The sequence below is a fragment of the Mesorhizobium sp. LEGMi-168a genome, from assembly GCF_058312955.1.
The window spans coordinates 1-177,576 of sequence record NZ_JBZEGV010000012.1; the positions used below are offsets into that span (position 1 = coordinate 1).

Annotated in this window: 172 protein-coding genes, 1 tRNA gene, 2 other RNA genes and 1 pseudogene; 116 read left to right on the forward strand and 60 right to left on the reverse strand. The window is 64.0% G+C overall.

Annotated elements, in window-relative coordinates; translation table 11 throughout:
- The coding region (locus tag AC4FWB_RS17070) for an IS110 family transposase (protein ID WP_491027424.1) at window positions 1-316 on the reverse strand (316 nt) is incomplete at its 3' end.
- A 343-nt stretch (window positions 317-659) separates the two neighbouring features.
- On the opposite strand from AC4FWB_RS17070, the gene AC4FWB_RS17075 reads away from it, so the two are divergent.
- Both AC4FWB_RS17075 and AC4FWB_RS17080 read left to right on the forward strand, forming a co-directional pair.
- Window positions 660-1,172 carry an RrF2 family transcriptional regulator gene (locus tag AC4FWB_RS17075; RefSeq protein WP_491027426.1) on the forward strand — a complete coding sequence of 171 codons (513 nt, stop codon included), beginning with the start codon at window positions 660-662 and terminating at the stop codon, window positions 1,170-1,172.
- A gap of 34 nt (window positions 1,173-1,206) precedes the next feature.
- Entirely contained in the window at window positions 1,207-1,665 is a 459-nt protein-coding gene (locus tag AC4FWB_RS17080; protein ID WP_491027427.1) for a carboxymuconolactone decarboxylase family protein, read from the forward strand.
- Between the two features lie 146 nt (window positions 1,666-1,811).
- Here AC4FWB_RS17080 and AC4FWB_RS17085 read toward each other — a convergent pair whose 3' ends face one another.
- Window positions 1,812-2,534: an SDR family oxidoreductase gene (locus tag AC4FWB_RS17085; RefSeq protein WP_491027429.1), complete on the reverse strand. Its 723-nt coding sequence runs from the start codon at window positions 2,532-2,534 to the stop codon at window positions 1,812-1,814.
- Complete coding sequence (locus AC4FWB_RS17090; protein WP_491027430.1) at window positions 2,531-3,376, reverse strand: SDR family oxidoreductase; 846 nt, start codon at window positions 3,374-3,376, stop codon at window positions 2,531-2,533. Before AC4FWB_RS17090 ends, AC4FWB_RS17085 begins: the two co-directional genes overlap by 4 nt.
- 102 nt (window positions 3,377-3,478) lie before the next feature.
- Here AC4FWB_RS17090 and AC4FWB_RS17095 point away from each other — a divergent pair, with 102 nt between their 5' ends.
- A complete protein-coding gene (locus tag AC4FWB_RS17095; RefSeq protein WP_491027432.1) occupies window positions 3,479-4,351 on the forward strand; it encodes a helix-turn-helix transcriptional regulator in 873 nt (290 codons plus the stop codon).
- 10 nt (window positions 4,352-4,361) lie between these two features.
- Here AC4FWB_RS17095 and AC4FWB_RS17100 read toward each other — a convergent pair whose 3' ends face one another.
- Window positions 4,362-4,991 carry a TetR family transcriptional regulator C-terminal domain-containing protein gene (locus tag AC4FWB_RS17100; RefSeq protein WP_491027433.1) on the reverse strand — a complete coding sequence of 210 codons (630 nt, stop codon included), beginning with the start codon at window positions 4,989-4,991 and terminating at the stop codon, window positions 4,362-4,364.
- A 255-nt stretch (window positions 4,992-5,246) separates the two neighbouring features.
- Between AC4FWB_RS17100 and aptA the strand changes: the two genes are divergently transcribed.
- From aptA to AC4FWB_RS17120, 4 genes are all read left to right on the forward strand, one after another.
- A complete protein-coding gene (aptA, locus tag AC4FWB_RS17105; protein ID WP_491027434.1) occupies window positions 5,247-6,575 on the forward strand; it encodes an omega-aminotransferase AptA in 1,329 nt (442 codons plus the stop codon).
- A gap of 69 nt (window positions 6,576-6,644) precedes the next feature.
- Window positions 6,645-7,895: a Zn-dependent hydrolase gene (locus AC4FWB_RS17110; protein WP_491027604.1), complete on the forward strand. Its 1,251-nt coding sequence runs from the start codon at window positions 6,645-6,647 to the stop codon at window positions 7,893-7,895.
- Between the two features lie 66 nt (window positions 7,896-7,961).
- Window positions 7,962-9,413 carry a dihydropyrimidinase gene (hydA, locus tag AC4FWB_RS17115; RefSeq protein WP_491027435.1) on the forward strand — a complete coding sequence of 484 codons (1,452 nt, stop codon included), beginning with the start codon at window positions 7,962-7,964 and terminating at the stop codon, window positions 9,411-9,413.
- 2 nt (window positions 9,414-9,415) lie between these two features.
- Complete coding sequence (locus AC4FWB_RS17120; RefSeq protein ID WP_491027436.1) at window positions 9,416-9,793, forward strand: hypothetical protein; 378 nt, start codon at window positions 9,416-9,418, stop codon at window positions 9,791-9,793.
- Between the two features lie 137 nt (window positions 9,794-9,930).
- Here AC4FWB_RS17120 and AC4FWB_RS17125 read toward each other — a convergent pair whose 3' ends face one another.
- Window positions 9,931-10,335 (reverse strand): cupin domain-containing protein, encoded by a 405-nt coding sequence (locus AC4FWB_RS17125; RefSeq protein ID WP_491027437.1) that lies wholly within the window; start codon window positions 10,333-10,335, stop codon window positions 9,931-9,933.
- A 116-nt stretch (window positions 10,336-10,451) separates the two neighbouring features.
- Here AC4FWB_RS17125 and AC4FWB_RS17130 point away from each other — a divergent pair, with 116 nt between their 5' ends.
- The 5 genes from AC4FWB_RS17130 (at window position 10,452) to AC4FWB_RS17150 (ending at window position 15,307) form a co-directional block, all read left to right on the forward strand.
- Window positions 10,452-11,243: an ABC transporter ATP-binding protein gene (locus AC4FWB_RS17130; RefSeq protein WP_491027438.1), complete on the forward strand. Its 792-nt coding sequence runs from the start codon at window positions 10,452-10,454 to the stop codon at window positions 11,241-11,243.
- A gap of 412 nt (window positions 11,244-11,655) precedes the next feature.
- Window positions 11,656-12,534, forward strand: coding sequence for an ABC transporter permease (locus AC4FWB_RS17135; protein WP_491027439.1), 879 nt, complete (start codon window positions 11,656-11,658; stop codon window positions 12,532-12,534).
- The gene (locus tag AC4FWB_RS17140; RefSeq protein ID WP_491027440.1) at window positions 12,531-13,685 is read left to right on the forward strand and encodes an ABC transporter permease; all 1,155 of its coding nucleotides are present in this window, start codon (window positions 12,531-12,533) and stop codon (window positions 13,683-13,685) included. The genes AC4FWB_RS17135 and AC4FWB_RS17140 overlap by 4 nt, the downstream gene beginning before the upstream one ends.
- A gap of 39 nt (window positions 13,686-13,724) precedes the next feature.
- Window positions 13,725-14,696 (forward strand): ABC transporter substrate-binding protein, encoded by a 972-nt coding sequence (locus tag AC4FWB_RS17145; RefSeq protein WP_491027442.1) that lies wholly within the window; start codon window positions 13,725-13,727, stop codon window positions 14,694-14,696.
- A 164-nt stretch (window positions 14,697-14,860) separates the two neighbouring features.
- Window positions 14,861-15,307 (forward strand): CHRD domain-containing protein, encoded by a 447-nt coding sequence (locus tag AC4FWB_RS17150; RefSeq protein WP_491027443.1) that lies wholly within the window; start codon window positions 14,861-14,863, stop codon window positions 15,305-15,307.
- A gap of 45 nt (window positions 15,308-15,352) precedes the next feature.
- Here AC4FWB_RS17150 and AC4FWB_RS17155 read toward each other — a convergent pair whose 3' ends face one another.
- From AC4FWB_RS17155 to AC4FWB_RS17165, 3 genes are all read right to left on the reverse strand, one after another.
- Entirely contained in the window at window positions 15,353-17,002 is a 1,650-nt protein-coding gene (locus tag AC4FWB_RS17155) for a thiamine pyrophosphate-binding protein (protein WP_491027444.1), read from the reverse strand.
- Entirely contained in the window at window positions 16,999-18,174 is a 1,176-nt protein-coding gene (locus AC4FWB_RS17160) for a CaiB/BaiF CoA transferase family protein (protein ID WP_491027445.1), read from the reverse strand. The genes AC4FWB_RS17155 and AC4FWB_RS17160 overlap by 4 nt, the downstream gene beginning before the upstream one ends.
- Before the next feature lie 67 nt (window positions 18,175-18,241).
- Complete coding sequence (locus AC4FWB_RS17165) at window positions 18,242-19,189, reverse strand: alpha/beta fold hydrolase (protein WP_491027446.1); 948 nt, start codon at window positions 19,187-19,189, stop codon at window positions 18,242-18,244.
- 124 nt (window positions 19,190-19,313) lie between these two features.
- Between AC4FWB_RS17165 and AC4FWB_RS17170 the strand changes: the two genes are divergently transcribed.
- From AC4FWB_RS17170 to AC4FWB_RS17205, 8 genes are all read left to right on the forward strand, one after another.
- Complete coding sequence (locus tag AC4FWB_RS17170; protein ID WP_491027447.1) at window positions 19,314-20,099, forward strand: alpha/beta fold hydrolase; 786 nt, start codon at window positions 19,314-19,316, stop codon at window positions 20,097-20,099.
- Window positions 20,096-20,545: a MarR family winged helix-turn-helix transcriptional regulator gene (locus AC4FWB_RS17175; RefSeq protein WP_491027448.1), complete on the forward strand. Its 450-nt coding sequence runs from the start codon at window positions 20,096-20,098 to the stop codon at window positions 20,543-20,545. Before AC4FWB_RS17170 ends, AC4FWB_RS17175 begins: the two co-directional genes overlap by 4 nt.
- 129 nt (window positions 20,546-20,674) lie before the next feature.
- A complete protein-coding gene (locus tag AC4FWB_RS17180) occupies window positions 20,675-21,685 on the forward strand; it encodes a ribonuclease T2 family protein (protein WP_491027450.1) in 1,011 nt (336 codons plus the stop codon).
- Between the two features lie 150 nt (window positions 21,686-21,835).
- On the forward strand, window positions 21,836-23,485 hold the full coding sequence (gene ettA / locus AC4FWB_RS17185; protein ID WP_491027451.1) for an energy-dependent translational throttle protein EttA: 1,650 nt from the start codon (window positions 21,836-21,838) through the stop codon (window positions 23,483-23,485).
- 63 nt (window positions 23,486-23,548) lie between these two features.
- Window positions 23,549-23,797 carry a DUF6290 family protein gene (locus AC4FWB_RS17190; RefSeq protein ID WP_491027452.1) on the forward strand — a complete coding sequence of 83 codons (249 nt, stop codon included), beginning with the start codon at window positions 23,549-23,551 and terminating at the stop codon, window positions 23,795-23,797.
- Entirely contained in the window at window positions 23,794-24,063 is a 270-nt protein-coding gene (locus AC4FWB_RS17195; RefSeq protein ID WP_491027453.1) for a type II toxin-antitoxin system RelE family toxin, read from the forward strand. The genes AC4FWB_RS17190 and AC4FWB_RS17195 overlap by 4 nt, the downstream gene beginning before the upstream one ends.
- Window positions 24,056-24,847 (forward strand): trans-aconitate 2-methyltransferase, encoded by a 792-nt coding sequence (tam, locus tag AC4FWB_RS17200; protein WP_491027454.1) that lies wholly within the window; start codon window positions 24,056-24,058, stop codon window positions 24,845-24,847. Before AC4FWB_RS17195 ends, tam begins: the two co-directional genes overlap by 8 nt.
- Before the next feature lie 202 nt (window positions 24,848-25,049).
- Window positions 25,050-26,171 carry a beta-ketoacyl-ACP synthase III gene (locus AC4FWB_RS17205; RefSeq protein WP_491027455.1) on the forward strand — a complete coding sequence of 374 codons (1,122 nt, stop codon included), beginning with the start codon at window positions 25,050-25,052 and terminating at the stop codon, window positions 26,169-26,171.
- Window positions 26,172-26,191: 20 nt separating this feature from the next.
- On the opposite strand, the gene AC4FWB_RS17210 is transcribed toward AC4FWB_RS17205, so the two are convergent.
- The gene (locus tag AC4FWB_RS17210) at window positions 26,192-26,758 is read right to left on the reverse strand and encodes a methyltransferase family protein (RefSeq protein ID WP_491027456.1); all 567 of its coding nucleotides are present in this window, start codon (window positions 26,756-26,758) and stop codon (window positions 26,192-26,194) included.
- Window positions 26,759-26,928: 170 nt separating this feature from the next.
- A complete protein-coding gene (locus AC4FWB_RS17215) occupies window positions 26,929-27,351 on the reverse strand; it encodes a tautomerase family protein (RefSeq protein WP_491027457.1) in 423 nt (140 codons plus the stop codon).
- A 113-nt stretch (window positions 27,352-27,464) separates the two neighbouring features.
- On the opposite strand from AC4FWB_RS17215, the gene AC4FWB_RS17220 reads away from it, so the two are divergent.
- Window positions 27,465-28,073 (forward strand): TetR/AcrR family transcriptional regulator, encoded by a 609-nt coding sequence (locus tag AC4FWB_RS17220; protein WP_491027459.1) that lies wholly within the window; start codon window positions 27,465-27,467, stop codon window positions 28,071-28,073.
- 55 nt (window positions 28,074-28,128) lie between these two features.
- On the opposite strand, the gene AC4FWB_RS17225 is transcribed toward AC4FWB_RS17220, so the two are convergent.
- From AC4FWB_RS17225 to tsaA, 4 genes are all read right to left on the reverse strand, one after another.
- Window positions 28,129-28,971: an SDR family oxidoreductase gene (locus tag AC4FWB_RS17225; RefSeq protein ID WP_491027460.1), complete on the reverse strand. Its 843-nt coding sequence runs from the start codon at window positions 28,969-28,971 to the stop codon at window positions 28,129-28,131.
- A 204-nt stretch (window positions 28,972-29,175) separates the two neighbouring features.
- Window positions 29,176-30,135 (reverse strand): D-amino acid aminotransferase, encoded by a 960-nt coding sequence (locus AC4FWB_RS17230; protein WP_491027461.1) that lies wholly within the window; start codon window positions 30,133-30,135, stop codon window positions 29,176-29,178.
- A 125-nt stretch (window positions 30,136-30,260) separates the two neighbouring features.
- Window positions 30,261-30,575: a DUF2293 domain-containing protein gene (locus AC4FWB_RS17235; protein ID WP_491027462.1), complete on the reverse strand. Its 315-nt coding sequence runs from the start codon at window positions 30,573-30,575 to the stop codon at window positions 30,261-30,263.
- Window positions 30,572-31,078, reverse strand: coding sequence for a tRNA (N6-threonylcarbamoyladenosine(37)-N6)-methyltransferase TrmO (gene tsaA / locus AC4FWB_RS17240; RefSeq protein ID WP_491027463.1), 507 nt, complete (start codon window positions 31,076-31,078; stop codon window positions 30,572-30,574). The genes AC4FWB_RS17235 and tsaA overlap by 4 nt, the downstream gene beginning before the upstream one ends.
- 148 nt (window positions 31,079-31,226) lie before the next feature.
- On the opposite strand from tsaA, the gene AC4FWB_RS17245 reads away from it, so the two are divergent.
- Together AC4FWB_RS17245 and metF are read left to right on the forward strand one after the other, a co-directional pair.
- The gene (locus AC4FWB_RS17245; protein WP_491027465.1) at window positions 31,227-32,249 is read left to right on the forward strand and encodes an ArsR/SmtB family transcription factor; all 1,023 of its coding nucleotides are present in this window, start codon (window positions 31,227-31,229) and stop codon (window positions 32,247-32,249) included.
- The gene (metF, locus tag AC4FWB_RS17250) at window positions 32,249-33,169 is read left to right on the forward strand and encodes a methylenetetrahydrofolate reductase [NAD(P)H] (protein WP_491027466.1); all 921 of its coding nucleotides are present in this window, start codon (window positions 32,249-32,251) and stop codon (window positions 33,167-33,169) included. The genes AC4FWB_RS17245 and metF overlap by 1 nt, the downstream gene beginning before the upstream one ends.
- 424 nt (window positions 33,170-33,593) lie before the next feature.
- Here metF and AC4FWB_RS17255 read toward each other — a convergent pair whose 3' ends face one another.
- A complete protein-coding gene (locus AC4FWB_RS17255) occupies window positions 33,594-34,514 on the reverse strand; it encodes a DMT family transporter (protein ID WP_491027467.1) in 921 nt (306 codons plus the stop codon).
- Window positions 34,515-34,726: 212 nt separating this feature from the next.
- On the opposite strand from AC4FWB_RS17255, the gene AC4FWB_RS17260 reads away from it, so the two are divergent.
- On the forward strand, window positions 34,727-35,947 hold the full coding sequence (locus tag AC4FWB_RS17260) for an alanine racemase (protein ID WP_491027468.1): 1,221 nt from the start codon (window positions 34,727-34,729) through the stop codon (window positions 35,945-35,947).
- 95 nt (window positions 35,948-36,042) lie between these two features.
- On the opposite strand, the gene AC4FWB_RS17265 is transcribed toward AC4FWB_RS17260, so the two are convergent.
- Together AC4FWB_RS17265 and AC4FWB_RS17270 are read right to left on the reverse strand one after the other, a co-directional pair.
- Window positions 36,043-37,221 carry a lytic murein transglycosylase gene (locus tag AC4FWB_RS17265; protein WP_491027470.1) on the reverse strand — a complete coding sequence of 393 codons (1,179 nt, stop codon included), beginning with the start codon at window positions 37,219-37,221 and terminating at the stop codon, window positions 36,043-36,045.
- Window positions 37,222-37,403: 182 nt separating this feature from the next.
- Complete coding sequence (locus AC4FWB_RS17270; protein WP_491027471.1) at window positions 37,404-38,195, reverse strand: glycoside hydrolase family 25 protein; 792 nt, start codon at window positions 38,193-38,195, stop codon at window positions 37,404-37,406.
- A 283-nt stretch (window positions 38,196-38,478) separates the two neighbouring features.
- On the opposite strand from AC4FWB_RS17270, the gene AC4FWB_RS17275 reads away from it, so the two are divergent.
- Window positions 38,479-39,864, forward strand: a complete 1,386-nt coding sequence (locus AC4FWB_RS17275) for a serine hydrolase domain-containing protein (RefSeq protein ID WP_491027473.1) — start codon at window positions 38,479-38,481, stop codon at window positions 39,862-39,864.
- A 579-nt stretch (window positions 39,865-40,443) separates the two neighbouring features.
- On the opposite strand, the gene AC4FWB_RS17280 is transcribed toward AC4FWB_RS17275, so the two are convergent.
- Genes AC4FWB_RS17280 through AC4FWB_RS17290 form a run of 3 tightly spaced genes read right to left on the reverse strand, consistent with a single transcriptional unit; the run spans window position 40,444 to window position 46,169 of the window.
- On the reverse strand, window positions 40,444-41,109 hold the full coding sequence (locus tag AC4FWB_RS17280; protein WP_491027474.1) for a class I SAM-dependent methyltransferase: 666 nt from the start codon (window positions 41,107-41,109) through the stop codon (window positions 40,444-40,446).
- A complete protein-coding gene (locus AC4FWB_RS17285) occupies window positions 41,106-42,404 on the reverse strand; it encodes a BtaA family protein (protein ID WP_491027475.1) in 1,299 nt (432 codons plus the stop codon). Before AC4FWB_RS17285 ends, AC4FWB_RS17280 begins: the two co-directional genes overlap by 4 nt.
- Window positions 42,405-42,437: 33 nt before the next feature.
- Window positions 42,438-46,169: a hydantoinase B/oxoprolinase family protein gene (locus AC4FWB_RS17290; RefSeq protein ID WP_491027476.1), complete on the reverse strand. Its 3,732-nt coding sequence runs from the start codon at window positions 46,167-46,169 to the stop codon at window positions 42,438-42,440.
- 96 nt (window positions 46,170-46,265) lie between these two features.
- Between AC4FWB_RS17290 and AC4FWB_RS17295 the strand changes: the two genes are divergently transcribed.
- The 8 genes from AC4FWB_RS17295 (at window position 46,266) to AC4FWB_RS17330 (ending at window position 50,837) form a co-directional block, all read left to right on the forward strand.
- The gene (locus AC4FWB_RS17295; RefSeq protein ID WP_491027478.1) at window positions 46,266-46,781 is read left to right on the forward strand and encodes a winged helix DNA-binding protein; all 516 of its coding nucleotides are present in this window, start codon (window positions 46,266-46,268) and stop codon (window positions 46,779-46,781) included.
- A gap of 161 nt (window positions 46,782-46,942) precedes the next feature.
- On the forward strand, window positions 46,943-47,143 hold the full coding sequence (locus AC4FWB_RS17300) for a hypothetical protein (RefSeq protein WP_491027479.1): 201 nt from the start codon (window positions 46,943-46,945) through the stop codon (window positions 47,141-47,143).
- 130 nt (window positions 47,144-47,273) lie between these two features.
- Entirely contained in the window at window positions 47,274-47,993 is a 720-nt protein-coding gene (locus tag AC4FWB_RS17305) for a TerB family tellurite resistance protein (protein WP_491027480.1), read from the forward strand.
- Window positions 47,990-48,757: an N-acetylmuramoyl-L-alanine amidase gene (locus AC4FWB_RS17310; RefSeq protein ID WP_491027481.1), complete on the forward strand. Its 768-nt coding sequence runs from the start codon at window positions 47,990-47,992 to the stop codon at window positions 48,755-48,757. Before AC4FWB_RS17305 ends, AC4FWB_RS17310 begins: the two co-directional genes overlap by 4 nt.
- 186 nt (window positions 48,758-48,943) lie before the next feature.
- A complete protein-coding gene (locus AC4FWB_RS17315) occupies window positions 48,944-49,657 on the forward strand; it encodes a lytic transglycosylase domain-containing protein (protein WP_491027605.1) in 714 nt (237 codons plus the stop codon).
- 59 nt (window positions 49,658-49,716) lie between these two features.
- An RNA gene (rnpB, locus tag AC4FWB_RS17320) (RNase P RNA component class A) lies at window positions 49,717-50,117 on the forward strand.
- 146 nt (window positions 50,118-50,263) lie between these two features.
- Window positions 50,264-50,539 (forward strand): type II toxin-antitoxin system ParD family antitoxin, encoded by a 276-nt coding sequence (locus AC4FWB_RS17325; protein WP_491027482.1) that lies wholly within the window; start codon window positions 50,264-50,266, stop codon window positions 50,537-50,539.
- Between the two features lie 94 nt (window positions 50,540-50,633).
- A complete protein-coding gene (locus AC4FWB_RS17330) occupies window positions 50,634-50,837 on the forward strand; it encodes a type II toxin-antitoxin system RelE/ParE family toxin (protein WP_491027483.1) in 204 nt (67 codons plus the stop codon).
- Window positions 50,838-50,842: 5 nt separating this feature from the next.
- Here AC4FWB_RS17330 and AC4FWB_RS17335 read toward each other — a convergent pair whose 3' ends face one another.
- A complete protein-coding gene (locus AC4FWB_RS17335; protein WP_491027484.1) occupies window positions 50,843-51,958 on the reverse strand; it encodes a cystathionine gamma-lyase in 1,116 nt (371 codons plus the stop codon).
- 395 nt (window positions 51,959-52,353) lie between these two features.
- Between AC4FWB_RS17335 and mraZ the strand changes: the two genes are divergently transcribed.
- From mraZ to AC4FWB_RS17450, 23 genes are all read left to right on the forward strand, one after another.
- The gene (mraZ, locus tag AC4FWB_RS17340; RefSeq protein WP_491027485.1) at window positions 52,354-52,812 is read left to right on the forward strand and encodes a division/cell wall cluster transcriptional repressor MraZ; all 459 of its coding nucleotides are present in this window, start codon (window positions 52,354-52,356) and stop codon (window positions 52,810-52,812) included.
- Window positions 52,809-53,825 carry a 16S rRNA (cytosine(1402)-N(4))-methyltransferase RsmH gene (rsmH, locus tag AC4FWB_RS17345; protein ID WP_491027486.1) on the forward strand — a complete coding sequence of 339 codons (1,017 nt, stop codon included), beginning with the start codon at window positions 52,809-52,811 and terminating at the stop codon, window positions 53,823-53,825. Before mraZ ends, rsmH begins: the two co-directional genes overlap by 4 nt.
- Window positions 53,826-53,829: 4 nt before the next feature.
- Window positions 53,830-54,225 (forward strand): cell division protein FtsL, encoded by a 396-nt coding sequence (gene ftsL / locus AC4FWB_RS17350; RefSeq protein ID WP_491027488.1) that lies wholly within the window; start codon window positions 53,830-53,832, stop codon window positions 54,223-54,225.
- Window positions 54,222-55,949 (forward strand): peptidoglycan D,D-transpeptidase FtsI family protein, encoded by a 1,728-nt coding sequence (locus AC4FWB_RS17355; RefSeq protein ID WP_491027489.1) that lies wholly within the window; start codon window positions 54,222-54,224, stop codon window positions 55,947-55,949. The genes ftsL and AC4FWB_RS17355 overlap by 4 nt, the downstream gene beginning before the upstream one ends.
- Window positions 55,950-56,003: 54 nt before the next feature.
- Window positions 56,004-57,458, forward strand: coding sequence for a UDP-N-acetylmuramoyl-L-alanyl-D-glutamate--2,6-diaminopimelate ligase (locus AC4FWB_RS17360; protein ID WP_491027491.1), 1,455 nt, complete (start codon window positions 56,004-56,006; stop codon window positions 57,456-57,458).
- The gene (locus tag AC4FWB_RS17365; protein ID WP_491027492.1) at window positions 57,455-58,888 is read left to right on the forward strand and encodes a UDP-N-acetylmuramoylalanyl-D-glutamyl-2,6-diaminopimelate--D-alanyl-D-alanine ligase; all 1,434 of its coding nucleotides are present in this window, start codon (window positions 57,455-57,457) and stop codon (window positions 58,886-58,888) included. The genes AC4FWB_RS17360 and AC4FWB_RS17365 overlap by 4 nt, the downstream gene beginning before the upstream one ends.
- Before the next feature lie 26 nt (window positions 58,889-58,914).
- A complete protein-coding gene (gene mraY, locus AC4FWB_RS17370) occupies window positions 58,915-59,997 on the forward strand; it encodes a phospho-N-acetylmuramoyl-pentapeptide-transferase (protein ID WP_066990736.1) in 1,083 nt (360 codons plus the stop codon).
- An 8-nt stretch (window positions 59,998-60,005) separates the two neighbouring features.
- Window positions 60,006-61,406, forward strand: a complete 1,401-nt coding sequence (gene murD / locus AC4FWB_RS17375) for a UDP-N-acetylmuramoyl-L-alanine--D-glutamate ligase (protein WP_491027494.1) — start codon at window positions 60,006-60,008, stop codon at window positions 61,404-61,406.
- Window positions 61,406-62,557, forward strand: a complete 1,152-nt coding sequence (gene ftsW / locus AC4FWB_RS17380) for a putative lipid II flippase FtsW (protein WP_491027495.1) — start codon at window positions 61,406-61,408, stop codon at window positions 62,555-62,557. Before murD ends, ftsW begins: the two co-directional genes overlap by 1 nt.
- 6 nt (window positions 62,558-62,563) lie before the next feature.
- Entirely contained in the window at window positions 62,564-63,688 is a 1,125-nt protein-coding gene (murG, locus tag AC4FWB_RS17385; protein ID WP_491027496.1) for an undecaprenyldiphospho-muramoylpentapeptide beta-N-acetylglucosaminyltransferase, read from the forward strand.
- Entirely contained in the window at window positions 63,685-65,091 is a 1,407-nt protein-coding gene (gene murC, locus AC4FWB_RS17390) for a UDP-N-acetylmuramate--L-alanine ligase (protein ID WP_491027497.1), read from the forward strand. Before murG ends, murC begins: the two co-directional genes overlap by 4 nt.
- The gene (murB, locus tag AC4FWB_RS17395; RefSeq protein WP_491027498.1) at window positions 65,088-66,053 is read left to right on the forward strand and encodes a UDP-N-acetylmuramate dehydrogenase; all 966 of its coding nucleotides are present in this window, start codon (window positions 65,088-65,090) and stop codon (window positions 66,051-66,053) included. The genes murC and murB overlap by 4 nt, the downstream gene beginning before the upstream one ends.
- Window positions 66,054-66,363: 310 nt before the next feature.
- Entirely contained in the window at window positions 66,364-67,290 is a 927-nt protein-coding gene (locus AC4FWB_RS17400) for a D-alanine--D-alanine ligase (RefSeq protein WP_491027499.1), read from the forward strand.
- Window positions 67,278-68,219 carry a cell division protein FtsQ/DivIB gene (locus AC4FWB_RS17405; RefSeq protein ID WP_491027500.1) on the forward strand — a complete coding sequence of 314 codons (942 nt, stop codon included), beginning with the start codon at window positions 67,278-67,280 and terminating at the stop codon, window positions 68,217-68,219. The genes AC4FWB_RS17400 and AC4FWB_RS17405 overlap by 13 nt, the downstream gene beginning before the upstream one ends.
- Entirely contained in the window at window positions 68,216-69,523 is a 1,308-nt protein-coding gene (ftsA, locus tag AC4FWB_RS17410; RefSeq protein ID WP_491027501.1) for a cell division protein FtsA, read from the forward strand. Before AC4FWB_RS17405 ends, ftsA begins: the two co-directional genes overlap by 4 nt.
- A gap of 68 nt (window positions 69,524-69,591) precedes the next feature.
- Window positions 69,592-71,244, forward strand: a complete 1,653-nt coding sequence (ftsZ, locus tag AC4FWB_RS17415; protein ID WP_491027503.1) for a cell division protein FtsZ — start codon at window positions 69,592-69,594, stop codon at window positions 71,242-71,244.
- 429 nt (window positions 71,245-71,673) lie between these two features.
- Window positions 71,674-72,621, forward strand: a complete 948-nt coding sequence (gene lpxC, locus AC4FWB_RS17420) for a UDP-3-O-acyl-N-acetylglucosamine deacetylase (RefSeq protein WP_491027505.1) — start codon at window positions 71,674-71,676, stop codon at window positions 72,619-72,621.
- Window positions 72,622-72,822: 201 nt separating this feature from the next.
- Complete coding sequence (locus tag AC4FWB_RS17425; RefSeq protein ID WP_491027506.1) at window positions 72,823-73,692, forward strand: outer membrane protein assembly factor BamD; 870 nt, start codon at window positions 72,823-72,825, stop codon at window positions 73,690-73,692.
- Window positions 73,693-73,700: 8 nt separating this feature from the next.
- Window positions 73,701-75,374, forward strand: coding sequence for a DNA repair protein RecN (gene recN / locus AC4FWB_RS17430; protein ID WP_491027507.1), 1,674 nt, complete (start codon window positions 73,701-73,703; stop codon window positions 75,372-75,374).
- 138 nt (window positions 75,375-75,512) lie between these two features.
- Window positions 75,513-77,720 (forward strand): NAD-dependent DNA ligase LigA, encoded by a 2,208-nt coding sequence (gene ligA / locus AC4FWB_RS17435; RefSeq protein WP_491027508.1) that lies wholly within the window; start codon window positions 75,513-75,515, stop codon window positions 77,718-77,720.
- On the forward strand, window positions 77,720-78,406 hold the full coding sequence (locus tag AC4FWB_RS17440) for a DUF2461 domain-containing protein (RefSeq protein WP_491027509.1): 687 nt from the start codon (window positions 77,720-77,722) through the stop codon (window positions 78,404-78,406). Before ligA ends, AC4FWB_RS17440 begins: the two co-directional genes overlap by 1 nt.
- A 212-nt stretch (window positions 78,407-78,618) precedes the next feature.
- On the forward strand, window positions 78,619-79,347 hold the full coding sequence (locus AC4FWB_RS17445; protein WP_491027510.1) for an AzlC family ABC transporter permease: 729 nt from the start codon (window positions 78,619-78,621) through the stop codon (window positions 79,345-79,347).
- A complete protein-coding gene (locus AC4FWB_RS17450) occupies window positions 79,344-79,640 on the forward strand; it encodes an AzlD family protein (protein WP_491027511.1) in 297 nt (98 codons plus the stop codon). The genes AC4FWB_RS17445 and AC4FWB_RS17450 overlap by 4 nt, the downstream gene beginning before the upstream one ends.
- A gap of 150 nt (window positions 79,641-79,790) precedes the next feature.
- Here the strand turns inward: AC4FWB_RS17450 and AC4FWB_RS17455 are convergent, their stop codons facing one another.
- The 3 genes from AC4FWB_RS17455 to AC4FWB_RS17465 form a co-directional block, all read right to left on the reverse strand.
- Window positions 79,791-81,635, reverse strand: a complete 1,845-nt coding sequence (locus AC4FWB_RS17455) for an aminopeptidase P family protein (RefSeq protein ID WP_491027512.1) — start codon at window positions 81,633-81,635, stop codon at window positions 79,791-79,793.
- Window positions 81,636-81,727: 92 nt separating this feature from the next.
- Window positions 81,728-82,600: a 50S ribosomal protein L11 methyltransferase gene (locus AC4FWB_RS17460; RefSeq protein WP_491027513.1), complete on the reverse strand. Its 873-nt coding sequence runs from the start codon at window positions 82,598-82,600 to the stop codon at window positions 81,728-81,730.
- Window positions 82,601-82,678: 78 nt separating this feature from the next.
- Window positions 82,679-83,263 (reverse strand): SCO family protein, encoded by a 585-nt coding sequence (locus tag AC4FWB_RS17465; RefSeq protein ID WP_491027515.1) that lies wholly within the window; start codon window positions 83,261-83,263, stop codon window positions 82,679-82,681.
- 244 nt (window positions 83,264-83,507) lie between these two features.
- Here AC4FWB_RS17465 and AC4FWB_RS17470 point away from each other — a divergent pair, with 244 nt between their 5' ends.
- The 3 genes from AC4FWB_RS17470 (at window position 83,508) to AC4FWB_RS17480 (ending at window position 85,451) form a co-directional block, all read left to right on the forward strand.
- Window positions 83,508-83,984: a CreA family protein gene (locus tag AC4FWB_RS17470; RefSeq protein WP_491027517.1), complete on the forward strand. Its 477-nt coding sequence runs from the start codon at window positions 83,508-83,510 to the stop codon at window positions 83,982-83,984.
- A gap of 88 nt (window positions 83,985-84,072) precedes the next feature.
- The gene (locus AC4FWB_RS17475) at window positions 84,073-84,714 is read left to right on the forward strand and encodes a DapH/DapD/GlmU-related protein (RefSeq protein ID WP_491027519.1); all 642 of its coding nucleotides are present in this window, start codon (window positions 84,073-84,075) and stop codon (window positions 84,712-84,714) included.
- 308 nt (window positions 84,715-85,022) lie between these two features.
- Complete coding sequence (locus AC4FWB_RS17480) at window positions 85,023-85,451, forward strand: low affinity iron permease family protein (protein WP_491027520.1); 429 nt, start codon at window positions 85,023-85,025, stop codon at window positions 85,449-85,451.
- 8 nt (window positions 85,452-85,459) lie between these two features.
- Here the strand turns inward: AC4FWB_RS17480 and AC4FWB_RS17485 are convergent, their stop codons facing one another.
- On the reverse strand, window positions 85,460-86,326 hold the full coding sequence (locus tag AC4FWB_RS17485; protein ID WP_491027521.1) for an SDR family NAD(P)-dependent oxidoreductase: 867 nt from the start codon (window positions 86,324-86,326) through the stop codon (window positions 85,460-85,462).
- A 197-nt stretch (window positions 86,327-86,523) separates the two neighbouring features.
- Here AC4FWB_RS17485 and AC4FWB_RS17490 point away from each other — a divergent pair, with 197 nt between their 5' ends.
- Window positions 86,524-86,805: a hypothetical protein gene (locus AC4FWB_RS17490; RefSeq protein ID WP_491027522.1), complete on the forward strand. Its 282-nt coding sequence runs from the start codon at window positions 86,524-86,526 to the stop codon at window positions 86,803-86,805.
- A gap of 4 nt (window positions 86,806-86,809) precedes the next feature.
- Here the strand turns inward: AC4FWB_RS17490 and AC4FWB_RS17495 are convergent, their stop codons facing one another.
- Complete coding sequence (locus AC4FWB_RS17495) at window positions 86,810-87,385, reverse strand: TMEM175 family protein (RefSeq protein WP_491027523.1); 576 nt, start codon at window positions 87,383-87,385, stop codon at window positions 86,810-86,812.
- Between the two features lie 138 nt (window positions 87,386-87,523).
- On the opposite strand from AC4FWB_RS17495, the gene AC4FWB_RS17500 reads away from it, so the two are divergent.
- Window positions 87,524-88,732, forward strand: coding sequence for an MFS transporter (locus tag AC4FWB_RS17500; RefSeq protein WP_491027524.1), 1,209 nt, complete (start codon window positions 87,524-87,526; stop codon window positions 88,730-88,732).
- A gap of 25 nt (window positions 88,733-88,757) precedes the next feature.
- Here the strand turns inward: AC4FWB_RS17500 and AC4FWB_RS17505 are convergent, their stop codons facing one another.
- The 3 genes from AC4FWB_RS17505 to AC4FWB_RS17515 form a co-directional block, all read right to left on the reverse strand.
- Entirely contained in the window at window positions 88,758-90,230 is a 1,473-nt protein-coding gene (locus tag AC4FWB_RS17505) for an MATE family efflux transporter (protein WP_491027525.1), read from the reverse strand.
- Between the two features lie 103 nt (window positions 90,231-90,333).
- Window positions 90,334-91,815 carry an esterase-like activity of phytase family protein gene (locus AC4FWB_RS17510; protein WP_491027526.1) on the reverse strand — a complete coding sequence of 494 codons (1,482 nt, stop codon included), beginning with the start codon at window positions 91,813-91,815 and terminating at the stop codon, window positions 90,334-90,336.
- 330 nt (window positions 91,816-92,145) lie between these two features.
- Complete coding sequence (locus tag AC4FWB_RS17515) at window positions 92,146-93,171, reverse strand: LacI family DNA-binding transcriptional regulator (protein ID WP_491027527.1); 1,026 nt, start codon at window positions 93,169-93,171, stop codon at window positions 92,146-92,148.
- Between the two features lie 196 nt (window positions 93,172-93,367).
- Here AC4FWB_RS17515 and AC4FWB_RS17520 point away from each other — a divergent pair, with 196 nt between their 5' ends.
- The 5 genes from AC4FWB_RS17520 to AC4FWB_RS17540 all read left to right on the forward strand — a co-directional run bounded on the left by AC4FWB_RS17520 (window position 93,368) and on the right by AC4FWB_RS17540 (window position 98,333).
- Window positions 93,368-94,399, forward strand: a complete 1,032-nt coding sequence (locus AC4FWB_RS17520; RefSeq protein ID WP_491027528.1) for a Gfo/Idh/MocA family protein — start codon at window positions 93,368-93,370, stop codon at window positions 94,397-94,399.
- Window positions 94,396-95,304, forward strand: a complete 909-nt coding sequence (locus tag AC4FWB_RS17525; protein ID WP_491027529.1) for a sugar phosphate isomerase/epimerase family protein — start codon at window positions 94,396-94,398, stop codon at window positions 95,302-95,304. The genes AC4FWB_RS17520 and AC4FWB_RS17525 overlap by 4 nt, the downstream gene beginning before the upstream one ends.
- A gap of 90 nt (window positions 95,305-95,394) precedes the next feature.
- Window positions 95,395-96,408: a substrate-binding domain-containing protein gene (locus AC4FWB_RS17530; protein ID WP_491027530.1), complete on the forward strand. Its 1,014-nt coding sequence runs from the start codon at window positions 95,395-95,397 to the stop codon at window positions 96,406-96,408.
- Window positions 96,409-96,492: 84 nt separating this feature from the next.
- Window positions 96,493-97,287 carry an ATP-binding cassette domain-containing protein gene (locus AC4FWB_RS17535; protein ID WP_491027531.1) on the forward strand — a complete coding sequence of 265 codons (795 nt, stop codon included), beginning with the start codon at window positions 96,493-96,495 and terminating at the stop codon, window positions 97,285-97,287.
- Window positions 97,287-98,333 carry an ABC transporter permease gene (locus tag AC4FWB_RS17540; RefSeq protein WP_491027532.1) on the forward strand — a complete coding sequence of 349 codons (1,047 nt, stop codon included), beginning with the start codon at window positions 97,287-97,289 and terminating at the stop codon, window positions 98,331-98,333. The genes AC4FWB_RS17535 and AC4FWB_RS17540 overlap by 1 nt, the downstream gene beginning before the upstream one ends.
- Window positions 98,334-98,363: 30 nt before the next feature.
- On the opposite strand, the gene AC4FWB_RS17545 is transcribed toward AC4FWB_RS17540, so the two are convergent.
- The gene (locus AC4FWB_RS17545; RefSeq protein ID WP_491027533.1) at window positions 98,364-101,060 is read right to left on the reverse strand and encodes an ATP-dependent helicase; all 2,697 of its coding nucleotides are present in this window, start codon (window positions 101,058-101,060) and stop codon (window positions 98,364-98,366) included.
- Window positions 101,061-101,243: 183 nt separating this feature from the next.
- Between AC4FWB_RS17545 and AC4FWB_RS17550 the strand changes: the two genes are divergently transcribed.
- A complete protein-coding gene (locus AC4FWB_RS17550) occupies window positions 101,244-103,562 on the forward strand; it encodes a glucose/quinate/shikimate family membrane-bound PQQ-dependent dehydrogenase (RefSeq protein ID WP_491027534.1) in 2,319 nt (772 codons plus the stop codon).
- A gap of 43 nt (window positions 103,563-103,605) precedes the next feature.
- On the opposite strand, the gene AC4FWB_RS17555 is transcribed toward AC4FWB_RS17550, so the two are convergent.
- On the reverse strand, window positions 103,606-105,678 hold the full coding sequence (locus AC4FWB_RS17555; protein WP_491027535.1) for a putative bifunctional diguanylate cyclase/phosphodiesterase: 2,073 nt from the start codon (window positions 105,676-105,678) through the stop codon (window positions 103,606-103,608).
- A 369-nt stretch (window positions 105,679-106,047) separates the two neighbouring features.
- Between AC4FWB_RS17555 and AC4FWB_RS17560 the strand changes: the two genes are divergently transcribed.
- Window positions 106,048-106,935 (forward strand): dienelactone hydrolase family protein, encoded by an 888-nt coding sequence (locus tag AC4FWB_RS17560; RefSeq protein ID WP_491027536.1) that lies wholly within the window; start codon window positions 106,048-106,050, stop codon window positions 106,933-106,935.
- 37 nt (window positions 106,936-106,972) lie between these two features.
- On the opposite strand, the gene AC4FWB_RS17565 is transcribed toward AC4FWB_RS17560, so the two are convergent.
- Window positions 106,973-107,887: an EamA family transporter gene (locus tag AC4FWB_RS17565; RefSeq protein WP_491027537.1), complete on the reverse strand. Its 915-nt coding sequence runs from the start codon at window positions 107,885-107,887 to the stop codon at window positions 106,973-106,975.
- Between the two features lie 88 nt (window positions 107,888-107,975).
- Between AC4FWB_RS17565 and AC4FWB_RS17570 the strand changes: the two genes are divergently transcribed.
- On the forward strand, window positions 107,976-108,452 hold the full coding sequence (locus AC4FWB_RS17570; protein WP_491027538.1) for an Lrp/AsnC family transcriptional regulator: 477 nt from the start codon (window positions 107,976-107,978) through the stop codon (window positions 108,450-108,452).
- 64 nt (window positions 108,453-108,516) lie between these two features.
- On the opposite strand, the gene AC4FWB_RS17575 is transcribed toward AC4FWB_RS17570, so the two are convergent.
- Both AC4FWB_RS17575 and AC4FWB_RS17580 read right to left on the reverse strand, forming a co-directional pair.
- Entirely contained in the window at window positions 108,517-108,714 is a 198-nt protein-coding gene (locus tag AC4FWB_RS17575) for a hypothetical protein (protein ID WP_027168755.1), read from the reverse strand.
- 144 nt (window positions 108,715-108,858) lie between these two features.
- The gene (locus AC4FWB_RS17580) at window positions 108,859-109,344 is read right to left on the reverse strand and encodes a thioesterase family protein (protein WP_491027539.1); all 486 of its coding nucleotides are present in this window, start codon (window positions 109,342-109,344) and stop codon (window positions 108,859-108,861) included.
- A gap of 165 nt (window positions 109,345-109,509) precedes the next feature.
- Here AC4FWB_RS17580 and AC4FWB_RS17585 point away from each other — a divergent pair, with 165 nt between their 5' ends.
- Entirely contained in the window at window positions 109,510-110,922 is a 1,413-nt protein-coding gene (locus tag AC4FWB_RS17585; RefSeq protein ID WP_491027540.1) for an FAD-binding oxidoreductase, read from the forward strand.
- 15 nt (window positions 110,923-110,937) lie between these two features.
- Here the strand turns inward: AC4FWB_RS17585 and AC4FWB_RS17590 are convergent, their stop codons facing one another.
- Window positions 110,938-111,906 carry a Dyp-type peroxidase gene (locus tag AC4FWB_RS17590; protein WP_491027541.1) on the reverse strand — a complete coding sequence of 323 codons (969 nt, stop codon included), beginning with the start codon at window positions 111,904-111,906 and terminating at the stop codon, window positions 110,938-110,940.
- Window positions 111,907-112,122: 216 nt separating this feature from the next.
- On the opposite strand from AC4FWB_RS17590, the gene AC4FWB_RS17595 reads away from it, so the two are divergent.
- On the forward strand, window positions 112,123-116,142 hold the full coding sequence (locus AC4FWB_RS17595; RefSeq protein ID WP_491027542.1) for an AsmA family protein: 4,020 nt from the start codon (window positions 112,123-112,125) through the stop codon (window positions 116,140-116,142).
- A 47-nt stretch (window positions 116,143-116,189) separates the two neighbouring features.
- On the opposite strand, the gene AC4FWB_RS17600 is transcribed toward AC4FWB_RS17595, so the two are convergent.
- Window positions 116,190-116,621 carry a MarR family winged helix-turn-helix transcriptional regulator gene (locus tag AC4FWB_RS17600; protein ID WP_491027543.1) on the reverse strand — a complete coding sequence of 144 codons (432 nt, stop codon included), beginning with the start codon at window positions 116,619-116,621 and terminating at the stop codon, window positions 116,190-116,192.
- A gap of 173 nt (window positions 116,622-116,794) precedes the next feature.
- Between AC4FWB_RS17600 and AC4FWB_RS17605 the strand changes: the two genes are divergently transcribed.
- A complete protein-coding gene (locus tag AC4FWB_RS17605; protein ID WP_491027606.1) occupies window positions 116,795-116,980 on the forward strand; it encodes a CBS domain-containing protein in 186 nt (61 codons plus the stop codon).
- Window positions 116,981-116,993: 13 nt separating this feature from the next.
- Here AC4FWB_RS17605 and AC4FWB_RS17610 read toward each other — a convergent pair whose 3' ends face one another.
- From AC4FWB_RS17610 to AC4FWB_RS17625, 4 genes are all read right to left on the reverse strand, one after another.
- On the reverse strand, window positions 116,994-117,218 hold the full coding sequence (locus AC4FWB_RS17610; protein ID WP_491027544.1) for a ribbon-helix-helix domain-containing protein: 225 nt from the start codon (window positions 117,216-117,218) through the stop codon (window positions 116,994-116,996).
- Window positions 117,219-117,227: 9 nt separating this feature from the next.
- Window positions 117,228-117,425, reverse strand: a complete 198-nt coding sequence (locus tag AC4FWB_RS17615; protein ID WP_491027545.1) for a DUF4169 family protein — start codon at window positions 117,423-117,425, stop codon at window positions 117,228-117,230.
- Window positions 117,426-117,433: 8 nt separating this feature from the next.
- Window positions 117,434-117,973, reverse strand: coding sequence for a ClpXP protease specificity-enhancing factor SspB (locus AC4FWB_RS17620; RefSeq protein ID WP_491027546.1), 540 nt, complete (start codon window positions 117,971-117,973; stop codon window positions 117,434-117,436).
- Between the two features lie 116 nt (window positions 117,974-118,089).
- Window positions 118,090-118,773 carry a TetR/AcrR family transcriptional regulator gene (locus AC4FWB_RS17625; protein ID WP_491027547.1) on the reverse strand — a complete coding sequence of 228 codons (684 nt, stop codon included), beginning with the start codon at window positions 118,771-118,773 and terminating at the stop codon, window positions 118,090-118,092.
- Between the two features lie 229 nt (window positions 118,774-119,002).
- On the opposite strand from AC4FWB_RS17625, the gene AC4FWB_RS17630 reads away from it, so the two are divergent.
- Window positions 119,003-120,208, forward strand: a complete 1,206-nt coding sequence (locus AC4FWB_RS17630) for a multidrug effflux MFS transporter (protein WP_491027548.1) — start codon at window positions 119,003-119,005, stop codon at window positions 120,206-120,208.
- A gap of 45 nt (window positions 120,209-120,253) precedes the next feature.
- Here AC4FWB_RS17630 and AC4FWB_RS17635 read toward each other — a convergent pair whose 3' ends face one another.
- Both AC4FWB_RS17635 and ssrA read right to left on the reverse strand, forming a co-directional pair.
- Window positions 120,254-120,811 (reverse strand): AAA family ATPase, encoded by a 558-nt coding sequence (locus AC4FWB_RS17635; protein WP_491027549.1) that lies wholly within the window; start codon window positions 120,809-120,811, stop codon window positions 120,254-120,256.
- A gap of 102 nt (window positions 120,812-120,913) precedes the next feature.
- Window positions 120,914-121,274: a transfer-messenger RNA gene (ssrA, locus tag AC4FWB_RS17640) on the reverse strand.
- Between the two features lie 167 nt (window positions 121,275-121,441).
- On the opposite strand from ssrA, the gene AC4FWB_RS17645 reads away from it, so the two are divergent.
- Both AC4FWB_RS17645 and AC4FWB_RS17650 read left to right on the forward strand, forming a co-directional pair.
- A complete protein-coding gene (locus AC4FWB_RS17645) occupies window positions 121,442-121,753 on the forward strand; it encodes a DUF2853 family protein (RefSeq protein WP_491027550.1) in 312 nt (103 codons plus the stop codon).
- 303 nt (window positions 121,754-122,056) lie between these two features.
- Window positions 122,057-122,851, forward strand: coding sequence for a thymidylate synthase (locus AC4FWB_RS17650; RefSeq protein WP_491027551.1), 795 nt, complete (start codon window positions 122,057-122,059; stop codon window positions 122,849-122,851).
- Between the two features lie 261 nt (window positions 122,852-123,112).
- Here the strand turns inward: AC4FWB_RS17650 and AC4FWB_RS17655 are convergent, their stop codons facing one another.
- Window positions 123,113-123,322, reverse strand: coding sequence for a TOBE domain-containing protein (locus AC4FWB_RS17655; protein ID WP_491027552.1), 210 nt, complete (start codon window positions 123,320-123,322; stop codon window positions 123,113-123,115).
- Window positions 123,323-123,486: 164 nt separating this feature from the next.
- On the opposite strand from AC4FWB_RS17655, the gene modA reads away from it, so the two are divergent.
- From modA to AC4FWB_RS17675, 4 genes are all read left to right on the forward strand, one after another.
- Complete coding sequence (modA, locus tag AC4FWB_RS17660) at window positions 123,487-124,281, forward strand: molybdate ABC transporter substrate-binding protein (RefSeq protein WP_491027553.1); 795 nt, start codon at window positions 123,487-123,489, stop codon at window positions 124,279-124,281.
- A 19-nt stretch (window positions 124,282-124,300) separates the two neighbouring features.
- Entirely contained in the window at window positions 124,301-125,005 is a 705-nt protein-coding gene (modB, locus tag AC4FWB_RS17665) for a molybdate ABC transporter permease subunit (protein ID WP_491027554.1), read from the forward strand.
- A complete protein-coding gene (gene modC / locus AC4FWB_RS17670) occupies window positions 125,002-126,114 on the forward strand; it encodes a molybdenum ABC transporter ATP-binding protein (RefSeq protein ID WP_491027555.1) in 1,113 nt (370 codons plus the stop codon). Before modB ends, modC begins: the two co-directional genes overlap by 4 nt.
- Before the next feature lie 84 nt (window positions 126,115-126,198).
- Window positions 126,199-126,540 (forward strand): winged helix-turn-helix domain-containing protein, encoded by a 342-nt coding sequence (locus tag AC4FWB_RS17675; RefSeq protein ID WP_059185318.1) that lies wholly within the window; start codon window positions 126,199-126,201, stop codon window positions 126,538-126,540.
- 16 nt (window positions 126,541-126,556) lie between these two features.
- On the opposite strand, the gene cobF is transcribed toward AC4FWB_RS17675, so the two are convergent.
- On the reverse strand, window positions 126,557-127,330 hold the full coding sequence (cobF, locus tag AC4FWB_RS17680) for a precorrin-6A synthase (deacetylating) (RefSeq protein ID WP_491027556.1): 774 nt from the start codon (window positions 127,328-127,330) through the stop codon (window positions 126,557-126,559).
- A 143-nt stretch (window positions 127,331-127,473) separates the two neighbouring features.
- On the opposite strand from cobF, the gene AC4FWB_RS17685 reads away from it, so the two are divergent.
- The 8 genes from AC4FWB_RS17685 (at window position 127,474) to AC4FWB_RS17720 (ending at window position 133,973) form a co-directional block, all read left to right on the forward strand.
- Window positions 127,474-128,487 carry a DUF4424 domain-containing protein gene (locus AC4FWB_RS17685; RefSeq protein WP_491027557.1) on the forward strand — a complete coding sequence of 338 codons (1,014 nt, stop codon included), beginning with the start codon at window positions 127,474-127,476 and terminating at the stop codon, window positions 128,485-128,487.
- The gene (locus AC4FWB_RS17690) at window positions 128,487-129,005 is read left to right on the forward strand and encodes a dihydrofolate reductase (RefSeq protein ID WP_491027558.1); all 519 of its coding nucleotides are present in this window, start codon (window positions 128,487-128,489) and stop codon (window positions 129,003-129,005) included. Before AC4FWB_RS17685 ends, AC4FWB_RS17690 begins: the two co-directional genes overlap by 1 nt.
- A gap of 248 nt (window positions 129,006-129,253) precedes the next feature.
- Window positions 129,254-130,351 carry an FtsH protease activity modulator HflK gene (hflK, locus tag AC4FWB_RS17695; RefSeq protein ID WP_491027559.1) on the forward strand — a complete coding sequence of 366 codons (1,098 nt, stop codon included), beginning with the start codon at window positions 129,254-129,256 and terminating at the stop codon, window positions 130,349-130,351.
- Window positions 130,351-131,325, forward strand: coding sequence for a protease modulator HflC (hflC, locus tag AC4FWB_RS17700; protein ID WP_491027560.1), 975 nt, complete (start codon window positions 130,351-130,353; stop codon window positions 131,323-131,325). Before hflK ends, hflC begins: the two co-directional genes overlap by 1 nt.
- 4 nt (window positions 131,326-131,329) lie before the next feature.
- A complete protein-coding gene (locus tag AC4FWB_RS17705; RefSeq protein ID WP_491027561.1) occupies window positions 131,330-131,515 on the forward strand; it encodes a DUF2065 domain-containing protein in 186 nt (61 codons plus the stop codon).
- 209 nt (window positions 131,516-131,724) lie between these two features.
- Window positions 131,725-133,236: a DegQ family serine endoprotease gene (locus AC4FWB_RS17710; RefSeq protein ID WP_491027562.1), complete on the forward strand. Its 1,512-nt coding sequence runs from the start codon at window positions 131,725-131,727 to the stop codon at window positions 133,234-133,236.
- Window positions 133,237-133,302: 66 nt separating this feature from the next.
- Complete coding sequence (locus tag AC4FWB_RS17715; RefSeq protein ID WP_491027563.1) at window positions 133,303-133,716, forward strand: putative toxin-antitoxin system toxin component, PIN family; 414 nt, start codon at window positions 133,303-133,305, stop codon at window positions 133,714-133,716.
- Entirely contained in the window at window positions 133,713-133,973 is a 261-nt protein-coding gene (locus AC4FWB_RS17720; protein WP_491027564.1) for a toxin-antitoxin system HicB family antitoxin, read from the forward strand. Before AC4FWB_RS17715 ends, AC4FWB_RS17720 begins: the two co-directional genes overlap by 4 nt.
- On the opposite strand, the gene AC4FWB_RS17725 is transcribed toward AC4FWB_RS17720, so the two are convergent.
- Window positions 133,974-134,537 (reverse strand): GNAT family N-acetyltransferase, encoded by a 564-nt coding sequence (locus AC4FWB_RS17725; protein ID WP_491027565.1) that lies wholly within the window; start codon window positions 134,535-134,537, stop codon window positions 133,974-133,976.
- Window positions 134,534-135,421 carry a phosphoserine phosphatase SerB gene (gene serB / locus AC4FWB_RS17730; RefSeq protein ID WP_491027566.1) on the reverse strand — a complete coding sequence of 296 codons (888 nt, stop codon included), beginning with the start codon at window positions 135,419-135,421 and terminating at the stop codon, window positions 134,534-134,536. Before serB ends, AC4FWB_RS17725 begins: the two co-directional genes overlap by 4 nt.
- Here serB and miaA point away from each other — a divergent pair.
- Window positions 135,411-136,358 carry a tRNA (adenosine(37)-N6)-dimethylallyltransferase MiaA gene (gene miaA, locus AC4FWB_RS17735; protein WP_491027607.1) on the forward strand — a complete coding sequence of 316 codons (948 nt, stop codon included), beginning with the start codon at window positions 135,411-135,413 and terminating at the stop codon, window positions 136,356-136,358. The genes serB and miaA overlap by 11 nt on opposite strands.
- Before the next feature lie 122 nt (window positions 136,359-136,480).
- Complete coding sequence (locus AC4FWB_RS17740) at window positions 136,481-137,272, forward strand: GGDEF domain-containing protein (RefSeq protein ID WP_491027567.1); 792 nt, start codon at window positions 136,481-136,483, stop codon at window positions 137,270-137,272.
- Window positions 137,273-137,439: 167 nt separating this feature from the next.
- Here the strand turns inward: AC4FWB_RS17740 and AC4FWB_RS17745 are convergent, their stop codons facing one another.
- On the reverse strand, window positions 137,440-139,269 hold the full coding sequence (locus AC4FWB_RS17745; protein WP_491027568.1) for an ATP-binding protein: 1,830 nt from the start codon (window positions 139,267-139,269) through the stop codon (window positions 137,440-137,442).
- A 153-nt stretch (window positions 139,270-139,422) separates the two neighbouring features.
- Here AC4FWB_RS17745 and AC4FWB_RS17750 point away from each other — a divergent pair, with 153 nt between their 5' ends.
- Genes AC4FWB_RS17750 through AC4FWB_RS17760 form a run of 3 tightly spaced genes read left to right on the forward strand, consistent with a single transcriptional unit; the run spans window position 139,423 to window position 140,879 of the window.
- Window positions 139,423-139,989, forward strand: a complete 567-nt coding sequence (locus AC4FWB_RS17750; RefSeq protein ID WP_491027569.1) for a helix-turn-helix domain-containing protein — start codon at window positions 139,423-139,425, stop codon at window positions 139,987-139,989.
- A 4-nt stretch (window positions 139,990-139,993) separates the two neighbouring features.
- Window positions 139,994-140,302 carry a hypothetical protein gene (locus AC4FWB_RS17755; RefSeq protein WP_491027570.1) on the forward strand — a complete coding sequence of 103 codons (309 nt, stop codon included), beginning with the start codon at window positions 139,994-139,996 and terminating at the stop codon, window positions 140,300-140,302.
- Between the two features lie 37 nt (window positions 140,303-140,339).
- A complete protein-coding gene (locus tag AC4FWB_RS17760) occupies window positions 140,340-140,879 on the forward strand; it encodes a GNAT family N-acetyltransferase (protein WP_491027571.1) in 540 nt (179 codons plus the stop codon).
- Here AC4FWB_RS17760 and AC4FWB_RS17765 read toward each other — a convergent pair.
- Window positions 140,871-141,755 (reverse strand): LysR family transcriptional regulator, encoded by an 885-nt coding sequence (locus AC4FWB_RS17765; protein ID WP_491027572.1) that lies wholly within the window; start codon window positions 141,753-141,755, stop codon window positions 140,871-140,873. The two genes, AC4FWB_RS17760 and AC4FWB_RS17765, sit on opposite strands and share 9 nt — an antisense overlap.
- A gap of 112 nt (window positions 141,756-141,867) precedes the next feature.
- Here AC4FWB_RS17765 and tmpA point away from each other — a divergent pair, with 112 nt between their 5' ends.
- The gene (tmpA, locus tag AC4FWB_RS17770) at window positions 141,868-143,019 is read left to right on the forward strand and encodes a 2-trimethylaminoethylphosphonate dioxygenase (RefSeq protein WP_491027573.1); all 1,152 of its coding nucleotides are present in this window, start codon (window positions 141,868-141,870) and stop codon (window positions 143,017-143,019) included.
- Complete coding sequence (gene tmpB / locus AC4FWB_RS17775; protein WP_491027574.1) at window positions 143,016-143,606, forward strand: (R)-1-hydroxy-2-trimethylaminoethylphosphonate oxygenase; 591 nt, start codon at window positions 143,016-143,018, stop codon at window positions 143,604-143,606. The genes tmpA and tmpB overlap by 4 nt, the downstream gene beginning before the upstream one ends.
- A 53-nt stretch (window positions 143,607-143,659) precedes the next feature.
- Here the strand turns inward: tmpB and AC4FWB_RS17780 are convergent, their stop codons facing one another.
- A complete protein-coding gene (locus tag AC4FWB_RS17780; protein WP_491027575.1) occupies window positions 143,660-145,468 on the reverse strand; it encodes an NAD(P)-binding domain-containing protein in 1,809 nt (602 codons plus the stop codon).
- A gap of 380 nt (window positions 145,469-145,848) precedes the next feature.
- Between AC4FWB_RS17780 and AC4FWB_RS17785 the strand changes: the two genes are divergently transcribed.
- The 9 genes from AC4FWB_RS17785 to AC4FWB_RS17825 all read left to right on the forward strand — a co-directional run bounded on the left by AC4FWB_RS17785 (window position 145,849) and on the right by AC4FWB_RS17825 (window position 156,596).
- The gene (locus tag AC4FWB_RS17785) at window positions 145,849-147,630 is read left to right on the forward strand and encodes an acetolactate synthase 3 large subunit (RefSeq protein ID WP_491027576.1); all 1,782 of its coding nucleotides are present in this window, start codon (window positions 145,849-145,851) and stop codon (window positions 147,628-147,630) included.
- A 78-nt stretch (window positions 147,631-147,708) separates the two neighbouring features.
- On the forward strand, window positions 147,709-148,281 hold the full coding sequence (gene ilvN, locus AC4FWB_RS17790) for an acetolactate synthase small subunit (RefSeq protein WP_059185300.1): 573 nt from the start codon (window positions 147,709-147,711) through the stop codon (window positions 148,279-148,281).
- 121 nt (window positions 148,282-148,402) lie between these two features.
- The gene (locus AC4FWB_RS17795) at window positions 148,403-148,999 is read left to right on the forward strand and encodes a LysE family translocator (protein WP_491027577.1); all 597 of its coding nucleotides are present in this window, start codon (window positions 148,403-148,405) and stop codon (window positions 148,997-148,999) included.
- A 215-nt stretch (window positions 149,000-149,214) separates the two neighbouring features.
- A complete protein-coding gene (locus AC4FWB_RS17800) occupies window positions 149,215-150,486 on the forward strand; it encodes an efflux RND transporter periplasmic adaptor subunit (protein WP_491027578.1) in 1,272 nt (423 codons plus the stop codon).
- Entirely contained in the window at window positions 150,483-153,641 is a 3,159-nt protein-coding gene (locus tag AC4FWB_RS17805) for an efflux RND transporter permease subunit (RefSeq protein ID WP_491027579.1), read from the forward strand. The genes AC4FWB_RS17800 and AC4FWB_RS17805 overlap by 4 nt, the downstream gene beginning before the upstream one ends.
- Before the next feature lie 64 nt (window positions 153,642-153,705).
- Window positions 153,706-154,311, forward strand: coding sequence for a nitrile hydratase subunit alpha (gene nthA / locus AC4FWB_RS17810; RefSeq protein WP_491027580.1), 606 nt, complete (start codon window positions 153,706-153,708; stop codon window positions 154,309-154,311).
- A 13-nt stretch (window positions 154,312-154,324) separates the two neighbouring features.
- Window positions 154,325-154,984, forward strand: a complete 660-nt coding sequence (gene nthB / locus AC4FWB_RS17815; RefSeq protein WP_491027581.1) for a nitrile hydratase subunit beta — start codon at window positions 154,325-154,327, stop codon at window positions 154,982-154,984.
- Complete coding sequence (locus AC4FWB_RS17820) at window positions 154,953-155,321, forward strand: nitrile hydratase accessory protein (RefSeq protein WP_491027582.1); 369 nt, start codon at window positions 154,953-154,955, stop codon at window positions 155,319-155,321. Before nthB ends, AC4FWB_RS17820 begins: the two co-directional genes overlap by 32 nt.
- A gap of 147 nt (window positions 155,322-155,468) precedes the next feature.
- Window positions 155,469-156,596 (forward strand): ATP-dependent DNA helicase, encoded by a 1,128-nt coding sequence (locus tag AC4FWB_RS17825; protein WP_491027583.1) that lies wholly within the window; start codon window positions 155,469-155,471, stop codon window positions 156,594-156,596.
- A 9-nt stretch (window positions 156,597-156,605) separates the two neighbouring features.
- Here the strand turns inward: AC4FWB_RS17825 and AC4FWB_RS17830 are convergent, their stop codons facing one another.
- Window positions 156,606-157,001: a SpoIIAA family protein gene (locus AC4FWB_RS17830; RefSeq protein WP_491027584.1), complete on the reverse strand. Its 396-nt coding sequence runs from the start codon at window positions 156,999-157,001 to the stop codon at window positions 156,606-156,608.
- Between the two features lie 279 nt (window positions 157,002-157,280).
- Here AC4FWB_RS17830 and AC4FWB_RS17835 point away from each other — a divergent pair, with 279 nt between their 5' ends.
- From AC4FWB_RS17835 to AC4FWB_RS17845, 3 genes are all read left to right on the forward strand, one after another.
- A complete protein-coding gene (locus tag AC4FWB_RS17835) occupies window positions 157,281-158,021 on the forward strand; it encodes a pyridoxine 5'-phosphate synthase (protein ID WP_491027585.1) in 741 nt (246 codons plus the stop codon).
- Window positions 158,022-158,123: 102 nt separating this feature from the next.
- Entirely contained in the window at window positions 158,124-160,043 is a 1,920-nt protein-coding gene (locus tag AC4FWB_RS17840) for a potassium transporter Kup (protein ID WP_491027586.1), read from the forward strand.
- 41 nt (window positions 160,044-160,084) lie between these two features.
- Complete coding sequence (locus AC4FWB_RS17845; protein WP_491027587.1) at window positions 160,085-161,125, forward strand: SDR family oxidoreductase; 1,041 nt, start codon at window positions 160,085-160,087, stop codon at window positions 161,123-161,125.
- Window positions 161,126-161,161: 36 nt separating this feature from the next.
- Here the strand turns inward: AC4FWB_RS17845 and AC4FWB_RS17850 are convergent, their stop codons facing one another.
- Window positions 161,162-162,055 carry an SDR family oxidoreductase gene (locus AC4FWB_RS17850; RefSeq protein ID WP_491027588.1) on the reverse strand — a complete coding sequence of 298 codons (894 nt, stop codon included), beginning with the start codon at window positions 162,053-162,055 and terminating at the stop codon, window positions 161,162-161,164.
- A 168-nt stretch (window positions 162,056-162,223) separates the two neighbouring features.
- On the opposite strand from AC4FWB_RS17850, the gene AC4FWB_RS17855 reads away from it, so the two are divergent.
- Together AC4FWB_RS17855 and AC4FWB_RS17860 are read left to right on the forward strand one after the other, a co-directional pair.
- Window positions 162,224-162,634: a winged helix-turn-helix transcriptional regulator gene (locus tag AC4FWB_RS17855; protein WP_491027589.1), complete on the forward strand. Its 411-nt coding sequence runs from the start codon at window positions 162,224-162,226 to the stop codon at window positions 162,632-162,634.
- A gap of 91 nt (window positions 162,635-162,725) precedes the next feature.
- Window positions 162,726-163,954 (forward strand): annotated as a pseudogene (locus AC4FWB_RS17860) (FAD-dependent oxidoreductase).
- Here AC4FWB_RS17860 and AC4FWB_RS17865 read toward each other — a convergent pair.
- Window positions 163,908-164,627: a glutathione S-transferase family protein gene (locus tag AC4FWB_RS17865; protein ID WP_491027590.1), complete on the reverse strand. Its 720-nt coding sequence runs from the start codon at window positions 164,625-164,627 to the stop codon at window positions 163,908-163,910. The pseudogene AC4FWB_RS17860 and the gene AC4FWB_RS17865 overlap by 47 nt on opposite strands.
- 1 nt (window position 164,628) lies before the next feature.
- A complete protein-coding gene (locus AC4FWB_RS17870) occupies window positions 164,629-164,934 on the reverse strand; it encodes a Rieske (2Fe-2S) protein (RefSeq protein WP_491027591.1) in 306 nt (101 codons plus the stop codon).
- 96 nt (window positions 164,935-165,030) lie between these two features.
- Between AC4FWB_RS17870 and AC4FWB_RS17875 the strand changes: the two genes are divergently transcribed.
- Window positions 165,031-165,486, forward strand: a complete 456-nt coding sequence (locus AC4FWB_RS17875) for a MarR family winged helix-turn-helix transcriptional regulator (RefSeq protein ID WP_491027592.1) — start codon at window positions 165,031-165,033, stop codon at window positions 165,484-165,486.
- A gap of 17 nt (window positions 165,487-165,503) precedes the next feature.
- Here AC4FWB_RS17875 and AC4FWB_RS17880 read toward each other — a convergent pair whose 3' ends face one another.
- Window positions 165,504-165,935 (reverse strand): anthrone oxygenase family protein, encoded by a 432-nt coding sequence (locus AC4FWB_RS17880; protein WP_491027608.1) that lies wholly within the window; start codon window positions 165,933-165,935, stop codon window positions 165,504-165,506.
- Window positions 165,936-166,055: 120 nt separating this feature from the next.
- Here AC4FWB_RS17880 and AC4FWB_RS17885 point away from each other — a divergent pair, with 120 nt between their 5' ends.
- Together AC4FWB_RS17885 and ilvC are read left to right on the forward strand one after the other, a co-directional pair.
- Window positions 166,056-166,724 carry a TetR/AcrR family transcriptional regulator gene (locus AC4FWB_RS17885; protein ID WP_491027593.1) on the forward strand — a complete coding sequence of 223 codons (669 nt, stop codon included), beginning with the start codon at window positions 166,056-166,058 and terminating at the stop codon, window positions 166,722-166,724.
- Between the two features lie 25 nt (window positions 166,725-166,749).
- Window positions 166,750-167,769 (forward strand): ketol-acid reductoisomerase, encoded by a 1,020-nt coding sequence (gene ilvC, locus AC4FWB_RS17890; RefSeq protein WP_491027594.1) that lies wholly within the window; start codon window positions 166,750-166,752, stop codon window positions 167,767-167,769.
- Window positions 167,770-167,926: 157 nt separating this feature from the next.
- Here ilvC and AC4FWB_RS17895 read toward each other — a convergent pair whose 3' ends face one another.
- Window positions 167,927-168,211, reverse strand: a complete 285-nt coding sequence (locus AC4FWB_RS17895) for a PilZ domain-containing protein (RefSeq protein WP_491027595.1) — start codon at window positions 168,209-168,211, stop codon at window positions 167,927-167,929.
- A gap of 167 nt (window positions 168,212-168,378) precedes the next feature.
- Window positions 168,379-168,981, reverse strand: coding sequence for a BA14K family protein (locus tag AC4FWB_RS17900; protein ID WP_491027596.1), 603 nt, complete (start codon window positions 168,979-168,981; stop codon window positions 168,379-168,381).
- Window positions 168,982-169,146: 165 nt separating this feature from the next.
- Between AC4FWB_RS17900 and AC4FWB_RS17905 the strand changes: the two genes are divergently transcribed.
- Window positions 169,147-170,259 (forward strand): endonuclease/exonuclease/phosphatase family protein, encoded by a 1,113-nt coding sequence (locus AC4FWB_RS17905; protein ID WP_491027597.1) that lies wholly within the window; start codon window positions 169,147-169,149, stop codon window positions 170,257-170,259.
- 4 nt (window positions 170,260-170,263) lie between these two features.
- Window positions 170,264-170,989, forward strand: coding sequence for a hypothetical protein (locus AC4FWB_RS17910; protein ID WP_491027598.1), 726 nt, complete (start codon window positions 170,264-170,266; stop codon window positions 170,987-170,989).
- Window positions 170,990-171,075: 86 nt separating this feature from the next.
- On the opposite strand, the gene AC4FWB_RS17915 is transcribed toward AC4FWB_RS17910, so the two are convergent.
- Window positions 171,076-172,173 (reverse strand): 1-aminocyclopropane-1-carboxylate deaminase, encoded by a 1,098-nt coding sequence (locus tag AC4FWB_RS17915; RefSeq protein ID WP_491027599.1) that lies wholly within the window; start codon window positions 172,171-172,173, stop codon window positions 171,076-171,078.
- 148 nt (window positions 172,174-172,321) lie between these two features.
- Between AC4FWB_RS17915 and AC4FWB_RS17920 the strand changes: the two genes are divergently transcribed.
- Window positions 172,322-172,798 carry an Lrp/AsnC family transcriptional regulator gene (locus tag AC4FWB_RS17920; protein WP_126099519.1) on the forward strand — a complete coding sequence of 159 codons (477 nt, stop codon included), beginning with the start codon at window positions 172,322-172,324 and terminating at the stop codon, window positions 172,796-172,798.
- A 41-nt stretch (window positions 172,799-172,839) separates the two neighbouring features.
- Here AC4FWB_RS17920 and AC4FWB_RS17925 read toward each other — a convergent pair whose 3' ends face one another.
- The 3 genes from AC4FWB_RS17925 to AC4FWB_RS17935 are packed head-to-tail and all read right to left on the reverse strand — an operon-like array spanning window position 172,840 to window position 176,049.
- Complete coding sequence (locus tag AC4FWB_RS17925; RefSeq protein ID WP_491027600.1) at window positions 172,840-174,057, reverse strand: ABC transporter permease; 1,218 nt, start codon at window positions 174,055-174,057, stop codon at window positions 172,840-172,842.
- Window positions 174,054-174,758: an ABC transporter ATP-binding protein gene (locus AC4FWB_RS17930; RefSeq protein WP_491027601.1), complete on the reverse strand. Its 705-nt coding sequence runs from the start codon at window positions 174,756-174,758 to the stop codon at window positions 174,054-174,056. Before AC4FWB_RS17930 ends, AC4FWB_RS17925 begins: the two co-directional genes overlap by 4 nt.
- Window positions 174,759-174,762: 4 nt before the next feature.
- Window positions 174,763-176,049, reverse strand: coding sequence for an efflux RND transporter periplasmic adaptor subunit (locus tag AC4FWB_RS17935; protein WP_491027602.1), 1,287 nt, complete (start codon window positions 176,047-176,049; stop codon window positions 174,763-174,765).
- Between the two features lie 134 nt (window positions 176,050-176,183).
- Between AC4FWB_RS17935 and AC4FWB_RS17940 the strand changes: the two genes are divergently transcribed.
- Together AC4FWB_RS17940 and AC4FWB_RS17945 are read left to right on the forward strand one after the other, a co-directional pair.
- A complete protein-coding gene (locus AC4FWB_RS17940; protein WP_491027603.1) occupies window positions 176,184-177,086 on the forward strand; it encodes a PhzF family phenazine biosynthesis protein in 903 nt (300 codons plus the stop codon).
- 171 nt (window positions 177,087-177,257) lie between these two features.
- Window positions 177,258-177,333: transfer RNA gene (locus AC4FWB_RS17945), tRNA-Lys, on the forward strand.
- The last annotated feature ends 243 nt before the right edge of the window (window positions 177,334-177,576 follow it).

Sequence of the window (177,576 nt, forward strand, 5' to 3'; positions counted from 1 at the left end):
CATAGCGGGCGATCACCGCCGCATCGATCCTGTCGGTCTTCTCCAGGAAGCCCATCGCCTCGGCGAAGTAACGCACGCTGCGGGCGTTGGCCATGCTGCAGCATACTCCCAATTCCCACAACAGCAGGAAGGCCAGCCGCTCGTAACCGCCGCTCGCCTCCATGACGACGAGCTCGACGCCATGGCCCTGACACCAGGCGGCCAGATCGGCTATGCCGGCCGCATCGTTACGGAAGCGGTCGGCCGCTCCGCTCGGCTCGACATGGGCATCGAGCCATTCTTTCGAAACATCCACTCCACAGATGGTCTTGTTCACGGTAACCTGCCTTGTGCGTGCGATTGGAACCAAGCGACTATTCGGTCGTGCGTGACAAAGGCGAAGATCCCAGGCTCATTGACGGTTGTAACCGAAGGGGCGTCGGGCGACTTCGCCAAGCCTCGAATCGGATGGCCATCCGGTTCGAGGCTCAGTCGCTTCCATCGCACAAAGTCTCCTCCGTGCAGATACAAGGGGCGGCGCCAACCTGTGAGAAGGCTCACTGCTTTCCGCAAAATCATAACTGATCCAAGGCAAGGCTCCCCGCGACGGAATTTCTGCGTCCTATTGCGGATAAAAATTATCCGTGATAAAAAATATCCACGATTAGGAGCGACAGGCCATGAAGCTGGGAGAGGGCGTCGAAGCGGCGATCCACTGCGCCGCCATGCTCGCAGGTGTTGACGGCAACAGCACCATGTCGGGTGCGGCCATGGCCGAGGCCTTCGGCCTGTCGCCCAGCTATCTGCTCAAGCATCTCAACATGCTGACAGCAGCGCGTATCCTGGAATCGGTCTCGGGCCCATCAGGCGGCTACAGGCTGGCACGGCCGGCCGAGCACATCACGCTGCTCGACATCGTGCTTGCGGTCGAGGGCAAAGAGCCCGCCTTCCGCTGCGGCGAAATCCGCCAGCGCGGCCCGGTCAAGCTCGACGCCTCGGCCTATGTGAAGCCATGCGGCATTAACGCCGCGATGCTGAAGGCCGAGCGCGCCTATCGCGCAGCTCTCGCCGAGGCAAAGCTCTCCGACATCGTCGCCGATTTCATGAACGATGCAGATCCCCGCACGATCGCCGCAAGCTGCGCCTTCGTCGAGCACCACCAGCGGCCGCAGAAATCCGCTCGTCCAAGCTGATCTAAGATCCGCTCAAAAACCTGGAAGGAAGACGATGAAACAGAGATTGCAGTTCTTTGCCAAGGCGCCGGAGATCATGAAGGCGGTGATGGCGCTCAACAAGGCCGTCGAGGAGTGCGGTCTGGAGGAAGGCCTGATGCATCTGGTCAAGCTCAGGGCTTCGCAGATCAACGGCTGTTCCTATTGCGTCGAGATGCACAGCCGTGAGGCGCGACGCGACGGCGAGACCGAGACCCGGCTCTATCTGGTCGCCGCCTGGAAGGAATCGCCGCTGTTTTCCGAGCGCGAGCGCGCCGCGCTCGCCTGGACCGAGAAGGTGACGAACATCTCCGACGACGGCGTTCCGGACGATCTCTACGCCAGCACGCTGGAGCATTTCTCGGAGGAGGAGCTGGTCAAGCTGACGGTGGTCATCGGCATGATCAACACCTGGAACCGGCTTTGCGTGTCGTTCCACGCCATCCATCCGATGCCGGCCGCCAAGGCTGCCTAAAGCGCGTCGCGATCTTTCAGTTTCGCTCCATGCGCTTTAGGTTTTTGATTTTACGCATGTCTTTGTCCCGAAACCGGTCCTCACTTTCGTGAGACATGCTTTAAATCGGGCCGGCGCGCGGACGAAAGATCCACGCGCCTCGTTGTTCACGCCGCAAAGCGCAGGCCGCCGTCGCAGGTGAGCACTTGGCCGGTCATGAAGCCGTTGGAGGCCAGGAACGCAATCGCGTCGGCAACATCCTCGGCGCGACCGATACGGCCGACGGGGGTCTTGCCGGCATATTCGGCAAAGACCGCCTGCCGCTGCTCGTCCGGCAAAAAGTCCCACCAAGGCGTGTCGATGACGCCGGGCGCCACGACGTTGACGCGCAGCGGCTTCAGCTCGACCGCGAGGATCGGTGCCACGGTGAGCAGCATGCCGTTGATGGCGCCGATGCCGGCGACGCCGGGCGCCGCGAGCTGCGCTGAGACGGCCGAGATGAACGTCACCGACCCGGCTCTGTTCAAGGTCGGCAGGGCCGCCTGTAGGCAGGACAGTTGCGGCCGGATCTTCTCGTCGACGCCACTGCCGATGTCGGCAAGGTCGAGGGTCGCGAACGGCCCAAGGCCCTTGCCGCCGCTCGCGGCCAGAACGAGATGATCGAACGGGCCGAGACCTTCGAAGAATCTCCGGACCTCATCCGGCTTGGTTGCGTCGAAAGCGGCCTTGCCGACGGTGCCGCCTAGACTCTTCCAGGCGCTCTTGAGCTTCTCCTCGTTGCGGCCGGTGATCGTCACTTTCATTGTGGGGCTGACCAGCCGTTTGGCCGTGGCAAGGCCGATGCCGGACGAGCCGCCGATGATCACGCAATGTTCGATCTTCTCGCTCATGAATGCTGTTCCCTGGATGTCGTGGAGGAGTGTCCGGTCAGCTCGAGGCTCAACATTCTCAACTGACGGCGGGCCTTTTCGTCATAGGCCTGCGCATCGGCGCGCGATTCCCGCTGGCCGTCGAAGTAAAGGCCGCTGCGTCCTTCGAGTGCCGGCGATGCCGCGAGGTTGAGGATGGCGTCGGCGCCGGTCTCGACCGAGCTCCATGGCGTGACGCCGGCCTGCCGGACCATGGTCGTGTCCATGTAGCTTGCCGGATGGAGCGCGTTGACGGTGACGCCTGTCCCTTTGAGCTGTTCCGCCAGGTCGATGGTGAACAGGATCTGCGCCAGCTTGCTCTGGCAATAAGCGCGCACGCCGCTATAGCCGTGGGTCAGCATGACATCGTCGAAGTCGATCGCCTGCTGGCCGGCCGAGGCGACATTGACGATGCGCGCAGGCGCGCTTTTCTTGAGCAGGGGCAGCAGCTCCGACGCCAGCAGGAAGCCGGCGAGATAGTTGACGGCGAAGCGCAGCTCGTAGCCGTCTGCGCTCGTCTGCCTTTTTGCACCCTGGCCGCCGGTGCCGACGCCAGCATTGTTGATCAAAATGTCGAGCCGGTCGGTTCTTTCGCGCACGGTTTCGGCGAGGCGGCGCACCTCGGCAAGCGACGCGAGATCGGCGACGAGAAATTCCGCCTTGCCGCCCTTGGCTTCGATGGCGGCGACTGTCGCTTTGCCGCGGCCCTCGTCGCGGCCATGCACCAGCACGCGGGCGCCGGTGGCGCCGAGCCTTTCGGCGACCACACGGCCGACGCCGTCGGTCGAGCCGGTGACGAGAACGGTTTTGTCCTTGAGTTCCATGTTCAGAGCCTCCTTATGCTGCTCTGAACGCAAGATGGGGCGCGGCGCGCGGCGCAAACAGTTCAAACTTTATCCTGGTATCAGTACTGCTATAATAGCTTCATGGAAGCCGTTACCCATTCCCCGGAAGACAGCCGCCGCCGCGAGCTCGGCGCCTTCCTGCGCTCCCGGCGCGAGAGGCTGTCGCCTGCGGACATCGGCATCGCGACCGGCGCCAGACGGCGCACGCCCGGGCTGCGGCGCGAGGAAGTGGCGATGATCGCCGGCGTCGGCACCACCTGGTACACCTGGCTGGAGCAGGGCAGGGATGTGCGCCCCTCGGTGGAAGTGCTGACGGCGCTCTCGGAGGCGCTGCGCCTCGACGCCGTCGAGAAACGGCACCTATTCATCCTCGCGGGCCGCCAGCAACCCGAGCGGCGCGTGGCGGCGCCTGAAAAGGTCGACGGGACGCTGCTGCATATGCTGCAAAGCCTTGTCCTGCAGCCGGCCTATGTGGTTGGCCGGCGCTGGGACGTGCTGGCCTGGAATGATGCGGCGGTGGCCGTGTTCGGCGACTATGGCCTGCTGGAGGGCGATGCCCGCAACATCGTCCACCTTGTGTTCACCAGCCCGCATCATCGCCGGCTGCTGGTCGACTGGGAAGAACTCGCCCGCGTGGTGCTCGCTTCGTTTCGCGCCGAGAGCGCCAAATATGTCGGCGATCCGGATTTCGATCGGCTGATCGCACTGATGATGCGCTCCAGCCCGGAATTCCGCGATTGGTGGCCGCGGCGGGACGTGGCGCGAAGGCTGACGGGGATGAAACACGTCCGTCATCCTACCGCCGGCGCGATGGCCTTCGAGCATATGAGCCTGTCGATCGACGATGGCTCCGACATGCGGCTGATCGTCTACACGCCGCTCGCCGAGCAGAACTCGATCGCCAAGCTGCAGAAATTGCTGGACGAGCAGCCGGTCGAGCGGCGCAGCGCCTGATCGGACGTAGTCAGCCTTTCGGCTTCAACCCATCCAGGAACAGTTGCTCCAGAAAGCGCGCGGCGTCCTCGAAGCGGCCATCGCCGCCGCGGTCGGCGCCGAGCACGGCGCGCACCTGGACGTCGAAATCGGCATAATGCTGCGTCGTTGCCCAGATGGAGAAGATCAGATGCCAGGGGTCGGTGCGGGCGATCTTGCCGGCCCGCATCCAGCCCTTGATGACGTTGGCCTTCTCGTCGACCAGCGTCTTCAGTTCGCCCTCCAGCATCGGCATGATGCGCGGCGCGCCTTGCAGGATCTCGTTGGCGAAGAGCCGGCTTTCGCGCGGGAAATCGCGCGCCATTTCGAGCTTGCGGCGGATATAGCTGCGCAACTCGGTCATCGGATCGCCGATGTCGTCCAGCTCCCGGAGCGGCGCCAGCCAGGTGTCGAGCAGCCGCTGCATCAGCGTCTCGTGGATGTCTTCCTTGCGGCGGAAATAATAGAGAAGGTTCGGCTTGGACATGCCGGCGGCTTCGGCGATCTGGTCGATGGTCGAGCCGCGAAAGCCGTTGGTGGAGAAGACTTCGAGCGCGGCTTCCAGGATGAGCTCGCGCTTTTCCTGCTGGATGCGGGTGCGGCGTGGAACTGAGCCTTCCATCGTGGCCATCATCCTTGCCGGCCGCCGTTGCGCAGGCTTTCTGGACCAATTCTCTGGACCAGTTTTTCCTGAGGCTGTGGAGCGCGCTTTCGATGCCGCATTTCCGTTAGTAATCCCTTGACCGCCGACAGGGCGGTGCTAACGTTTGTCCAACCGGTCAAAATTTTGCGTAGCACGAAAACGCTGCGAAGACCAAGCCTTGGGAAGACCAAGCGTTAGCCGCACCGAAACAGGTTACAAGGGGAAATCTTGGTCATGTCCAACCGGCTGAAAGTCACGCCGAACGATCTCAGCGCATTCTGGATGCCGTTTACGGCAAACCGGCAGTTCAAGCAGGCGCCGCGCATGTTCGTGTCCGCAAAGGACATGCACTACACGACGAGCGACGGCCGCAAGGTGCTTGACGGCACCGCCGGCCTCTGGTGCGTAAACGCCGGCCACTGCCGGCCGAAGATCACGGAGGCCATTCAGCAGCAGGCGGCCGAACTCGACTATGCCCCGGCCTTCCAGATGGGCCACCCGATCGTGTTCGAGCTGGCGAACCGCCTGGTTGATATCGCGCCGAAGGGCATGGACCACGTCTTTTTCACCAATTCCGGCTCGGAATCGGTCGAGACAGCGCTGAAGATGGCGATCGCCTATCATCGGGTTCGCGGCGAGGGATCTCGCACCCGTCTCATCGGCCGCGAGCGCGGCTATCACGGCGTCAATTTCGGCGGCATCTCGGTCGGCGGCATCGTCAGCAACCGCAAGATGTTCGGCACGCTGCTCGGCGGCGTCGACCATCTGCCGCACACCCACCTGCCCGAGAAGAACGCATTCTCGAAGGGCGTGCCTGAGCATGGCGCGGAACTGGCGAACGATCTCGAGCGCCTCGTCGCGCTGCACGACGCTTCGACCATCGCAGCCGTCATCGTCGAGCCGGTCGCGGGCTCGACCGGCGTCATCCTGCCGCCGAAGGGCTACCTGCAGAAGCTTCGGGAAATCTGCACCAAACACGGCATATTGTTGATTTTCGATGAAGTGATCACAGGCTTCGGCCGCCTCGGCGCGCCGTTCGCGGCGGACTATTTCGGCGTCACGCCGGATATCATGACGACGGCCAAGGGCGTGTCCAACGGCGTCATTCCGATGGGCGCGGTGTTCGTCAGGAAGGAGATACACGACGCCTTCATGACCGGCCCCGAGCACATGATCGAGTTCTTCCACGGCTACACCTATTCGGGCAACCCGATCGCCTGCGCCGCGGCGCTGGGCACTTTAGACACCTACAAGGACGAGGGCCTGCTCACGCGCGGCGAGGAACTGGCGCCCTATTGGGAAGACGCGCTGCATTCGCTGAAGGGCGAGCCGCACGTCATCGACATCCGCAACATCGGCCTGATCGGCGCGATCGAGCTGGCGCCGATCGCCGGAAGCCCGACCAAGCGGGCCTTCTCGGCCTTCGTCAAGGCATTCGAACGCGGCGCGCTGATCCGCACCACCGGCGACATCATCGCGCTGTCGCCGCCGCTGATCATCACCAAGGGCCAGATCAACGAACTGATTGACCATGTTCGGGACGTTTTGAGGTCGATAGACTAGACTTAATCGACAGGTCGGGCGGCGTCGGGAACCGCCGCCCGACCGGAGACATGAATGAGAGGACTTTCAATGGCCGCCCCCGGCGAGAATCTGCGTATCAATTCAGACCGTTTGTGGGACTCCTTGATGGAGATGGCGAAGATCGGCCCCGGCATTGCCGGCGGCAACAATCGCCAGACGCTGACCGATTCCGACAAGCAAGGCCGCGAACTGTTCAAATCCTGGTGCGACGAGGCCGGGCTCACAATGGGCGTGGACCAGATGGGCACCATGTTCATGACGCGCGCCGGCACCGATCCGGACGCGCTGCCGGTCTATGTCGGCTCTCACCTCGATACCCAGCCGACCGGCGGCAAATATGACGGCGTGCTCGGCGTGCTCTCAGGGCTCGAGGTCGTGCGCTCGCTGAACGATCTCGGCATCAAGACCAGGCACCCGATCGTCGTCACCAACTGGACGAACGAGGAGGGCGCGCGCTTCGCGCCGGCCATGCTCGCCTCGGGCGTGTTCGCCGGCGTGCATACCCAGGACTACGCCTATGCCCGCAAGGATCTCGATGGCGCGACCTTCGGCGACGAGCTGAAACGCATCGGCTGGGTCGGCGACGAGAAGGTCGGCGCGCGCAAGATGCATGCCTATTTCGAGTACCACATCGAGCAGGGTCCGATCCTCGAAGCCGAGAACAAGCAGATCGGCGTGGTGACCCACTGCCAGGGCCTGTGGTGGCTGGAGTTCACACTGATCGGCCGCGAGGCGCATACCGGCTCGACGCCGATGAACATGCGCGTCAATGCCGGGCTAGCCATGGCCCGCATCCTGGAGATGGTGCAGACGGTCGCCATGGAGAACCAGCCGGGCGCCGTCGGCGGCGTCGGTCAGGTGAAATTCTCGCCCAACTCGCGCAACGTGCTGCCGGGCACAGTCATCTTCACTGTCGACATCCGCTCGCCTGACCAGGCGAAGCTCGACGGCATGCGCGCCCGAATCGAGAAGGAAGCGCCGAAGATCTGCGAGCCGCTCGGCGTCAAATGTTCGGCCGAGGCTGTCGGCCATTTCGACCCGGTGACCTTCGACCCGACGCTGGTCGGCCGCGTGCGCACCGCCGCCGAAAAGCTCGGTTACAGCCACATGAACATCATTTCCGGCGCCGGCCACGACGCCTGCTGGGCAGCCAAGGTCGCGCCGGCGACCATGGTCATGTGTCCCTGCGTCGGCGGCCTCAGCCACAACGAGGCAGAGGACATCTCCAAGGAATGGGCGGCGGCTGGCGCCGACGTGCTGTTCCACGCGGTGGTCGAGACGGCGGGAATCGTCGAATGACCGGATAGGTCCGCACCTCACCAGCACCGCTCGCAAAGAAGCGCGAAAGATCAGGGGAACAAGAGAATGACCAAAGTCATCAAGAACGGCACCATCGTCACCGCCGACCGCACCTGGAAGGCCGACGTGGTGTTCAGTCATGGCAAGATCATCGCCATCGGCTCGGACCTGCACGGCGACCACGAGTTCGACGCCACCGGCTGCTACGTCATGCCGGGCGGCATCGATCCGCACACCCATCTCGAAATGCCTTTCATGGGCACCTACTCGGCCGACGATTTCGAATCCGGCACGCGCGCGGCGCTCTCCGGCGGCACGACCATGGTGGTCGATTTCTGCCTGCCGGCGCCTCAGCAGTCGCTGCTCGAAGCCCTGCAGATGTGGGACAACAAGACCTCGAAGGCGTCGTGCGACTATTCCTTCCACATGGCGATCACCTGGTGGGGCAAGCAGGTGTTCGACGAGATGGCGACGGTGGTCGACAGGGGCATCACCTCGTTCAAGCACTTCATGGCCTATAAGGGCGCGCTGATGGTCGACGACGACGAGATGTATGCGTCGTTCCAGCGCTGCGCCGATCTTGGCGCGCTGCCGCTGGTGCACGCCGAGAACGGCGACGTGGTGGCGGCGCTTTCGCAAAAACTGCTTGCTGCCGGCAACAACGGTCCCGAGGGACATGCCTATTCGCGTCCGCCGGAGGTGGAAGGCGAGGCGACAAATCGCGCCATCATGATCGCCGACATGGCCGGCGTGCCGCTCTATGTCGTGCACGTCTCCTGCGAGCAGAGCCACGAGGCCATCCGCCGCGCGCGCCAGAAAGGCATGCGCGTGTTCGGCGAGCCGCTGATCCAGCACCTGACGCTCGACGAGACCGAATATTTCAACAGGGACTGGGACCATGCGGCGCGCCGCGTGATGAGCCCGCCCTTCCGCAGCAAGTGGCACCAGGATTCGCTGTGGGCCGGCCTGCAGGCCGGATCGCTGCAGGTGGTGGCGACCGACCACTGCTCCTTCACCACCAAGCAGAAGCGCAACGGCGTCGGCGATTTCACCAAGATCCCCAACGGCACCGGCGGGCTCGAGGATCGATTGCCGATCCTGTGGACCACCGGCGTCAACACCGGACGGCTGACGATGAACGAGTTCGTCGCGGTGACCTCGACCAACATCGCCAAGATACTCAACATGTATCCGAAGAAGGGCGCGATCGTCGAAGGCGCGGATGCCGACATCGTGGTCTGGGATCCGAAGCGCAAGAAGACGATCACGGCCAAGAAGCAGCAGTCGGTGATCGACTACAACGTCTTCGAGGGTTTCGAAGTGACCGGCCTGCCGCGCTTCGTTTTCTCGCGCGGCGAGCTTTCGATCGAAGAGGCGGACGTCAAGGCCAAGATCGGCCATGGCGAGTTCGTCGCCCGCGAGCCGAACGCGGCGGTCAACCGGGCGCTGTCGACCTGGAAGGAGATTTCCGCGCCGCGCAAGGTAGAGCGGACAGGCATTCCGGCGACGGGAGTTTGAGCGTGCGGGCTCTTTATCTTGCAATCGCGGCTGCCTCGCTGCTGACCGCAGGTTCGGCGTTTGCTGCCGGCATCGACCTCAGCAAGCCTTATGGCGACAAGTATGGCTGTATCAACAGAAACGGCCAGGAAGTCGCCGCCGATCGGATGCTGCTTCTAACCGACAAGGAGCTGATCACGGCGGCCAGCGCCTGCACCTTTAGCGACAAGCAGCCTCAAGCCGACGGATCGCTTGTGGTGACAGCAAAATGCGAGGCGGAAGGCGAAGAAGGCCAGTCGCCGACAAAGTTCATCATCAAGCGCAGCAAAAAGAATCCGAAGAAGCTGGTGATCGCCGACGAGGACGGCAATGCGATGGGCGAAGTCTCCCGGTGCAAATGACGCTTGGAGTTTTTCCCTCGATTCAGAAGCGAGACAGCATTTGTGCGACGCCAAGCGATTCCGCTTGGCTGCAAAATGCCTTATCTCTTGACGCAATTCCGCACGGAAAACCGTGTCACACTTTTCCTGGAATTGCTCTAGGCGACCAGCGTATCCAGTTCCGGCAGCAGGACCACGCTTTCCTGCTCGTTGGGATCGGTGCGGGCAATGACGGCCGAAGAGGGCGCGCCGCTCAGATTGGCGGGCAGATGCGGCACGCCGGCCGGAATGTAGAAGAGGTCGCCGGCCTTGACGACGATGTGGTGCTCGAGCCGGTCGCCGTACCAGGTGTGGACCTCGCCGGAGAGCACGTAGATCGCCGTCTCGTGGTTCTCATGCATATGCGCCTTGGCGCGAGCGCCGGGCGGCATGGTCAAGAGATGCATGCAGATGCCGGAGGAGCCGACGGTTTCGGCGGCGATGCCGGCGAAATAGCTCAGCCCCTGCTTGCCTTCATAAGTGCTTTCAGGGCGAATAAGATGACATGTGGGTTTAGGCGACATCGGCAAGGCTCCGGGCGTCGATCGAGTGGGACTGGACGAGTGGAAAACAACATCAACGCAAATGCAACGGGGTTTCGTCCTGCGCGGCAGCGGCTGCGAAAGGCAGGTTTCTGCCAATGAGCGGACAGTCGCCAGCCGTCGTTTCGGCAAGCAAGCTTGGCCTCACCTTCCAGACCAATGACGGTCCGGTGCAGGCGCTGTCCAATGTCGATCTCACCATCGGCAAGGGCGAGTTCGTCTCCTTCATCGGCCCGTCCGGCTGCGGCAAGACGACCTTGCTGCGCGTCATTGCCGACCTGGAGAAGCCGACCTCGGGAACGATCTCCGTCAACGGGATTTCGCCGGAGCAGGCGCGCGAGAAACGCGCCTACGGCTACGTCTTCCAGGCGGCGGCGCTTTTTCCCTGGCGCACGATCGAACGCAATGTGGCGCTGCCGCTGGAGATCATCGGGCTCGGCCAGGCCGAGCAGGCGGAGCGCATCAAGCGCACCATGGAGCTCGTCAACCTCTCCGGCTTCGAGAAGAAATATCCCTGGCAGCTTTCCGGCGGCATGCAGCAGCGCGCTTCGATCGCGCGCGCGCTCGCCTTCGATGCCGACCTGCTTCTGATGGACGAGCCGTTCGGCGCGCTCGACGAGATCGTGCGCGACCATTTGAACGAACAGCTTCTCGAACTCTGGGACCGGACCAACAAGACGATCTGCTTCGTCACCCATTCGATCCCCGAGGCGGTCTACCTCTCGACACGCATCGTCGTGATGTCGCCGCGGCCCGGTCGCGTCACCGACGTCATCGAATCGACGCTGCCGAGGCGCCGGCCGCTCGACATCCGCGAGACGCCGGAATTCCTGGCGATCGCCGCGCGCGTGCGCGACGGCTTGAGGGCTGGACACAGCTATGAGGATTGAGCGCCTTCACGAGCGAGCGGCCGCCTATGCCCTCGTCATCCTAGGGCGGAGCAGGGGCGCAACCGCGCGCGTGGTGGGAGCCGCCCAACGCGATTTCGTCATCCTAGGGCGGAGCGACGCGAAGCGGAGCGCAGACCCTAGGATCCATGCCGTGACCTCGGCCGAAGGACGCAAGCGGTCGAGAATATCCGCGCAGACGGGAGCGGAAGAGGGAGCCATGTTCCGCATCGTTGCGGAGCGGGAAGGTAATGGCATGGATCCTAGGGTCTGCGCCGCGTCGCTTCGCTCCTTGCTCCGCCCTAGGATGACGAAAAGAACGAACGCTGCGGCACCACCACAAACGAAGGCGTACGGCCTTCGCTTCGCTCCGGCCACCCTCTCCCCGGTGGGGAGAGGAGGAGGGGAGCGCTAGATGGATAGCTTCCGATCGAAAATCGTCCCGGTGACCACGATCCTCGCTGGCGTGGTCGTCCTCTGGTACGTCTTCGCCGTCATCCTCAACGCGCCGTTCCAGCGCGACCTCGACCAGAGGGCCAACGAAACACCCGGCACCGTCGAATTCATCGGCAAGACGCTGTCGCAGCCGAAGCCGACGCTGCCGGCGCCGCATCAGGTGGCGGTGAACTTCTTCGAAAACACTTTCCTGCGCAGCATCACCTCGAACCGCAGCCTCGTCTACAACGCCTGGGTGACGCTGTCCTCGACGCTGCTCGGCTTCGCCTTCGGCACGGCGCTCGGCATCGTCATCGCCGTCGGCATCGTGCATGTGACGACGCTCGACCGCAGCCTGATGCCGTGGATCATCGCCTCGCAGACGATTCCGATCCTGGCGGTGGCGCCGATGATCATCGTGGTGCTGGCGGCGGTCGGCATCACCGGGCTGATCCCCAAGGCGCTGATCTCGACCTATCTGTCGTTCTTCCCGGTCGCTGTCGGCATGGTGAAGGGGCTGCGCTCGCCCGAGATCATGCATCTCGACCTGATGTACACCTACAATGCCAGCAGATCGCAGACCTTCTGGAAACTGCGAGTGCCGGCATCGGTGCCGTTCCTGTTCACCTCGATGAAGGTTGCAGTAGCGGCAAGCCTCGTCGGCGCCATCGTCGGCGAATTGCCGACCGGCGCGGTCGCCGGCATCGGCGCCAAGCTGCTCTCCGGCGCCTATTACAGCCAGACCATCGACATCTGGTCGGCGCTGGTTGCGGGCTCCGTGGTCGCGGCGCTGCTGGTCATGGTGGTCGGCATCGCCGGCCGCCTGGTCGACCACGCCATGGGCGGGAGGCCGGCATGACCTTGCTGAAACCGTCCTGGCAATCGGTGCTGGCGATCCTCTTTTGCCTCATCGCCTTCGCGCTCGGCGCGATGTCGAAGCCGGAAGCGGCCGCGCTGGCCCAGCCCACAGCAACAATCGCCTACCCGTATATGGCCACGAAGGGTTTGATCCTTGGGCTGCTGCTGATCGCGGCATTGGTCTCGACGGTCAGGCTCGCGCCTGTCGTCGAGGCGGCCGTGCTGTTCATCGGCGCGCATATCGCGGCCTGGCTGCTGATCAAGGGCATCGCCGGCTTCGAGGGTACGGCGCTGGCGCCCTATTTTCTGGCCCTCGCAGCCGCCTGGCTGCTGGCTTGGCGCTGCGTGGCTCTGTTGTCCTCCCTACGGCCCGCGGCCAGCGGTGGCAAAACGGCGTTGCGCCTGATCGTCCCGGCAATCTTCGGAGCCTGGATCCTGATCATCTGGGAAGCAATTACACGCGGCGCCGGCATCCCCTTCATCCTATTGCCGCCGCCAAGCGCCATCGGCGCGCGCATCGCCAACTCGCTGCCGATCCTGGGGTCGGATGTGCGGCAGACGATCTTCAAGGCGGTGCTGATCGGCTACATCGTCGGCAATCTCGCCGGCTTCGTCGTCGCCATCCTCGCCGACCGGGTGCCGTTCTTGCGGCGCGGGCTGCTGCCGATCGGCAATATGGTGTCGGCGCTGCCGATCATCGGCGTCGCGCCGATCATGGTCATGTGGTTCGGCTTCGACTGGCCATCCAAGGCGGCGGTCGTCATCATCATGACCTTCTTCCCGATGCTGGTGAACACGGTGGCCGGGCTCGCCGCCTCCGGCCATATGGAGCGTGACCTGATGCGCACCTATGCGTCGGGTTATTGGCCGACTTTGCTGAAGCTCAGGCTGCCGGCGGCAATGCCGTTCATCTTCAACGCGCTGAAGATCAACTCGACGCTGGCGCTGATCGGCGCCATCGTCGCGGAGTTCTTCGGCACACCTGTGGTGGGCATGGGATTCCGCATTTCGACGGAAGTCGGGCGGATGAATATCGACATGGTTTGGGCCGAAATCGCAGTTGCAGCACTGGCGGGTTCGGTCTTTTATGGCGTGGTCGCTCTTGTCGAAAGAGCCGTCACGTTTTGGCATCCCTCTGTCCGTGGTGGATAGGGGCGGTGGGTTTGGGTGCTAACTTCAGAGGGTAAAAACATGAAAAGACTGGTAATTTCTGCTTTGGCCGGCGCGATGTCGCTGGCCGCTTTCCAGGCGATGGCGGCCGACAAGATGACGCTGCAGCTGAAATGGGTCACTCAGGCCCAGTTCGCCGGCTACTATGTCGCCAAGGCCAAGGGTTTCTATGACGCCGAGGGCCTCGATGTCGACATCAAGCCGGGCGGCCCGGACATCGCGCCCGAGCAGGTGATCGCCGGCGGCGGCGCCGACGTCATCGTCGACTGGATGGGCGGCGCGCTCGCCGCGCGCGAGAAGGGCGTGGCGCTGGTCAACATCGCCCAGCCGTTCAAGAAGGCCGGCATGGAGCTGGTCTGCCCGAAGGACGGCCCGATCAAGACCGAAGCCGACTTCAAGGGCCACACGCTCGGCGTCTGGTTCTTCGGCAACGAATATCCGTTCTATGCCTGGATGAACAAGCTCGGCCTCAAGACCGAGGGGGGCCCGGACGGCGTCACCGTGCTGAAGCAGAGTTTTGACGTGCAGCCGCTGATCCAGAAGCAAGCCGACTGCATCTCGGTCATGACCTACAACGAGTACTGGCAGCTCATCGACGCCGGCTACAAGCCGGAGCAGCTCACCGTCTTCAACTATTCGGCCATGGGCAACGACCTGCTCGAGGACGGGCTCTATGCGCTGGAAGACAAGCTCAAGGACCCGGCCTTCGAGGACAAGATGGTGCGCTTCGTGCGCGCCTCGATGAAGGGCTGGAAATACGCCGTCGACAATTCGGACGAGGCGGCAGGGATCGTCATGGACAATGGCGGCCAGGACGAGAACCACCAGAAGCGCATGATGGGCGAAGTCGCCAAGCTGATCGACAATGCCGACGGCAAGCTCGACCCGGCGACCTATGAGCGCACCGCCAAGGCGCTGCTCGACCAGAAGATCATCGCCAAGGAGCCCTCGGGCGCCTACACGACGGCGATCACCGACAAGGCGATCAAGTAAGGTCGAGCCCTGATGGCGCCATCGAAAGGGGCGGGCGACCGCCCCTTTTTCGTGATGCGGTAAAATATACGTGTGCCGGGATACAAAGCGCCCGCCAACCGTTGCAGTAGAGTCCGCGCGCAGGGGGGAGCCGTGGCGGACGCGCAGCCAAACGGAGGACATCCATGCGCATCCAAACCTTGCCGATACTGTCGGCGCTCGCCGTTTCGACCGCTTTCCTGCTCGCATCGCCGGCCATGGCCGAGACGATGAAGTTCAAGGCCACGCTCGATGGCGGCCAGCAGAACCCGCCCGTCACCACCAAGGCCAAGGGAACTGCCACGCTCACCTTCGACACCTCGAAGAAGAAGCTTACCTGGAACGTCAAATATTCCGGCCTCAGCGGGCCAGCGTCAGGCGCCCATATTCACGGTCCGGCCGCGATGGGTCAAAACGCGGATCCGGTAATCCCGTTCAAGAAGCTCAAGAGCCCGATCAAGGGATCGGCGACGCTGACCGATGCGCAGGCGGCCGACCTCGAGGCCGGCAAGTATTACGTCAACGTCCACACGAAGGCTAATCCGGACGGCGAGATCCGCGGGCAGATCGAGAAGGCCGCCGGGGCGATGTAGCGGACTTTCCGCAGGCAGGAACGAGGCGGGCGCCCGCCTCGTTGCTCACGACTTGTCGCGGATCTGGGTCAGCGTGCGGGTCGGCGTGATCGCTTCGGGATCGAGCCTGATCTCGACGATCGCCGGCTTGCCGCTGGCGCGGGCGCGCTCGAAGGCAGGCGCGAAATCCGCAGTCTTCTCGACCGTCTCACCGTGCGCGCCATAGGCGCGGGCGAGGGCCGCGAAGTCCGGGTTTTTCAGATCGGTGGCGACGACGCGGCTCGGATACTCCCGCTCCTGATGCATGCGGATCGTGCCGTAGATGCCGTTGTTGACCACGACGACGATGATCGGCAGGTCATACTGAACAGCGGTGGCGAATTCCTGTCCGTTCATTAGGAAACAGCCATCACCGGCAAAGGCAACCACGGTGCGGTCCGGAAATAGCGCCTTGGCGGCAACCGCCGCCGGCGTGCCGTAGCCCATCGAGCCGGAGGTGGGCGCCGCCTGCGTGGCGAAGCGGCGGAAGCGATGGAAGCGATGCACCCAGGTGGCATAGTTGCCGGCGCCATTGGTGAGGATGGCGTCCTCCGGCAGCGCCTTTTCCAGATAGTTCATGATCGGTCCCATCTGGACGGCGCCGGGTCCGGTCTGTGGCGGCGTCGACCATTCGAGGTAAGCGGCATGTGCTTTTGCCGTCTCCTCCGCCCACGAAGGCGTGGCGGCCGGCCTGCGCTTGGCGAAGGCCTCGATGAAAGCCGAGGGCGAGGCGTTGATCGCCAGCGTCGGGCGGTAGACGCGGCCGAGCTCGCCGGCATCGGCATGGACATGCACCAGCGCCTGGTCGGGGTAGGGGCTCTTCAGCAGCGTGTAGTCGGAGGACGGCATCTCGCCCATGCGGCCGCCGATCAGCAATACGACATCGGCCGCCTTGATCTGCGCCGCCAGCTTCGGGTTGATGCCGATGCCGACATCGCCGGCATAGTTAGGATGAAGATGATCGAACAGCATCTGGCGGCGGAAGGAGCAGCCGACAGGGAGCGACCACGTCTCGGCGATCGTCTGCATCTTGGCAACTGCATCCGCGTCCCAGCGCGTGCCGCCAAGAATGACGAACGGGCGCTTCGCATTGCTCAACAGCATTTCCAGCGCGTCGAGCTCGGCTTCGCCGGGGCGAGTCTCGACCTGCGTGTATGGAAGCGCTGCCGGCGCCTCGACCTCGCTGGTCAGCATGTCTTCCGGTAGCGAGACGACGACGGGGCCGGGCCGGCCGGAGGTCGCCACCGCGAAGGCGCGGGTGACGAATTCCGGAATGCGCGAGGCGTCGTCGATCTCGACCACCCATTTGGCGATGTCGCCGAAGAAGCGCTTGTAGTCGACCTCCTGGAACGCCTCGCGCTCCTTGGCGTGGCTGGCGACCTGGCCGATGAACAGGATCAGCGGCACCGAATCCTGCATGGCGATGTGGATGCCGGCCGAGGCGTTGGTGGCGCCGGGGCCGCGGGTGACGAAGCAGATGCCGGGCTTGCCGGTCAGCCGCCCCTGGCAGTCGGCCATCATCGCCGCGCCGCCTTCCTGACGGCAGACGATGGCGCGGATCGACGAGTCATGCAGCGCGTCGAGCACCGCCAGATAGGATTCGCCGGGCACGCAGAAGATGCGGTCGGTGCCGTTGGCTTCGAGCGCTTCGACGATCAGTTGTCCGCCGGTCTTCATTTTGTTGACCTCTCCAGTTCGGCAAGGATTTCCTGCGTGTGCTCGCCAAGACGCGGCGAGGGGCGCTCATAAACCAGCGGCGTGCCGGACATCACCATCGGCGCTCGCACCGAAGGCAGGCGATTGCCATGGCCGTCGTCGAGGTCGAGCCGCATGCCGCGCGCGATCGTCTGCGGGTCGGCGAACATCTGGCCGATCGTGTTGATCGGGCTCGCCGGCACGCCGGCCGCCTCGAGCTTCGCCAAAAGCGAATCGCGATCCCACGTGCTCAGCGTCTCGATGATCAGTGCGCGCAGCTTCGCGCGGTTGGCGACGCGCGCCGGATTGGTGGCGAAATCCGGATTGGCGGGCAGGTCGGTGAGACCGACCACCGCACAGAACTTGCCGAACTGGCCGTCATTGCCGACGGCCAGGATGATGTGACCGTCCTTCACCGGCAGCACCTCGTAAGGCGCGATGTTCATATGGGCGTTGCCCATCTGCACCGGCGACTTGCCGGAGACCAGGTAGTTGAGGTTCTGGTTGCCCAGTGCCGAGATCTGGCTGTCGTAAAGCGCCATGTCGATGTGCTGGCCTTCGCCGGTCTTTTCGGCATGGCGGAGCGCGGCCTGGATGGCGATCACCGAATAGAGACCGGTGAAAAGGTCGGAGATGGCGACGCCGGCCTTTTGCGGCTCGCGGCCTGCCTCGCCGGTGATCGACATCATGCCGGCCATCGCCTGGATGATGAAATCGTAGCCGGCGCGCGGTGCGTAGGGGCCGTCCTGGCCGAAGCCGGTGATCGAGCAATAGACGAGACGCGGATTGATCTTCTTCAGGCTCTCATAGTCGAGGCCGTATTTCTTCAGGCCGCCGAGCTTGAAGTTCTCGATCAGCACGTCGGCCGTGGCGACGAGGCGGCGCAGCGTGTCGGCGCCCTCGGGCTTGGAGAAATCGATGGCGATCGAGCGCTTACCGCGATTGCAGGAATGATAGTAGGCGGCCGACAGGTTCTCGCCGTCATGGCTCATGACGAAGGGCGGGCCCCATTTGCGGGTGTCGTCGCCGCCATCCGGGCTTTCGACCTTGATGACGTCGGCACCGAGATCGGCGAGCAATTGCCCGGCCCAAGGGCCCGCCAGGATGCGGGCGAGTTCGATAACGCGGATGCCTTTCAGCGGGGGTTCGGCCATGGATCACCGTGATGGGTCGAAAGCGCAGCCTCTACCAATAGTGACTGTCGCTGTCACGGCCCATACGCTAGGCCAATTGCCGCGAAGACTTCAGCATATGATCTGCCCAGACGGCGAAATCGTTCATGACAGTGTCGCGATTGATCTCGTTGAGGCTTTCATGGCGGGTCTCGGCGTAAACCTTTGAAACCAGATTCGAAAAGCCCATTCGATCCATGCGCCGGGCGAGGTGGCTGACCGCCTTGCCAAAGTCGGAGGCCGGATCCTTCTCGCCGCCGGCCAGGTTGACGCAGAGGTCGCGGCGCATGCCGGCGAAGCTGGAATCCTTGCCGGCGTAAAGCGCCATGCCGACCACGTCGCGCCACATCGAGACGGAAGCGTCCCAGCCGCAGAGCGGGTCGGCGATGTATTTGTCGACCTCGACCGGATCGCGCGACAGCCAATCGAACAAAGTCCTGTGGTTGGGCACAGCCTTGCCCCAGGCCTGGAAGGTGAGCCTTGGCAGCAGGCGCGACGGCACGTCGGAGCCCAGCCGCATCCGTTCCCAACCGAGAATGCCCAGCGCCAGCTGGCCGAGCAGGCCTTGCGAAAAATTGCCGTTCCAGATCGCGGCGGCATGGACGCGCGCGGAATGGCGGAGCACGAAGTTCAGCGCGATCGAGGCGCCCAGCGAATGGCCGAAGACGATGACCGGCAGGCCCGGATGCGCGGCAGCGATCAAGTCGTGGACGGCACCGACATCGGCAATCACCTTGGCGATGCCGTCGACATCCGCGAACCTGCCGAGCGGCGCGTCGGGCGCCTTTGTGGCGCCGTGGCCGCGATGGTCATGGGCGTAGACATGGAAGCCGCGCGGGGCGAGGAAATCGGCAAAGCGGGCATAGCGCGCCGCATGCTCTGCGAGGCCGTGATTGATCTGGATCACGGCGCGCGGAGTCGTCTCCGCTTCTTTCACATAAAGGTTGAGGTCGGCCCCGGTCGGTGAGGCCAGCCCGGTCTTTCTGTCGAATGGCATGTCTCGCTCCCTTCGCGACTGATGGGCGAGGGTTTCGGCGGCGTCAAGAGAGCGCAGAGTTGACAGCATGCTGTCAATCAGTTATATGACAGTATGCTGTCAATTTGGAGCCCGGGGGAAAGCTATGAAGACGTCGACCATCGATGGCCCGCAGGGCCGGCTTGCGATCTACAGGCTGGGCGGAGGCAACGGCTTGCCGATCCTGTTCCTGCACGGCGATTGCAGCCGTGCATCGGCGTGGCAGCAGGTGATGCAAGCCACGGCCGATGGCCGGCAGGCGGTTGCCTTCGACTTTCGCGGTCACGGCGCCTCGGCGCCGGCCGCGGATGGCGACTATGGCTATGGCGGGCGTGCGGCCGACGTCGAAGCGGTCGCCGATGCGTTCAGCCTGAAAAGGTTTCTCGTTGTTGCCCATAGCGGCGCGGCGGGGACGGCGCTCGCCTACGCCGCCAGCCATGCGAACCATGTCGCCGGCATCCTGCTGGTTGATCCGGCGACCGATCCGCGTGCTTTGCCGAAGGATATCCGCGAAGGGTTCATCCGTGATCTTGCCGGCCCCAATGCATCCGACGTGTTGAAGGCGTATTACACGTCCATCGCCGGGTCCAATCCTGCCGTCCGCCAGCGGGTGCTTGCCGACGCGTCGGTCGTCGACCCGGCGGCGGTGGCGGGTGTCGGCAAGGCATTGGCCGAATGGAACCCGGAGCCCGCGCTCGATGCCTATCACGGGCCGATGCTGGTGCTGGCGACCGAGCCCAACAACAATCCGTCTGCGCTTTATCACCTGCGAGCCGGCATTCCGCATCAAGTCGTGGCGGGCACCGGCCATTGGGTCATGCTTGACAAGCCCGAGGTGGTGGCGGAAGCCATCAACACATTCATCGCGACCATCGGGACCGGCCACGAATGACGACCAGGACCGAAGCCGCAGACACGCTTACAGAGATTGTGCTCGCGGTGTTCAGGCTGAACGGCCGCTTCCTCGAAGCGGCCGATCGGCTGGCCGCTCCGGCGGGACTGACCGCGGCGCGCTGGCAGGTGCTGGGAGCCGTTCTTGGAGAGCCGAAATCCGTTGCGGAGATCGGACGCGACATGGGTCTTGCCCGGCAGAGCGTGCAGCGCCTCGCCGACATACTGGCCGAGGAGGGGCTTGCCGCCTATGCCGACAATCCGGCGCATCGCCGCGCCAAGCTTTTGTCGGTGACCGAAGCTGGCTGGACGGCAGTCCGCCACATCGCCACCCGTCAACACGCATGGGCGAACTCTGTCTCCGAGGGCCTCGACCCTCAGGAGCTCAAGGCTGCGCTGACGCTGTTGCGGGTGTTGGCGCTGCGGGCGGAGCAGGCTGAGAGCTGACAAACGTCCAGGCCAAAAGCCTTCATCTGGGGATTATTTTCGCCTGACGAAAAAGATCGCAATTCTGACACGTCGCCTGTTCTAGTGTGACGAATCCAATACGGTTCAATGATTGCCGGGAGAGCGGGAATGCGGGTTTGGGCACTATGGGGTTCGGTTGTTCTGGCTCTGGTTGGCGTCGGCACGGCGAATGCCGATGTGAAGATGAGCGGCACGTTCGTGGCCGACAGCGCGTGTCCGGCGACGCAAGCCATCAAGAGCGGCAAGAACCCCGGCAACGTCTCCACCGAAGCAGGACAAAGCTATCAGCTTCTGGCCGGCAACAAGGACGAGCCCACCCACTATCTCATCCAGGTCCCGGGCGCCGATCCGGAACGACGCTGGGTGAAGATCAACTGCGGTCATGTCACCGGCGGCAGCGCGTCGACCACGCAGGCGCCCGCCGACCAGGCCAGACCGTCGCAGCCGGCTTCCGGCAAGCCTGAATATGTCTTTGCGCTGAGCTGGCAGCCCGCCTTCTGCGAGACCAAGGCCAACAAGCCCGAATGCAAGGCGCAGAATCCCAACGAGTTCGACGCTTCGCACTTCACCTTGCACGGGCTGTGGCCGCAGCCGAACGGCAATTTCTATTGCCAGGTGTCGGCGGGCGACAAGGCCAACGACAATCCCGCGCATTGGGGGGATCTGCCAGCGGTCGACCTCGACGCCAATACGCGCGCCGAGCTCGACCAGGTGATGCCGGGCACCGCCTCCAAGCTCGAACGCCACGAATGGATCAAGCACGGCACCTGCTACGGCAAGAGCCAGCAGGAGTATTTCTCCGACGCGCTCAATCTGATACGCGCCGTTAACGCTTCGCCGGTGCGCGATCTCTTCACCAAGAACATCGGCAAGCAGCTGACATCGAACCAGATCCGCGATGCTTTCGACAAAGCCTTCGGTGCTGGCGCCGGCGACCGCGTGCGCGTCTCCTGCCTGGTCGATCCGTCAAGCGGCAGGCGGTTGATCGGCGAGCTGACGCTCGGCCTTTCCGGTCCGATCGGTTCCGACAGCAAGCTCGCCGACCTGCTGATGGCGTCGGCGCCGACGGGCAAGGCCGGCTGCCCGAAGGGCACGGTCGACGCGATCGGGTTCCAGTAGGGGCTGCGCGGGTTTAGCCGCCGAACCGGCAGTCCCGCGGCTTGGCGAAAGATCGTGATGTGCCGAAAGCGATTGCCGTTCGGCGCTTCATCGCCTACATAGCGCGCAACCCCCATCCAACTCGACAGTTCAGTTTCAGGGAAAGCGCGCGTGGCTCGCCAATTCATCTATCACATGTCCGGCCTGTCGAAGGCCTATGGCACCAAGAAGGTGCTCGATAACGTCCACCTGTCCTTCTATCCGGACGCCAAGATCGGCATCCTCGGCCCCAACGGTTCGGGTAAGTCGACCATCCTGCGCATCATGGCCGGGCTCGACAAGGAGTATCAGGGCGAGGCGTGGCTGGCCGAGGGCGCGACCGTGGGCTACCTCGCGCAGGAGCCGCAGCTCGACCCCAACAAGACCGTGCGCGAAAACGTCATGGACGGCGTCGCCAGGAAGACGGCCATCATCGAGCGCTACAACGAGTTGATGATGAACTATTCCGACGAGACGGCGGACGAGTCCGCCAAGCTGCAGGATGAGATGGATCGCCTCAACCTGTGGGACCTCGAGCAGCAGGTCGAGATGGCGATGGACGCGCTGCAGTGCCCGCCGGCCGATTCCGAGGTGACCAACCTGTCGGGCGGCGAGCGTCGCCGCGTGGCGCTCTGCCGGCTGTTGCTGGAGCAGCCCGACCTGTTGCTGCTCGACGAGCCGACCAACCATCTCGACGCCGAGACCACGCAATGGCTGGAAAAGCATCTGCGCGACTATCCCGGCTCGGTGCTGATCATCACCCACGACCGCTACTTCCTCGACAACGTCACCGGCTGGATCCTCGAGCTCGACCGCGGCCGCGGCATCCCCTATGAGGGCAACTACACTAAATATCTCGATGCCAAGGCCAAGCGCCTGATCCAGGAAGGCCGCGAGGACGACGCCCGCCAGAAGGCGATCTGGCGCGAGCGCGAGTGGATCCAGTCTTCGCCGAAGGCGCGCCAGACCAAGTCCAAGGCGCGTATCAAGGCCTATGAGGAACTGGTCGAGCAGTCGCAGAGCCGCAAACCGACCGACACGCAGATCGTCATCCCGTCGAGCGAGCGCCTCGGCAACGTCGTCATCGAGGTCGAAGGCCTCAACAAGGGCTTCGCCGACGAACTGCTGATCGAAGACCTTTCCTTCAAGCTGCCGCCAGGCGGCATCGTCGGCGTCATCGGCCCGAACGGCGCCGGCAAGACGACGCTTTTCAAGATGATCACTGGCCAGGAAACCCCGGATGCCGGCTCGATCCGCAAGGGCGAGACCGTAAGGCTCGGCTATGTTGATCAAAGCCGCGACGCGCTGGACCCGAACAAGACGGTGTGGGAAGAGATCTCAGGCGGCGCCGAGGTCATCAAGCTCGGCAAGCACGAGGTCAACAGCCGCGCCTACTGCTCGTCCTTCAACTTCCGTGGCGGCGACCAGCAGCAGAAGGTCGGCAATCTTTCGGGCGGCCAGCGCAACCGCGTGCATCTGGCCAAGATGCTGAAGGGCGGCGGCAATGTGCTGCTGCTCGACGAACCGACCAACGACCTCGACACCGAAACGCTGGGCGCGCTGGAAGACGCGCTCGAAGCCTATGCCGGCTGCGCGGTGATCATCAGCCACGACCGCATGTTCCTCGACCGCATGGCGACCCACATGCTCGCCTTCGAAGGCGACGCGCATGTCGAATGGTTCGAAGGCAATTTCGAGGAATATGAGAAGGACAAGCTTCGCCGCCTGGGCGCGGAAGCGGCGACCCCGCACCGCATGACGCACAAGCGGCTGACAAGGTAAGGCATCCCGATCCGTTGCGGGCATCCGATGTTTGACCTAGATTGATTGGATGGAGCTTCCGATATGATCACGGTCGAATTGCCTGACAGAGTCGAGAAGCTGCTGGCCGCTATGGCCAAGGACAGCGGTCGTTCGACTGATCAGGTCGTAACAGAAGCCATCCTCGAGGCGATCGAGGATTGGCAGGATGCGAAGATCGCGGATGAACGCCTGAAGAATGACGACGGCGTTCGCATTCCGCTGGACGACGTGGTGAGGAAGCTTGAGCATCGTGAAGCCGAGGAGCGTCGCAAGAAGCCTGCTGCTGAATGAACTGGCGTGTCGAGTTCACGCCAGGAGCCGTGAAGGACATCGAACGGCTGTCGACCAAAGACCAACGCCGCATCCTAGAGTTCCTGAATCAGAGAGTATCACCGCATCCCAACCCAAGGGCCCTGGCCAAGCGGCTTGCGGCGACTAGGGCCGAGGCTTGGCGTTTTCGCGTCGGCGCTACAGGATCATCGCTCAATTCCGGGACAGCCGGCTGGTTATCCTGGTCGTGGAAGTTGGAAACCGTCGCGAAGTTTATCGATGATTGATACACCCGCCGAAATGAAACCCGACTGGTCCGCCGCCCAATATTTGAAGTTCGAGGACGAGCGCACGCGGCCCGCGCGGGACCTGGCGACACAGGTTCCTGTCGACTTTCCGCGCCGCGTCGTCGATATCGGCTGCGGTCCGGGCAATTCGACGGAGCTGCTGGTCGAGCGCTGGCCGGATGCCGAGGTCAGCGGCTTCGACACCTCGCCCGACATGATCGAGAAGGCGAGGGCGCGGCTGGCCAACGTCACCTTCGCGCTCGCCGATGCCGCCAAATGGCAGCCGGAGAACCCGGTCGACGTGATCTTCGCCAACGCCGTCTTCCAGTGGCTGCCGGAGCATCCGGCGGTGTTCCAGCGGCTGATGGGGCTGCTCGCGCCCGGCGGCGCCTTGGCCATTCAGATGCCCGACAATCTCGCCGAGCCTTCGCATCAGCTTATGCGCGACACGGCGGCCGAGATGCCGTTCTCGGCGAAGCTCAAGAGCGCGACGCGCGCGCCCCTGCCGCCGGTTTCGTTCTACTACGATCTCCTGTCGCCGCTCGCCGACCGCGTGGATATCTGGCACACGATCTACAATCACCCTCTGGCGGATGCCGAAGCGATCGTCGAATGGGTCAAGGCGACAGGGCTGAAGCCGTTCCTCGATCCGCTCGATGCCGATGAGAAGAAGACTTTCCTCGAAAGCTATACCGCCAAGATAGCAAAGGCCTATCCGAAGACGGCGAATGGCAAGGTGCTGCTGCGCTTCCCGCGCATCTTCATCATCGCCAAGCGGGCCTGACAGCCTTCCAGTCAACTTATCGCGATAGCCGCGCACGCCAGAGATTTAAGCTGGCATAAACCGGCCGAATACGACAAGGGTTGCGGCGGGCCGTGTCCGCGCCCACATCAGAGCCCGCAACGCCCGTGCCATTTGTTTCAACGCAATTCCGGACGGAAAACCGGTTCCCACTTTTCCTGGAATTGCTCTAGACGGATTGGACATGCATCGCGTCATCATCAGCGGCATCGGCGCCGAAATCCCCGAGCCTGTCATTACCAATGAAGAGCTGGTCGAAAGCTTCAACCGTTGGGTCGACACCGAGAATGCGCGTCGCGCCGTCACCGGCGAGACGCCGCTGCAGAAATCGGACAGCGATTTCATCGTGCATGCCTCTGGCGTGCAGACCCGCCATGTGATCGAGCGCGAGGGCATCCTCGATCCGACCCGCATGGCGCCGCGCATTCCGGCGCGGCCGGATGACGCGCTGTCGCTCCAGGCGGAGTTCGGCATTGCCTCGGCAAGAAAGGCGATTGCCCATGCCGGCGTGGCAGCGTCGGACATCGACCTGGTGATTTGCTCGGCCTCGCACCATCAGCGTCCCTATCCGGCGATCGCCATCGAGATGCAGGAGGCGCTGGGCACCAAGGGCGCCGGCTTCGACATGGGGCTGGGCTGCTCTTCCGCCGCGGCAGCACTGCATATCGCGGTCAATCTGGTCAGGGCCGGGGCGCATAAGCGCATCCTGGTGTCGACGCCCGAAATCATCACCGGCCATCTCAATTTCCGCGACCGGCAGACGCATTTCATCTTCGGCGATGCTTCGGTCGCGATGGTCGTCGAAGGGCTCAACCAGGGCGAGAAGCGGCCGGGACGCTTCGAGGTGCTCGACACGCGCACCTGGACGCAATTGTCGAACAACATCCGCACTAATCTCGGCTACCACACCCGGACCGCCCAGGACGATCCTTACCAGATCAAGCTCGAGGGTAACCTGATCAAGCAGGTCGGCAACAAGGTGTTCAAGGAAGTCACCGTCGCAGGCCACAAATTCATCGTCGAGTTCCTGGCCGAGCATGGGCTGACGCCGCAAGGCATCCGCCGCTTCTGGCTGCATCAGGCCAATGCGCGCATGAACGCGATGATCCTGAAGCTGGCCTTCGGCCACGACGTCGGCCATGACCGCGCGCCGATGGTGCTTGAGCGGCTCGGCAACACGGCCGGCGCCGGCGCCATCGTGGCGCTGTCGGAAAACCATGCCGACATGAAAGCGGGCGATTTCGGCCTGCTCTGCGCCTTCGGCGCCGGCTATTCGATCGGTGGCGCGCTGCTGCGCATGCTTTGAATTTCACACATCCTGACGCGTCAGGCCGGCGCGAACGGCACCAGCATCGGCACGCGCCTGGCGTAGTCGTCATAGGCCGGGCCCAGCTCGCCGCGCAGGAAGCTCTCTTCCAGCCGCGCCTTGACGACGATGCCGACAAGCAGGAGCGCCGCGCCGGCGATGCCCCAGACCGTGCCTTTCGCCGCCATGGTGGCGAGGATCGACAAAAGCAGACCGGTGTAGATCGGGTGGCGGACCAGCCGATAAGGCCCGGTGTCGACCACCCGGTGATCGGCCTTGGCGGTGATGGTGCCCGACCACAGCTTGCCGAGATGCAGGCGCGCCCACCAGGCGAAAGCGATGCCGACGGCGATAAGGGCAACGCAGATCCAGGCTTCCGTCAGCGTCGGCATCCAGAGCCGAAGCCGGCCGACATAGCCATGCGCCGGCACGAACAGCAGGATGGTGCCGGCAAGCCACAGTGCCCGATACTGGGCTTCCGCTCGGAAGCCTGCGCGCTTTTGCACGGGGTCGGCCCAAAAGGCGGCAAGAGCCCAGGACACCAGCCAGATCAGCCACAATGCCGCGATTGCGGGTCCGGGTTGCATAGTCGATCCTCATCTTGGCGGCGCCATCAAAGCGATGCAGCGCGGCAAAGGCCAGTAAGAACGTCGTGATTGCCACGACGCATGATCCCGGCCAAGCCGCGCCGCAACTGGATCCTCCTCGCGCTTGAGAACTGCGAAGGCTGCATCCCCGAGGGCTCCTGTCGGCCCGATTATTGCGCGGCGGCCATCGCTGCCGCTACTAGCGCATCGCCCGAATATTGCCGGCCGCCGATGCCCCAACCGCCGTCGGGCGCATTGACGATGTTGATCCAGGTGTCTTCAGGCTTGTGGTCCGGCACGCAGAGTTCGGCGACGATCCTGGCGGCGGCCGTGATGAAGGTCTGTCGCGCCTCGATGGAGGCCAGGCCGATATTGGGCAGTTTCAACTCCACCATGACGACAGGCCGGTTGGCGCCGCCCGCATAGATGCGCTGAAGCGGCAGGATATGGACCGTTCCTCCGACAATTGCGGTGAAGAATGAATTTCCGGTGGCTCCGGAAGCCTCGATGAGCGCGGCGCTCAGGCGAGGCAGGATTTCGCGCTCTCCGGCTGCAGTCAGCACGCCTTCGGGCGCGGTCACGGTGATCGGCATATTGGTTCTCCCTTCCTTGCTGCGAATGGCTGACGGCCTTGTGCTTGTCAGGTTACGTATTGATTGTTACGTTACCCGTAAGAGGCAAGTCAATAGGTTTCGTATCGATCACTATGGAAAATTTGGAGAAGCCGCGCGGCGGCAGGCCGCGAGCGTTCGACCCTGACGCTGCGCTCGACGCAGCGATGCATCTGTTCTGGGAGCATGGCTATGAGGCGACCTCGCTTGCCATGCTGCGCGAGGCCATGGGCTTGACGCCGCCGCAGATCTACAACGCCTTCACCGACAAGGAGACATTGTTCCGTCGGGCGCTCGCCCGATACCACGAAACGGAGATCGGCTTTGCGCTGGAGGCGTTGAACGCGCCGGTGCCGACGAGGGAGGCGGTCCGGCGGTTGCTGATGGGCGCGGCTGAGGCCTATTCCAGGCCCGGCAAGCCCGGCGGATGCCTTTTCGTCAGCGGTGCGCTTGCGGCCTCGCCGCAGGCGCAAGCCGTCGCGGATGAGCTTAAGACCTATCGCAAGGCGAGTGAAGCGGCGATTGCCCGCCGGTTAGCGCAGGGCCTGGCAGTGGGCGACCTGCCGCACGGACTGCCTGTCGAGGGCTTCGCCAAATACCTGGCCGGCGTCATGAATGGCATGTCGATCCAGGCGCGGGACGGCGCTTCGGTCGAAGAGTTGCGCGCTTTGGCCCAAACCGCTCTTGCGGCCTTCCCGGGCTGAGTGGGCGAGGCAGGAAGTTACGCCGCCATGGCGGCGTAACTGGATCTTGGAAAGCCTAAGCTGCCTTGCGGTTCTTGTTCGCGCCTTGCGCCATTACGGAGACATCGTCCCACTTTTCCCAGGTGGCGATGCGGTTGGCGTATTCCTGCCTGATCATCGGCAGGCCGCCGTCGCCGAAGAAAACCCTGAGCGGCGGCTCGGCCGCATCGATGATGGCGAGCATCGCCGGGCCGGTCGCCTCGGGATCGCCGGGCACGGCGCGGCTGCGACGCTCGGCCATGGCGGCGCGGGTGGGCGCGTAGGCTTCGATCGCTTTTGAGACCTTGGCCGAAGGACCGGCCCAATCGGTGGAGAAACCGCCTGGCTCGACAAGCGTGACGTGGATGCCGAATTCAGCGACCTCCAGGCTCAGCGACTGGCTGAACGCCTCCAGCGCCCATTTCGAGGCATGGTAGAGGCCGAGCGAGGCAAAGGCGTTGACGCCGCCGATCGACGATATCTGGATGATGTGGCCGGAGCGCTGCGCCCGCATGATGGGCAAGGCCGCCTGCGTGACCCAGAGCGCGCCGAACACGTTGGTCTCGATCTGGTCGCGAGCTTCCTGCTCGCTGACTTCCTCGATGGCGCCGAAATGGCCGTAGCCCGCATTGTTGATGACGACGTCGAGCCGGCCAAAGCGCTTATGCGTTTCGGCAATGGCAGCTTCGACCGCTTTCTTGTCGGTGACGTCGAGGGCGATAGCGGCGACCTTCTCGCCGTATTTCGCGACGAGATCGGCGAGGGTGCTTGCGTCGCGAGCGGTCGCTGCGACACGATCGCCGCGGGCAAGCGCCGCCTCGGCCCAGACGCGGCCAAAGCCCTTCGACGATCCGGTGATGAACCAAACTTTATCAGTCATGATCTGTGATCCTTGCTCTTAGAACGGTTCAGCGTTTCAAGAATCGCAAAACCGCTCCAAACCTTTGTTTTTGCACAGTTCCTTCCTGGAACTGCTCTGCTGGCGATGAATTCCGGGAGATAAGCGGAGGGCGCTCCGCTTGATCTATGTACGGCGCTTTCGGCGTTTTTCCAGAGGCGCCGCCGGAATTATTTGGTGCGCGGGTCAGGGATAGCGCACCGCGCTCGACCAGGCCGGGTCTTCGTGCTTTTGCCAGTAGAGGCGCATCAGGCGCTCGGTAGCCGCGCCGACCTTGCCATCGGCCACTGGGGCGCCGTCGATCACAGTGACCGGCATCACGCCGCCGGCGGTCGAGGTGATGAAGACTTCGTCCGCCGTCTTGAGCGCGGCCACGCTGACGTCCGCCGCTGTTGCGGAGAGTCCCATCTCGGCGCACAGGTCGAACACGGTGCGGCGTGTGATGCCGGGCAGCACGCCGGCGGCGGGCGTCGACAGCTTGCTATCCTTGACGCGGAACACGTTGAAGCCGGGACCCTCGGCGACGTTGCCGTTGAAGTCGAGGATCAGCGCGGTGTCAGCGTCGCGGTCGTAGGCGTCGTAGAGACCGCGCACCAGATCGAGCCAATGGTAGTTCTTGATCGTGGGATCGATCGAGGCAGGCGGGATGCGGACCTTGTCGCTGATCGCGACATGCAAGCCGCGACGCAACTGCTCGGCATTGGCGACCGAGCCGAAAGGGACGGCAAAAGCCATGAACCGGTTGATCGCCTGACGCGGATCGCGGCTGAAGGTCGGCGAGACGCCGCGCGTGCACAGCATCTCGACGTAGGCGGCGCGATGGCCGGACAACGCGACGCAGTTGTGAAGGATTTCGGCAACGCCGTCGCGATCGAACGGGATCGTCATGCGAAGCTTTTCCAGCCCGCTGAAGAAACGCTCGATGTGCAGATCGAGACGGAAAAACCGGCCGTCCCAGACATGGACCGTGTCGTAAGTGGCGTCCGAGTGCAGGAAACCCCAGTCCAGCACCGAGACCTTGGCCTGCGACATCGGCAGATATTGTCCGTCCAGGTAAGCCACGCCGTCTGGATAGGTGTGCGGGTCGAGATAACGATCTGAAAGAATGGGGAACGGCCCGGCGGGCTTGGCGGCGGCTTGGCTCATTTTCACTCCTCCCCGTTGTTCTGCGACGGCAGGCTAGCCTTCGGCTTCGAACGAAGTAGAGCCAGCCCACCGGCGCTGCTTGTCCTGCGAGGTGGCTATGCGACCGCAACGGGTTTCCGTCAGCTCTATTCGTCCTCGTCGTCTTCCTCCAGCAAGCGCGTGGCGCGCCAGCGGGTGAGCACCTCATTGGTCTTTTCGATGACGAAGAAGCGCGCCGAGTCCCGGTCATAGCCTTCGGCAAGCAATCTCTCGTAGTCGGTATGGGCGTGGCGGACATGGGCGATGGTTGCCAGCCACACCGCGATCGTCGGCGGCAAGGTCTTCATGTGCACTGAACCGGCGTCGGCGCGGATCTTTTCCATGTCGGCATAGGGGGCGAGCGGCAGGAGCGCGGTCAGCGCCTTGGCAATGGCGCGGCGGCGGCCGGTGGGCGCGCTCATTTCTCGTCGCGCCCCGCAATGGTTGCTTCAGGGAACGCATCGGTCGAAGCGTAATAGGGCTTGATGTCGATGACCGGTGTGCCGTCGAGCACGTCGATGGCGTCGATCTCGATCCGGCCAGCCGCGATATCGAGCGCGACGAGCTTCGCGACATGCAGCCCTACGGGGTTCGGGCGGGCAGGGGAGCGCAGCGAGAAAACGCCTTTCGGTTCAGCCGCATGGCGTGGTTTCTGCACAATCAGATCCCGCGGCGCACGATCGAGCCAGGAGAGGACGACGAGGTGGCTGGCGCGGTCGAGATTTTGCAGTCCCGGGCGGTAAGGCTCGTCGACAAGAACTGTTGCCGTCCGTCCGGTCTCACGCGCGGTGCGCATGTTCCTGGGACAATCCTCGCGACTCGCCCAGGGCGAGACGATATGGCCGATGAAGACGACATGGCCGTCCGGCGGCAGATCAGCCGGGTCGGTCTCCAGAAGCTTCTCACCCTCGCGCGTCTCGAACATCGGCTTTGTCCCCATCAGTCCGCGGAAGAGCGGCGGAGCGCATGCCGATCATGGCTGCGCCATTTTCTTGTCCGGAAACGACATAGCGCTTGCCAGGGTTTCAAATTCGACATAAACATATCTTTATATCTTTCAGCGAGAACCACTCATGCATGTCACGCTCGACACGATGGTAGATACATTGAAGGCGGCGGCCGAATCCAGCCGCCTGCGTATCCTCGTGCTGCTGTCGCGCGGCGATCTCACGGTCTCCGACCTCACTGAGATCCTCGGCCAGTCGCAGCCGCGCGTGTCGCGGCATCTGAAGCTCCTGCTCGATGCCGGGCTGATCGGCCGTTACCAGGAAGGATCGTGGGCGTTCTTCAGGCTGTCGGATACGGACAGCTCGCGCGATTTCGTGCAGCGCCTGGTCTCCGGCGTGCGCGAGGCCGATCCGCAGGTGGTGCGCGATCTGGAGCGGCTGGCGGCGGTCAAGCGCAAGCGGCAGGACCGGGCCGCTGAATATTTTTCCGAGAACGCCGCAAGCTGGGACCGCATCCGCTCGCTGCATGTGCCCGATCGCGCGGTGGAAGCGGCACTGCTCAAGCTCGTCGGCAAACGGCCGTTCCAGTCGATGCTCGACCTCGGCACCGGCACCGGCAGGCTGCTGGAGATTTTTGCACCGCTCTACCGGCGCGGCGTCGGCATCGACATGTCGCGCGAGATGCTGACGGTGGCGCGCGCCAATCTCGACAGGGCGGGGGTCGCCAATGCGCAGGTGCGCCAGGGCGACATTTTTTCGCCGCCGGTCGAGCGCAACGCCTTCGATCTCGTCACCATCCACCAGGTGCTGCACTATCTCGACGATCCGGCCCGCGCCATCGGCGAGGCGGCGCGGCTGCTGCGTCCAGCGGGCAGACTGGTCATCGTCGACTTCGCGCCCCATAATCTGGAGTTCCTGCGCGATCAGCACGCCCATATGCGGCTTGGCTTCTCCGACCGGCAGATCGCCGACTGGTTCGAGGAGGCAGGGCTCGATCTCGAGGACAGCCAGGAATTCGAGCCGCGCGGCCAGGCAGAGGCAAAACTCACCGTCAAGCTCTGGCTCGGCCGCGATCGCCGCCTGCTGATCGCCGACCCGTCCAATGACTCGCTACCAGCCAAAGCATATCCAATGGGGGAAACAGCCTGATGAACCAGTTCCGCTTTTCCCGCCGCCCCGATATTGGCGACAAGGTCCGGGTTTCGTTCGAGTTCTTCCCGCCGAAGACGGACGAGATGGAGGCAAGGCTCTGGGACACCGTCACCCGGCTGGAGCCGCTCAAGCCGAGATTCGTGTCGGTGACCTACGGCGCCGGCGGCTCGACGCGCGAGCGCACCGCGCGCACGGTCAGGCGCATCTTGAACGAGACCACGCTGACGCCGGCGGCGCACATGACTTGCGTCGACGCGGCCCGCCATCAGGTCGACGCCGTCATCCAGGAATTTGTCGGTATGGGCGTCACCCGTTTCGTCGCCTTGCGCGGCGATCCGGCCGCAGGCGTGGGCACCGCTTACCGTCCGCATCCCGATGGCTATGCCAACGGCGCCGAACTGGTCGGGGCGCTGAAGAGCGTCGGCGATTTCGACATCTCGGTATCGGCCTATCCGGAAAAGCATCCGGAAAGCCCTGACTTCGCCACCGACATCGACATGCTCAAGCGCAAGGTCGACAATGGCGCGACGCGGGCGATCACCCAGTTCTTCTTCGACAACGATCTCTACGAGCGCTATGTCGAGCGGGCGCGCCGCGCCGGCATCTATATCCCGATCGTGCCGGGCATCCTGCCGGTGCACAATTTCACCCAGGTCGCCAATTTCTCGTCCCGCTGCGGCGCGCTGGTGCCGGCTTGGCTGGCCGAGCGCTTCGAGGGGCTGGAGAACGATCCGCAAACGCACGCGCTGGTGGCGTCTGCGATGGCGGCGGAGCAGGTCCATGATCTGGTCGAGCGCGGCGTCGGCGATTTCCACTTCTATACGATGAACCGCGCCGATCTGGTCTTTGCCGTCTGCCATATGATCGGCATCCGCTCGCATGAGGCGGCGGCGGCGGCCGGCTCAGCCGCGGCCTAATGCAATGTCGGCCCAAAAGTGTGCGGCGGTTTTTGGAATACGGCATGCATAAAACAAAGACTGAAATGGAAAAGGCCGGGTAGAACCCGGCCTTTTCGAATTGTTTGGACTACTCTCGGTATTGATCTTCCCGGCTTTGGCGGGTCAGGGAAGAACACCTATGATAAGGGCACCGATGAATGCGAATGCGGCACAAATCATCAAAGCGTTGATTGGCCTCGTCAGTCCCATGCCATAGCCTCCTCTTCAGAGCTATGGCCGGAATCTAGAGTCATTTGGGTCACAGGCAAGCGGAAAATATGCTGCATTGCGACGTGATTGTGGAATTTGCGACTTCCGATTTGCCGTTAGCCGTTGAAACTCTTCGGCAAAAACCGATCCAAGAGTTGTGAATAAATTGTGGCGGCGGTGTGGCATGACACCGCTACCATCGGCCGAACAGGCGCCCGTCGATGGTGACCAGCCCGAGTCCGATCAGCGCCATGCCGCCGATTTCAAAGACCGCCAACCGTTCGCCGAGGAACAGGAATCCGAGCAGCACGGCGCTGACCGGCACGATCAATGTGACCAGCGAGGCATTGGTGGCGCCGGCCGAGGCGACGAGGTTGAAGTAGAGAATGTAGGCAAAGGCCGTGGACAGCAGCGCCAGTCCCAGCACTGCCGCCCAGACCGGCGGCGAGGCCGAAAACAGCCCGGCCGGGCCATAGGCAATGAGCACGACGGGGATCATGATGATGGTCGAGGCGGTTAGTTGCCCGGTGGCGATGACCGGCGAGGGCACGCCCTTGAAGCGCCGCGCGATCATCAGGGCGACCGCATAGGAGAGCGAAGCGCCGATCAGCGCGAACTTCGCCCAGACCGGGCCGCCAAGCCCCGCGAGCAGGCCCGGACCGATCATGACAGCCGTTCCGGCGACGCCGAGCGCGATGCCGGCCAGTTTGTTCCACGACAGCTTCTCGTCCGTGGTGAGCGCATTGGCGAGGACCAGCGTCCAGAACGGCGTCGTGGCGTTGAGCACAGAAGCGACACCGGCGCCGAGCTCGGTCTGGCCGGCGAAGATCAGCGAAAAGGGGACGACGTTGTTGGTGAGGGCCAGCAGGAAGAACAGGCCGGCATAAGGAAAGGCGAGGCGGAAGGACGGACCACGGATCGCCAGATAGAGCTGAAGCGCGGCCGCCGCGATGGCGACGCGAAACAGCACCAGCGCCAGCGGATGGATCTCGGACACCGCAATGCGGGCAAAGAAGAACGAGCCACCCCAGATCGCGCCGAGCAGCAACAGTTGCGCCCAGTCCTTGAGCGCCATCGGTCCGCGCATCGCCGCGGCGCCAGCCGTCATCGTCATGTCGTCAACCCTCCCAGGCCGGTCGCAATCTCAGCCGCCAAACAGCTCCAACCGATATCCGGTCTGGCGGCAAAGGCCACCCGAAACCTGACCGATGGTTTAGCGTTCGCGGAAAAAGGTGCAGCTGGCCGAGCGGGAAAGCGAGACACACAACTGTTTTCTTTGGCGGCTAGCTAGGATTAATTGTGCGCGCCCAGATCAAGGATTCGTCCATGCAGCGATTCGAAAATGCCCGCGAGGCGGCGCTGGCGCTTCGCCCGGACGATCCGGTCTACTGCTTCCGCCCGCAGGTGCTGAAGGCCGATGCCTTGCAGTTCATGGGCATGTTTCCCGGCAAGACCGCCTATGCGGTCAAGACCAATGGCGAGCAGATCGTGCTGAAGACGCTGGTGGAGGCCGGCGTCGGCGCTTTCGACGTCGCCTCGCCGGGCGAGTTCGCCGCCGTGCGCGCCGTCTCGCCGGACGCCGAAATGCTTTACATGCACCCGGTCAAAGCGCAGTCGGACATCAAGCTGGCGCTGGAGAAATACGGCATCCGGGTCATTTCGCTCGACCATGAGGACGAGATCACCAAGTTGACGCGCGTGGTGCGGGCGCTCGATATCGACCCTGGCGCGGTCACGGTGTTCGTGCGCATCCAGACCAAAGGCCTCGCGGCCTATGAGCTGTCGAAGAAGTTCGGCGCCGGCCCTGCCAATGCGGTCGAGCTTGCGGAGCGGCTCAACCGCACCGGCTACAAGGTCGGCCTCTGCTTCCATGTCGGCAGCCAGATCGAGGATCCAGACACCTATGAGCGGGCGCTGGCGTCGGCCGACTGGGTGCGCAACCGGCTGACCTTCGACATTGCCGGGCTCGATGTCGGTGGCGGTTTTCCGGCCGAGTACGGCCATGACCCCAATCGCAAGCACATCGAGATGCCGTCGCTCGGCCAGCTCATGTCGCGGTTGGCGGGCGATCTGAAGGAGTATCAGTTCGACCAGATGCCGCTGGTGGCGGAACCCGGCCGCGTGATCGTGGCGCGCTGCCTGTCGCTGATCGTGCGCGTGCTCTTGCGCAAGGGCAAACGGCTCTACATCAATGACGGTATCTGGGCGTCGCTTTCGGATTCATGGACCGGCAAGATCACGCTGCCGGCGCGCTTCATCCCGGATCCCGCGATCCGCACGCGCAACGGCGCAGAAAAGAACATCGTGCCGTTCAAGGTCTGCGGCGCGACCTGCGATTCCGTCGACATCCTCTCACGGCCGTTCTGGCTGCCGGAAACGGTTGACACCGGAGACTGGATCGAGATCGGCCATATCGGCGCCTATTCGCTGTCACTGAGGACGCGCTTCAACGGCTTCTTTCCCGATACGTTCGTCGAACTGGCGACGCCGTTCGACGAGGGTGAAGCGCCGGAAGGGTTCGCGAGTTTGGAGACGATGGCGGATTAGGAAATAGTGAGTAGGAAATAGTAAGTAGTGAATAGTGAATAGTGAATAGTGAATAGTTTGCACTCACTTACTACTCGCTACTCACTACTCACTCGCTACAGCTTCGCCAAAAGCTCCAGCGTCGGCCAGCCGTCCACCGGAAGGCCAAGCCGCATCTGTTCCTTGCGGATCGCCTCGCGGGTGTTTGTGCCCAGGATGCCGTCGACTGTTCCCACATCGTAGCCTTTGGCTTCGAGCTTGGTCTGCAGCGCCTTCATCTGATCGCCGCTGAGACCTTGCTCAGGCGTGCGCGGGTCGAATTGCGGCGCGCCGGCAAACCGCGTCGCAAGCACCGCGGCGGTGAGCGCATAAGTGAAGGACTGGTTCCACTCCAGATAGACGTCGAAATTGTCGTAGGTCAGAAAGGCAGGACCCTTGCGGCCCATGGGCAAGGCGAGCCCGGCCTTCAGGCCGTTGTCGACGAGCGGCGTGCCGTTCGGATTGGTCACGCCCCACTGGGCCCATTGCGAGATCGGCAGCTTGTTCGTGCGGCCTGTCTGGTCCCAAGGCATGTCGTCCGGAACGCGCACTTCCTCGACCCAGGGCTGGTCGCGCTTCCAGCCACGCGACAGGATCTTGTCGGCCGTGGTCATGATCACGTCCGGCACGCTGTTCCTGAGATCGACCGTGCCGTCACCGTCGCCGTCGACACCGCGGGCGAGGTAGTCGGTCGGCAGGATCTGCGTCTGGCCGATCTCGCCGGCCCAGGCGCCCTTGACGTCGGCCGGCAGCACGCCGCGATCGATCAAGGTCAGCAGCGGCACGAGTTGCGGCCGGAAGAGCTGAGGGCGGCGGCAGTCATGCGAGAGCGTGATCAGCGCGTCCAGCGTATGGAAATCGCCCTGCACGGCGCCGAAATCGGTTTCCAGTCCCCAGAATGCGGTGATGACCGCCGGCTGCACGCCGAATTCCTTGTCGGCGCGCGCGAAGACATCGGCATATTTCTGGAGGTTGGCCGCGCCCTGCTTGAGGCGATAGCCCGAGATCATGCGGTTCGAGAATTGGGTGAAGGTCTGGGTGAACACCCCTTGAGCGCGGTCGCGCGCCAGCACCTTCTCGTCGATGGTGGCGGCTTCCAGCGCGTCCAGCCCAACGGCGCCGACGCCGGCCGCCTTGGCTTCGGCCGCGACGCCCTGTTTCCAGGTTTCGAAATCGCCGCCGCATTCCTGTGCCGCCGCCGGCCAGGCGAAAGCACCGAGGATCAGCGCCGCCAAAATTTCAACGCGCAATCGCATCGCTTCCCTTTCGAGACCGCCGCATTGATCCGTGAAACCCGGCCGGGTCTGGACAGGATCATGCCTAGATTTCAAAGTTCAAGAGCGCCGTTCGGCACCCGGGTAGGGTGCGCCGCTCCGCATCACCAGCGGTTGCAACTATCGCCGCCCGCCGTGTCGAAAAGCAGGCACGGGGGCCGATGTCAACGGGTGTTCTGCCGCAGCCACTTGTTCCAGGCGGCTTCTGAGCCGTTGAAAACGTTGATGTCGGACTTGCCGGTCATGCCGGGCACGATGCCGGTGCCGGTATACTGCCAGAAGGCGAAAGGATGGCTGCCGTATTTCTGACGCGGATGGCCGGCGACCGAGCGCAGCCAGTAGGGATAGCCGCGGAAGGTCGCCAGTTGATTGTCGTCGAAGAAGTCGAGCGAAGTGTAGATGATCGGCTTCTTGCCGTAGTGGCGCTCGACCATCTCGAGGAAGGTGGTCATCTCTGCGCGCACCGTCGCGGGATCGGGGCGCAGCCTGCAGGTCGGCGACTTCGGGTTCCATTCCATGTCGAGCACCGGCGGCATTGCCGACGCGTCTCTCGGGACATTGGCGATGAACCAGCGCGCCTGGGTGGCGGCCGGCGTGCAGAAATAGAAGAAATGATAGGCCGCGCGCGGGATTCCGGCGGCTTTGGTGCGGGCCCAGTGCTCGCTGAAATAGTCATCGAACCGGTCGCCGCCTTCCGTTGCCTTGATGAAGGCGAAGGATATGCCGCTGGCCTTCGCCGCCGACCAGTCGACCGAGGTCTGGTATTTGGAGACGTCTGTGCCATGGATGGCGTAGGTCCACGGCGCGCCGCTGTCCCATTCATGCGGCTTGGAATCTTCGAAACGGGGCGCGCGCACCGCAACCGTCTGCGATGACGGCGCCAGCGGCGAAAGATCGTCGACGGTCGAGCAGGCGCCCAACAGCGTAAGCATCGCAATGGCCGCAAGACGGCGCATGACATTCCCCGGGGCCGGGATCAGCCGGCCGCTGATGGGTCCTTCACTGATGGTGGTCGCTTACGCGGCCCCCCGCCGGACGATCGCCCCACAGGACCGCCCGTTCTTCACGCATGTCGTTGTCCCAAAGCAGCTTGGCACTTTTGGATCACATCCCTCCGTGATCGCCGAACATGGTTGATAATCCGTTGACGGCGCTCGACATCGGACATGATTTTGCGGAAGCAATGGCGGCAAATCGATGACATAAATCGAGCCGGGAAATCCAAGGGGCGGGAAAAAGATGCGGGCTGTCGTGAAGTTCATCAAATGGCTGCTGGGCCTCGTCGTGCTGGCGGTGGTCGGGCTATTCGCTTGGCTCTACTTTGCGCCGCCCGAGTTGATCCGCGTCGGCTCCGGCTATTCGGCCAAGATCGTCTGCTCGAACGTGTTCATCGCCGGCCGGGACCCGAACGAGGTGCTCGCCGTCGACGTGCAGGCGCCGGGTCACCCGCTGCTGCGCCTGATGAAGGTATCCGTCGACAAGGAGAGGGGGCTTGTTTCGGCGGGCCTGTTCGGCGTGCTGGGCAAAAGCGTCGCGGTCGAGCGCGACGGGCTCGGCTGCGCCTCGGTTCCGAACGGTGATACCGGTCAGGCGAGGCAGACATCCGTGCATGTCGAGCCTCTGGCGGCAGCCGCGCAGCTGGACGCGCTCTGGCCCGATGGTGAACGGGTGGATGCCTCGCAAAGCCCGCAAATGTCGAAGATCATCGACGATGCCGCCATGGCCGGGACCGGCATGCGCGCCCTCGTTGTGGTGAAGAACGGCCGTATCGTCGCGGAGCGCTATGGCGACGGCTTTACCGCCAAGACGCCGCTGCTTGGCTGGTCGATGACCAAGACTGTGAATGCCGCGATCGTCGGCACGCTGGTGAAGGACGGCAAGCTGGCGCTCGCCAGCAAGAACCTGTTCGCGCCGTGGAAGGCGGACGGGCGGGCCGCCATCAGCCTTGCCGACATGATGGCGATGTCGAGCGGGCTGGAGTTCAACGAGGATTATGGCGACGTCGCCGACGTGACGCGCATGCTCTATCTCGAGCCGGACATGGCGGGTTTCGGCGAGGCCAAGCCGCTCACCGGCGAGGTGGGCAAGGTGTTTTCCTATTCGAGCGGCACGGCGGTGATGTTGTCGCGGCTATGGCAGGACGCGGTCGGCGACAAGGCAAAGGCGTTGGCATGGCCGCGGGCGACGCTGTTCGGGCCGCTCGGCATGCACAGTGCCGTGCTCGAAACCGACGAGCAGGGCACGTTCGTCGGCTCGTCCTATCTCTATGCCACGGCGCATGACTGGGCGCGCTTCGGCCAGTTCCTGCTGCAAGGCGGGGTCTGGAACGGCAACCAGGTGCTGCCGGCCGGCTTCGTCGACTGGATGCGGCAGCCGGCGCCTGCCTCGAAGGTCTACGGCAAGGGTCAGGTCTGGATCGAGGGTCCGGGCGACGAGGAAAGCCCCGGCGCAGGCGCCGCTGCCGGCTTGCCCAAGGACACCTATTGGATGGAAGGCCATGACGGCCAGACGGTGGCGATTGTACCTTCGGAGCAGTTGGTGGTGGTGCGTCTGGGCTTGACACCCGCCAAGCTCAACTATCGGCCGCAGACGATGGTGGCGGCGCTGGTTAAGGCGCTGCGTTAGCGCTAGCAATTTAATGGGTCGTGATCCTAGAGCGGTTCAGCGTTTCACGGAATCGCTGAACCACTCTAAATACTTGTTTTTACGCAATTCCGGACGGAAAACCGCTACGCACTTTTCCTGGAATTGCTCTAGCAGGCGTTGACCTGTCTACAGGACCAGCCTCCGCCATCAGTATCATGGCAGTCTTCATAGCTGCCGTAGCACGTATTTGTGGAGTTACGATACCAGGGATAACCGCCAGGACAGCAGACGTCCTGCTGAGCAGTCTGAAGAAGTTGTCTTGTCGGACGGCTTTGTTTTTCGGTATTGCCAGGGTATGTAATATTCCACTTGTTTGGCATGTTCAGGCTCGAGTTGCTCATTGCAGACGAGCTCAAAAAAATCGTGCAGGCAGCCAACAAAAAGATCCCCCGCGTACTCATGTTCTCTCCCCCTTGAGTGAAATAGAGATGGGCCGATATACCAGTTTTCATGCGTTGCGTCGATTGCCCTGGACAGCCGCAAAAGCCCCCTTATGACGATGTGGTGCGTCCGGCGTTCGGCCAACATCCCTGCGGCCGGCATCGTGTCTTCAAAATATCAAATGGCGATCTTGATCACCGCCAGCCAGGCATAGCCGCGATAAAGCGTTCTGAAACGGAAGGTTGCGCCGGCCCGCTCGGATTCCGATTCAAGCAGGTCGCGCAGCGAGGCGCGCGGCTCGACATGGAATTTCCGCAGCCAGCCGCGCAGCAGCATCCGAAACCAGCGCGGCAGGCCCTCCTGCTGGCCGAAATCGACGACATGCAGCGAGCCGCCGGGAGCAAGCGCGACGAGCGCGGCCGAAACCGTCTTTTCCCACCCAGGGATCATCGACAGCGAATAGGAGACGAAGACGCGGTCGAAGCGCGCGGTGCCGAAAAGCGCTTTTGCGTCGAAGTCGGTGGCGTCGCCGCGCGCAAGGGTGACGCGAGCGGCGAGACCTTCGCGGGCCATAGCGGCGTTCGCCGTTTCCAGCATCTCGGTCGAGATATCGAGGCCGAAGAAACGGGCGTTCGGATAGCGGCGGGCAGCAAGCACGATGTTGCGGCCGGTGCCGCAGCCGAGCTCGAGCACGGTGCCGCCTTGCGGCACGTCGAGCCCTGCGATCAGCCAGTCGCGGCCGAGCAGGTAGTATTTGCGGGTGAGGTTGTAGATGTGGCGCTGCCAGCGATAGACGCCGTCCATCAGCTCGGCATGGCTGGCCGGCAGCTCGGTCGTGCTCATGCGGCGCGCTTCACATAGAGGTGGAAGCCGCCATAGATAGCCGAACGGTCCTCGGCGGAGAATTCGCGCGAGGCCTCGTTGTCGTAATGCCACTGGTCGAGCAGGGAGTTGGAGACGCGGCCCGGCAGCAGGCTGGGCTCGGCCGCGGTGCGGAAGATCACGCGGGCGCCAACCGAGGCCGTGCGGGTGATCTCGGTCCACAGCGCGTTGAGCAGGTCGTCCGTCATCCAATCCTGCGCGTCGAGCAGGACGAAGCGGTCGACCGAGCCCGCATCCTTGCCGGCCAGGAATTTGATCAGGTTGGCATGATGGATGGCGACGCGATCGATGTTGGCGCGGATCGTTTTGTAGTTACCCGGTTCGAGATAGGCGGGCAGGGCTGCCTCGCCTGGCTCCGGGTAGCGGCGGGCAAAGGCCTGCCAGGCGAAATAGTTGTTCTTCAGCGGGAAGTCGCAGGCGAGCTTTTCCAGCCGCGCCTTCAGGACGCTCGCCATCGAGCCGTCGCCGGAGGTGATCAGCGAATCGTACTGTGCCGGCGGGATGCCGAGGCCGAACAGCGAGGCCTTGCGCGACGTCGCCCAGCGGAGGAGCTTCTTGTCGAAGACCGGCGCCAGCTCCTCGTTGAAGAAGCGGCGCTGCTCGCCGATGTTCTCGGCCCTCATGATGCCGGCCGGATCGACGCCGAACAGCTTGCCGACGCGATGGCCCATGGCAATGAACAGGCCGAGCAGGCCGGTCTGGTAGAAATTGCGATCGAAGACCGAGATGCGGCGGCGGCCACGCCAATTCCTGCGTTCCCAGTAATGGCGGCTGACCGGATCGAGATGCGGCGCGATGAAGCGGTCGTAGGCTTCCGAATTGTGGCTGGTGTCGGCGGCGCCGAAGAAGCGGAACAGGTCGCCCTGCGACGGCAGATGGCGCACCGCTTCCAGCTTCATGCGGTTCAGCGCGATGTGCGCGGCGTTGAGGTCGACGGCGTCGATCCGGGCCGGCGAGCGGGTGAGGTAAGCCAGGATGTTGCAGCCGCCTGACGCGATTGTGACGACGCGATGGCCGGCGCCAAGCTGCATGGCCTCCATGTCGACATCCGGGTCCTCCCAGATCTGCGGATAGACAAGGCCGGAAAACAGGAAGGCGAAGAGACGTTCGGAAATACCGTCCTTCGACAATGCCCGGTTTTGGTAGACCGCCTTTCCGACTTCCTTGCCCCGGCGATAAACGAGTTCTCCCGAAACATCCGACATGGCAAGGTGATTCCCCGTTTGCGTTGGCGCAAGCGGGTAGCGCAGCGTCATGACAGGCAGGTGACAGGCTGTTGACGCTGGTATTTACGCCTTGCCGAACCCGCCGGGTGTCGGCGTGATGACGATGACGGCCTCGCCGGCGTCGAGCGTGGTCTGGTCGCAGGCCTTCAGCACATCGATCGAGCCGTCGTTGCGCCTGATCTTGGTCGAGCCGGCCTCGCCATCGCCGCCCCCGTTCAGACCCTGGGGTGGGCGGTTGCGGTGCGAGGAGAGGATGGCGCATTCCATCGCTTCCAGGAAGCGGATGGTGCGCTTGGTGCCGTCGCCGGCGTTCCACTTGCCCTTGCCGCCGGAACCTTCGCGGATGTGGAAATCCTCCAGCACGACGGGGAAGCGCAATTCCAGCACCTCCGGATCGGTAAGCCGCGAATTGGTCATGTGCGTGTGGACGCCGGAGGTGCCTGTAAAGCCGCGGCCCGAATTCATCCGGCCGGCCGGCGAGCCGGAGCAGATCGTTTCGTAATACTGATACTGCCGGTTGCCGAAGGTCAGGTTGTTCATCGTGCCTTGCGCGTTGGCCAGCGCGCCCATGGCGCCGAACAGCGCGTTGGTGACGTGCTGCGAGGTCTCGACATTGCCGGCGACGACGGCTGCGGGATAGGCAGGCTTCAGCATGCAGCCGTCGGGGATGATGATGTTGATCGGTCGGAGGCAGCCGGCGTTCATCGGGATCATATCCTCGACCATGACGCGGAAGGCATAGAGCACGGCGGCTCGCGCCACCGGCTCCGGCGCGTTGAAATTGTTCTTCATGACCGGCGAGGTGCCGGTGAAATCGACCGTCGCCTCGCGCTTCTCCCGGTCGACGCTGATCTTGACCTTGATCACCTGACCGGTGTCGGTGGGATATTCGTAGTCCGAAGTGTCCGGCAAGCGTTCCAGCACGCGGCGCACGCTCTCGGCGGCATTGTCCTGGACATGGCCCATATAGGCCTCGACGACATCGAGGCCGAAATGCGCGACCATCTTGCGGAGTTCGGCCACGCCCTTTTCGTTGGCGGCAATCTGCGCCTTGAGATCGGCGATGTTCTGGACGGGATTGCGGGCAGGGTAGGGATGGTCGGTAAGGAGCGTCTCGAGCTCCTTCTCGCGGAAGCGGCCGCGATCGACGATGCGGAAATTGTCGAACAACACGCCTTCCTCGTCGACCGTGGTGGCTAAAGGCGTCATCGAGCCGGGCGCCGTGCCGCCGACATCGGCATGGTGGCCGCGCGAGGCAACGTAGAAGAGGATTTCCTCCCCCCTTGAGGGGGAGGTGCCGCCGAAGGCGGCGGAGGGGGTCGTTGCGGCAGTGCTCGACGTTCTTGTGGTGCCTTCTGAGAGGACCCCACCCGGCCGCTGCGCGGCCACCCTCCCCTCAAGGGGGAGGGAGAACACCGGCGTCACGACAGTGATGTCGGGCAAATGCGTGCCGCCATTGTAAGGCGCGTTGAGGGCGAAGACGTCGCCCGGATGGATATCGCCCGAGTTCAGGCGGATGACGGTTTCGACCGAGCGGTCCATGGAGCCGAGATGCACCGGCATGTGCGGCGCGTTGGCGACCAATGCGCCATGGCGGTCGAACACCGCACAGGAAAAGTCCAGCCGTTCCTTGATGTTGACCGAATAGGCGGTGTTCTGCAGCGTCACGCCCATCTGCTCGGCGATCGACATGAAGAGGTTGTTGAAGACTTCCAGCATCACGGGATCGGCCTCGGTGCCGAGCGCCGCCTGTCGGGCCTTTTTCTCGATGCGCCGCAGGAGCACGTGGTTTCTGGCCGTGATCTCGGCCTGCCAGCCCGGCTCGACGACGATGGTCTGGTTCGGCTCGATGATCAGCGCGGGGCCCGCCACCTTGTGACCGGGCTTCAGATCCTCGCGGCGGAAGATGCCGGCATCGCGCCAGGCGCCGTCGGCAAAGAATTGCCGGGTCTGCCAAGGACTTGCCGCCTTGTCTTCGAGACTTGATTCATTTTCGTCGCGCACAGCGGTCCCGGCATCGCTGCCTTCGACGCCAACCGCCTCGACGATCATCGGCTTGTTTTCATAGACGAAGCCGAACTGCGCCTTGTGGGCGGCCTCGAAATCGCTTCTGGCGCGGAAGATCGAGCCTTGTTCGAAATTCACCGGCAGCGCCGTGTCGGTGCCGTCATAGCGGATCTGCAGGACCGGTTTCGAGGCGATGGCGGCCTCCGCAATGCCTTGCGCGGCAAGCTCGGCGACGACGCCTTGGCGCAATGCCGCAATCAGGTCCTCGATAGACGAACGCGATTCTTCGGCGAGAGGTTCGAGCAATGCCTGCTGGCGCGAGGCGAAAACCGTCGACAGCCCGATACCGTAAGCCGAAAGCAGGCCCGAGAAGGGGTGGATGAGCACCGCTTCCATGCCGAGCGCATCGGCGACGAGGCAGGCATGCTGGCCGCCGGCGCCGCCGAAGCAGTTCAAGAGATATTCGGTGACGTCATAGCCACGCTGCACCGAGATCTTCTTGATGGCGTTCGCCATATTCTCGACGGCAATGGTGACGAAGCCCTCGGCCACCGCTTCCGGCGCGCGCCCGTCGCCGATCTCGGCGGCCAAGGCCGCGAATTTTTCGCGCACGGTGCCGACATCGAGCGGCTGGTCCTGGCCGGGACCGAAGATCGCCGGGAAGACATCGGGCTGCAGCTTGCCGAGCATGACATTGGCGTCGGTGACGGCGAGCGGGCCGCCGCGCCGGTAGGCGGCCGGGCCGGGATTGGCACCGGCCGAGTCGGGGCCGACGCGGAAGCGATCGGCCTCGTAATGCAGGATCGAGCCGCCGCCGGCGGCGACCGTGTGGATGCGCATCATCGGCGCGCGGATGCGCACGCCGGCGACTTCGGTATCGAAGGCGCGCTCGTAGTCGCCGTCATAGTGGGCGACGTCGGTCGAGGTGCCGCCCATGTCGAAGCCGATGACCTTGTCGAAGCCGGCGAGCTTCGCCGTCTCGACCATGCCGACGACACCGCCGGCCGGGCCCGACAGCAGCGCGTCCTTGCCCTGGAACATGTCGGCGGCGGTCAGCCCGCCCGACGACATCATGAACATCAGGCGGGGGCCGGCGCCCAACTCTCCCGCCACCCTTTGCACGTAGCGCGACAGGATCGGCGACAGATAGGCGTCGACCACGGTGGTGTCGCCGCGGCCGACCAGCTTGATCAGCGGCGAGACCTCGTGGCTCACAGAGATCTGGCTGAAGCCGATCTTGCGGCAGACCTTGGCCACCGCCTTTTCGTGGTCTGGATATTTCCAGGCATGCATGAAGACGACGGCGACCGCGTCGATGCCGTCCGCCTTGGCCTGTTCGATCGCGGGGCGGCAGGCGGCGATGTCGAGCAGGCGCTCGACGCGACCGTCTGCGCGCACGCGTTCGTCGATCTCGATCACCCGCTCGTAGAGCTGCTCAGGCAGGATGATTTCCTTGGCAAAGATATCAGGCCGCGCCTGATAAGCGATGCGCAGCGCGTCGCGAAAACCCTTGGTGATGAGCAGGAGCACGCGGTCGCCCTTGCGCTCGAGCAGCGCATTGGTGGCGACTGTGGTTCCCATCTTGATGTCGCCGATCCGGTCGGCGGGAATGGCGGCGCCGGTTTTTAGCCCAAGCAGGTCGCGTATGCCCTGGATGGCCGCATCGGCATAGGCTTCAGGGTTCTCGGACAGGAGCTTGCGCGGGTGCAACTGGCCCTGCGGATCACGGCCGATGATGTCGGTGAAGGTACCGCCCCGGTCGATCCAGAAATCCCATCTCGAGGTCACAGGTGTCTCCCCTGGGTGGTGCCGATGTAGGTTTTCATTGCCTTATCGACGGCAATACGTCAATATATTATCGATAAATCATCGGAAAGGTGTTGCATGCAGCGGGAAGAATGGGGGCCGATCGTTTCGGCATCGCATCTGTCGGTTGGGGCCATGCCGTCCATGTCGGAATTGGAGTTCGCCCTGACGGTCACCGGCAACGCCTTTCAGCGCTGGACGGTGAGGTGCATGGCGGCCGCCGGCTATCCCAGCCTCACTCATCTCGACGTCCTTCTGCTGCACGCCACCAACCATCGAGGCCGCGAGAAAACGCAGGCCGATCTCTGCACCATGTTCAACATCGAGGACACCCATCTTGCGACCTATTCGATCAAGAAACTCGCGGGAATGGGCCTTGTCCGAACCGGCAGACGCGGCAAGGAAAAGATCGTAGGGGTTACCGAAGCTGGCGCACGGGCGTGCGAGCGCTATCGGGAGTTGCGCGAAGGGTTGCTGATTTCGAGCATCAAGACGCTCGGACTCGATGAAGAGGCGCTCAGCAGGCTTGCGGCGCTGATGCGCGTGGTATCCGGCCAGTACGACCAGGCTGCCCGCGGCGCCGTCAGCCTGTAATGGGCGCGCCATCTCCGCCAAATTGCCTGCAATACCGGGGTGTTAGCAGTTATCGCGATGTTACACACAGAAACGCAACGTTACGAAACCCGCGAGCCACTTGATGCATTTCTCCTGCGACTGTTCACCGAAACGTGAACGTTTGTCGAAGGAGTGATATCATGAAGAAGCTCATTCTGGCGTCTGTTTCGGCGCTCGCCCTGCTGGGGGTCGCGGCTTGCAGCAACAGCGGCACGGACAATACGACCACCCAGAGCACCAATCCGCCGGCCACCGAGCAGCCGATGAAGCCAGCTACGCCTGACGCTTCGAAGCCTGCTGAACCGGCTCCGGCAACACCTCCTGCTGCGCCAGCGCAGTAGAAGTCGATCCAATGATTCGAGAAGGCCGGCTTCTGCCGGCCTTCTTTTTGCCGGGAGCGGTCAGCGACCATTGGACCTGCGGCATCGTCCCGGCTTGATAGCGGTGCCCGGTTCGCACTAAGAAGCCGGCATGTCGATTTGGGACCGCCTCGGCGACTTCATCGCTCGTGTTTCGTCGTCGGCGTCCTCGGGCGTCGCCGATGTCGTCGAGGCCGTGCGTACCGTGTTTTCCGGCGACCCGGATTTGCGCCGGCGCGTTGCCTTCTCAGTGGCGATGATCGCGCTCTCCGCCAAGATGGCCAAGGCCGACGGCATCGTCACTCAGGACGAGGTGCGTGCCTTCCAGGAAATCTTCGAGGTGCCGCCGAGCGAGACGCGCAACGTGGCGCGCCTCTACGACCTCGCCAAGCGCGATGTTGCCGGTTTCGAGATCTATGCCCAGCGCATGGCGCAGCTTTGTGGTTCCGGCCATGCGAATTGCATGATGCTGGAAGACATACTCGATGGGCTGTTCCACATCGCCAAGGCCGACGGCCTAGTCCACGAGCGAGAAGGGCAATTCCTGCATCGCATTGCCGAGATTTTTCGGATCGACGAGGCGCATTACCAGACGATCCTGTCGCGTCACGTCAATCTCGGTGCCGCCGATCCCTATGTTGTTCTTGGCATCGAGCGCGGAAAGCCGTTCGAAGAGGTCAGGAAGCGCTACCGCAAGCTGATCTCCGACAATCACCCGGACAGGCTGATCGCGCGCGGCCTGCCGCAGGAGTTCATCAAGATCGCCACGACAAGGGTCGCTGCGATCAATGCCGCCTATGAGATGATCGAACGGGGTCTCAGGCACGTATGAGCGGTTTTTTGCCCGACCAGCCGGGTGCCGAGGTCAGGGTGTCGCCGAATTTCGGCCCGCGACGCGAGATGCTCAGGCCGGACATGATCGTGTTGCACTATACCGGCATGGCGACGGGCGCCGGCGCCGAGGCGTGGCTGTGCGATCCGGCAAGCGAGGTGTCCTCGCATTATCTTGTCCATGAGAACGGCAGCATCGTGCAGATGGTTCGCGAGAGCGACCGCGCATGGCATGCCGGCAAGAGCTCCTGGTTCGGGCGCACCGACATCAACTCCTGCTCTGTCGGCATCGAGATCGTCAATCCCGGGCATTCGCTCGGCTACAAGGCCTTCCCGAAGCGGCAGATCGATGCGGTGATCGGATTGTGCGCGGGGATCACCGGCCGGCATTCCATTCCACCGCAAAGGGTGCTTGCGCATTCCGACGTGGCGCCGGGGCGCAAGGTCGACCCGGGCGAGAAGTTTCCCTGGCAGGCGCTCTTCGCGGCCGGCGTCGGCCAACTCGTTCCCGCGGCCCCGATCAGGCAGAATGCGACGTTGAAGGCGTGCGATACCGGCGCCGACGTCGAGGCGCTGCAGTCGATGCTGGCGCTCTACGGTTATGGCGTCGAGATATCGGGCGTCTTCGATCGCCAAACGGAAATCGTGGTGGCGGCGTTTCAGCGGCATTTCCGGCGGCGGCTCGTCGACGGCGTGGCGGACAGCTCGACGATCCGCACACTGCAAAGGCTGCTGGCTTCCGTAAAGGCCGCCTCGCCAGAATAATCTGGCCAAGGTGTCTAAATTACAATTCGTCATACAAAGTGAATTGCCTCGCCTTCATTGGCGCCAATTCGCTCTCCAAACGCATCTCCCGCAAGTTGTCGGACATCTATCCCCCCAAGATGCTCCGATGTTGAGTTGGCCCTGCTGCGTGAAATTCTTCGCGCGGTTCTAACAGAACAGGATTACATGCAAAAATTGACCGTTGTAGCGGCAGCCGTTGCTGCCGGAGTGATGACTTTTGCCTTCAGCCCGGCTAACAGCGCGCCGCAGAGCCTGCGGGCGGCAGATAATGGGTTTGCAGCGACCCCTGTGACGCCGAAGGCGGCCCCGGACCTCAAAGCCGAAAAAACCAAGAAAACCGCTGCGGCAAAGGTGCAGAAGACCGCCGCATTGAAGTCGGCAAAATCAACGGTCAAACGCAGCAGGAAGCGCGGCAGGCAGACTGTCGACCTGACGACGACAGCGTCCATTCATCCTGAAAAGCCCGCATTGTCGTCTGCGGCCACCGACGGCAGCGGCCAATATTCGGCGATCATCGCTCGCTATGCTGCAAGCTATGGCGTGCCGGTGTCGCTCGCCAAGGCCGTCATCAAGATCGAAAGCAATTACCGGCCGAACATGGTCGGCGGCGCCGGCGAGATCGGCCTGATGCAGATCAAGCCGGCGACGGCGCGGATGATGGGCTATACGGGTTCGGTCAAGGGACTGTTCGATCCCGACACCAACATCAAATACGGCATGAAGTATCTCGCCATGGCGCAAGGCCTCGGCGGCGGCACCACCTGCGGCACGATCCTCAAATATAATGCCGGTCATGGCGCAAGGCGGATGAATCCGGTTTCAGCCGCCTATTGCAGCAAGGTGAAGGTGCAGATGGCGGCGCTCGGTTCGCCCGCGTAAAAAGCAAGTTCGCCTTTTTTATTTGCGTTTTCAGGCGGGAATCCCTTTATACGCGCTTGCCAGCTGGCCGGGCGGCCGCGCCTGCAAGAGCCGAAAGGCTGCGGGTGAGGAAAGTCCGGGCTCCATGGAGACACGGTGCCGGCTAACGGCCGGCGGGGGTAACCCCAGGGAAAGTGCCACAGAAAGCAAACCGCCGCGGCATCAGCCGCGGCAAGGGTGAAAGGGTGGGGTAAGAGCCCACCGCGCGACTGGCGACAGGAGCGGCACGGCAAACCCCACCGGGAGCAAAACCGAATAGGGGCGGTGCGAAGGGAAACCTTCGAGGGCTGTTTCCGGCCCACCGTCCGGGTAGGTTGCGTGAGGCGCATGGCAACATGCGCCCAAGATGAATGGCCGCCACGTTCTCGCGCCGCAAGGCGCGGGGGCCATACAGAACCCGGCTTACAGGCCAGCTGGCATTTTTCCTCCGTTATATCCAAGATGTTCCTGAAATCAGCAGGTTGTGCCATCGGGCTCGCCTTTTGATTCAAGGATGGGGATACACGCTTCTTGAAGCTGGTACGATTAAATCGTACCTTGGCCACAAGGAAAGCCTCGGAGCGCATCATGGGCCAGGTCGACAAACGCAGCATCACACTTTCGCCCGAACTGGCGCAGGCGGTCGACGACGTGGTCGCCGCTGGCGAGTACGCTTCGGCGAGCGAGGTGATCCGGGACGCGCTCAGACAATGGAAGGACCGGCGCGACCTACTCGGCTACACGGTCGAGGAATTGCGCAAGCTGGTGCAGGAGGGGATCGACAGCGGGCCTGGCCGGTTCGTGTCGATGGATGAAATAAAGGCCGAGGCCCGTAAGCGATTGAGATCCGACGACGCGGCATGAAGGTGCTGCCGATCATTCGTGCGGCGCGCGCTGAAGACGATCTGATAGCGATCTGGCTCCACATGCGCGGGATAGCGAAGCTGCAGCGGATAGGGTGCTCGATCGCATCGAGGCCCGTTGTCGGCAGCTTGCTGCCTATCCGTATTCAGGTCCTCCGCGCGAAGACATCGCACCCGGTATCCGTCATCTGATCGTCGGCGAATACCTCACCTTCTATCGGATCCGCGACGATGTTATCGAAATCGTTCGCGTGCTACACGGCCGGCGGAAAATCGAGGCTGACGATCTGGTATCGTGATTGGCTCAACTGCCGATCTTATCAAGCGAAGCCTCGATCTCCTGCCAGAGTTCCTCGACCGGCTCGCAGCCGATAGACAGGCGTAAGAAACCGGGCGGCACGGCGTCGCCGCGCTTCGATCGCCGTTCAGCTGAGGTATGCACGCCGCCAAAGGAGGTCGCCGCTTCAATCAGCGGGCAATTGTTGATGAAATCCTCGGCCTGGTCTTCCGAGGCCAGTTCGAACGAGATCAAGAAGCCGAAGCGCTCCATCTGGGCACGCGCCAGATTGTGCGAGGCATCACCCTCGAGCCCGGGAAAGCGCAGGCCGCTTACGGCGCGATGCCCCTTGAGACGACGGGCGATCGTTTCCGCGGAAGAGCACATGCGGTCGAAGCGCACCTCCAGCGTTTCGAGGCCGCGATGCACGAGCCATGCCTCGAACGGTCCGGGAATGCCGCCGGCCGTTTCGCGCCAGTCTCTGACCCTGGCGACAATGTCCGGATTGCGGCTGGCGACATGGCCGAACAGCACGTCCGAGTGCCCGTTGATCGCCTTGGTGTCGGCCGACACGACGATGTCGGCGCCGAGGTCGAGCGGGCGCTGACCAAAGGGCGTCATCGTCGTGTTGTCGACGACAAGGACCGCACCTTGCTCGTGAGCCGCCTTGGCGACGGCGGCGATGTCGCAGATATCCAGCCGCGGGTTCGACGGATTTTCCACGAAGATCATTCGGTAGCCGGCGAAACCGCCGTCGAGCATATTGGATGTGGCCCTGACGTCATAGGTGACGCCGAGCGGTTTCAGAAAACGCTCCGCCAGGGCGCGTGTCGTGTGATAGCCATCCGAAGGCAAGAGAATGCGGTCGCCCGATTTGACGAGCGAAAAAAATGCCGCTGAAATCGCAGCCATTCCCGACGGAAAGGCGACGCATTGCGCATCTTCCAGATGGCCAAGCACATGCTCGACGGCGTGCCATGTCGGATTGCTGAAACGACCGTACTGATCGTAGCCCGTCGCGTCGCCCGGCGAATGAAAGATCGAGGCCATGGTCAGGGGCAAGGGGATCGGGTCGCCCTTGGCGAAATCGCCGCTGCGCAGATGGGCAAGTGTCGCGGCGCGTGACTTCGCGGTTTCAGGCATGGGCTCATTCCTTCGATGAACAGAGGTTCGACGCTAGGCGCGCGGAGGGCTCGCAGCAAGCCGCGTCCTTATGGGCCAGATCGTTCTAAACGCTTCGTTAGGCTTAATAGACGATAAAGACGGGACGCGCCGTCTGCCTGCCCTTTCTGGTTGTGGGGCGCATGTTTGTAATGCCTCTTCCCGTTGACGCCCATAATACCCCATGATATCCCATTCGCATCATCAAGCCTTCGTTCCGCGTCAGGGTGAAGCGTACGCCAATCGGGCAGTCGCGGCGGCTGCGCGTTTGCCGGTTTTCGCCTTGGTGAATGAAGCGATTTGTCGTGAGGCGATGCGCGGCGGCGCGGAGAAAAACATGAGAAGGGGTGCGGCGGCGACAGCGGCTGTAACGCGTAGTGGACCGATTTCTGTCAAACGCAGTGAACAGGATCGATGCGAAGGGGCGGGTGTCCGTTCCGGCGCACTTTCGCGCGGTCGTGCAGAAACGTGGCTATGGCGAGCTCTATGCGCTACGTTGCCTGGACCTTCCGGCGATGGACGTCGGCGGGCTCGATCTGCTCGACCGCTACGAGCAGCGGATCGCGCTCGAGGATCCCTTCCTGCAAACGGCGGACGACATGTCCTTCTTCTGCCATGGCGACGGGACGTTCCTGAAGCTCGACCAGGACGGCCGCATCACGATGACCGATTTCATCCGCGAGCATACGGGCATCTCGACAGAGGTGGCCTTCGTCGGCCGCGGCAATTTCTTTCAAGTCTGGGAACCGGGCCGGCTTGCCGCCTATGGGGCGCAGGCGCGGGCCAGGCTTTTGCAGCTTCGGCAGGGGACGAAGCCTGGGGAGCGACCGGAATGATGGCTGGCCACGGCGATGATCGTCGCGCCGTTGGCGGACTGGTCCGTCACATTCCGGTCCTCCTTGCCGAAGTGCTGGAGGCGCTTGCGCCAAAGGCCGGCGAGACAATCGTCGACGGGACGTTCGGCGCCGGCGGCTACACCGGCGCCATCCTCGAGCGAGGCGCCTCGGTCGTGGCCATCGACCGCGATCCGGATGCGATCGCGGCCGGCCGGACCCTTGAGCAGCAGGCCGGCGGCAGGCTGAAGCTCGTGCAGGCGCCGTTCTCGACGCTGGACGAACAGGTCGAGAGCGCCGACGGCGTCGTGCTCGACATCGGCGTCTCTTCCATGCAGCTCGACCAGGCCGAGCGCGGCTTTTCCTTTCGCGCCGACGGGCCGCTGGACATGCGCATGGCGCAGGCGGGTCTCTCCGCCGCCGACGTCGTCAACACCTTCAAGGCGGGCGACCTTGCCCGCATCTTCGGCTTCCTCGGCGAAGAACGGCATGCCGGCCGTATCGCCCGCATGATCGAGGCCCGGCGCGAGAAACGGCCCTTCGAGCGCACGCTCGATCTGGCCGACGCCATCGCTACCCATATCGGCCGCGCGCCGAAGGACAAGATCCATCCGGCCACCCGCGTCTTCCAGGCGCTGCGCATCTTCGTCAACGACGAGCTCGGCGAACTGGCCGGCGCGCTGTTCGCCGCCGAGCGCGTGCTCAAACCCGGCGGGCGGCTTGCCGTGGTTACTTTCCATTCGCTGGAGGACCGCATCGTCAAGCGCTTCATCGCCGATCGGGCCGATGCGGCCAGCGGATCGCGCCATATGCCAGATGCGCCGGCGCGGCCGGCGACCTTCCGCAAATCCGGCGGCGGGGTTGCGCCAGGAGAGGCCGAGATCGCCGCCAATCCGCGCGCGCGCTCGGCCAGGCTGCGCGCGGCAATCCGCACCGACGTGCCGGCGCGCGCCGGCGACTTTTCGATTTTCGGCCTTCCAAAGCTTCCCGCCGTCCAGCGGCCGGGGGAGAGGTAAGCACGTGTTTCGTACCAGCGACATAGTCCTGATCGCCGTCATGGTCTCGGCGGCGGCGTTGACCTACAAGACCAAGCGCGAAGCCGAGGACCAGCTGGCGGCGGTGCAGAAGCTGCAGGCGCAGATCCGCTACGAGGAAGACACGATCGATCTTCTGAAGGCCGACTGGAGCCTGCTCACCCAGCCGGCGCGGCTGCAGAAGCTTGCCGAAATCTACAAGGGCCAACTCGGGCTCGAGCCGCTCAACGCCCGTCAGATCGGCGGCCTCGACGACGTGCCGATCAAGCCCGTCAACATCGAGGACCTGTCGTCGCAGCGGCTCGGCGGCATGGCGGACAATTCCGGCAAAGAGCCTTCGGACGGCAAGGATCCGGTGATCACCGGGAGCACCGTGCAATGATCGGCAGGCTTCCAAAGATCGGTAAGCTGCTGATGCGTCGCAAGAAGGTGGCCTCGGACGGGTCGATCGTCGTCGACGCCGCCCGCAAGGCGACCGGCGGCAAGGCCAAGACCCGCATCATCATGACGATGGCGGTGTTCTTCACCATCTATTCGACGATTGCCGGCCGGCTGGTCTATCTCGGCCTACAGAACCCGGACATGTCGGGCGGTCCGGAGAGCCGGGTCACCGCGTCGCGGCCCGATATCGTCGACCGCAACGGCGAGGTGTTGGCGACCGACATCAAGACGGCGTCACTGTTTGCCGAGCCGCGCCGTATCGTCGACGCCGACGAGGCCATCGAGAAATTGTCGACCGTGCTTCCCGAGATCGATTACGAGCAGACCTATCGCAAGCTCAAGAGCGGCGCCGGCTTCGTCTGGCTGCAGCGCCAGCTGACGCCGAAGCAGCAGGCCGACATCATGGCGCTGGGCGTCCCCGGCCTAGGCTTCCGCACCGAAAAGCGCCGCTTCTATCCGAGCGGCGAGACGTCTTCCTACATTGTCGGGCTGACCAACATCGACAACCAAGGCATCTCCGGCATGGAGAAATACATCGACGACCAGGGGCTGACCGACCTGCAGGCGTCGGGGCTGGCGGTGGCCAGGGACCTGAAGCCGGTGAAGTTGTCGATCGACCTTCGCGTCCAGCATGTCGTGCGCGACGAGGTCGCCGCCGGCCTGGAGCGCTATCGCGCCATTGGCGCTGGCGCCGTTGTGCTCAACGTCAAAACGGGCGAAGTGGTGGCCATGGCCTCGGTGCCGGATTTCGATCCGAACAATCCTTACAATGCACAGGAAAAGGACCGGCTGAACCGTATGTCGGCGGGCCTTTATGAGATGGGTTCGACCTTCAAGAGCTTCACCTCGGCCATGGCGCTCGATTCCGGCAAAGCGACGATGGAAAGCCGCTTCGACGCCTCGCATCCAATCCGGGTCGGCCACCAGGCCATTCACGATTTCCACGGCAAGAACCGCGTGCTGTCGTTGCCGGAGGTGTTCCTCTATTCGTCCAACATCGGGTCGGCCAGGGAGGCCGAGCTGGTCGGCATCGAGGGGCACCGCGAATTCCTGCATCGCCTCGGAATTTTGGACAAGATGCAGACCGAACTGCCGGAAGTCGCCCGCCCGACTGAACCGAAGGTCTGGAAACAGGTCAATTCGTTTACCATCGCCTTCGGCCATGGTGTGTCGACGACGCCGCTGCAAGCGGCTGTCGGCTGCGCGGCCCTGATGAATGGCGGCTATCTGATCGAGCCGACCTTCCTGCCGCGTACCGTGGAGCAGGCAATGGCGGTGGCCAAGAAAGTGGTCAGCGAAAAGACGGTCGAAGGCATGCGCTACCTCTATACGCTCAACGCCGAGAAGGGCTCTGCCAGAAACGCCAGGGTCCCCGGCTACCGCGTTGGCGGCAAGACCGGAACAGCCGAGAAGGTCATCAATGGCCGTTACTCGAAAGACTTGAATTTCAATACCTTTGTGGCCGCCTTCCCGATGGACGATCCGCAATATCTCGTGTTCACGATTGCCGACGCCCCGCATCCGGAAAAGCCCGGCATGACAGACGTCGCGGCCGCGAATGCGGGGGTCATAGCTGGCAATATCATCAGGCGTTCGGCGGCCATGCTTGGCGTGAAGCCAGATTTCAGCCATGAAAATGGTGCAACGCTGGTTTCCTATCAGTGATTCTTGGGGCGCGCCGGCAACTGCGCGCTATTTTGTTGCGGTGAACGGGACTCAATGCATCTGAAAGATCTAGCCGGTATCCTGCCTGTCGAGGGAACAGCTTCCCCCGGTCTGGAGGTTACCGGTCTCTCCTCCGATTCGCGTCAGGTAAAACCGGGCGTCGTCTTCTTTGCGCTCGCCGGCAGCAAGGCCGATGGCTCGACCTATGCAGCCGATGCCGCTGGCCGCGGCGCTGCCGCAATCGTCGCGGCCAAAGGGAATACGATTTCCGGACTGTCGGTCCCGGTCCTTGCCGTGGACGATCCGCGCCTGGCGCTGGCGTTGAGCGCGGCGCGCTTCTTCGGCAAGCAGCCCGAAACGATGGTCGCCGTCACCGGCACCAGCGGCAAGACGTCGGTCGCCGCCTTCACCCGCCAGATCTGGGAGCAGGCCGGCCTTGCCGCCGCTTCGATCGGCACGACCGGTGTGGTGGCGCCCGGCCGCAACGAATATGGCTCGCTGACAACGCCGGATCCGGTGGCGCTGCACAAGCTGCTGAAAGAGCTGGCCGATGCCGGCGTTACCCACGCCTCGATGGAGGCCTCCAGCCATGGTCTGGACCAGCACCGCCTCGACGGCGTCAGGCTGGCGGCCGGCGGCTTCACCAATCTCGGCCGCGACCACATGGACTACCATCCGACGGTCGAGGACTATCACCGCGCCAAGCTGCGCCTGTTCGACACGCTGCTGCCGAAGGGCGCGCCGGCTGTGATCTTCGCCGACGATCCCTGGTCGGAGCCGACGGTTCATGCCGCGAGGGCAGCGGGTCTCAACGTGCTGACGGTCGGCCGCCATGGCGAATTCCTCACGCTGAAGCGCGTCGAGCACGAGCGGCGGCGCCAGCGTGCCGAGGTGGAAGCCGACGGCGTGCTTTACGAGATCGACCTGCCGCTCGCCGGTGATTTCCAGATCGCCAATGCGCTGGTTTCGGCCGGCCTTGCCATCTCGACTGGAACATCCGTCGGCAAAGCCTTGGCCGCGTTGGAAAAATTGAAAGGCGCGCCGGGCCGGCTCGATCTTGTCGGCACGACGGCGGCCGGCGCTCCGGTCTATGTCGACTACGCGCACAAGCCCGATGCGCTGGAAAATGTGCTGACCTCAGTTCGCCCGTTCACCACAGGCCGTGTCGTCGTGGTGTTCGGCTGCGGCGGCGACCGCGATCGCGGCAAGCGGCAGATCATGGGCGAGATCGCGACCCGGCTGGCCGATGTCGTCATCGTCACCGACGACAATCCGCGCACTGAAATTCCCGAAACCATACGCGCGGCCATCCTTGCCGCGGCGCCCGGCGCCATCGAGATCGGCGACCGCCGTAAGGCGATCCATGAGGCCGTGGCGATGCTGCATGCCGGCGACACGCTGATCGTCGCCGGCAAGGGGCATGAGGAAGGCCAGACCATCGGCACCGAAACCTTCCATTTCTCCGATCACGAGGAAGTGCGCGAGGCGCTCCAGGAGCGCGCCGCATGAACCTGCTCTGGACATCGGAGGCGCTTGTCGAGGCCACGGGCGGCAGGCCGATCGGTTCGCTGCCGGAAGGCATTACCGGCATTTCCATCGACAGCCGCAGCCTCGAGCCTGGCAATGCCTTCTTCGCCATCAAGGGCGAGACGATGGACGGCCACGATTTCGCGACCGCGGCGGTGAAAGCAGGCGCCGCCGTGCTGGTCGTCGCCGAGGGCAAGCTGCCGTCGCTCGGCCGGCTGACGGCGCCGATGATCGTCGTGCAGGATGTGCTTGCGGCATTGGAGAAGCTCGGCGTCGGCGCGCGTGCCCGCTCCCGGGCCAAGATCATCGCGGTGACCGGCTCAGCGGGCAAGACGACCACCAAGGAAGCGCTGCGCCACGTGCTGTCGGCGGTCGGCAAGGTGCATGCCTCGGCGCAGTCGTTCAACAATCATTGGGGCGTGCCGCTGACGCTCGCGCGCATGCCGCAAGACTGCGACTACGCAGTCTTCGAGATCGGCATGAACCATCCGGGCGAGATCAGGCCGCTGGTCAAGATGGTCAGGCCGCATGTCGCGATCGTCACGCTGATTGCCGCCGCCCATCTCGGCTTCTTCAAGAATCTCGACGAGATCGCCATGGCCAAGGCCGAGATTTTCGAGGGGATCGAGCCCGGCGGCGCCGCGCTGCTCAACCGCGACGATCCGCGCTGGAAGCTGCTCGGGAAAATGGCGAAAGAGGCTGGTGTCGAGCATGTCTTCGGCTTCGGCGAAAATGCCCGCTCGGCCTTCCGCCTTGCCGGCTGCGAGCTTTATGCCGATCATTCCGACATCGCCGTCAAGATCGGCAAAAAGGACGTGACGGCCCGCGTCGGGGCGCCCGGCCGCCACATAGTGCAGAATGTGCTGGCCGTTCTGGGCGCCGCGCAACTGGTCGGCGCCGATCTCGACAAGGTCGCGGCGGCGCTCGCCGACCTTTCGGCCGAGCGTGGGCGCGGCAGGCGCCACATCTTGCATCATCCGAGCGGCCCGATCACGCTGATCGACGAAAGCTACAACGCCAACCCGGCGTCTATGGCGGCGGCCATGGCGCTGCTCAACGCCACGCCTGTCGCCGGCGAGGGCAGGCGCATCGCCGTGCTTGGCGACATGCTGGAACTCGGCAGCCACTCGGCAAAACTCCACGCGGCGCTCGCCGAACTCATTGTCGGTACGGAAACGCGCAACGTCTTTCTCGGCGGTCCGGAGATGCGGGCGCTGGCCGATGTTTTGCCTTCCGATGTCGAAACCGAGTACCGGGCAGGGGCGGAAGAGCTGAAGCCGGTCGTGATGTCGGCGATCAGGCCCGGCGACGTGGTGATGGTCAAGTCGTCGAAAGGCATCGGATTTTCAAAGCTGGTCGAGGCATTGCTCGGCAAATTTCCGGCGGAAGCCACAACCATTGAACCGACCTGAGGTCGGCCTCCGGGGGACGGAAGCGCATGCTCACTTTACTCGTTGATTTCGCGGACAAGATCTCGGCCTTCAATGTCTTCCGCTACATCACCTTTCGCACCGGCGGCGCGCTGATCACCTCGGCGCTGATCGTCTTCATATTCGGACCGACCATCATCAACTCGCTGCGGCTTCGTCAGGGCAAGGGCCAGCCGATCCGCGCCGACGGACCGCAGACGCATTTCAAGAAGGCGGGAACGCCGACCATGGGCGGGCTGATGATCCTGTCCGGCATCATCGGCTCCTCGCTCCTATGGGCGAACCTCTCCAGCATCTATGTCTGGGTGGTGCTGTTGGTCACCGTTGGCTTCGGCTCGATCGGCTTTTACGACGACTATCTCAAGGTCACCAAGCAGTCGCATCTGGGCTTCTCCGGCAAGGCGCGGCTGGCGATCGAGTTCGTCGTCGCCGGCATCGCCGCCTGGGTGATCATGCACAATGGCCAGGCGCCGTTCTCGTCTTCGCTGACCTTCCCCTTCGCCAAGGAATTCCTCATCAATCTCGGCTGGTTCTTCGTGCCGTTCTCCTGCTTCGTCATCGTCGGCGCCGGCAATGCGGTGAACCTGACCGACGGTCTCGACGGGCTGGCGATCGTGCCGATCATGATCGCGGCCGCGTCCTTCGGCGTCATCGCCTATCTCTCGGGTAACGCGGTCTTTGCCGAATATCTGCAGATCCATTTCGTTCCCGGCACCGGCGAGCTTGCCGTCGTGCTCGGCGCGGTCATCGGCGCCGGCCTCGGCTTCCTCTGGTTCAACGCGCCGCCGGCCGCGATCTTCATGGGCGACACCGGCTCGCTGGCGATGGGCGGGCTGATCGGCACCATCGCGGTCGCCACCAAGCACGAGATCGTGCTGGTCATCGTCGGCGGCCTGTTCGTGGTCGAGATCCTGTCGGTCATCATCCAGGTCGGCTACTTCAAGATGACCGGCAAGCGCGTGTTCCTGATGGCGCCGATCCATCACCATTTCGAAAAGCTCGGCTGGACCGAAAGCCAGGTGGTGATCCGCTTCTGGATCATCGCCGTCATCCTGGCGCTGGTCGGCCTTTCCACCCTCAAGCTCAGATAGGACACCGCTTGGTTCCCGCCGCTTCCTTCGCTGGCAAACGCGTTTCGCTCTTCGGGCTCGGCGGCTCGGGGATCGCGACCGCGCATGCGCTGATCGCCGGCGGCGCCGAGATCCTCGCCTGGGACGACAATCCGGACAGCGTCGCCAAGGCGGCCGCGGCGGGGATCGCGACCGGCGACCTGCGCGCCGCCGACTGGTCGCGCTTCGCGGCCTTCGTCCTGTCGCCAGGCGTGCCGCTCACGCATCCGAAGCCGCATTGGGCGGTGGAGCTGGCGCGCGGCGCCGGCGTCGAGGTGATCGGCGACGTCGAGCTGTTCTGCCGCGAACGGATCCGGCTGGCGCCGAGCGCGCCCTTCATCGCGATCACCGGCACCAACGGCAAGTCGACGACGACGGCGCTGGCGGCGCATATCCTGAAGTCCGCGGGACGCGACACGCAGATGGGCGGCAATATCGGCCGCGCCGTCATGACGCTCGATCCGCCCGAGCCCGGGCGGCACTATGTGGTGGAGTGCTCCTCCTATCAGATCGATCTCGCGCCCTCAATCAACCCGACCGCAGGCATCCTGCTCAACCTGACGCCCGACCATCTCGACCGGCACGGCACGATGGCGCATTACGCCTCGATCAAGGAAAGGCTGGTCGCCGGCAGCGACACCGCTATCATCGGCGTCGACGATTCCTGGTGCGCCCAGATCGCCGACCGGCTGGAGCGGGCCGGCCGCCAGGTCATCCGCATTTCCAAGCGCCTGCCGCTGACCGATGGTTATTTCGCCGACGGCACTAATTTGATGGAAGCCGTGCACGGGCGCTACAGCCGCGTCGCCTTCCTGGAAGGCATCGGCTCACTGCGCGGCCAGCACAATGCGCAGAATGCGCTGGCCGCCGTTGCCGCCTGCCTGAGAGTCGGGTTGGAGCTAGGCGAGATCCAGGCGGGGCTCGAGAGCTTCCCGGGGCTGGCGCACCGCATGGAGCAGGTCGGCCGCAAGGACCATGTGCTGTTCGTAAACGATTCCAAAGCGACCAATGCCGATGCTGCAGCACCGGCGCTGTCGAGTTTCAACCGCATCTACTGGATCGCCGGCGGGCTTCCCAAGGAAGGCGGCATCGAGCCGCTGCGCGGCTTCTTCCCGCGCATCGCCAAGGCCTATCTGATCGGCGAGGCGGCGCCCGCCTTTTCCGCCACGCTCGGCGAGGCCGTGCCTTACGAGATATCCGGAACGCTGGCTGCCGCGGTCGATCATGCCGCCCATGACGCCGCGAGCGATACCAGCGGAGAGGCGGTGGTGCTGCTTTCGCCGGCCTGCGCCAGTTTCGACCAGTTCAAGAATTTCGAGGTTCGCGGCGAAGCCTTCAGGCAAGCTGCGACTGCTATTGATGGGGTGAAATCCATCGGAGGGCCACGTTGATGCAAAGCCGTCTCGACAAAAGTCCGGTCGCAACCTGGTGGTGGACGATCGATCGCTGGTTCCTGGCGGCATTCCTGTCGCTGATGGGGCTGGGCATCGTTCTGTCCTTCGCGGCAAGCCCAGCGGTCGCCGAGAGGATCGGCCTCAGCAGCTTCCATTTCGCCACGCGGCAAATCATCTTCACCATCCCGGCTCTCATCGTGATGCTGGCGGTTTCTTTCCTGGAGGCCCGGCAAATAAGGCGCATGTCGCTGGTGATGCTCTGCATCATGCTGGTGCTGATGGTGGTGGTGCTCTACATCGGCGTCGAAGTGAAGGGCGCGCGGCGCTGGGTGTCGCTCGCCGGCCTCTCCATCCAGCCGTCCGAGTTCCTGAAGCCGGCCTTCGTCATCATCTGCGCCTGGCTTTTCGCCGAGCACAAGCGCCAGCCCGACATTCCCGGCAATCTCTTCGCCATGCTGCTGCTCGCTCTGGTGATCTCGCTGCTTGTGGCGCAGCCCGACCTCGGCCAGACGATGCTGGTGCTGGGCACCTGGGGCGTGATGTTTTTCATGGCCGGCCTGCCGTGGCTCTGGATCGTCGCGCTGGGCGCTGCCGGCATTGGCGGCGTGTTCGCGGCCTATACGGTGTTTCCGCATGTCGCCGCCCGCATCGACAAGTTCCTCACCGGCGAAGGCGACACCTTCCAGGTCGACATGGGCCGTGAGGCGCTGATCAATGGCGGCTGGTTCGGTGTCGGCCCGGGCGAGGGGACGGTGAAGCGGGTCATCCCGGACAGCCATGCCGACTTCGTGTTCTCGGTCGCGGGCGAGGAGTTCGGGCTGATCATGTGCTTCTTCATCATGTCGATCTTCGCCTTCATCGTGCTGCGCGGATTGAGCATCGCGCTGAAGGAGCACGACGATTTCACGCGTTACTCCGTCGGCGGGCTCGTCACCATTTTCGGCCTGCAGTCGGCCATCAACATGTGCGTGAACCTGCAGCTGATGCCGGCCAAGGGCATGACGCTGCCCTTCATCTCCTATGGCGGCTCCTCGCAGATCGCTATCGCCATCTCGATGGGCATGGTGCTGGCGCTGACGCGCAGGCATCCCGAAAAGCGCAAGCAGATAGGCTATGCCTTCTCGCAGCGCACCCTTCCGGCGGAATGAGGCGGGATGTCGAGAGGTGTCATCCTGCTTGCGGCCGGCGGAACGGGCGGACATCTGTTCCCGGCCGAGGCGCTCGCGCATGAGCTGATCGAGCGCGGCTGGGAGGTGCATCTTGCCACCGACCGCCGCGCCGAGCGCTACTCCGGCCACTTTCCCGCCGCCGACATTCACTCGATCCCTTCGGCCACGCTGGGCTCGAAGAATCCGATCGCCATGCTTTCGGCCTTCTGGACGATCTGGCAAGGCGTTCGCAGGGCCGGGCGCGTCATCGCCAAGATCAAGCCGGAGGTCGTCGTCGGCTTCGGCGGTTATCCGACGCTGCCGCCGCTCTATGCGGCAACCCGGCGCAAGGTGCCGACGCTGATCCATGAGCAGAACGCCGTGATGGGCCGCGCCAACAAGGCGCTTGCCAGCCGCGTCGATGCCATTGCGGGCGGCTTCCTGGCGGAGGGTGAAAGCGCTGCCGGGGCCAAGACGGTGACCACCGGCAATCCGGTCAGGCCGCAGATACTCGAGGCGACAAAGACGCCCTACACAGCGCCGAGCGACGGCGAGCCGTTCCGCTTCCTGGTGTTCGGCGGCAGCCAGGGCGCGCAGTTCTTCTCCGACGCCGTGCCGGCGGCGATCGCGCGTCTGCCCGAAGCGCAGCGCAAAAGGCTGGCGATCACGCAGCAGGCGCGCGCGGAAGACGTGGCGCGGGTCAAGGCCGCCTATGCCAATCTTGGCGTCGATGCCCAGGTCTCGCCCTTCTTCACCGACATGGCGGCTCGCATGGCGGCGGCGCATCTGGTGATGTCGCGCTCCGGCGCCTCGACCGTATCGGAGATCGCCGTCATCGGCCGCCCGGCGCTGCTGGTGCCTTATCCGCACGCGCTCGACCATGACCAGGCGGCCAACGCCGCAGCACTTGCCGCCACCGGCGGGGCCGAGGTGCATCCACAATCCACGCTTTCGCCCGAGGGCATCGCTGCGCTCGTTGGCGGGCTGATGGGCAACCCCGACAGGCTGACGGCGATGGCCGCGGCCGCCCGTTCGGCCGGAAAACCGGACGCTGCGCGGTTGCTCGCCGATCTGACAGAGGCTATTGCGTCCGGCAAAACGGTTTCGGACTACAGGAGGACGCGCCCATGAAGATGCCGCAGACGATCGGCCTCGTGCATTTCATCGGCATCGGCGGCATCGGCATGAGCGGCATTGCCGAAGTGCTGCACAATCTCGGCTACAAGGTGCAGGGCTCGGACCAGGCGGACGGCGCCAATGTGCAGCGGCTGCGCGATAAGGGCATCGAGTGTTTCGTCGGCCACAAAGCCGAGAATATCGGCGACGCCGAGGTCGTGGTTGTATCGACGGCGATCAAGAAGTCCAACCCCGAACTCAAGGCCGCGCGGGAGAAACTACTGCCGATCGTGCGGCGCGCCGAAATGCTCGCCGAACTGATGCGCTTCCGCCAGGCGGTCGCCATCGGCGGCACGCACGGCAAGACGACGACCACTTCGATGGTGGCGACCTTGCTCGAAGCCGGTGGGCTGGATCCGACCGTCATCAATGGCGGCATCATCAATGCCTATGGCACCAATGCGCGCATGGGCGACGGCGAGTGGATGGTGGTCGAGGCCGACGAGAGCGACGGCACCTTCCTCAAGCTGCCGGCCGATATCGCCGTCGTCACCAACATCGATCCCGAGCACCTCGACCACTATGGCAGCTTCGACAAGGTGCGCGAAGCCTTCCGTCAGTTCGTCGAGAACGTGCCGTTCTACGGCTTCGGCGTGATGTGTACCGACCATCCCGAGGTGCAGGCGCTGGTCGGCCGCATCGAGGACCGGCGCGTCATCACCTATGGCGAAAACGCGCAGGCCGACGTGCGCTTCACCAATCATCGCATGGACGGGGCTGTATCGGAGTTCGACGTGGTGATCCGCGACCGCAAGGGGCGCGGCTCGACGACGATCAAGAACCTGCGGCTGCCGATGCCGGGACGGCACAACGTCTCCAACGCGACGGCGGCGATCGCGGTCGCGCACGAGCTCGGCCTTTCGGATGAAGCGATCAAGAAGGGCCTGTCGTCTTTTGCCGGCGTCAAGCGGCGCTTCACCCACACCGGCTCCTGGAATGGGGTCGAGGTGTTCGACGACTATGGCCACCATCCGGTCGAGATCGCGGCGGTGCTCAAGGCCGCGCGCGGGGCAACCAAGGGCCGTGTGATTGCGATCGCGCAGCCGCACCGCTTCACCCGGCTGCACGATCTGTTCAATGAGTTTTCCGTCTGCTTCAATGACGCCGACACGGTGATGGTGGCGCCGGTCTATGCGGCCGGCGAGGAGCCGATCGAGGGCGTAACTTCGGATGCCCTTGTGTCGCGCATCCGCGCCGGCGGTCACCGCGACGCGCGCTATATCGAAGGCCCGGCGGCGGTCGCCCCGGCCATTCGCGCGCTTGCCAAGCCCGGTGACTTCGTCATCTTCCTTGGCGCCGGCAACATCACGCAATGGGCCTATTCGCTGCCCAAGGAACTTGGGGGAACACCCTCATGATGCGCGGCCAGGCTCTGATCGACAAACTCGGTGGCAAGCTTGCCGGCCTGCGCGGCCGCATCACGCCCAATGCCGAGATGGACAAGATCACCTGGTTCCGGGCCGGCGGCCTGGCGGAGGCGCTGTTCCAGCCGGCCGACGAGGAGGACCTCGCGGCTTTCCTGCGCGGCGTGCCGGAGGAAATCCCGATCACCGTGGTCGGCGTCGGCTCGAACCTTCTGGTGCGCGACGGCGGCATTTCCGGTTTCGTGGTGAGGCTTTCGGCCAAGGGCTTTGGCGAAGCCGAAGCCACCGGGCCGACCACGATCAAGGCGGGCGCGGCAACGCCGGACAAGCGTGTCGCAGCGGTCGCTTATGAGGCCGGCATCGGCGGGTTCCATTTTTACCATGGGATTCCGGGCGCCGTCGGCGGAGCGCTGCGGATGAACGCGGGCGCCAATGGCGTCGAGACGCGCGAGCGCGTGGTCGAGGTGCGGGCGCTCGACCGCACAGGCAATGTCCATACGCTGAGCAACGCCGATATGGGCTATGCCTACCGCCATTCGTCGGCGCCCGGCGGACTGATCTTCACCTCGGCCACCTTCGAAGGCGTTCCGGAAGACAAGGCGGCGATCAAGGCGGCGATGGACGCCGTGCAGAACCATCGCGAGACGGTGCAGCCGATCCGCGAGAAGACCGGCGGCTCGACCTTCAAGAATCCCGAAGGCACCTCGGCCTGGAAGGAGATCGACAAGGCCGGCTGCCGCGGGCTGATGATCGGCGGCGCGCAGATGTCGCCGATGCATTGCAACTTCATGATCAACACCGGCACCGCGACCGGCTACGACCTCGAATATCTCGGCGAGACGGTGCGGGCGCGGGTGCTCGAGAATTCGGGCATCCGGCTGCACTGGGAAATCCAGCGACTGGGCAACTTCCGGCCGGGTCATGAGGTGCAGGAGTTCCTGGGACAGCTTCTGTAGCTCATCAAGATGTTCAAGTAGTGCTTGAACTTCCGGGGTAGGCACGGCCGCCGACCGTTGCCGCAAAGACTCAATGACACGCTTTTCTGACCTGTTTTCGCGGAAAGTGAATCTCTCGGAATCATAGGCACTTGCCAGGGAATCAACTCTCTGATTCTCTGCCCTAAAGCGTTTCCTGATTTGAGTCGTTTGACGCGTTACCCGCGTTTTCCGTCTGGGGGGCAACCTGCCGGAAGACTTGGACTCACTATGCGGCAATGTTGCGTGCGGAAATATCGGTTGCGGGCCCGGCGTGAGAGGGGATGACGGGATGAAGAAGAAGCATGTGGCTGTTCTTCTGGGGGGATTCTCCTCGGAGCGGCCCGTGTCTCTGTCCTCGGGGAAGGCATGTGCGGATGCGCTCGAGAATGAAGGCTATCAGGTCACTCGGGTCGATGTTTCGCGCGATGTCGGGTCTGTGCTTGCCGAGCTCAAGCCCGATGTCGCCTTCAATGCGCTGCACGGCCCGTTCGGCGAGGATGGCACCATCCAGGGAATTCTCGAATATCTCGGAATTCCCTACACCCATTCGGGTGTGCTCGCTTCGGCGCTGGCCATGAACAAGGAGCAGGCCAAGAAGGTCGCCAAGGCGTCGAGCATTCCGGTCGCGGAATCGAAGGTAGTCAACCGCTTCGCCGTCCAGAACAAGCATCCGATGAAGCCGCCCTACGTGGTGAAGCCGGTCAACGAGGGCTCGAGCTTCGGCGTCGTCATCGTGCATGAGGGGCAGTCGCATCCGCCGCAGGTGATCGGCTCGTCCGAGTGGCGGTATGGCGAGATCGTCATGGTCGAGCGTTACATCCATGGGCGCGAATTGACCTGCGCGGTGATGGGCGATGTGGCGCTCGGCGTCTGCGAGATCATTCCGACCGGGCATTCCTTCTACGACTACGATTCAAAGTACGTGCCTGGCGGATCAAAACACGAAACCCCTGCAAAAATTTCACCGAATATTTACCAAAAAATACAGACACTGGCCCTCAAGGCTCATCTTGCTATCGGTTGCCGGGGCGTCTCCCGGTCGGACTTCCGTTACGACGACCGTCACTCCGAGAACGGCGAGGTTGTCTGGCTGGAGATCAACACTCAGCCGGGCATGACGCCGACGTCTCTGGTGCCTGAAATCGCCGCGCAAGCGGGACACTCGTTCGGCGATTTGTTGAGTTGGATGGTGGAGGACGCTTCGTGTCTGCGTTGAGGTGGGGACAGGGCAAAGGCGGCGGGGCTGGGCCCGCGCTGATTGGTGTGTCGCTGTCGTTCGACCATTTCGTTTTACCGCGCCAGCTTCGCCGGCCGGTGCGTGTGCTTGCCCGTCTCTGCAGTGGCGAGTATGAGGCGCCGCGCTTTTCCGCCGCGATCCTCTCGGCTGCGTTGTTGGCTTCATTCGGCGCCTATGGCGCCTATCTCGGCGGTTATAGCGACAGCATCGTGCAAGGCGTGACCGCCCGAACCGGGTTTGCGGTCGACCAGATCAAGGTCGTCGGCAACCGCCAGACTTCAGAGATCGACATACTGGACCGGCTCGGCCTCGACGGCTGGACTTCGCTGATCGGCTTCGACGCCGAGGCCGCGCGCGAGCGCATCGCGACGCTGCCCTGGGTCGAGGTTGCGGCGGTGCGCAAGATCTACCCGCATACGCTGGAGGTGCGCGTCGAGGAGCGCGAGCCCTTCGCGCTTTGGCAGCAGGGCAACTCGCTTTCGGTGATCGAGCGGTCGGGCGAGGTGATCGCGCCGTTCTCGGGCGGCAAGCAAGCTTTGCTGCCGCTGATCATCGGCACTGGCGCGCCGGCCAAAGCGCCGGACTTCCTGGAGAAGATCAAGCGCTATCCCGAGCTGGCGGCGCGGGTCAAAGGCTATATCCGTGTCGGCGAGCGGCGCTGGGATCTGAGGCTCGAGAACGGCATCACGGTGAAGCTGCCGGAGGATGACGAGGATCAGGCGATCGCCGAACTCGTCAAGCTCGACCATGACAATGGGCTTTTGACGCGCGACATCGCCGCCGTCGACATGCGGCTCACCGATCGGCTGGTGGTGGAGCTATCGCCCGAGGCCGCGACACAGCGCGAAGCCGCGCTCAGCGAAAAGCCGAAGAGCCTGACGAAGCGCAAGCCGGGGACGAAGATATGAGCTGGCTTGGCGGCAGCGGTGATGCATCTTCGCGCCGGTCGGGCACGCTTACGGTGCTCGATGTCGGCTCGAGCAAGGTTTGCTGCGTGGTGGCGAAGCTAAAGCCGCGCGACGACGGCAAGCTCCTGCGCGGGCGCTCGCACCGCATCCAGGTGATCGGCATCGGCCATCAGAAATCGCAAGGCGTGAAGTCCGGTGTCGTGGTCGATCTCGACCGCGCCGAGCATGCCATTCGCCTGGCTGTCGACGCGGCCGAGCGCATGGCCGGGCTCACTGTCGATTCCCTCATCGTCAACATGACGGCCGGCCGGCTGAAGAGCGAAGCCTTCTCGGCAACCATCAATCTCGGCGGCCACCAGGTCGAGGAAGCCGACATCAAGCGCGTGCTCGCCGCCGGCGCCAAGCAGGCGCTGCGGGCCGAGCGGGAGGTGGTCCATTCGCTTCCCGTCGGCTTCTCGCTCGATGCCGAACGCGGCATGCGCGATCCGCGCGGCATGGTCGGCGACGCGCTCGGCGTCGACATGCATGTGCTGACCGGTGACGCCGCGCCGATGCGCAATCTGGAGCTCTGCATCAACCGCTCGCATTTGTCGGTGGAGCGCATGGTGGCGACGCCCTACGCCAGCGGCCTTGCGGCTCTGGTCGACGACGAGCTCGAAATGGGCGCCGCCTGCATCGACATGGGCGGCGGTACGACGACGATCTCGGTGTTCTCGGAAGGCAAGTTCGTCCATGGCGACGCCATCGCCATCGGCGGCAACCATGTGACGCTCGACATGGCCAAGGGCCTGTCGACCTCGCTCGATGCCGCCGAACGCCTGAAGGTGATGCATGGCTCGGCGCTGCCAGGCAGCGCCGACGATCGCGACCTGGTCTCCATCCAGCCGATCGGCGAGGAAGGCGAGTTGCCGTTGCAGATTCCGCGCTCGGTGATGACGCGCATCATCCGCGCGCGCATCGACGAGACGCTGGAGCTGTTGCGCGACCGGCTGAACAAGTCCGGCTACGGCAATGCCGTCGGCAAGCGCGTCGTTCTCACCGGCGGCGCCAGCCAGTTGGCCGGCCTGCCGGAGGCGGCGCGCCGCATCCTCGGACGCAATGTGCGCATCGGCCGGCCGCTGGGCGTGGCGGGCCTGCCGGAAGCGGCAAAGGGGCCGGCGTTTTCGACCCCGGTCGGACTTCTGATCTATCCGCAGATGGCGAGTTTCGAGAGCCAATCGGCGAAAGGAATTTCCGGTTTCAGGATGACCGGAACGGGCGGAAAACTGCATCGCATGAGTCAGTGGTTGAGAGACAGTTTTTAATTTGACGGGGACAGCCCCATAGGCGGCCGCAGCGGCGAGGCGGCGGGAAAGGCAAAAGGACGGAGACAATGACCATCAATCTGCAAAAGCCGGACATCACCGAGCTGAAGCCACGCATCACCGTTTTCGGTGTCGGCGGCGGCGGCGGCAATGCCGTCAACAACATGATCACAGCCGGTTTGCGCGGCGTCGAGTTCGTGGTGGCCAACACCGACGCGCAGGCGCTGACCATGTCGAAGGCCGAGCGGCTAATCCAACTCGGCGCGCATGTCACCGAAGGCCTCGGCGCCGGCTCGCAGCCGGAAGTCGGCCGCGCGGCGGCGGAAGAATGCATCGACGAGATCATCGATCACCTCTCCAACACGCATATGTGCTTCGTCACCGCCGGCATGGGCGGCGGCACCGGCACGGGCGCTGCTCCGGTCGTTGCCCGCGCGGCGCGCGAGAAGGGTATTCTCACCGTCGGCGTCGTCACCAAGCCGTTCCATTTCGAAGGCCAGCGCCGCATGAAGACGGCCGACATGGGCATCGAGGAGCTGCAGAAATGCGTCGATACGCTCATCGTCATCCCCAACCAGAACCTGTTCCGGCTGGCCAATGACAAGACCACCTTCGCCGACGCCTTCGCCATGGCCGACCAGGTGCTCTATTCGGGCGTCGCCTGCATCACCGACCTGATGGTCAAGGAAGGCCTGATCAATCTCGACTTCGCCGACGTCCGCTCGGTGATGCGCGAAATGGGCAAGGCGATGATGGGCACCGGCGAAGCTTCGGGCGAGGGCCGCGCAATGGCCGCGGCGGAAGCCGCGATCGCCAACCCGCTGCTCGACGAGACCTCGATGAAGGGCGCCAAGGGCCTGCTGATCTCGATCACCGGCGGCCGCGACCTTACCCTGTTCGAGGTTGACGAAGCCGCGACCCGCATCCGCGAGGAGGTCGACCAGGACGCCAACATCATCCTCGGCGCCACCTTCGACGAGGAGCTGGAAGGCGTTATCCGCGTTTCGGTGGTCGCCACCGGCATCGACAAGTCGGCGGCCGAAATCGCCGCGGCGCCGATCTCGATCCGCGCGCCGCAGAAGCCGGTCGCCCGTCCGGCGGCGCCTGTTCAGGAAATCCGTCCCGCACCGGTTCAGCAGCAGGCTTACGAGCCCCGCGCCGTCGATCCGGTCGCCGAAGCGATCCAGCTTGCCGAGGCGAACGCCGCCGCGATGGCGCAGCCGCGCCCGGCGCCGGTCGACGACTTCCGCCCGCAGAGCAAGATCTTCCAAGCTCCGCCAGCGCAGCCGCAGCCGCAGCCGGTGGTGCAGCAGGTTGCGCAGCCCGCGCCGCAGCGCGAGATGCCGCAGCCGATGGCGGCGGCGCCGCAGCGCATGCCGCGCGTGGAGGACTTTCCGCCGGTCGTGAGGGCAGAAGTGGAAGCCAAGACCCGTCCCGCGGATCATGAGAACAGCGGTCCGATGGGGCTGATCAAGCGGCTGACGAACGGCCTGACCCGCCGCGAGGAAGAGCCGGCCCGGCTGCAGCCGGCGCAGCCGCGCGAGCCGAAACTGCGCCAGGCCGCACCGGAAATGCGCCGCCTCGCCAGCCAGGACCCGCAGCTCTACGCGCCGCGCCGCGGCCAGCTCGACGACCAGGGGCGCCTGACGCCGCAGAGCCGCACGGTGCAGGAAGACGACCAGCTGGAGATTCCGGCGTTCCTGCGCCGCCAGGCCAACTGATCGATAAAGCGCGCCGCGTCACGCGGCGCGCTTTACGCCTTGATTTGATGCATGTCGTTCTGCCGAAGCCGCTGCGCACTTTTGGCCGACATGCACTAACGATATATAACAGTTGTTAACTGGCAGACGAGGAATCGTCTGCCTGTTGTCGTTAAAAACTATTTTAGAACAAAGCGTTACGCGATCTTTCTCATTCGATGTCGCGGTTACACAGGGAAAGAAACCGTGATTTGGAGTCTCCCGGACGGGCCATTATCTTCCCGACGGACTAAAGTCGGTTTGCCGGGATTCGGGGAGTTGGCCCTGCCTGCCGATCATTTCAGAGCCGCCATGCCTTGTTCATTTGCCGCATTTTCGCGGACGCCAGGTGACCCATCTGGCTGAAAATGCTCAAGAGGCTGACAAGGCGGACGCAGGCAGTTAGGGCTTATGGGGTTTGTCTTGCACGACTATCAGACGACAGTTAAAACGCGCGCGACGTTAACCGGCACGGGCGTGCACAGTGGCAGGCCCGTCACCGTTCATTTCCTGCCGGCCGACGCCGATACCGGCATCGTGTTTCATCTTTCGAACGGCCGCGAGGGCCGCGAGTTCCGCGCGCTGGTCTCCGAGGTCGGCGCCACCGATCTTTGCACCATGCTCGGCGACCCGGCAGGCGAGCACATCGGAACCGTCGAGCATTTGATGGCGACGGTGTTCGGACTTGGTATCGACAACCTTGTCATCGAGATCGACGGTTCGGAAGTTCCCATTCTCGACGGCAGCGCGGTTGCCTTCGTCGAGGCCTTCGACCAGGCCGGCATCGAGACGCTTGCGGTCAAGCGCCGCTATATTCGCGTGGTCAAGCCGGTCCGCATAGAAGCCGGCGCCTCGTGGGCCGAATTCCGTCCCTATGACGGCACGCGGTTCGAGGTCGAGATCGATTTCGAAAGCCCGGCCATCGGCCGCCAGCTCTTTGCCTCCGACATCAACCCCGACATCTTCCGCCGCGACATCGCGCGGGCCCGCACTTTCGGCTTCATGAAGGACGTCGAGCGGCTGTGGGCCGCCGGCTATGCGCTTGGTTCGTCGCTGGAGAACTCGCTGGTCATCGGCGACGACAACCGTGTCATCAATGTCGGCGGGCTGCGCTATCCCAACGAATTCGCCCGCCACAAGACGCTCGACGCCATGGGCGATCTGGCGCTTGCCGGCGCGCGCTTCATCGGCTGTTTCCGCTCCTATCGCGGCGGTCACCGGATGAATGCGGCGGCGCTCCGCCGGCTGCTGTCCGACCGCACCGCGTTCGAGATCGTCGAGACGCGGCGCCGCGAGCGCGGCAGGGTTGCCGAAATGATCGCCGTCAGCGGGCCGGTCTACGCGCCCTGGGTGATCTGATTCTTAACGATTTTCTGGCTTTGTAGCGAAGCTTGTGTTGCACAAGTGCATCACAAGCCCCTGAAATTATGCAGGTGTGAGCACGACGCCAAACCGCCACAAAAATGTGCGATTGGCCGGACATAGCGTTGCCGGGCAAGGGGATAATGGTTTATGGCTGCGGCCCGGACCGAAACGACGCCGAAAGGGCGGAATCCAAACATGTTTTTTTCGCGAGTTGGTCAATCGGTAGTGCCGCGTCGGGCCACCCTGCTGGCGCTGTCGGTGGTTGCTCCCGCGCTCGTGCTGTCGGCCTGCATGTCGTCCGAGAAGGATGTCAACCTGGCGACTTATGTCGACCAGACCGAGCCGGCCGACGTTCTTTACAACCAGGGCCTGGCCAATATGAATGCCGGCCGCCTCGATGAGGCGAGCAAGAAGTTCGACGCCGTCGACCGCCAGCATCCCTATTCGGAATTCGCCCGCAAATCGATGGTGATGGGCGCCTTCGCCGACTATCGAGCCGGCAACTACGACGAGGCGATCGGTTCCGCGAAGCGCTACCTGACACTCTACCCGTCGACCGACGATGCGGCTTATGCCCAGTACATCATCGGCTTGAGCTACTACCGGCAGATCAAGGACGTCACCCAGGACCAGAAGGAAGCGCGCCAGACCGTGCAGACCATGAACGACCTGGTGACCCGCTGGCCGAACTCCGAATATGTCGACGACGCCAAGGACAAGATCCGCTTTGCCACCGACCAGCTCGCCGGCAAGGAGATGCAGATCGGTCGCTATTATCTCGAACGCCGCGAGTATATCGCCGCCGTCAAGCGCTTCCGCACCGTGGTCGAGAACTATTCCAACACGCGCCATGTCGAGGAGGCGCTGGCGCGCCTGACCGAGAGCTACTACGCGATGGGGCTGACCTCGGAAGCGCAGACGGCCGCGGCGGTGCTCGGCACCAACTATCCGGACAGCCAGTGGTACAAGGATTCCTACAAGCTCCTGCAGAGCAACGGGCTTCAGCCGCGTGAAAATGCCGGATCGTGGATTTCCAAGGCCGGGAAGCTGATCACCGGCGCCTGACACTCCTGATGCTGTCCAGACTGTCGATCCGCGATATCGTCCTGATCGAGAAGCTGGACATCGATTTCCTGCCTGGACTTTCGGTGCTGACGGGCGAGACCGGCGCCGGCAAATCCATCCTGCTCGACGCGTTGTCGCTGGCGCTCGGCGCGCGCGGCGACGCCTCGCTCGTCCGCCATGGCGCGGCGCAGGGCCAGGTCATCGCCGTGTTCGACGTGTCGCGCAACCATCCGGCGCGCGCGCTGCTCGCCGACAACGACATCGAGGACGACGGCGACATCATCCTGCGCCGGGTGCAAACGGCCGACGGCCGCACGCGCGTCTTCGTCAACGATCAGCCGTCAAGCGTCACCCTGATGCGCGATGTCGGCCGCGCTCTGGTCGAAATCCATGGCCAGCATGACGAGCGCGCGCTCGTCGATCCTGGCGCGCACCGCGAATTGCTGGACAGTTTCGGCGGCCATTTCGGCGCCGTGCGCGGCACAGGCGAGGCCTGGCGCTATTGGCGCGGTTGCGAGCAGGAGCTTTCCCGGCACCGCGCCAAGGTCGAGGCGGCGGCGCGCGAGGCCGACTATCTGCGCGCCTCCGTCGCGGAGCTGGCGAAGCTCGATCCGCAGCCGGGCGAGGAGACCGAGCTCGCCGAATTGCGCGCCCAAATGATGCGCGCCGAAAAGATCGCGTCCGAGATCCACGACGCGCAGGACGTGCTGTCGGGACCGTCCTCACCCTTGCCGCAGCTCGCCAGCCTGCTGCGGCGCCTGCAGCGCAAGTCGGGTGAAGTTCCGGGACTGCTCGACGACGTCGTGAAGTCGCTGGACGAAGCGATGATCTCGCTCGACGCAGCGCAGTCCGGCGTGGAATTTGCGCTTCGCGCCACCGAATATGATCCGCAGCGCCTCGAAAAAGCGGAGGAGCGGCTGTTCTCGCTGCGCGCGGCCTCGCGCAAGCACAATGTCGCCGTCGACGACCTGGCGCAGCTGCGCGACACGATGGCGGCCGACCTTGCCGATCTCGATGCCGGCGAGGAGCGGCTGCACGGACTGGAGAAACAGGCTGCCGCCGCGCGCGAGGCCTATGACATTTCCGCGGCGCAGCTGTCTTCACTGCGCCACGCGGCGGCAACCGGACTCACCAAGGCGGTGATGGCCGAATTGCCGGCGCTCAAGCTCGAGAGGGCGGAGTTCATCGTCGAGATGGTGAGCGATGCCGAAAGCCGCACGGAAGAGGGCATCGACCAGGTCGAATTCTGGGTGCGCACCAATCCGGGCACGCGGCCCGGGCCGATGATGAAGGTTGCCTCCGGTGGCGAGCTGTCGCGCTTCCTCCTGGCGCTGAAGGTGGCGCTGGCCGATCGCGGCTCGGCGCCGACCCTGGTCTTCGACGAAATCGACACCGGCGTCGGCGGCGCGGTGGCCGACGCCATCGGCCAGCGGTTGGCGAGACTGTCGAAGCGGGTGCAGGTGCTTTCGGTCACCCACGCGCCGCAAGTGGCGGCGCGCGCCGCCACGCATTTCCTGATCTCGAAGTCCGGCGGCAAGGACCGCGTCGCCACCGGCATTGCCGAGATGGACCGCGCGGCGCGCCAGGAAGAGATCGCGCGCATGCTGGCCGGCGCCACCATCACCGATGAAGCGCGCGCCGCGGCAGAGCGGTTGCTACGCGAGAACACGGCCGCCGCTTAGAGCCTGATCCCTCCCGCTCGGAGGATGAGTCAGCAGATGGCTGCATCTTGCTGTTCAGCAATGATTTTTGCGCGAGCCGACTCCCCCATGCCGAATCCTGATTTATAGTGGCCCGCCATAATTCGAGGACCGCGCTTCATGTCGGAAAAACCAATCGAATCGCTGAGCGAAAGCGAGGCCGCGGAGGAGTTGAAGCGGCTGGCGGCTGAGATCGCCGAGCACGACCGGCGCTACCATACAGAGGATGCGCCGACGATCTCGGACGCCGAGTATGACGCGCTGGCACGGCGCAACCTTGCCATTGAAGAGCGCTTTCCCGATCTCGTGCGCGAGGATTCGCCGTCGCGACGGGTCGGCGCGCCGCCTGCGGAAGGCTTTGCCAAGGTGCGCCATGCCGTGCCGATGCTCAGCCTCGCCAAGGCCTATACCGACCAGGATGTCGCCGATTTCATCGAGCGCGGGCGGCGCTTCTTCGACCGCGACAAGGATCTCGACATCGCCTTCACCGCCGAGCCGAAGATCGACGGCCTTTCGGCTTCGCTGCGCTATGAAAACGGCGTGTTCGTGCAGGGTGCTACACGCGGTGACGGCGCCGTCGGCGAGGACATCACCGCCAATCTCAAGACGATCGCCGATATCCCGAAGACGCTGAAGGGCTCGGGCTGGCCGGAGGTCATCGAAATCCGCGGCGAGGTCTACATGACCTATGCCGAATTCGAGGCGCTGAAGCAGCGCTCGGCGGCTGTCGGCGGGCAGGACTATGTCAATCCACGCAACACGGCGGCCGGATCGCTGCGCCAGAAGGACCCGGCGGTCACCGCCAGCCGCAACCTCAAATTCTTCGCCTATGCCTGGGGTTATACGACGGCGGATCCGGCGCCGACACAGTATGATTCGGTGCAGAAATTCGCGGAATGGGGTTTCAAGGTCAGCCCACTGATGGTGCGAGCGAAGTCGATCGCGGAACTCATTGCGCAGTATCACCAGATCGAGGAACGGCGCTCCTCGCTTGGTTATGACATCGACGGCGTCGTCTACAAGGTCGACCAGCTCGAGTTGCAACGCCGCTGGGGGTTTGTCACCGGCGAGCCGCGCTGGGCGGTCGCGCACAAATTCCCGGCCGAGCAGGCGATGACGACGGTCGAGAGGATCGATATCCAGGTCGGCCGCACCGGCACGCTGGCGCCGGTGGCGCGGCTGGCGCCGGTGACGGTCGGCGGCGTGGTGGTCGAGAACGTCACGCTGCACAACGAGGACTACATCAAAGGCTTCGACAGCAACGGCCAGCCGATCCGCGACGGCATCGATGTCCGCATCGGCGACACGGTCGTCATCCAGCGGGCAGGGGACGTCATTCCGCAGATCGTCAGCGTCGTCATCGACAAGCGTCCGGCCGATGCCGTGCCTTACGAATTCCCGCACACCTGTCCGGTCTGCGGTTCGCCGGCGACGCGCGAGATCAACGAGAAGACCGGCAAGGAGGATTCGCGCCGCCGCTGCACCGGCGAGCTGATCTGCCCGGCGCAGGCGGTGGAAGGGCTGCGCCACTTCGTGTCGCGCGGCGCGCTCGATATCGAGGGCCTCGGTGCCGAAAACATCGACCTTTTCTTCAATGCAGGGCTGATCAAGACCGCCGCCGACATCTTCACGCTCAAGGACCGGCGGCCCGCCGTCACCAAGGCGCTGGCCGAGCGGCGCGAAGAGCAGGCGCGGCTGCGTGAAGAGGCATCGGGCAAGACGCGCAAGAATGTGCGCAGCGTCGAGGAGCGCAATTACGAAGGGCTGGACAAGCTGTTTGCGGCCATCGACGCGCGCCGCGAGCCGGAGCTGGACCGCTTCATTTTCGCCCTCGGCATCCGCCATATCGGCGAGACGACGGCAGCCGTGCTTGCCCGACAGTTCTCGACGATCGAGGAACTGATCCGCATCGGCAAGGAGACGGCAAAGGCGGAGGATCCGCACACCGTGTTCCCGTCGATCAACGGCATCGGCGATACGGTGATCGGCGCGCTGCGTGACTTCTTCGGCAATGAGCGCAACGACGATGTGCTCGATGCGCTGCTGGCCCAAGTTCACCCGAAGCCCTACGTGGTCGAGATCTCGGCCGGCAGCGAGGTCTCCGGCAAGACGGTGGTGTTCACCGGCACGCTGGAAAAGATGACGCGCTCCGAGGCCAAGGCGATGGCGGAGCGTCTGGGCGCCAAGGTCGCGGGCTCGGTTTCTGCCAAGACCGATCTGGTGGTCGCAGGTCCTGGCGCCGGCTCAAAGCTCAAAACCGCGACCGACCTCGGCATCGAGGTGATCGACGAGGATACCTGGCTGCAGCGCATCGGCAGGGGCGGCTGATGGCCGGCGCGTTCAAGGGTTTTGGGCAAAAGGCCATCCCGTTCCTGAAGGCGCTCGATTTCCACCAGAATCGCGAGTGGTTCCAGGAAAACCGCGACCTTTACCAGAGCGACCTGCACGAGCCGTTCTGCGATCTCGTCGAGACGCTGAGCGAACGCTTCGAGGCGGCAAAGCTCGGCTTGCGCGGCGACCGCAAAAGGTCGCTGTTCCGTATCAATCGCGACGTGCGCTTCTCAAAGGACAAGCGGCCCTACAACCGGCATCTGTCGGCCATCCTGTCGCCGGACGGCACCAAGATGTCGCAAGGCGTCTTCTACGTGCATATCGGGCTGGAGCGCTGCTTTGCCGGCGTCGCCTGGTGGCAGCCGGCCCCGGAACTGCTGCAGGCGATGCGCAAGGCGATCGTCACGAAGCCGGCGTCGTTCCGTGGCATGGTCTCGTCGCTCAAGAGGGCTGGCCTGGAGCTCGACCCTGAAGACTGCCTGAAGCGCGCGCCGCGGGGCTTCGAGGATGTCAGCGAAGCCGATCTCGCCCAAGCGGTGCGCAACCGGCATTTCGTGGTCCGGCACGAGATCGATGTCGCGGGAATACACACCCCGGCGCTGGTCGACGAGCTCGTCGATTTCACCTTGCGCGCCAAGCCCATGCTCGACTGGGGCAGGGCGATCCAGGGCACGGCCGTGTGAGCCATCCGAAGGGCCCGGCGATCAGTTCCGCTGATCGTCGGCTCAAGCGAATTGGTGTGACAAGCAAGCCGATGCTTCCTACATCAGGCGGCCTAAAGCGCGTCGCGACGAAACGGATTCGGCGACGCGCTTTAAGTCCTTGTTTTGATGCATGTCGTTGTCCCAGAACCGCTGAGTGCACTTCTGGGCGACATGCATAGGGGAGCAGTTGAATGACGGCGGAAGCAATCTCCGAAAGCCGCGCGAGGAGCGATTTCTGGGACGGCGTGCGGCTGTCGATGCCGGTGGTCGTCGCCTCGGCGCCGTTCGCGGTGCTGTTCGGCGCTTTAGCCGTCGACAACGGCTTTTCCGTCGTCGAAGCCTTTCTGATGAGCGCCATGATCTATGGCGGCGCCAGCCAGATGGTCGGCATCGAATTGTTCGGCCAGCATGTCGCGCCGTGGCTGATCGTGCTCTCCATCTTCGCGGTGAATTTCCGCCATGTGCTCTATTCCGCCGGCATCGGCCGCCGCATCGCGCATTGGCCAGTGCTGCAGCAGGCGCTCGGCTATTTCATCCTGACCGATCCGCAATACGCCGTCGCCGAGGCGAGGGCTGCCTCCGGGCAATCCGTCGGGTTCATCTGGTATCTCGGGCTCGGCCTGCCGGTCTACGCATTCTGGGTGGCCGAAAGCGCGCTCGGCGCGGTGTTCGGCAAGCTGATCCCCGACACCCATGCGCTGGGTATCGATTTCCTGCTGCCGATCTATTTCCTCGGCCTTGTCCTCGGTTTCCGCAAGCGGCCGCTGTGGCTGCCGGTGGTCGCCGCGAGCGCTGCCGCTTCAATCGTGGCTTACAAGACGGTTGGATCGCCCTGGCACGTTTCCATCGGCGCCATCGCCGGTGTGCTGCTTGCCGTCATCCTGCCGCCGCACCACAGCGGCGTGGGGGAGCGGCCATGAGCACGACCTTCTGGATCATCCTTGCCGGCGCCGTCGCCACCTATCTGACGCGCGTCGGCGGCCACCTCGTCATCTCGCGCTTCGACAACATCCATCCGCGCGTCGAGGCGGGCCTCAACGCCGTGCCGGCGGCTGTGCTGACGACGCTGGTGGCGCCGGCCGCGCTCGGCGCCGGACCGGGCGAATGGGCAGCGCTGATCGTCACCGCTTTGGTGTCGCTGCGCGGTGGCCTGATGGCGATGTTTTTGGCCGGCGCCGCGGTGCTGATTATTGCCCGCCAGTTCGTCGGGTAGGGTGCGCTGATATTCGGATGATGCCCGCCTGCGAATGACGTTTTCCTGCGCTTCCGGTGCTCACGTACTCAGAGTACGCTCCGCTCCGGTTCTCGGAAACCGCCATTCTCGGCTCGGCCTGATCCGAATCTCACCACACCCCAAGCTGAATCAGATCTTGGCGTCATGCGGCAGCGGCGCAGTGGCTTTTTCCAGCCAGGCCAGCGTCTCGCCGTCCACCATCGGGCCGATCTCAGCCAGAACCCGCGCGTGATATTGGTCGAGCCAATGCAGTTCGTCACGCGTCAGAAGATCGGTGCGGATGAGGCGCTTGTCGATCGGCGCCAGCGTCAGCGTCTCGAAGCCATGCATGGCGATGTCGCCGCCTTCGATCTGCTCGGCCGGCGTGACCAGGATCAAGTTCTCGATGCGGATGCCGTAAGACCCTTCCTTGTAGTAGCCGGGCTCGTTGGAAAGCATCATGCCGGCAAGCAGTTTTTCGGTGCCGGTGCGGGCGATGCGTTGCGGCCCTTCGTGCACGGCAAGGTAGGAGCCGACGCCATGGCCGGTGCCGTGGGCGAAGTCGCAACCATGCTGCCATAGCGCCATGCGGGCGATGGCGTCGATCTCCGAGCCGCGCGTGCCGGCGGGGAAACGAAGCGTCGAAATGCCGATCATGCCCTTCAGCACCAGCGTGAAGCGCTCACGCATCTCCTCGGTCGGCTGGCCGATCGGCACGGTGCGGGTGATGTCGGTGGTGCCGTCCTGGTATTGCCCGCCGGAATCGAGCAGGAACAGCTCGCCGCTCTGAAGCTTGCGGCTGGTGGCGCGCGAGACGCGGTAGTGCATGATCGCGCCGTTCGGGCCGGCGCCGGAAATGGTGTCGAAGGAGACGTCGCGCAGCGGCATCTGCGTTTCCTCACCGGTCTGCCGGCGCACCTCCTCGAGCCTGGTCACGACGGCGATCTCGTCGAGCAGGCCCGGCTTCTGCCGGTCGAGCCAGCAGAGCAGCTTGGCGACCGCTGCACCGTCGCGACGATGCGCGGCGCGGCTGCCGGCGACCTCGGCCTGGTTCTTGGTGGCGCGCGGGATGCGGGCTGGATCGGCAGCTGAAACGACCGTGCCGCCATTGCCCTCGACAAGCATCTTGAGCTTTTCCGCCGCCAGCACCGGATCGAGCGCGATTTTTGCACCGCCTTTGGCAAGCCCGGCGATCGCTGCTTCGAATGCGCCTGGATCGTGCAGATCGGCAAGCTGGGTGAGATAGGCGGCGACCTGGCGCGAGAATTTGCGCTGGTCCATGAAGAGCTGGTGCTTGCCGTCGGCGGCGAGGATGGCGAAGCCGAGCGCAAGCGGCGTGTGCGCCACGTCTCCGCCTCGGATGTTGAAGGCCCAGGCGATCGAGGAGGGATCGGTGAGCACCGCATGGGTCGCGCCGTCCTTTTCGATGGCGCCCGCCAGCCGCGCCAGCTTGTCCTTGGCAAGCTCGCCGGCAAAGGCGATCGGGTGGAGTTCCACCGGCGCGCGCGGCGGTTCGGGCTGATCCTTCCAGATGATGTCGACCGGGTTCTTGTCGAGCGGCACCAGCGTCGCGCCGGACTGCTCGGCCGATGCTTTCAGCGCCTTGATCTCGCCAATCGTGTGCAGCCAGGGATCGAAACCGAGCCTTGAGCCCTTGCCGAGATTGTCCTTGATCCAGGACGGCGGGGGATTGTCGATGAGGCTTTCGATCGTGAAGATCGAAAGGTCGACCTCATTGCGCACCTGCAGCGTGTAGCGGCCGTCGACGAAGATGAAGGCGCGATCGCGCAGAATGATGGCGACGCCTGCCGAGCCGGAAAAGCCGGTCAGCCATTTCAGCCGCGCCGAGCGATCGGCGACATATTCGCCCTGATGCTCGTCCGCGCGCGGCACCATGAAGCCGTCCAGACGGTTCTCCGCCAGCCATTGGCGCAGCATCGCCACGCGCGGCTTGCCGACGGCCGGATCGCCGGCGGAATCAAAAGTCTGGAACATGGTGGCATCTCCCTCGAATGGCTTGCCGCGACCGTAGCGCATGGCCTTCCAAACCGGAATCGATTTCGGCAAGGCCAGACGATTGGACTGGCTCAGCGCTTGAGGTGGATCGTCACCCAGCCTTCGCGATGCAAGGTGCGGACGTGGCGGAAGCTCTGGCCGACATAGGCCGAGATCACCGCATCGCGCTGCCGGTCGAGGATGCCGGAGAGCACCAGCGAGCCGCCGAGCCTGATATGCTTGGCCATTTCCGGCGCCAGCCGCATCAGCGGCCGCGCCAGGATGTTGGCGACGATCAGGTCGAAGGGCGCGCGCCTGGCGAAGATCGGGTGGTGGAAACCAGGTGCGGTAACCGCCTCGACCAGCGCCTTCACGTGGTTGAGGCGGGCATTGGCTGCGGCGACGCGGACTGCGACCGGATCGATGTCGGTCGCCAGCACAGGGATGTGCGCGAGCTTCGCCAGCGCTATCGCCAGCACCGCGCTTCCCGTTCCGAGATCGAGCGCGTTGCGCGGGCGTTCGCGCAGCACCACCTGTTCCAGCATTTCCAGGCAGCCGGCGGTGGTGCCGTGATGGCCGGTGCCGAAGGCAAGGCCCGCCTCGATCTCGATGGCGAGATCGCTGCTGTGGCGCTTGCCGCGATCATGCGCGCCATGGACGAAGAAACGCCCGGCGCGGACTGGCTTCAGTCCTTCGAGCGAGCGCGCGACCCAGTCGATGTCGGGGAGCGCTTCGCGTTCGACCGGCTTCGGCAAAGCGAGGCCAGCGAGGATGTCGTTGATCCGGGCTTCGACTGCATCGACGTCGCCATCGGCATAGAGCGAGACTTCGTGGATGTCGTTGGCCTCGTCGACTTCCAGTACGGCAAGCGGCAGGCCTTCGTCCTCGAAGGCGGCATCGAGCGCCGCGAAGATGCGGTCGGCCTCGATCTTGGTCGCGATGAAATGGAGCCTGGTCTGCGCCATCAGGGCGACTCTTGTTCAAGCATGATCATTTCCGAGAACCGGTTCCCACTTCTTGCTACGCTGACCTTCGGTTCGGGATCATGCTTGGCCGCCCGCCGCCAGCCGCTTCAGCTTGGCAATGGCGGTGTCGGCGCTTTCGCCATAGGCGATGGTGCCGGCAAACTCGCCCTTGGCGTTGAGCAGCAGCACCGAGGCCGTGTGGTCCATCGTGTAGTCGCCGTCGCCGGTGTCGACCTTTTTCCAGTAGATGCCGAAGGCTTTGGCCATGGCATGGACCTTGTCCGGATCGCCGGTGATGCCGGTGATGCGATCGGAGAAATTGCTGACATAGGAATTGATGATCTCCGGCGTGTCGCGCTCAGGGTCCACCGTGACGAAGTAGGCGTTGAGGTTCTTGCCGCTGTCGCCCATCGTCTTCAGCCAGCCGGCCATTTCGAACAGCGTGGTCGGGCAGACTTCCGGGCAATGGGTGAAGCCGAAGAAGACGACGCTTGGATGACCTCGGAACGCAGCCTCGGTGATCGGCGCTTTTTTCTGGTCGATCAGCGTGAACGGAGCGCCATAGGGCTCGCCGCCATAGTGGCCGCGGTACCAGTCAAAGGTGAGCCAGCCTATGCCCGCCGCCATCAGGACGAGAATGCCGACCAGAATTGAGCGCATCATCAGAAACTATCCGTCGATCGTCGTGGCGCGCCGGGTTGGGCACGAACCACGTTTTGGCGACAGTCTTAACGGTTCGGCGGCGCGTGCGCAAAGATGTCGCGTTGCCGCAACCATCATGACCCGCCGGCCGTCAGCGGGGGCCGGAGCCTCGTGGCCTCACCGTCGTCGAGCGGCTTGCAAATGCCATGGTCTTATCCCACCTGACATCGGCTAAAACGAACTCGAGGAGGCCTCCTTGCGAAAAATGATCGGCTTATTCGCCGCATGTCTTGCGCTCAGCGCCGGTACCGCGGCTGCCGACGAGGTCGGCAAGGTCGGCGTCGACTGGGTCGGAAACGACATCATGGTCGACGCGATCAAGGATCCGAAAGTCGACGGCGTCACCTGCCATGTCGCCTATTTCGATCGCAGCATCATCGACCGGCTGCACAAGGGCAATTGGTTCGAGGATCCGTCGGATTCCTCGATCTCCTGCCGCCAAACAGGCCCGATCACAATCGGCGACATCGACATGAGCGAGGGCGGCGAAGAGGTGTTCAAGCAGGGCCTCAGCCTGATCTGGAAGAAGCAGGTGGTGAACCGCATCTACGACAAGAAGAACGAGACGCTGATCTACCTCTCGCATTCGCGCCAGGTGCAGAACGGCTCGGCGAAGATGTCGGTCACCACCGTGCCGCTCTATGGCCAGAACATCGTGTGGACGAAGGGCAAGCCGCAGTAGGCATTGGGGACAGTCGCGACCTGGATTGGTCACGCCCTTGCAAGGGCGATGGCTTGCGGGGCGGTCGCGCCCGGCGTAAAGCCGCGCCATGGACCGCCCTGAACACCTCGTGCTGAAAGATCCGGAGCCGCGCATCCATCCGACGGCGGAGCTGAAGGGGTGCAAGCTCGGCCGCTATGCCTCGATCGGCGAGCGGGTGATCCTGCGCGACGTGACGGTCGGCGACTTCTCCTATTTCGAGCGGCATTCGGAGGCGATCTATACGACGATCGGCAAGTTCTGCTCGATTGCCGCCAACAGCCGCATCAACGCGCTCGAGCATCCGATCGAGCGGTTGACCCAGCACAAGGTCAGCTACCGGCCGAACGAGTATTTCCGCTGGCTTGGCGTCGACGCGGCATTTCGCGAGCGGCGGCAGGCAAAGCAGGTCAGCATCGGGCACGATGTCTGGATCGGCCACGGCGCCGTCGTCATGCCAGGGGTTACGATCGGCAACGGCGCCGTCATCGGCGCCAATGCGGTGGTGACGCATGACGTGCCGCCTTACGCAATCGTTGCCGGCGTTCCGGCGAAACCGCTGCGGCTGCGGTTCGCCGCCGCCACGGCGGCGCGCATCGAAGGCCTTGCCTGGTGGGACTGGGCGCCGGAGAAACTCGCCAGGGCGGTCCCGGACATGCAGTCGTTGCCGATCGAGGCCTTCCTCGATCGCTGGGAAAACGAAACGTCCTGAGGCAGCCGTCGAAAAGACTGCTACGGAAAGGCAAACCCAGTTCAAGAGACGGTGCCCCTTCCGCCATGCGGGGGTGGCGCAGCGGAAGGGGCTGGAGGTAAACCGCCGTGAAGCGGAAGGAGCAGGCTTTTTGACCTGCACCAGCACTATGGCAACAAACGAATAAGGTGTTTTTTCGCGACCCTACGCCTGTCGCGTGTATTCGATTGCAAGCATGTGCAAGCGGAAAATTCGATCGGCGGGAACCGGAAAGGCTGGCGCCTTGTTTCTCTCGAAATGCCGCGCGATGGCGGCTCGTCGAGGGATCGATGATCGAGAAACTTTTCACCAGCGTTGCCAGTCGGGTGGCTCACCTGGCCGGCATGCCGCCGACCTTCGCCATCTGCGTGCTGATCGTGCTGGTCTGGGTGGTGACCGGTCCGTTTTTCGGTTTCTCGGATACGTGGCAGTTGGTCATCAACACCGGCACCACCATCGTCACCTTCCTGATGGTGTTCCTCATCCAGAACACGCAGAATCGGGATGGCGCCGCTATTCAGACCAAGCTCGACGAGTTGATCCGCGTCAGCCGCGGCCACAGTCAGTTTATCGGCATCGAGCATCTGACCGAATCCGAGGTCGAGGAGATTCGCGCCAAATGTGAAGCGGCGGCAAAACGGCACGACCGCAAGATTGCCGAGACCGCTGCCAAGAAGGCCGTGGCGGGAAAGCACGACTCCAAGACGAAAGCAGCTTGAACGGCCTGTCAGCGGTTCATGAAGGCCGCGAACGCGTCCTTGTGGTCCGGATGCCAGCGGGACAGGGCGGGGCGGTTTTCGATGATGTCGCCGATCGCCCAGGCCATGCGCTTTTCGTCCATCGGCCGCGCGACCTCGTTGTCCGGGCACAGGATGTAGAAGTCGCCGTGCTTGAGCGAAGCCAGCATGAAATCGATCACCTGCTCGCCCGTCCAGGCGCCGGCCGGCTTTTCCGTCGCGCCCTCGGTCAGGCCGGTATAGGTGAAGCCAGGAATGAGCAGATGGGCCGAGACCTTTGCGCCAGGCTCGTTGCGTAGCGCATGCGCCAGCCCCTCGGTGAATGTCTTCACGCCGGCCTTGGAGACGTTGTAGGCGAGATTGCCGGGCGGCGTGGTGATGCCTTGCTTGGAGCCGGTATTGATGATCAGGCCGGGCCCGCCCGCGGCCAGCATGCGCGGCGCGAAGGCCTCGACGCCATGCACGACGCCCCAGAAATTGACGTCCAGCAGCCGCTTCCAGGCATCACGGTTTTCCCACGGCTTGCCCGGATTGTAGCCGACGCCGGCATTGTTCATCAGCACCGAGACCGCGCCGAATGCGCCATGGGTGAGTTCCGCTAGCCGGTCGACCTCATCGAGCTTGGAGACGTCGGTGGGGATCGGGAGAACGGCATCGTCCCCGGCAATGGCGGCGACCGCCTGCCGCGCCTGGTCGAGGCGCACGCCACCGATATCGGCAATCACGGTCTTCATGCCGATGGCCGCGAACCGCTTGGCGGCGGCAAGGCCGATGCCGCTGGCGCCACCGGTGATGACGGCGACATTGCCGGAGGCGAAAGCGGGGAGGGCGGTCTGGATTTCGGCGTCGCTGGTCATGGTCGATGTCCTTGTTCGGGGGTCGAGCCGAACTTAACGCCGGTCGAGGCCGAGACAAGCCTCGATCGCCGCAATGGTCGACCGCGATGGCGGCAACGGGTCGACCGCGATGGCGGCAACGGGTTGACCGCAATGGTGGCAACGGGTTGACCGCGATAGCTCGCGCCGCGCATGCTGCTCAGAAAAGGAGTTCGGTTTTGACCGATTGGATCGGCATCCTGAAGGAGCAGACCGCCACCGGCGACCAGATGGGCCGCGAGGTGCCGAAAATGCTCGCCAATCCCGATATCAGCGAGGCGCAGATCAAGACACTGTTCGCCGCGCTGGAGAAACAGGCTGACTTCGCCGAGAAGCTGCGTCTGGCGCTGGAGAAGTTCGGCCACGATTTTCCCGTCATCAAGGCGGCCGAGCGGCTGGAGGAGCGCTATGCCGACCTGGCCGCTTCCGTTGCCGAGAAGCTGAAGGCGATGCGGCAGTAGGACGCTATTTTTCGATCAGACGTTCGAAACGCTTGTCTGGCGCGAACCAGATGGTCGCCACCAGCACGTAGATGGCCACGCCGATCCATTGACTGACGAAGGTCAGCGCTATTCCGGCCAGATAGAGGGCCAGCGAAATCTTGCCCTTGCGATCCTGGCCCACGGCCCGGGCAAAGGTCGTCTCGGCGCCGTGCAGATGGCGCAGCTTGATGACCAGGATGTTGTAGGCAACGGCGCAGAGTGCCAGATCGACACCATAGACGGCGACCGGCACCGGGGCGAAATGATTTTCGCCCATGAAGGCCGTGGTCACCGGCATCAGCGACAGCCAGAAAAGAAGGTTGAGGTTCGCCCACAAGACCCGGCCGTCCACGCGCTGCACGGTGTGGAACATGTTGTGCAGGTTGTTCCAGTAAATGCCGACATTGACGAAGGACAGCACGTAGCTGAAGAAAATCGGCCAAAGCGGCGCCAGCGCGGCCAGATCCTCGCCGTGCGGCACTTTCAGCTCCAGCACCATGATGGTGATGATGATGGCGACGACGCCATCGGTGAATGCTTCGACCCGTCCCTTGCCCATGGTTCCTCCTTCGTCGGCCGACAGACGTTACGCAAGGATCTCGCGCAAGACCATACTGCCAGGATTGTCAGGAGGGCGTTCGGAATGCGGAACAGCGCCACTACATAGCCGTTGGGCCTACAACCAGCGGAGGTCTCCATGACCAGCTACGCTCGGATCATGACGCGCGACAATGAACTCGGCGGCGGCGTCGCCATGGCAGCGGTTGCCGCCATGATTGCGGCGCTCTTTGCCGGCAGCACGGCTTTGACACCGCTCTACGTGATCTACAAGCAAGCCTTCGGCTTCTCGCAGGTGACGCTGACGCTGGTCTATGCCGTCTATGTGGTCGGCAACCTGGCGGCGCTGCTGTTCTTCGGCCGATTGTCGGACGTCATCGGCCGCCGTCCGGCGGCAATGACGGCGATGGCCGTCGCCGTGGTCAGCGCGCTGTTTTTCCTCTTCGCCGAAAACCTGGCGTGGCTCGACATCGCCCGCATCCTGAGCGGGCTCGGCATCGGCATCGGCGCGGGGACCGGCACGGCCTGGCTTGCCGAGCTGATCGAAAGCGAGGACAAGTCGCGCGCCGCCATCGTCGCCACCAGCACCAACTTCGTTGGTCTCGGCCTCGGTGCGCTGGTCTCGGGACTGCTCGCCGAATATGCGCCTTGGCCGCTCAGGCTGACATTCGCCGTCTATCTCGCCCTGCTGGCGCTGGTCACGCTGCTGATCTGGCGTACGCGCGAGACGGTGTCCGAGCCGGGACGGCTTTCCGACGTGCCGATGCGGCCGCGGCTTTCGGTTCCCGACAGCATCCGCGCGCGGTTCGTCGCGCCCGCGGTCACCGGATTCGGCGCAATGGCTCTCGTCGGCTTCTATGCGGCGCTGGCGCCGAGCATTCTGGCGCAGCAGCTGCATGTCACCAATCACGCTGAAGCCGGCGCGCTGTTCTTCGAATTGTCGGCGGTGACCGCCGCGACGATCCTGGCAACGGCGCGTCTTGCCAGCCGCACCGTCATGCTGGCGGCACTTGTCCTGATGATCCCGACGGTGGCGGTGGTCGTCGCGGCACAGGTCTTTGCTTCGATGGCGATCATGATCGTGGCCACCGCGCTCTGCGGCGTGGCCGCGGCGCTCGGCTATCGCGGCGGCCTGCAGGTGGTGAACCAGATCGCGCCCGCGAGGCGCCGCGCCGAAGTGGTCTCGGCCTTCTTCGTCTGCTGCTTCTGCGGCAATGCGCTGCCGGTCATCGGCATCGGCGTGCTGTCGAGCTGGACGAATGCGACCGTCGCAAGCCTCGCCTTCGCCGGCATGATCACGATCTTCTCGTTGGTGGCGCTGGGGTTCGGCGCGCGCTACGCGCGGTGATCTCGATCGGCGGACGGCCTCGCCGTCAGCTGGTCGGCGTCTCCGGCAGGAGCTGCGCGCGCTGGCGCGGCACGCCGAGGCCGGTGTCCGGCGGCTCGCCCGCGGCCGGGCGGCCCTCGATCATATGCATGGTCCGCCAGCGGCCGAAGCGATAGTAGGCGGCGGCAAGCACCAGCGAGGCGATCGAGCCTGCCGGGAAACACCACCACAGCGCCTCCTGGCCGATCACGCTTCGCATGGAATAGGCAAAGCCGGTGCGCACGAGCAGCACCGAGATGATCAGGATGACCAGCGGCGGCATGACTGCTCCGGTGGCGCGCACCGTGGCGAAGAGCACGATGGTGACGCCGAACAGGATGAAGGACCAGGACGCCACCTTGTTGATGTGGGCGGCAATGTCGATCGCCGTGCTGTCGCCGCTCAAGAAAAGGCCGAGCACCGGGCGGTCGAAGAGGAAAATCAGCGCCACCAGCGCGCCGGTAAGCATGAGGTTGAAGCCCACGCCCGAAGCGGCGACCTTGCCGATGCGGTCCCAGCGTCCGGCGCCGACATTCTGCGCCGCCATCGAGGAGACGGCGGCGCCGATGGCCAAGGCCGGCATCTGGATGTAGGTCCAGAGCTGCGCCGCGATGCCGTAGGCGGCGGCGACCTGCGAGCCGTAGGAGTTGACGATCCCCATCACGGTCAGCGCCGCGGCCGAGATGACGATCATCTGCAGGCCCATCGGGATGCCCTTGAAGACGACGATGCGCAAAAGCGACGGATCGGGCCTGAGCAAAGTGAGATCGCTGCCTGCCAGCCGCAGCGGGTGCTTGCGCGCATAGAGCACGATCAGGATGGCGATCACGCTGACCGTCTGGCCTACAAGCGTCGAGGTGGCCGAGCCGGCGATGCCGAGCTCGGGGAAGGGGCCGATGCCGCGGATCAAGAGCGGGTTCAACACGACATCGAGCACGACCGCCAACGCCATGAAAAAGAACGGCGTGCGTGAATCGCCGGCGCCGCGCAGCACCGTCATGACGAAGGACAACAGGTTCATCATCGGCACGGCGACGAAGATGATGCGCAGATAGGCGCGCGCCAGCGGCAAGGCGTCCGCCGGCGTGCCGAGCCCGGTGAGGATGGCGTCGACCCAGACCCAGCCGCAGACAGCGAACAGCACGGAAACCAGGAAGAAGAAGGTGGCGCTGGTGCCGACGATGCGCCGCGCCTCCGGCAGGTCGCGGGCGCCGACGGACTGCGCGACCAGGATGGTTGCCGCCATGCCGATGCCGAACACCGTGCCGAGGATCAGGAACAGCACCAGGTTGGCGTTGGAGGTCGCCGTCAGCGCCGCCTCGCCGAGGAAACGGCCGACCCAGACCGCGTTGATCGAGCCGTTGAGCGACTGCAGCACGTTGGAGCCCAGCACCGGCAGGGCGAACAAAAGCAGCGTGCGCGGAATGGGGCCGCTGGTCAGGTCGCGGGTGCGTCCGCGAGCGGGCTTCTCGTCATCCATGGCGGGCACCGAAAATGAATCAGGCCCGCGATGCTATCGCAGGCCTGATGGTGATGCATCCCTTCCGGGATCAGACCGATGACGGACAGTCGCCCGTCACCGCTTACTGGCCGGCGACAGTTGTTCCCGAGAGGCCGGGCAGGGTGACCTGATAGACGAGGAAGGTGGTGTCGACATCGGCGCCGTCCTCGGCCTTGTAAGGCGCGCCGACCTGGAAGCCGTCCTGGGTGAGAAAATCGTTGTCGTTGGCGACGAACAGGAAATAGTCGTCGGGCAGTTTTGGATCGAGCACGCTGACCAGCGACATAGCCTCCCACTTCTCCGAGAGGTTGTTCCTGTCGTTCGGCGCGCCATTGTGCAGGCCGAAGCGGCCGAGCTCGCCCTTGTCGTTGATGTCGATGAACGCGGTGAGCTTGGCCGGCGTCACCGACGGGTCGAGCACGCCCTTCGGCGCGACCGGCTTGTCGGCGGCGTCGAACGGGCCGTTGGCGATATCGGTCGCGGCGGTGAGGTCGACGATCTCGATCTTGCGATAGAGCGCCTCGTCACCCTTGACGCCCTGGCCGTTGCCGCTGTCGCGCGCCAGCATCAGGAAGCTCTTGTCGGACAGCGCCACGATCTCGCTCTGCGCGGCCACCTTGGTCTTGCCCTTGGCGTCCTTGAACACGGGCAGCGGCACGACATATTCGTGCGCGAGCTTCAGGTGGGCGAGGTCGGACGCGTCATAGACGAGCGCACGGGTGTTCTGCCGGGTCGAGCCGGAATCGCCGCCATCCTGGCGGGGGGCCGACTGCAGCACGGCGATCAGGAACTTGCCGTCCGGCGTCATCGACGTGCCTTCGAGGCCCTGGTTGTTCTGGCGGCCGGTCTCGGGATCCTTCGGATCGGGCTCGGCCGCACCCGGGCCGGGATTGTCGGAAGCGAAGTTCGGCTTGCCGTGCCGCATCGGCACCAGGGCCGCCGGCGGCTGGGTCGCCGACATCAGGCGGCCGTCGGCCGAAAAGCGGTAGATGTTCGGGCCATATTCGTCCGAGATGAACATGGTGCCATCGGGCAGGCGCACGATCGCCTCGTCGTCCAGCGCGAGCTTGCCGTTGTCGGCCTGCGGCAGGATCGGCATGTCACCGGCGGCGGGGCGCACGCCGTTCAGCGGATCGAGGCCGGTGACGTCAGCGCCCTTGTCGTCGGTCAAGAGCATGGTGTCGGCGAGCGTCGCCTTGACGCCCGACTGTTCCTGTCCGGCGGCGGGTGCGGCGCCCGGAGCGGTCGGGGTCAGCTCGACCGAGATGGTGTTGAGGCGCGGCCGGTAGTCGGTGGTGCCGGCGACATTGTAGCCGCGGTCCGGCAGCAGCCAGAGCGAACCCTTGTAGTCGGCGCCGTCACGCGCCCAGCCCTTGGTGTCGATCGCCATGCCGGAGCCCGAACCGAAGGTCTCGCCGAACTTATCCTTCTGGCTGGCCGGAATGCGGCCGACGCCGACAAGCCCCTTGTTGACATAGGCGACGCCGTCGGCGAGCGCCGGAGTGAGCGCGGTGAACAGGGCAAGTGCCGCGCCGAGCGCGACGGTTCGGTTCAGATGTTTCATGGATATCCCCTTCTTGACGAGCAGATCGGCCAAAGCCTGGAGGGTACCGGCACCGATGATCCGCCAGGCCCTCTCCGTCCGAGCGGTCTAGAACCTGAACGTGATGGTTGCGTGACAGGTAGAGTGCACTTCCCCTTCTCCCCTTGTGGGAGAAGGTGGATCGGCGCGTCAGCGCCGAGACGGATGAGGGGTGATGGAAGAAATGAGGCGCAAGAAAATCAAAGGATTATAAGTGCTTAGTCCTTCAGTGCAGCGATCCGTCCAGCACCCCTCATCCGACCTCGCTTCGCGAGGCCACCTTCTCCCACAAGGGGAGAAGGACAGGCGCGCTCAATCACTCTCCCTTGCGATCAGCTCCAGCGGCCAGACTTCGCGCATGATCCGCGGCCCATCTGGACCGGCATGGGCCGGGAGCGAGGCCAGCAGCATCTCGGCCAGCCGGCGACCCATCGGCTCCAGCGCCGGGCGGAAGCCAGTCAGCGCCGGCGAGAAATAGCGGCAGAGCGGGGTGTCGACGATGACGATCACCGCGATATCGTGGCCGGGCCTGATGCCCATCTCGGCCAGCGCCTTGCAGCCGCCGAGCGCCATGGCGTCATTGTTGAAGATGATGGCCGTCGGCCTGTCCTTGGAGAGCATCACGCGCGGCGTCACCTGGTAGCCGCCCGCCTCGTTGATGAAGCCTTCCGCGATCAGTCCGGGGTCGACCTCGATGCCATGCCGGCGCAGCGCCTTGCGGTAGCCGGTCATGAACAGGTGGCCGAAATTGAGATCGAGCGACGGCCGGATGGCGGCGATGCGGCGGTGGCCGCGCGAGACCAAGCGGTCGACCGCGTCGGCGCCTGCCTTCTCGAAATCGAGATCGAGGGAAGGGTAGGACTTGCCGCCCGAGCGGCTGCGGCCGAGCGTGGCGAAGGGGAAGCCCGCTTCGGTGAGATAGTCGATGCGCTCGTCCTCGCGTCGCGTCCAGGCCAGCACGACCGCGTCGGCCCGGCGCGTCTCGACGACGCGGCGCAGGCGCTCCTGCTGGTAGTCGCCCGGCGCGCCCATCACCACGATCAGGTCGAGGTCGCTTTCGGCGAGCCTCTCCTGCAAGCCGGTCAGGAACGGGATGAAGAAGGGCTCGCCATATTGCTGGTCGCCGGGATGCGGCTGCAGCATGAAGGCGATCGAACGGGTGGCGCCCTGCCGCAGGCTGCGGCCGGACTGGTTGGGCGAATAGTTCAGCTTCCTGGCCGCGTCGAGCACGCGCTGGCGCGTCTCGGCGTTGACGTCGGCACGGCCGTTCAGCGCACGCGATACGGTGCCGATCGAGATGTTCAGGTGACGCGCGAGATCGTGGATGCTGGACGCCAAGGCCGGTTCTCCCCCTGTCTTCGCTAGCACCGGCCGCTACTCAGGCCAAGGCATTTGATGACGATTTTCGCGAGCGGGTGATTGACATTCTACGCCATCGGGTGTGTTGTCGTAAACGTTTACGGAAAAACGTTTACGGTCCTGCCGTGGATGCCGTGACATTCGGTCTGGAGGGGGCCGACGGGAGGAGCGCTGGATGATGAAGGTCGTCCTGGTCGGGTGCGGAGCCATGAGCAAGCACTGGCTCGATGCCGTAAGGCAGATCGATGGGCTGGAGATTGCCGGCCTTGTCGACCTCGATGCCGAGCGGGCGCAGGCGAGGGCGCGCGAATACGAGCTCGCCGACGCTATCATCGGCACCAGCCTCGATGCCGCTCTCGACCAGACCAGGCCCGACGCCGTGTTCGATGTCGTGGTCCCGGCGGCGCGCCGCGAGGTGGCGCTTTCAGCCTTCGCCCACAATTGCCACCTGCTGACCGAGAAGCCGCTGGCCGACAGTCCTGAGAACGCGCGCGCCATCGTCGAAGCGGCGCGCCGCGCCGGCCGCATCCATGCCGTCGTCCAGAACCGCCGCTATGTCGCCAACGTCAGGCGCATCAGGCGCTTCCTCGACTCCGGCGCCATCGGCGCCGCGACCAGCATCCATGCCGACTTCTTCGTCGCGCCGCATTTCGGCGGCTTTCGCGAGGAGATGGCGCATGTCCTGCTGCTCGACATGGCGATCCACACATTCGATGCCGCCCGCTACATGGTCGGCGGCGAGCCGGCCAGCGTCTATTGCCAGGAATGGGAACCGGCCAACTCGTGGTACCGTCAGGGATCGTCGGCCAGCGCCGTTTTCGATTTCGGCGGCGGCAAGGTCTTCACCTATGCCGGTTCCTGGTGCGCCGACGGCTTCCGCACCAGTTGGGAAAGCGCATGGCGGATCGTCGCCGAGCGCGGCAGCCTCATCTGGGATGGTCATGACGCGCTGAAGGCGGAGGTGGTCGCGCCGGGCCGCGAAGGCCTGATCGACAAGACCGGGCCGATCGAAGTGCCGCCGCTCGATCCCGCCGACCGGGTCGGCGGCCATCGCGGCATCATCCAGGACTTCATGCGCGCGATCGAGACCGGGACCGAGCCGGAGACGCGCGGCGCCGACAACATCAAAAGCCTGGCCATGGTCTTCGGCGCCATCGAAAGCGCGGAGACCGGACGGCGCGTAGCAATCGCCAAGGAAGCACAATGATGCCAAATCCGCTTCTCGACATCAGGATCGGCACCATGGTGCGGGCCAATCTCGACGACCCGGCGGCCTACGTCAGGCAGATCCTGCCGCTTGGCTTCGAGAGCATCCAGCCCTTCTTCTGGCAGACGCTGGGCGGCAAGGATCTGCTGCGGCTCGCCGGCGAAATCCGCGAGGCGATCGGCGATGCCGACGTCACCGTGTCGTCGATCGGCGTGTTCGGCAATCCGCTGGAAAGCGGCGATGTCGATCGCGGTGTGCTCGCGGCCTGGGAGACCGTCATCGACCATGCGCATCTGTTCGGCGCTTCGATTGTCAGCGGCTTCACCGGCCGCCTGCGCGGCAAGCCGCTGACCGACAGCCTGCCGCGCTTCCGCGAGGTCTGGGGCGCGCTCGCCAAGCGCGCCGCCGACAACGGCGTGCGCATCGCCTTCGAGAATTGCGCCATGGACGGCAACTGGGCGAGCGGCGACTGGAACATAGCCCACAATCCCGATGCCTGGGAGCTGATGTTCAACGAGTTGCCGAACGACAATCTCGGGCTGGAATGGGAGCCCTGCCACCAGCTCGTCTATCTGATCGACCCGATCCCGCAGATCCGCAAATGGGCGCCGCGCATCTTCCATGTTCACGGCAAGGACGCGACGGTGCGCTGGGACGTGATCCGCGAGCACGGCGTGTTCGGTCGCCTGCCATTCGTGCAGATGCGCACACCGGGCTTCGGCGACAGCGACTGGACGCGCGTGATCGGCGAATTGCGGCTGGCCGGCTATCACGGCGCCATCGACATCGAAGGCTGGCACGACCCGGTCTATCGCGGCGACCTCGAGATCACCGGGCAAAAGCGGGCGCTGGATTATCTGAAGCAGTGCAGGGGAGGCGCCAGCTACCTGCCGAACCCGATGTGAGGAACCGGCCGGCAGGAGGAGCCGGCCGATCGAGGACACAGATCAATTCGAAAACCCTCCGTTGCGAGGGGTCAAAAGGGAGGAACGTGCATGAGCATCACGACCAGAAGGACTGTTCTGCGCTCGACCGTCGTGGCGGCTGCCACGGCGCTCTGCGCCTCGATCTCCACCTTGCCGGCGCAGGCGCTCGACGCCCAATGGTGCAAGGACGTCCACATCCGCTTCTTCGTCGGCGGCGCCGAGGGCGACGCCTTCGGCACCATCGTCTACAATGGCGCCAAGCAGGCGGCGGCCGATCTCGGGCCGAAGGTCGACTATATCTTCTCCCAGTGGGACGTCGAGAAGATGGTGCAGCAATTGCGCGAAGCGGTCGCCGTCAAGCCGCAGGGCATCGCCATGATGGGCCATCCGGGCGACGCGGCGATCATGCCGCTGGCCGCGCAGGCGCATAAGGACGGCATCCAGATGATGTACCAGAACGTGCCGGTGCCGAAGGTGGTCGCGGCGTTCGGCGGCGGCTATGTCGGCGCGCAGCAGGAGCAGCAGGGTCGCGCGCTCGGCGCCGAGGCGTTCAAGCTCGGCAAGCTCAAGGCCGGCGACAAGGCGATCATGATCGGCCCGTTCGAGAACGAGAACCGCGGTGCCCGCGAGCGCGGCACGGTCGCGGCCTTGAAGGACGCGGGCGTCGAGGTGATCCAGCTTTCCTCACCGCCGAGCGGCGAGTGGGCTTCCGATCCCAACCTCGCCATTCCGGTGATCACCGCGGCGCTGCTCAACCATCCCGACGTCAAGGCGGTCGGCTACCCGGGCGGACAGATGCTCGGCAACGTCGCCACCTACATGCAGGCGGCGGGACGCAAGCCCGGCGACATCTTCAACTTCGGCTTCGACACCAGCCCGCAGATCGTCGAAGGCTTCAAGGGCGGCTGGGTGCAGCTCACGGCCGACCAGCAGCCGTTCCTGCAGGGCTACCTGCCGATCCTCAGCCTCTGCCAGCAGGTGGTGCTCGGGCTGGCGCCGATGAATGTCGACACCGGCGCCGGCTTCGTCACGCCGGAGAATTACCAGGTCGTCTCAGAGCTCGCCAAGCAGGCGCTGCGCTGACCTCCCAGGCAGCCGGCCGGGCTCGACCCGGCCGGCTGGACCGCCGGCGAAAGGCCGGCAAGCGACACTCGAGCGAGGATTGCCATGGCCGAACGCATCATCGAATTGCGCGACATCAAGAAATCCTATGGCCAGGTCTATGCGCTGGGCGGGGTCAATCTCAGCGTCGATCGCGGCGAGGTGGTCGGCCTGATCGGCGACAACGGCGCCGGCAAGTCGACGCTGATCAAGATCCTGTCCGGCGTGGTCAAGCCGACCAGCGGCGAGATCCTGGTGCGCGGCAAGCCGGTCACCGGATGGAGCGCCGCGCGCTCGCGCGACGCCGGCATCGAGACGGTGTTCCAGGACCGGGCTCTTGCCGTGCAGCAGACGATCGTGCGCAACATCTTCATGGGCCGCGAGCTCACCGGCTTCCTCGGCTGGCTCAAGGTCAACAAAGAGATCGAGGAGGCGAGCCGGCTGATGCGCGAGATCGGCTTCACCTCGAAAGTGTTCACGCCGCACTCGATCGTCGGCCAGCTTTCGGGCGGCGAACGCCAGGGCGTGGCGATCGCGCGCGCCATCTACAAGCAGGCGGAGCTGATCATCCTCGACGAGCCGACGACAGCGCTGTCGCTGACCGAAACCGCCAAGGTGTTCCATTTCGTGCGCCAAGTGCGGGCGAGCGGCCGCTCGATCCTGTTCATCGGCCACAACATCCACCATGTCTTCGACATCGCCGACCGTTTCGTGGTGCTCGACCGCGGCAAGGTGGCGCTGACCGCCGACCGCAGCGAGGTCAAGTCGGCAGAGGACCTCATCAACTTCATGGAAGACGTAGCACACCCTGGCGGCCTGCCGGGGCTGCACGAGACTGGCGGAGCGGAGCAGAGAGCGTGATGAGCAAAGCCATGGAACCCGATCTGCAAACTCCACTCGGAAGGGCAAGCGGCCAGGCGGCCAAGGAATGGCGCCATCCCTCCGACAACTGGCTGCGCGGCTTCATTCTCGACAACCGCGCCTCGCTTGGCACGCTCGCCGTGTTCATCGTTATGATGGCGGTGTTCATGATCGCCAATCCGACCGTCTTCACCACCTGGTATCTCTACAGCTCCGTGCTCACCACGCTTCCCGTGGCGCTGTTCGTGGTGGTGCCGCTGGTCTTCGTCGTCACCTGCGGCGAGATCGACCTGTCGTTCCCGGCGACGATGGGTTTTGCTTCCTGGGTTTTCGCGCTGGTCGTGCAGGCCGGCTACGATCCGTTCCTCGGCATCGCGGCGGCTCTCGTCACCGGCACGCTGCTCGGTTTCCTCGTCGGCTCGCTGGTGGTCTATGGCGGCCTGTCGTCGCTGATCGCCACGCTCGGCATGAATTTCCTGCTGCGCGGGCTGATCCAGATCATCAACGAGGGCAAGTCGACGGCGCTGACCAGCCTTGCCGACAGCTCGGCTTACGCGATCTTCTCCAGCCAGATCTGGGGCATCCCGGTGCAGATCTTCTGGGCCATCGCCTTCGTCATCTTCTCGGCGCTGCTCTACAACCGCCACCGCTTCGGCGCGCAGGTCAAGGTGGTCGGCGACAATCCGGACAGCGCCAAGCAGATGGGCATCGACGTCAAGCTTGTGCGGGTGAAAGTGTTCGTCTTCGTCGGCATCGGCGCCGCGATCGCCGGCACCTTCTCCGTGATGATCAACTTCACCTGGTGGCCGACGGCGGGCGACGGCTATCTCCTGCCGGTGCTGGCGTCGGTGTTCGTCGGCGGCACGCCGACCTGGGGCGGCATCGGCACCGTGGTCGGCGGCGCGATCGGCGCGGTGACCGTGTCGTTCATCCAGACCGGAGTCGTGGCGGCGGGGCTGAGCGGCTTCTATGTCCAGTTCTTCAACGGGCTGATCATCATCCTGTCGCTGCTCGGCCACAAATGGAACCAGGCGCGCTATCGGTGAGGGGCCGCGGTTCGCTGACGGCGACTGCTCTCAGACGCTGGTGACGAAACCGTCCAGCACGCGCTTCTGGCCGGCCTTGTCGAAGTCGATGGTCAGCTTGTTGCCGTCTATTGCCGCGATGTTGCCGTTGCCGAATTTCTGGTGGAACACGCGGTCGCCGACGCTGAAGGCGGACGGCGTGTCGGCGACGGATTTGGCGACCAGTTCGCCCTCGATGGTGCGGCCTTTCACGCTGGTGCGGCCGGCGCCGTAGCCGCTATCGGTCTCGCCATAGCCGATGCGCTCGACCTGGTGACCGGAGCGGGTGCCCCAGTTGCGGTCGGTCGCTTCGGTGCGGTTGGCCTGCGCGCGCTGCCAGCCGGGCGTGGCATAGGTATTGGAGAAGCTGCCTTGGTCCTTGGCGCCGATATTGTCGAAGCGCGACGCGCCATAGGGGTTTTGCCGGCCGCCGCCGCGGCCTGTGGCGAACGCGCCGCCGCCATAGGGATTGCCGTAGCCGCCATAGGAATTGCCGCTGTCGGCGACGTCGACATGGGTTTCTGGCAGTTCGTCGAGGAAGCGCGACGGGATCGTCGATTGCCACAGGCCATGGATGAGGCGGTTGGAGACGAACCAGATGTGCAGGTTCCTCTTGGCGCGCGTCAGGCCGACATAGGCAAGCCGGCGCTCTTCCTCCAGTCCGGAGCGTCCGCCTTCATCCAGCGCGCGCTGGTGGGGGAAAAGACCTTCCTCCCAGCCGGGCAGGAAGACGGTCTCGAATTCGAGGCCCTTGGCCGAATGCAGCGTCATGATCGAGACCGCATCGAGCGACTCGCCCTGCTCGGCCTCCATGACCAAAGCGACATGCTCGAGGAAGGAACGCAGCGATTCATACTCCTCCATGGAGCGGATCAGCTCCTTGAGGTTTTCCAGCCGTCCGGGCGCTTCCGCCGAACGGTCGTTCTTCCACATGTCGGTGTAGCCGCCTTCCTCGAGGATGGTCTCGGCGAGCTCGGTGTGCGGCGTGGTCTCCAGCGCCTTCTGCCAGCGCTCGAAATTGGCCGCGACCTCGCGCAGCGCCGCGCGCGGCTTCGGCTTCAGCTCGTCGCTTTCGGCGAGGTTGCCGGCGGCTTCCAGCATAGGGATGCGCAGCGCGCGCGCCGTGTCGTGGATCTGGCGGATGGTGGCTTCGCCCAGCCCTCGCTTCGGCACATTGACGATGCGCTCGAAGGCGAGGTCGTCGCCGCCGTTGGCGACGACGCGGAAGAAGGCGAGCGCATCGCGGATTTCCAGCCGCTCGTAGAAGCGCGGGCCGCCGATGACGCGATAGTTGAGGCCGAGCGTGATGAAGCGGTCTTCGAAGGCGCGCATCTGGAAGGACGCGCGGACGAGAATCGCCATGTCGTTCAGATTGTGCTTCTGCCGCTGATAGGCCTCGATCGCCTCGCCAACGGCGCGCGCTTCTTCCTCGGAGTCCCAGGCGGCATGGACATGCACCTTGTCGTCCTCGGGGTCGTCGCGGTCGGTGAACAGCGTCTTGCCGAAGCGGCCCTCATTGTGGGCGATCAGATGCGAGGCGGCACCCAGGATATGCGCGGTGGAGCGATAGTTGCGCTCCAGCCGTATGATGGTGGCGCCCGGGAAATCCTTGTCGAAGCGCAGGATGTTGTCGACCTCGGCGCCGCGCCAGCCATAGATCGACTGGTCGTCGTCGCCGACGCAGCAGATGTTTACGGTGGCCGGGCGGCGATTTCCCTCCCCCTTGAGGGGAGGGTGGCCGAGCGAAGCCCGGTCGGGTGGGGTCCTCGCGGCAGTGCTCGACGCCCTGAAGGTCGACGACTGGGCGGTGCCTTCTGAGGCGACCCCCTCCGCCCGCTCCGCGGGCACCTCCCCCTCAGGGGGGGAGGATTGCGGCCGCTGCGCCAGCAGCCGCAGCCACATGTACTGCGCGGTGTTGGTGTCCTGATACTCGTCGACCAGGATGTATTTGAACTTGCGGTGATAGTCCTTCAGCACGTCCGGATAGGCGCGGAAGATGCGGATCGGGTGATAGAGCAGATCGCCGAAGTCGCAGGTATTCAGCGTCTGCAGCCGTTCCTGATAGGCCTTGTAGAGCTGACGGCCCTTGCCGTTGCCGAAGCTGCGGGCGTCGCCTTCCGGAATCTCATCGGGCCCGAGGCCCTTGTTCTTCCAGTTGTCGATCATCTGCGCGAACTGCTTGGCCGGCCAGCGCTTGTCGTCGAGCCCTTCGGCCTGGATCAGCTGCTTGATCAGCCGCACCACATCGTCGGTGTCGAGGATGGTGAAATCGGATTTCAGCCCGGCAAGCTCGGCGTGACGGCGGAGCAGCTTGACGCCGATCGAATGGAAGGTGCCGAGCCAGGGCATGCCCTCGACATTCTCGTTGCCGATCAGGATGCCGATGCGCTGCTTCATCTCGCGCGCGGCCTTGTTGGTGAAGGTGACGGCGAGGATCTGCGAGGGGTAGGCCCTTCCGGTGGCCAGGATGTGGGCGATGCGCGTGGTCAAGACGCGCGTCTTGCCGGTGCCGGCGCCGGCCAGCACCAGGACCGGACCCTCAGTTGTTTCGACAGCGAGCCGCTGCTCGGGATTGAGGCCGTTGAGGTAGTCGGCCGCGCGGTTCTGCGCGCTGCGGGCCGCCATGGCGCGCGCGGCAATGCCGGACGGGGCCGCGGGCCGCGCATTCGGTTCGTCAAAGAAGGGCATGTCTTCCGAAAAGCCGGACATCGCCCCCGAATGTAGTGATTCGGCAGCGAAAGGCCAGAAGTGTCTACGTTTTGTTCCATTTTTGCACCGCTCCGGTTCGCTTGACAGGCGCGGCCGGCGGGGGAAAGGTGCCGGCAGGGCAGGGACGGCATGCCGTCTCCTCGAGAGCCATCGCAGGCGCGCAACAGTCGAAGGAGTATCATCTTGGCTGTCACGATCACCTCCCTCGTCCTCTTCCTCATCGGCCTGGTACTCGGCGGCGGCGGCATCTGGTTGGTCTCGCTGGGCGGCAGCTGGTACTACGCCATCGCCGGCCTGGTCTTCTTGATCACCGCTTGGCTGCTCTTCAGGCGCAGGTCGACATCGCTCTGGCTCTACGCGGCGTTCGTGATCGCCACGCTGTGCTGGGCTGTCTGGGAGATCGGTTTCGACTGGTGGCAGCTCGGTCCGCGCGGCGGCATCATCGTCCTCATCGCGCTGTGGCTGCTGACCCCATGGGCAAGACGGAGTTTCACGGGCCCGGACGGACGGGCGCCGCTCATTCTGGCCGTGCTCGCCTCGCTTGCCGTGGCGGGCTACTCGATGACCGCCGACCCCAAGGACATCGGCGGCAGCCTCAGCCCGGACAAGGCAACGCCGACGGCCAATCTTGGCGGCGACATGCCGGCCGGCGAATGGCACTTCTACGGCCGCACGCCGTTTGGCCAGCGCTATTCGCCGCTCGACCAGATCACGTCGGACAATGTCGCCCGGCTGCAGCCGGCCTGGACCTATCGCACCGGCGACGTGAAAGGTCCCGACGATATCGGCGAGACGACCTATCAGGTGACGCCGCTGAAAATCGGTGATGCGCTGTTCATCTGCACGCCGCATAATTTCGCCATCGCCGTCGATGCTGCGACCGGCAAGGAGAAATGGCGCTACGATCCCAAGATCAAGCTGGACCCCAATCGCCAGCACCAGACCTGTCGTGGCGTATCCTACTATGCAGACGCCAAGATCGCGGCCGGACAGCCCTGCGCCGCGCGCATCTATCTGCCGACGTCCGACGCGCGGCTGATCGCGCTCGACGCCGCCAACGGCCAGGTGTGTCCGTCCTTCGCCGAAGGCGGGACGCTGAACCTGCTTGCCGACATGCCGTATCCGAAGTCGGGCTATTACTATTCGACCTCGGCGCCGCTGATCGTCGCCGGGAAGATCATCGTCGGCGGCGCGGTCAACGACAATTATTCGACCGAAGAGCCGTCGGGCGTCATCCGCGCTTATGACGCCGGCACCGGCGCTTTGCTGTGGAACTGGGATTCCGGCAATCCGGACCAGACGGCGCCGCTGCCGGCGGGACAAAAATACACAAACAACTCCCCCAACATGTGGTCGACGGCGAGCGCCGACGAGAAGCTTGGGTTGCTCTACGTGCCGCTCGGCAACCAGACGCCGGACCAGCTCGGCATGGGCCGCAGCGCCAATGTCGAGAAATTCTCGTCCTCGATCACGGCGCTCGACCTCAACACCGGGCAATTGCGCTGGGTGCGCCAGACCGTGCATCACGACCTGTGGGACATGGACGTGCCGGCGCAGCCGACGCTCATCGACATCACCTCGGCCGGCGGTGCGATGGTGCCGGCGCTGGTCGGGCCGACCAAGCAGGGCGACCTCTATGTGCTCGACCGGCGCACAGGCGACCCGATCATTCCGGTTAAGGAAGTGCCGGCGCCGGGCGGCGCGATCGAAGGCGACCATACATCGCCGACGCAGCCGGAATCGGGGCTTTCGTTCAATCCCAAGCCGCTGACCGGCGCCGACATGTGGGGCGTCACCATGTTCGATCAGCTGGCCTGTCGGATCGCGCTCAAGAAATTGCGCTACGAGGGGCGCTACACGCCGCCTTCGCTGCAGGGCTCGCTGATCTATCCCGGCAATTTCGGTGTCTTCAACTGGGGCGGCGTCGCCGTCGACCCGGTGCGGCAGGTGATGTTCGGCATGCCGACCTATCTCGCCTTCACCTCGAAGCTCATTCCGCGTGCTGACGTGCCGCCGCCGGGCGACAACACCAAAGGCAGTGAGCAGGGGCTCAATCGCAACGAGGGCGCGTCTTACGCCGTGGTGATGGGACCGTTCCTGTCGCCGCTCGGCATTCCCTGCCAGGCGCCGCCATGGGGCTATGTGGCCGGCGTCGACCTCAGGACCGGCCAGATCGCCTACAAGCATCGCAACGGCACTGTCTACGATATGACGCCGCTGCCGCTGCCGTTCAAGGTCGGCGTTCCGGGCATCGGCGGGCCGATGATCACCGCTGGCGGCGTCGCCTTCCTGGGGGCCGCGGTCGACGACTATCTGCGCGCCTACGATCTCACCACCGGCCGACAGCTCTGGCAGGCGAGGCTGCCGGCCGGCGGGCAGTCGACGCCGATGACCTACACGGTCGCCGACGGCCGCCAATTCGTGGTCATCGTCGCCGGCGGCCACGGCTCGGTCGGCACCAAGCCCGGCGACTACGTGATGGCCTACACCCTGCCTAAGTAGGTTCAGTGACGCCGGCCTGACCTGAAGCTTGGCGTGCTATCGCCTACGCGACGGCCTGCGCGGGCACTGCAAGTGACGCTGCGCTTGTCCCGATCTCGTCGCAGTGGGTTAAGACGAAGATCTCGCCGAAGGGCGCCGGGCGGCCGAGAAGGAAGCCTTGCGCCTCGTTGCAGCCTTCGGCGCGCAGGATCGACAATTGGCTGTGCGTCTCGACGCCTTCGGCGAGCACCGGGATATGCAGGCTCTGGCCGAGCGCCAGCACGGCGCGGATGATAGCCTTGGCCTGCGGGCTGGTTTCGACTTCGGACATGAAGGAGCGATCGAGCTTGATCTTGTCGAAGGGAAAGGCGCGCAGCGTTTCCAGCGAGGAATAGCCGGTGCCGAAATCATCGATGGCGATGGTGACGCCCAGCGCCTTGATCCGCCGCAGGATGTTCAAGGTGCGGATCTTGTCGGCGATGATGGTGGATTCGGTGATCTCCAGCTCGAGCCGGCTCGGCTTGAGGCCGGTTTCGAGCAGTATCTCGTGGATGAGCTTCGGCAGGTCGGCATGAGCGAACTGGACCGGCGAGAGATTGACCGCGACCTTGTAGGGGTTGTCCCACGACGCGGCCTTGGCGCAGGCGGTGCGCAGAACCCATTCGCCGAGCGGCAGGATGAGGCCGTTTTCCTCGGCGAGCGGAATGAACTCGACCGGAGGGATATTGCCGCGCGTCGGATGCTTCCAGCGCAGCAGCGCCTCATAACCGCGGATGTCGCCGGTCGAGACGGACGTCTGCACCTGATAATGCAGGTCAAGCTGGCCATTCTCGACGGCATCGCGCAAGTCGTTGGCCAAAGTGCGGTTGGCGCGGACAGCCTCGTCCATGGCCTGCTCATAGAAGCACACGCTCTGCGTCACATTGGCCTTGGCCCGGTACATCGCCAGGTCGGCGTTATTGACCAGCGTTTCGCGGTTCGGTGCGTCGTTGGGATAGATGGCGACGCCAAGGCTGGCGCCGGTCGCCGTTTCGACCTCGGCGATTCTGACCGGCGCCATCAGCGCCGCCTCAAGACGGGAGATGAAGTCCAGGAGATCCGACTGCCCCTTCATGCGCTTGACGCCGGCAAACTCGTCGCCGCCGAGCCGCGCGATGAACTCGCCTTCCTGGAGGAGCGCACTCATCCGCCCGGCGAGCGTCTTCAGCGTCATGTCGCCGGCGCCGTGGCCCCAGATGTCGTTGATCTCCTTGAACCGGTCGAGGTCGATGCCGACGAGCGCCACCTTGCAGCCGAGTTCGCTGGCGCGATCGATTTCGCGGTCGAGATAATCGTTGAAGTTGGCCCGGTTCGGCAGGCCGGTGAGAGCGTCGTTCATCGCCAGGCGATGCAGGCGCTCGAAGGTTTCGGAGCGCGTGCGGTCATCGATCAGATAGCTGGCGAGCCCGGTGCCGATGACAATCAGCCCGGCCACGGCGACGCCGAGCGCCATGGCCGGCAGGGCCGCGGGATCGGTATGGTTGCCGTGCAGCGCCAGCGGCGTTACCTGCAGCGCAGCCATGGCGGTGAAGTGAAGACTGACGATGGCCGCGACCAGGATCGTAGCGGCCCAATATTTGTGCCCAGCTATCCGGCTGTTGAGGGCAACGTTGATCGCCAGACAGGAAAAGACAACGGACAGCACGATGGATGCTGTCAGGTAGGTCATGTTCCATTCGACCAGGCCGTCGACGTGATAAGCGGCCATGCCGGTATAGTGCATGCCGGAGATCGCCAGGCCGACAATGATGCCGCCGACGATTGGGGCAATGCGAGGGGCATGGCCCGTCGCGGCGATGAAACCGGCGGCTGTGCCCGCCATGGCGATGAACAGCGACGCGATCGTCAGCACCGGGTCGAAGGCGATCGGCGCGCCCGGATCATAGGCCAGCATGGCGACGAAATGCGTGCACCAGATCGACGACCCCGCACAGACGGCGGTGAGGAAATGCCAGCCGATCTGCTGCAGGCCGCTGGCTTCATGGGCGCGATGGAAAAGCCTGATCGTCGCCCAGGACCCGGCGCTGCAGACCAGCGCCGCGACAAGCACAAGCCAGAGATTGTGCTCGACTGTCACGCAGGAGATGACGCGCATCATGGCCAGGTGCCTCTTCGATCTCGGAGGTGCCGGCCCTTCCTGCCTCGTCACCCCATCGCCCGGCATTCGTCAGCGCGAACGTCCGATTTGCCATATGCAGGCGAGGGGTTTGACACAGGCGATAAAAGGCAGCCGCCCCCAACGCGGATACCGATAAATTCGGCCTACAACCTGTGGTGCAACCTATAATGGGTGGTTAATTGCATCCGTGCGAGCCCTGCGTGGCTGGGAGCATGGTTTCCGGAATGTGTACGGTAATGCAAAAGTGAGAATAATATCGATATTCTCAGTACAATCAGCCCGTGACTGGACCATGCGTACTTCAACCCTATCTTGCGCATCAACCTAGCCGGACCTCGAGGGAGAACCATGACCGAACCTGTCGCCAAGCCCGCCATCACCCAGGCGATGATCGATGCCTATGACCAATACACGCATCTTACCCTCGACCGGCGGCGCTTCATGGAGCAGCTGACCAGGCTCGCCGGATCGGGCGCGGCGGCCGCGGCGATCGCGCCGATGCTGGCGGCGAATTCGGCCAAGGCGGCGGTCGTCGCCGAGGACGACCCGCGCGTGAAAGGCGGGGACATCACCTATCCCGGCAGCGGCGGAGAGATGAAGGGCTATCTGGTCAAGCCGGCAGGTCAATCCGGCAAGGCGGGAACCGTCATCGTCGTCCATGAGAACCGGGGGCTCAACCCGCATATCCGCGATGTCGCGCGGCGCGTGGCGCTGGAAGGTTTTGTCGCGCTGGCGCCCGATTTCCTGTCGCCGCTCGGCGGCACGCCCGCCGACGAGGACAAGGCGCGCGACCTATTCGCCAAGCTCGACGCCAGCCAAGTCGCGGCCGACGGCGTCGCCACAGTCGCGTACCTCAAGGCTTACCAAGACGGCAACGGCAAGGTCGGCGCGGTCGGCTTCTGCTGGGGCGGCGGCACTGTGAACACGCTCGCCGTCAATGCGCCGGACCTCAGCGCCGGCGTTGCCTATTACGGCATGCAGCCGAAAGCCGAGGACGTGCCGAAGATCAAGGCCGCATTGCTTCTGCACTATGCCGGGCTGGACGAGCGCATCGACGCCGGCATCGATGCCTACAAGGAGGCGCTCGACGCCGCGCATGTCGAATACACTGTCTATGTCTATGACGGCGTCAACCACGCCTTCAACAACGACACCTCGGCCGCCCGCTATGACAAGAAGGCGGCCGATCTCGCCTGGGGGCGGACAGTCGCGTTTCTAAAAGAGAAACTGGCCTGACCTGAATCTCAACACACCTCAACGCAACGTTGGCGGATCACTCCTGCGCCGGCTTGTGTAAAGCGACACCGGCGATCACTAGCGCAATGCCAAGGGCGTCCGTTAGGCTCGGTATCTGCTGCAGGACGATGACGCCGATCAGCGTCGCGGTAAGCGGCAAGAGCGAGAGCATCAGCGCGAAGCTGGCGCGCGGCAGCCGCGCCATGGCGAGCTGGTCGCAGATGTAGGGAATGACCGAGGAGCAGATGCCGACGCCGACGGCGGCGATCAAAAGCTGGGGCGACAAGAAGGCCGGCAATGCTTCGCCGAAGCCGATAGGCAGCACGACGAGGAAGGCGATCGCCATGGCGGTGCCGAGGCCGGCAATGCCGATGCCGGTCTGGGCGATGCGGTGGCCGAGCACGATGTAGCCGACGAACAAGGCACCGTTCAAAAAAGCCCAGAACAGACCGATCGGATCGCTGGACCATTTGATGTCGATCAGCAGCAAGGTGCCGGCGACGGCGATGGCCAGCGCTGCGACGTTGCGCCGGCTTCTAAGGCCGACGAGCGCGACGCCGATGGTCCCGACGAATTCGATCGCGGCGACCAGCGAGATCGGCAGCCGGTCGAGGGCCAGATAGAACGCGCAGTTCATCACCGCCAGACAGGCGCCGAAGCCCAACAGAAGCAGGCGGGCCGAGCGGTCGGCGCGGGCGAAGACCGTCCATGGCCTGGTGAGCGGCGCGAAGATGAGCGCGGCCGTGGCGATGCGCAGCCAGGCCATGCCGAGCACGCCGACCTGAGCGAACAGCAGCACGGCGAAGGCCGGCCCGAGATAGTGGAAAATCGCGCTGACGCAGAACCAGACATGCGGCGGCAGCGCCTTGGCCAGTCCGGCGAGGGCAGGGCGCGCAGCGTCGGTGTCGCCAGCGGCCTGGTCTGTTGTGCGGGCTTGCGCTTCGGAATTCATGGGATCATTATCGCAGGCGAATTCGGCGATTTATATGGGCGATTGACGGCTTCGAAGGCCCTCAACTTTCTGAAGAAAGATAATTCCTTTGAAACGCCTTCGAAATGAAAATGCAGATCTGGATGCCGCCGACCTGAAGATCCTGCGGCTGCTGGAAAAGGATGCGCGCACCAGCACGGCGGAACTGGCGCGCGCCGTCGGGCTGTCGGCGCCGAGCGTGGCCGAACGCATCCGCAAGCTGCAGGAGAACGGCGTGATCGAGGCCTATACGGTGAGGATCGATCCGGCGGCGCTCGGCCTGAAGCTGTCGGCATGGCTGCGGATCAGGCCGGTGCCCGGGCAGCTTGCCGTCGTGGCCGGGATCATCCGCGACCTGCCGGAAATTTCGCAATGCGACCGGGTGACCGGTGAAGATTGCTTCATCGCGCTGGCGCATGTCGGCTCGGTGGCCGAACTGGAACGGGTGATCGACAGGATCATTCCCTATGCGATGACCAACACCGCCATCATCCAGTCGTCGCCGGTGGAGTCGCGCTCGCCGCTTGGCGGTTTAAGGGAGCGCTGAGGGCTCGGCATTGTTTTTGCGCAATCCCGGACGGAAAACCGCTGCGCACTTTTCCTGGAATTGCTTATGCATGCCCCCGCTTCATGCGCGCCTGCTTGAGAATCGCGCGCCAGCGGATCATGTCGAAGGGGATAGGCTCGTTGTTGTTGGCGATGTGAAAGATCTCGTTGTTGACGTTCTTCAGCGATCGCCAGAAATCATAGTCGGTGATGCGTGGATCGGCCGCCAACCGCTCCACTTCGACCTTGATGTCGGTTTTCATGCACTGTCCTCGCACCGCATTCCGCCTGCCGCCCGCGCATAACCCGGTATGGCGGTTTTCGAACGCGCCACTGAGTCGTTCAACGGACTCAAGTGACTTGTTCACGTTAAAACCTTGGTAAGGTTAACGCGGGCGCGCGGGTTTTCAAGCGCTCTTGCGTTTGATGCCGATCGAGCGCCCGGCGCGCTCCGGCATCGGCAGCGCGGCGTGGGCGGCGCGCATGGCTTCAACCTGCGCCATCACATCGGCCGGGAAGGGAGCGACCTTCGGTCCGGCCATGTCGACATGCAGCGACAGCGATTCGGACGTTGCGGCGAGCCAGCCATCGACATGACGGATTTCCTGGTAGACCCTGAGCCGCTTCTCGTCATGGTCGATGATCTGGAACGAGACCTTCACCTTATGGTCGAGATGCAGCTCCTGCACATAGCAGACATGGACTTCGGCCGTGTAGATGGTGAGGCGGCGCTCCTTGGCATAGTTCGGCCCCATGCCCATCAATTCGAAGGCCTCGTCAGAGCAGCGGTCGAACAGCACGTTGTAGTAGGCCATATTGAGATGGCCGTTATAGTCGATCCAATCCTTCTCGATCGCCATCGGCTTGGAAATGATCGGCGCGGGCATCGTCATCTGGTTTTCCTCGATCGTCGCTGGACAGGGCGTGGCTGGTGAGGTTCTCTTTGTTCCGGCGCAATTCCGGACGGAAAACCGCTTCACACTTTTCCTGGAATTGCTTTAGGCATCATCCATAGCTGCATGGCAAGAGTGGCCGCTGGTCCATTCGCGGAGGAATTCATGGCTTTGAGCGACCTCAATCCCGTCGAGCGCAACGAGGAAGGCATCGCCGCGGTGCTGGGCATCCTCAAGCAGCGGTTCGGCGAGCGTTTCCAGACCGGCGAGGCGATCCGCGGCCAGCATGCGCACACCACGACCTATATCCCGACCCAGGCGCCGGACGGCGTGGTCTTCGCGGAAACCACGCCGGAGGTGCAGGAGATCGTGCGCGCCTGTGCGGCGCACCGCGTGCCGGTGATCGCCTTCGGCGTCGGCTCCTCACTGGAAGGCCACACCAATGCGCCGGGCGGCGGCATCTCGATCGACACCTCGCGGATGAACCGCATCCTTTCGGTCAACCCGCAGGACCTCGACTGCACGGTCGAGCCCGGCGTGACGCGCGAGGACCTCAACCGGCATTTGCGCGACACCGGCCTGTTCTTCCCGATCGATCCGGGTGCCAACGCATCGCTGGGCGGCATGGCGGCGACACGCGCCTCCGGCACCAACGCGGTACGCTACGGCACGATGCGGGAGAATGTGCTGTCGCTGACCGCGGTCATGGCCGATGGCGAGGCGGTGACAACCGGCAAGCGGGCGAAGAAAAGCTCGGCCGGTTATGACCTGACCCGGCTGCTGGTGGGCTCGGAAGGCACGCTCGGCATCATCACCGCGCTGACGCTCCGACTGCAGGGCATTCCGCAGGCGATCTCCGGCGGCGTCTGCCCGTTCCCGAGCCTGGAGGCGGCCTGCAACACGGTGATAGCGACCATCCAGATGGGCATTCCGGTGGCGCGCATCGAACTGGTCAATGCGCTGCAGATGCGGGCGATGAAAAATTATTCGAAGCTCGACTATCCCGAGAGCCCGTGCCTGTTCGTCGAATTCCACGGCAGCGACGCCGGTGTGGCCGAACAGGCCGAGATGTTCGGCGTGATAGCCGAGGAGCAGGGCGGGGGACCGTTCCTGTGGACCAGCGTCACCGAGGAGCGGACGAAGCTCTGGAAGGCGCGGCACGACGCCTACTGGTCGTCGCTGACGCTGCGTCCCGGCGCCAAGGGGCTTTCGACCGATGTCTGCGTGCCGATCTCGCGGCTCGCCGAATGCGTCACCGAAACCGAGGCCGACATCGCCGAAATGGGGCTGATAGCACCCATCGTCGGCCATGCCGGCGACGGCAATTTCCACGTGCTGGTGCTGATGGATGTCGACAACCCGCAAGAGATCGAGCTGGCGGAAAAATTCGTCGCCAGGCTCAACATGCGCGCGATCGCCATGGAAGGAACCTGCACCGGCGAGCATGGCATCGGCCAGGGCAAGGTCGGCTTCCTGCGCCACGAGCTCGGCCACAGCGTCGACGTGATGCGCACCATCAAGCAGGCGCTCGATCCGCTGAACATCATGAACCCGGGCAAGATTTTGCCGGCAGGGTGATCCGGTCGCCAGACGCTATTCCGGCACCCCCTCGGCAAGCTTCTGCAGCATAGGCCGGGTCGGCGCGAAGAAGGTCGTGCCGGTGTGTGGCGTGGAGAAGTCGAGCAGCCGGTCGTAGGCGCCCGGCGGCTCGCCGACATACATGCGCTGCAGCATCTTTTCGATCACCCACAGATAGCGCGTGTAGCCGATAAAGTAGGTTCCGAACTCTTTCTGTCCCGGCCGGCCGAACGGCATGTTATCACGCAAAATGTCGTATTCGTTGCCGGCGTCGTCCTCGATGGTGGCCAGCGATTTGTGCGACTTGCGCGGCTTGTCGTCGTCATCGATCTCGATGTTGTCGATCTTGGTGCGGCCGATGATCTCTTCCTGGAGGTGCGTCGGCGTTTCCGCCCAGGCGCCGAGATCGTGCAGGTATTTCTGGACGACGACATAGCTGCCGCCGGCGAAGTCGGCATCCTCGTCGCCGACAAGGGCTGATGCGGGCAAATCGAGGCCGGTCGGATTGGCGGTGCCGTCGACAAAGCCGAGCAGGTCGCGCGCGTCGAAATAGCGGAAGCCGGTGACCTCGTCGACGACCGTGACGCTGCCGCCCAGGCTATCCAGCAGGATGCGCTCGAACTCGAAGCACATATCGGAGCGTTCAGCGCGGATATGGAAGAGGAGGTCGCCCGGCGTGGACGGCGCCGAATGGACCGGTCCCTTGACGGGTGCAAAGGCTTTCAGTTCGCGCGGTCGCCGGTCCAGGGAAAGACGTGCCCAGAGATCGGCGCCGATGCCGGCGATGCATGACAACCGGCCGGACAGGTCGCGGAAGCCGACATTCTTGACGAGATCGTCAAGCGCGCCCAGCACGGCGGCCACCTTGGAGAGGGCCGCCTTGTCATTGCCGACCGTGACGACGAGGAAAACCGCGGCGAGCGACAGCGGAGCATCGACGCTCTGTGCGTCGATCGGCACCCTGTCCCAGTTCTTGCCTGACATCGGGAATGCTCCACGTTCGCTGGTTGGTTCGGATGATCGCGGCCGGGGGCGTGGCCACCTGAGGCAGAGTGCAGTCCAAAAAGATATCGCGATCGCGAGCGGCCGCGCAACCGCAGACGCTGCCTCGATCGCCCGCCGACATCGGCGAATTGCCTCTTTATCGACACGCGGATGCGGGTAGAGTGCGGCTGACTTTAATCCTACGCTCTGGAGCAGATGCTCGCTCGCCTGTTCGTGATCTTCGGTGGACTGTTCGTGCTGGTGCTGTGCGCGGCGCTGGTGGTGCCGTATTTCATCGACTGGACCGGCTACCGCGCCGATTTCGAGCGCGAGGCGAGCACCATCCTCGGCCGCAAGGTGACGGTGAAAGGCGATGCGACCGCGCGGCTGCTGCCGTTCCCTTCGGTGACCTTCTCCAATGTCGAGGTCGCCGGCGGCCCTGGCGGCCAGCCGGCAATGACGATGGAGACCTTCTCCATGGATGCCGAGCTCGCACCTTTCCTGCGCGGTGAGTTGCTGATCTTCGACATGCGGCTGGTCCATCCGAAGGCAACCATCGACGTCGCCGGCGACGGCACGGTCGACTGGGCGATCCGGCCATCGACGCCCTTCGATCCGAACCAGATCGCGATCGAGAAGCTGACGGTGACCGAAGGGCAGATCGAATTGCGCCATGCCGCCGGCGGGCGCAGCCATTTTATCTCCGAAATCAACTCGACCGTTTCGGCCAAATCGCTCGCCGGCCCGTGGCGGATGGACGGCACGCTGCGCTTCGACGGATTGAGCACGGAAGTCTCCGCCTCCACCGGCAAGGTGGAGGCGGACGGCCAGATGCGGCTCAGGCTGAAGGCAGACCCGGATGCCTATCCGCTAGTGGTGGAGACCGACGGCAATGCCGGCATCGTCAAGGGTGCTGCGGTCTATTCCGGCCAGTTCAAGGTTTCGGCCTCCGACAAGAATGGCGCTGACAGGAACTCGGCGGAACTGCGGGGCATCGACGGCAAGCCTGCGAAGGTCAGCGCCGGCAAGTCCGATCCCGGCTTCCGGCTGAACGGCAAATTCGCGCTCGACCACCAGAAGCTCGGCGTCGACGAATTCCGTTTCGAGACAGGGCCGCTCGACAATCCCTATACCGCTGACGGCAAGGCATCGGTCGATCTCGGCCTCAAGCCGCATTTCTCGATCGAGGCGAGCGGCGCGCAGGTGCAGTTCGACGAGGCGGTGGGCGCATCCGCGGGCACCGGGCTGACGCTCGATCAGCGCATCGCGGCGTTCGAGCAGACGTTGCTGCACATGCCGAAGCCGACGATACCGGGCACAGTCGAAGTCAGGCTGCCGGCGGTGGTGGCGGGCGACACGACGGTGCGCGACGTGCGGCTCTCGGCGGAGCCGGTCGAGGGCGGCTGGTCGGTGAAATCGCTTGCCGCGACGCTGCCGGGCCGGGCGACACTCGAAGCCGACGGCATGCTGAGCGTCGAGGACCATTTCGGCTTCACCGGCTCCTTGCTGCTTGCCGTCGGACAGCCATCCGGTTTCGCCGCCTGGCTGTCGAAGGATGTCGACGACGCGATCCGCCGGCTGCCGGCGGCGGGTTTCAAGGCCAAGGTCGATCTCAGCGAGAACCGGCAGTCCTTCAGCGATCTCGAGCTGATCCTCGGCAAGGCGAAGTTTTCCGGCAGCATCGATTCCAGTCAGCCCGACGGCGCGAGGCCCTCGGTGCTGATGCGGCTCGAAGGCGGTGAGCTCGACGTCGACGGGCTGGCGGCCTTTGCCTCGATCTTCGTCAGCGACAAGGGCGCCAACCGCTTCTCCGACCGCGACCTCGATTTCCAGATCAAGGCGGGTCCGGTCAGCGCCGGCGGGCTGACGGCCGACACCGTAGATACGGCGTTGCGGCTGCGGCAGGGCCTGCTCGAGATCGATCGACTTTCGGTCGGCGGGCTTGCCGGCGCCTCGATAAGCGCCACCGGCCGCGTCAAGGACTTTCCGGAGAGCCCGACCGGCAAGCTCGACGCTTCGGTCGTGGGCGTGGATCTGAAGCCACTCATCGACGTCGCGGCGCAGCATTATCCGGACAATCAGCTTCTGAAGGGCCTGGCCACCCGTGCAGCCGCTTATCCCGAACTGTTCCAGGACGCGCGTATCGACCTGGTGACGAGTGCCGCCGACAATGGCGACGGCACCACCGGGCTCGCGCTTTCGGCGCAAGGCAAGGCCGGCGGCTCCGCCTTTTCGGCCTCGCTCTCGGGCAAGGGCACCGCGGACCGGCTTATCGATGCACCTATGTCGCTCACCTTCAACGCCAGGAACGAAAACGCCGCCACTCTGCTTGCGCTTTACGGCCTGCCGGCATTGCCGCTCGGCATGCTTGGACAGGCGACTACCGATCTCTCGGCAAAAGGCTCGCTCGGCGGCGGTCTGGCGACCAGTTTCAATCTCACGGCCGACGATTTCAGGGCGAGCTTTGACGGGACCGTCGCCGAGACGCAGCAGGGCGCGATCGCCAAGGGCAAGGTCAACCTCGACGCGGCCGATATCGAACCGTGGCTGATGACGACAGGCGTCGGGTTGCCGGGCATGGGCACCGGCACGTCGGCATCGCTTGCCGCCGACGCCGATTTCGGCAACGGGCTGCTGGTGCTGAGCGGGCTCGCCGGCGCGATCAACAAGGCCGCGGTGTCCGGCGACGTCAATGTCGACATGAAAGATGGGCTGCCGCATCTCGCCGGCGCGCTGGCGCTCGATGAGCTCGATCTCGAACCGTTGGCTGTGTCGCTGTTCGGCGATCAGTCTTTCCTCGCAGCGAAAGGCGGTGGCTGGCCGGCGTTGCCGTTCAGCCAGAAGTCGACCCTGCCGTTCAGCGCCGATCTCGACCTCAACGCGGCGGCGCTTGCCGCCGGACCGTTCGCCACCGCGCATGACGCGGCCCTGTCGCTGAAGCTCGACCGGGAAGGCATCCATGTCTCGGACCTCAAGGCCAAGCTCTATGGCGGCGCGCTGACCGGCCTGTTCGAGCTCAAGAACACGGAAGGCACGGGCCTGTTTTCAGGTCAGTTGAAGCTGGCGGGCAGCGATCTTTCCGCGGTGCTGCCTGGTTCGGGCGTCAGCGGCAGCGGCGATATTTCGGCGGCGCTGTCGACCAGCGGCAAGTCGGTCGACGCGATGATTGCCGCTCTGTCCGGGTCCGGCACCGCGGCGGTGAAAGGTTTGGATATCGCCGGCATCAATCCAGACGCCTTTGCCGCCATCATCGCCAGGGCCGACGCAATCGGGCGCGACATCGACGCTGCCAAGACCGCCGGCTTCGCGCCTGGGATCGCCGGGGAGGGCAGTTTCGCGGCGGGTGACAGCGATATTGCCTTCACCGTTGCCAATGGCACGCTGCGGGCGCCGCCGCTCAGCCTCGACAATCCGGCGGCGGTGCTGACGGCCGATGTGACCGCCGACGTCAACACAAGCACCGTCACGGCAAAGGGGGCGATCACTTATCGTCCCGGCGACGAGGCGCTGGTCGGCTCCGCGCCGGCTGTAAACTTCAGCCTCGCCGGCCCTGTCGGCGCGACGACGCGCCAGTTCGACAGCGAGCCGCTGGCCCAGTTCCTGACCCAGCGCGCGCTGGAGAAGGAACAGCAGCGGGTCGAGGCGATGCAGGCGGCACTGCTCGAGAAGCAGAGGCTGCGCCGCGAGGTGCGTTATTACGCGGCGCTTCAGACCGAGCGCGACCGCGCTGCCGAGGAATTGCGCCGGCAAGAGGAAGAAGCGCGGCAGAAAGCCGAAGCCGAGGCCAGGGCGAAAGCCGAGGCGGAGGCGCAGGCAAAGGCGGAAGCGGAAGCCAAGGCGGAAGAAGAGGCGAGGGCCAAGGCAGAGGCCGACGCCAAGGCCCAGGCCCAGGCCCAGGCCGAGGCGGATGCGCGCGCTAAAGCAGAGGCGGATGCCAGGGCCAAGGCTGAGGCCGACGCCAAGGCTCAAGCCGAGGCCGAGGCGCAGGCTGAAGCCGAAGCGAAGGCCAGGGCGGAGCAACAGGCGGCCGACAAGGCGGCCAAAGCGCGGGCCGAGGCGGAGCGCAGGAAGGCCGAGCAGGCGAAGCTGGAAGCCCAACGCAAGGCGGCTGAGCAGGCGCCAAAGGTCGACCGGTCGCTTCCCGGCGTCAACGACGGTTCCGCTTCAGAGCCGGCGAAACCAAAGACCAATCCGTTCACGATCGACAATCTCCTGAAGTCGCTGGACGGCGGCTGAGGCTCGTCCGGTCAGGACGCCGCGAGTTTGGCACTATGGGTCAGCACTCAAACCGGCTCCTGCCGCGAAAGCAGGCGCCGCAGCATAGGCTCGATCCGCGAAAGCTCGTCGAGGTGAGCGGCCGACAATTCGGCCAGGCGATCGTCAGCGAGTGGCGTAACCTGCAGCAGAACGCGCCGGTGGTCGGCCTTGTCCTGGTCCCTTGTGACCAATCCGGCCTCGGCGAGGCGGTTCACCAGTTCGACGGCGCTGTGGTGGCGGATGCGCAACCGCTCCGCCAGATCGCCGACCGCCACCGGCCCGCCGCCGGGGTAACCCTTGATCGCCAGCAGCGCCTGGTGCTGGCGCGGGGTCAAGCCCGCCTCGTTCGCCTGGAGCTGGCTGAATTCCAGAAAGCGGCGGATCAGGTAACGGAACTCGGACAGCCGCTGGTAATCGGCCTGGCTGATGGCGGGGCGGGATTTCTTCGGCTGCGTCATTCCACGACTTATGAGCCTTTCCCGCCAAAGCTCAACTCCTACGAAGGCTCAGGGCCTAAAGCGCATCGCGATCCTCCAGATTCGCTCGGTGCGCTTTAGGTCTTTGATTTTACGCATGTCTTTGTCCCGAAACCTATCCCGACGAATATCTGGAAGGACTGTCCGACAAGCTGCTGCTCGCCAACGTCTCGCATCTGCCGGTCGTCTCGCGCGAGGATGATCGGCTGGTCGGCTATATCGGCTGGAAAGATTTGATGCGGGTGCGGTCGAAAAAGCAGGCGGAGGAACGCGACCGCTCCGCCTTGCTTAGCTTCGGCGCCAGGCGGAAAGCTGAGCAAAGCGCCAGCGATCCTGCCTAGCTGGCTATTCGCTTCAGGCCGTCTTGCCGCGCTTTGCCCAGGCGAGCACGTAAAGTCTCAGCGCAGAGGAGAGATTTGCGTCTCGCGTCCGCGTCTCGTCGATCTCGGCGACGAGAGCCGCCAGCGACTGCGAGCGCTCCGCCGCGATCGAGAGGAGGTCATCGTAGAAGGGTTGCTCCAGGGAGAAACTGGTGCGGTGGCCGCGGATCGTCACCGAGCGTTTTTCGACTGCGGCCATCGGAGGTGCTCAGTGCCGGTCCGGATCGCCGGGCTTTTCGCGGCGATGGCCGTCCATGAATTTTTCGGTCCTGCCGGACGTCAGCCGGTCACGCTCGCGCTCGGCCTTGGAACGACCGTGGAATGCCCGGTTCTCGCCGGCCAGGCGTTCCTTCTCGATGCGCGCTTTCTGCTTGCGGGCCTGGCGGAGATTGACGACCTCGCCCATTTCCCGATTCACTTCTTGCGGAAAGCGTCGAGCGAAACGACGTCGGCGCTCTTGCCGCCACTGTCGGCGACAGCCGGCTTCTTCTCGGCCTCAGGGGACTTTTTCTTCGATTCCGGTTTCTTTTCGGCCACGACCGCAATCGGCTCCGGCGCCAGCGCCGGCGCGGCATCGTCATCTTCCGCCGCGCCTTCCGCCTTGACGTCGAATTCGAGTTCGAAATTCACCGAAGGATCGTAGAAACCGCGGACGGCGGAGAAGGGGATCTCGAGCTTTTCAGGCACGTCGGAGAAGGAGAGCCCCACCTCGAAACCGGCATCCGTGACCTTCAGATCCCAGTACTGGAACTGGATGACGATGGTCATCTGCTCCGGATAACGCTCGCGCAGCCGCGAGGAAATGCGCACGCCTGGCGCGCCGGTCAGGAAGGTGATGAAGAAATGGTGGTTACCCGGAAGGCCGGTGCGCGCGACTTCGGCCAGGACCTTGCGCATGACGCCGCGCAATGCCTCCTGGGCCAGAATGTCGTAGCGGATGTGGTCGTCGGCCATGTGACGGTCGGGTTCCGTTGAATCGTCCGCATAGCTGTAATCAAGCTTGAGCGCGGCGTAAACCGCATATAGGCGCCTAACGCTGAGGCCAAGAGGGGTGGCGGCGATTTGATGGCTCAGGCGTGGGCGAGGACGGCCTGCTTGACGGATGCGGCTTTCCGCGAGCCGAACGCGCGGAGAAAGGTGCGCACGCCGTTGGTGGCCGAGCGCAGGACCTCCTCCTCGGTGGGCGTGCCGCCGAGCATGAAGGTGATTTGAAGCTCGGCATTGACGAGAGCGAAGAACTGTCGCGCCGCCACGTCCGGATCGTCGATCGACAGGTGCCCGGCATAGGCAAGCCGCGCGAAGCGGGCGGCAAGCGCCGACCAGGTGCGGCCCGGCCCCTGTTCGCGCCATTCGGCAAAAAGCTCGGGATAGCGCTCGCCTTCGGCCTGGATCAGTTTGCGCAGGAAGCGGCCGTCGCGGTTGCAGATGCAGTTGCGGTTCATGCGCACGGCAAAAGCGACAAGATCGGATTCGAGATCGGCGGGCTGGTCGGGGAAGGTGGCGATGGTGGCGAAGATGCCGGCATTGCAGCGCTCCGTCAGGTCGCGCACGACGGCCATGAAGAGCTTTTCCTTGTCGCCGTGATGATTGTAGACCGTCTGGCGCGAAACGCCGGCCTCGGCCGCGATCAGGTCGATATTGGCGCCGGCGTAACCCTCCCGACAGAAAACCGAAGCGGCAGCCTCGACTACCGATATGCGCTTGGCCTCATGGCTGCGTGGCGGGAAAGTGTCAGGAGAAACGCCGGGCTTCATAAAAATCTATATAGCGGTGATTGACGAATTGGACAAGCCTGTCTAAATTTGTGGACACAACAAAGGCAAGTCCGCTCCCTGGGAGACGAATAAATTCGCTGTAGAGACGAGCAGGTTCGCTCTCAAGAGACGAAGGAATTCGCTCTCGGATGTCGGATTTCCGCAGGATGGAACGTCCTTGGGTAGACGCCGGACCACGGCGGCAACCAGATCCGAAAGAAGCCCTATCATGAGTCCCAAATTCCTCCGCATCGCGGTCGTGCTCGGCTTGTTGTCCGCAATCGGCCCGTTCGCCATCGATATGTATCTTCCCGCGCTGCCTTCGATCGGTCAGGATCTCAATGCCGGCACCGCCGCCGTGCAGATGAGCCTCTTGATCTTCTTCCTATCGATGGGCTTCGGCCAGATCGTCGTCGGCCCGATCTCCGACATGGTCGGGCGCAAGCTGCCGCTTTATGCCGGCCTCGGGCTGTTCATGGTCGGCGGCGTCGGTTCGGCCATGGCGCCCAATATCGAGTGGCTGATCGCCTTCCGCTTCCTGCAGGGGCTCGGCGCCAGCGCGGGCATGGCCATTCCGCGCGCTATCGTGCGCGACCTGCACACCGGCAACGAGGCCGCCAAGCTGATGTCGCTTCTGATGCTGGTGTTCTCGGTGTCGCCGATCCTTGCGCCGCTCACCGGCAGCCAGATCATCGAGAGCTTTGGCTGGCGCGCCGTGTTCTGGACGGTGACGGGCGCCGCGGCTTTAGCCACCATCCTGCTCGCCACCTCGCTGAAAGAGACGCGGTCGGTGGAGGAGCGCGCCAACTCGTCCTTCGGCACGGCGCTGGCCGGCTACCGCTACCTCATGGGCGATCGCAACTTCCTCGGCCTGACGGCGATCGCCGGCTTCGGCATTGCGAGCTTCTTCGTCTATCTGTCGAGCTCGTCCTTCATCCTGATCGACCATTATGGCCTGTCGCCGTCCGTCTACAGCGTGTTCTTCTCGATCAATGCGGTCGCCTTCATCGGCATGTCGCAGTTGACCGGAATGCTGGCGGATCGTTTTGGTTTGAAGCGTGTCGTCTGGGTGGCGGTCACCGGCTACGCCACGGTGATGGTGGCGCTGTTCGCAATCATGGCCTCGGGCGTCGACCGGCTCGACGTGATGGCGGCGCTGCTCTTCGTCGGCTACGGCTTCCTAGGCCTGGTCATCCCGACCACGTCGGTGCTGGCCATGGAAGAGCATGGCGAGATCGCCGGCACCGCTTCGGCGCTGATGGGCACGCTGCATTTCGCCATCGGCGCGCTGGCGATGGGCGTCGCCGGCATCTTCTTCGATGGCACACCGCTGCCGATGGTTGCCGGCATCACGCTTTGCGCGGTGATTTCGTTCACGCTGGCCAAGGTCACGCTCGGCCGTGCGCGGGAAGCGGTGGAAGCGCCCGCGGAATAAGGACCCGCAAAAGGATCGGGAAAGGCCGGGCAAGCCCGGCCTTTTTCATGCCCGCGTCAGGCCGGCTGCATCGAGGACGAAGCGCACACGCTCCTCGACCGGCGCAAGCGGCAAGGTCACCAGTTCGTAGCCGAGTTCGGCATAGGCGCTGGCCACCGATTGGAAGGTACGCTCGGCTTCGTCGAGTGTCTGCCTGCGCTCTTCGTCCTGCGTGAAGATCTCCGCCCAGGGCGGAGCGATGAAGACGCGGCGCGCATAGCGGAATTTGGTTGCGGTGCTTTTTATGTGATCGGGCACCGGCAGGCCGCAGAGCCTGAGATAGCCGATCGTGTCGGGCACGCCGCGGTCGAAGAAGACGGGACCGGGCTCGGCATGCGCCGCATGCCAGGAGCGCAGCTCCCAGGACAGCATCAGCTCGGCAAAAAGCGCCCGGTCCCGCCAGGGAAGGGCCGGGCCGCCGATCGCCATCTGATCGCGGATGATGCCGCGTCCCGCCTCCGGCGCCGTCGCGAAGCCTGCTGCTTTCAGCGCTTCGATCAGCGTGGTCTTGCCGGAGCCGGGACCACCGGTCAGCACGAAGAATCGGCCGGAATCGTTTTGCATGATTTGCCCATGGATGACGGGCGGCGAGAGCACGGCGGCGCATCTGCGCCGGACGAGCCTTGGCCGTTCGGTTGAATTGGGAATGGAGCAAAGAGGGGAGAAGGTGGAGGTTTCTGTTGCCAGGTACCTCCGAACCCCGCCTAGAAGTGCGAACCTCTAGGGCTTGATTTGAAGCGTTCGCACTGCATTAAGCAGCGAGACGAGCTTCCGCATAGTTGTCGTTGGCAACTATAAGTTTAGCCCGATGACGGTGGTACAATGCCGGGCAAAAGTACGATCTTTACACCTTCGTCGATCCTATTTCGCCCCCAGCAAAAGCCGCTCCGTCATCCAGAGCGGTTTTTGGTGGAGGCGCCGGGTACCGCCCCCGGGTCCGAACGGCTTATTTCATCGCCTGTTTATCGCCATAGTCGGTCAAGCCGACGAAGCGAATATAGGGACCGATCATGGAAAATGAAAGGCCAAACCGGCACTTGTCCCTTGCGCCAAACTCGACAGCCGAGGGTTGACTCGCGCGCTTAGTCAATCGAAGCTCCGCCGGCGGTGAGGAATCTCTGACCTAGCGCAAGGTTGCGCGGCGCGCCACAAACCTCATCGAGCGGAGTCGTGGCGCCGACGAGGGGAAGTTTGATGGCCGACTATCTTGCGGATGTGAAGAAATACGATGCCGGCGCCAGCGCCGACGCGGTCGAGAAGATCGTCAAGCATCTGGGCATCGCGCTCAGGAACCGCGATTCCTCGCTGGTGTCCTGCACGGACCCGAAGGAGCTCGAGCGCGTCCGGGAGAACTGGGCGGCCAAGAAGCTCGGCGTCGCCGACGCCAAAAAGGCCGATACCTCGATCGAGAAAGTCTGCAAGGCGATGGCCGCCGACAACACCAAGAGCCGCGTGACCTTCTACTATCTGGTGGCGAAGGATCTGGGCAAACTCGGCTCCCTCTGAGAGACTTTTTGATAATTCTACTCCGGCGGCCGACTAGCGCGGTTTTCTGCGCTTCCGGCCTTCGCCGGCCGAAGCACTCATGAGTCGCAGTGCAGTTAAGGCTACGGCCGGCGTAGGCCGGTGCTCACGTACTTTAAGTACGCTCTGCTCCGGTTTCTCGAAAACCACGCTATTCGACCCGCCAGAGCGAATTCTGAAAAGGTCTCCGCTCTCCTACCAAGAAGAGGAAAAGACTTCAGACAAGCGTGGCGGCGGCGCGTGCATGCGTTATCATTGGGCAGATCCCGAATCGAGGCAGAGCCGATGCGCCAATATCTCGACCTGTTGAAGCATGTGCTGGAGAACGGCGCCGACCGCGGCGACCGCACCGGCACCGGCACGCGCTCGGTGTTCGGCTACCAGATGCGCTTCGACCTTTCGCGCGGCTTCCCTGTCACCACCACCAAGAAGCTGCATCTGAAGTCGATCATCCACGAGCTTCTGTGGTTCCTGGCCGGCGACACCAACATCAAATATCTCAACGACAACGGCGTCACCATCTGGGACGAATGGGCCGACGAGAACGGCGATCTCGGCCCTGTCTACGGCAAGCAATGGCGTTCATGGCCGGATGGGCATGGCGGCGAGATCGATCAGATCGCGGGTCTTCTCAAGGAGATACGCAAGAATCCCAATTCGCGCCGGCTGATCGTGTCGGCCTGGAACCCGGCAGAAGTGGAAGCGATGGCGCTGCCGCCCTGCCACTGCCTGTTCCAGTTCTACGTCTCGGAAGGCCGGCTCTCCTGCCAGCTCTACCAGCGCTCGGCCGATATCTTCCTCGGCGTGCCGTTCAACATCGCCTCCTACGCTCTGCTGACCATGATGGTGGCGCAGGTGACCGGGCTGAAGCCCGGTGACTTCGTGCACACGCTTGGCGACGCGCATCTTTATTCGAACCATTTCGAGCAGGCGCGCGAGCAGATGCGGCGCACGCCGAAGGCGTTGCCGACGATGTGGATCAATCCGGAGGTGAAGGATCTTTTCGCCTTCCGCTTCGAGGATTTCCGCCTCGAGAACTATTTTGCGGATGCCAGCATCAAGGCGCCGATCGCCGTCTGAGGTGTGTTGATATTCAGGTGATGCCGGCCTGCAAACGGCGGCTTCCTGCGCTTCCGGCCTTCGCCGGCCGAAGCACTTATGAGCGGCGGGGCAGTTAAACTGAGGCTACGGCCGGCGTAGGCCGGTGCTCACGTACTTAAAGTACGCTCCGCTCCGGTTCTCGGAATCCACACAGTTTGGTCGCTTCGCGCCCGTCTTCGACTCCGACTTGGCCTGACCTGAATCTCAACACACCTCTGGCGCCACACTTGGACTGCGGAGTCAATCGACGCCGACCATGACGTCGGAGGCCTTGATCACGGCATAGGCCTGCTTGCCTTTTTCCAGCTTAAGATCGGCAACCGCTTCATTGGTGATCGAAGCGGTAACGATGACGCCGCCGCCGATGTCGATCCTGACATGCGAGGTGGTCGCTCCCTTCACGATGTCCGTGACCTTACCCTTGAGACTATTGCGGGCGCTGATCTTCATCTGCCTCTTCCTGGCCTTCGCTGTATAGGATGGGCTTCATCGTAGGCTGGGAAGACCCCGCCATACAATGGTGCTGAAGGTAAAAAGCCTTCCCTTGTTATGTTCATGCGGATATATCGATCAGAGGCATTGGGCCGAACGCATTTCAAACAGGGAGAGGTTTCATGACGGGCAAGGGCTTTGGGTTCAAGGCGATCGCCGTCGGCGGTCTGACGGCGCTGTTGATGGCGGCGGTACCTGCGGCTCACGCCGACGACAAGGTGATCGTGTTCGCCGCGGCGAGCCTCAAGGACGCGCTCGATGCGGTCAACAAGGCCTGCGAGCCCGAAGTCGGCGAAGCGGCGATCATTTCCTACGCGGCAAGCTCGGCGCTGGCCAAGCAGATCGAGGGCGGCGCGCCGGCCGATGTCTTCGTCTCGGCCGACCTCGACTGGATGAAATATGTCTCCGACAAGAAGCTGACCAAGCCGGACACCGAAGTGAAGCTGCTCGGCAACCAGATCGTGCTGGTGGCGCCGAAGGATTCCACGGTCGAGGCCAAGGTCGAAAAAGGCTTCGACCTCGCCAAGCTCGTCGGCGACGGCAGGCTCGCCATCGGCGATGTCAAGGCGGTGCCGGCCGGCAAATACGGCAAGGCGGCGCTGGAATCGCTAGGTGTCTGGTCCTCGGTCGAAGGCAAGGTCGCGCAGGCCGAGAACGTCCGCGCCGCGCTGAAGCTGGTGTCGACGGGCGAGGCCGCGCTCGGCATCGTCTACGCCACCGACGCGCATGCCGAGAAGGGTGTGAAGATTGTCGGAACCTTCCCCGAGGATTCGCATCCGCCAATCATCTACCCGATTGCCCAGACGGCGGATTCGAAGGACAAGGATACGGCTGCCTTCCTGAAGTGCGTCGAGTCGGCCAAGGCCGCGGCGCTCTTCAAGGAACAGGGTTTTACGGTGCTCGCGCCGAGCAACTGAGAAAGACCTTACACCGCATATGAATTGGCTGCTGGACCTCACTCCCGATGAATGGAATGCGGTCCGGCTGTCGATCAAGGTGGCGATGGTGGCGATGCTCGTGAGCTTGCCGCCCGGTATCTTGATCGCGCTCCTGCTCGCGCGTGGCCGCTTCTGGGGCAAGACCCTGCTCAACGGCCTGGTGCATCTGCCGCTGATCCTGCCGCCGGTGGTGACCGGCTATCTGCTCTTGCTCACCTTCGGCCGGCGCGGGCCGGCCGGCGCCTTTCTTGCCGAACATTTCGGCATCGTCTTTTCGTTCCGCTGGACGGGTGCGGCGCTCGCATGCGGTGTCATGGGTTTTCCGCTGATGGTGCGGGCAATAAGGCTGTCGATCGAGGCCGTCGACCGCAAGATGGAGGCCGCCGCCGGCACGCTCGGCGCCAATCCGCTCTGGGTGTTTGGCACCATCACACTGCCGCTGATCCTGCCCGGCCTGATCGCGGGGGCGATCCTCTCCTTCGCCAAGGCGATGGGCGAGTTCGGCGCCACCATCACCTTCGTCTCCAACATCCCCAATGAGACGCAGACGCTGCCCTCGGCGATCTACACCTTCACCCAGGTACCGGGCGGCGACGAGGGGGCGCTGAGACTGACGCTGATCTCGGTCGTCATTTCCATGGTCGCGCTGGTGGCCTCGGAGGTCCTGGCGCGGCGGGTCGGCCGGCGGATGGACATCGAATGACGCTCTCGGTCGACATCAGCCATCGCCTCGGCGATTTCGCCGTCGAAGCGAATTTCGAGAGCGCCGGCCGGCTGACGGCGCTGTTCGGGCCGTCGGGCTCCGGCAAGTCGACACTGATCAACTTGATCGCGGGGCTGATCCGGCCGCAGAAGGGGCGCATCGCCGTCGATGGCCGCGTGCTGGTCGACACCGCCGCCGGCAGCTTCGTGCCGATGCATAAGCGGCGGATCGGCATGGTTTTCCAGGATGCTCGACTCTTCCCGCATATGAGCGTTGCCGGCAATTTGCGCTATGGCCGCTGGTTCACCCCGTCTTCCGAGCGCTATGCCAATATGGATGCGGTGGTCGACCTGCTCGGCATCGGCCACCTGCTCGATCGGCGCCCGGCGAAACTGTCCGGTGGCGAAAAGCAGCGCGTGGCGATTGGCCGTGCCCTGCTTGCCAGCCCGAAACTCTTGCTGATGGACGAGCCGCTCGCCTCGCTCGACGAGGCACGCAAGGCCGAGATCCTGCCCTATATCGAGCGGCTGCGCGACGAGACGAAGATCCCGATCGCCTATGTCAGCCATTCGATCGCCGAGGTGGCGCGGCTGGCGAGCGACGTGGTGGTGCTGTCGCAAGGCAAGGTCGCGGCTTTCGGTCAGACCGATGCGATCATGCAGCGGCTGGATCTCTTGCCGGCGGAAGAGCGCGGCGAGGGCGGCGCGGTGCTGGACACCAGGGTGCTGCGTCACGACGAGGCTTTCGGCATGACGGTGCTCGGCTCGCCGGCCGGCGAGATCCGCATACCGCGCATTGCTCGGCCGGCCGGAGCTCCGGTGCGGCTCCGCATCCGGGCCCGCGACGTGATGATCGCGACCGAGCAGCCGGCGGGCTTCAGCGCGCTCAACATACTGGCAGGGACGATCGCCGCGGTCAGGCCGGGCATAGGGCCAACTGTGGAAATCGCCATCGATTGCAATGGCGCGACCGTGCTGGCGCGCATCACCGAACTGTCGAAACAAAGCCTGCGCCTTGCGCTCGGCCGCAAGGTCTTCGCGGTGATCAAGACGGTCAGCTTCGACGCTACGACGACGGGTCCGGGGTTGCCGATCGAGGCCGATGGATAATGAAGAACATACCGCTATGTTCAATTGGAATAGCGATTTGGCTGCAAAAGGGTTAGTCTGGGGCGTGACTGCAAAGGATAAGAGATGCCATCGCTGAGCCTGCGGATAAATCTCGACCCCGAGGGGCGTATAGGTCCCGGCAAGATCGAGCTTCTCGAGCAGATCGCCGCCTTCGGCTCGATCTCGGCCGCGGCGCGCGGTATGGAGATGTCCTACAAGCATGCCTGGGACCTCGTCGAGGACATGAACCGCGTGTTCGGCAAGCCGCTGGTCGCGGCGCAGACCGGCGGCAGGAAAGGTGGTGGCGCGCAATTGACCGCGGTCGGCCTCGCCGTCGTCAGCCGCTTCCGGGCCATAGAACGCGCCGCCGCCTCAGCTGCCGCTGTCCACATGCAGGCCCTACAGGCGGAGATCGACGCAGGCTGAGTGCCGATCCGCTGACCTATTCCTCCGGCTCGCCGGGCTTGCGCAGCAGATAGGTATCCATGATCCAGCCCTTTTTCCGCCGGGCTTCCTCGCGGACCTTCTCGATCTCGGCGCCGACATCGCCGAGTCGGCCGGAGACAATGATTTCGTCCGGCGTGCCGAGATAGGCGCCCCACTGGATGAAGACATCCCTGTCGGCCAGCGTGTTGAAGGCGCATTTGCCGTCGAGCATGACCACCGTCGAGCCGGCATTGGCGGGCAGGCCTTCCTCGGTGAGGCGGCGGCCGGTGGTGACGAGGATCGAATCGCCGATGCGGTTGAGCGCGGTCGTGTGGCTCGCGGCAAGCGCCTGGATGGCGGTGATGCCTGGAATGACCTCCAGCTCGAAACCGACATTGCCCCGTTGGCGCACGCGCTCGAGGATGCGCAGCGCACTGTCATAAAGCGAAGGGTCACCCCAGATCAGAAAGGCGCCGCAGCCGTCTTCGGCGAGCTCGTCGCGGATCAGCCCCTCATAAATTTCGGCAATAGCCTCGTGCCAGTCGTCGACCGTCACGCGATAGGACGATGTGGGTTCGGCCCGCACCGGCACATCGAACTCGACCCGGCGCGATTTCAGGTTGGTGACGAAGCGGTCGCAGATCTGTCGGCGGAGCTCCGCGAGGTCGCTCTTGCTCACGCCCTTGTCGGGAATGAACAGCACGTCGGCGCGGTTCAGGCCGTTGATGGCCTGAATGGTCATGTGTTCGGGATTGCCGGCACCGATGCCGATGACGAGAAGCTTGCGCATGGGCGCTTCTCCTGCCCGATCGGGCAGCCGGTGTCCAGACAGGCATGGGCATTCGCGCGCGAACGCAAAGGCTTTGAAACGCCACATTGAAACGGGTAGATGAGAGGACGGCTGGTCCGGTATTGCCGTCGAGAGGGGGATCCATGTTACGCACTATCCTCACCGCAGCGCTGGCATTGTTGGCCGCGCCTGCCTTCGCCAACGATTCCGTCGCCGAACTCGGCACCGGCGGGCTGATCCTGTCACGCAGCGACGCTGTCGCCATGGAAAGCGAGGACCTCTTCATCTCGCCTGAAAAGGTGACGGTCGACTATGTCTTCCGCAACAACACCGACAAGGACGTCAGCGCCATCGTTGCGTTCCCGATGCCCGACATCGAGGGCGATCCGAACGAGATGCCGGCGATCCCGGAAGCGCAGAGCGACAATTTCCTCGGTTTCGAGGTGACGATCGACGGCGTCGACGCGAAGCCGCAGCTCGAGCAGAAGGCGTTCGCGCTGGGCATCGATATCACCGCCGACCTTAAGGCGCAGAACGTGCCGCTCTATCCGTTCGGCGACGCCGCCAAGGCGGCGCTTGCGAAGCTGCCCAAGGCCGTTGGCGAGGATTGGGAGAACCGAGGCATCATCATCGAGGACACCGCCGATGACGGCTCGGGCATGCAAACCGCCTACGCGCCGTTCTGGCAATTGCGCTCGACCTATTGGTGGCGCTCGACCTTCCCGGCCAACAAGGCGGTCCATGTCTCGCACCGCTACAAGCCGAGCGTCGGCGGCACGTCTTCGGTCAGCTTCTATTATGAAGGCAAGTTCCAGGGGCAATACGGCACCTACAAGACCCGCTACTGCATGGACGACGCGTTCGAGAACGCGGTGCGCAAGGCGGCGAAGGAAAATCCCGACGGTTATCCGAAATATTTCGAAAGCCGCATCGCTTATATCCTGACCACGGGCGGCAACTGGGCGTCGGGCAGTATCGGCAATTTCAAGCTCACCATCGACAAGGGCAGTGCCAAAAATCTGGTTTCCTTCTGTGGCGACAATGTCCGCAAGGTCGCCCCGACGACGTTCGAGATGACGGCCAAGGACTTTTATCCCGAGCACGACATCGACATCCTGCTGCTCGAGCCGTCGGACAATGGCGGGAACGGCGGCTGATGGACATCGCGATTTACGTTGCCATCGCCGAGAACGGCGTGATCGGACGCGAAGGCGGACTGCCTTGGCGGCTTTCCAGCGACCTCAAGCGCTTCAAGGCCGACACGATGGGCAAGCCGATCATCATGGGCCGCAAGACCTATGAGGGCATCGGCCGGCCGCTGCCCGGCAGGCTGAACATCGTGGTGACGCGAGACAAGACCTGGCGCGCCGACGGCATCGAGGTGGCGCATTCGCTCGACGAAGCGATCACGCTGGCCAAGGTGCGCGGCCGCTGCATGGCGGGCGCCGAGGAGGTCTGCGTGGTCGGCGGTGGCGAGATCTACGCCCAGGCCTTGCCGCTTGCCGACCGCCTCCATATCACGCATGTGCTGGCCAAAGTCGATGGCGACGCTCATTTCCCGCCGATCGATCCGGCTATCTGGCGGATCGTCCGTTCCGAGGATTTTCCGGCAGGCGAAAAGGACAGCCACGAGACGCGCTATACCGTCTACGAGCGACGGGGCGACGGTCGGTGACCACGACAAAGGGTCGCTGCCGGGCCAAATCGGACGACGCGGGCGGCAGGCCGCGTTGAAAGCGCGTCACGGCGTCCCTATAGAAGAACGACATATTACAGCGCCGCGCGTCTAACCGGATGCGCAAAAGGCCGCTGTAAAACTTTGATTTGGCGCGTGATTCCTTTCCGAAAACCGGTACCGGTTTTCGGGGTCATGCGCTAGGATCGCGCCGCAAGGCCTGAGGGAACCGAAGCGAAAGGACATTCATGCCCTGGAACGACAAGAGCGGTGGCGGCGGCCCATGGGGCGGCGGCGGCAATCAGGGACCCTGGGGCCAGGGACCGAGGGGGCCGAGTGGCCCGCAGGGGTCGCCTCCCGACCTAGAAGACATCATCCGCCGCGGCCAGGACAGGTTGCGGCGTGCTCTTCCGGGAGGCGGCGGCACCAGTCCGGCGGTCTTAGGGCTGATCGCGCTGGCGCTCGTCGTGCTTTGGGCCTTCAAGGCGATCTACACCGTGCAGCCTGACGAAGTCGCTGTCGAACTGCGCTTCGGCAAGCCGAAAGAGGAGCTCTCGCAGCCCGGCCTGCATTTCCACTGGTGGCCGATCGAAACGGTCGAGACGGCCAAGATCTCCGAGCAACTCGTCAGCATTGGTGGCGGATCGAGCAGCGGTTCCGGACTGATGCTCTCCGGCGACCAGAACATCGTCAATGTGCAGTTTTCGGTCGCCTATCAGGTTTCCGATCCAAGGGCCTATCTGTTCGATGTCTCCGATCCCGACGGCATGCTGACGCAGGTGGCCGAAAGCGCCATGCGCGAAGTCGTCGGCCGGCGCCCGGCGCAGGATATTTTCCGCGACGATCGCCAGGGTATCGCCACTTCGGTGCGTGAGATCGTCCAGAACACGCTCGATGGCTACAAGACCGGTCTGCAAGTCAATGCGATCTCCATCGAGGACGCAGCACCGCCGCGCGAGGTCGCCGACGCCTTCGACGAGGTGCAGCGGGCCGAGCAGGACGAGGACAAGTTCGTCGAGCAGGCCAACCAATATTCCAACCAGAAGCTCGGCCAGGCGCGCGGCGCGGCGGCTCAGGTCCGCGAGGACGCGGCCGCCTACAAGAACCGGGTCGTGCAGGAAGCCGAAGGTGAAGCGCAGCGCTTCATCTCCGTCTACAACGAATACGCCAAGGCGCCCGACGTGACGCGCAAGCGCCTTTACCTGGAAACGATGGAGAGGATCCTGAAGGACTCGAACAAGGTCGTCGTCGAGCAAGGAAACGGGCAGGGCGTGCTTCCCTATCTGCCGCTGCCGGCACTGCAGCCGAAGGCGCCGCCGGCGCCGGCGCTGGGAGGTAACCAGTGATGGCCAATCGTCTTCCCATCATCGCCGTCATCGCGGCCGTCCTTCTGTTCCTGCTCTATTCGTCGGTGTTCGTCGTCAAGGCGGGCGAGCAGGCCATCGTGCTGAGATTCGGCGAGATCATCGACGTCAAGACCGAGCCGGGCATCTACTTCAAGGCGCCATTCGCCTTCTTCGATGCCGACAGCGTTCAGACGATCGAGAAAAAGGTGATGCGCTTCGATCTCGACAACATCCGCGTCCAGGTCTCCGGCGGCAAGTTCTACGAGGTCGACGCCTTCATCGCCTATCGCATTTCGGATCCGCGGACCTTCCGCGCGGCCGTGTCGGGCCAGGTGGAACTCGCCGAAGCGCGGCTGAAGACGCGCCTCGATGCAGCGCTGCGCCGCGTTTACGGTCTGCGCGACTTCGAGGCGGCGCTTTCCGAAGAACGTGGCGTCATGATGCGCGAGGTGCGCGACCAACTGCGTCCGGATGCGACATCGCTCGGCCTCGACATCGAGGATGTGCGCATTCGCCGGACGGATCTGACCGCGGAAGTCTCACAGCAGACCTATGACCGCATGAAGGCCGAACGCCTGGCGGAAGCCGAGCGGCTGAGGGCGCGCGGCAACGAGGCGGCGCAGCGCATCAGGGCCAGGGCCGACCGCGAGGTCGTCGAGATCATTGCCGAGGCGCAGAAGGAGTCGGAAATCCTGCGCGGTGAAGGCGAGGCGCAACGCAGCGCCACCTTCGCTGACGCCTACAAGAGGGACCCGGCCTTCTTCGATTTCTATCGCTCGATGAATGCTTACGGCACGGCGTTGGACAACACCGGAACCACCATGGTGTTGTCGCCCGAGTCCGAGTTCTTCCGCTACTTCCGCGACCCGGACAGCAAGCCTGTGCCAGGGCAACCGGCTGGGCAACAGTCGGCACCTGCCGCGCCTGCGACGGCACCTGCCGCGTCTGCGACGCAACCCGGCACCGCCCAGTAGGGCGGTGCAGGATTTTCTCGCGGCAATCGGCCTGGTCCTCGTCATCGAGGGCCTGGTCTATGGCGGGTTTCCGGCTCTGGCCCGGAAACTCGCGACGGAAGTGCTGTCGATGCCGGAAAATGTGCTGCGGATCGGCGGTTTGGTTGCAATCGGCGTCGGCGTCGGCATCGTCTGGCTGGTCCGCGGCTAGTTGTTTGTTTTTACGCAATTCCGGACGGAAAACCGCTACGCACTTTTCCTGGAATTGCTCGAATGAAAATTCCTTGGTGCGGCGGCGATTGACGATTTATCTTCCGCCGATAGCTATAGCCGCAAACGTGCCTTATTTCTTGCCAACATGAGTTGGACAGGCGCCTTCGCGGAAGCGCTTTTCATGTTCAGAAACACCGGGAGGCCACGATGATATCCGACACCCTGTTGCGCGCGGCGCGGCGCACGCTTTTCGCCGGCGCCACCGCATTCGTCGTCGGCGTAATTGCCGTCCCGTCTTTCGTTACGCCGACGATAGCCTCCGATGGGCCGCCGTCCGTCGCCGATCTCGCCGAACGCCTGCTCGGCGCGGTGGTCAACATCTCGACCTCGCAGACGGTGAAAGGCACCGAAGGGCCGGGCGCGGTGCCGATGCCGCAGCTTCCCGAAGGCTCGCCCTTCCAGGACTTTTTCGACGACTTCTTCAAGAACCGCGGCGGCGACAAGGGCACTGCGCAGAAGGTGCAATCGCTTGGCTCCGGCTTCGTCATCGACGCCGAGCAGGGCATCGTGGTGACCAACAACCATGTCATCGCCGACGCCGACGACATCGAGGTGAATTTCTCCGACGGCGTGACGCTGAAGGCGACGCTCGTCGGCACCGATACCAAGACCGACGTCGCTGTGCTGAAGGTCGACCCGAAGGGTCACAAATTGACGGCCGTGAAGTTCGGCGATTCCACCAAGATGCGCGTCGGCGACTGGGTGATGGCGATCGGCAACCCGTTCGGTCTCGGCGGCTCGGTGACGGTCGGCATCATCTCGGCGCGCAACCGCGACATCAACTCCGGCCCCTATGACGATTTCATCCAGACCGACGCCGCCATCAATCGCGGCAATTCCGGCGGCCCGCTGTTCAACAGCGACGGCGAGGTCATCGGCATCAACACGGCGATCATCTCGCCGTCGGGCGGCTCGATCGGCATCGGCTTCTCCATCCCCGCGCAGCTTGCGGCTGGCGTGGTCGACCAGCTTCGCCAGTATGGCGAGACGCGGCGCGGCTGGCTTGGCGTGCGCATACAGCCGGTGACGGACGACATCGCCGAGAGCCTCGGCATGGCGACCGCCAAGGGCGCGCTGGTGGCCGGCGTGATCAAGGGCGGTCCGGTCGACAACGGCTCGGTGCAGGCAGGCGACGTCATCATCAAGTTCGACGGCAAGGACATCCACGAAATGCGCGACCTGCCGCGTGTCGTCGCGGAAAGCCCAGTCGGCAAGGCAGTCGACGTCGTGATCGTACGCAAGGGCGTCGAGCAGACGGTGAAGGTGACGCTCGGCCGGCTCGAGGACGGCGAGAAGCTTGCCAGCGGCGAAAACGGCAATACCGACCAGGACAAAGGCGACAAGGCGCCTCCGATGTCCACGGCCTCCGTGCTCGGCATGACCGTCGGCGAGCTCAACGACCAGACCAGGCAGAAGTTCGGCATCGCGGCCGATGTGTCGGGCGTGGTCATCACCGACGTCGCCAAGGATTCGGCGGCTGCCGAGCGCGGCATCCAGCCGGGCGAGGTGATCACCGAGATCGCGCAGGAATCGGTCGGCACGCCGAAGGACGTCATGGACCGGATCGGCGCGCTGAAGGAGCAGGGCCGCAAGAACGCGCTGCTGATGTTGGCCTCGAAGACCGGCGAGTTGCGTTTCGTGACGATCCGGATGGACTGAGTCCAGCGCCTTACAGGCCGTTGAAACATCCTATGGGATGTACTATTTTGGCTTGTGAAGCGAATAGTGCTGGATACAAACGTTTTGACAGCTGGCCTGCGAAGCAGGAATGGCGCGTCGTTTGCAGTCTTGCGGCTGATTGCTGACAGGCAACTTCGTCCACTGGTGACGACAGCGCTGTTTCTCGAATATGAAGCCGTGCTGGCTCGCCCTGAGCAGATGGTTGTTCATGGGTTGTCTGCCGTGGAACTGGACCGCCTGCTGGCTGGTCTTGCCGCCTTGGCTGAGCCCGTTGAGCCGTATTTTCTCTGGCGTCCCCAGTTGGCTGATCCGAAGGACGAAATGGTGTTGGAGACTGCCGTAAATGGCAGAGCGGATGCGTTGGTCACCTACAACCGCCGAGATTTCTCCGTTGCAGCTGGTCGCTTCGATGTCCCGGTCGTCAGCCCGATGGAGTTGTTGAAAGGATTTCAAACATGAGCAAAGCAACTTATCCGTTGAAGCTGCCTCAGTCAGTCAAAGAAGCGGCAGCGCGCCTGGCAAAGGCGGACGGTGTCTCACTCAACCAATGGATTGCCTCGGCGGTTGCCCAAAAGGTCGGGGCCATGGAAACCGCTGCTGATTTCTTGCGCCAGCGCGCAGGGGACGCATCGGGTGAGGATTTTGCAAGAATTCTTGATCGGGTCGCCGCCGGTCCGCCGCAGGCAGGTGACGAGCGGCCTTCCGAGAGACGCTGATCAGCGTTGTCGCACCTGCCAGTCATCGCGCGACAGCCTGTACAGCACATGCCGCTTGAGATGCGGGTGACTGTCCGGAACAGCCGGATGATCGAAGTTTCGGGCCGAATCGGCGCGCATGCCGAGCCGCTTCATGACGGCAATGGAGCGGTGGTTTTCAGCGACGGCAAAGGAGACGATCTCGTCCAGCTCAAGCGTTTCGAAACCGTAGGCCAGCCAGGCTTCCGCCGCTTCGGTGACATAGCCCTTGCCCCAGAATTCAGGCGCCAGCCGCCAGCCGATTTCGATCGTGCCGGCCGGCAGGACGTCCACATCCTCCGTTCCGGTTATCCCGACGAAGCCGATGCACTCGCCGGTGGCGGAAATCTCGGCCGCGGCGAAGCCATAGCCATCCGCGTCGATCCAGGCGCGGACCTCGTCCATCTTGGCGTCAGCCGCGGCGCGGTCGCGGCGGAATGGAAAGAACTCCATCACGCGATCGTCGGAGTTGATGCGGTGGAAGAGATCGCGGTCGCGCTCTTCCCAGTTGCGCAGGATGAGGCGCTCGGTGCGGATCGGCCTCACTGCACGAATTCCTCCTGGCGATAGCCTTGGAGGTAGAGCAGCGCTGTCAGGTCGCCATGATCGATGCGGAACCCTGCCTGTTCCGCCACGATCGGCTTGGCGTGAAGCGCCACTCCGGTGCCGGCAAGGCGGATCATGTCAAGGTCGTTGGCGCCGTCGCCGACGGCAATCGCGTCGGCCGTCGCCAGGCCTAGCTTTGTCGTAATGTCGAGCAGCGCTTCGGCCTTCGCGGCGCGGCCAAGGATCGGCTCGGCCACCGTGCCGGTGAACTTGCCGTCTTCCTCGATCAGCCGGTTGGCGCGGTTTTCCTGGAAGCCGAGCAGTGCGGCGATGCGGCTGGTGAAGACGTCGAAGCCGCCGGAGACGAGCGCGGTCCAGGCGCCGTTGGCGCGCATCGTCCGCACCAGCGCGCGGCCGCCGGCGGCCAGCGTCAGCCGGTTGGCGACGATGCGGTCGACCACCGCCGTGTCCAAGCCTTTCAGCAAAGCGACGCGTTCGCGCAGGGCGGGCTCGAAGGCGATCTCGCCATTCATCGACCGCGCCGTGATCGCAGCGACGTGTTGCTTCACGCCGATTTCGTCGGCGAGCTCGTCGATGCATTCCTGGTCGATCATGGTCGAATCCATATCGGCAAGCAGGATCTTCTTCCTCCTGCCCTCGGCCGGCTGGACGATGATGTCGACCGGCTCGGAAGCCAGTGCCGCGCGAAGATCGGCCGTCAATTTGCCGACATCCGGCGTCTCCGGCAAAACCAGATCGCAGGCGATGCCTTCGGCCAGCCAGTGAACGGCGCTTGCGCCAGCCACCCGTGAGGCCATATTCGCAAGCGAGACCGGCACAGCGCGGTCTTCAGGACGGGATACAAGCGTGGCGATCAGCGGCATCGAAAATTCCGGCAGACAGGCGGGCGAAGGCCGCGTCAAAAACGCGATCCTGATAGCCGGGCCGACCGCCATCGGCAAGTCGGCACTGGCGCTCGATCTTGCGGAACGCCAGGGCGGCATCATCGTCAACACCGATTCCATGCAAGGCTATTCGGTGCTCGACGTTCTGACGGCGCGCCCAAGCGCCGATGACATGGCGCGTGTGCCGCACTTCCTCTACGGTCATGTGCCTCCTTCGACAGCCTACTCCACCGGCGCCTGGCTGCGCGACGTTACCGGGCTGATCGAGCAAGGCGTTTTGTCCGGGCGACCGGCCGTCTTCGTCGGGGGCACGGGGCTCTATTTCCGCGCTTTAGCTGAAGGCATCTCGGAGATGCCCGACATCCCGCCATCGGTGCGCGAGCGCTGGCGCTATGAGCTCAAGGAACAAGGGGCCGAACGGCTGCATCGCATTCTGATGCGCGAGGATTCGGCTGTCGCCATGCAGCTCAGGCCGACCGACGGCCAACGCATCGTGCGGGCGCTCGAGGTGCTCGACGCGTCGGGACGGTCGATCCTTGATTGGCAGGCAGCGCGCGGCCAACCGCTTATCGACCGCGGCAGCGCGCGCTTCCTGGTGATCGAGCCGGATCGCGGCGAACTCGTCGCGCGCATCGAGGCGCGATTCGACCAGATGCTCGACAAAGGCGCACTGGACGAGGTCAGGCAATTGATGGCGCTCGACCTTGCTCCGGACCTGCCGGCGATGAAGGCGATCGGGGTTCGGGAGCTGCAGGCCGCTCTGGCCGGACAAATGAGCTTCCCTGAAGCGATCGAGCGCGCCAAGGCCGCCACGCGCCAATATGCCAAGCGCCAGGCGACATGGTTCAGACATCAATTGGGACCGGAGTGGCAAAGGCTCCACGCGGCCAGGGATCCCGCAATCCCGGACCGATAGATTGCGATCTCAATCAGAGGCTTAAAGAAACAAACGCAGTTTCCCGCCTCGGTTGTCCTGGTTAACCGTCCGTAAGGTCGGGCATGCGATAACGACTGTGGGTCGCAGTGCCGCGGGGAGTTATGCGTTTTCACAAGGCGGAATCCGCATTCTTTGTCTTTATTTTCGTGATCCTGGCCGCGGGCCTGGTGACCTTCCACGCCTATGGCCAATTGCAGGACATCGCGACCGATCTCGACACCGCGTCGCGCCTCCAAAGGATCATCTATCTCAACAAATTGCTGTTCCTGACCGGTGCGCTGCTCGCTGCCGCCTTGTTCTTCGGGACTTTCTTCATCTACCCGCTGATCCGTGGCCAGGTGAGGGAAGAAGGCAAGCTGCGCGCCATGACGGTATCGCTGAGCGCCCGCTCGCAAACGCTCGAGCAGGCGGCTCTCACCGACGGCCTGACCGGCATGCAGAACCGCCGCTACTTCGACGACGCGCTGCGGGAATATCTCGATGAGTTCGGCCGCATCGACAAGCCGGTGGGGCTGATGATCCTCGACCTCGATCATTTCAAGCAGGTCAACGACACACATGGCCACGATGTCGGCGATGAGGTCCTGCGGGCCGTCGCACAATGCGTGCGGGGCATGACGCGCTATCACGACGTGGTGGCGCGGCTTGGCGGCGAGGAGTTTGCCGTGGTCACGCCCAACATGGACGCGGAGCTGCTCGCCCGGTTCGCCGAGCGCATCCGCAAGGCGATCGCCAACATGTCGATCCTGTCGGGCAATGTGCGGCTGAAGGTGACCACCAGCGTCGGCCTGGCCGTCTGGGACCGCCAGGAGAGCGCCGAGGATTTCTATCGCCGCGCCGACCGCCAGCTCTACGAGGCGAAGAAGCAAGGCCGCAACCGCGTCTGCGCCTAAAATTCCGAAGATGAATTCATGAGGCCGGTCGCCTGACGCGGCTTTCTCAACTTCCGGTGCTCACGGACTGAATGTCCGCTCCGCTCCGGCTTTTCGAAAGCCACGCCATTCGATCCGGCCTGATGAATTCCCTTTCGGAATTTGGCAGTGCCTTCGCCGTCGGTCGATTAGTCGTTCTGCTGGCGCATGCCGAAGGTCGAGGGCTTCAGGCCGTAGCGCAGGTCGAAATCGTCGTCCGGCTGCACGCGCGGCGCGGGCGGCTTGCGGTAGTCGGGATCGCCGGCCTGGCGGCCGGCATCGACCACCTCGGCGAAGGCCATGGCCTGCTGCGGTTTCGGCACGTTGCGCAGCCGCTCGACGATGCCGGCGAGGTCGACATCGTCGCCGGCTTCCGCGGGCAGGGTCTGCTCGCGCTTGGCCGTTCCCGGGATGAATTCCTGGGACAATTTCTCGAATTTGAGCCGCATGGTCGTCGCCACGCCTTCACCGAAAGCGATCGCCTCGCGCTGGCCCATGGAAGACAGGAAAGCGAGCGTCGAGGCCGAGGAATCGGCGATCGCCGAGCGGATGATCGCCTGGTCCTGCTCGTTGGCGAGCCGCATCGCGAAGAAGGTCGAGCATTGCGACAGGATGGTCGGATCGAGCTCGCCCGGACGCTGGGTGACAACGCCGAGATAGCAGCCATATTTGCGGCCTTCCTTGGCGATGCGCGACAGAGCGTGCCTGGTCGGCGCGAAGCCGAGGCGCGGATCGGCGGGCATGTAGCGGTGCGCTTCCTCGCACAGCAAAAGCAGCCGCAGCCGGCCCTCGCTCCAGAGCGCAAGGTCGAAGGCGAGACGCGCCAGCACCGAGCAGACCGAATTGACGACCTCTGAGGGCATGCCCGCCATCTCGAAACAGGTCACCGGACGCCCGTGGTTGGGCACGCGGAAGATGTTGCCGATCGTCTCGTGGATGGTGTCCTCGATCAGCCGTGAATTGAACATGAAGCGGTAGCGCGGGTCGGAGGCAGCCGACTCGATCCGCGTCCTCAACGACTTCAGGGTGGGCCGGTCATTCTTGCTTTCCAGGAGACCCATGCGCTCGTCGATCTGCTTGAGGAGATCGGCGATGCGGTAAGGCACCGGCGTGTCCGCCGTCAGCGCGTCGCTGCCGCGCCTGATGTAGCTGCCCGAACTGGGGTTGCGATAGAGGTTCTTGGCGGCCGGGATAAGGTCGCGCAGGACGTCGACTTCCTCCGGCACGGTCTCGCGCCCGCGAAACAGAACTTCGGCGAATTCCTCCAGCCTGAACATCCAGAACGGCAGGTCGAGCGTCTTGGAATCGACCTTCACGCAATATTCCGGAAGCGAGGCGGCAAACTCATTATGCGGATCGAGGATCAGCACGCGCAGATCGGGCCGCGCCTCGATCGACTTGCGCAAAAGCAGCGAGACGGCGGTGGACTTGCCGACGCCGGTCGTGCCGACAATGGCGAAATGGCGCGCCAGGGTGTCGTCGATGGCGATGTTGGCATCGATCGCCTCGTCCTGGGACAGCGTGCCGATGGTGATCGAGTGGCGGCCGGCGAGATCGTAAACGGCCTGCAGGTCACGGCTGCGGATGCGGTGGGCAATGGCGCCGATATGCGGATAGGTGGTGATGCCGCGGTCGAAAACCGGCTTGGCGCCAGGCTCGGCGCCGTCGCGCACCTCGCCGATCAGTTCGATGCTGACCTCGATTGCGTTCTGGCCCTCGTTGCTCCAGGCGCGGTCAGACTTGCCGATCGCGTAGACGAGACCAACCGTGCGCGTCGAACCGAGGTTGATCGAGATCATCTTGCCGACGGTCCACAGGCCGGTCACCGTGCCTTCGGCATCCTCGGCATAGGCGCTGATGGTGGCGCGCGCGCCGTCGCACTGCACGACGTTGCCCAGAATGCGCTTGTCGTTTTGTTGGATGTTGCGGCGCTCCTGCGAGGTCGGTTCCCCAACGGAGGCTTCGCGTTCAACAAACATCGGTGACTCTCGTCCCATTCCCCTGAGCGTCTTCCCTATCGGATTGGAGTTAAAGTCGCGTGAGGTCGGATGGTGTAGAGGCTGTTAAGCCGGCCGCGAAAATTCGATTGAAAAGCCTCTTTCGCTGCTGTGCAATTTCGATATATTGAACGAATGGATGACATATCGAACGACATCACATCAACGATCGGCAGACGGATACGCTCCGAGCGGGATTTGCGGGGATGGTCGCTGGCTGAGCTGGCCGAGCGTTCCGTTGTTTCCAAGGCGATGCTGAGCGCCATGGAGCGCGGCATGACAAGCCCGACCGCGGCGCTTTTGGTGCGCGTTGCGTCCGCTTTCGGCATGACGCTGTCGACGCTGATTGCCCGCGCCGAAATGCAGGGCGGCGGCGTCTCCCGCAAGGACGAGCAGCCGGTCTGGCGCGATCCCGCCACCGGCTATGTCAGGCGGCACCTGTCGCCGGCCTCGCAAATGCCGCTCGAGCTGATCCGGGTCAGCCTGCCGGCAGGCGCCAAGGTCAACTTCCCGGCAGCGTCCTATGCCTTCATCAAGCAGCAGATCTGGCTGATCGGCGGCCGCCTCGACTTCACCGAAGGCGATGTCGTGCACAGGCTGGAGCCTGGCGACTGTCTGGCGCTCGGCGCTCCGTCGGACTGCATCTTCCATGCTCCCGGGCCGGAAGCCGCCGAGTATCTGGTGGCGCTGGTCAGGGGCTGATCGCATGGCGCGCCGGCTGACACGCTCGCACAATGGCGGGCCGCCGATCGACGATTATGAGGGCCCGCCCTGGGGCAAGGGCGACGCCTACATCTTCCTTGCCTGGCGCGAAGCCCACGACAAAGCCTGGAAGGCGCAGAACCAGACCATCATGCTGATGCGGCTGGAGCGGGCCGAGCGGCTTGGGCTCACCTATGAGGAGTACACGCTCGAGATCCTGGAGCGCGGGCGATACCTCAGCGAGCACGACGCCGAGCGCATCGCAGAAATCCGCCGGGCGCGCCGCCGAAGACGGACCAGTCATTTCGAATGACCGCGGCTCGACACCTCACCACCTGGAGAACACCGACATGAACTCCCTTGAAATCAGGGCGTTGAGCAATGACGCGAGAACCAGCGGTATGCTGGCCGATCTGCTGGTCGAGACGGTCGCCGCCCGAGGATCGGTGAGCTTCATGCATCCGCTGTCGCCCGATGCGGCTTATGAGTTCTGGCGCAAAGCACTGGATGCCGCCGCGCGGGGAGAAAGGGCGGTGCTCGGCGCATGGGATGGCGACACTCTTGTCGGCACCGTCACGCTGCTTCTCGATTGCCCACCCAACCAGCCGCACCGTGCCGAGATCGCCAAGCTGATGACCCGCCTCGACCATCGCGGCAAAGGCATCGCGACCGGTCTGATGCGAGCCGCCGAGGACCTGGCCGTCAAAAAGGGGCGCACTCTGCTGGTTCTGGACACCGCAGCCGAGGAGGGGGCAGCCGGCCTTTACGAAAAACTCGGCTTCACGCTGACCGGCGAGATTCCGGACTATGCGCTCAAGCCGCATGGCGGGCTGACCGGCACGCTCATCTACTGGAAGCGAATAGGGGCAGCAAGCCAGAGGCTATCCTGAAGTCGCGGCGACGCGCGATAGAAGCCAGCGCCGAAAATCCTGCTCGGCGCCGGACAGCCGCGATGACGACGGCCATGTCAGGAAATGACCCGATGGGCTCGACAGCTCGAAATCTGAAAGCCCGACAAGAAGGTTGTCCTTGAGCGCCGTGTCGACAAGCGGCCGCGAACCCAGCAGCGCTCCGGCGCCGGCCTTTGCCGCTTCCATCGCGGCGACGAAGCTATCGAAGCGGTGCGAGCGCCGCGAATGTCCGGCAAGCCCGGAGGCTGCGAACCATTCCGCCCACATCTCGCGCGCGCCCGCCACCAGCAGCAGCGGCAACGATGTCCAATCACCGTCACGGGTCAGCGCCGGCGCTGCGACCGGGACAAGCCGCTCCACGGTCAGCCGGTCGGCCTCGCGCCCGGGAAAGGAACCATTGCCGAAGCGTATGTCGAGCGCCGAGCCCGGCTGGTCGTAGTCGGCCGGTCGATGGATGGTTACCAGGTCGATCCGAACCCGCGGCAGCGCCTTTGCCAGATCGGGAAGAGCCGGGACCAGAATCAGCAGGGCGAAGGAGATCGGGACACGGATGGTGACGGTCTGCACGGCGCGCGGCTCGAACAACTCGTTTGTGCTGTTGCCGATGGTCGCGAAGGCCGACTGGATGTGGGGCAGATAAGCGGCGCCCTCCGGCGACAGCGCCACGCCGCGCGCCAGGCGCGCGAACAATCGCGTCTTGAGACGCTCTTCCAGAAAGCGGATGTGCTGGCTGACGGCGGCTTGCGTGAGCCCGAGCTCGGTCGCCGCGGCGGTAAAGTTCGACAGGCGCGCCGCCGCCTCGAAACTGCGCAGCCAGTCGAGGGGAGGCATTGTGTCGAATGTTTTTCCAGCCATCAGAATTTCTGCGTCATTGGCCGCAAAACGATAATTTGAATTATGCCTTTGGCAGCGTCAGCATGCAACCGGTATCCGCTGTGGCGGGATCGAAGATGGGAGCTTCAGGAACATGCTGACCAGAACAACGCTGGCCGACGACGGACGAACGATCGAGCTTGGCTGGGAGGATGGAACGCGCTGCCGCTTCCATGCCATGTGGCTGCGCGACAATGCGCTGGACGACAAGACGCGCAGCGCCGGCAACGGCCAGCGGCTGATCACCATCCTCGACATTCCGGCAAAAACGCGGATCGGCGCGGCCTCGATCAAGCGCGAGGCGCTGGAGGTCACCTTCGCTCCGGAAGGAAAGACCGTCAGCTTCCCGGCCCAATGGCTGAGAGCCAATGCCTATGATCGCGACGAACCTCGCCAACCCGGCTGGACGGGCGATGTCATTCAGCACTGGACCAGGGCGACAATGCAGAATTCGGTGCCGCGGGCCAGCTATGCGGCGGCCTTTCATGGCCGCGGCGTCCTGCGGGAATGGCTCTCGTCGGTCAGGACCTACGGGTTTGCGGTCATGGATGGCCTGCCAACTGAATCAGGTTCGCTGTGCAAGGTGGCCGATCTCTTCGGCTACATCAGGGAGACCAATTACGGGCGCTGGTTCGAGGTGCGCGCCGAGGTCAATCCCAACAATCTCGCCTATACCAATCTTGGCCTGCAGGCACATACCGACAATCCCTACCGCGATCCGGTGCCGACGCTGCAGATCCTGGCCTGCATCGAGAACACGGTCGAAGGCGGCGAGTCCAGCGTCGTCGACGGGTTTGCGGTTGCCGCCGCATTGCAGGCGGAAAACCCCGACGGCTTCCGCCTCTTGAGTTCTTATCCGGCGCGCTTCGAATATGCCGGCTCGTCGGGCGTGCGCCTCCAGTCCAAGCGCCCGATGATCGAGCTCGGGCCGGATGGCGAGCTCATCTGCATCCGTTTCAACAACCGCTCGCTGGCGCCGACGGTCGACGTACCGTTCGCCGAGATGGACAGATATTACGCCGCCTATCGCCGTTTCGCCGAGCTGATCGAGGATCCGGCCTTCGAGGTGACCTTCAAGCTCGAGGCGGGGCAGTCCTTCATCGTCGACAACACTCGCGTCATGCATGCGCGCAAGGCCTTTTCGGGCAGCGGCAAGCGCTGGCTGCAGGGCTGCTACGCCGACAAGGACGGCCTGCTGTCGACGCTGGCGGCGATCGAGCATGAGTTCAGGGAGGCCGCGGAATGATCTCGAATGAACTGAACGCAGGCAATATCGTGGAGTTCATCGCCGATATCTTCGAGCGTCGCGGCGCGGAGTCCTATCTCGGCGAGCCCGTCACTATGTCGGAGCATATGCTGCAAGGTGCGTGGCTTGCCGAACAGGACGGCGCGCCGGAGGAACTTGTGGCGGCAGCACTTCTGCACGATATCGGCCACTACACCAGCGAGTTCGGCACCTACTCGCCGGACGACGTCGAGGACAAGCACCATGACGAGGCAGGCGGCGAGGTGCTGGCGCCGTTCTTCCCGCCGGTCATCGTCGAATGTGTGCGGCTGCACGTCGCCGCCAAGCGCTATCTCTGCGCCACCGATCCGACCTACTTTGGCAAGCTGTCGCCGGCCTCGGTCCACACGCTGTCGCTGCAAGGCGGGCCGATGAGCGCCGGGGAAGTGGCGGAATTCCGCAGCAATCTGTTCCATGAGGAGGCGGTGCGCGTCCGTATCTGGGACGAGGGGGGCAAGGTCGCCAACATGAAGACACGCACCTTTCGCGACTATGTGCCGTTGCTTGAGCGGGTGGTGAAGAAGTTCGCGGCACAGAAGGCGGCATAAACATGAAAGCCCGGCCATGGCCGGGCTTCCGTCGCGTTTGCGCAAGGTCCTCGTCAGCTCTTGTGGTGGACCTCTTGCAGCCCGTAGACGGGCGTCGGCAACCCGACCTGGCGGGCCTTCAGCTGCAGCGACAGGTATTGCGAATAGTGGCGCGACTGGTGGAGGTTGCCGCCGTGGAACCAGAGCGCTTCCTGCTGCGTTGGTTTCCACATGTTGCGCTGCTCGCCCTCCCACGGGCCGGGATCCTTGGTGGTGCTGGAGCCGAGTCCCCAGACCTTACCGACCTTGTCCGCCACTTCCTGTGAGATCAGGTCGGCGGCCCATCCGTTCATCGAGCCGTAGCCGGTGGCGTAGATCACCAGATCGGCCGGCAGTTCGGTGCCGTCGACGAATTTCACCCCGGTTTCGGTGAGTTCCTGCACCGCAGCATCTGGACCGCTTTTGAGCTTGATCGAGCCGTCGATGACGAGGTCGCAGGCGCCGACGTCGATGTAATAGCCGGAGCCGCGGCGCAGATATTTCATGAACAGGCCTGAGCCGTCGTCGCCCCAGTCGAGCATGAAGCCGGCCTTTTCCAGATCTTCGTAGAACTTTGCGTCGCGCTCCTTCATCTGCTGGTAAAGCGGAATCTGGAACTCGTGCAGGATGCGATAGGGCAGGGAGGCGAAGATCATGTCGGCTTTTCGCGTCGTCATGCCGTTCTCGACCGCCTGCTCCGAATAGAGGGCGCCGAGGCCGATATCCATCAGCGTGTCGGACCTGACGATGTGCGTGGACGAGCGCTGCACCATGGTCACGCCGATGCCCGCCTCCCACAGCGCCGCACAGATGTCGTGCGCGGAGTTGTTGGAACCGATGACGACAACCTTCTTGCCACGGTATTTGTCCGGGCCGGGATGGGTCGAGGAATGCTGCTGCTCGCCCTTGAAAATGTCCTGGCCCTTGTATTTCGGCCAGTTCGCCTTGCCGGACATGCCGGTCGCCAGCACCAGCTGCTTCGGCTTCAGCACGATCTCCTTGCCGTCGCGTTCGACGACGACGGTCCATTCCTTGGCCTTCTCGTCATAAGTGGCGGATTTCGCGGTGGTGGAGCTCCAATAATTCAGCTCCATTACCTTGGTGTACATCTCCAGCCAGTCGCCGATCTTGTCCTTCGGCGCAAAGACCGGCCAGTTCTTCGGAAAGTCGATATAGGGCAGGTGATCGTACCAGACCGGATCGTGCAGGCAGAGCGACTTGTAGCGTTTGCGCCAGGAATCGCCTGGACGCTCGTTCTTCTCGACGATGATGGTCGGCACGCCGAGCTGCTTTAGCCGAGCGCCGAGTGCAATCCCGCCCTGGCCGCCGCCGATGATGACGACATAGGGCTGCCTGCTATGGCCGAGTTGGGCGATTTCGTCGTCCCGTTCCTCGCGCCATGTCTTGCGGCCCTTGCCGTGACCATGCTTGGCGCCGAGCGGGCGGGTGAAGCCCGCCTTCTCTTCATGGCCTTTCAGCTCTGCAATGGTCGTCAGCAGCGTCCAGATCAGATCGCCCTTGAAACGCACAAGGCCAAAGCCGCGCGCCACGCCGGTCTCGAAAGTGATCCAGGCGGTGATGATGCCGCCGTCCGCCGTCGCTTCCTCGCCTTCGGCCACCGTCCAGCCCGCCGGTTTGGTGTTGGTCAGCGTCGCCTGCAGCACGTCGCGGACCTGGTCGCGGCCCTCCATCGTCTTCAGGTTCCAAGTGAACGTGACGAGGTCGCGCCAGTAGCAGTCCTCTTGGAAGCAGTTGACGGCGGCATCGACGTCGCCGGCCTCCAGCGCCTTGCCGAATTTGTCGAGCAGCGCCTGCGCCTTGGTGGTGGGTGTCCTCTCGAGCATCAGTTTCCTCCGGGTTTGGGATCGCTTCTTGGGTGAGCGCGCCGCCAGATTGGGCTTCCGGCATCTGCAAAGTATTTCGGCAAAAGCCGCGAAGCGTCACGCCCTCCAATAGTTTGGTGCGTTTTCAATGGCTTGAGCCGGCAGGGGCCTCAAAGGCGTCATTTTTGCCGTTGACAGGCTGCCGTGCCCGCCTCTAGTGTCCGCCACCATGAAAACAGCACTCATTCTCGTAGGCTGGCGCGTGGGCAAGGCGGTGTAACCGCCGGGCGAAAACCTCCCATGCGCATCCCACAGGCTCCCTCGGGGGCCTTTTTTATTGCCCAAAATCCAACTAAACGACCAGCAAATCGCCAGACGGCGAACAGTACGGGACCAGACCGATGAGCAACGGACAGAATGAGCGGCGCGAAATGACGGGTGCCGAAATGGTGGTGCAGGCGCTGAAGGACAATGGCGTCAAGCACGTCTTCGGCTATCCGGGCGGCGCGGTCCTTCCGATCTATGACGAGATTTTCCAGCAGGACGAGGTTGAGCACATCCTGGTCAGGCACGAGCAGGGCGCCGGCCATGCGGCCGAAGGCTACGCGCGCTCGACCGGCAAGGCCGGCGTTCTTCTGGTGACGTCCGGCCCCGGCGCCACCAATGCGGTGACGCCGCTGCAGGACGCGCTGATGGATTCCATTCCACTGGTGTGTCTCACCGGCCAGGTGCCGACCTCGCTGATCGGCTCCGACGCTTTCCAGGAGTGCGACACGGTCGGCATCACGCGGCCCTGCACCAAGCACAATTGGCTGGTGAAGGACGTCAACCAGCTTGCCGCCACCATCCATGAAGCCTTCCACGTGGCGACCACCGGACGGCCCGGGCCGGTCGTGGTCGACATTCCGAAGGACGTGCAGTTCGCCAAGGGCATCTACGTGCCGCCGCAGACGGCGCCGCGCACCAGCTACCAGCCGAAGGTCCAGGGCGATCTGGAGAAGGTCAAGGCTGCCGTCGAACTGATGGCCGCCGCCAAGAAGCCGATCATCTACAGCGGCGGCGGCGTGATCAACTCGGGCCCGGAAGCCAGCCACCTGCTGCGCGAGCTGGTCGACCTCACCGGCTTCCCGATCACCTCGACCTTGATGGGGCTCGGCGCCTATCCGGCTTCGGGCAAGAACTGGGTCGGCATGCTCGGCATGCACGGCACCTATGAAGCCAACATGGCCATGCATGACTGCGACGTGATGCTCTGCATCGGCGCGCGGTTCGACGACCGCATCACCGGCCGGCTCAACGCGTTTTCGCCGAACTCGAAGAAGATCCACATCGACATCGATCCGTCCTCGATCAACAAGAACGTCCATACCGACGTGCCGATCCTGGGCGATGTCGGCCGGGTGCTGGAGGATCTGGTGCGGCTGTGGCGGGCGACCGCCAAGGCCGACAAGAAGGCGCTCTATCCGTGGTGGGAGCAGATCGCGAAATGGCGCGCGCGGGATTCGCTCGCCTACAAGATGAACAACGACGTGATCATGCCGCAATACGCCATCCAGCGGCTCTATGCGCTGACCAAGGATCTCGACACCTACATCACCACCGAGGTCGGCCAGCATCAGATGTGGGCGGCGCAGCACTATCATTTCGAGAAGCCGAACCGCTGGATGACGTCGGGCGGCCTGGGCACGATGGGCTACGGCCTGCCGGCGGCGCTCGGCGTGCAGATCGCGCATCCGGACGCGCTGGTCATCGACATCGCCGGCGACGCTTCCGTGCAGATGACGATGCAGGAGATGAGCTCGGCGGTGCAGTATGAGGCGCCGATCAAGATCTTCATCCTCAACAACCAGTATATGGGCATGGTGCGCCAGTGGCAGCAGCTGCTGCACGGCAACCGGCTGTCGCATTCCTATACCGAGGCGATGCCGGACTTCGTCAAGCTGGCGGAAGCCTATGGCGGCCACGGCATCCGCTGCGACAAGCCGGACGAGCTGGACGACGCCATCAAGGAAATGATCTCGGTGAAGAAGCCGGTGCTGTTCGACTGCCGCGTGGCGACTTTGGCGAATTGCTTCCCGATGATCCCGTCCGGCAAGGCGCACAACGAGATGCTCCTGCCCGACGAGGCGACCGACGAGGCGGTGGCCAACGCCATCGACGCCAAGGGCAGGGAATTGGTCTGACGGACGGGCAGGGCTTGTTGCAAGAAGCCGTGTGGAAACAGAGAATTAGCTCAAGAGTTTGAAATCGAGATTCACCCCATGAACGCACAGCTCCAGCCGACGGGCTCCGCCTATTTCATAGCCAAGGAAACCGAGAAGCCGGAAACGCATACGCTTTCCGTGCTGGTCGACAACGAACCGGGCGTGCTTGCCCGCGTCATCGGCCTTTTCTCGGGACGCGGCTACAACATCGAAAGCCTTACCGTCTCCGAAACCGAGCACGAGAAGCATCTGTCGCGCATCACCATCGTGACGCGCGGCACGCCGCATGTGTTGGAGCAGATCAAGCACCAGCTCGAGCGCATCGTGCCGGTGCACCGCGTGGTCGACCTCACTGTGCGCTCGCATGAGCTTGGCCAGGAGCGGCCGCTGGAGCGCGAGCTGGCGCTGGTCAAGGTCGCCGGCACCGGCGACGCCCGCGTCGAGGCGCTACGGCTCGCCGACGCATTCCGCGCTTCGGTCATCGACGCCAACACCGAGCATTTCATCTTCGAGATCACCGGCAAGGGTTCGAAGCTCGATCAGTTCATCGCCATCATGAAGCCGCTCGGCCTGGTCGAGATCTGCCGCACCGGCGTGGCGGCGATGAACCGCGGCCCGCAGGGCATGTGAGCGCAGCGAGCATCGATCGGATTGCCTCAATCCTCCCTCTGGCCCGGCAAATCGTCCGTCGGTGGCTTTTGCGCACCAGCAAAAAAAGGACAATAAGACTGACATATCTAGGGAGGATATCATGTCCCTCGACGCATTCCTTGCCCTTTTGGTCTATGCCCTCGTGACCTCGATCACGCCGGGTCCGAACAACCTCATGCTCTTGGCCTCCGGCGTCAATTTCGGCATCGCCAGGACGGTTCCGCACATGCTGGGCATCAGCATCGGCTTCCTCGTGCTGCTGCTGGCCGTCGGCTTCGGGCTTGGCGCGGTGCTGACGGCGTTTCCGGCGCTGCACACGGCGCTGAAGATCGCGGGCGCCGTCTACCTGCTCTATCTCGCCTGGAAGATCGCCATGTCGCGCTCGATGAGCGACAAGGGCGGGGCGGAGGCGCGGCCGATGCGCTTCATCGACGCCGCGGCGTTCCAATGGGTCAATCCCAAGGCATGGGTGATGGCGATCACCGCCATGGCCGTCTACACCAACCCAGACCACCCGTTCGTCTCGGTGGCGCTGATCTCGATCGCCTTCACCATCGTCAACCTGCCCAGCGTCTCCGTCTGGGCCGGATTCGGCACCGCGCTGCGCGGCTTCCTGTCGGATCCGGTGCGCCTGAAATGGTTCAACGTCGCCATGGGTGTGCTCTTGGCGGCGACGCTCTGGCCGATGCTGCGTTGATCTCTTTTTCGAGCTGATAAGAGGCGCCGCCACGGTAGATTTGCCGGCTGCACAGCCATTGTGCAGTGCACATTAAATCTTCGTAATGCCGCGTTTTGGCCCTTTTCCGCCAAAGCCTTGTCCTATCTATTCGGCGAAAATCGCGGCAAGGCGCCGTGAATCGAGCTAGAATAAGACCACCGGGTTCGGCGTGTCTGGTAGAGGGCATGGTGTCGATGCGCGGAAAAATCGCTCTCGCAGTCGTTGCGCTGGCCTGCCTCGCAGGCGCCGGCCTCTACTTTTCGCCTGCGACGCTGGGCAAGGTCCAGCAGCTGATCTCGGGTCAGCAGGCAGCGACGGGTGGCAGGGACAAGACGGCGAAGGCATCGGACAATCCGAAGGGCGGCGGAGCGCGTTCTACCTCGATCGTCTCCGCAACCGCGACGACCGCCGATTTTCCGATCCGCCGCTATGCCATCGGCTTCGTCTCCTCACCGGCGGTGGTCAGCGTGAATGCCCGCGTCTCCAGCCAGATCGTTTCGATCGCCGTCAAGGATGGCCAGATGGTCAAGGCCGGCGATCTTCTCTTCTCGCTCGATGATCGCGCGCTGAAGGCGCAATTGGCCAAGGATCAGGCGACGCTCGTCAAGGACCAGGCGATGCTGGTCAGCGCCCAGGCCGACCTGCAACGCGCCAAGGACCTCGTCGCCAAGCAGGCCGGCACGCAGCAGACCTACGATCAGGCACTGGCGGCGCAGAAGGCCGCGGCGGCAACCATAGACGCGGACAAGGCGACGATCGATTCCGATACGGTCGAGCTCAGCTACGCAACGATCACGGCGCCAATCTCCGGCAGGCTTGGCGCCGTCAATGTTTCGGTCGGCGATCTCGTCACCACCAACAATGGCAACAGCAGCAGCTCGACGCCGCTGGTCACGATCACGCAGATGGACCCGCTGCAGGTCAACTTCAATCTGCCTGAGAGCAATCTAGCGTTGCTCCACAAGGCGCTCGCGAACCCGCAGCAAGGAGCGGTGACCCTGATCAAGGACGGCGACCCGACACCGATCGGCAAGGGCACGCTCGATTTCGTCGATTCCAGCGTCGACACCGCCTCCGGCACCATCGCCACGCGGGCGAGCATACCGAATGCCGATCTTTCGCTGTGGCCCGGCCAGTATGTGAATGTCGTGCTCGACGCCGGCACGATGCCGCAGATGACGTCGGTTCCGACCGTCGCCGTGCAGCCCAGCCAGAAGGGTCCGTTCGTCTATGTGGTCAAGCCCGACAACACCGTCGAGATGCGGCCGGTGCAGGTGGCGCTGACGGAAGGCGAAAACAGTGCCATCAGCCAAGGGCTGAAGAGTGGTGAAAAGGTCGTCGTCGAAGGTCAGACCAGGCTGAAGGACGGCGCCGCCGTCCACGAAGGCAAGGCCGCCAGCAACGGCGGCGGTCAGGCCGCCCCCAAGGTCGCGGAAGCCGACAAGGCCGGCGAGGCGCGGCCGTGATCTCCGAATTCTGCATACGCAGGCCCGTCGCCACGCTTCTGATGTCGTTCGCCCTCGTGCTGGGCGGAATCTTTGCCTACAAGTTCCTGCCGGTGGCGGCGCTGCCGAGCGCCGAATTTCCGGTGGTCAACGTCTCTGCCAGCCTGCCCGGCGCTTCGCCAGAGACGATGGCGACGTCCGTGGCGACCCCGCTGATCAAGCAGTTCGCGACGATCGCCGGCATCGACTCGATCTCGACCTCCAACTCGCTCGGCCAGACCTCGATAGCCATCCAGTTCGTGCTCAACCGCGATATCGACGCCGCCGCGGCCGACGTCCAGGCGGCGATAGCGCGCACGCAGCGGCAATTGCCGCCGGAGATGACCTCGCCGCCGAGCTATCGAAAGGTCAATCCCGCCGATGCACCGATCCTTTTGATGTCGCTGGTCAGTGGCACGGTTCCGCTCACCGATCTCGACGCCTTCGCTGAAAATGTCATCTCGCCGTCGCTATCGACGATCGACGGCGTCGCGCAGGTCTCGATCTTCGGCCAGCAGAAATATGCCGTGCGCATCCAGATCGATCCGACCGCGCTCGCGGCGCGCGGCATCTCGATCGATCAATTGCAGGCCGCGATTGCGTCCGCCAACAGCAACACCCCGCTTGGCGTGCTGCAGAACAACAAACAGCAGCTGACCATAACCGCCAACACGCAGCTGACCAACGCGGCGGGATTCTCCAACCTTATCATCGCCACCAAGAACGGTCGCCCAGTGCGGCTGGGCGAGGTGACACGCGTAATCGACTCCGTCGAGACCACCACGACGGCAAGCTGGTATGACGGTACCCGCGCCATCATACTCGCCGTTCAGCGTCAGCCCGACGCCAACACTGTCGACGTCGTCGACAAGGTCAAGGCGATGCTGCCTTCCTTCCAGGACCAGATGCCGGCCGCAGCCAGTATCAAGCTGCTCAACGACCGCTCGACCTCGATCCGCGCTGCTGTCTACGATGTGCAGTTCACGCTGCTTTTGACCATCGCGCTGGTGGTGATGGTGATCTTCGTCTTCCTGCGCCGGTTGACGGCAACAATCATCCCGGCGGTGGCAGTGCCGATCTCGCTGATCGCCACGCTCGGCGCGATGTTCCTGTTCGGCTTCTCCATCGACAACATCTCGCTCATGGGCCTCACGCTCGCGGTCGGCCTCGTGGTCGACGACGCCATCGTCATGCTGGAAAACATCTTCCGCCATATGGAAGAGGATGGATTGTCTGCCTTCGACGCCTCGCTGAAGGGGGCGCGCGAGATCGGCTTCACCATCATTTCGATCTCCATCTCGCTGGTGGCGGTGTTCATCCCGGTGCTTCTGATGGGCGGGGTGATCGGGCGCATCTTCAACGAATTCGCGGTCGTGGTGACAGTCGCCATCCTGGCGTCGATGTTCGTGTCGCTGACACTGACCCCGATGTTGTGCTCACGGTTGCTGTCGGTCACGAAAGCCGAGCGCCAGGCGCATGGCGATGGCCAAAGGCACGACCTCTTCACGCGCGGCTACGACTGGCTTCTGACCTTTTGCCTGCGGCACACATTCCTGGTGTTCCTGGTGTTCATCGGAACGGCGGCACTTTCCGTCTGGTTCATCCAGGCCTCGCCGAAGGGCTTCTTCCCGCAAGAGGACATCGGCCAGGTCTCGGTGACGACGATCGCCCGGCAGGACATCTCGTATGACGCAATGGTCAAGTTGCAGGGTCAGGTGGCGAAAGTTTTTTCGCAGTCGCCCTACGTGTCGCACGTGGCCTGGTCGGTCGGCGGGGGCGGCAACGCGCTGAATCAGGGGCGGCTCTATGTGCAGTTGAAGGACAAGGACCAGAGGCCCGACCTCGAGAAGGTGCTTTCCGATCTGCGGCGGCAACTGGCCGGTGTCGCAGGTATCGAGACCTATATGCAACCGGTGCAGAACCTGAGACTTGGCTCGCGAGCGTCAGCCAGTGCCTATCAGTTGGTCGTGCAAGGCCTCGACACAGTGCAGACCGACATCTGGGCGCAGAAGCTGGACGACGCCATGGCGGCCGACCATACGATGTTCACCGACGTCACCAGCGATCTGCAGAACAACGCGCTGCAGGCGACATTGGTGGTCGACCGCGACAAGGCCGCCCAACTCGGCATCGACACGGATACGCTGCGGTCCAGCCTTTATGGCGGATTCGGCACTGAGCAGGTTTCGACGATCTTTGGTTCGGCCGACAGCTACGATGTCGTGATGGAACTCGATCCGAAGATCGAGTGGTCGCCCGAGCGGATGCTGGCCATCCAGGTGAGGACGGCGAGCGGCAGCCTGGTGCCGCTCGGTGCCTTTGCCCGCGTCGATCGAACGGCGGGCGCGCTGACGGTCAATCAACTCGGCCAGCTTCCTGCCGTGACAATTTCCTATAACCTGCCACAGGGCGTATCGCTCGGCGACTCCGTGACCCGCATCGACCAGCTCAAAGAGCAGATCGGCATGCCGAAGGCGATCTCGACCACTTTTGCCGGCACGGCCAAGACCTTCCAGGATTCGCTCGCCAATCAGGGCCTGCTGATCGGCGGCGCCATCCTGACGATCTATATCGTGCTCGGCATGCTTTATGAGAGCTTCATCCACCCGCTCACCATCCTCACCGGCCTGCCGTCGGCAGTGCTCGGCGCGGTGGTGGCGTTGCGCTTCGCCGGCATGGACCTCTCGGTCATCGCGGTGATCGGCATCCTGATGCTGATCGGCATCGTCAAGAAGAACGGCATCATGATGGTCGACGTCGCGCTGGAGCTCAGGCGACAGGGCATGTCGGCCAAGGACTCTATCCATAAAGCCTGCCTGATGCGCTTCCGGCCGATCATGATGACGACGCTGGCAGCACTGATGGGCACGTTCCCGATCGCGCTCGGCACCGGCGCCAGCGCCGAACTGCGCCAGCCGCTCGGGGTCGCGGTCGTGGGCGGCCTGCTCGCCTCGCAGGCGCTCACCCTGTTCGTCACGCCTGTGATCTACGTCTACTTCGAAAACTTCTCCGGCTGGCTGCTCGGCTTCTCGTCGAAGGAGAGCCGGCCTGCGTTGCACGCGGTCGAACCTGGCGAACAGCCCTCGCTGTTCGATTCCGAGGAAGAAGCCGAACCGAAGAAGGTGGCTGCAGAGTAGGACGCCGGCTCTGGCCCAAGGCGCCGAGCTTGCGAGGACATGCCGGCGATCGTAACCTTGCTCCATGTCCCATGATCATGACCTAGACAACGAGCTCGATCCGTTCGCGGCGCGCGTGCGGGCGCTGGAAACGATCCTCACCGAAAAAGGCCTGATCGATCCGGCGGCCATCGACGTCATCGTCGACACCTACGAGACGAAGATCGGCCCGCGCAACGGCGCACGGGTGGTGGCGAAGGCCTGGAGCGATCCGACATACGCCGACTGGCTGAAGCGCGACGCGACGGCGGCGATCGCCTCGCTCAGCTATACCGGCCGCCAGGGCGAGCACATGCAGGCCGTCTTCAACACCGAAGAGACGCACAACCTCGTCGTCTGCACGCTCTGCTCCTGCTATCCATGGTCGGTGCTCGGCCTGCCGCCGGTCTGGTACAAGGCGCCGCCCTACCGCTCGCGCGCGGTGATCGATCCGCGCGGCGTGCTCGAGGAATTCGGGCTGACGCTGCCGGCGGACAAGAAGATCCGCGTCTGGGATTCGACCGCCGAGCTTCGCTACCTGGTGGTGCCGATGCGACCGAAAGGTACCGAAGGCTGGAGCGAGGAGCAGCTTGCCGGGCTGGTCAGCCGCGATGCGATGATCGGCACGGCGGTGGCCAAAGAGCCGGCATGAAGGGGAAACCTCAATGAACGGGCCGCAGGATCTCGGTGGGCAGATGGGTTTCGGGCCGGTCGCGCCCGAAAAGGACGAGCCCTATTTCCACGCCGAATGGGAGAAGCGCGCGCTCGGCGTGACGCTTACCGCCGGCGCCATGGGCGCCTGGAACATCGACGAGAGCCGGCATGCGCGGGAGTCCCTGCATCCGGCCGATTACTACGCGTCCAGCTACTACCAGATCTGGATCAAGGCGCTGGAGACGCTTCTGAAGCGCCATGGCTTCATCACGCAGAGCGACCTCGCGGCCGGCAAGGCGGTCGATCCGGCGGCGACACCCAAGCGCGTGCTGAAGGCGGCGGACGTGCCGGCGGTGCTCGCCAAGGGCGGGCCGTGCGATCGGCCGGTCGTCTTGCCGGCGCGCTTCCGGGCGGGCGATCGCGTGCGGACGAAGAATTTCAATCCGACCGGCCACACGCGCCTGCCGCGCTATGCGCGCGGCAAGAAGGGGACGATAGAGGCCGTGCGCGACGGCTTCGTCTTCCCCGACAGCAACGCACATGGCAAGGGCGAGAACCCGCAATGGGTCTACACCGTGGCTTTCGACGGGCCGGAGATCTGGGGCGAGGGCGCCGACCCGACGCTTGTTGTCTCGATCGATGCCTGGGAGAGCTATCTTGAACCGGCCTGAGCCCAGACTGCCGGATGGGTTCGACGATCCGGTGTTCGCCGAACCATGGCAGGCGGAAGCCTTCGCCATGACGGTGGCGCTGCACGACAAGGGCCTGTTTTCGTGGAGCGAATGGGCGCACGCCCTGTCCGCCGAGGTGAAGAAGCCGGATGCCGCGAGCGACGGTCACGACTATTACGAGCATTGGCTAGCAGCACTGGAAAAGCTGCTTTCGCGAAAGGGCGTTGCCGGCAAGGGCGAGGTGGATGCGCTGGCGGCCGCCTGGGAGCGTGCCGCACATGCGACCCCGCATGGCAAGCCGATCCTGCTGGAGAACGATCCAGGACCTGGCAGATAGCCTGGACACAAACAGGGTTGTTCCCTTTACGTTCTTGTTTGCGCCTGATAGCGTGCAAGCCCAGTAGCAAATGAGATTGTCACCGGCGACGCCAGCGATGGGACGGCCAATCTTGTATTTCCCTCGCGAATCCGGTCTGTCGCGCTGATGGAATTCTCTCCTCAACAGGACGAGGCTTTGAAGGCTGTCGGCCGCTGGCTCAAGGACGGCCGGCCGCAGGTCTTTCGCCTGTTCGGCTATGCCGGCACCGGCAAGACGACATTGGCGCGCTATTTCGCCGAGCATGTCGACGGGCAAGTGCAGTTCGCCGCCTTCACCGGCAAGGCAGCCCAGGTGCTGCGCTCCAAGGGTGCGGTCAACGCCCGCACCATCCACTCGCTGATCTACAGGCCGAGGGGCGAAGAGTCGGTGGCGGACGAAGTGACCGGCAAGACCTCGATTTCGCCGACCTTCGCGCTCAACCGGCAAAGCCCAATCGCGCGCGCCAAGCTGGTCGTCATCGACGAATGCTCGATGGTCGACGAGCAGCTCGGCCGCGACCTGATGAGTTTTGGGACGCCGATCCTTGTCTTGGGCGACCCGGCGCAGTTGCCGCCGATTTCGGGCGGTGGCTTCTTCACCGAGCACGAGCCGGACGTGCTGCTGACGGAAATCCACAGGCAGGCGCGCGACAACCCGATCATCCGGCTGGCGCTCGACGTGCGCGAAGGCCGCGAGTTCATGCATGGCGATTACGGTACGGCGCAGGTGATCGGCAGGGATGGCGTCAACCAGGAGCTGGTGCTGAAGGCGGACCAAGTGCTGGTAGGCACCAATCGCACGCGGCGGCGCTATAACCAGCGGCTGCGCGAGCTGAAGGGTTTCAATGCCGATTTTCCGCAGGCCGGCGACAAGCTGGTTTGCCTTCGCAACGATCCGGCCAAGGGGCTGCTCAATGGTTCGCTGTGGAAGGTGATGACGTCGTCGCGCGAGACGGTGAAGCCCGGTATCAACCTGCTGGTCTCGCCGGAAGAGGACGATCCCGACCGCGGCGTCGCCAAGATCAAGCTGCTCAAGGCGGCGTTCGAGGATCCGGACGCCGAGATTCCCTGGCAGCAGAAGAAGCGTTTCGACGATTTCGACTATGGCTACGCGCTGACGGTGCACAAGGCGCAGGGCTCGCAGTGGAACGACGTTGTGCTGTTCGACGAGAGCTGGGCGTTCAAGGAGACGCGGCAGCGCTGGCTCTACACTGCCATCACCCGCGCGGCCGAGCGGCTGACGATCGTGCGATAACGCGGCTCCTCACACCGGCCTGGCGCCGAGCCATTGCCACGCCGACCGCTCGTCGTCGCTGTCGAAGCGCCTGAATTCGAAAGGCAAGGCCTTCGGAAAGAAGCCTCCAACATAAGACGCCCAGCGCGGCTCGCCGACGACCGCGCACCGGACGACATGTTCCAGCGCGTCGACCACACCTTGTCGGAGCGTCTTTTCCGAGATGTTGGTCCAATCCACGCTTTCCTCGTCGGTCAGCCGCACCAGCACATCGACCCTTGGATGCAGCGCATAGGCCGCTTCGAGCAGGCCGAACAGGTTTTCCGCGTCCGCTGGCGAAACATCTCCAACGACGTCGATGGCAAAAAGCGCGTCGCGGTTGGTGTCGAGGCGCCGTATCGCCGGCACGGCTTCGAGGAATTTCAACGGCAAATCCTTGCGTTAGAACAATTCCAGGAAAAGTGTGAAGCGCTTTTCCGTCCGGAATTGCGTTAAAACAGAGAGCTTCGGCCACCATCTCGCCCTCTGGAACACCGGAAACCCTCTATCTGTTCCCTGCAAAGGCGCTATAGATGCCCGCCAACGCCAGAGCGGGTCAGCCTTTGACAGAACCGTTGAGCCGCTCCGGATATTTGTCATTGCGCAATTCCGGACGGAAAGCCGCTACGCACTTTTCCTGGAATTGCTCCAACTGGACGCTGGATCATGCCTGCAAAGCTTTCGGTCAACCTCAACGCCGTCGCCATGCTGCGCAACCGCCGCGACCTGCCGTGGCCGAGCGTCACCGGGCTCGGCCGCATCGCGCTTGCCGCCGGCGCGCATGGACTGACTGTGCATCCGCGCCCCGACGAGCGGCACACCAGGCATTCCGACCTGCCGGAGATCAGGGCGCTGATCGACGACGAGTTTCCGGCCGCGGAATTCAACATCGAAGGCTATCCGAACGAGGATTTCCTGGCGCTTGTCGAGAAGAACCAGCCGGAGCAGGTGACGCTGGTGCCCGATGACCCGGCCCAGGCGACATCGGACCATGGCTGGAACTTCGTCGCCCAGGCGGCGTTCCTGACGCCGATCGTCAAGCGGCTGAAGAAGGGCGGTTTTCGCGTGTCGCTGTTTTCCGACGCCGATCCGGCCGGCGTGAATGCCGCGCACGATACCGGCGCCGACCGGATCGAGCTCTATACCGGCCCGTATGGCAGCTGCCATTCCGATTCCGCCAAGGCGGCGAAGCTATTGGAAAAACTGGGAAAAACCGCGGATGCGGCAATCGCGGCGGGGCTCCAGGTCAACGCCGGCCACGATCTGACCGTGAACAACCTGCCGGCGCTCACCAAGCGTATCCCGGCATTGGCCGAAGTATCGATCGGACATGGGTTGACAGCCGATGCGCTGGAGTATGGCATGGCCGGCACGGTGGGACGGTTCTTGAAGGCCTGTGGATGGTAGCCCGGGAGCTGCGCGTGACGGGCATGGGAGCCATCACGTTGGGGCACTTGATATTGCATCGCAGCAAGCGTAGAGCACCGCGCGTTTATCGGAGTGTCGTTTATGGCCCTTACCAACAGTGGTAGTGAGGCAGAACCCGTCGATCAATCGAGCCATTCTGAAGTAGAGCAGCACAGCACCAAGGTGCTGATGCTTGGCGCGCTCGGCGTGGTCTACGGCGATATCGGGACGAGCCCCATCTATGCGTTGCGCGAGGCCTTGCACGCTTCGTCCGGAGGCGACGTCGCTACTCGTGCCGATATTCTCGGCGTGCTGTCGCTGATCATCTGGTCGCTGACCATTACCGTCACGATAAAATACATCATGTTCGTGCTGCGCGCCGACAACCGCGGCGAGGGTGGGGTGCTGTCGCTGATGGCGCTGGCGCGCGGCAGCTTCCCGACGCGGTCGGCGGTGATTCTCGGCATCGGCATCGTTGGGGCGTCGCTGTTCTTCGGCGATGCCGTCATCACGCCGGCCATTTCGGTGCTTTCGGCGGTCGAGGGCATGAACGTCGTCACGCCTGCCTTCCAGCCCTATGTTGTGCCGCTGACGCTGGTCATTCTGGCCGTGCTGTTCGCGGTGCAACGCTTCGGGACGGGCGGCGTCGGATTGGTGTTCGGCCCGGTGACGGCGGCGTGGTTCCTGGCCATCGGCCTATCCGGCCTCAACCACATCATCGACGATCCGGAAATCCTGTGGGCAATCAGCCCGCACTATATCGTCGCCTTCCTGATCAATTCGCCTGACGTCTCCTTCGTGACCATCGGCGCCGTCTTCCTGGCCGTCACCGGCGCCGAGGCGCTCTATGCCGATCTCGGCCATTTCGGCCGCAAGCCCATCGTGCTCGCATGGCTGGCCATCGTGTTTCCCTGCCTGCTGCTGAACTATGCCGGGCAAGGGGCCTTCATCCTCGCGAACAAAGGTGTGGTCGGCCATCCGTTCTTCGAAATGAACGAGGGCTGGACGCTGATACCAATGGTCGTGCTCGCGACCGCAGCGACCGTCATTGCCAGCCAGGCGGTGATTTCCGGCGCCTATTCGCTGACCAGGCAGGCGGTGCAGCTCAACATGCTGCCGCGCCTGGAAATCCTCCACACGTCGGAGAAACAATCCGGCCAAATATTCATGCCGCGCGTCAATCTGCTGCTGGCGCTGGTGGTGATGCTTCTGGTGGTCGGCTTCGGCGAATCCAGCAGGCTGGCCTCGGCCTATGGCATTTCGGTCACCGGCAACATGCTGGTGACGACCACGCTGCTGTTCGTAGTCATGACGCGGATTTGGAAATGGCAGCTCGGCGTTGCCGCGGCGCTGACGGCGCTGTTCGCGCTCATCGACATCGGCTTTTTCGCTGCCAACATCGTCAAGGTGTTCGAAGGCGGCTGGTCCTCGCTGGCGGTGGCCTTCACCATCATCATGGCCATGTGGACCTGGGTGCGCGGCAGCCGCTATCTGTTCGACAAGACCCGCCGCAACGAGATCCCGCTCGACTTCCTGGCGGCGAACCTTCTCAAGAAAAAGCCGCAGCTTGTGTCCGGCACCGCCGTGTTCCTGACCAGCGATCCGCTGAGCGCGCCGACCGCGCTGATGCACAGTCTCAAGCACTACAAGGTGCTGCATGAACAGAACGTCATCCTGTCGGTGGTGACCGCGCCGCAGCCGCTGGTGCCGGACAGCGAGCGGGTGAAGATGGAGACCGTCAACGACCTGTTCATGCGGGTGACGCTGACCTTCGGCTATATGGAGCAGCCGAACATCCCGCGCGCTCTGGCGATCTGCCGCAAGCAGGGCTGGAAGTTCGACATCATGACGACGTCCTTCTTCCTGTCGAGGCGCTCGCTGAAGGCCTCGCCCAATTCCGGCATGCCAATTTGGCAGGACAGGCTGTTCATCGGCCTTGCGAAAACGGCGGCGGATGCGACTGAATATTTCCAGATCCCGACCGGACGTGTGGTAGAAATCGGGACGCAGGTGGCGATCTGACGAGCTCATACGCCTTGACCTGAGCAGTTGCGGAGGCGGGTATGAGCGGCGAATTGGTGCTTGTCACCGGCGGGTCCGGCTTCCTCGGCGCCCACTGCATCCTCGCGCTTCTGAACGCGGGCTACCGGGTACGCACGACCGTCCGCTCAGCCAGACGCGAAGCCGATGTGCTCGCCATGCTGAAGGCCGGCGGCGCCGGGCCGGGCGATGCGCTTTCATTCGCCCATGCCGATCTCATGGCCGACGCGGGCTGGCCGGAAGCGGTCGCCGGATGCCGGTACGTCCTCCATGTCGCTTCGCCTTTTCCGCCCGGCGTGCCCAAGCACGAAGACGAGCTGATCGTTCCAGCGCGCGAAGGCGCGTTGCGCGTGTTGAGGGCCGCGCGCGATGCGGGGGTGAAACGAGTGGTTCTCACCTCGTCCTTTGCCGCCATTGGCTATGGACAGACGCCGGTTGCCGGCCATCCTTTCACGGAAGAGAACTGGACCAACCTGGCGGCCAAGGTGAGCGCCTATGTGAAGTCGAAAACGCTGGCGGAGCGGGCTGCGTGGGACTTCATCGGCCGCGAAGGCGGAGCGTTGGAACTGGCGGTCGTCAATCCGGTCGGGATCTTTGGGCCGGTCCTGGGGCCGGATCATTCGACCTCGACCGACTTCATCAGGCGTCTGCTGGACGGCGAGATGCCGGGTCTGCCGCGCATGGTGTTCGGCGTGGTCGACGTGCGGGACGTGGCGGATTTGCATCTGCGGGCGATGACCAATCCCGCTGCCAAGGGGCAACGGTTCCTGGCCATCAGCGGCGACTTCATGACGATGCTGGAGATCGCGCGGACGCTGAAAGTGCGATTGGGCGACAAGGCGTCGCGCATTACGACGCGAGTGCTGCCGGACTGGCTGGTGAAGATCGTCGGATTGTTCGACGGGCAGGCGGCTCAGATCGTGACCGAACTGGGCAAGGCCAGGAGCGCAACCGGGGCCAAGGCTGTGCGCATGCTCGGCTGGGCGCCGCGGTCGCGCGAAGACGCGCTCGTTGCGACCGGCGAGACCCTGATCCGGCTCGGGCTGCTCAAAAGGTTGAGATAGCGCGCCCTGGACGAGACGTCCAAGGCGCGCCCGGTTTCAGCCGACGAGGGCGGCCTTGTTTGCTTCCAGGAACTGCTTCAGCGTTTGCGGCTTCCGCCGCGAAAGCGTCTCCACCGCGTCGGTCACCATGGCGATGCGGCCCGAGCGCGTGTTGGCGTCAAAAGAGACGATGATGCGCGCGAAATCTTCGGGAACGCCGGCCGCTTTCACACCTTCGGTCAGTGCCTCGTCCGGCACCTGGATAACTTCGAGCGGCTTGCCGGTGACTTCGGTCACCAAAGCGGCAATTTCGTTCGTCGTGTAGGCCTGCGGACCGGTCAGGGTGTAGATATGGCTTTCCTTCGAGCCGGAAGCGAGGCTCGCAGCAATGGCCGCCGCCATGTCGTCGCGCGCGCCGTGCGCGACGCGGCCATCAGCGGCTGAAGTGTACCATTTGCCCGATGAAATGGCGTGCGGCAGCGCCATGAACAGGTTCTCCTGATACCAGCCATTGCGGAAGATAGTGTAGGGGATACCGCTCGCCTTGATCGCCTCTTCGGTGCCGTAGTGATCGCCGGCAAACAGCACCGGCGAGACGGGCTCGGGATTTGGCATCGAGGTGTAGAGCAGGTGCGAGACGCCGGCCGTCTTGGCCGCGGCCACTGCCGCCAGATGTTGCTTCAAGCGCCTGTCGCTCTTGAGGTCGAGCTCGCCGGTCGAGATGATCAGCACCCGGTCGGCGCCCGCGAATGCGTTCTCCAGCGATGCCTGGTCGTCGAAATCCGCCGCCCGGACGGTGACGCCACGGGCCGCCACGTCGGCGAGGCCTTCGGGTTTGCGCGTGGTGGCGATGATGCGGGCCGGCGCAATCCTTTGCGCTTCCAGCAGGTGGTTGATGACGGCGCGGCCAAGCTGGCCGGAAGCGCCGGTGACAAGAAGGGTTTCGGTCATCGGGAGGTCCTAATTTTGCGCCGAAGGGCGGGTGCAGTTGGCGGTCTCAAAAAGAGACCAGCGCTAAAATAGGAATTGACCCCAAGCCGTAAAGAAGGCAGTTTTTCGGGAGGTAGGCACAGCCAGGGAACCACCGGCCGGCCGCCGCTTCGATCAACGGACGTCGTCATGGACAGCAAGATCTTCAATCTCAAATCCAAGCTGGAGGTCTATAAGGCCATGTCGGGCGGCGGCAATTTCGCCGACTGCCCGGTTCGCGACGTGATTCAGGGCATCAACGGCAAATGGAGTTCGCTGCTGGTGATGGCTCTCGCCGAGAAGCCGTACCGGTTCGGGGAGTTGCGCCGCCTGGTACCCGATATCTCGCAACGCATGCTGACGCAGACACTCTACGATCTACAGCGCGACGGTTATGTGCATCGCGAAGTGTTTCCGACCAAGCCGCCGAGCGTCGAGTACAGTCTCACCGACCTTGGGCGCTCGATGTTCGCGCCCTTGCAGCAGCTGGTCCAGTGGGCCGAGCTCAATCATGATGCCGTCCGTGAGGCCCGCGCGGTCTTCGACGCCGCGCAGGGCTGAACGCACCCTTCGTCGCAAAAAGCGTCAAAGCGCCAGCTTGATCCGATGCCGCCCATGAGGGATTGTCCCTCGCCGGTTCGGGTTGGGGGCAATGAGCAAGTCTTATGAGATAGCGATAGCCGGCGCCGGGCCGGCCGGACTGGCCGCGGCGCTTTATCTCAGGCGGGCAGGGCATAAGGTCACCATCTTCGAGCGCTTCGACGAGCCGAAGCCTGTCGGTTCGGGTCTGATGCTGCAGCCGACCGGGCTGACGGTGCTCGCCGATCTCGGCCTGCTCGACGAGATCCTTTCTCTTGGAAGCCGCATCGAGCGGCTGCACGGCACCGATGCGAAGAGTGGCGAACGGTGCTCGACGTTCGCTACGACGCGCGGTGCGGCCGCCGTTTCGGCCTTGCAGTGCACCGCGCGGCGCTGTTCGGCGTGCTCTACCGCGCTGCCAGGCGCGCGGAAATTCCCATCGAAACCAGTCTCGAGATCGAGACGCTGGAGACGGGCGAGCGTGCGAGGCCGGTCTGTGCCGATGGAAAGCGGCTGGGGCCTTTCGATCTGGTCGTCGATGCCAGCGGCGCGCGCTCCAGGCTGCGGCAATGCCTTGGCGACGTGGCTGTGCCGCGCCCACTCACTTATGGCGCCTTCTGGGCGTCCCTCGGCTGGCGTGACGGCTTTGACGAAAGGGCGCTGCTGCAGCGCTACGATAAGGCAAGCATCATGCTCGGCGTGCTGCCGATCGGCCGGCCGGAACCTGGCGCGGAAGGCATGGCCGCGTTCTTCTGGAGCCTGAAGCCCGCCGACGTCGAACAAGTGCGGGCAGAGGGCCTCGACGCCTGGAAGGAGAGGGTGGTTTCCGTTTGGCCGGAATGCGAGGCGTTCACCAACCAGATCGACAGTTTCGAGCAGCTTTCGCTCGCCCGCTACGGCCACCACACGATGACGCTGCCGGCGGGCCGACGGCTGGCGGTGATCGGCGACGCCGCGCATTCGACCAGCCCGCAGCTCGGGCAAGGCGCCAATATGGCGCTGCTTGACGCGGCGGCACTTGGTCAGGCGCTCACGCGATCCGGCAGCATCGACGACGCGTTGGAGACCTACGCAAGGGCGCGCCGCTGGCATGTGCGGATTTTCCAGGCGCTGTCGTTGTCGTTGACGCCCTTCTACCAGTCGGACTCCCTCGCCTTGCCGTTCATCCGCGACCGATTGGTGGCGATAGCGGCGAGGATTCCGCCTGGACCGCAAATCCTCGCCACGATGGTCGCCGGAACGGTGGTCGATCCGTTCAGGCCGATCGGGCTTGCGGAGTTGCAATGGCCTGTAGCCGGATGATCTCCGAAAGATAAGATCCCTTTGCCCGCAGGAAGGCGTGCAGCCGCCGCGGATAGTCGGCGCCGACCGCTTCCCTGACCGATTGCCGTTTGCTCAGGGTCTCTCGCCAAGCCTGGAGCAGAGGTCTTTCATCGAAAATGCCGAAATCGCAGATGCGATCGAACGTATCGAAATAGCGGAAGATCGGTCCGTAGACGGCATCGACCAGCGAGAAGTGATCGCCGGCGAACCATGGACCGCTTTGCCTGGCAGCAAGTTCCGCCTCCACGCGCGCAAACATTTCGGACAGAGCCTTGCTTTCCTTAAGGAGGCCAGCCTCGTCAGCAGCTGAATAGAAGCGGCCGATGGCGTTGAGGATGGCCGAGCCGAATTCGATCCAGGCGCGATGCCTTGCCCGCATGAGCGGATCTGCCGGATGCAACGGATCGGCCTCCGTCTCCTCGAGGAATTCCAGGATGACGGCGGATTCGAAAATGACTTCTTCGCCGCCACCATGCCGGACGCGGAGCAGCGGCACCTTGCCGAGCGGCGAGATCGCCTTGAACCAGTCCGGTTTGTTCGAAAGGTCGACATTGACCCGCTCGAACGGCACGCCTTTCTCGGCAAGCGAGATCGCCGCGCGCTGGACGTAGGGGCAAAGGTGATGGCTGACGAGGGTGAGCTTGGCGGTCATCTCACTCTCCCCAGACATAGTTCAGCGCGCCGTTTTCGACGCGGGTCGACAGGAACATCAGGTGCGAACCTTTTGGCGCCGGGCCTTCGAGGCGCTCGCCGCTTACCATGTCGAAGCGGGCGCCGTGCCACTGGCAGACAAGTGTGCCGTCCTTGCAATCGAGCGGCCCGCCGAAATGCAGGCAGGCATTGGCCGCGGCGCGGATACGCTCGCCGCTGCGCCAGACATGGACCTCGCGGCCGAAGAAAGGGGCGATCAGGCTGCCGGTCTCAGGGATGTCGGCCACTTTGCAGATTTCATGTTTCATCGGAGAATTCCTTATCGATGCAACTGCATCTATATGGACGCATTTGCATCGATCGTCAATCTTGATGCAATTGCATCTATCGAATAGAGTCCGCCTATGACGAAAAAATCTCCTTCGCCCGAAGCAGTCAAAACCTGGGGCCGGCTGATGCGCGTGTCGCGCCAGCTGTTCGAAAAGGCCGAGGACGCCCTGAAAGCCGGCGACCTGCCGCCGCTCGCCTGGTACGACGTGCTGCACGAGCTTGCCGAAGCAGGCGAGGGCGGATTGCGGCCTTTCGAGCTGATCGATCGGGTGCTGCTGGCGCAGTACAACGTCTCGCGGCTGCTGGCGCGGCTCGAGGCGGAAGGGCTGGTGGAAAAGCTGCCCGTCTCGGACGATGGCCGCGGCCAGACCGTGCGCATCACGCCAAGCGGCCGGGAGACGCGCCGCCGCTTATGGGCAGTCTACGGAAAAGCCATATCGGAGCTGATGGGCGACAAGCTTTCGCCCGAGGAGCTGGAGATGCTGGCCGGTCTGCTCGGGCGGCTGCGCGATCCGCCAAGCACGGACTGAAACCGCGGCCGGCGCTTTCAGGGCAGATGCGAGGCCCAAAGAAACGCGATCATCGCCAACGCGCCAAGCGCGACACGGACCAGATGCATTTTGCCCCATTTGACGATCATAGGTCTTGCCTGCGGATTGTCGGCCTCGACCTGCATCGCTTCCAGCAATCGGTTGGTCGGCATCATCACAAGCAGCGTCCACGGCCACGGCAGGATGATCGCCACTGCGCCGACCAGATAGCCGGACACGCCCGTCTGCCACCAGGCAATCAGACCGAGAATACAGGCGACCAAGGCAATCGAGGCCTGCATGGCGGCGCCGCGCTTGTAGGAGGGTTGCCACTCCCGCAGCAGCGCCTTGTCGTCCAAGGCAAGCCGCGCCGGTTGCTCCGCGACGCTGACATAGACAGCGGCGCCAGTGAAGGCGGCTGCAACAGCCAAGGCAAGCAGGCCGGCCAGTATCTTGTTCCTCCGGTGGGACGTGGAAAATAGCGCTTGCATGGATTCGGACAATACTGCATAGAAGCCGAACCGTAACGTACGGTACGCTCTAACTGGTGAGCGTGAGCCGAGGGAAACGTGTTGCACAGCGTGCCGGACATCGATGTCAGCGAGGCGCTCACCGAGCGGCAGCAGGCCGTTCTGGACGCCGCGCTTCGCCAGCTGGTCGAGGAGGGCGACAACCTGACCATGACCGCGGTGGCGCGGCGGGCAAGCTGTTCCAAGGAAACGCTTTACAAATGGTTCGGCGACCGCGACGGTCTGCTGACCGCGACGGTGCAGTGGCAGGCCTCGAAAGTGCGCGTGGCGCAGGTTGACCGCAAGGGGTTCGACCTCGCTTCGCTGACGGCGAGCCTCGAACGCTTCGCTTCCGACTGGCTGCGAGTGATCTCCAGCGATACGTCCATCGCGCTGAACCGCGTCGCGGTCGGCCATGCCGGTTCCGGCAAGGACGATCTTGGCGCTATTGTGCTTGAGAACGGCCGCTTCGCGCTGGCCAGGCGTCTGAAGCCGGTGCTGGAAGCAGGACGGCAGGCCGGGCTGCTCGACTTCGACGACGCCGAGACGGCGTTCCGGACGTTTTTCGGGCTGGTCGCTCGCGACGTGCAGATCCGGCTTCTGCTCGGCGATCGGCTGCAATTGACTGAGGCGGCAATCGGCGGCGACGCCGCCCGCGCGACGCAGCAGTTTCTCGCTCTCTACGGGTCAAAGACCGGGGGAGCAAACAACCGGCCGCAAGGCCTCTGATCTTCAAAACGGGAAGGAAGACGAAATGCGTGTCTATTACGATCGTGACGCCGATCTCAATCTGATCAAGGGCAAGAAGGTCGCCATCATCGGCTATGGCAGCCAGGGCCGGGCGCATGCGCTCAATCTCAAGGATTCGGGCGTCAAGGAGATCGCCATCGGTCTGAAAGCCGGCTCGGCCACCGCCAAGAAGGTCGAGGCCGACGGGCTCAAGGTGATGAGCGTGGCGGATGCCGCCAAATGGGCCGACCTGATGATGATGGCGACGCCCGACGAATTGCAGGCCGACATCTACAAGAACGAGATCGCGCCGAACATCCGCGACGGCGCGGCGATCGCCTTCGCGCACGGCCTCAACGTGCATTTCGGCCTGATCGAGCCGAAGGCTTCGGTCGACGTCGTCATGATCGCGCCGAAAGGCCCCGGCCATACGGTGCGCGGCGAATACCAGAAGGGCGGCGGCGTGCCGTGCCTGGTCGCCGTCAACCAGGACGCCTCGGGCAACGCGCTCGACCTCGCGCTCTCCTACGCTTGCGGTGTCGGCGGCGGCCGTTCCGGCATCATCGAGACCAACTTCCGCGAGGAATGCGAGACCGACCTGTTCGGCGAGCAGGTGGTGCTATGCGGCGGCCTGGTCGAACTGATCCGCGCCGGTTTCGAGACGCTGGTGGAAGCCGGCTACGCGCCGGAAATGGCCTATTTCGAGTGCCTGCACGAGGTCAAGCTGATCGTCGACCTGATCTACGAGGGCGGCATCGCCAACATGAACTACTCGATCTCGAACACCGCTGAATGGGGCGAATATGTCTCGGGTCCGCGCATCATCACCGCCGACACCAAGGCCGAGATGAAGCGCATCCTGAACGACATCCAGACCGGCAAGTTCACCTCGGAATGGATGCAGGAGTACCGCGCCGGCCTGTCGCGTTTCAAAGGCATCCGCCGTATGAACGACAGCCACCAGATCGAGGAAGTCGGCGCCAAGCTGCGCGCGATGATGCCGTGGATCGCCAAGAACAAGCTGGTCGACAAGGCGAAGAATTAAGGCGATCCACGTTCTTTGCCTTGCGCGTCCTCGGGCTCCGCCCTGCGGTCGCGCGGGGTGATCGCCAAGAAACAAGCTGGTCGATAAGGCCGAGAACCAAGGCTTGACCTTAGCTGGAATAACGAGCCGGCGGAGCGATCCGCCGGCTTTTTCACGCTCACCCATAGTGCCAATGCGGCTTAGGCTCGGTGCCGTTGAACTCGACACCAATGCGGTCTTCACGGCGCCAGCGGACGACCGCCTTGTAGCCGATGCCGTCGGTCGGCACGTAGAGCAGGAACTCGTCGGGCACGCGCGCCTCGATCGGCACCTTCAGTTCGGCGCCATCCGGATGCATGTTGCGCACCGTGCATTTGACCTCGGAATTGTTGATGCCGGTCAGGATCGCCGCGCCCTTCAGCACGCGCTGCCTGTGCTTGTCTCTCAACTCGTTCTCAGCCATGGCGGGCACGTCCTAGCGGATCGCAACAGGCGATCGTCATTTGGGGAGCACCGCATTACGAATAGACGCCTCTGCTAAATTTAGGGTTATTGTCCGCAGGCGATCTCTTTTGCCCAACAAGAAACGGCGCCGCGATGGGCGCCGTTTCATCTTTCTGCCGACGGGGCTCAGATATAGGGCGAAATGCACTGCCGGCGCGGGCCGTAATTGGGCTGGAACGTGTTATCCCAGGCGCGATAGGACCGATAGCGGTCGTAGCACCACTGGACATGGGCCCTGGGAAGACGCTCCGTCCGGTAGATGCGCCGCGGCTGGTAGTAGCGCGGGTACGGATCATAATAGTAGGGATCGTAGTAGTTGCTATAGGCTAGGCTGCCCAGGCCGAGGCCAAGGCCCAGCCCCAGAAGGGCCGCGTCCCCGTTGTCGAAATGCCGATGATGGTGATGATGCCGCCACCGCCAATCGCCATTCCAATCGCCGCCATCCCAGTTGCGGGAGAAATGACGGCCGCGCCAGTCACCACCGCGCCATCTGAAGTCGCGGCCGCGCCAGTCGCCGCCGCGCCGCCAGCGCCAGTCATACATCTGCGGGCTGTAGTTGTTGCCGCCGGCCCACTCGTCGCGGATGGGGATGATCTTGGGTGCCGCCGTGCTGGTCGCGGTCGACAGATCGGGTTGCAGGATCGGACCGGCGATCGACGGCGCCGTCAGACCCGCCATAAGGCCCAGGGCCACCAGCCCGGAGCCGAGGGAAGACAAGAGCGGTTTCATTTCACTCTCCAAGGAGCAAAGGCCCCACGCCCAGAACACCCGGGAATGGGCCTATTGATGGAACTTTTCGTCTGAACGGAGGATGAACAGAAAGGTTCCGTCAACCATGACGAGCATCCGCCTGGCTCTTGTGTTCGCTGTCGCTTGCGGGCAAAGGTCTCGGCCATGTCGCTGCGCCTCGCCACCTTCAACGTCGAGAACCTGATGAACAGGTTCGACTTCTCCGGCTATCGCAACCAGCTCAACGAGGACCGTACGCTGGCGCTGTTCGATATCCAGAGCGAGGCTGAGTACAGGCTGCTCGAACAGGCGCGCACCATCGCCCAGTCCGACGACACCCGCCAGCTTACCGCGCTCGCCATAGCGGCAACCCGCGCGGACATCATCTGCATGCAGGAGGTCGACAATATCGAGGCGCTGAAGGCCTTCGAATATGGCTACCTCTTCAAGATGATCGGACAGGGCTACCGGCAGAAATACACTACCGCCGGCAACGACTCCCGCGGCATCGACGTCGCCGTGATGATGCGCAGCGAGACGGCCCAAGGGCAGCCTATCGAGTTCGTGCGCATGACCAGCCACGCCTACGTCACCTTCGAGCAGTTCGGCCTGTTCACGCAGGAGCTTGCAGCATTTGGACATCTGGCCAACGACCGCATCTTCCGGCGCGACTGCCTTGAAATCGATGTGACGGTTGGGGGCGTGCCGCTGACGCTCTATCTGGTGCACTTCAAGTCGATGGGCTCGCCGCGCAACGGGCTCGATGGCCGCGAGGCGACGATGCCGCTGCGCATCGCCGAGGCGCAGGCCGTGCGCCGCATCATCGAGGAGCGTTTCGGCAAGGACCATGCCGCCGACAAGCGCTGGGCGATCTGCGGCGACATGAACGACTACCGGCAGCGCGTGAAGATCGAAGGCGACAGCTTCGACGGCTATCGCTTCGAGGTGGTCGACGAAGCCCAGTCCGCGATCAATGTTCTGACCGCCGGCGGTTTCTGCGAGAATGTCGTCGAGCGGCGGCCGGAGATGGACCGTTGGAGTTTCTATCACACACGCGGGCCGGAGGAGCGGCATCTGTGCCAACTCGACTATATCTTGCTGTCGAAAGCGCTCGCCGCGAAGAATGCAACGGCGGTTCCGGAGATCATCCGCAACGGCCAGCCCTGGCGCACCATCTTTCCGTCCGGCCAGGAGGTCGAACGTTTCCCGCGCGCCGGCTGGGACAGGCCGAAGGCCTCCGACCATTGCCCGGTGGTGATCACCCTGGACATGGCCTGAGCCCGTGAGTTTCGACCTGCCGCGCAACGTCATTTTGCCGGTCGACGACGTCGACGTGCGGCTCGACCCAAGCCTTCATCCTTTCGAACGCGACAACCAGGCAGCGATCACTGAGAACTGGCGGCGCGAAATGGAGGCGAAGCCGGCGCTCTATGACGGCACGGTGGTGCTGCTTTCGGCGCTCGCCTATCGCGACAGCCGGCTCGTCGGCCGCTGCCATGCCGTGAAGTACTCGACCTTCATGCTCTGGCGCAAAAACCAAGAGCTGAGCGGCGCCGAACATGCCTATGCGCATGCCGTGCTGGTCGCCGGCGACAATGCGCTGGTGGCGATCCGCATGGGCTCGCACACGGTCAATGCCGGCCGCGTCTATTTCGCCGCCGGCTCCTTCGAGCCGATCGATTTCCGCGACGGCCTCGTCGATGTCGATTTCAACATGATCCGCGAGGTGGGCGAGGAGACCGGCATCGACCTGTCGGCGGCCCGGCGCGGCCTGCGCTACTACGCGCTGTCGACGGCGAGCGGCACGGTGATCTTCCGCCGCTACCGGGTGGCCGAGCCGGCCGACGAGATCGCGCGGCGTATCGGTGCCTTCGTTGCTTCCGAGGCCGAACCGGAAATCGAAGGTCCGGTCATCATCCGCCATGCCGCCGATCTGCCGGAGGGCCTGATGGGTCACATGAAGCCGCTCATCGAATGGCATTTTGCCGGCAGTGACGAGCACCTCTGATCCTTGATGTCACCTTGCGAGCAAGCGTAACGTCTTCCGCGACCCGGCAACCCGTCACTTTGGCAGCCACCTGGACGGAAGCCGGATCATGGAAAGATTGGCAGTAGTGTATCCTCAGGCGCGCGTTCCCGGGTGCCGGGCTCGCTCATGAGCTTAGTTGCCGGGCGATCGTCCTTGTAATAGTAGCTGTAGCCGTTGATGGCCGGCGCGCCACCGAGATGCGCGTAGAGAATTCTCGAACCTTCGGGGAAGAAGCCTTTCCTGGTCAAATCGATCAGGCCCTGCATCGACTTTCCCTCGTAGACCGGATCGGTAATCATGGCCTCCGTGCGGGCTGCCAGCCGGATCGCGTCGTTCGTGGCCTCCGATGGAACGCCATAGGCCGGATAGGCGTAGTCGGGGTTGATCACGATTTCGTCCTCGCGTACGGCGCGGCCCAGCCCGACGAGGGCGGCGGTGCCGTCGACAATGCGGCGGACCTGGGCGCGGGTCTGAGCAAGTGTGCCGGAGGCGTCGATGCCGATCACCCGGTCGGCGCGGTCTTGCGCGGCGAAGCCGACGATCATGCCGCCCTGCGTCGACCCGGTCACGACGCACACGATGATATAGTCGAAGGTGAAGCCGAGCTCGGCCTCCTGCCTGGCGACCTCCTCTGCGAAGCCGACATAGCCCAACCCGCCGTACTTGTGCACCGAGGCGCCGGCGGGGATCGGATAGGGCTTGCCGCCCGCGTCCTTCACCGACTGGATCGCGTCCTCCCAGCTCTTGCGGATGCCGATGTCGAAGCCGTCGTCGACAAGCCGGCTGTCAGCGCCCATCAGGCGGGTCAGCAGGATGTTTCCGACCCGGTCGTAGACCGCATCATAGTGGGGCACCCATTTCTCCTGGATCACCACGCACTTCATGCCGATCTTGGCTGCCGTCGCGGCGACCAGGCGGGTGTGGTTCGACTGGACGCCGCCGATCGACACCAGCGTGTCGGCGCCGGTGCGAAGAGCGTCAGGCACGATGTATTCGAGCTTTCGCAGCTTGTTCCCGCCCATGGCGAGACCGGAATTGCAATCGTCACGCTTTGCGTAGATCTGCACCTTGTCGCCCAGCGCTGCGCTCAGCCGGGGCAGATGCTCGATCGGCGTCGGGCCGAAGGTCAGCGGATAGCGTTCAAACTTGTCGAGAAGTGACATCGATCTGCCTCCGCCGTGGTCGTTTTTCGATAGACAGATGATAGACGAATAAGGGCGAAAGGTGCTCTCGAAGGTTCTCCAGGATTTTTCCACTTTCATAAGAAAACGCGCTAGGATTGGCTCTAATCGTCCATCTGGAACCACAGAAGTGGAAGAATCTTCCGAACCAGCCTTCGACCGCATTGACATCAAGATCCTGCGGGCCCTTCAGTCCGAGGGACGGCTGACCAATGCGGAACTGGCGGCGCGCGTGAATGTCAGCGCCGCCACATGCCATAGGCGCACACAACGCCTGTTTGAAGAGGGCCACATCACCGGGGTCAGGGCGGAGATCGCGCCCGCCGCCGTAGCGCTTGGCGCGCTGGTGATGGTCGGCGTCGTGCTCGACCGTTCGACACCGGAAAGCTTCGCCGCTTTCGAGGAGGCCGTGCTCAAACTCAAGGAGGTCCTTGATTGCAACCTCGTGGCCGGCGACTTCGACTATCTCTTGAAGATAAGGGTGCGGGACATGGCGGATTTCAACAAGCTGCATGGGCAGAAGCTGATCGCGCTGCCGGGCGTCCGGCAAACCCGGACCTTCTTCGTCATGAAGGAGGTCAAGGAGAATGCGCGGCTTCCGTTTTGACAGTTCCTGCAGGCCAGAGGCGCGGCAAAAGCCGCGTGGGCCTACTCGTGTCGTAGCGCGTCTATCGGATCGAGCCTTGCGCCGCGCAGCGCCGGGAAGAAGCCGAACACCATGCCGATCAGCGCAGAGAAGCCGACGGCGAGCAGGATGACGGCCGGGCTCGGCGCAAAAGGTATCGTCAGCGTCACCGAAGCGAGACCGGCAAGCGCCAGGCCGATCAGGATACCGATAATGCCGCCGAACAGCGACAGAACCGTTGCCTCGACCAGGAACTGGATGAGGATGTGCTTCTCATGCGCGCCGATCGCCAGCCTGATACCGATCTCGCGCGTGCGTTCGGTGACCGACACCAGCATGATGTTCATGATGCCGATGCCGCCGACCAGAAGGCTGACGCCGGCGACGGCGCCGAGCATTCCGGTCATGGTCGTAGTGGCGCTGGCCATGGCGTCGGCGATCTGGGTCATGTCGCGGATCGAAAAATCGGGATCGCGGTCCGGCGTGATGCGGCGTGTGTCGCGCAGGATGTCCTCGACGCGCGGCTGCAGTTCGGTGGTCGGCGTCCGATCGTCGGCGGCGATATAGATGTTGTCGATGTCGCGATTGCCGGCGATGCGCCGCTGGTAGGCGGCTAAAGGCATCAGCACGACATTGTCCTGGTCCTGGCCGAAGCCGGTGTAGCCCTTCGGCTCCAAAAGGCCGATGATCCTGCAGGAGGTGCGGTTGACGCGGATGGTCTCGCCCTCCGGATCGCCGGCGCCAAAGAACTGCTGGCGCACCGTCTCGCCGATCAGGCACACGCCGGCGCCGGCGCGCGTCTCGGAATCGCTGAACGGGCGGCCGGAAACCAGCTTCCAGTCGCGCGCGTCGAGATAGGCGCTGTCGGTGCCGGTGACGCCGGACGTCAGGCTCTCTGTGCCGAAGATGACGCGCACCTGCTTTTGCGAGGCCGGCGCGATGGCGCGGGCGCCGCTGAGATGGGCGACAAGCGCTTCAACATCCTTGGCGGCCAGCGGTCGGGTGACCTGGTCCAGACCGCCCGGTCCGCCGGGCCCGGCAGGGCGGCCGGAGCGGACCACGAGAAGATTGCTGCCGAGCTTCGAGATGTCGGCCTTAACCTTCTCGGTGGTGCCCGAGCCGATGGTGAGCATGGCGATGACGGCGGCAACGCCGATGACGATGCCGAGCAACGTCAGGAACGAGCGCAGCACGTTCCTGCGGATGGAAATCAGCGAAAGGCGGACGGTCTCCCAGATCATGCGGCCTCGGCTTTCGCGGTGTCGGAGGCGACATGGCCGTCGAGGAAGCGCACGGTGCGCTCGGCATAGTCCGCGACGTCGGCTTCGTGCGTGACCATGACGATGGTGAGTCCGAGCTCGGCGTTCAGCCTGGTCAGCAATTCCATGATCTCGTGGGTGCGCGCGGTGTCCAGATTGCCGGTCGGCTCGTCGGCGACGAGCAGCGTCGGCTTGGTGACGATGGCGCGCGCGATTGCAACGCGCTGCTGCTGGCCGCCCGAGAGCTCGGCAGGCGTATGATGCTCGCGCCCGACCAGCCCGACCTCAGCCAGCGCCCGCATGGCGAGTTCGCGGCGCTCGCGGGCGGGAACGCCGCGATAGATGAGAGGCAGCTCGACATTTTCCGCCGCCGTGGTGCGGGGCAGGAGATTGTAGCCCTGGAAGACGAAGCCGACATAGAGGTTGCGCAGCAGGGCGCGGCGGTTGCGGTCGAGCCGGCCGGCATCGACGCCCTCGAATCTGTAGGTCCCCGCCGTCGGCGTGTCGAGGCAGCCAATGATGTTCATGGCGGTGGACTTGCCCGAGCCGGACGGACCCATGATGGCGACGAATTCGCCTTTTCGAATGGCGAGGTCGACGCCGGCGAGAGCATGCACGCGCGCCTCGCCCTCGCCATAGCTCTTCCAGACTTGGTCGAAAGTAATGAGCAGGGGAGCCGACATGGCGTCAGCTCCGCTGCTGCGAGCCTGTGACGACCTCGGCGCCTTGCTCGAGGCCGGACGTGATCTCGGTCAACTCGCCGTCGGTCGAGCCGATCCTGACGTTGACCGGATGTGGCCGCCCGTTCTTCAGCACATAGAGCGTGCGCGAGCCGTCGGTCGGCGCCTTCGTCGCCTCACGCTGCCAGTTGGGACGGCCCATGCGGCCGGTGAACAGGTCGCGCAGGCTCCAGCCGCGGGCCGTCGGTTGAGCCGGGCGGTAGCGGAAGGCAGTGGCCGGCACGGTGAGCACGTCCTTGGCCTGCCTGGTCACCACCGCGACCGTGGCGGTCATGCCGGGCCTGAGCAGAAGCTCGCTGTTGTCCACTTCCAGCCGTGCATTGTAGGTGACGACGCCGTCGGTGGTGACCGAAGCGTAGGAGATGTCGCGGATCTCGGCATCGAACGGACGGTCCGGGAATGCATCGACGGTGAAGCGGGCATGCTGGCCGGGTTTGACCTGGCCGATATCGGCCTCGTCGACCGCCGCCTGCAGTTCCATGTTCCGCAAGTCGGCGGCGATGACGAACAGCACCGGCGCCTGCAGCGAAGAGGCGACCGTCTGTCCAGGATCGACCGAGCGCGTGAGCACGATGCCGTCGATCGGCGCATAGATCGTGCTCTTGGCAAGATCGGTCTGTTGCGCCTTGAGATCGGCCTGAGCGATGGCGAGATTGGCCTCAGCGCTGTCGAGCGAAGCCTTGGAGCGGTCGCGCGTCGCGGTCGCTGCCTCGAGCGACTGATCCGTCGCCATGCCGCGCTTGGTGAGCGCGCTCGCGCGGACAACGGCGTTCTCGTTTTCCTGCAACGTGACCTTGGCGTCCTCGACGCTAGCTGCGGCCGCCTTGGCCGAGGCGGCGGCGCGCTCGATCTGGACCTCGAGCTTGGCGGTGTCGAGCGTCGCAAGCACGTCGCCCTTCTTCACCTGCTGGTTCTCGTTGACCGCGACGGAGCGGACGATGCCGGAAAGCTCACTGGAGATGTCGACCTGCGTCAGCGGCTGCAGCGTGCCGGTCGCCGACACCTGGACGGTCAAGTCGGCGACCATCGCCGGAGCGGTCGTGTATTCGATCCGGGGCGGCGCGGCGGCGTTCCACCGGTAGACGCCAAACGCGGTCGCCACGACGGTCAGCGCCAGCAGCGCGTAGAGCCAGCCGCGACGGCGCCTGCGGCTCACGCCCTTGCGGTCGAGCCCAAGGGCGGCCTCGATGGAAGTGTCGGATTCTGCGTTTGGCGGATTGACAACCTGGTCCACCCCGGACCCCTATAGCGGAAAATTGATGTCCCTATCCGTGCACAAATCAGGCCTTTAGGTTCGAATTTCAAATTAAATTTCCCTCATGTTGGGATTGAGGCAGAAAATTCGGGGCGAGGCAGAAGGTTTTCTCGATGGCGCGTAGCTACTTGCTTTACGATGTGTTTACCACCGAGCGGCTGGCCGGGAATCCGGTCGCCGTCGTGCTCGACAGCCAAGGGCTGGACACGGCCGCCATGCAGGCGATCGCGCGCGAGTTCAATCTGTCCGAGTCGGTTTTCGTGCTGCCGCCCGAGAATCCCAAGCACCGCAATCGGATTCGCATCTTCACGCCCGACTATGAGATGCCGTTCGCCGGACATCCGACGGTAGGCTCGGCGATCGCGCTTGCGGAGCTTGGCGGCGAGGCGGCGGGCATCTTCGTGCTGGAGGAGAATATCGGCCCGGTGCGCTGCGCGGTCGGCACGCATGACGGCGCCATCTTTGCCGAATTCGACCTGGCGAAACTGCCAGAGCGGCTGGAACTCGCCGCCGATCCGGAAATGATCGGCGCGGCGCTAGGGCTTGCTCCGCACGAGCTCGGCTTCGAGAATCACCGCGTCTCCTTCTGGTCGGCCGGCGTGCCCTACGTCGCCATCCCGGTCGCCGGCCTCGAAGCGGCGGCGAAGGTCAGGCTGGACAACCAGGCCTGGTCGGAACTCGCTCCGCGCAAGAGCGAATGGGCCTTTGCCAGCCCCTATGTCTATTGCCGCGAGACGGTGCATCACGACAGCGCCTTCCATGTCCGCATGATCGTGCCCGGCAATCCTTCTTACGAGGATCCGGCGACCGGTTCGGCGGCGGCGGCCTTTGCCGGCGCCATCATGCATTTCGATGGCCCAACGGACGGAATCACGCAGCTTTGGATCGAACAGGGGCTGGAAATGGGCCGACCGTCGAGCATCCGGCTCGAGCTCAATGTCGACGGCGGAAAACTGGCCTCCGCGCGCATCGGCGGCCATGCGATCAAGGTCGCTGAAGGCAAGCTTTTTGTCTGACGGGTGCGGCAATTTGGTCCTTTTTTGAGCGAGCATGATCTTTTCCGAAAACCGGAATCCACTTTTCGGGATCATGCTCGACCGATTTGTCGGGAAATGATCCGGGCGGGGCTGGACATAGCCGAAACCGGCGGCTATATGCGCCGCCGACGCTGGGTTTTCCGGCGGTGTGGGTGTGTAGCTCAGTTGGTAGAGCAGCTGACTCTTAATCAGCGGGTCCACAGTTCGATCCTGTGCACACCCACCAAATTTTCTCTTAAATTCAATGGATAGTCCCGCCGCTCAACGCGATCGGCGACTTGAGCAGCGTTGGTATACGGGGCCGTCAGCGGGCTGCCCCTGAGTGGGCAACCCGCTATTTCGTTGTGCGCCCGGCATGGGCATCGACTAGGAGGTGAAAGTCCTCTCGTGAGCTGGTCACAGCGAGCGAAGCGAACCGCAGAGCGTCGGACCGCGAGGCCGGCGTGAAGGAAGCGGGGAGCGAAGCTGC

Excerpts from the sequence above, each read along its gene's own strand:
- AC4FWB_RS17075 (WP_491027426.1), top strand. The coding sequence starts at position 660 with ATGAAGCTGGGAGAGGGCGTCGAAGCGGCGATCCACTGCGCCGCCATG.
- AC4FWB_RS17080 (WP_491027427.1), top strand. The coding sequence starts at position 1,207 with ATGAAACAGAGATTGCAGTTCTTTGCCAAGGCGCCGGAGATCATGAAG.
- AC4FWB_RS17085 (WP_491027429.1), bottom strand. The coding sequence starts at position 2,534 with ATGAGCGAGAAGATCGAACATTGCGTGATCATCGGCGGCTCGTCCGGC.
- AC4FWB_RS17090 (WP_491027430.1), bottom strand. The coding sequence starts at position 3,376 with ATGGAACTCAAGGACAAAACCGTTCTCGTCACCGGCTCGACCGACGGC.
- AC4FWB_RS17095 (WP_491027432.1), top strand. The coding sequence starts at position 3,479 with ATGGAAGCCGTTACCCATTCCCCGGAAGACAGCCGCCGCCGCGAGCTC.
- AC4FWB_RS17100 (WP_491027433.1), bottom strand. The coding sequence starts at position 4,991 with ATGGAAGGCTCAGTTCCACGCCGCACCCGCATCCAGCAGGAAAAGCGC.
- aptA (WP_491027434.1), top strand. The coding sequence starts at position 5,247 with ATGTCCAACCGGCTGAAAGTCACGCCGAACGATCTCAGCGCATTCTGG.
- AC4FWB_RS17110 (WP_491027604.1), top strand. The coding sequence starts at position 6,645 with ATGGCCGCCCCCGGCGAGAATCTGCGTATCAATTCAGACCGTTTGTGG.
- hydA (WP_491027435.1), top strand. The coding sequence starts at position 7,962 with ATGACCAAAGTCATCAAGAACGGCACCATCGTCACCGCCGACCGCACC.
- AC4FWB_RS17125 (WP_491027437.1), bottom strand. The coding sequence starts at position 10,335 with ATGTCGCCTAAACCCACATGTCATCTTATTCGCCCTGAAAGCACTTAT.
- AC4FWB_RS17130 (WP_491027438.1), top strand. The coding sequence starts at position 10,452 with ATGAGCGGACAGTCGCCAGCCGTCGTTTCGGCAAGCAAGCTTGGCCTC.
- AC4FWB_RS17135 (WP_491027439.1), top strand. The coding sequence starts at position 11,656 with ATGGATAGCTTCCGATCGAAAATCGTCCCGGTGACCACGATCCTCGCT.
- AC4FWB_RS17140 (WP_491027440.1), top strand. The coding sequence starts at position 12,531 with ATGACCTTGCTGAAACCGTCCTGGCAATCGGTGCTGGCGATCCTCTTT.
- AC4FWB_RS17145 (WP_491027442.1), top strand. The coding sequence starts at position 13,725 with ATGAAAAGACTGGTAATTTCTGCTTTGGCCGGCGCGATGTCGCTGGCC.
- AC4FWB_RS17150 (WP_491027443.1), top strand. The coding sequence starts at position 14,861 with ATGCGCATCCAAACCTTGCCGATACTGTCGGCGCTCGCCGTTTCGACC.
- AC4FWB_RS17155 (WP_491027444.1), bottom strand. The coding sequence starts at position 17,002 with ATGAAGACCGGCGGACAACTGATCGTCGAAGCGCTCGAAGCCAACGGC.
- AC4FWB_RS17160 (WP_491027445.1), bottom strand. The coding sequence starts at position 18,174 with ATGGCCGAACCCCCGCTGAAAGGCATCCGCGTTATCGAACTCGCCCGC.
- AC4FWB_RS17165 (WP_491027446.1), bottom strand. The coding sequence starts at position 19,189 with ATGCCATTCGACAGAAAGACCGGGCTGGCCTCACCGACCGGGGCCGAC.
- AC4FWB_RS17170 (WP_491027447.1), top strand. The coding sequence starts at position 19,314 with ATGAAGACGTCGACCATCGATGGCCCGCAGGGCCGGCTTGCGATCTAC.
- AC4FWB_RS17175 (WP_491027448.1), top strand. The coding sequence starts at position 20,096 with ATGACGACCAGGACCGAAGCCGCAGACACGCTTACAGAGATTGTGCTC.
- AC4FWB_RS17180 (WP_491027450.1), top strand. The coding sequence starts at position 20,675 with ATGCGGGTTTGGGCACTATGGGGTTCGGTTGTTCTGGCTCTGGTTGGC.
- AC4FWB_RS17190 (WP_491027452.1), top strand. The coding sequence starts at position 23,549 with ATGATCACGGTCGAATTGCCTGACAGAGTCGAGAAGCTGCTGGCCGCT.
- AC4FWB_RS17195 (WP_491027453.1), top strand. The coding sequence starts at position 23,794 with ATGAACTGGCGTGTCGAGTTCACGCCAGGAGCCGTGAAGGACATCGAA.
- tam (WP_491027454.1), top strand. The coding sequence starts at position 24,056 with ATGATTGATACACCCGCCGAAATGAAACCCGACTGGTCCGCCGCCCAA.
- AC4FWB_RS17205 (WP_491027455.1), top strand. The coding sequence starts at position 25,050 with ATGCATCGCGTCATCATCAGCGGCATCGGCGCCGAAATCCCCGAGCCT.
- AC4FWB_RS17210 (WP_491027456.1), bottom strand. The coding sequence starts at position 26,758 with ATGCAACCCGGACCCGCAATCGCGGCATTGTGGCTGATCTGGCTGGTG.
- AC4FWB_RS17215 (WP_491027457.1), bottom strand. The coding sequence starts at position 27,351 with ATGCCGATCACCGTGACCGCGCCCGAAGGCGTGCTGACTGCAGCCGGA.
- AC4FWB_RS17220 (WP_491027459.1), top strand. The coding sequence starts at position 27,465 with ATGGAAAATTTGGAGAAGCCGCGCGGCGGCAGGCCGCGAGCGTTCGAC.
- AC4FWB_RS17225 (WP_491027460.1), bottom strand. The coding sequence starts at position 28,971 with ATGACTGATAAAGTTTGGTTCATCACCGGATCGTCGAAGGGCTTTGGC.
- AC4FWB_RS17230 (WP_491027461.1), bottom strand. The coding sequence starts at position 30,135 with ATGAGCCAAGCCGCCGCCAAGCCCGCCGGGCCGTTCCCCATTCTTTCA.
- AC4FWB_RS17235 (WP_491027462.1), bottom strand. The coding sequence starts at position 30,575 with ATGAGCGCGCCCACCGGCCGCCGCCGCGCCATTGCCAAGGCGCTGACC.
- tsaA (WP_491027463.1), bottom strand. The coding sequence starts at position 31,078 with ATGTTCGAGACGCGCGAGGGTGAGAAGCTTCTGGAGACCGACCCGGCT.
- AC4FWB_RS17245 (WP_491027465.1), top strand. The coding sequence starts at position 31,227 with ATGCATGTCACGCTCGACACGATGGTAGATACATTGAAGGCGGCGGCC.
- metF (WP_491027466.1), top strand. The coding sequence starts at position 32,249 with ATGAACCAGTTCCGCTTTTCCCGCCGCCCCGATATTGGCGACAAGGTC.
- AC4FWB_RS17255 (WP_491027467.1), bottom strand. The coding sequence starts at position 34,514 with ATGACGATGACGGCTGGCGCCGCGGCGATGCGCGGACCGATGGCGCTC.
- AC4FWB_RS17260 (WP_491027468.1), top strand. The coding sequence starts at position 34,727 with ATGCAGCGATTCGAAAATGCCCGCGAGGCGGCGCTGGCGCTTCGCCCG.
- AC4FWB_RS17265 (WP_491027470.1), bottom strand. The coding sequence starts at position 37,221 with ATGCGATTGCGCGTTGAAATTTTGGCGGCGCTGATCCTCGGTGCTTTC.
- AC4FWB_RS17270 (WP_491027471.1), bottom strand. The coding sequence starts at position 38,195 with ATGCGCCGTCTTGCGGCCATTGCGATGCTTACGCTGTTGGGCGCCTGC.
- AC4FWB_RS17275 (WP_491027473.1), top strand. The coding sequence starts at position 38,479 with ATGCGGGCTGTCGTGAAGTTCATCAAATGGCTGCTGGGCCTCGTCGTG.
- AC4FWB_RS17280 (WP_491027474.1), bottom strand. The coding sequence starts at position 41,109 with ATGAGCACGACCGAGCTGCCGGCCAGCCATGCCGAGCTGATGGACGGC.
- AC4FWB_RS17285 (WP_491027475.1), bottom strand. The coding sequence starts at position 42,404 with ATGACGCTGCGCTACCCGCTTGCGCCAACGCAAACGGGGAATCACCTT.
- AC4FWB_RS17295 (WP_491027478.1), top strand. The coding sequence starts at position 46,266 with ATGCAGCGGGAAGAATGGGGGCCGATCGTTTCGGCATCGCATCTGTCG.
- AC4FWB_RS17300 (WP_491027479.1), top strand. The coding sequence starts at position 46,943 with ATGAAGAAGCTCATTCTGGCGTCTGTTTCGGCGCTCGCCCTGCTGGGG.
- AC4FWB_RS17305 (WP_491027480.1), top strand. The coding sequence starts at position 47,274 with ATGTCGATTTGGGACCGCCTCGGCGACTTCATCGCTCGTGTTTCGTCG.
- AC4FWB_RS17310 (WP_491027481.1), top strand. The coding sequence starts at position 47,990 with ATGAGCGGTTTTTTGCCCGACCAGCCGGGTGCCGAGGTCAGGGTGTCG.
- AC4FWB_RS17315 (WP_491027605.1), top strand. The coding sequence starts at position 48,944 with ATGCAAAAATTGACCGTTGTAGCGGCAGCCGTTGCTGCCGGAGTGATG.
- AC4FWB_RS17325 (WP_491027482.1), top strand. The coding sequence starts at position 50,264 with ATGGGCCAGGTCGACAAACGCAGCATCACACTTTCGCCCGAACTGGCG.
- AC4FWB_RS17335 (WP_491027484.1), bottom strand. The coding sequence starts at position 51,958 with ATGCCTGAAACCGCGAAGTCACGCGCCGCGACACTTGCCCATCTGCGC.
- rsmH (WP_491027486.1), top strand. The coding sequence starts at position 52,809 with ATGATGGCTGGCCACGGCGATGATCGTCGCGCCGTTGGCGGACTGGTC.
- AC4FWB_RS17355 (WP_491027489.1), top strand. The coding sequence starts at position 54,222 with ATGATCGGCAGGCTTCCAAAGATCGGTAAGCTGCTGATGCGTCGCAAG.
- AC4FWB_RS17360 (WP_491027491.1), top strand. The coding sequence starts at position 56,004 with ATGCATCTGAAAGATCTAGCCGGTATCCTGCCTGTCGAGGGAACAGCT.
- AC4FWB_RS17365 (WP_491027492.1), top strand. The coding sequence starts at position 57,455 with ATGAACCTGCTCTGGACATCGGAGGCGCTTGTCGAGGCCACGGGCGGC.
- mraY (WP_066990736.1), top strand. The coding sequence starts at position 58,915 with ATGCTCACTTTACTCGTTGATTTCGCGGACAAGATCTCGGCCTTCAAT.
- ftsW (WP_491027495.1), top strand. The coding sequence starts at position 61,406 with ATGCAAAGCCGTCTCGACAAAAGTCCGGTCGCAACCTGGTGGTGGACG.
- murG (WP_491027496.1), top strand. The coding sequence starts at position 62,564 with ATGTCGAGAGGTGTCATCCTGCTTGCGGCCGGCGGAACGGGCGGACAT.
- murC (WP_491027497.1), top strand. The coding sequence starts at position 63,685 with ATGAAGATGCCGCAGACGATCGGCCTCGTGCATTTCATCGGCATCGGC.
- murB (WP_491027498.1), top strand. The coding sequence starts at position 65,088 with ATGATGCGCGGCCAGGCTCTGATCGACAAACTCGGTGGCAAGCTTGCC.
- AC4FWB_RS17400 (WP_491027499.1), top strand. The coding sequence starts at position 66,364 with ATGAAGAAGAAGCATGTGGCTGTTCTTCTGGGGGGATTCTCCTCGGAG.
- ftsA (WP_491027501.1), top strand. The coding sequence starts at position 68,216 with ATGAGCTGGCTTGGCGGCAGCGGTGATGCATCTTCGCGCCGGTCGGGC.
- ftsZ (WP_491027503.1), top strand. The coding sequence starts at position 69,592 with ATGACCATCAATCTGCAAAAGCCGGACATCACCGAGCTGAAGCCACGC.
- lpxC (WP_491027505.1), top strand. The coding sequence starts at position 71,674 with ATGGGGTTTGTCTTGCACGACTATCAGACGACAGTTAAAACGCGCGCG.
- AC4FWB_RS17425 (WP_491027506.1), top strand. The coding sequence starts at position 72,823 with ATGTTTTTTTCGCGAGTTGGTCAATCGGTAGTGCCGCGTCGGGCCACC.
- recN (WP_491027507.1), top strand. The coding sequence starts at position 73,701 with ATGCTGTCCAGACTGTCGATCCGCGATATCGTCCTGATCGAGAAGCTG.
- ligA (WP_491027508.1), top strand. The coding sequence starts at position 75,513 with ATGTCGGAAAAACCAATCGAATCGCTGAGCGAAAGCGAGGCCGCGGAG.
- AC4FWB_RS17440 (WP_491027509.1), top strand. The coding sequence starts at position 77,720 with ATGGCCGGCGCGTTCAAGGGTTTTGGGCAAAAGGCCATCCCGTTCCTG.
- AC4FWB_RS17445 (WP_491027510.1), top strand. The coding sequence starts at position 78,619 with ATGACGGCGGAAGCAATCTCCGAAAGCCGCGCGAGGAGCGATTTCTGG.
- AC4FWB_RS17450 (WP_491027511.1), top strand. The coding sequence starts at position 79,344 with ATGAGCACGACCTTCTGGATCATCCTTGCCGGCGCCGTCGCCACCTAT.
- AC4FWB_RS17455 (WP_491027512.1), bottom strand. The coding sequence starts at position 81,635 with ATGTTCCAGACTTTTGATTCCGCCGGCGATCCGGCCGTCGGCAAGCCG.
- AC4FWB_RS17460 (WP_491027513.1), bottom strand. The coding sequence starts at position 82,600 with ATGGCGCAGACCAGGCTCCATTTCATCGCGACCAAGATCGAGGCCGAC.
- AC4FWB_RS17465 (WP_491027515.1), bottom strand. The coding sequence starts at position 83,263 with ATGATGCGCTCAATTCTGGTCGGCATTCTCGTCCTGATGGCGGCGGGC.
- AC4FWB_RS17470 (WP_491027517.1), top strand. The coding sequence starts at position 83,508 with ATGATCGGCTTATTCGCCGCATGTCTTGCGCTCAGCGCCGGTACCGCG.
- AC4FWB_RS17475 (WP_491027519.1), top strand. The coding sequence starts at position 84,073 with ATGGACCGCCCTGAACACCTCGTGCTGAAAGATCCGGAGCCGCGCATC.
- AC4FWB_RS17480 (WP_491027520.1), top strand. The coding sequence starts at position 85,023 with ATGATCGAGAAACTTTTCACCAGCGTTGCCAGTCGGGTGGCTCACCTG.
- AC4FWB_RS17485 (WP_491027521.1), bottom strand. The coding sequence starts at position 86,326 with ATGACCAGCGACGCCGAAATCCAGACCGCCCTCCCCGCTTTCGCCTCC.
- AC4FWB_RS17495 (WP_491027523.1), bottom strand. The coding sequence starts at position 87,385 with ATGGGCAAGGGACGGGTCGAAGCATTCACCGATGGCGTCGTCGCCATC.
- AC4FWB_RS17500 (WP_491027524.1), top strand. The coding sequence starts at position 87,524 with ATGACCAGCTACGCTCGGATCATGACGCGCGACAATGAACTCGGCGGC.
- AC4FWB_RS17505 (WP_491027525.1), bottom strand. The coding sequence starts at position 90,230 with ATGGATGACGAGAAGCCCGCTCGCGGACGCACCCGCGACCTGACCAGC.
- AC4FWB_RS17510 (WP_491027526.1), bottom strand. The coding sequence starts at position 91,815 with ATGAAACATCTGAACCGAACCGTCGCGCTCGGCGCGGCACTTGCCCTG.
- AC4FWB_RS17520 (WP_491027528.1), top strand. The coding sequence starts at position 93,368 with ATGATGAAGGTCGTCCTGGTCGGGTGCGGAGCCATGAGCAAGCACTGG.
- AC4FWB_RS17525 (WP_491027529.1), top strand. The coding sequence starts at position 94,396 with ATGATGCCAAATCCGCTTCTCGACATCAGGATCGGCACCATGGTGCGG.
- AC4FWB_RS17530 (WP_491027530.1), top strand. The coding sequence starts at position 95,395 with ATGAGCATCACGACCAGAAGGACTGTTCTGCGCTCGACCGTCGTGGCG.
- AC4FWB_RS17535 (WP_491027531.1), top strand. The coding sequence starts at position 96,493 with ATGGCCGAACGCATCATCGAATTGCGCGACATCAAGAAATCCTATGGC.
- AC4FWB_RS17540 (WP_491027532.1), top strand. The coding sequence starts at position 97,287 with ATGAGCAAAGCCATGGAACCCGATCTGCAAACTCCACTCGGAAGGGCA.
- AC4FWB_RS17545 (WP_491027533.1), bottom strand. The coding sequence starts at position 101,060 with ATGTCCGGCTTTTCGGAAGACATGCCCTTCTTTGACGAACCGAATGCG.
- AC4FWB_RS17555 (WP_491027535.1), bottom strand. The coding sequence starts at position 105,678 with ATGATGCGCGTCATCTCCTGCGTGACAGTCGAGCACAATCTCTGGCTT.
- AC4FWB_RS17560 (WP_491027536.1), top strand. The coding sequence starts at position 106,048 with ATGACCGAACCTGTCGCCAAGCCCGCCATCACCCAGGCGATGATCGAT.
- AC4FWB_RS17565 (WP_491027537.1), bottom strand. The coding sequence starts at position 107,887 with ATGAATTCCGAAGCGCAAGCCCGCACAACAGACCAGGCCGCTGGCGAC.
- AC4FWB_RS17575 (WP_027168755.1), bottom strand. The coding sequence starts at position 108,714 with ATGAAAACCGACATCAAGGTCGAAGTGGAGCGGTTGGCGGCCGATCCA.
- AC4FWB_RS17580 (WP_491027539.1), bottom strand. The coding sequence starts at position 109,344 with ATGACGATGCCCGCGCCGATCATTTCCAAGCCGATGGCGATCGAGAAG.
- AC4FWB_RS17585 (WP_491027540.1), top strand. The coding sequence starts at position 109,510 with ATGGCTTTGAGCGACCTCAATCCCGTCGAGCGCAACGAGGAAGGCATC.
- AC4FWB_RS17590 (WP_491027541.1), bottom strand. The coding sequence starts at position 111,906 with ATGTCAGGCAAGAACTGGGACAGGGTGCCGATCGACGCACAGAGCGTC.
- AC4FWB_RS17595 (WP_491027542.1), top strand. The coding sequence starts at position 112,123 with ATGCTCGCTCGCCTGTTCGTGATCTTCGGTGGACTGTTCGTGCTGGTG.
- AC4FWB_RS17600 (WP_491027543.1), bottom strand. The coding sequence starts at position 116,621 with ATGACGCAGCCGAAGAAATCCCGCCCCGCCATCAGCCAGGCCGATTAC.
- AC4FWB_RS17610 (WP_491027544.1), bottom strand. The coding sequence starts at position 117,218 with ATGGCCGCAGTCGAAAAACGCTCGGTGACGATCCGCGGCCACCGCACC.
- AC4FWB_RS17615 (WP_491027545.1), bottom strand. The coding sequence starts at position 117,425 with ATGGGCGAGGTCGTCAATCTCCGCCAGGCCCGCAAGCAGAAAGCGCGC.
- AC4FWB_RS17620 (WP_491027546.1), bottom strand. The coding sequence starts at position 117,973 with ATGGCCGACGACCACATCCGCTACGACATTCTGGCCCAGGAGGCATTG.
- AC4FWB_RS17625 (WP_491027547.1), bottom strand. The coding sequence starts at position 118,773 with ATGAAGCCCGGCGTTTCTCCTGACACTTTCCCGCCACGCAGCCATGAG.
- AC4FWB_RS17630 (WP_491027548.1), top strand. The coding sequence starts at position 119,003 with ATGAGTCCCAAATTCCTCCGCATCGCGGTCGTGCTCGGCTTGTTGTCC.
- AC4FWB_RS17635 (WP_491027549.1), bottom strand. The coding sequence starts at position 120,811 with ATGCAAAACGATTCCGGCCGATTCTTCGTGCTGACCGGTGGTCCCGGC.
- AC4FWB_RS17645 (WP_491027550.1), top strand. The coding sequence starts at position 121,442 with ATGGCCGACTATCTTGCGGATGTGAAGAAATACGATGCCGGCGCCAGC.
- AC4FWB_RS17650 (WP_491027551.1), top strand. The coding sequence starts at position 122,057 with ATGCGCCAATATCTCGACCTGTTGAAGCATGTGCTGGAGAACGGCGCC.
- AC4FWB_RS17655 (WP_491027552.1), bottom strand. The coding sequence starts at position 123,322 with ATGAAGATCAGCGCCCGCAATAGTCTCAAGGGTAAGGTCACGGACATC.
- modA (WP_491027553.1), top strand. The coding sequence starts at position 123,487 with ATGACGGGCAAGGGCTTTGGGTTCAAGGCGATCGCCGTCGGCGGTCTG.
- modB (WP_491027554.1), top strand. The coding sequence starts at position 124,301 with ATGAATTGGCTGCTGGACCTCACTCCCGATGAATGGAATGCGGTCCGG.
- modC (WP_491027555.1), top strand. The coding sequence starts at position 125,002 with ATGACGCTCTCGGTCGACATCAGCCATCGCCTCGGCGATTTCGCCGTC.
- AC4FWB_RS17675 (WP_059185318.1), top strand. The coding sequence starts at position 126,199 with ATGCCATCGCTGAGCCTGCGGATAAATCTCGACCCCGAGGGGCGTATA.
- cobF (WP_491027556.1), bottom strand. The coding sequence starts at position 127,330 with ATGCGCAAGCTTCTCGTCATCGGCATCGGTGCCGGCAATCCCGAACAC.
- AC4FWB_RS17685 (WP_491027557.1), top strand. The coding sequence starts at position 127,474 with ATGTTACGCACTATCCTCACCGCAGCGCTGGCATTGTTGGCCGCGCCT.
- AC4FWB_RS17690 (WP_491027558.1), top strand. The coding sequence starts at position 128,487 with ATGGACATCGCGATTTACGTTGCCATCGCCGAGAACGGCGTGATCGGA.
- hflK (WP_491027559.1), top strand. The coding sequence starts at position 129,254 with ATGCCCTGGAACGACAAGAGCGGTGGCGGCGGCCCATGGGGCGGCGGC.
- hflC (WP_491027560.1), top strand. The coding sequence starts at position 130,351 with ATGGCCAATCGTCTTCCCATCATCGCCGTCATCGCGGCCGTCCTTCTG.
- AC4FWB_RS17710 (WP_491027562.1), top strand. The coding sequence starts at position 131,725 with ATGATATCCGACACCCTGTTGCGCGCGGCGCGGCGCACGCTTTTCGCC.
- AC4FWB_RS17720 (WP_491027564.1), top strand. The coding sequence starts at position 133,713 with ATGAGCAAAGCAACTTATCCGTTGAAGCTGCCTCAGTCAGTCAAAGAA.
- serB (WP_491027566.1), bottom strand. The coding sequence starts at position 135,421 with ATGCCGCTGATCGCCACGCTTGTATCCCGTCCTGAAGACCGCGCTGTG.
- AC4FWB_RS17740 (WP_491027567.1), top strand. The coding sequence starts at position 136,481 with ATGCGTTTTCACAAGGCGGAATCCGCATTCTTTGTCTTTATTTTCGTG.
- AC4FWB_RS17745 (WP_491027568.1), bottom strand. The coding sequence starts at position 139,269 with ATGTTTGTTGAACGCGAAGCCTCCGTTGGGGAACCGACCTCGCAGGAG.
- AC4FWB_RS17750 (WP_491027569.1), top strand. The coding sequence starts at position 139,423 with ATGGATGACATATCGAACGACATCACATCAACGATCGGCAGACGGATA.
- AC4FWB_RS17755 (WP_491027570.1), top strand. The coding sequence starts at position 139,994 with ATGGCGCGCCGGCTGACACGCTCGCACAATGGCGGGCCGCCGATCGAC.
- AC4FWB_RS17760 (WP_491027571.1), top strand. The coding sequence starts at position 140,340 with ATGAACTCCCTTGAAATCAGGGCGTTGAGCAATGACGCGAGAACCAGC.
- AC4FWB_RS17765 (WP_491027572.1), bottom strand. The coding sequence starts at position 141,755 with ATGGCTGGAAAAACATTCGACACAATGCCTCCCCTCGACTGGCTGCGC.
- tmpA (WP_491027573.1), top strand. The coding sequence starts at position 141,868 with ATGCTGACCAGAACAACGCTGGCCGACGACGGACGAACGATCGAGCTT.
- tmpB (WP_491027574.1), top strand. The coding sequence starts at position 143,016 with ATGATCTCGAATGAACTGAACGCAGGCAATATCGTGGAGTTCATCGCC.
- AC4FWB_RS17780 (WP_491027575.1), bottom strand. The coding sequence starts at position 145,468 with ATGCTCGAGAGGACACCCACCACCAAGGCGCAGGCGCTGCTCGACAAA.
- AC4FWB_RS17785 (WP_491027576.1), top strand. The coding sequence starts at position 145,849 with ATGAGCAACGGACAGAATGAGCGGCGCGAAATGACGGGTGCCGAAATG.
- ilvN (WP_059185300.1), top strand. The coding sequence starts at position 147,709 with ATGAACGCACAGCTCCAGCCGACGGGCTCCGCCTATTTCATAGCCAAG.
- AC4FWB_RS17795 (WP_491027577.1), top strand. The coding sequence starts at position 148,403 with ATGTCCCTCGACGCATTCCTTGCCCTTTTGGTCTATGCCCTCGTGACC.
- AC4FWB_RS17800 (WP_491027578.1), top strand. The coding sequence starts at position 149,215 with ATGCGCGGAAAAATCGCTCTCGCAGTCGTTGCGCTGGCCTGCCTCGCA.
- nthA (WP_491027580.1), top strand. The coding sequence starts at position 153,706 with ATGTCCCATGATCATGACCTAGACAACGAGCTCGATCCGTTCGCGGCG.
- nthB (WP_491027581.1), top strand. The coding sequence starts at position 154,325 with ATGAACGGGCCGCAGGATCTCGGTGGGCAGATGGGTTTCGGGCCGGTC.
- AC4FWB_RS17820 (WP_491027582.1), top strand. The coding sequence starts at position 154,953 with ATGCCTGGGAGAGCTATCTTGAACCGGCCTGAGCCCAGACTGCCGGAT.
- AC4FWB_RS17825 (WP_491027583.1), top strand. The coding sequence starts at position 155,469 with ATGGAATTCTCTCCTCAACAGGACGAGGCTTTGAAGGCTGTCGGCCGC.
- AC4FWB_RS17835 (WP_491027585.1), top strand. The coding sequence starts at position 157,281 with ATGCCTGCAAAGCTTTCGGTCAACCTCAACGCCGTCGCCATGCTGCGC.
- AC4FWB_RS17840 (WP_491027586.1), top strand. The coding sequence starts at position 158,124 with ATGGCCCTTACCAACAGTGGTAGTGAGGCAGAACCCGTCGATCAATCG.
- AC4FWB_RS17845 (WP_491027587.1), top strand. The coding sequence starts at position 160,085 with ATGAGCGGCGAATTGGTGCTTGTCACCGGCGGGTCCGGCTTCCTCGGC.
- AC4FWB_RS17850 (WP_491027588.1), bottom strand. The coding sequence starts at position 162,055 with ATGACCGAAACCCTTCTTGTCACCGGCGCTTCCGGCCAGCTTGGCCGC.
- AC4FWB_RS17855 (WP_491027589.1), top strand. The coding sequence starts at position 162,224 with ATGGACAGCAAGATCTTCAATCTCAAATCCAAGCTGGAGGTCTATAAG.
- AC4FWB_RS17865 (WP_491027590.1), bottom strand. The coding sequence starts at position 164,627 with ATGACCGCCAAGCTCACCCTCGTCAGCCATCACCTTTGCCCCTACGTC.
- AC4FWB_RS17870 (WP_491027591.1), bottom strand. The coding sequence starts at position 164,934 with ATGAAACATGAAATCTGCAAAGTGGCCGACATCCCTGAGACCGGCAGC.
- AC4FWB_RS17875 (WP_491027592.1), top strand. The coding sequence starts at position 165,031 with ATGACGAAAAAATCTCCTTCGCCCGAAGCAGTCAAAACCTGGGGCCGG.
- ilvC (WP_491027594.1), top strand. The coding sequence starts at position 166,750 with ATGCGTGTCTATTACGATCGTGACGCCGATCTCAATCTGATCAAGGGC.
- AC4FWB_RS17895 (WP_491027595.1), bottom strand. The coding sequence starts at position 168,211 with ATGGCTGAGAACGAGTTGAGAGACAAGCACAGGCAGCGCGTGCTGAAG.
- AC4FWB_RS17900 (WP_491027596.1), bottom strand. The coding sequence starts at position 168,981 with ATGAAACCGCTCTTGTCTTCCCTCGGCTCCGGGCTGGTGGCCCTGGGC.
- AC4FWB_RS17905 (WP_491027597.1), top strand. The coding sequence starts at position 169,147 with ATGTCGCTGCGCCTCGCCACCTTCAACGTCGAGAACCTGATGAACAGG.
- AC4FWB_RS17915 (WP_491027599.1), bottom strand. The coding sequence starts at position 172,173 with ATGTCACTTCTCGACAAGTTTGAACGCTATCCGCTGACCTTCGGCCCG.
- AC4FWB_RS17925 (WP_491027600.1), bottom strand. The coding sequence starts at position 174,057 with ATGATCTGGGAGACCGTCCGCCTTTCGCTGATTTCCATCCGCAGGAAC.
- AC4FWB_RS17930 (WP_491027601.1), bottom strand. The coding sequence starts at position 174,758 with ATGTCGGCTCCCCTGCTCATTACTTTCGACCAAGTCTGGAAGAGCTAT.
- AC4FWB_RS17940 (WP_491027603.1), top strand. The coding sequence starts at position 176,184 with ATGGCGCGTAGCTACTTGCTTTACGATGTGTTTACCACCGAGCGGCTG.